Annotated in this window: 185 protein-coding genes and 4 tRNA genes; 99 read left to right on the forward strand and 90 right to left on the reverse strand. The window is 56.7% G+C overall.

All coding sequences use genetic code 11. The features are described from left to right. Positions 1-444: 444 nt before the first annotated feature. Genes purT through EDB94_RS17850 form a run of 4 tightly spaced genes read right to left on the reverse strand, consistent with a single transcriptional unit; the run spans position 445 to position 2,962 of the window. Positions 445-1,635, reverse strand: a complete 1,191-nt coding sequence (purT, locus tag EDB94_RS17835) for a formate-dependent phosphoribosylglycinamide formyltransferase (protein ID WP_108019217.1) — start codon at positions 1,633-1,635, stop codon at positions 445-447. Between the two features lie 18 nt (positions 1,636-1,653). Further along, a complete protein-coding gene (locus tag EDB94_RS17840) occupies positions 1,654-1,842 on the reverse strand; it encodes a DUF1289 domain-containing protein (protein ID WP_008171481.1) in 189 nt (62 codons plus the stop codon). Beyond that, positions 1,839-2,372 carry a gamma carbonic anhydrase family protein gene (locus EDB94_RS17845; RefSeq protein WP_108019216.1) on the reverse strand — a complete coding sequence of 178 codons (534 nt, stop codon included), beginning with the start codon at positions 2,370-2,372 and terminating at the stop codon, positions 1,839-1,841. The genes EDB94_RS17840 and EDB94_RS17845 overlap by 4 nt, the downstream gene beginning before the upstream one ends. A 2-nt stretch (positions 2,373-2,374) precedes the next feature. After that, complete coding sequence (locus EDB94_RS17850) at positions 2,375-2,962, reverse strand: CoA pyrophosphatase (RefSeq protein ID WP_108019215.1); 588 nt, start codon at positions 2,960-2,962, stop codon at positions 2,375-2,377. 97 nt (positions 2,963-3,059) lie between these two features. On the opposite strand from EDB94_RS17850, the gene EDB94_RS17855 reads away from it, so the two are divergent. After that, positions 3,060-3,611, forward strand: coding sequence for an NUDIX hydrolase (locus tag EDB94_RS17855; protein WP_108019214.1), 552 nt, complete (start codon positions 3,060-3,062; stop codon positions 3,609-3,611). Between the two features lie 9 nt (positions 3,612-3,620). Here the strand turns inward: EDB94_RS17855 and EDB94_RS17860 are convergent, their stop codons facing one another. Together EDB94_RS17860 and purL are read right to left on the reverse strand one after the other, a co-directional pair. After that, on the reverse strand, positions 3,621-3,932 hold the full coding sequence (locus EDB94_RS17860; RefSeq protein ID WP_053114894.1) for a YqfO family protein: 312 nt from the start codon (positions 3,930-3,932) through the stop codon (positions 3,621-3,623). A 416-nt stretch (positions 3,933-4,348) separates the two neighbouring features. Next, positions 4,349-8,254: a phosphoribosylformylglycinamidine synthase gene (purL, locus tag EDB94_RS17865; RefSeq protein ID WP_108019213.1), complete on the reverse strand. Its 3,906-nt coding sequence runs from the start codon at positions 8,252-8,254 to the stop codon at positions 4,349-4,351. A 274-nt stretch (positions 8,255-8,528) separates the two neighbouring features. Here purL and mltF point away from each other — a divergent pair, with 274 nt between their 5' ends. Beyond that, a complete protein-coding gene (gene mltF, locus EDB94_RS17870; protein WP_108019212.1) occupies positions 8,529-10,049 on the forward strand; it encodes a membrane-bound lytic murein transglycosylase MltF in 1,521 nt (506 codons plus the stop codon). A gap of 19 nt (positions 10,050-10,068) precedes the next feature. Here the strand turns inward: mltF and EDB94_RS17875 are convergent, their stop codons facing one another. Beyond that, positions 10,069-10,539, reverse strand: coding sequence for a regulatory protein RecX (locus EDB94_RS17875; RefSeq protein ID WP_062784966.1), 471 nt, complete (start codon positions 10,537-10,539; stop codon positions 10,069-10,071). A gap of 178 nt (positions 10,540-10,717) precedes the next feature. Here EDB94_RS17875 and EDB94_RS17880 point away from each other — a divergent pair, with 178 nt between their 5' ends. Further along, positions 10,718-13,183 (forward strand): DUF349 domain-containing protein, encoded by a 2,466-nt coding sequence (locus tag EDB94_RS17880; RefSeq protein WP_108019211.1) that lies wholly within the window; start codon positions 10,718-10,720, stop codon positions 13,181-13,183. Between the two features lie 13 nt (positions 13,184-13,196). Here EDB94_RS17880 and EDB94_RS17885 read toward each other — a convergent pair whose 3' ends face one another. After that, positions 13,197-13,460: a late competence development ComFB family protein gene (locus EDB94_RS17885; RefSeq protein WP_014576682.1), complete on the reverse strand. Its 264-nt coding sequence runs from the start codon at positions 13,458-13,460 to the stop codon at positions 13,197-13,199. A gap of 188 nt (positions 13,461-13,648) precedes the next feature. Between EDB94_RS17885 and EDB94_RS17890 the strand changes: the two genes are divergently transcribed. The 4 genes from EDB94_RS17890 to EDB94_RS17905 all read left to right on the forward strand — a co-directional run bounded on the left by EDB94_RS17890 (position 13,649) and on the right by EDB94_RS17905 (position 20,289). After that, the gene (locus tag EDB94_RS17890) at positions 13,649-14,857 is read left to right on the forward strand and encodes an acetyl-CoA C-acetyltransferase (RefSeq protein ID WP_014576681.1); all 1,209 of its coding nucleotides are present in this window, start codon (positions 13,649-13,651) and stop codon (positions 14,855-14,857) included. Between the two features lie 29 nt (positions 14,858-14,886). Next, positions 14,887-17,037 (forward strand): 3-hydroxyacyl-CoA dehydrogenase NAD-binding domain-containing protein, encoded by a 2,151-nt coding sequence (locus EDB94_RS17895; RefSeq protein WP_108019210.1) that lies wholly within the window; start codon positions 14,887-14,889, stop codon positions 17,035-17,037. A gap of 248 nt (positions 17,038-17,285) precedes the next feature. Beyond that, a complete protein-coding gene (locus EDB94_RS17900; protein ID WP_108019209.1) occupies positions 17,286-19,469 on the forward strand; it encodes a carboxy terminal-processing peptidase in 2,184 nt (727 codons plus the stop codon). Positions 19,470-19,488: 19 nt separating this feature from the next. Further along, positions 19,489-20,289, forward strand: coding sequence for a helix-turn-helix transcriptional regulator (locus tag EDB94_RS17905; protein ID WP_108019208.1), 801 nt, complete (start codon positions 19,489-19,491; stop codon positions 20,287-20,289). Here the strand turns inward: EDB94_RS17905 and mtnA are convergent. Continuing rightward, positions 20,278-21,342, reverse strand: coding sequence for an S-methyl-5-thioribose-1-phosphate isomerase (gene mtnA, locus EDB94_RS17910; RefSeq protein ID WP_108019207.1), 1,065 nt, complete (start codon positions 21,340-21,342; stop codon positions 20,278-20,280). The genes EDB94_RS17905 and mtnA overlap by 12 nt on opposite strands. A 112-nt stretch (positions 21,343-21,454) precedes the next feature. Here mtnA and EDB94_RS17915 point away from each other — a divergent pair, with 112 nt between their 5' ends. From EDB94_RS17915 to rdgC, 8 genes are read left to right on the forward strand one after another with little or no spacing between them, the layout of a single operon-like run. Then, positions 21,455-22,792, forward strand: coding sequence for a TRZ/ATZ family hydrolase (locus tag EDB94_RS17915; RefSeq protein WP_108019206.1), 1,338 nt, complete (start codon positions 21,455-21,457; stop codon positions 22,790-22,792). A gap of 35 nt (positions 22,793-22,827) precedes the next feature. Continuing rightward, on the forward strand, positions 22,828-23,544 hold the full coding sequence (ubiG, locus tag EDB94_RS17920) for a bifunctional 2-polyprenyl-6-hydroxyphenol methylase/3-demethylubiquinol 3-O-methyltransferase UbiG (RefSeq protein ID WP_008171454.1): 717 nt from the start codon (positions 22,828-22,830) through the stop codon (positions 23,542-23,544). Then, on the forward strand, positions 23,519-24,205 hold the full coding sequence (gene gph, locus EDB94_RS17925; protein WP_181259069.1) for a phosphoglycolate phosphatase: 687 nt from the start codon (positions 23,519-23,521) through the stop codon (positions 24,203-24,205). Before ubiG ends, gph begins: the two co-directional genes overlap by 26 nt. 57 nt (positions 24,206-24,262) lie before the next feature. After that, positions 24,263-25,012 (forward strand): YciK family oxidoreductase, encoded by a 750-nt coding sequence (locus tag EDB94_RS17930; protein WP_008171450.1) that lies wholly within the window; start codon positions 24,263-24,265, stop codon positions 25,010-25,012. Then, positions 25,012-25,245, forward strand: coding sequence for a glutaredoxin family protein (locus EDB94_RS17935; RefSeq protein WP_008171448.1), 234 nt, complete (start codon positions 25,012-25,014; stop codon positions 25,243-25,245). Before EDB94_RS17930 ends, EDB94_RS17935 begins: the two co-directional genes overlap by 1 nt. A gap of 12 nt (positions 25,246-25,257) precedes the next feature. Continuing rightward, the gene (gene yaaA / locus EDB94_RS17940) at positions 25,258-26,028 is read left to right on the forward strand and encodes a peroxide stress protein YaaA (protein ID WP_108019204.1); all 771 of its coding nucleotides are present in this window, start codon (positions 25,258-25,260) and stop codon (positions 26,026-26,028) included. A gap of 24 nt (positions 26,029-26,052) precedes the next feature. Continuing rightward, a complete protein-coding gene (locus EDB94_RS17945) occupies positions 26,053-26,253 on the forward strand; it encodes a DUF2788 domain-containing protein (RefSeq protein ID WP_008171445.1) in 201 nt (66 codons plus the stop codon). Positions 26,254-26,272: 19 nt separating this feature from the next. Next, a complete protein-coding gene (gene rdgC, locus EDB94_RS17950) occupies positions 26,273-27,199 on the forward strand; it encodes a recombination-associated protein RdgC (RefSeq protein ID WP_014576673.1) in 927 nt (308 codons plus the stop codon). Between the two features lie 56 nt (positions 27,200-27,255). On the opposite strand, the gene EDB94_RS17955 is transcribed toward rdgC, so the two are convergent. Then, a complete protein-coding gene (locus EDB94_RS17955) occupies positions 27,256-30,000 on the reverse strand; it encodes a GNAT family N-acetyltransferase (protein ID WP_014576672.1) in 2,745 nt (914 codons plus the stop codon). 208 nt (positions 30,001-30,208) lie between these two features. Here EDB94_RS17955 and EDB94_RS17960 point away from each other — a divergent pair, with 208 nt between their 5' ends. Next, a complete protein-coding gene (locus EDB94_RS17960; protein ID WP_008171440.1) occupies positions 30,209-31,135 on the forward strand; it encodes a histone deacetylase family protein in 927 nt (308 codons plus the stop codon). A 6-nt stretch (positions 31,136-31,141) separates the two neighbouring features. Here the strand turns inward: EDB94_RS17960 and EDB94_RS17965 are convergent, their stop codons facing one another. Continuing rightward, positions 31,142-32,059, reverse strand: a complete 918-nt coding sequence (locus EDB94_RS17965) for an OmpA family protein (RefSeq protein WP_108019203.1) — start codon at positions 32,057-32,059, stop codon at positions 31,142-31,144. Between the two features lie 183 nt (positions 32,060-32,242). Between EDB94_RS17965 and pyrC the strand changes: the two genes are divergently transcribed. Together pyrC and rnt are read left to right on the forward strand one after the other, a co-directional pair. Further along, complete coding sequence (pyrC, locus tag EDB94_RS17970; RefSeq protein WP_108019202.1) at positions 32,243-33,274, forward strand: dihydroorotase; 1,032 nt, start codon at positions 32,243-32,245, stop codon at positions 33,272-33,274. Positions 33,275-33,318: 44 nt separating this feature from the next. Next, positions 33,319-33,975: a ribonuclease T gene (gene rnt, locus EDB94_RS17975; RefSeq protein WP_075267700.1), complete on the forward strand. Its 657-nt coding sequence runs from the start codon at positions 33,319-33,321 to the stop codon at positions 33,973-33,975. Positions 33,976-34,049: 74 nt separating this feature from the next. Here the strand turns inward: rnt and EDB94_RS17980 are convergent, their stop codons facing one another. Further along, positions 34,050-36,296 (reverse strand): methyl-accepting chemotaxis protein, encoded by a 2,247-nt coding sequence (locus EDB94_RS17980; RefSeq protein WP_108019201.1) that lies wholly within the window; start codon positions 36,294-36,296, stop codon positions 34,050-34,052. 157 nt (positions 36,297-36,453) lie between these two features. Beyond that, positions 36,454-38,439, reverse strand: coding sequence for an SDR family oxidoreductase (locus EDB94_RS17985; protein WP_008171430.1), 1,986 nt, complete (start codon positions 38,437-38,439; stop codon positions 36,454-36,456). Positions 38,440-38,824: 385 nt separating this feature from the next. Between EDB94_RS17985 and EDB94_RS17990 the strand changes: the two genes are divergently transcribed. Continuing rightward, positions 38,825-39,124 (forward strand): hypothetical protein, encoded by a 300-nt coding sequence (locus EDB94_RS17990; RefSeq protein WP_008171428.1) that lies wholly within the window; start codon positions 38,825-38,827, stop codon positions 39,122-39,124. Positions 39,125-39,188: 64 nt separating this feature from the next. Further along, on the forward strand, positions 39,189-42,011 hold the full coding sequence (locus EDB94_RS17995) for an insulinase family protein (RefSeq protein WP_108019200.1): 2,823 nt from the start codon (positions 39,189-39,191) through the stop codon (positions 42,009-42,011). A gap of 5 nt (positions 42,012-42,016) precedes the next feature. Here EDB94_RS17995 and EDB94_RS18000 read toward each other — a convergent pair whose 3' ends face one another. Beyond that, complete coding sequence (locus tag EDB94_RS18000; protein ID WP_108019199.1) at positions 42,017-42,649, reverse strand: TIGR04282 family arsenosugar biosynthesis glycosyltransferase; 633 nt, start codon at positions 42,647-42,649, stop codon at positions 42,017-42,019. Beyond that, positions 42,636-43,343, reverse strand: coding sequence for a TIGR04283 family arsenosugar biosynthesis glycosyltransferase (locus EDB94_RS18005; RefSeq protein WP_108019198.1), 708 nt, complete (start codon positions 43,341-43,343; stop codon positions 42,636-42,638). Before EDB94_RS18005 ends, EDB94_RS18000 begins: the two co-directional genes overlap by 14 nt. 87 nt (positions 43,344-43,430) lie before the next feature. On the opposite strand from EDB94_RS18005, the gene EDB94_RS18010 reads away from it, so the two are divergent. From EDB94_RS18010 to EDB94_RS18025, 4 genes are all read left to right on the forward strand, one after another. Further along, positions 43,431-43,507: transfer RNA gene (locus EDB94_RS18010), tRNA-Arg, on the forward strand. 90 nt (positions 43,508-43,597) lie between these two features. Then, positions 43,598-44,272 (forward strand): hypothetical protein, encoded by a 675-nt coding sequence (locus EDB94_RS18015; RefSeq protein WP_108019197.1) that lies wholly within the window; start codon positions 43,598-43,600, stop codon positions 44,270-44,272. A gap of 97 nt (positions 44,273-44,369) precedes the next feature. Beyond that, positions 44,370-44,948 (forward strand): DUF3365 domain-containing protein, encoded by a 579-nt coding sequence (locus EDB94_RS18020; protein ID WP_108019196.1) that lies wholly within the window; start codon positions 44,370-44,372, stop codon positions 44,946-44,948. 36 nt (positions 44,949-44,984) lie between these two features. Beyond that, positions 44,985-45,632, forward strand: a complete 648-nt coding sequence (locus EDB94_RS18025; RefSeq protein WP_008171415.1) for an MBL fold metallo-hydrolase — start codon at positions 44,985-44,987, stop codon at positions 45,630-45,632. 27 nt (positions 45,633-45,659) lie between these two features. On the opposite strand, the gene EDB94_RS18030 is transcribed toward EDB94_RS18025, so the two are convergent. After that, positions 45,660-47,285, reverse strand: a complete 1,626-nt coding sequence (locus tag EDB94_RS18030) for a methyl-accepting chemotaxis protein (protein ID WP_108019195.1) — start codon at positions 47,283-47,285, stop codon at positions 45,660-45,662. 284 nt (positions 47,286-47,569) lie between these two features. On the opposite strand from EDB94_RS18030, the gene EDB94_RS18035 reads away from it, so the two are divergent. Beyond that, complete coding sequence (locus EDB94_RS18035; protein WP_108019194.1) at positions 47,570-48,235, forward strand: hypothetical protein; 666 nt, start codon at positions 47,570-47,572, stop codon at positions 48,233-48,235. Positions 48,236-48,256: 21 nt separating this feature from the next. On the opposite strand, the gene EDB94_RS18040 is transcribed toward EDB94_RS18035, so the two are convergent. Next, on the reverse strand, positions 48,257-48,880 hold the full coding sequence (locus tag EDB94_RS18040; RefSeq protein WP_108019193.1) for an L-threonylcarbamoyladenylate synthase: 624 nt from the start codon (positions 48,878-48,880) through the stop codon (positions 48,257-48,259). After that, complete coding sequence (locus EDB94_RS18045; RefSeq protein WP_008171407.1) at positions 48,877-49,233, reverse strand: BolA family transcriptional regulator; 357 nt, start codon at positions 49,231-49,233, stop codon at positions 48,877-48,879. The genes EDB94_RS18040 and EDB94_RS18045 overlap by 4 nt, the downstream gene beginning before the upstream one ends. A 277-nt stretch (positions 49,234-49,510) precedes the next feature. Between EDB94_RS18045 and EDB94_RS18050 the strand changes: the two genes are divergently transcribed. The 4 genes from EDB94_RS18050 (at position 49,511) to EDB94_RS18065 (ending at position 56,771) form a co-directional block, all read left to right on the forward strand. Further along, positions 49,511-51,694, forward strand: a complete 2,184-nt coding sequence (locus tag EDB94_RS18050; RefSeq protein ID WP_108019221.1) for a DNA topoisomerase 3 — start codon at positions 49,511-49,513, stop codon at positions 51,692-51,694. A 111-nt stretch (positions 51,695-51,805) separates the two neighbouring features. Next, positions 51,806-52,540 (forward strand): response regulator transcription factor, encoded by a 735-nt coding sequence (locus EDB94_RS18055; RefSeq protein ID WP_108019192.1) that lies wholly within the window; start codon positions 51,806-51,808, stop codon positions 52,538-52,540. After that, complete coding sequence (locus EDB94_RS18060; protein ID WP_108019191.1) at positions 52,533-54,170, forward strand: FecR domain-containing protein; 1,638 nt, start codon at positions 52,533-52,535, stop codon at positions 54,168-54,170. Before EDB94_RS18055 ends, EDB94_RS18060 begins: the two co-directional genes overlap by 8 nt. A 33-nt stretch (positions 54,171-54,203) precedes the next feature. Then, positions 54,204-56,771, forward strand: a complete 2,568-nt coding sequence (locus EDB94_RS18065) for a CHASE2 domain-containing protein (RefSeq protein ID WP_108019190.1) — start codon at positions 54,204-54,206, stop codon at positions 56,769-56,771. A 31-nt stretch (positions 56,772-56,802) separates the two neighbouring features. Here the strand turns inward: EDB94_RS18065 and EDB94_RS18070 are convergent, their stop codons facing one another. The 17 genes from EDB94_RS18070 to rpsB all read right to left on the reverse strand — a co-directional run bounded on the left by EDB94_RS18070 (position 56,803) and on the right by rpsB (position 72,417). After that, positions 56,803-57,069: a fibronectin type III domain-containing protein gene (locus tag EDB94_RS18070; protein WP_260312628.1), complete on the reverse strand. Its 267-nt coding sequence runs from the start codon at positions 57,067-57,069 to the stop codon at positions 56,803-56,805. A gap of 547 nt (positions 57,070-57,616) precedes the next feature. After that, positions 57,617-57,693 (reverse strand) — tRNA-Met (locus tag EDB94_RS18075). Positions 57,694-57,762: 69 nt separating this feature from the next. Further along, positions 57,763-58,449, reverse strand: coding sequence for a ribonuclease HII (rnhB, locus tag EDB94_RS18080; RefSeq protein ID WP_108019189.1), 687 nt, complete (start codon positions 58,447-58,449; stop codon positions 57,763-57,765). Continuing rightward, positions 58,449-59,630, reverse strand: coding sequence for a lipid-A-disaccharide synthase (gene lpxB / locus EDB94_RS18085; RefSeq protein ID WP_108019188.1), 1,182 nt, complete (start codon positions 59,628-59,630; stop codon positions 58,449-58,451). The genes rnhB and lpxB overlap by 1 nt, the downstream gene beginning before the upstream one ends. An 18-nt stretch (positions 59,631-59,648) precedes the next feature. Continuing rightward, a complete protein-coding gene (gene lpxA / locus EDB94_RS18090) occupies positions 59,649-60,440 on the reverse strand; it encodes an acyl-ACP--UDP-N-acetylglucosamine O-acyltransferase (protein ID WP_008170364.1) in 792 nt (263 codons plus the stop codon). Beyond that, positions 60,440-60,877 carry a 3-hydroxyacyl-ACP dehydratase FabZ gene (fabZ, locus tag EDB94_RS18095; protein ID WP_008170365.1) on the reverse strand — a complete coding sequence of 146 codons (438 nt, stop codon included), beginning with the start codon at positions 60,875-60,877 and terminating at the stop codon, positions 60,440-60,442. The genes lpxA and fabZ overlap by 1 nt, the downstream gene beginning before the upstream one ends. Positions 60,878-60,888: 11 nt before the next feature. Continuing rightward, complete coding sequence (gene lpxD / locus EDB94_RS18100) at positions 60,889-61,914, reverse strand: UDP-3-O-(3-hydroxymyristoyl)glucosamine N-acyltransferase (protein WP_014576637.1); 1,026 nt, start codon at positions 61,912-61,914, stop codon at positions 60,889-60,891. A gap of 47 nt (positions 61,915-61,961) precedes the next feature. After that, the gene (locus tag EDB94_RS18105; protein ID WP_041645134.1) at positions 61,962-62,459 is read right to left on the reverse strand and encodes an OmpH family outer membrane protein; all 498 of its coding nucleotides are present in this window, start codon (positions 62,457-62,459) and stop codon (positions 61,962-61,964) included. A 45-nt stretch (positions 62,460-62,504) separates the two neighbouring features. Beyond that, positions 62,505-64,823, reverse strand: a complete 2,319-nt coding sequence (gene bamA, locus EDB94_RS18110) for an outer membrane protein assembly factor BamA (protein WP_041645133.1) — start codon at positions 64,821-64,823, stop codon at positions 62,505-62,507. Between the two features lie 44 nt (positions 64,824-64,867). Next, complete coding sequence (gene rseP / locus EDB94_RS18115; protein WP_062785152.1) at positions 64,868-66,217, reverse strand: RIP metalloprotease RseP; 1,350 nt, start codon at positions 66,215-66,217, stop codon at positions 64,868-64,870. 49 nt (positions 66,218-66,266) lie between these two features. After that, positions 66,267-67,451 carry a 1-deoxy-D-xylulose-5-phosphate reductoisomerase gene (ispC, locus tag EDB94_RS18120; protein WP_108019187.1) on the reverse strand — a complete coding sequence of 395 codons (1,185 nt, stop codon included), beginning with the start codon at positions 67,449-67,451 and terminating at the stop codon, positions 66,267-66,269. A 2-nt stretch (positions 67,452-67,453) separates the two neighbouring features. Then, positions 67,454-68,293, reverse strand: coding sequence for a phosphatidate cytidylyltransferase (locus EDB94_RS18125; protein WP_053114836.1), 840 nt, complete (start codon positions 68,291-68,293; stop codon positions 67,454-67,456). Positions 68,294-68,314: 21 nt separating this feature from the next. After that, positions 68,315-69,085: a polyprenyl diphosphate synthase gene (gene uppS, locus EDB94_RS18130; RefSeq protein ID WP_053114835.1), complete on the reverse strand. Its 771-nt coding sequence runs from the start codon at positions 69,083-69,085 to the stop codon at positions 68,315-68,317. A 71-nt stretch (positions 69,086-69,156) separates the two neighbouring features. Continuing rightward, on the reverse strand, positions 69,157-69,714 hold the full coding sequence (frr, locus tag EDB94_RS18135; protein WP_008170376.1) for a ribosome recycling factor: 558 nt from the start codon (positions 69,712-69,714) through the stop codon (positions 69,157-69,159). Between the two features lie 74 nt (positions 69,715-69,788). Further along, positions 69,789-70,517 carry a UMP kinase gene (pyrH, locus tag EDB94_RS18140; protein ID WP_008170379.1) on the reverse strand — a complete coding sequence of 243 codons (729 nt, stop codon included), beginning with the start codon at positions 70,515-70,517 and terminating at the stop codon, positions 69,789-69,791. A gap of 185 nt (positions 70,518-70,702) precedes the next feature. Continuing rightward, entirely contained in the window at positions 70,703-71,572 is an 870-nt protein-coding gene (gene tsf, locus EDB94_RS18145; RefSeq protein ID WP_008170381.1) for a translation elongation factor Ts, read from the reverse strand. A gap of 92 nt (positions 71,573-71,664) precedes the next feature. Beyond that, complete coding sequence (gene rpsB, locus EDB94_RS18150; protein WP_008170383.1) at positions 71,665-72,417, reverse strand: 30S ribosomal protein S2; 753 nt, start codon at positions 72,415-72,417, stop codon at positions 71,665-71,667. Between the two features lie 252 nt (positions 72,418-72,669). On the opposite strand from rpsB, the gene map reads away from it, so the two are divergent. From map to dapE, 6 genes are all read left to right on the forward strand, one after another. After that, entirely contained in the window at positions 72,670-73,440 is a 771-nt protein-coding gene (gene map, locus EDB94_RS18155) for a type I methionyl aminopeptidase (RefSeq protein WP_008170385.1), read from the forward strand. Then, a complete protein-coding gene (locus EDB94_RS18160; RefSeq protein ID WP_108019186.1) occupies positions 73,441-76,086 on the forward strand; it encodes a [protein-PII] uridylyltransferase in 2,646 nt (881 codons plus the stop codon). Beyond that, positions 76,083-77,285 (forward strand): succinyldiaminopimelate transaminase, encoded by a 1,203-nt coding sequence (dapC, locus tag EDB94_RS18165; protein WP_108019185.1) that lies wholly within the window; start codon positions 76,083-76,085, stop codon positions 77,283-77,285. The genes EDB94_RS18160 and dapC overlap by 4 nt, the downstream gene beginning before the upstream one ends. Then, the gene (locus EDB94_RS18170) at positions 77,282-77,623 is read left to right on the forward strand and encodes an ArsC family reductase (RefSeq protein ID WP_062785164.1); all 342 of its coding nucleotides are present in this window, start codon (positions 77,282-77,284) and stop codon (positions 77,621-77,623) included. The genes dapC and EDB94_RS18170 overlap by 4 nt, the downstream gene beginning before the upstream one ends. Positions 77,624-77,710: 87 nt before the next feature. Further along, positions 77,711-78,739 (forward strand): 2,3,4,5-tetrahydropyridine-2,6-dicarboxylate N-succinyltransferase, encoded by a 1,029-nt coding sequence (dapD, locus tag EDB94_RS18175; protein WP_008170392.1) that lies wholly within the window; start codon positions 77,711-77,713, stop codon positions 78,737-78,739. After that, complete coding sequence (dapE, locus tag EDB94_RS18180; protein WP_062785166.1) at positions 78,726-79,862, forward strand: succinyl-diaminopimelate desuccinylase; 1,137 nt, start codon at positions 78,726-78,728, stop codon at positions 79,860-79,862. Before dapD ends, dapE begins: the two co-directional genes overlap by 14 nt. A gap of 30 nt (positions 79,863-79,892) precedes the next feature. Here the strand turns inward: dapE and EDB94_RS18185 are convergent, their stop codons facing one another. Continuing rightward, positions 79,893-80,153, reverse strand: coding sequence for a SlyX family protein (locus EDB94_RS18185; protein WP_108019184.1), 261 nt, complete (start codon positions 80,151-80,153; stop codon positions 79,893-79,895). A 223-nt stretch (positions 80,154-80,376) separates the two neighbouring features. Here EDB94_RS18185 and EDB94_RS20985 point away from each other — a divergent pair, with 223 nt between their 5' ends. Continuing rightward, complete coding sequence (locus EDB94_RS20985; RefSeq protein ID WP_008170398.1) at positions 80,377-80,910, forward strand: cold-shock protein; 534 nt, start codon at positions 80,377-80,379, stop codon at positions 80,908-80,910. Positions 80,911-80,953: 43 nt separating this feature from the next. Here EDB94_RS20985 and EDB94_RS18195 read toward each other — a convergent pair whose 3' ends face one another. The 3 genes from EDB94_RS18195 to EDB94_RS18205 all read right to left on the reverse strand — a co-directional run bounded on the left by EDB94_RS18195 (position 80,954) and on the right by EDB94_RS18205 (position 83,266). Beyond that, the gene (locus EDB94_RS18195) at positions 80,954-81,328 is read right to left on the reverse strand and encodes a hypothetical protein (protein ID WP_014576622.1); all 375 of its coding nucleotides are present in this window, start codon (positions 81,326-81,328) and stop codon (positions 80,954-80,956) included. Next, the gene (locus tag EDB94_RS18200) at positions 81,300-82,724 is read right to left on the reverse strand and encodes a hypothetical protein (RefSeq protein WP_108019183.1); all 1,425 of its coding nucleotides are present in this window, start codon (positions 82,722-82,724) and stop codon (positions 81,300-81,302) included. The genes EDB94_RS18195 and EDB94_RS18200 overlap by 29 nt, the downstream gene beginning before the upstream one ends. Positions 82,725-82,825: 101 nt before the next feature. Next, entirely contained in the window at positions 82,826-83,266 is a 441-nt protein-coding gene (locus EDB94_RS18205) for a VOC family protein (RefSeq protein WP_041645131.1), read from the reverse strand. Between the two features lie 64 nt (positions 83,267-83,330). Between EDB94_RS18205 and EDB94_RS18210 the strand changes: the two genes are divergently transcribed. After that, positions 83,331-84,227, forward strand: a complete 897-nt coding sequence (locus EDB94_RS18210; RefSeq protein WP_108019182.1) for a DUF1853 family protein — start codon at positions 83,331-83,333, stop codon at positions 84,225-84,227. A 7-nt stretch (positions 84,228-84,234) separates the two neighbouring features. On the opposite strand, the gene EDB94_RS18215 is transcribed toward EDB94_RS18210, so the two are convergent. Beyond that, positions 84,235-84,819, reverse strand: a complete 585-nt coding sequence (locus EDB94_RS18215) for an AAA family ATPase (protein WP_108019181.1) — start codon at positions 84,817-84,819, stop codon at positions 84,235-84,237. After that, positions 84,797-85,210 (reverse strand): TA system antitoxin ParD family protein, encoded by a 414-nt coding sequence (locus EDB94_RS18220; protein WP_108019180.1) that lies wholly within the window; start codon positions 85,208-85,210, stop codon positions 84,797-84,799. The genes EDB94_RS18215 and EDB94_RS18220 overlap by 23 nt, the downstream gene beginning before the upstream one ends. 169 nt (positions 85,211-85,379) lie before the next feature. Here EDB94_RS18220 and EDB94_RS18225 point away from each other — a divergent pair, with 169 nt between their 5' ends. Further along, positions 85,380-86,405, forward strand: a complete 1,026-nt coding sequence (locus EDB94_RS18225; RefSeq protein ID WP_108019179.1) for an NADP-dependent oxidoreductase — start codon at positions 85,380-85,382, stop codon at positions 86,403-86,405. Positions 86,406-86,439: 34 nt separating this feature from the next. On the opposite strand, the gene EDB94_RS18230 is transcribed toward EDB94_RS18225, so the two are convergent. The 5 genes from EDB94_RS18230 to EDB94_RS18250 form a co-directional block, all read right to left on the reverse strand. Further along, complete coding sequence (locus tag EDB94_RS18230; protein ID WP_404935313.1) at positions 86,440-87,405, reverse strand: NAD(P)H-quinone oxidoreductase; 966 nt, start codon at positions 87,403-87,405, stop codon at positions 86,440-86,442. An 84-nt stretch (positions 87,406-87,489) separates the two neighbouring features. Continuing rightward, complete coding sequence (locus EDB94_RS18235; protein ID WP_108019178.1) at positions 87,490-89,229, reverse strand: sugar phosphorylase; 1,740 nt, start codon at positions 89,227-89,229, stop codon at positions 87,490-87,492. Next, on the reverse strand, positions 89,226-90,449 hold the full coding sequence (locus tag EDB94_RS18240; protein ID WP_014576613.1) for a glycosyl transferase: 1,224 nt from the start codon (positions 90,447-90,449) through the stop codon (positions 89,226-89,228). The genes EDB94_RS18235 and EDB94_RS18240 overlap by 4 nt, the downstream gene beginning before the upstream one ends. A 36-nt stretch (positions 90,450-90,485) precedes the next feature. Further along, on the reverse strand, positions 90,486-91,301 hold the full coding sequence (locus EDB94_RS18245; RefSeq protein ID WP_108019177.1) for a mannosyl-3-phosphoglycerate phosphatase: 816 nt from the start codon (positions 91,299-91,301) through the stop codon (positions 90,486-90,488). Positions 91,302-91,313: 12 nt separating this feature from the next. Beyond that, a complete protein-coding gene (locus EDB94_RS18250; protein WP_260312629.1) occupies positions 91,314-92,252 on the reverse strand; it encodes a hypothetical protein in 939 nt (312 codons plus the stop codon). 75 nt (positions 92,253-92,327) lie between these two features. Between EDB94_RS18250 and EDB94_RS18255 the strand changes: the two genes are divergently transcribed. Further along, entirely contained in the window at positions 92,328-93,782 is a 1,455-nt protein-coding gene (locus EDB94_RS18255; protein WP_108019175.1) for a YdiU family protein, read from the forward strand. Between the two features lie 79 nt (positions 93,783-93,861). Here EDB94_RS18255 and EDB94_RS18260 read toward each other — a convergent pair whose 3' ends face one another. After that, the gene (locus EDB94_RS18260; RefSeq protein ID WP_108019174.1) at positions 93,862-95,376 is read right to left on the reverse strand and encodes a fumarate hydratase; all 1,515 of its coding nucleotides are present in this window, start codon (positions 95,374-95,376) and stop codon (positions 93,862-93,864) included. Positions 95,377-95,559: 183 nt separating this feature from the next. On the opposite strand from EDB94_RS18260, the gene EDB94_RS18265 reads away from it, so the two are divergent. Beyond that, the gene (locus tag EDB94_RS18265) at positions 95,560-96,333 is read left to right on the forward strand and encodes an enoyl-CoA hydratase (RefSeq protein ID WP_108019173.1); all 774 of its coding nucleotides are present in this window, start codon (positions 95,560-95,562) and stop codon (positions 96,331-96,333) included. A gap of 306 nt (positions 96,334-96,639) precedes the next feature. Next, positions 96,640-99,585, forward strand: a complete 2,946-nt coding sequence (locus EDB94_RS18270) for a hypothetical protein (protein WP_108019172.1) — start codon at positions 96,640-96,642, stop codon at positions 99,583-99,585. A gap of 544 nt (positions 99,586-100,129) precedes the next feature. Here the strand turns inward: EDB94_RS18270 and EDB94_RS18275 are convergent. Together EDB94_RS18275 and EDB94_RS18280 are read right to left on the reverse strand one after the other, a co-directional pair. Continuing rightward, positions 100,130-102,847 (reverse strand): penicillin acylase family protein, encoded by a 2,718-nt coding sequence (locus EDB94_RS18275; RefSeq protein WP_108019171.1) that lies wholly within the window; start codon positions 102,845-102,847, stop codon positions 100,130-100,132. A 117-nt stretch (positions 102,848-102,964) separates the two neighbouring features. Then, a complete protein-coding gene (locus EDB94_RS18280; protein ID WP_181259068.1) occupies positions 102,965-104,086 on the reverse strand; it encodes a CaiB/BaiF CoA-transferase family protein in 1,122 nt (373 codons plus the stop codon). 195 nt (positions 104,087-104,281) lie between these two features. Here EDB94_RS18280 and EDB94_RS18285 point away from each other — a divergent pair, with 195 nt between their 5' ends. Beyond that, positions 104,282-105,301, forward strand: coding sequence for an AraC family transcriptional regulator (locus EDB94_RS18285; RefSeq protein ID WP_041645126.1), 1,020 nt, complete (start codon positions 104,282-104,284; stop codon positions 105,299-105,301). A 1-nt stretch (position 105,302) separates the two neighbouring features. Here the strand turns inward: EDB94_RS18285 and EDB94_RS18290 are convergent, their stop codons facing one another. Both EDB94_RS18290 and rmuC read right to left on the reverse strand, forming a co-directional pair. Beyond that, positions 105,303-106,157, reverse strand: coding sequence for a hypothetical protein (locus EDB94_RS18290; RefSeq protein WP_053114818.1), 855 nt, complete (start codon positions 106,155-106,157; stop codon positions 105,303-105,305). A 5-nt stretch (positions 106,158-106,162) separates the two neighbouring features. Further along, a complete protein-coding gene (gene rmuC, locus EDB94_RS18295; RefSeq protein ID WP_108019169.1) occupies positions 106,163-107,638 on the reverse strand; it encodes a DNA recombination protein RmuC in 1,476 nt (491 codons plus the stop codon). Between the two features lie 286 nt (positions 107,639-107,924). On the opposite strand from rmuC, the gene EDB94_RS18300 reads away from it, so the two are divergent. From EDB94_RS18300 to EDB94_RS18315, 4 genes are all read left to right on the forward strand, one after another. Beyond that, positions 107,925-108,314: a hypothetical protein gene (locus EDB94_RS18300; protein WP_014576600.1), complete on the forward strand. Its 390-nt coding sequence runs from the start codon at positions 107,925-107,927 to the stop codon at positions 108,312-108,314. A 245-nt stretch (positions 108,315-108,559) separates the two neighbouring features. Further along, on the forward strand, positions 108,560-109,258 hold the full coding sequence (locus EDB94_RS18305; protein WP_014576599.1) for a RimK/LysX family protein: 699 nt from the start codon (positions 108,560-108,562) through the stop codon (positions 109,256-109,258). Further along, entirely contained in the window at positions 109,255-110,772 is a 1,518-nt protein-coding gene (locus EDB94_RS18310) for an inactive transglutaminase family protein (RefSeq protein WP_108019168.1), read from the forward strand. Before EDB94_RS18305 ends, EDB94_RS18310 begins: the two co-directional genes overlap by 4 nt. A 1-nt stretch (position 110,773) precedes the next feature. Beyond that, the gene (locus EDB94_RS18315; protein WP_041645124.1) at positions 110,774-111,721 is read left to right on the forward strand and encodes an alpha-L-glutamate ligase-like protein; all 948 of its coding nucleotides are present in this window, start codon (positions 110,774-110,776) and stop codon (positions 111,719-111,721) included. 60 nt (positions 111,722-111,781) lie between these two features. Here the strand turns inward: EDB94_RS18315 and EDB94_RS18320 are convergent, their stop codons facing one another. Next, positions 111,782-113,374 (reverse strand): BCCT family transporter, encoded by a 1,593-nt coding sequence (locus tag EDB94_RS18320; RefSeq protein ID WP_014576596.1) that lies wholly within the window; start codon positions 113,372-113,374, stop codon positions 111,782-111,784. A gap of 260 nt (positions 113,375-113,634) precedes the next feature. Here EDB94_RS18320 and EDB94_RS18325 point away from each other — a divergent pair, with 260 nt between their 5' ends. Both EDB94_RS18325 and EDB94_RS18330 read left to right on the forward strand, forming a co-directional pair. Further along, positions 113,635-115,278: an FMN-binding glutamate synthase family protein gene (locus EDB94_RS18325; protein ID WP_062785194.1), complete on the forward strand. Its 1,644-nt coding sequence runs from the start codon at positions 113,635-113,637 to the stop codon at positions 115,276-115,278. 114 nt (positions 115,279-115,392) lie between these two features. Next, a tRNA-Pro gene (locus EDB94_RS18330) sits at positions 115,393-115,469 on the forward strand. A gap of 52 nt (positions 115,470-115,521) precedes the next feature. Here the strand turns inward: EDB94_RS18330 and EDB94_RS18335 are convergent. Continuing rightward, entirely contained in the window at positions 115,522-116,142 is a 621-nt protein-coding gene (locus EDB94_RS18335; RefSeq protein ID WP_227507738.1) for a Crp/Fnr family transcriptional regulator, read from the reverse strand. A 130-nt stretch (positions 116,143-116,272) separates the two neighbouring features. Here EDB94_RS18335 and EDB94_RS18340 point away from each other — a divergent pair, with 130 nt between their 5' ends. Then, entirely contained in the window at positions 116,273-116,461 is a 189-nt protein-coding gene (locus tag EDB94_RS18340; protein WP_053114790.1) for a DUF2892 domain-containing protein, read from the forward strand. Positions 116,462-116,527: 66 nt separating this feature from the next. Here the strand turns inward: EDB94_RS18340 and EDB94_RS18345 are convergent, their stop codons facing one another. The 16 genes from EDB94_RS18345 to EDB94_RS18420 all read right to left on the reverse strand — a co-directional run bounded on the left by EDB94_RS18345 (position 116,528) and on the right by EDB94_RS18420 (position 137,033). Then, positions 116,528-116,893 carry a MerR family transcriptional regulator gene (locus EDB94_RS18345; RefSeq protein WP_008170477.1) on the reverse strand — a complete coding sequence of 122 codons (366 nt, stop codon included), beginning with the start codon at positions 116,891-116,893 and terminating at the stop codon, positions 116,528-116,530. After that, entirely contained in the window at positions 116,874-117,176 is a 303-nt protein-coding gene (gene ihfA / locus EDB94_RS18350; protein WP_007151838.1) for an integration host factor subunit alpha, read from the reverse strand. The genes EDB94_RS18345 and ihfA overlap by 20 nt, the downstream gene beginning before the upstream one ends. A 3-nt stretch (positions 117,177-117,179) precedes the next feature. Further along, positions 117,180-119,552, reverse strand: a complete 2,373-nt coding sequence (pheT, locus tag EDB94_RS18355; RefSeq protein ID WP_014576544.1) for a phenylalanine--tRNA ligase subunit beta — start codon at positions 119,550-119,552, stop codon at positions 117,180-117,182. A 60-nt stretch (positions 119,553-119,612) separates the two neighbouring features. Further along, positions 119,613-120,611 (reverse strand): phenylalanine--tRNA ligase subunit alpha, encoded by a 999-nt coding sequence (gene pheS / locus EDB94_RS18360; protein ID WP_014576543.1) that lies wholly within the window; start codon positions 120,609-120,611, stop codon positions 119,613-119,615. Between the two features lie 151 nt (positions 120,612-120,762). Further along, a complete protein-coding gene (gene rplT / locus EDB94_RS18365; RefSeq protein WP_008170485.1) occupies positions 120,763-121,116 on the reverse strand; it encodes a 50S ribosomal protein L20 in 354 nt (117 codons plus the stop codon). Between the two features lie 50 nt (positions 121,117-121,166). Further along, complete coding sequence (gene rpmI, locus EDB94_RS18370; protein ID WP_007151842.1) at positions 121,167-121,358, reverse strand: 50S ribosomal protein L35; 192 nt, start codon at positions 121,356-121,358, stop codon at positions 121,167-121,169. Between the two features lie 95 nt (positions 121,359-121,453). Then, a complete protein-coding gene (gene infC / locus EDB94_RS18375) occupies positions 121,454-121,999 on the reverse strand; it encodes a translation initiation factor IF-3 (RefSeq protein ID WP_081449820.1) in 546 nt (181 codons plus the stop codon). Further along, complete coding sequence (thrS, locus tag EDB94_RS18380; protein ID WP_014576540.1) at positions 121,996-123,921, reverse strand: threonine--tRNA ligase; 1,926 nt, start codon at positions 123,919-123,921, stop codon at positions 121,996-121,998. Before thrS ends, infC begins: the two co-directional genes overlap by 4 nt. A 154-nt stretch (positions 123,922-124,075) precedes the next feature. After that, positions 124,076-126,679 (reverse strand): TRAP transporter permease, encoded by a 2,604-nt coding sequence (locus tag EDB94_RS18385; RefSeq protein WP_108019166.1) that lies wholly within the window; start codon positions 126,677-126,679, stop codon positions 124,076-124,078. Between the two features lie 81 nt (positions 126,680-126,760). Beyond that, the gene (locus EDB94_RS18390; protein ID WP_008170494.1) at positions 126,761-127,744 is read right to left on the reverse strand and encodes a TAXI family TRAP transporter solute-binding subunit; all 984 of its coding nucleotides are present in this window, start codon (positions 127,742-127,744) and stop codon (positions 126,761-126,763) included. Positions 127,745-127,928: 184 nt separating this feature from the next. After that, positions 127,929-130,313 (reverse strand): RND family transporter, encoded by a 2,385-nt coding sequence (locus tag EDB94_RS18395; protein ID WP_014576538.1) that lies wholly within the window; start codon positions 130,311-130,313, stop codon positions 127,929-127,931. A 46-nt stretch (positions 130,314-130,359) separates the two neighbouring features. Then, complete coding sequence (locus EDB94_RS18400) at positions 130,360-131,508, reverse strand: YCF48-related protein (protein WP_260312630.1); 1,149 nt, start codon at positions 131,506-131,508, stop codon at positions 130,360-130,362. Positions 131,509-131,656: 148 nt separating this feature from the next. Then, positions 131,657-133,045 carry a DUF1329 domain-containing protein gene (locus tag EDB94_RS18405; protein ID WP_014576536.1) on the reverse strand — a complete coding sequence of 463 codons (1,389 nt, stop codon included), beginning with the start codon at positions 133,043-133,045 and terminating at the stop codon, positions 131,657-131,659. A 136-nt stretch (positions 133,046-133,181) separates the two neighbouring features. After that, positions 133,182-135,824 (reverse strand): aminopeptidase N, encoded by a 2,643-nt coding sequence (gene pepN / locus EDB94_RS18410; protein ID WP_108019164.1) that lies wholly within the window; start codon positions 135,822-135,824, stop codon positions 133,182-133,184. 82 nt (positions 135,825-135,906) lie between these two features. Further along, a complete protein-coding gene (locus EDB94_RS18415; RefSeq protein ID WP_108019163.1) occupies positions 135,907-136,746 on the reverse strand; it encodes a DUF2797 domain-containing protein in 840 nt (279 codons plus the stop codon). Then, the gene (locus tag EDB94_RS18420; protein WP_008170505.1) at positions 136,743-137,033 is read right to left on the reverse strand and encodes a YeaC family protein; all 291 of its coding nucleotides are present in this window, start codon (positions 137,031-137,033) and stop codon (positions 136,743-136,745) included. The genes EDB94_RS18415 and EDB94_RS18420 overlap by 4 nt, the downstream gene beginning before the upstream one ends. Positions 137,034-137,342: 309 nt before the next feature. On the opposite strand from EDB94_RS18420, the gene EDB94_RS18425 reads away from it, so the two are divergent. After that, positions 137,343-138,578, forward strand: a complete 1,236-nt coding sequence (locus EDB94_RS18425; protein ID WP_108019162.1) for a phage integrase central domain-containing protein — start codon at positions 137,343-137,345, stop codon at positions 138,576-138,578. A gap of 641 nt (positions 138,579-139,219) precedes the next feature. Here the strand turns inward: EDB94_RS18425 and EDB94_RS18430 are convergent. Both EDB94_RS18430 and EDB94_RS18435 read right to left on the reverse strand, forming a co-directional pair. Beyond that, positions 139,220-140,203 carry a phage portal protein gene (locus EDB94_RS18430; protein ID WP_108019161.1) on the reverse strand — a complete coding sequence of 328 codons (984 nt, stop codon included), beginning with the start codon at positions 140,201-140,203 and terminating at the stop codon, positions 139,220-139,222. Continuing rightward, positions 140,203-141,966: a terminase large subunit domain-containing protein gene (locus EDB94_RS18435; RefSeq protein ID WP_108019160.1), complete on the reverse strand. Its 1,764-nt coding sequence runs from the start codon at positions 141,964-141,966 to the stop codon at positions 140,203-140,205. The genes EDB94_RS18430 and EDB94_RS18435 overlap by 1 nt, the downstream gene beginning before the upstream one ends. 162 nt (positions 141,967-142,128) lie before the next feature. Here EDB94_RS18435 and EDB94_RS18440 point away from each other — a divergent pair, with 162 nt between their 5' ends. The 25 genes from EDB94_RS18440 to EDB94_RS18560 all read left to right on the forward strand — a co-directional run bounded on the left by EDB94_RS18440 (position 142,129) and on the right by EDB94_RS18560 (position 159,731). Next, entirely contained in the window at positions 142,129-142,956 is an 828-nt protein-coding gene (locus tag EDB94_RS18440; RefSeq protein ID WP_108019159.1) for a GPO family capsid scaffolding protein, read from the forward strand. Between the two features lie 13 nt (positions 142,957-142,969). Then, the gene (locus tag EDB94_RS18445) at positions 142,970-143,977 is read left to right on the forward strand and encodes a phage major capsid protein, P2 family (protein ID WP_108019158.1); all 1,008 of its coding nucleotides are present in this window, start codon (positions 142,970-142,972) and stop codon (positions 143,975-143,977) included. A 9-nt stretch (positions 143,978-143,986) separates the two neighbouring features. Further along, positions 143,987-144,817, forward strand: coding sequence for a phage terminase small subunit (gene gpM, locus EDB94_RS18450; protein ID WP_219908280.1), 831 nt, complete (start codon positions 143,987-143,989; stop codon positions 144,815-144,817). Positions 144,818-144,920: 103 nt separating this feature from the next. Then, positions 144,921-145,382: a head completion/stabilization protein gene (locus tag EDB94_RS18455; protein WP_108019157.1), complete on the forward strand. Its 462-nt coding sequence runs from the start codon at positions 144,921-144,923 to the stop codon at positions 145,380-145,382. After that, on the forward strand, positions 145,379-145,588 hold the full coding sequence (locus tag EDB94_RS18460) for a tail protein X (protein WP_404935314.1): 210 nt from the start codon (positions 145,379-145,381) through the stop codon (positions 145,586-145,588). The genes EDB94_RS18455 and EDB94_RS18460 overlap by 4 nt, the downstream gene beginning before the upstream one ends. A 33-nt stretch (positions 145,589-145,621) precedes the next feature. Beyond that, the gene (locus tag EDB94_RS18465; protein WP_146162224.1) at positions 145,622-146,011 is read left to right on the forward strand and encodes a hypothetical protein; all 390 of its coding nucleotides are present in this window, start codon (positions 145,622-145,624) and stop codon (positions 146,009-146,011) included. After that, positions 146,011-146,808, forward strand: a complete 798-nt coding sequence (locus tag EDB94_RS18470) for an N-acetylmuramidase family protein (protein ID WP_108019154.1) — start codon at positions 146,011-146,013, stop codon at positions 146,806-146,808. Before EDB94_RS18465 ends, EDB94_RS18470 begins: the two co-directional genes overlap by 1 nt. After that, complete coding sequence (locus EDB94_RS20640) at positions 146,805-147,014, forward strand: hypothetical protein (RefSeq protein ID WP_146162223.1); 210 nt, start codon at positions 146,805-146,807, stop codon at positions 147,012-147,014. Before EDB94_RS18470 ends, EDB94_RS20640 begins: the two co-directional genes overlap by 4 nt. A gap of 279 nt (positions 147,015-147,293) precedes the next feature. Continuing rightward, a complete protein-coding gene (locus tag EDB94_RS20645; protein WP_146162222.1) occupies positions 147,294-147,593 on the forward strand; it encodes a hypothetical protein in 300 nt (99 codons plus the stop codon). After that, positions 147,590-148,054 carry a phage tail protein gene (locus EDB94_RS18480; RefSeq protein ID WP_108019152.1) on the forward strand — a complete coding sequence of 155 codons (465 nt, stop codon included), beginning with the start codon at positions 147,590-147,592 and terminating at the stop codon, positions 148,052-148,054. Before EDB94_RS20645 ends, EDB94_RS18480 begins: the two co-directional genes overlap by 4 nt. Next, positions 148,047-148,502 carry a phage virion morphogenesis protein gene (locus EDB94_RS18485; protein ID WP_108019151.1) on the forward strand — a complete coding sequence of 152 codons (456 nt, stop codon included), beginning with the start codon at positions 148,047-148,049 and terminating at the stop codon, positions 148,500-148,502. Before EDB94_RS18480 ends, EDB94_RS18485 begins: the two co-directional genes overlap by 8 nt. 77 nt (positions 148,503-148,579) lie before the next feature. Further along, on the forward strand, positions 148,580-149,140 hold the full coding sequence (locus EDB94_RS18490) for a phage baseplate assembly protein V (RefSeq protein ID WP_108019150.1): 561 nt from the start codon (positions 148,580-148,582) through the stop codon (positions 149,138-149,140). Positions 149,141-149,142: 2 nt separating this feature from the next. Then, positions 149,143-149,340 (forward strand): hypothetical protein, encoded by a 198-nt coding sequence (locus EDB94_RS18495; protein ID WP_108019149.1) that lies wholly within the window; start codon positions 149,143-149,145, stop codon positions 149,338-149,340. Between the two features lie 5 nt (positions 149,341-149,345). Further along, positions 149,346-149,681, forward strand: coding sequence for a GPW/gp25 family protein (locus EDB94_RS18500; protein ID WP_260312631.1), 336 nt, complete (start codon positions 149,346-149,348; stop codon positions 149,679-149,681). Next, a complete protein-coding gene (locus EDB94_RS18505; protein WP_108019147.1) occupies positions 149,678-150,589 on the forward strand; it encodes a baseplate assembly protein in 912 nt (303 codons plus the stop codon). The genes EDB94_RS18500 and EDB94_RS18505 overlap by 4 nt, the downstream gene beginning before the upstream one ends. Then, positions 150,582-151,205, forward strand: a complete 624-nt coding sequence (locus EDB94_RS18510) for a phage tail protein I (protein ID WP_108019146.1) — start codon at positions 150,582-150,584, stop codon at positions 151,203-151,205. The genes EDB94_RS18505 and EDB94_RS18510 overlap by 8 nt, the downstream gene beginning before the upstream one ends. Positions 151,206-151,216: 11 nt before the next feature. Next, positions 151,217-152,752: a phage tail protein gene (locus EDB94_RS20805; RefSeq protein WP_219908278.1), complete on the forward strand. Its 1,536-nt coding sequence runs from the start codon at positions 151,217-151,219 to the stop codon at positions 152,750-152,752. Continuing rightward, positions 152,752-153,489 carry a sialate O-acetylesterase gene (locus tag EDB94_RS18520; protein WP_108019145.1) on the forward strand — a complete coding sequence of 246 codons (738 nt, stop codon included), beginning with the start codon at positions 152,752-152,754 and terminating at the stop codon, positions 153,487-153,489. The genes EDB94_RS20805 and EDB94_RS18520 overlap by 1 nt, the downstream gene beginning before the upstream one ends. Before the next feature lie 611 nt (positions 153,490-154,100). Further along, the gene (locus EDB94_RS18530; protein WP_404935315.1) at positions 154,101-155,198 is read left to right on the forward strand and encodes a phage tail sheath protein; all 1,098 of its coding nucleotides are present in this window, start codon (positions 154,101-154,103) and stop codon (positions 155,196-155,198) included. A gap of 11 nt (positions 155,199-155,209) precedes the next feature. Then, entirely contained in the window at positions 155,210-155,719 is a 510-nt protein-coding gene (locus EDB94_RS18535; RefSeq protein ID WP_108019144.1) for a phage major tail tube protein, read from the forward strand. Positions 155,720-155,732: 13 nt separating this feature from the next. After that, positions 155,733-156,017, forward strand: coding sequence for a phage tail assembly protein (locus tag EDB94_RS18540; RefSeq protein WP_108019143.1), 285 nt, complete (start codon positions 155,733-155,735; stop codon positions 156,015-156,017). Positions 156,018-156,040: 23 nt separating this feature from the next. Beyond that, positions 156,041-156,157, forward strand: a complete 117-nt coding sequence (locus tag EDB94_RS18545) for a GpE family phage tail protein (RefSeq protein WP_108019142.1) — start codon at positions 156,041-156,043, stop codon at positions 156,155-156,157. Beyond that, positions 156,157-158,262 (forward strand): hypothetical protein, encoded by a 2,106-nt coding sequence (locus EDB94_RS18550; protein WP_108019141.1) that lies wholly within the window; start codon positions 156,157-156,159, stop codon positions 158,260-158,262. The genes EDB94_RS18545 and EDB94_RS18550 overlap by 1 nt, the downstream gene beginning before the upstream one ends. A 6-nt stretch (positions 158,263-158,268) precedes the next feature. After that, on the forward strand, positions 158,269-158,745 hold the full coding sequence (locus EDB94_RS18555; RefSeq protein ID WP_108019140.1) for a phage tail protein: 477 nt from the start codon (positions 158,269-158,271) through the stop codon (positions 158,743-158,745). Further along, positions 158,745-159,731 (forward strand): contractile injection system protein, VgrG/Pvc8 family, encoded by a 987-nt coding sequence (locus EDB94_RS18560; RefSeq protein WP_108019139.1) that lies wholly within the window; start codon positions 158,745-158,747, stop codon positions 159,729-159,731. The genes EDB94_RS18555 and EDB94_RS18560 overlap by 1 nt, the downstream gene beginning before the upstream one ends. Here the strand turns inward: EDB94_RS18560 and EDB94_RS18565 are convergent. From EDB94_RS18565 to EDB94_RS18575, 3 genes are read right to left on the reverse strand one after another with little or no spacing between them, the layout of a single operon-like run. Next, positions 159,728-160,276, reverse strand: a complete 549-nt coding sequence (locus tag EDB94_RS18565; protein WP_108019138.1) for a hypothetical protein — start codon at positions 160,274-160,276, stop codon at positions 159,728-159,730. The two genes, EDB94_RS18560 and EDB94_RS18565, sit on opposite strands and share 4 nt — an antisense overlap. 31 nt (positions 160,277-160,307) lie before the next feature. Then, a complete protein-coding gene (locus tag EDB94_RS18570; protein WP_108019137.1) occupies positions 160,308-161,249 on the reverse strand; it encodes a WYL domain-containing protein in 942 nt (313 codons plus the stop codon). Between the two features lie 27 nt (positions 161,250-161,276). Then, positions 161,277-161,954, reverse strand: coding sequence for a LexA family transcriptional regulator (locus EDB94_RS18575; protein ID WP_108019136.1), 678 nt, complete (start codon positions 161,952-161,954; stop codon positions 161,277-161,279). An 88-nt stretch (positions 161,955-162,042) separates the two neighbouring features. Between EDB94_RS18575 and EDB94_RS18580 the strand changes: the two genes are divergently transcribed. From EDB94_RS18580 to EDB94_RS18665, 18 genes are all read left to right on the forward strand, one after another. Continuing rightward, a complete protein-coding gene (locus EDB94_RS18580; RefSeq protein ID WP_108019135.1) occupies positions 162,043-162,246 on the forward strand; it encodes a hypothetical protein in 204 nt (67 codons plus the stop codon). Between the two features lie 20 nt (positions 162,247-162,266). After that, on the forward strand, positions 162,267-162,488 hold the full coding sequence (locus tag EDB94_RS18585) for a hypothetical protein (protein WP_108019134.1): 222 nt from the start codon (positions 162,267-162,269) through the stop codon (positions 162,486-162,488). Positions 162,489-162,515: 27 nt separating this feature from the next. Continuing rightward, on the forward strand, positions 162,516-162,689 hold the full coding sequence (locus EDB94_RS18590) for a hypothetical protein (protein WP_219908271.1): 174 nt from the start codon (positions 162,516-162,518) through the stop codon (positions 162,687-162,689). Further along, the gene (locus EDB94_RS18595) at positions 162,686-163,216 is read left to right on the forward strand and encodes an ogr/Delta-like zinc finger family protein (RefSeq protein ID WP_181259067.1); all 531 of its coding nucleotides are present in this window, start codon (positions 162,686-162,688) and stop codon (positions 163,214-163,216) included. Before EDB94_RS18590 ends, EDB94_RS18595 begins: the two co-directional genes overlap by 4 nt. Next, positions 163,213-163,545 (forward strand): hypothetical protein, encoded by a 333-nt coding sequence (locus EDB94_RS18600; RefSeq protein ID WP_108019131.1) that lies wholly within the window; start codon positions 163,213-163,215, stop codon positions 163,543-163,545. Before EDB94_RS18595 ends, EDB94_RS18600 begins: the two co-directional genes overlap by 4 nt. A gap of 15 nt (positions 163,546-163,560) precedes the next feature. Beyond that, positions 163,561-166,269 carry a toprim domain-containing protein gene (locus EDB94_RS18605; protein WP_108019130.1) on the forward strand — a complete coding sequence of 903 codons (2,709 nt, stop codon included), beginning with the start codon at positions 163,561-163,563 and terminating at the stop codon, positions 166,267-166,269. 10 nt (positions 166,270-166,279) lie between these two features. Next, on the forward strand, positions 166,280-166,573 hold the full coding sequence (locus EDB94_RS18610; RefSeq protein ID WP_108019129.1) for a phage antirepressor KilAC domain-containing protein: 294 nt from the start codon (positions 166,280-166,282) through the stop codon (positions 166,571-166,573). A gap of 74 nt (positions 166,574-166,647) precedes the next feature. Next, on the forward strand, positions 166,648-166,875 hold the full coding sequence (locus tag EDB94_RS18615) for a hypothetical protein (protein ID WP_108019128.1): 228 nt from the start codon (positions 166,648-166,650) through the stop codon (positions 166,873-166,875). Continuing rightward, on the forward strand, positions 166,868-167,083 hold the full coding sequence (locus EDB94_RS18620) for a TraR/DksA family transcriptional regulator (protein WP_108019127.1): 216 nt from the start codon (positions 166,868-166,870) through the stop codon (positions 167,081-167,083). The genes EDB94_RS18615 and EDB94_RS18620 overlap by 8 nt, the downstream gene beginning before the upstream one ends. A gap of 29 nt (positions 167,084-167,112) precedes the next feature. Then, the gene (locus EDB94_RS18625; protein ID WP_108019126.1) at positions 167,113-167,487 is read left to right on the forward strand and encodes a hypothetical protein; all 375 of its coding nucleotides are present in this window, start codon (positions 167,113-167,115) and stop codon (positions 167,485-167,487) included. Beyond that, complete coding sequence (locus EDB94_RS18630) at positions 167,484-167,774, forward strand: hypothetical protein (protein WP_108019125.1); 291 nt, start codon at positions 167,484-167,486, stop codon at positions 167,772-167,774. Before EDB94_RS18625 ends, EDB94_RS18630 begins: the two co-directional genes overlap by 4 nt. Continuing rightward, positions 167,771-168,244, forward strand: a complete 474-nt coding sequence (locus EDB94_RS18635) for a hypothetical protein (RefSeq protein ID WP_108019124.1) — start codon at positions 167,771-167,773, stop codon at positions 168,242-168,244. The genes EDB94_RS18630 and EDB94_RS18635 overlap by 4 nt, the downstream gene beginning before the upstream one ends. Next, positions 168,241-168,513, forward strand: a complete 273-nt coding sequence (locus EDB94_RS18640) for a hypothetical protein (protein WP_108019123.1) — start codon at positions 168,241-168,243, stop codon at positions 168,511-168,513. The genes EDB94_RS18635 and EDB94_RS18640 overlap by 4 nt, the downstream gene beginning before the upstream one ends. Next, a complete protein-coding gene (locus EDB94_RS18645; RefSeq protein ID WP_108019122.1) occupies positions 168,506-169,111 on the forward strand; it encodes a hypothetical protein in 606 nt (201 codons plus the stop codon). Before EDB94_RS18640 ends, EDB94_RS18645 begins: the two co-directional genes overlap by 8 nt. Further along, positions 169,108-169,533, forward strand: coding sequence for a hypothetical protein (locus EDB94_RS18650; RefSeq protein WP_108019121.1), 426 nt, complete (start codon positions 169,108-169,110; stop codon positions 169,531-169,533). Before EDB94_RS18645 ends, EDB94_RS18650 begins: the two co-directional genes overlap by 4 nt. Before the next feature lie 153 nt (positions 169,534-169,686). Further along, positions 169,687-170,052, forward strand: a complete 366-nt coding sequence (locus tag EDB94_RS18655) for a hypothetical protein (RefSeq protein WP_108019120.1) — start codon at positions 169,687-169,689, stop codon at positions 170,050-170,052. Then, positions 170,042-170,359, forward strand: coding sequence for a hypothetical protein (locus tag EDB94_RS18660; protein ID WP_108019119.1), 318 nt, complete (start codon positions 170,042-170,044; stop codon positions 170,357-170,359). The genes EDB94_RS18655 and EDB94_RS18660 overlap by 11 nt, the downstream gene beginning before the upstream one ends. A 2-nt stretch (positions 170,360-170,361) precedes the next feature. Continuing rightward, on the forward strand, positions 170,362-170,631 hold the full coding sequence (locus EDB94_RS18665) for a hypothetical protein (RefSeq protein WP_108019118.1): 270 nt from the start codon (positions 170,362-170,364) through the stop codon (positions 170,629-170,631). Positions 170,632-170,757: 126 nt separating this feature from the next. Here the strand turns inward: EDB94_RS18665 and EDB94_RS18670 are convergent, their stop codons facing one another. From EDB94_RS18670 to EDB94_RS18690, 5 genes are all read right to left on the reverse strand, one after another. After that, positions 170,758-171,621, reverse strand: coding sequence for a rhomboid family intramembrane serine protease (locus EDB94_RS18670; protein ID WP_008170508.1), 864 nt, complete (start codon positions 171,619-171,621; stop codon positions 170,758-170,760). Between the two features lie 43 nt (positions 171,622-171,664). Continuing rightward, on the reverse strand, positions 171,665-172,678 hold the full coding sequence (locus tag EDB94_RS18675) for a metallophosphoesterase (RefSeq protein WP_108019117.1): 1,014 nt from the start codon (positions 172,676-172,678) through the stop codon (positions 171,665-171,667). A gap of 2 nt (positions 172,679-172,680) precedes the next feature. Then, entirely contained in the window at positions 172,681-173,565 is an 885-nt protein-coding gene (locus EDB94_RS18680) for an NAD(+) kinase (protein ID WP_008170512.1), read from the reverse strand. A gap of 111 nt (positions 173,566-173,676) precedes the next feature. Next, complete coding sequence (locus tag EDB94_RS18685) at positions 173,677-174,924, reverse strand: DNA repair protein (RefSeq protein WP_108019116.1); 1,248 nt, start codon at positions 174,922-174,924, stop codon at positions 173,677-173,679. A gap of 205 nt (positions 174,925-175,129) precedes the next feature. Then, positions 175,130-177,199, reverse strand: a complete 2,070-nt coding sequence (locus EDB94_RS18690; protein WP_108019115.1) for an NADPH-dependent 2,4-dienoyl-CoA reductase — start codon at positions 177,197-177,199, stop codon at positions 175,130-175,132. A 154-nt stretch (positions 177,200-177,353) separates the two neighbouring features. On the opposite strand from EDB94_RS18690, the gene EDB94_RS18695 reads away from it, so the two are divergent. Continuing rightward, positions 177,354-178,403 carry an AraC family transcriptional regulator gene (locus EDB94_RS18695; protein WP_008170518.1) on the forward strand — a complete coding sequence of 350 codons (1,050 nt, stop codon included), beginning with the start codon at positions 177,354-177,356 and terminating at the stop codon, positions 178,401-178,403. Positions 178,404-178,655: 252 nt separating this feature from the next. Here the strand turns inward: EDB94_RS18695 and EDB94_RS18700 are convergent. Both EDB94_RS18700 and EDB94_RS18705 read right to left on the reverse strand, forming a co-directional pair. Next, a tRNA-Asp gene (locus EDB94_RS18700) sits at positions 178,656-178,732 on the reverse strand. Positions 178,733-178,870: 138 nt separating this feature from the next. Beyond that, positions 178,871-179,902 (reverse strand): AraC family transcriptional regulator, encoded by a 1,032-nt coding sequence (locus EDB94_RS18705; RefSeq protein ID WP_108019114.1) that lies wholly within the window; start codon positions 179,900-179,902, stop codon positions 178,871-178,873. A gap of 285 nt (positions 179,903-180,187) precedes the next feature. Between EDB94_RS18705 and EDB94_RS18710 the strand changes: the two genes are divergently transcribed. Next, positions 180,188-181,063: a MaoC family dehydratase gene (locus tag EDB94_RS18710; RefSeq protein WP_108019113.1), complete on the forward strand. Its 876-nt coding sequence runs from the start codon at positions 180,188-180,190 to the stop codon at positions 181,061-181,063. On the opposite strand, the gene EDB94_RS18715 is transcribed toward EDB94_RS18710, so the two are convergent. From EDB94_RS18715 to EDB94_RS18725, 3 genes are read right to left on the reverse strand one after another with little or no spacing between them, the layout of a single operon-like run. Then, the gene (locus EDB94_RS18715) at positions 181,060-182,637 is read right to left on the reverse strand and encodes a response regulator (RefSeq protein WP_108019112.1); all 1,578 of its coding nucleotides are present in this window, start codon (positions 182,635-182,637) and stop codon (positions 181,060-181,062) included. The two genes, EDB94_RS18710 and EDB94_RS18715, sit on opposite strands and share 4 nt — an antisense overlap. Before the next feature lie 45 nt (positions 182,638-182,682). Continuing rightward, positions 182,683-183,309, reverse strand: coding sequence for a response regulator FixJ (gene fixJ / locus EDB94_RS18720; protein ID WP_008170525.1), 627 nt, complete (start codon positions 183,307-183,309; stop codon positions 182,683-182,685). Positions 183,310-183,348: 39 nt separating this feature from the next. Then, on the reverse strand, positions 183,349-185,757 hold the full coding sequence (locus tag EDB94_RS18725) for an ATP-binding protein (protein WP_092031537.1): 2,409 nt from the start codon (positions 185,755-185,757) through the stop codon (positions 183,349-183,351). Positions 185,758-185,974: 217 nt separating this feature from the next. On the opposite strand from EDB94_RS18725, the gene EDB94_RS18730 reads away from it, so the two are divergent. Further along, positions 185,975-186,352 carry a PilZ domain-containing protein gene (locus EDB94_RS18730; RefSeq protein WP_108019111.1) on the forward strand — a complete coding sequence of 126 codons (378 nt, stop codon included), beginning with the start codon at positions 185,975-185,977 and terminating at the stop codon, positions 186,350-186,352. Positions 186,353-186,367: 15 nt separating this feature from the next. Here the strand turns inward: EDB94_RS18730 and EDB94_RS18735 are convergent, their stop codons facing one another. Then, entirely contained in the window at positions 186,368-186,838 is a 471-nt protein-coding gene (locus EDB94_RS18735; protein WP_014576525.1) for a flavodoxin family protein, read from the reverse strand. A 51-nt stretch (positions 186,839-186,889) separates the two neighbouring features. On the opposite strand from EDB94_RS18735, the gene EDB94_RS18740 reads away from it, so the two are divergent. Continuing rightward, positions 186,890-187,339, forward strand: a complete 450-nt coding sequence (locus tag EDB94_RS18740; protein WP_108019110.1) for a hypothetical protein — start codon at positions 186,890-186,892, stop codon at positions 187,337-187,339. Here EDB94_RS18740 and recA read toward each other — a convergent pair. The 5 genes from recA to EDB94_RS18765 form a co-directional block, all read right to left on the reverse strand. Next, positions 187,336-188,382, reverse strand: a complete 1,047-nt coding sequence (gene recA / locus EDB94_RS18745; RefSeq protein WP_008170534.1) for a recombinase RecA — start codon at positions 188,380-188,382, stop codon at positions 187,336-187,338. The two genes, EDB94_RS18740 and recA, sit on opposite strands and share 4 nt — an antisense overlap. 164 nt (positions 188,383-188,546) lie before the next feature. Then, positions 188,547-189,047 carry a nicotinamide-nucleotide amidase gene (gene pncC / locus EDB94_RS18750; protein WP_008170536.1) on the reverse strand — a complete coding sequence of 167 codons (501 nt, stop codon included), beginning with the start codon at positions 189,045-189,047 and terminating at the stop codon, positions 188,547-188,549. A gap of 580 nt (positions 189,048-189,627) precedes the next feature. Continuing rightward, complete coding sequence (locus tag EDB94_RS18755; RefSeq protein WP_108019109.1) at positions 189,628-191,286, reverse strand: S8 family serine peptidase; 1,659 nt, start codon at positions 191,284-191,286, stop codon at positions 189,628-189,630. Between the two features lie 9 nt (positions 191,287-191,295). Continuing rightward, positions 191,296-192,156 (reverse strand): hypothetical protein, encoded by an 861-nt coding sequence (locus tag EDB94_RS18760; RefSeq protein WP_108019108.1) that lies wholly within the window; start codon positions 192,154-192,156, stop codon positions 191,296-191,298. A 74-nt stretch (positions 192,157-192,230) separates the two neighbouring features. Next, positions 192,231-192,776: an outer membrane protein assembly factor BamE gene (locus EDB94_RS18765; protein ID WP_146162221.1), complete on the reverse strand. Its 546-nt coding sequence runs from the start codon at positions 192,774-192,776 to the stop codon at positions 192,231-192,233. Positions 192,777-193,009: 233 nt separating this feature from the next. Here EDB94_RS18765 and EDB94_RS18770 point away from each other — a divergent pair, with 233 nt between their 5' ends. Beyond that, a complete protein-coding gene (locus EDB94_RS18770; RefSeq protein ID WP_108019106.1) occupies positions 193,010-193,366 on the forward strand; it encodes a hypothetical protein in 357 nt (118 codons plus the stop codon). A 295-nt stretch (positions 193,367-193,661) separates the two neighbouring features. Next, positions 193,662-194,447, forward strand: a complete 786-nt coding sequence (locus EDB94_RS18775) for a hypothetical protein (RefSeq protein WP_108019105.1) — start codon at positions 193,662-193,664, stop codon at positions 194,445-194,447. Positions 194,448-194,700 lie beyond the last annotated feature (253 nt).

The following is a 194,700-nucleotide window of genomic DNA, read 5'->3' on the forward strand; positions in this document are numbered from 1 at the left end:
CCTGATATTTCATATCCGAAATACCTCGGCCAGCGCCCACACGAATTACTTGGTCAACTTTTTAAAGAGCGTTTGAGCTGTTGCTCAATCAAGGCAGCGTATTCTACATCGTAGCGCCGCCTTGTCAACCGTTTATTTTTCGATGTTTTCCGTCTCCGGAAAGCGCCGAAAAATGACCCGGCTTACTGCTTGTATCGAGGCGCGCATTCTACAGCGAATCGCTTGCCTGTCAACTGCTTTCTGAAGAATTTTGAAACTCATTTTCTTCAGCGCTTTCAAACAGTTATCTTTCGATTTCTGAGCCGCCTCAGCGGTGCTCCCCTCGAAAGAGATGCGCATTCTACAGACCTGCCCGAAGGTGTCAACGGTTCGTTCCGATTTTTTTCGGAAATCGTCATCAAACCCTCATAGGCCTGGCTGATCAGAGCCAGGCCTGGATGAACCTCACAGTTCAACGGTAACCGAATTTGCCGAGTCGCGAGCTTTCTTGCGCGCTTCATCCACCGTTGCGCCCTTCGCCAGGGCAACGCCCATTCGACGGCGCCCCTTCAACTCGGGCTTGCCGAACAAACGCAATTGAGTATCCGGCTCGGAAAGCGCTGACTCAAGACCGGAATACGACACGGACGCCGAATCGCCCTCAGGAAGAATCACGGCTGATGCCGAGGGACCAGTCTGCCGTATCGCGGGAATGGGCAAACCCAGAATGGCTCGGGCATGCAGAGCAAATTCGGACAGGTCCTGTGAGACCAACGTAACCAGGCCAGTATCGTGCGGACGCGGCGAAACCTCGGAGAACCAGACATTGTCTTCCTTAACAAACAGCTCCACACCGTAGATGCCATAGCCACCGAGGTTTTCGACCACAGCGCGGGCAACTTCGGCCGAACGCTCGTAGGCCAGCGGGGCCATTGGCTGTGGTTGCCAGGATTCCCGATAGTCTCCATCTTCCTGCCTGTGCCCGATGGGCTCACAAAAAGATACGCCATCACGGTGCTTGACGGTGAGCAGGGTAATCTCATAGTCAAAGTCCACAAAGCCTTCGACAATCACCCTTCCCTTACCGGCACGCCCGCCAGACTGGGCATATTCCCAGGCCGCTTCAATATCATCCTCGGTCTTGACGGTACTCTGCCCCTTGCCCGACGAGCTCATGACCGGCTTTACCACAAGTGGCAGGCCTATTTCGTTCACGGCGGCAAGGTATTCTTCCCGGGTACCCGCAAAGCGGTAGGGTGAGGTAGGCAGCCCGAGCTCTTCAGCCGCGAGCCTCCGGATTCCTTCACGGTTCATGGTTAGGTTCACCGCTCTGGCGGTGGGGATGACGCGATAGCCTTCCTCTTCGAGCTTTACCAACTCCGGCGTGGCAATCGCTTCAATCTCCGGAACAATCAGATCCGGCTTTTCCTGTTCAATAACACTGCGCAGGCTGGCGCCGTCCAGCATGTCGATGACATGGCTCCGATGCGCCACCTGCATGGCAGGCGCATCCGCATATCTGTCGACAGCGATCACTTCGACGCCATAGCGCTGAAGTTCAATGACAACTTCCTTGCCAAGCTCACCGGATCCACAAAACAAAACCCTGAAGGCATTACCTTTGAGGGGAGTACCAATTCGAACTGAGTCAGTCATGATTTACCAACACCTATGTTAGCCGTGAATCAGGGAACCTTTTTCGCGCTCCGCCACTTTCCGGAGCACCTCGCGCCGTTCGTCGTCATCCATCCTGGTCCAGAGGGTGATCTCATCCCCACTTCGATGGCAGCCCACACAGATGTCATTTTCATCAAGCGCGCAGATGCTTACGCAGGGCGATCGAACCTTGTCAGCAACACTCATTTTTTCGGCTCGCAGGGCTTGAGCTCATCGGCGTAGCGGGCAGCATTCTGAACATAGTGCTGCGCACTCATTTCCAGCATCTTCTTCTGGCTATCGTTGAGCTCCCGCTTGATCTTGCCCGGCGAACCGACAACCATGGAGCCGTCAGGCACCTCCATTCCTTCGGGAATGAGAGCATTGGCGCCAATCAGGCAGTGCTTGCCAATCTTTGCTCCGTTCAGAACCACAGCATTTATGCCAATTAAAGAGTAATCACCAATCTCGCACCCATGGAGCATTACCTTGTGACCAACCGTTACACCCTTACCCAGAGTAAGAGGCATACCCGGGTCTGTATGCAGTACCGAACCGTCCTGAACATTTGTTTTAGGCCCAATGGTGATCCACTCGTTGTCACCACGTAGAACGGCATTGAACCAGACGCTGGCCTTATCCATCAGCCGGACACGGCCTATCACCGACGCGTTCTCGGCCACAAAGTGACCCTCACCTTCCAGTTCCGGCGTTCGGTCATTCAACTGGTAAAACATTCTCAGCCTCCTTCAGGCGGTTCAAGCAGATCGATTCCGGCATCGTACACAGCGTTCAGGAAGTCAACCAGAACCACTGCCGACAGGCCCCAGATCTCGTAGCGTTCCCAACGGTAGCAGGGTACGTAAAACGTATGGTTCAGGAAATCCAGAGCATCTGTGCGCTCCCGCCTGTCTTCCAGAAAAAACGATAGAGGCACGCGGAATACACTTTCGATTTCATGGGGGTTTGGCTCCAAAGGATGATCTCCGGGAATCACACCAACGTAAGGTGTAACTAGAATTCCGTAGCGGGACATCACCTGACTGAGCGGCGCAATTAGTTGTACTTGATCCGGCGGCAATCCGATCTCTTCATGGGTTTCACGTAACGCCGTTGCTGCCAGAGACGGATCTTCCGGATCCCTTTTGCCGCCGGGATAGGCGACCTGCCCGCGATGGGTGCTCAGATTCTCGGACCTGAGCGTAAAGATCATCTCCGGGTTTTTCAGATCGTCGGTTACCGGAACCAGTATGCCTGCCTCAGGATAATCCAGGGCCAACTGGCGCGGTGCATAGCCGGCCAGGCGCTCGGCAAGTAAATCACGCAATGTTCATCTCCACGGTACATCCGGAGGTTGGATGAGACAGAGGCAGCCGGGATCGTTAAACTGACTACCAAACCAATTCAAGTATACGGGGAAAATCATGAAGTACTGCAGCACATGCGGCCATCCGGTTGAACAACGCATCCCCGAAGGCGATAACCGTCACCGCTATGTCTGTGTCAGCTGCGATACCATACATTACCAGAACCCTCGCATTGTCGCCGGCACGGTGCCCGTATGGGAGGGCCAGATACTGCTGTGTCGCCGCGCTATCGAACCTCGCTATGGTTACTGGACGCTGCCTGCAGGTTTCATGGAGAACGCCGAAACCACCATCGAGGCCGCGGAGCGGGAAACGCTGGAAGAAGCGCTTGCAGAGGTTAACATTGAAGGCCTCTATTCCATCATCGACGTCCCGCACATCAATCAGGTTCACATGTTCTACCGGGCCACACTGAAAGACGGTCAGTTTGGTGCAGGTGAGGAGTCCCTCGAATCCAGACTGTTCGGCCTGGACGAGATTCCCTGGGAAGAAATCTCGTTCCCGACCGTCAAGCGAACCCTGGAACTTTTCCTGTCTGACTACAGTCGCGAATCCTTCGGGGTTCACGTGAGCGATATCCGCCACCCCATGGCGAAAGATCGCAAGTAGCGCGGGCGACTACAATTCTTCCATTCGATAGATTTCGTAAGCGGGCTCCTCGTATGGGTGGGCCTGCTTAAGTGCCGCGAGGGCATCCTTTATCAGCTCGTCGGCACAAACCAGCTCGACCTTGTATTCATCCACCGCTTCAATCTCCCCGGCATGGCCGAGAAACGGATCGCTTCCTTCAAGCGGACGAAACTGCCCTCTTCCAAGACATTGCCAGGCACAGGAATCGTAATCACCGATTCGACCGGCGCCGGCATCGAACAATGCCTGTTTGGTTTTTTCGACGTGAGTCTCCGGAACGAAATAACACATCTTGTACATCGAAAAACCTCCTTCAGGTCGGATATTTTTTGTACAGATTAATAGCTTAGATACTTACCCACAGAATCTGTGGATAACTCTGGGGAAAGTTTTTGGGAACACGCCCTCAAACCCCGTAATCACTGCACTTCCGTTAAATTGGCGACAAAATCACCTGATTCATTTATTCTATATTTTTCAATTGGTTATGACTTTTGGGCAAAAGTTGAACCAAATTCCTGCTCTTTGTGCACAGAACAAACAGGGAGGCACCAGCAATGTGCATAAAAATACTGAGTCAAGGGGATTTTTGCCATTTTTGCCGATTTTTTCCCTTGAAAAACGCCCAAAAAAAGGGCGCAAAACAAAAAAGCCGGCTTTGGAATAAACACTCATGTTGAGCGCACCCAAAACCGGCTTGTTACTGGAACGGAAAATCAGCCGAACCAGCGTCTCGCATTTCGGAACATGCGAATCCAGGAACCGTCTTCCTGCCACTCAGAGGGGCGCCAGGAATGCTGGACAGCCCGGAATACTCGCTCGGGATGCGGCATCATGATGGTGACCCTGCCATCGCGCGTTGTCACACCAGTAATACCGGCTTCGGATCCATTCGGGTTGTAGGGATAGCGTACGGTCGCCTGCCCCCGATTATCCACATAGCGCAGCGCCACCAACTCGTTCGCGGAGAGAGCTTCTGCCGAGGTGCCGCTGGCAAACTCAACCCTACCTTCGCCGTGAGCAACGGCAATCGGCATACGGGAACCGGCCATTCCATCCATGAACGCCGACGGTGACGGCATCACCTCAGCCATAACCAGGCGCGCCTCAAACTGCTCGGACTGGTTACGTACGAAACGTGGCCAGCCCTCACTTCCCGGAATGAGCTCGTGAAGATTGGAGAGCATCTGACAGCCATTGCACACACCCAGCGCCAGCGTGTCCTGGCGATTAAAGAACGCCGCAAACTGGTCCCTGACGCGATCGCTGAACAGAATCGACTTGGCCCAGCCCTCGCCAGCGCCCAGAACGTCACCGTAGGAGAAACCGCCACAGGCAACCAGGCTGTTAAAGCCATCCAGCGTAACCCGGCCAGAGAGCAGATCGCTCATATGCACATCGACAGAATCGAAGCCGGCACGGTCGAATGCGGCTGCCATCTCAACCTGACCATTGACACCCTGCTCCCGCAGAACCGCAACCTTTGGACGGGCTCCCTTGTTGATATACGGGGCAGCCACGTCGTCGTTGATGTCGTAAGAGAGTTCGGCGTGGAGACCGGGATCCTCTGCGTCAAGCAGATTATCGAATTCTTCGCGAGCGCAGTCGGCGTTATCCCGGAGCGACTGAACACGGTAACTGGTCTCGGACCACAGGCGCTGGAGCTCCACCCGGGATTCATCCACCACAGTGCTACCTTCGAAGGTCAGGCGAAGGTTGTCGGTATCATTCGGGCTACCGATAACACTGATGTAGTCCCCAAGACCCGCGGCAGAGAATTGCTGCAAGACAAAACCGGTGTCTTCCCTGCGTACCTGGATGACGGCACCCAGCTCTTCATTAAAAAGTTCCCGGGCAAACTGACTGCGATCCTCGGCGAGGCCATCCAGCTTGATATCAACCCCACAGTGGCCGGCGAAACACATTTCAGCCAGGGTGACGAACAGGCCGCCATCTGAACGATCGTGATAGGCCAGGAGCTTACCGTCGCTGTTCAGACCCTGAATAACCGCAAAGAAAGCCTTGATGTCCTCCGGGTCATCCAGATCCGGTGCAACTGCACCGACCTGACGGTAAACCTGAGCCAGAGCGGAGCCCCCAAGGCGGTTCTGGCCAGCAGCAAGATCCACGAGGATCAGGTCTGTCTCGCCAGCATCCTTGACCAGCTGGGGAGTCAGCGTCCTTGCAACATCAATAACCGGTGCAAAACCACTGACAATCAATGAAAGCGGTGCAGTCACGCTTTTCTGTTCGCCGCTGTCTTCTTCCCACATGGTCTTCATGGACATGGAGTCCTTGCCCACGGGGATCGTGATTCCAAGCTCCGGGCACAATTCCATGCCTACCGCGCGAACGGTCTCGTAGAGATTCTCATCTTCACCCGGGTGGCCAGCAGCGGCCATCCAGTTTGCAGAGAGCCGGATATCGGACAACTTGCCGATCGGAGCTGCCGCCATATTGGTAATCACTTCACCGACGGCCATGCGACCGGACGCGGGCGCATCGATCGTGGCGACCGGCGTGCGCTCGCCCATGGCCATTGCTTCACCGGTGCGAACATCGAAGGAGGTGGCGGTCACAGCCACATCAGCGACCGGAACCTGCCAGGGCCCAACCATCTGATCCCGGGCAACCAGGCCGGTAATGGTCCGGTCACCAATGGTGATCAAAAAGCTCTTGGAGCCAACAGACGGCAGACGCAGAACGCGGCGAATGGCATCATCCAGATCGATTTTGGTGGAGTCGAAAATGGGCTTCGTAAAGGAAGCGCGGCTGACACTCCGATGCATGCGCGGCGGTTTGCCGAACAGCACTTCCATCGGCAGATCAACCGGCTTGTCGTCGAAGTAGGAATCGCCCAGTTCCAGATGATGAGCTTCTGTCGCCTCGCCTATCACGGCATAGGGGCAGCGCTCGCGGCGGCACAGGGCGTCAAATTGCTCCAGGTTTTCCGGAGCCACTGCCATCACATACCGTTCCTGGGATTCGTTACACCAGATTTCCAGCGGAGACATTCCCGGCTCGTCACTGGGAATGTCGCGAAGCTCGAATTTACCGCCGCGACCGCCATCTTTGACAAGCTCAGGCATAGCGTTGGACAGACCACCGGCGCCCACATCATGGATGAACGCGATAGGATTCCTGTCGCCCATCTGCCAGCAGCGGTCGATAACTTCCTGGCACCGACGCTCCATCTCGGGGTTGTCCCGCTGTACTGACGCAAAGTCCAGATTTTCGTTACTGGAGCCCGAGTCCATGGACGAAGCCGCACCACCGCCCAGACCGATCAGCATGGAGGGCCCACCCAACACGATGAGTTTCGCACCCACCGGGATATTGCCCTTTTCAACATGCTCCTCACGAATGTTGCCAAGACCACCGGCAATCATGATCGGCTTGTGGTAACCGCGGACTTCTTCGCCGGCGGCTCCGGGCACTTTTTCCTCAAACGTCCGGAAGTAGCCCGCCAGGTTGGGACGTCCGAATTCGTTATTGAATGCCGCGCCACCAATAGGCCCTTCAATCATGATGTCGAGCGGTGAAGCGATGCGTTCAGGTTTGCCGTAGTTGATTTCCCATGGCTGGGGATCATCTGGCAGATTCAGGTTGGAGACTGTGAAACCAGTCAGACCCGCCTTGGGCTTGGAACCCCGGCCGGTAGCACCTTCGTCGCGAATTTCGCCGCCGGAGCCTGTGGCGGCGCCGGCGGCAGGAGCAATCGCCGTCGGGTGGTTGTGCGTTTCCACCTTCATCAGAATATGGATGTCTTCTTCGTTATATCCGTAGACACCCGTCTCAGGGTCCGGGAAGAAGCGGCCACCACGACTACCCCGAATAACCGAGGCGTTGTCCTTGTAGGCGGATAGTACGCCCTCGCTGTTCATTTCGAAGGTATTCCGGATCATGGCGAACAGGGATTTTTCCTGACCCTCGCCGTCAATATCCCAGGAAGCGTTGAATATCTTGTGGCGACAATGCTCGGAGTTCGCCTGGGCGAACATCATGAGTTCCACGTCGGTCGGATCCCGCTCAAGATCCGTGAAGGACTTAACCAGGTAGTCAATTTCATCTTCGGCAAGCGCCAGCCCCAGGCGCGAGTTGGCTTCCACCAGGGCATCGCGACCACCGGCGAGAACTGGCACCCTTCCCAGGAGCCGAGGCTCTTCATGGCTGAACAACAGCTCTGCGCCGCCCATCTCATGAAATACTTTCTGGGTCATGCGGTCATGCAGAAGCGCTGCGATTTTCTCGCGTTGTTCCAGGCCAAGCTTGCGCCCCGAACGAATGTAATAGGCCGTGCCCCGCTCAATCCGATGTATCTGCCGCAGGCCACAGTTTCGGGCGATGTCCGTTGCCTTGCTGGACCAGGGCGAGAGCGTGCCGGGGCGAGGCACAACCAGGAAAAGCACGCCGTCAGGCTCTTCCACCGGCACACTCGGGCCATAGGTGAGGAGCCGGTCCAGAATAGCTTGCTCCGCGTCCGAGAGGTCTGCCTCCAGATCCACAAAGTGCATGAACTCAGCATAAACATGCTCGATTTCAGGCACGATATCCTGAATCCGGGAATGCAATTTGCGGGAGCGGAATGGCGAGAGCGCGGGAGCGCCGCGAAGTTCAAGCATGATATCAACCTGTATCGCGCGAAACGGGGAAGTCTGGGTGCAATTTGAAAGGCCGACATGATACTCGAAAGCGGGGTCAGGATACAGCGCTTGAGGCGTTAATCCCGGGCTGTACAATTAACATTGTTTTGCACATTAATTAACCAGCTTTATTGACCAGGCCTCCGACACCAAGGATCATTGAAGTGTGGAAAGGAATTCCACGCTCAGGATAGACAAGGTTGCGTGGCTTTATGCGACGCTACAACCAGATGATCCAGCCGTGACGGAGTCCATGGACTTGCCAAAGATATTTGCTGCTTTCAAAAGCGCATCCGCCGGGATTGTTTTCTTCCTCGGCACTGCCCTGATACTGACCGGATGCTCACAGCCCAGCACTCTCCAGGAAATTCGTGATGAGGGGGTGCTGCATGTGATTACCCGGACGGCGCCGTCTATCTATGTGGAAAGTGAAGACGGCCCCACCGGCTATGATTACGAACTGGCAAAACTGTTCGCCGAGGAACTGGGCGTAAAGCTCCGGGTCCGCGTTGCCGATAACAACACAGAAATCCTGTCCGTTCTGGAAAAGAACTACGCCCACTTCGGGATGCTCGGGCTTTCCAGACAACCCCATACTGCCAATCAGTATCGCACCGTAGCGACCGGCATCACCGCCCAGTCGATCCTGGTTTATAACCGCGATGTCGAGCGGCCCGAATCATTGCAAGACCTGATCGGGAAAACGGTGCACGTGGTATCCGACAGCAACCACGAGCACCGCCTGAATGAAGCCCGCCAGGAAAACGCAGAGCTTGAATGGGAGGTGCATCCCGGACTGGACGCCGCGGGCGTTCTGTCCCGCGTTGAAAGCGGCGAATTCCCCTACGCAATGGTTTCCTCCAACGAGCTCGACCTTAACCACGTATTCTACCCGATGGTGAAGGAGGCCTTTACCCTTGGAGAACCCGGTGAACTGGCCTGGTTTTTCCCGTCAGCGCAGGATGATTCCCTGGCAAAAGCGGCCCGCCAGTTCCTGGAAAGTCTCGAGACCAACGGAACATTGGCCCAGATTTCCGAGCGCTTCTATGGCCACCTTGATCGACTGAATTACGTGGGTGCCCGAACCTTCATGCATCATGTGGAGAACCGGTTGCCCAAATACGAGTCGCTGTTTCGCGACTATGCCCGCGACTTCAACATGGACTGGCGACTGCTCGCAGCCATTGGTTACCAGGAGTCCCACTGGCGCCCCAATGCGGTATCGCCAACCGGGGTCCGTGGACTGATGATGCTGACCAGGAACACTGCCAGCCATATCGGCATCAACAACCGCCTGGACGCCGAAGAAAGTATCCAGGGCGGAGCCAAGTATTTCCGGATCGTGCACGAAAAAATCCCGGAACGGATCCCGGAGCCAGACCGAACCTGGTTCGCTCTCGCCTCCTACAACGTGGGTTTCGGGCACCTGGAGGACGCCCGTCGGCTTACAGAAGGCGCGGGACGAGACCCTGACCGGTGGATGGACGTAAAGGAATTCCTGCCGTTACTGGCCGAGAAGGAATGGTATACCAAGACCCGCTTTGGCTATGCCCGGGGCCACGAACCGGTGATCTACGTCCAGAATATCCGGCGCTATTACGATGTCCTCGCCCGGCTCAACCAGCCGGGTATCCCGGCGACCGAAGCAGAGGAACAGATCGTACAGATGGAGGAAAGCCGGGCACCGGAAGGACCATCAGACGAGCTGCAAACGGACGGAAAGCTCAGGGCCGGCCTGCCCGCAGAACTGGGCATGATACCGCCGACCCTTTGAAGAATCCGACTTCCGCCGGCTATTCGCTACGAGCCTCGAGCGCGCGCTCCACCTGACTGGCGGAAAAGCCCCTACGATTCAGGAAACGCGCCTGCCGCACTTTTTCGTCCCAGTCGTCACTCAGATCCGCCAGGCCGAAACGCTTATCGCGGATACCGATAGCTCGCTGACACCAATCCTCCTCCGTCATCTCGTCAACACACTCCGGAGTCTTGTGAACCCCGCGCTGCTGAAGTTCGCCAAGAATCCGTAGCGGTCCGTAACCAAGGTCCATTCTTTGGCGGGCGTAGACGTCAGCAAACCGATCATCGTCAAGCCAACCCTCTTTCTCGTAATCATCCAGAACAGCGTTAATAATGTCGCCCGGCAGCTTTCTTTGGCGGAGTTTCAGGCTTAACTCGAGGCGACTGTGCTCGCGCCTGGCAAGCAACCTGAGTGCCGTTGCCCGGGCCTTGTAATCCTGATCGTTGTCATTTTCCTGTTTTGCCATACAGACCCTTTCCGCACACGCATACAAAACGCTAGACTAGCCGCGAATTTTTCCTGCTGGCCAGCACCTCAGGCTGACCAGTCAAACTACCCGGTATCCCTGACCGGATGCCGACGGCCGGTGGCGTCACAACTTTGCCCGACACCGTGAACTGGTTTCAACACCCAAGGATACTCTTATGGCCGCGTTCATCCAGAAACTGTTCAAATCCCGCAAGACAACCGAGGCAACGCCAAAACAGCGGAAAGCCACCCAGCCAGAGCCTGTCGAACAGGAAGATACCCGGACTGACCGGAGGGAAGAACAGCTCAAAACACTGGAGAGCGCACCATCCCAGGATGTCCTGGCCAAGCTTGCCATTGACGGCGTTACCGCGGATATCCGGCAGTCGGCTGCAGGCAGACTGACCGACGAAGCCAGCCTGCAGGAAGTGCAGAAACAGGCCAAAGGCCGTGACAAAGGTGTCTACCAGATCGTTAAACTGGCACTGCAGCAGCGCCGCGAAGAGCAGGCCCGGCTGGACAGCATCAGCCAGACCATCGCTACCCTTACCCGCCATGCCCAGGACCAGGCGAAGAGTGACGATACCAAGCTTTATGAGGCCCGGCTCGATGCCCTACTGAAACAATGGACAGAGGTGGAAACACACGCCTCACCGGAACAGGCCCAGGCCTTTCTCGAAGCGGTTCACCTGTGCAAAGAGCGCATTGCGGCCCTGCAATCTGCGGCGGAAGATGAAAGGCGCCAGCGCGAGCAGAAGCTGCAACGTCAGGAAACCCTGGATCTGCTGACCCGCACACTGGACGAGCTCAAGTCTCAACCGCCTGAAACACTGCCCTCACTGGCGTCCCTGGATGCACTCCAGAAAACCCAGGAAAACCGCTGGCTGGAAGCAACCCGGGATACGGCAGTGGAGAAGCAGGAACAGAAAGCCTACGAAAACGCCATGCTGGCACTGCGCAATTACCTGAGTTCTGTCCGTCGGATTACCCAGGAACGGGAAACCATCGTCGAACTTGGCGCACTGCTCGAGCGCGCAGACGATACCACCGACGAGCAGCGTGCCCAGGCAAAGACACTGGTTGCCGAGATCAACTGGCCGGAAGGCTATCCCATCCCGGCACTACTGGAGCCATTGCGGAAGCTGGCCGGCAAACGCAAGAAACCGGCAGAGCCCCGAGTTGACCAGGAGCAACAGAAAGCTCTGACGACTCGCCTCGAGGCCGAAATCAGGCAACTGGAGGAGGCTCTGGAGGCCAAACAGCTGAAAGAATCCAAACAGCTCTTCAAAACGGCACAACAGCACTTCCGGGATCTGGACCAGCGCCACGCAAAACCCTATCAGGCGCGTATGCAACTGCTTACCGGGCAATTGCGTGAACTCTCGGACTGGCAGGGCTTCGCCACGGAACCCAAGCAGATTGCCCTGTGCGAGCAAATGGAATACCTGGCAGAGCAGCCAATGGATCCGGAAGCAAAGGCCGAGCGAATCAAGGAGTTGCAGAATGAGTGGCGCGATCTCGGCGGCTCTTCAGATCGCTCGCTGTGGTCCCGGTTCAAAGCTGCCTCGGACAAGGCTTACGAGCCCTGCAAGGCCTACTTCTCTGCCAAGTCCGGCCTCAAACAGGCCAATCTGGAAAAACGGTCCGCCATTTGCGAGCAGCTCGAAAGCTTCCTGGACAATGCCGACTGGTCTTCCATCGACTGGAAAGCCGCAGAACGAATCCACCAGACCGCCCGCCAGGAGTGGAAAGAGGCCTGGCCAGTGGAATTCCGCGACAATCGTGCCGTTCAAAAGCGCTTTGATGAATTGCTAAAGAGGCTGGAAGCACCTCTGGATGAAGAACGCCGCAAAAATGAGGGTTTGAAACAGGCGATCGTGGACAAGGCCCAGGCCCTGGTAGACCACGAGCCGCTCCAGGAGGCCATGAACCAGGCCAAGGGCCTCCAGGGGGAGTGGCAAGCCATCGGAATCACCCGCCACCGTGAAGACCGCAAACTCTGGCAGGCTTTCCGAAAGGCATGTGACCAGATCTTTGCCCGCCGCGATGCCGAACGCTCAGAACAGCAGCAGGCATCACGGGCCGCCGACGAATCCGCGCAAGCGGGCCTCAACAAGGTTTCAGGAATATCCGCTGAAAGTGAGGAACAGGCAGTCACTTCAGCCCTTGCGACGCTCAAGCAAATTGATGCTGCTGGACTCTCAAAAGGCGTCAGAGAACAGGTCCAGCAAGAAAAGCAGCGGCTTAGCAAGATTCTCTCCACCCTGAGACTGCAGGCAAAAATGGCCTCATGGCAGTCTCTGGTGATGGCGACCACAACCGGCGAATCCGGAAGTGAATCAGCGCCACAGCACTGGGCCGCACTGGCAGAAGCCTCAGACGCCAGCGATCCGGTCGAGCTGGTGATTCGCGCAGAAATCCTTTGCGGCGTGTCCTCCCCCGAAGCCGATCAGCAGCGTCGCATGGAAATCCAGGTTCAGCGCCTTGCCAATGGCATGGGTTCCGCCGACAACAGCACGGATCAAATGCAGGATGTAGAGAAACTGCTGGCAGCCTGGTGCCTGGGTGGCACTGGCAAAAACGCGGACACGGAGCTCGCTGAGCGACTGAACAGGGCCATCGCCAATCTGAACGAGGCCTGAAGCGCCCAGCGGTCTACTCCCGCTGATGTTCCCTGACGAATTCCCTGGCTTCCTTTACGGCGGCCAGGGATTTCTGTTTCATCCCCTTGAGTTCCTCGTCCGCCAGGTAAAACATCATATCGATTGAATGCCGGTAATACCGTGTGGGCAGTCGGTTGAGAGCCACGCACATAACATCGGTCAGATAGTCCGCTGTGTCAGACTCCTCCCGCGTTGCCTCGATGGCATCCACCACCAGCCGCTCGTAGAAATTGTCGATTGCATCTCGCAGAGACATGGCTTCCGCCTCCCGAATTCGTCTGCGGTTTCTAACACCATAGAAGCCAGCCCCCTCCTTGTCATGGTTCATGAGCAATTTCGCCAATGCGATTGGCAGCCCGCGTCATTACCCCCTGCAACCGCAACCGGCTATGGTTGTGTCATCGGTAAATCAAACCCGAAAACAATATGACCAGAGGACAAGCAATGACCACCGAGGCTTATATCTTCGATGCAGTCCGCACCCCCAGGGGGCGCGGAAAAAAAGACGGATCACTTCACAGCGTCAAACCCATCTCGCTGTTGACCACGGTGCTCCATGCGCTGCAGGAGAGGAACAGCCTGGATACCGCCCAGGTGGACGACATTGTGATGGGCTGCGTAACCGCCGTGGGTGACCAGGGTGCGGATATCGCTAAGACGGCAGCGCTGGCCGCTGACTGGGATGAAAAAGTGGCGGGCGTCACCCTGAACCGTTTCTGCGCCTCCGGATTGGAAGCCGTGAATCTGGCGGCCATGAAAGTTCGCTCTGGCTGGGAAGACATGGTGGTTGCCGGCGGTGTGGAGGCCATGTCCCGTGTGCCCATGGGCTCCGACGGCGGAGCCTGGGCCACAGATCCGGAAACCAATCTGCATACCGGTTTCATGCCCCAAGGCATCGGCGCAGACCTGATTGCCACCCTTGAGGGCTTCAGCCGTGAAGACGTTGATGGCTTTGCCGTGAAATCCCAGCAGAAAGCGGCCAATGCCTGGCAGAACGGCTACTTTGCGAAGTCCATCATTCCGATCACTGACCAGAATGGCGTGGTGATCCTTGATCGCGATGAGCATGTGCGTGGCAACACTTCGCTGGAAAGCCTTTCCGGCCTGAAACCCTCCTTCCAGATGATGGGCGAGATGGGCTTCGACGGTGTCGCCCGGGAGAAATACCATTATGTGGAGAAGATTAACCACGTTCATCATGCCGGCAACTCCTCAGGTATCGTCGACGGTGCCACCGCCATGCTCATCGGCAGTGAAGCCAAGGGCAAAGCCATGGGGCTGACGCCGCGTGCCCGCATCATCGCCACGGCCGTAACCAGCACAGACCCCACCATCATGCTCACCGGTCCTGCCCCGGCAGCGCGCAAGGCACTGGAAAAGGCGGGCATGACTGCCGATCAGATCGACCTGTTTGAAGTGAACGAGGCCTTCGCCTCTGTGGTTATGCGCTTCCAGCGGGAACTCTCGGTTCCCGACGAAAAAGTGAACGTGAACGGCGGGGCTATCGCCATGGGCCACCCGCTGGGTGCCACCGGCGCCATGATCCTTGGCACCCTGCTGGATGAGCTGGAGCGGCGCGAGCTGCGCTACGGCCTGGCCACACTGTGCGTCGGTGGCGGCATGGGCATTGCCACCATCATTGAGCGCGTCTGAACCCGTCCACTTTTCCAGGAGAACCAATTATGAGTGCTATTCGTTACGAACTGGGTTCAGACCAGATCCTGACCCTCACCATCGATATGCCCGGCCAGTCCGCCAACACCATGAACGCTGCTTTTCGGGACGCCCTCTCGGAAACCGCCGCAAAAGTGAAAGACGACCTGGATAACATTCGCGGCATCATCATTGCCTCCGCCAAAAAGACGTTTTTCGCCGGCGGCGACCTGAAAGAACTGCATAAGGTCACCCGCAAAGACGCCAGGACTTTCGAGGATATGGTCAACGGCCTGAAATCCCACATGCGGTTTCTGGAAACCACCGGAAAGCCCGTGGTGGCGGCCATCAACGGCTCCGCCCTGGGTGGCGGCCTCGAGATTGCCCTCGCCTGCCATTACCGTGTCGCCATCAATGACGACAGCATTCAACTTGGACTGCCGGAAGTGACTCTGGGCCTGCTGCCAGGTGGCGGCGGCACCCAGCGACTGCCTCGCATGATTGGCCTGGAGGCAGCCTTCCCGTTCCTGATGGAAGGCAAAAAGGTAAATCCGAAAGCTGCGCTCAAGGCCGGCATTATCAACGAACTGGCAGATTCTGCCGACGATATGATCACGAAAGCCCGAGCGTTCATTGAGGCCAACCCGAAATGTCAGCAGCCGTGGGACCAGAAAGGCTTCAGGTTCCCGGGTGGCGCGCCCCACCATCCTGCCATGGCGCAGAAGCTGGCGATCGCTCCGGCCATGCTGAAGCAGAAGACCAAAGGCTGCTATCCGGCCCCGGAGCGCATACTTTCCGCTGCCGTTGAAGGCGCTCAGGTCGATTTCGATAACGGCAGCCTGATCGAGACCCGGTATTTTGCGGAACTGGTGATCGGCCAGGTTGCCAAGAACATGACCGGCACCTTCTGGTTTCAGTTGAACGCCATCAAGGCGGGCGGCAGCCGCCCCGAGGGCGTTGAGAAAGAAACCTTCCGCAAGGTGGGTGTTCTGGGCGCAGGCATGATGGGCGCAGGTATCGCCTATTCAACGGCGACACGGGGTATCGATGTGGTGCTGAAAGACGTCTCCGTTGAAAATGCCGAAAAAGGCAAAAGCTACTCGGAGAACCTGCTCGCCAAGAAAGTCAGTCGTGGCCGAATGACGGAAGAACAGAAGGCAGACATCCTGAGCCGCATCAAGGCCACCGATTCGTCAGACGATCTGGAAGGCTGTGATCTGGTGATCGAGGCGGTCTTCGAGGACAGTGGACTGAAGGCAAAAGTGACCCAGGAAGCGGAACCCAAACTGGTGGCAAACGGGATTTTTGCGTCCAACACCTCAACCATCCCCATTACCCAGCTCGCCGGAGCCTCTGCGAACGCCGAGAACTTCATTGGCCTGCATTTCTTCTCACCGGTCGACAAGATGCAGCTGGTAGAAATCATCGTCGGCGAAAAAACCTCGGATGAAACCCTGGCGCGCTCGTTTGACTACGTTCAGCAGATCGGAAAGATTCCCGTGGTGGTCAACGACAGTCGAGGGTTCTTTACCTCGCGGGTCTTTGGGACCTTCGTCAACGAGGGCATCTGCATGCTTGGCGAAGGTATTCATCCAGCGAGCATTGAAAACGCGGGGGTGCTGGCCGGTATGCCCGTCGGGCCACTGGCGATTTCCGACGAAGTCAGCATGACCCTGATGCAACACATCCGGGACCAGAGCAGGAAGGATACCGAAGCCGCCGGCGGAACCTGGAATCCCCACCCCGCGGAGGCCGTCATTGATGCGATGGTCAACGAACATGGCCGCAAGGGCAAGGCTGCGGGCGCGGGCTTCTACGAGTACCCTGCCAACGGCAAGAAACACCTCTGGCCGGAGCTGGAAACTCTGTTCGTGAACGCGGAGAAGGCAAGAACGGTCAAACTGCAGGAGCTGAAAGACCGGATCCTCTTCATTCAGGCCATCGAAACCGTTCGTTGTCTGGAGGAAGGCGTATTGCGAACGGTAGAGGATGCGAATATCGGCAGTATCTTTGGCATCGGCTATGCGCCGTGGACCGGTGGCGCGATTCAGTTCATCAATCAGTATGGCGTGAGAGCATTCACGGAGCGGGCATCGGCGCTCGCCGAGACCTATGGTGAACGCTTTGCACCACCCAAACTGTTGCAGGAAAAGGCGGAAACGAACACACCGTTCGCCTGATTCAGCCTCTGCACGTCTGATGCCGGGAGGATTTACCGATTCTCCCGGCAGTTTCCCCGTGTGCAACACGCCTCAACCCTGATGATCCCTCGGTTACGAACGTGGCGTCTTCATGGACAGATTGTCACGATCCGATACGCCCTGCCTATGGCATCGGGTGTAGTGCTTGCCTACAATAAATTTAATAAGTCACGGGTAGACACTCCCTCGCAAACCGAGGGGCTACCAACACCGTCGGGTAAGCATTTATGACCATCGCGGAAAGAATTATGGCTCGTCGCTCTTCGGCCGGATCTGTTCGGTTCGGGGTGTGCAAGGCAATGACTGTAGCATTGCTGCTGTCTGCGCCACTGGGGCTTCATGCGAACGTTGAAACTCCAGACGTGTACGAGCCAGTTGCACCGACGATTGATCAGGCGCGAGCCAATATCCTGATCGCCCGTCAACTGCAGTTTACCCACTTCCGGGATCTCGGAATCAGCGATGAACTCTCCGGAGATGTGTTTGATGCCTACCTGGATTACCTCGACGGGCAGAGAATCTATCTTTCGCAGGACGACATTGCGAAGTTCGACAAAATCCGCACTCAACTCGGCTCTGCCCTGAAAACAGGTCAGCTTCAGCCCGGGTTCGATATTTACAATCTGGTTCAGCAACGGATTATCGAGCGCCTCCAGTTTGCTCTGGAAACAATCGACAAGGGCGTCGACACGCTGGATTTCTCGGCCAACGAAAGTATTCTGGTCGACCGCTCGAAAGCGGACTGGGAATCGAACGCCAAGGCCCTGGACGATCTCTGGGTCAAGCGCATTAAAAATGCGGTGCTGGCTCAGCGCCTGAACGGGGCAGAAGACGAAGCCATCGTTGAAACCCTGCGCCGCCGCTACGAAGGCCAGTTGAAGCGCGCGTACCAGGCCCGCAGTGAAGATGCCTTCCAGGCCTATATGAATGCGTTTACCGGCATGTGGGACCCGCACACGTCCTACTTTTCGCCGCGCACCTCAGAAAACTTCAATATCAACATGAGCCTTTCACTGGAAGGCATCGGTGCTGTGCTTCAGTCGGACAACGAATACACCAAGGTGGTGAGACTGGTACCCGGCGGGCCAGCCTCCAAGCAGGGTCAGCTTGAGCCCGCAGATCGCATTGTTTCTGTCGCACAGGAAGACGAAAAACCGGTGAATGTGATCGGTTGGCGTCTGGACGAAGTGGTGGATCTGATTCGTGGGCCGCGCAACTCGACCGTCACACTGGAAGTGATTCCGGCCAATGCCTCCGACGAGACCATTACCGAGACCATCGCCATCAAACGCGATGAAGTAAAGCTGGAAGAGCAGAGCGCCAGCAAGGACACCATACGTCTTGAACGTGGTGGCAAGGAATATACGATTGGCGTCATTACCATCCCCACGTTTTATGCGGATTTCCAGGCCATGCAGGCTGGTGACCCGAATTACAAGAGCACGACCCGCGATGTCCGCAACCTGATTGCGGAGCTCGAAGCCGACGGCGTTGACGGCCTGGTGATGGATTTGCGAAACAACGGCGGTGGTGCGCTGCACGAAGCCAATGATCTGGTCGGCCTGTTTATTGACAAGGGCCCCACCGTTCAGATTCGCAACGCCAATAACGATGTGCAGGTACTTAATGACGAAGATCCTTCCGTGGCCTACGACGGGCCTCTGGTGGTCCTCACCAACCGCATGAGTGCGTCAGCGTCCGAAATTTTCGCCGGCGCCATCCAGGACTATGGCCGCGGACTGGTTGTCGGTTCCCAGACCTTTGGCAAGGGCACCGTTCAGGCTGTGCGTCCCCTGAACCACGGGCAACTCAAGATCACCCAGTCCAAGTTCTATCGGGTATCCGGCGGCTCCACGCAACACAAAGGGGTTATCCCGGACATTGAGATTCCTTCTCGTATCGACAAGACCCGCATCGGTGAGGACGCCCTGGATCATGCCCTGCCCTGGGACCAGATCGAGGCCGTGCCGCATACACGCTACTTCGATTTCAGCGGCATTATCGATGAGCTTCGCAAGCGGCACGAAGAACGGTTCTCAACCAACCCTGAATTCAGCCTGCTGCAGCAGGAGATCGACTTCCTGACCAAACAGCGCGCCACCGACAGCGTCAGCCTCAACCTGGAAGAACGCCGCGCTGAGCACGAACAGATTGAACGCACACGGCTCACCATCGCAAATGCCCGTCGTGAACTGAAAGGCCAGACACCGTTCGAGTCGCTGGAAGACCTTGAAGACTGGCAAGACCAGCAGGCGGCGGACCTGAATTCCACCGATGAGGAGCTGGATTTCGTGATACGGGAAGGTGGACATATCATGGCCGACATGCTGGACCTTGATAACCGCATGGCATCGATCCTGGATCCCCAGCAATTTGCGGCACAGTCTCCGGCCGCCGCAGTGACACGTTGAACAGGCAGCTCCGGGTCTCATGACTGAGAAGGACGCAGGCGGACAGGATAGCCGCCAGAAAGCACGGATGTTGCAAGACATGCTGCTGGACGCGCTACATGCCATGCGCTCCCTGGAAGAAGTGGAAGGGTTGGAGAAACCGGCGGCTCAGGAACGAACGCCGGAAGGCCTGATCGACCGCCTGGCAAGCCTTACCGGTTCTGCGCTCCGCTTCGGGGTCAAGGCGACGGATACGTCTCTTCGGGTGGGCCGGGCGCTGATCAATTCCCAGGATCAGCTGCGGGCAATGCTCACAGCAGGCCAGTCTCTCAAGGACATCCGCGAAGTGGCCGGCCTCACCGTATCTGAAATGAGCGAGGCCCTTAACCTGCGGGACAAGTCCGTCCTGGAGGCTATCGAGAACGGCACCACCACCCTGTCATTCGAACTGATACTACGCCTGGCAGCCCTCATTGCCAGAAACGATCCCATCCCGTTCATCATGCGCACCACGCGCAACTACAATCCCGAAGTCTGGCAGATTCTGAATGACTGGGGCGTGGCGAGACTGCCCCTGCAATTTGAGCGGGAGCGGGAGTTTATCAACATCTTCCGCCGGCATGATGACGCTCGCACGCTCTCGGATGAAGGTTTCCAGAAAGTGCTGGAGTTCACCCGTCAAAGCTTTGAAATGTCCCTGCACTTTATTGAGGAGCAGGAGCGGCAGGTGGCGGAACTCAGGGCCACTTACGAGGAAAAGCACCCCGACGTGAAAAGGTCACCTGACAAGCCTCCCGCCAAAAAGAAACAGCCGGAGCGCACCCCACCGTCAACCAAATAACGCCCGCATACCGGTTATATTCGGGTTATGCACCACGCCCTTTTCAGTAACGATCGCGTCGATCAGGCTTGCCGGTGTCACGTCAAAGACCGGATTGAATACGTTGATGCCTTCCGGCGCCAACCCGATACCGCGTATCTCCCGGATCTCAATGCCGTCGCGCTCCTCAATGGCCACGTCTGCCCCTGACGCCGTGGCCATATCCACCGTACTTGAAGGCGCGACCACCATGAAGCCCACTTTGTGATGGCGGGCCAGAACCGCCAGGCTGTAGGTGCCGATCTTGTTGACCACATCACCATTGGCAGTTATTCGATCCGCGCCGACGATCACCCAGCGTACGTCTTTCCGGGCCATGATGGCGGCAGCGGCACCATCGGCATTCAACGTGACGGCTATGCCGTCGCGTGAAAGTTCCCAGGCCGTCAACCGGCCACCCTGAAGCCAGGGGCGAGTCTCGTCGGCATAGACGTCTGCCAGCAGCTTTTCCTCATGGAGACGACGAACAACGCCCAGTGCCGTACCGTAGCCCCCGGTGGCCAATGCGCCGGTATTGCAATGGGTCAGCACCGAAAACGGTGCCTCTGCTCCGATGAACTCAAGGGCATGGTCCGCCATGGCAAAGTTGGCGGCCAGGTCTTCCTCATGTATGGCCCGGGCCTCCGAGGCCAGGCGTTTTACCGCTTCGTCCAGCGAATGGCACGCGTGGAAAATCTTTTCCATGCGCTGCAGCGCCCAGAACAGGTTTACTGCGGTCGGACGTGAAGCTGCAAGCTCGCGAATGGCCTGTTTGATTTCGGCCTTCCAGTCCCCGCCACCGGCATGTCTGGCCGCAAGGGCCACCCCGTAGGCTGCACTGATGCCGATTGCAGGAGCGCCCCGAACCACCATATCCCGGATACTCTGCGCTACACCGGCAGCGCCTTCCAGCGTTATCCAATGTTCCTCTCCCGGCAGCAGGCGTTGATCCAGCAGCTCAAGACTGCTGCCGTGCCAGCGAATCGCAACGGTGCCAATGGCCCGTTCTTGAGAGGGTTTCGGGGTTGTTGTCATAGAAGACTGCTCCGGTTTTTCAGCGCTGAAAACTGCCAGTATAACGGTTATACTTCCGGGCTACATTTTCAAGGTGTGGAAGCTCCGCGCCATGCGCTGTAAGGCAGGATAAATGACGGCAGACACTATCACCGCAGCCGATATTCGCATCAACGCGCGCTGGCTGATCCCGATTGAGCCGGCAGGCACGGTACTTGAGCACTATGCAGTGATTATCCAGGGTGACCGCCTTGCCGCAGTCATTCCCCAGGAACAGGCGGACAGATCGTTCAGAACCCGGGAAACCGTTGATCTTCCGAACCACGTCGTCATGCCCGGCCTGATCAACATGCACGGCCACGCGGCCATGAGCCTGTTCAGGGGCATGGCAGACGACCTTCCGCTGATGACCTGGCTGAATGACCATATCTGGCCGGCCGAAGGTCGCTTTATCAGCGAGCAGTTCATTGCCGATGGCACCCAACTGGCCATGGCCGAGATGCTGCGTACGGGAACCACCACGTTTTCTGACATGTATTTCTTCCCGGAAATTGCGGCTCAGATGGCGCACGATACGGGCATTCGTGCGCAAGTCTGTTTTCCGCTGCTCGACTTCCCGACGCCGTGGGGTGCCGGCCCCGAGGAATACCTGAGCAAGGGCGCCGACTTTATCGACAGCTGGAAAAACGATGGCTACATCATGCCGGCCATTGGCCCCCATGCACCCTACACCGTGTCCGACGGCCCGATGATTGAAGCCATCCGGCTCTCGGAAAAGACCGGCGCAGCCATCCAGATCCACCTGCACGAAACGGCATTCGAAGTGGCCGAGGCTACTGAAAAGCTGGGTCAACGGCCTACAGCCCGACTGGCGGATCTAGGCCTGCTCCGCCCAGAGACCCAGTGCGTACACATGACCCAGATCGATGCCAGCGATATCAGCTTGCTTAAACAAACGGGCGCCCATGTTATCCACTGCCCGGAATCGAATCTGAAGCTGGCCAGCGGCCTTTGTCCGGTGCAGGAACTCCTCGATAGCGGGATTAACGTTGCCATAGGCACCGACGGCGCCGCCAGCAACAACGACCTCGATCTGTTCGGGGAACTCCGGACTGCCGCCATGATGGCCAAAGTAGTGGCCAATGATGCCTCGGCGCTATCGGCGCACAAGGCCCTACAGATGGCCACCATCAACGGGGCAAGGGCTCTGGGGCGGGACCATGAACTGGGTTCTCTGGCCGAGGGCAAGCTGGCGGACATCATTGCCATTGACCTGAGCGACCCGTTTTTGCAGCCGGTCTACGACCCGGCTTCGCACCTCGTATACAGCAACCATGGTCGATCAGTAAGCCACAGCTGGATTAACGGCGTACCACAAGTACAGGATGGCCGGCTTACCCGCATTGACGTTGCCGATCTCATGCTTCGAGTTGAGGACTGGGCCGGGCGAATCCGCACAAAGGCTGACTAACTGATTTCCTATTGATTCACCAGGCAGAACCAACCATGACAAACCAGAACGTAGACCGGAACGAGATCGCCAAATTCGAGGCCCTTGCCAGCCGCTGGTGGGATCCCTCGAGCGAATTCAAGCCACTGCATGATATTAATCCCCTGCGGCTGAACTACATCGATGAGCGGGTTTCCCTGGCCGGAAAGCGCGCTCTGGATGTCGGCTGCGGTGGTGGCCTGCTGTCGGAGGGCATGGCCCAGCGAGGCGCCCACGTTACCGGTATCGACATGGGCGAGGCTCCGCTGGCCGTCGCGCGGCTGCATGGCATGGAGAGCGGTGTGAATGTGGATTATCGCCAGATCACCATCGAGGAACTGGCCGAGGACAGCGAACATGCGGGCCAGTACGACGTGGTTACCTGCCTGGAAATGCTTGAGCATGTGCCGGATCCCGCATCGGTGGTGAGGTCCTGTGCCGCCATGCTGAAACCGGGCGGCCATCTGTTTGTATCAACCATCAACCGGAACCCGAAATCGTTTCTTTTTGCGATTGTGGGGGCCGAGTACGTGCTCAGGTTGCTACCCAAAGGCACACACGAATGGAAGAAATTTATCCGGCCATCGGAAATGTCCGACCATCTTCGCCACGCAGGGCTGGAAGTCCGTGAGCTTACGGGCATGACCTATAACCCCGTCACCAAGGTGTACAAGCTCGGACGGGACGTGGACGTCAACTATCTGATGCATGCCAGGGATATTCGTGAAGCCTGAAACCACGCATCGAGCCTCCACGGTCCTGTTTGATCTGGATGGAACGCTGATTGACACCGCACCGGACTTTATCCGGTGCCTTAATCAGTTACGGGAACAGCACGGGCTCCCCGCCCTTCCACACGAGCATATCCGACGCTCGGTCTCGAACGGCGCGCGCGCCATGATCCGGGTCGGCTTCGGCCTGGAACCGGAACATCCGGAATACCTGGAAAAACACACCGCGTTCCTCGACCTCTACGAGGCGGGCGTGGCAGTGGAGACCAGCCTGTTCCAGGGCATGGACGAGCTTCTCAAAGCCCTCGAGGAGCAAGGTATTCCCTGGGGCATTGTGACCAATAAGCCTGCCAGGTTCGCGGTTCCACTGATCGAAGCCCTTAACCTGGCTGACCGGTGCGCGGCACTGGTTTGCCCCGATCACGTTGCCCAGCGCAAACCTCATCCGGAGGCCCTCTATCTGGCCTGCCAGCAGATCGGCGCCGATCCCGCCACCGGCATTTATGTGGGCGACCACGCACGGGACATCGAAGCCGGGCGCAACGCAGGCATGAAAACCATCGCCGTCCGCTACGGTTACATCGAGGAGCCGGAAGCCATTGACCTGTGGCAAGCGGACCTCATCGCCGACACCGTCACGGATCTGGCAAAGCTGTTACAATAGCGCATCAAATTTAGGATCCGGTGTTCAGCCGGTAACAGCCTGACACGGAGACAGGTTATGCATGATTACCAAGCACCCGCCGATCTTCTGAAAGACCGCATCGTAATGGTGACGGGTGCCGGCAGCGGCATTGGCCGGGCTGCAGCCAAGGCCTACGCCGCCCATGGCGCCACCGTGGTACTGGTAGGTCGCACGGTCAGCAAACTCGAAACGGTTTACGATGAAATCGAGGCAGCGGGCCACCCCAAGCCTGCCATCGTGCCCATGAACTTCGAGGGCGCCGCGGTGAAAGACTACGAAGAATTGGCCATGACCCTGGAAGATAACTTCGGGCAGCTGGATGGTTTGCTGCACAACGCGGCAATTCTGGGCGACCGCAGTCCTGTGGAGCTTTATGACCCGGAAACCTGGAACAAGGTCATGCACGTGAACGCAACGGCGCCGTTCCTGCTAAGCCGGGCAATGATTCCCCTGCTTCGCAAATCCGACGACGCCTCGGTGATCTTCACCTCCTCTGGTGTCGGCCGCAAGGCAAAAGCCTACTGGGGCGCCTATGCCGTCTCCAAGTTTGCCGTAGAGGGCCTGAGCCAGTTGCTGTCCGAAGAGCTGGACGATGAGCGTCACAATGTCCGGGTAAACAGTCTGAACCCCGGCGCGACCCGTACCAACATGAGAGCCCACGCCTATCCGGCGGAGAATCCACAGCAAAATCCGGCACCAGAGGACCTGATGCCGATTTACCTGTACCTCATGGGCAAGGACAGCCAGGGCGTCAACGGCCAGAAACTGGACGCACAACCGAAATAATGGAACTGCTTTTTTACACAACCTCTCAGTGCCACCTGTGCGAACTGGCCGAAGCCCTGCTTGTAAGCACGCCCATGCCGGAGCCGATCCCGGTAGACGTGGTGGACATTGCCCAGTCCGAAGAACTGGTAGAACGCTACGGTACCCGGATACCGGTGCTCCGACGCAACGATACCGGTGTGGAACTGGACTGGCCTTTTACCAGGGATGACTTACTTACATTCCTGCAATGAGGATTGCCTGACATGTTGATGGTTATTTCCCCTGCCAAAACGCTGGATTACGAGAGTCCGCTGGCGACCAGTACCTATACTCAGCCGGAATTCCTTGAGGATGCCTGCGAGCTGGTCGACCAGCTTAAAACGCTGGAGCCGCACCAGATCAGCAATCTGATGAGCATCAGCGACAAGCTTGGGCAGCTGAACGCCGAGCGCTTCCAGAATTGGCACACGCCGTTTACCCCCGAGAATGCCCGGCAGGCTGTGCTGGCTTTCAAAGGTGACGTGTACACCGGCCTGGACGCCGAGAGCTTCAGTGAACAGGACTTCGACTTTGCCCAACAGCATCTGCGCATGCTTTCCGGTCTGTATGGCGTCCTAAAACCGCTGGACCTGATGCAGCCCTACCGCCTGGAAATGGGTACCCGGTTCGAGAATAACCGTGGCAAGGATCTGTATGCCTTCTGGGGCAGCAAGATCACAGAGGAGATCAACCGGCTGCTTGCGGATGACGACGGCGTGCTGATCAACCTCGCCTCCAACGAGTATTTCAAAAGCGTAAAGAAGAAAGACCTTGAAGGCCGGCTGATTACCCCCCAATTCAAGGACTGGAAGAATGGTCAGTACAAGATGATCAGCTTTTATGCCAAGAAAGTCCGGGGGCTGATGTGTCGGTTTGCCATTCAGAACCGCATTACCCAGGCCGACGACCTCAAGGGATTCAACCTCGAAGGCTATTACTTCAGCGAAGACCAATCCGATAAGAACAACTGGGTTTTCCTGCGGGATGAACAGTAATCCACGTTGAAATCGGAGTCAGCAATGAACGAAGCAATGTTTTCCCAGATCGCCATGCTGGTGTTTCTGACCGGCCTGATTGTCTGGATGGGTGTCATCGTCTGGGATCTGGCCAAGAAATCCCAGGCCGGCAAGTTCGGCACCATCGCACTGTTTACGGTGCTGGGCGCCGGCGTTGTGGGTTTTATCGTTAAAACCGTACTCGTAGAGATCATGCAAATATGAAAGACAAGGACCAGCCCTGATGTGGTTTCGCAACGCCCGCGTATTCCGATTTACCAAACCCTTTGATATCTCTGCCGAAGAGCTGGAAGAAAAGCTCCAGGCCGATGCCTTCAAGCCCTGCGGACCTCAGGAAACCAGCCGCCAGGGCTGGGTTCCGCCCCTGGGCAAGCATGGCGAACAACTGGTTCACAGTGCCAACGGCTATCACCTGATTGCCCTGCGCAAGGAGGAAAAGATTCTTCCCGGCCCGGTGGTGAAAGAAGCGGTTGAGGAGAAGGCCGAAGCCATCGAGTTCGAGCAGGGCCGGAAGGTCCGGCGCAAAGAAAAGGACGAAATCAAGGAACAGGTAATGCTGGAGATGCTGCCCCAGGCCTTCTCCAAGAACCGCCGCTCCTTTGCCTACCTCGCCCCCCAGGACGGTGTTCTGGTGGTGGACGCGGGTTCCGCCAAGCAGGCGGAAGATCTGGCCTCGACTCTGCGCAAGAGCCTCGGATCGCTGCCGGTTCGTCCACCCGCGGTGGAACAGGCACCTGCTTTCACCTTTACCGGTTGGCTGAACGAATCCATCGACCTGCCTGGCAAGGTGGTTCTGGGCACTGAATGCGAACTCAAGGATCCGTCTGAAGATGGCGGCGTGGTTCGCTGCAAAGGCCTGGACCTGAAAGCCGATGAAATCCGCAACCATCTGGATGCGGGCATGCAGGTGACCAAGCTGTCCCTGACCTGGGACGACAACGTCTCCTTTGTGCTGGATGAAGAACTGGGCATCCGTCGCCTCAAATTCGGCGAAACACTTCAGGATCAACTGGACGATGTCGACGTGGACGACCACGCTGCCAAGTTTGATGCGGCTTTCACGCTCATGACCCTTGAGCTGTCCCGGCTGATTCCAGGGCTCCTGGAAGCGCTCGGCGGCGAAGATCGCTCTGCGATTGTCGAAGAGTAAAGCCTTAAAACCGGGTCAGATACCCGTCTTGTCTGACCCGGCCTCCCTTGCGCTCTTCAGTGGGCAATCTTTCCCAGCCGCTCTCTCTGCCAGTCTTTTTCCGGTTCGTTCAGGACCAGCCGCAGATCCATCACTTCCTCTTCGGTGTTGAACTTGATTTCAAAGCCCAGATGTTCCGCCAGCTGCAACATGGGACGATTATCCGGCAGCACATTGCCCACCATTTCCACGGTACCCCTGGCCCGACAGTAATCGATCATCTTCTGCATCAGGGCAACGCCGAGGCCTTCGCCCTTCATTTTATCGTGCACCATGACCGCGAACTCGCATTGCAGGTTATCGGCATCGGTCCAGGTGCGCACGGTTCCGAGGGTTTCCTCGCCTTCCCCGTCTTCCCTGGGCGCGTTAGCAATAAAAACCATCTCCCGGTCGTAATCGATTTGCACCATCTGGGCTACGTCTTCGCGAGAGAAATGCTTGCGATACTGGAAGAACCGGTAACGAATGGATTCCGGCGACTGCAACTCATGGAACGCCCGGTGGGCAGGCTCATCTTCCGCCAGTACCGGTCGAATGATGACCCGGCGCCCGGATTTGGGCAAAACAATCCATTCCTCCAGTTCCCGCGGGTAAGGCTGAATAATCGGCCGCCCCGGCTTGTCGGCCAGATTGATGGCAATATTGACAGCCACGGCCCCCTGCTCGTTGAACAGCAAGGGCGAGATCTCAAGCCCCTTGATTTCCGGAATGTCGATAACGATCTGTGAGAGAGTGACCAGGGTCTCGGACACCGCGCGGATATCCTCCTCCGGCTTCAGGCTGTGTTCTTTCAGCAGCTTGTACATGTAGGTACGGCGCAGAAGCTCACGGGCCAACACCATGTTCAATGGCGGCAGTGCGATCTGACGATCCGTCATCACGTTGATCTGGGCGCCAGCTGCACCACAAACCACCAGGGGCCCAAACAATGCGTCCCGGGTAATGCCGACACTGAACTCGATCCCACCCACGTGCTGGTAGGAACGCTGAACCGCAAACCCTAGAAATCCACTTTCCGGGAAATGGCTCTTGTACTCCTCCATCAGGTAGCGGCAGGAATCCATGATGGCCGCCTCGCTGTTCAGTTTCTGGACCGTACCCTTGTAACGACGCTGGGTCGGACTCAGGTCCAGAAAAGGATGGCACGCCTGCTCATGAATGATGGTGATGTCGATGGGGCGCCGCTCAACCGCAAACACCTCCAGCACCTCTTCCATATCGTCGCAGTACATGGTTTCGATGGTGCTGATCCCGTAGTCCCGCACCAGATCCCGCGCTTCCCGGTTCGACAGGTGATACCGACCTGCTCGAAGTGCCCTGTTGACCACATGACGGGTATGGGTGCGGTCTGCAAAGTGATCGGTAAAGGATTCCGGCGTTTCCGTAAGCAGCCGCTGAACCCGCTGGTGACGAACATGTTGCATGAATGCCATCACGGCTTTTTCGGGATTGAAGAACGACGGCAGCCCGGCCCGGTAAAACTCTTCCCGAGCATCCATGACCGTACTCTGGCCGAGCCAGCAGGTGAACACATTCAGACGTGTGCCCTTGGACGCCTGCACAACCGCGTCCGCAATCTGGAGGCTGTCCTCCGTCAGACTCGGGGCATACATCACCAGAACGTTTGCCACTTCCGGATCCTTTGCCAGGATCTTGATGGCCTGGCCGTATAGTTCCGGCGAGGCATCGTAGTTAAGGTCAATGGGGTTTTTGCGGGTCCAGTAAGGTGGCAGCAGCTCGGCCAGGTTCTCAATGCTGGATTTCGACAGCTCTGCCAGTTCACCACCAAGATCCGCCAACCGGTCCACGGCCAACACACCGGGGCCGACCCCATTGGCCATAATCGCCAGGGTTTCGCGGCGCAAGGGACGCATCCGCGTTAATGTCTCGAGCGCATCAAACATCTGGCCAAGGCCATCCACCCGGAGCACACCTGCCCTCTGAAGCATGGCGTCGTAGATTGGATCGCTGCGTTTCAGGCCGTCAGGGAGGTCGTGGGGAAACCACTCCGACTCCGGCACCCGACCGGACTTCACCGCAATAACCGGCTTGGTGCGGGACGCCACCCGCACCGCCGACATGAAGCGGCGGGCATTGGGAATGTTTTCGATGTGCAGGAGAATCGCACGGGTCTGTGTATCCTGCGCCAGGTAGTCGATCAGGTCGTCGTGATCGATATCCATGCCATCGCCCAGGGTCAGGAAGTAGGAAAACCCCACACCACGGGCGAATGCCCAGTCGATGACCGAACTGGCGATGGTGCCGGACTGGCCAACGAAGGCAACCCGGCCAGGGATGGCGCCCATATGGGCGTAGGTAGCGTTCAGGCTGCGTGCCGGGACCATCAGGCCAATGGTGTTGGGGCCCAGAACCCGGATTCCGGTCTCCCGGGCCGCTTCACGAACGGAATACATCAGGGGCTGGCCGGTTTTACTGTGAGTACGTGACATGCCACCGGTCATAACGATCGCGGTGCGCACCCCGGCCTCCCCCAGCCGCTTGATGGTCTTGGCCACGGTATCCGGCGGCGTACAGATGATTGCCAGGTCCGGGGAAAATTCCATTTTCGAGACTTTCTTGACGCAGGGCACCCCGTGCACGTTGTCGTAATCGTTCTGGTTAACCACCAGTAACCGGCCGGGATAACCGCCCCCCATCAGGTTCCGCAATACCATACCGCCAAGGTTGTCTGCCCGCTCCGACGCACCGATCACCGCAATGGACGCGGGATTAAACAGGCTCTCCAGATACCGGGTGCTCAAGCTGACTCTCCTTTGTATGCGGCCGGCAGACCGTTGGGAAATAAATGTAATAAAACAGGTTACTTATGAGTGTAACTCTTATCTTAGGCCTTGATACCCCGATGTGAAATGACTATCGCCGTTATAAGACCAAAGAAACACGGCATCGTGCAGTTTTCCCTGATAAGCTTGAAGAAAATATAAGCATATCGAAGGCAGTCCGAGACGTATGACCACGGCATTCTTTTCCCACGATGACTTCATGAAACACAACATGGGGCCGGAACATCCGGAAAGCCCTGAGCGGCTGGCGGCCATCATCAGCTACCTTGCTGATACTGGCCTGGACCAGAAGCTGGACTGGGTGCGGCCGGAAGAAATCACCCGTGATCAGCTTCTGATGGTGCATCCGGAAAAATATCTCCATCAACTGGACCTGATGCAACCGACCCGCGGCCGCGTGTTTACCGACCCGGACACGGCCATGATGCCCGACACCCTTCGAGCCGCTCGTCTGGCAGCTGGTGCCAATATCCAGGCCGTGGATATGGTCATGAGCAGCCAGGTTACCAACGCGTTTGTGTGTGCCCGGCCGCCCGGGCACCATGCCGAGCGGGCGAAATCCATGGGGTTCTGTTTTTACAACAACGTTGCCCTGGCCGCGATGCGCGCCCTCACCTTTCATCATTTGGAGCGGGTCGCGATCATCGATTTCGACGTGCACCAGGGCAATGGCACCGTAGACATTGTCAGTGGCGACGAGCGTATCCTGATGTGCTCAAGCTTCCAGCATCCCTTCTACCCGCACTCCCATGTGCACCGGCAGGCCGACAACATCGTGAATATTCCGATTGAGGCAAACTGTTCGTCTGAAGAGTACCGGAAGCAGGTGGAGGCGGGATGGCTGAAGCGCCTGAATGAATTCAAACCGCAGTTGATCCTGATTTCGGCGGGTTTTGATGCCCACCGGCTGGATCCGATGGCAGAACTGAATCTGGATACGGAAGATTATCGCTGGCTAACGGAAATGATTGTGGGTGTCGCCAGTGAGCACAGCAATGACCGGATCATTTCAACCCTGGAGGGCGGGTACCATCTGCGGGCCCTGGCGGAAAGCGTCAATGCCCACCTGGAAGTACTGGATTCGGTTTACTGACGCCAATCAGCCCCTGGGTTCGCCGCCATAACCGTTAGCCTGCTGCAGTTCCGGGCGGTCACCGGCCCGTTGCAGGCGGATATTGGTGCGCCGGTTATCTGCGGGCCGGTTGGATACCGGGTACTGGTCGCCGTGAGCCCGAACGGTAATCATGTTTTCATCAATACCGCTCGCCTTGAGGTAGTCGGCCACCACATTGGCGCGATCTTCGGAAAGCGCACGGTTGTCGATCCGGCTTCCAATACTGTCACTATGACCATCCACGAAAATCCGCTCAACCGTGGAATCTGCGTTCACATAGGCCACGATGTTATCCAGTAGTTGCCTGTCGGCATCGGATAATTGCGTGCTGCCGCTGGCAAAGGGCACCCTCGAGCGCTGGATCTGATCAAAGTTTACCGGCAGTAGATTGGACGTACAGCGCTGATAACGCTGGTACTCGCCGGCGAAGTTAATGTTGGAGACCTGAACCCGCACCGGGCGGCCATCAAACCACGATTCCCTGGTTACCGTCGGGCGCATCCCGTCCAGAAGTCCATGGGCGACCACGAACGCCTGACGGGTATCCAGCGAGACCTGACGGCGATCATCCGAGACATTGACCGTTCCCAGGGGCTTCGGCGCCACACCCGGACGCCAGGCCGGTGCCTCGACCACAAGGCTGCCGCGCCCTGGTCGCATCAATGCGGAATCAGACTCCAGGAAAAAGCTGAGACTTTCACCGGCGCGATGATTGAACACCGCCCGACCGTAGCCGGGAACTTCGTGCACCAGCCGGCATTCAAATACCGACTCGGCGAGATACCACTGGCTGTTCTCGATTCCGGCGCCATAGCTGGCAGCCTGCGCGGTTGCCGGCAGAAGCACCACGGGCAACGTGGCAATCAGCAGAGTATTCAGGAGTTGTCCGGGGCGAAATCCCATAGAGCTAGCCATCAGTGTCCGGAGTTAGCAGAGTCAGACTGTTTAACGGCCTGAGCCGGAAGTTCTTTAGCCACCAACCGGAAAACAATCACCCGCGCCTTCTGGTATAATTCGCCAAATTTTTTCGGCTCCCAGAGAACCGGGCACAAGCTCGCCCCGCCAAAGGTATTTCGGACAAACGCCATGACAGACAAGCTCACGCTCACACGCCCCGACGACTGGCACCTTCACGTACGGGACGGCGACATTCTCAACGACGTGGTACCGGCTACGGCCGCCTGCTTCGGTCGCGCCATCATCATGCCCAACCTGGTACCGCCAGTTACCACCGCAGCCGATGCCACAGCCTACCGGGAACGCATTCTGGCGGCTGCCAATGGCACCGAGTTCGAGCCGTTGATGACGCTGTATCTGACCGAGAGCATGACGGCGCAGACCATCCGGGATGCCAGGGCTGCCGGCGTTGTGGCTGCCAAGCTTTACCCGGCCGGAGCAACGACCAATTCCGACTCGGGGGTGAAGGATATCCGTAATATCTATCCGGTTCTGGAGGCCATGGCCGATTGTGGCATGCTGCTGCTGGTACACGGAGAGGTAACCGATGCCGATATCGACATTTTCGACCGGGAAAAGGTATTTCTGGAGCGTGTCCTGGCACCCACTCTCGAGGCTTTCCCGAACCTCAAGGTTGTACTGGAACATATCACCACGGCCGATTCCGCAGAATTTGTCCGGCAGCACGCCGGTGACAACCTCGGTGCGACTCTGACGCCCCAGCACCTGATGTACAACCGCAACCACATGCTGGTAGGCGGCATTCGACCGCATCTCTATTGCCTGCCAATCCTGAAGCGTAACCGCCATCAACAGGCGCTCAGGGACGCGGTTGCCAGCGGCGACAAACGCTTTTTCCTGGGCACGGATTCTGCCCCTCATTCGAAGGATCGCAAAGAGGCAGCCTGCGGTTGCGCTGGCTGTTACTCGGCTTACGGCGCAATCGGCCTGTATGCGGACATTTTCGAAGAGCTTGGCATCCTGGATAAACTTGAAGCATTCGCCAGTTTCAACGGGCCGGATTTCTATGGCCTACCGCGGAATACCGATACCATCACCCTGATTCGTGACCCCTGGACCATGCCGGCAGAGCTGCCGCTGGCTGACGGAACCATCGTGCCCCTCAAGGCTGGTGAAACCGTTCACTGGAAACTGGCGTAAACCTGACTTATTCCTTCTCACACACGGCCAAGACCGGAGCTTGAGTGACTGACGAAAACAAACCACCGCATCCCATGTCCCGCCGCTTTCGCGGGTTTCTGCCTGTTGTAGTCGACGTGGAAACCGCTGGCTTCAATCCCGAGCGGGACGCCCTGCTGGAAGTGGCGGCAGTGATACTGACCATGGACGACGATGGCTGGGTGCGGCGCGCTGAAACCCACGTTCAGCAGATCGATCCTTTCGAAGGCGCGAATCTGGAGCAGTCCGCGCTTGATTTCACGGGTATTGATCCGTGGAATCCGGAGCGAGAAGCGGTACCCGAGCGGGAAGGACTCAGCGAGATCTTCAGCCCCATTCGCAAGGCGGTGAAGAACCACGATTGCAAGCGAGCCGTCCTGGTGGGCCACAATGCCACCTTTGACCATAACTTCATCTTTGCAGCCGCGCTGCGGGCCGACATCCGTCGTAACCCGTTCCATCCTTTCTCAACCTTCGATACCGCCACGCTGGCCGGCCTGGCCTATGGCCACACGGTTCTGGCCCAGGCCTGCAAACTAGCGGGCATTCCGTTCAGCAACAAGGAAGCCCATTCCGCCGCCTATGACGCGGAAAAAACCGCAGACCTGTTCTGTGGCATTGTGAATCGCTGGAAAGAACTGGGCGGCTTTCCGCCTCCGGTGATCCCCGAAGAGACCGAGTAACCGCCATAAAAAAACCCGCTGAAGCGGGTTTTTTTATGTGTGCCAGGCATAATTGTGGAAGGCACGCCTCGCACTCAGCTGACTTTAAAGCGGGACAGAGAATCCTTGAGCTGATGGGACAACTCCGCCAAGTCACCACTGGCTTCGGAGATCTGGACCATGGCCTGTTTGGTCTCCAAGGACTTTTCAGCAATTGTGGATACGTTGCGCGTTACTTCTTCGGCCGTGGCTGATTGCTCTTCGGAAGCCGTAGCAATCTGCTCCGCCATACCGGACATCCGGGCAACCTCTTCCACTGCCTCGCGAAGCTGCAACACTACGGTTCCTGCCCGCTCAGAAATACCTCTGGCCTGGGTGCTGCAGCGGGTAACCACCTTTGAAGCACGCTCCGAAGAATTAACCAGAGTTTCGATGGAACTACTGATCTCCTCGGTCGCCTTCTGGCTGTTCTGGGCCAGGCTGCGCACCTCATCCGCGACCACCGCGAAGCCCCTGCCCTGTTCACCGGCCCGGGCCGCTTCAATAGCGGCATTCAAAGCCAGCAAGTTAGTCTGGTCGGCGATGGACTTTATCGAATCCAGAACCCTGGTGATGGATTCCATATTCTTTCGCAAGTCCTCTATGCCGGCTTCTGCTTCCTCCAGTTCCCTGGCCATAGCACGGGTGTCCTCAGCGGAGGATTCCACCTCGGTGGCGCTGCGGCTGACCGCCTCATCAGTGCGCCGGGCGGCGGCTGCCGATTCCGAGGTATTCTGGGACACCTCGCTGATGGCAGAGGACATTTCTTCAATGGCCGACGCCACCTGCTCAGTCTGCTCTGCCTGCTGATTCACACTGTCCAGAGTCTGCGAGGTGGTACCGGACAACTGTTCAGATGCACTGGCCTGGCGCTGGGACGCTTCTTCAACCTTGAAGATCACTTCTTTCAGGTCTGACACCATCTTGAGCATGGAGCCGTATACGCCCGTAGCCTTGTCACTGTCGGACGAATCAATGACCAGGTTACCTGCAGCTACCTGTTCCGCCAGTGCCTGCAATTCGGACGGGTCTTTGCCGAGGGGTTTCATGATCCGCACTGCGGTCCAGACCGCGACGGCCGCCACGGCCAAGAGCACAATAGCAATGGCTATCGCCGCCAGCGTCCACATTTCACGCACCGGCGCCAAGGCCTCGTCTTCGCTAATCTCCGCCACCAGCGCCCAGTTCAGCCCGCCTACGGTAACTGGCCTGTGGGCGGAAAACACTGGCTCGCCACGGTAGGACGCAACCACGCCTTCACCGGAATTTCCGGCCAGGGCCTCATCCACCGATGTCGAACTAATGCGTCCATTCTCTGGGTCGGCAAAGGAAGCGACAACACTGCGGTTTTCCGGATCCAGGTAGGAGTCTGACCGCATCAGGTTATCCGGCCCCACCAGATAGGCATCCCCGGTTTCGCCCATGCCATCTCGTTCCATCATGATGTTGTTCAGGCTGTCGATGGGAAACTGGAAGGCCAGCACGGCCAGCCGCTCATCTTTTTCGGAATATATGGGGGTTGCCACAAATCCGGCGGGCGCACCGTAGGACGGTACATACCGAGTAAAATCAACAAAAGTCGGAGCAGTATCCTGTCCGTCAGACATCGCCTGACGATAGGCTGCCGCCAGGCCAGAATCCGCGTAGGGACCGTCTTTCAGGGAGGTAGCAAAATCCACCTCTTTGGCTACGGAATAGATAACATGGCCTGTATCGGCATCAATCAGATAAATATCGTAGTAGCCAAACGCCTCCTGAAACTCCTTGAACGAGGTGTGCCACTGTTTGTGAAGCGTGTTATAAAACTGCGCGATATGGACGTCAGCCGATACCAATTCGTCTTTCTGCCCCACAGGATTCGGGTTGTCCACGATGTAACCCATCTGCAGAGCCAGGCTGTTTTTGCTGAGGGATGCAACGAAGTCCGAGGCTGAACGTCCGCTAGCACCACCATTTTGCTTCAAGGGTGGCAAAAAATTCTGCTGATAATAAGCCTCGACGTTTTCTCGTAAGGTCGACTGCTCCTCTTGTACCAGTTTTTCATAATTCTGGAATGCCAAACCAAACCCCTGGGCCGCCGTTCGGGTCCCGCGATTATTGGCCATGGCTTTCAGCTGCCGGGCAATAGTGCTGAGATAATCTTCAACACTATGCTGCTTATTGGTAGCCGCAATAGAGAGTTGTTGCAACGCCTGTTCCGTCAGGCTCTGTCGGGCAATTTCGGCGTTAAAAAACGAGATGGCAATGACGGGAAGCAGGCCAACCAGCAGCAAAGTCAGCAAAAGACGTTTCTTGAGAGTCATCAATAGCCCTTCTTTTATATTGTTCTTATGTTAACCATCGGCTATCGGCACGTTTTCTTTAGCCCAGAACAATTGATAAAAGAGGCGAATCTCGTTTAACCCATTAATATGGGAGGGGGAGTAACTCCCCCTCCCACTGGAGTCATGGGCTACCACGTTACCAGTAGATGCCCCGCATGATGGCGGCGAAAGCCACCTGCTCGCTGGACACTTTTGGCTTCTCCCCGGAACGGCTACCGGCGGCGGCCGGTGAATCCGGGAACATCCGGTAACCGGTGTTCATGACGATCTCGGCCATCTTGGGCGCCAGGGCGTGAAGCACCTGGGCAAAGATACCCAGGCGGGTAGCGATTCGCTTCGGCCGATAGACAATGGCATCGGCAACCATGGTTGCCGCCTCGTCCGGCGTTAGCGTGGGGACAGAATCGTAGATCTTGGTTGGCGCAATCATCGGCGTTTTCACCAGCGGCATGTTAATGGTGGTGAACGTGACATTGCGATCCGACCATTCCGAAGCGGCGCAGCGGCTGAAGGCATCCAGCGCGGATTTGGAAGCCACGTAAGCCGAGAACCTGGGAGCGTTGGTCAACACACCGATGGACGAGATGTTGACCACGTGACCGCGGCGATTCTCAAGCATCTTGGGCGCAAAGCCCATGATCAGACGAACGGAACCAAAGTAGTTCAGCTGCATGGTGCGCTCGAAATCGTGGAAGCGGTCGAACGACAGATCCAGTGAACGGCGAATCGAGCGCCCGGCGTTGTTGACCAGCACGTCGACCTGGCCATGGTTATCCAACACGGTCTTCACGAACTCGTCGCAGGCATCCATATCGGAAAAATCGCAGGGATAGGCGTGCACGCTTGCGCCCCGGGACTCCAGCTCTGCGGCCACTTCCTTCAGGCGCTCGAGTTTGCGGGCACCGATCACGAGGATCGCGCCGGCGTCTGCCAGTTTCTGGGCAGTTGCAAGACCAATACCGGACGTAGCACCGGTCACCACGCAGACACGACCTTCAACCGTGCCCTTGAGCGTGCGGTCCTTGAACAGGTCCGGATCCAGATTGCGCTCCCAGTAATCCCAGATCACCGGCGCGTAGTCCGGCAGACGGGGCACTTCAATGCCTGTGCCTTTCAGAACGCGCTCGGTTTCGCGAGCGTCAAAACGGGTCGGGTAATTAATGAACGACATCACGGATGGCGGAATGCCCATGTCATCAAGGATTGCCGACGTCAGACGCTTCACCGGCGGCAAGTTCTTCAGGCTCTGACGAATGAACGGAGGAATAAAGCCGAACATTCGCGAATCGATCCGCATCCCCATTCTGGGTGCGTGACCCGCCTCGCTGAAGATGTTGAGAATTTCACCAACCTTGTACGGGTCGGTATCCACCAGGTGGAAGCATTTGCCGTCTTCACCTTCGAGGTGGGCAATGTGATCCATGGCGTTAACCACGAAATCCACCGGCACAATGTTCAGACGCCCACCCTCGACACCAATGGTCGGAACCCACTGGGGCAGCGCGTGGCGGATTTTCTGGATCATTTTGAAGAAATAGTAGGGGCCATCCACCTTGTCCATTTCACCGGTAGCGGTATGCCCAATCACCATGCCCGGGCGGTAGATGCGGAAGGGAACCTTGCATTCCTCACGAACGACCTTTTCAGATTCGTGCTTGGTCCGCAGGTACGGATGATCCAGCTTCTCGGCTTCCTCGAACATGTCTTCGCGGAAGATTCCCTTGAACAGACCGGCAGCCGCAATGGAAGAAACGTGATGGAAGTGCTTGGCGCCCATCGCTTCCGCAGCATTCACCGCAGCGCGGGTGCCCTCGATATTGGTTGCCTGCTGGGCTTCTTCATCTGCGCCCATATCGTACACGGCGGCGAGGTGAAAGAAGTGGTCGATTTTCCCTTTCAGGGCTTTCATCGTCTTGGCGTCGATGCCCAGATTCTTGCTGGTCAGGTCGCCTATGACGGCCTTCACCTGGGTTTCATCCGCGCCCCAGCGCTCACGCAATTTGTCCAGCTTGTCCTGGGATTGTTCACGTACCAGTACGTGGACAGTGCCACCACGTGCCAGAAGCTTCTCCACCAGGAAACGGCCAATAAATCCGGTGCCACCCGTCAGGAAATAATTCATCAATCTTCCACCCTGCCTGTTGCTCTGTTGTTGTCTATCCATGCCGGCACCCATACGACTAAAGTCTTAGAGTTTTCCGGAAACGCCGGCATTGTACTTAATTGCAACCTTCATGTATCGAACTTTTTTAGAGCTTTTACTCTGTAAGCCTTTGTTTTGTATAGAGCTATTACTCTAAATTTTTGACCCGACAAGCGGGACATGCCTGTCCGGTTCGTCGACACAATGTTTTTGAGACTAGCACAGGAATTGCCCCGTGCATGCTCAATTTCCGGATTACCACAATGCAATGAAAGCGCCCGCCAGCAATGACATAATCGGGAACTTATCGCGCCTTTTGGCATCTCTTGTTTTCACAGGAACACCGACCTTCGGAACCCCTACTATGCAGAAAGACAATCCCAACGCGGAACGCTACATTTCGATTGCCCGGGCCTGCCTGAAGGCCATCAACGACACAGCCGATAACGCTGGTTCACGGGAAGAGAAAATTCAGGCGGTCTACGAGGCCATCGACAAGGCCTTCCAGGCCGAGTTCGCCGATTATCGCCAGTCCGTCGCCATCATGGCCACGGTTCTGGAGCGTATTGCCTCGGGCCAGCTGGACAGTGAGAAAGCCGCAGACCTGGCACGTAAAACACTTGACCAGCAGCCTGAAAGCACCCGCAACGCGCTGATGCACTGATTCGCAAACCTCTTCTCCGGATCCCAGAGGGCCTATGAACACACGTACCGTCAGGAAGAACTCCATGCAGAACCCGATCTCACGCCTGTTTTCCCTGCTCATACTTTTGCTGTTCAGTACCCTTGCTCTTTCTGCGCAGATTCCGGAGAAGAGCCCCAATGACGACAACCAGTACCGGTTCATCGAACTGGATAACGGCCTGAAGGTCATTCTGGTGTCTGATGAGGATGCAGACAAAGCAGCGGCCTCAATGAACGTTGCTGTTGGTAGCGGAGATGATCCGGCGGAGCGCGAAGGCCTCTCCCACTTCCTCGAGCACATGCTGTTCCTCGGGACCGAGAAATACCCCGATCCGGGCGAGTACCAGCAGTTCATCAAGAGCCACGGTGGCCAGCACAACGCCTTTACCGCGTTCCAGGACACGAACTACTTCTTCGATGTTCAGGCCGAATTTCTGGAACCGGCACTGGATCGGTTCGCCCAGCAATTTTCCGCGCCCTTATTTACCGCCGAACTGGTGGATCGTGAGCGCAACGCTGTGCACTCGGAGTTCAGCGCCAAACAGAAAGACGATGGTCGACGCTTCTATTCCGTCAAGAAGGCCGTCAGCAATCCGGATCACGCCTTCAGTCACTTTGCCGTCGGAAACCTGACCACCCTTGAGAATACGGAAGCAAATCCCCTTCGGCCGGACCTGATCGAGTTCTGGAAGCAGCATTACTCCTCGAACATCATGAGCCTGGCGGTTTACGGGCCCCAAACCCTGGACGAGCTGGAATCCATGGTGCGAGGGCGGTTCGATGCCATTGAAAACCGCAACCTTGAGACCAAGCGTCACGTCGCCAGCCTGTACCGCTCAGATGAGCTGCCAGCCAAGGTCACAGCAGAAGCACTGAAGGACGTTCGAAGCCTGTCGCTCACGTTCCCTATTCCGTCCCAGGAGGCGAACTACCGCACCAAACCCGCCAGCTACGTGGCCAACCTGCTCGGCCACGAGGGCCCGGGCAGCCTGTTCGACGTTCTGAAACGGGCCGGTCTGGCGGAAAGCCTTTCCGCAGGTCTGGGCATGGATACCGGCGAGAACGCCACCCTCGAAATCAGCATTTCCCTGACACCGGAAGGACTGGCTCGCCATGAGGACATCCTGCCGCTGGTATTCGATTACATCGAGAAGATCCGCCAGAAAGGCATCAGCGAGCAGCGTTTCCTGGAAATGCAGAACCTGGCTCGCATCGATTTTCGATTCCGCGAACAGGGTAACCCCCTGCACGAGGCCATGCGCCTTTCTCGTTACCTCCAGGACTATCCCGCCGAAGACGTTTTGCGGGCGCCCTGGCTGGTTGAGCGCTTCGCGCCGGAACAGTACCGCGACATTCTGGACAGGCTGACGCCGGACAACCTCCTTGCTTTTGTTCTGGCACCGGAGCCTGAACTTGAAAATCCGAACCGAACCGACTGGTACGAAGCGGCGTGGGTCCGGGAACCACTCGACCCGGCAACACTGAGGACCCAGAGCCTGCCAAAACTCGCTGCCCAGCTGCGCCTGCCGCCGGAGAATCCATTTGTGCCGGAAGATCTGGCGATGGTGCCCGGAAAAACCATGGCGCAGCCGACACAACTGGCAACCATCGAGGGAATGGATGTCTGGTTTGCCCGGGATACCCGGTTTGATACCCCGAAAGCCAACGTGTTTGTGGGCCTTCGTACGCCTGCCACCCGAGCGTCGGCACGCAGCTACGTGCTCACTCAGTTGCTGGTGGACGCCATCAATACCAATCTGAACGCCTGGGCTTACTCCGCCAGTCTTGCGGGCCTGGATTACAGCGTCTATCCGCATCTCAGGGGTATCACGGTCCGGGTCGGCGGTTACAACGACAAACTCCATACCCTGATGAACCGGATTCTGCTCCAGGTGGCTGCACCGGAACTGACCGAACAACGTTTCGAGATCGCGCGGCAGCAGCTGATTGACGGCCTGCAGAACAAGGCCAAGGATCGCCCCGTCGAACAGACCTCTGAGTTTATCCAGACGTCCCTCATCGAAGGCGCCTGGCCCACCGACGCCAAGCTGAGAGCCGCCCGGGAAGTTAGCTTCGAGGAACTGCAGTCCTTCTCTGAAGCCCTGCTGTCACAGGTTGACCCGGTTATGATGGCGCACGGAAACCTCACCGAGGCCTCGACTCTTAACCTCGCGCGGCAAATTGACGCCATTGTTCTGGGCAACAGCGAGCTGGTCCGGGTAGCACGAAGCCAGGTGCGCCAGCTGCCAGATAATGAAACCCTCGTTTCCATCGACGTGGACCATCCGGACACGGGCTATACCCTCTACATGCAGGGAGACAACACCAGCTTTGAGGAACGGGCCCGATTCCGGCTGCTGGCCCAGATTATCAGCAGCCCGTTCTACGAAGAGATCCGAACCAACCGCCAGATGGGCTACATCGTTTACGCAACGCCTTTTGAAATGCTTGAAACACCGGCCCTGGGGTTTGTTGTGCAGTCACCTTCCGCTTCCCCGGCAGAGATTGACCAGGCGGTTCAGGAATTCTCTAACAGCTTTGAGGAAACCCTCTCCGCTTTGACAGCGGAACGCCTTGATCGGGAGAAACAGGCCGTTATCAGCAAGCTACTCGAGCGAGACCGGCAACTCGGCGAGATTTCCAGCCGCTACTGGCGTGAGATTGATCGGGGCATGGACACGTTTGATTCCCGCCAGCAGCTGGCCAACTCGATCAAGCAGGTCGGGAAACCACAATTGCTGGAAACCTTCAGAAAGGCCGTCCTGGAGCGCAAACAGGCATTAGAAGTGGTTACAGGTGGGAATGGCCTGGAGGCAAACCGGGCGCTTGGCAGGCTCACCGAGCTGCCGCCGGTGCCCGCCAGCTAGAGTCCTCAAAGAGTGCGCAGAAAGCGTGCCCAGTCTTCGGGCTCGTCGACATCCCAGCGGGGCTCCAGCAAACAATAGCTGAGCCCCGATGCTTTCAGGCGCTCACAGGTCTGGGCCAGAACCTCCGGCGTGCCCCAGGCAATGTCATCCAACATTCCTTCAGCCACTCGGGAAGCTCCAATCAGGACATAGCCGCCATCGTCTGAGGGCCCAAGCACAACGTCGTAGTCTTTCAGACGCGCGACGGCGTTACGGGCGTAATCCGGATCGACCGAGGGGCAATCACTGCCCACCACCAATGCCCTGTCATAGTCCTGAAGGGACAGGCTCAACGCGCGATACATCCGTTGGCCAAGTGTGCTGCCCTCCTGAACGCCTTGCATCAGACCGGCGGCATCAAGCTCTTCAATGATAGAGGCCGCCTCGCCGGGCCGGTCATCCACCGGTCTATCCCACCAGAATTCCACCGGATAGCCAGTCGCACACAGGTTATCCAGCACAGCCAGCGTGAGCCGAACATGGGCTTCGAGAGCCCCGACCGCACCCAACTCGGGCATCAACCGGGTTTTAACCCGCCCGGCTTCCGGCCATTTGGCAAACTGGAGAAAAACCGCCGCAGGCGGATTACTTTGAGGCATTGCGCACATCCGATCGGTAAATTTGGGCCAGGGACTCCGGCGATTCACCACGCCAATACCGCCAGCGCAGCTGCCACATCAGAAAAATCGTTCGCCAGGCACCGTATTTCTGCCAACGGCGGCTATCGGTAACGACTGGCTCTTTTATACAGAAAGGATGGGACACCAGGCAAAGACGGCGTGAGAATTCGACATCTTCCATGAGCGGCATCTGGTGAAAACCATCCAGGGCGTCGAAAACGTCCCGCCGTACGAAAATTGCCTGATCACCGGTGCAGATGCCTGACAGGCGCGAGCGCTGGTTCATGAACCAGGCAATAACCCGGAAAAGCAGCCGCTCACCACTCAGCCGCACATCGAACCGCCCCCAGGCGCGACGGGAATGGACGAAACTTGCGAGATGCTCCAGAGCTTCTTCCGGCAGGCGCGTATCTGCGTGCAGAAACAACAGTAGATCGCCCTTTGCAACTGCCGCGCCGGCGTTCATCTGAAGCGCCCGGCCCTTCTCTGACACAACCACCCTGTCGCAAAGTGGCCGGGCCAGCTCAACGGTTCGATCGGTACTGCCACCATCAACGACAACCACCTCATGCCCCCGGTTACGGATCGGTTGCAGGGCGCGCAGGGTGTCGGTTACACCTGCCGCTTCCATCCACACGGGAACAATCACGCTTAGCGAGAAAGGATCTGGCAAAACACACTCCGTGACATTCTCTGAAACCGGACCGAACCTTGAGCCTCAGGTCTTAGCCCGCTATCATACCGCCCTTCTCGCGATAATGCCCCCGTAGCTCATCTGGATAGAGCGTCCCCCTCCTAAGGGGAAGGTAGCAGGTTCGAGTCCTGCCGGGGGTACCACCTCTCTTAACCCCGATTCTCGGTCCGTGATATTCAACCTGGCTCCAGGCGAGCTAAACTGCCCCTCCTTACCGACATCAGGACTTCTCAATGGCCCGCTTTACCGAAATCGGAACCGCAATGATCCCCGGCAAGGGAACCCGATTACGTCTTTTACAGCGAAATGATGAATTTTCCATCAAAATTGCCGGCACCACCGGAGAATTGATGAACAGCCGGATCCATGGCTCGGAAGATGCTCTAGCTGCCTTGGCGTGCGAACGGATTGCCGATCAGCCTGCTCCCCGGGTTCTTATCGGTGGCCTGGGCATGGGCTTCACGCTGGCAGCAGCGCTGGCCGCTCTGGGCGACGATGCCGGCGTCACGGTAGCCGAGCTGGTTCCCGAAGTAGAAGCCTGGAATCGCGGGCCACTGGGCTCCGCGGCGGGCAACCCGCTGAACGACCCGAGAGCCCGGGTTCACATTGGTGATGTGGCAGAATTACTCAGAAACGGTGACTCAGAGTGGGACGCCATTCTCCTGGATGTCGACAACGGCCCGGAAGGCCTTACCCGTAAAGAAAACAACTGGATCTACTCGCCGGAGGGCATTGCGGCCGCCCAGAAAGCGCTGCGTCCTGACGGTATCCTCGCCTACTGGTCTGCCGGCCAGGAGCATTCCTTCACCGAGAGGCTGCGACGGGCAGGATTTTCTGTTGAGCCCGTCACAGTGAGGGCCTTGCGACCCGGCAAGGGTGCCCGCCACGTTATCTGGCTGGCGTGGTGATCATTCATCGGCTCTATCGGAATCTGTCCTGGCTCAATTTGGAATTATTCTTTTGTTATATACTTATTCCAAAGCCAAGAAGCCCGGGAGAGATTCAATGACCAAACCGATCATCACAACAGCCTTGCTATGCTCCTTGCTTTCCATGCCACTGCTCGCGCAACCCCAAGCAGATAGCCCGGAAGCAATGGTTGCCGAAGCACGTTCCCTGGTGAAAAGCTTCGGCGGCTCACTGAAGCAGGCGCTCCAGGCGGCCATCAAAGAAGGCGGCCTCACAAACGGTATTGGTGTTTGCAAGACTGTGGCACCGGAAATCGCCAGGAACAACAGCAGCGGCGGCTGGGTCATCAGTCGGACCAGTCTGAAAGTCCGGAACCCGGGAAACACCCCCACCGACTGGCAGGAGATCCAGCTGATGGCCATGGACAGACAGCCGGTAAAAAACGGAAAACCGGTGGAGGTCTGGCAGGTCTCCGAAGCGTCCGGACAGCCGGCGTTCCAATATATGAGCGCCATCCCGACACAGAAACTTTGCCTTGGCTGTCACGGTAAGTCCATCGCCCCGGAGGTGAAGGCAAAACTGGCTGAACTGTATCCTGAAGACAAGGCGACCGGCTTCTCCGAGGGCGATTTGCGGGGCGCGTTCGTTGTTACGCGGGATGTTCCAGTAAACTGATGGCACTAGCCATTTCTTCAGCGATTGAGAACAGGTATGTCACTGAACTACAGAATCATTCCGGTCACGCCTTTCCAGCAGAACTGCTCACTGATCTGGTGCGAAAAGACGCGCCGGGCAGCCGTAGTCGATCCGGGCGGGGATCTGGAGAAGATTCGCGCCGCTGTGGCTGAGGAAGGCGTGACGGTCGAGAAAATTCTGCTTACCCATGCCCACATTGACCATGCCGGCGGAACTGCGGAGCTGTCCAAAGAGCTGGGTATTCCCATTGAGGGGCCGCAGAAGGAAGACAATTTCTGGATTGTTGGCCTGCCCCAGCAGGCGCAGATGTTCGGGTTTCCGGCCCCGGAAGTTTTCACCCCGGATCGCTGGCTGGAAGATGGGCAGCAGGTCACGGTGGGTAACCAGACTCTGGAGGTCCTTCACTGCCCCGGCCACACACCGGGGCATGTGGTTTTTTATCATAAGGAATCCGGTTTGGCGCTTGTGGGTGACGTGCTGTTCCATGGCTCCATCGGACGCACGGATTTTCCAAAGGGCGACCACGCAACACTGATTCGCTCTATCAGGGAACAGCTGTTCCCGCTCGGCGACGAGGTTGCGTTCATTCCCGGACACGGTCCGATGTCCACCTTTGGCCGGGAGCGAGCCACCAACCCCTTTGTTTCCGACCATCGGGGCTGAGCCTGTCGCCAGACCCACGCCGCCGTTCTAAGGGCGGCTTTCCTGATTCAGCCGGAACTGTTCGATGGTTTTCCTGAGATTCTCGGCCATGGCCAGAAGGTCTCCGGCGATTCTCGCTGTCTCCTTGGCATCCCCGGAGGTCTGCTCTGCCGAGCGACTGATTTCAATCACGTTGTGATTAATGGATTCGGAGACATCGCTCTGCTCGTTGGCAGCGCTCTCCATTTCCTGATTGAGGTTGGTGATCTCCCGCACAGCAGAGGCAATGGTTTGCAACTCAGACTCTACGGTCAGAATCGCTGAAACCTGATGCTCTGCCATCTCAGAGGCGTGGCGCATGGTGGCCACACAATCGACAACCTCTCCCTTCAGTCCGTTGATGGTGTTCCGGATTTCCTCCGTTGAATCCTGAGTTCTCGACGCCAGCGCACGCACCTCATCGGCCACCACAGAAAAACCGCGCCCCTGCTCGCCGGCACGGGCCGCCTCGATGGCGGCATTGAGCGCCAGCAGGTTGGTCTGGTCAGCGATATTGGAGATTACCTCCAGCATATCCGACATCTGGCTGGTACGTTGATCCAGCTGCTCAATGCGTTTTGCGCCACTCTGGACCTCGGTGTTCAATGCCTCGATGCCTTTTACTGCATTCCGGGCAAGGCTCTCACCCTTGCTCGCTGATTCCGCAGTATCTGCGGATTTTCGGGTGGTATGAATGGCATTTTCCCGGACCTGAACCGCAGATGCGGCCATCTCGGTAGTGGCGCTGGCCACCTGATCTGTGTTGTCACGCTGGGCAAGCACTTCACTCTCTGTCGTGTCAGCCTTCCCCGCAATGCTTCTGGCCGCCTGTTCAACCTGTTCGGCGTTGTCCATGACGGTATTCATGCTCTCCCGTATCTTCGCCATCATCCGGTTGAACGCCCGGGAGACGGAACCGATCTCGTCGTTGCGGGTAACCTCAAGCTCAATTGTCAGGTCAGAATTTCTGGAGATCTCGTCCATGCGGTCGTGGAGTCGCCGCAAACGAGAAAACACCAGTCGACTCAAAGCGGCGGCGGTCAGGAAAAACACCGCAGCAAAGATGGCTACCTGAATACCGCCACTGGTCAGCAGTTGCTGCTGCAAACGGGCATCGCTGTCAGCCATGGAATAGTCCACCCGAATGGCCCCAAGAACGTCACCCTCACTGGCCTGATGACAGCCAAGACAGTTGACGCCCTGATAGTTTTCCATCGCGATCACGGGCTCAATAAGTGTGTAGACTCGCCCGTCCTCATTGCTGGAATAGGACTCCACCCGCTCACCGGTAAGCGCTTTCTTATCCAAAGGTTCCCGCTTCTGTTCCGACGCGTTGCCGTTGCCGAAGATCCGGTTCAAATGGTCACTGCGAATCACCCGCACGTCCAGCACGTCTTCAGACGCCATCACCTTTTTCCGGAGGACATCCCGGTTACCGATGGTGCCGGTGACCATCATGGTATTCAGCCCATCGAAATAGGATTTTGCCAGTCCATCCACGTATTTGTGGCTGAACTCTTCAAGATGATCACGCTGCGAGTCTGCACTGTGGATGACGGTAAACACGAGCACCAGGGAGAAGGCAGCCGCCAGAGCGGCAAGTAAGAGAAAGCGGATGGAATACTGTTTTTTCATGGTAACCCGACACAGAGACCGCGCGGCATGCGGCCAGGACGTTGTTTTGACGTTTCGTGATGACAACTAACTGTCGCCAAACTTTATAGATATGCGTCAATTATTTCCTGACGCAGATCAGATCCGGGAAAAGTCGTTTACACATGAAGGAAGGAGGGAGCCCTCAGCCCGGGACTTCATCGAGTTGGCCTGAAAGCTGCAGAGCATGATGACAAGCATTCGTGATTCCCAACGCTGACTGTTCGGAAACCGCACTCCGGTTGACCGAAGGAGGAAACCCATCCATGTCCCTACTGACCTCTCTGATCCGGGCGAGCACCCAGTTCCAGCAGGCCATGGAAAGGCGCCAGACGCCTTCAACAGGGCCGGAAGCCGCGCCCGGCAAAGCACAGGCAAAGGCCATGGAAACCGAGCCGACACCTGGCGATGACCGCTTTACACCCTCGGAGAACAACCAGTCTGACCTCTCACGGCTGAAAGCCCGCCGACTGGCCATGACCGACTACAAACAAACTGTGGGGCAGGATCTTGCCTTTGTACGGGAAACACTGCGGCACAAACTTGCCGAATACAACCTGCACCCGGCAACCGCAGTGAACGTGAGCAAAACGGAGAATGGCAGCGTTGCGGTGGAAGGGAAAATCGCAGACAACACACGCATCCAGATTGAAAAGGACCTGAACGTAAACAAAAACTTCAAGGAAGCGTTCAATCGCCTCAGCGTTAACGAGCCAACGCTGCATTTCATGGACAATGCGCTCAAACTGAACCAGGCGTACGGAGTGAATAACCCGCTATTGGACACACTGATCAGCGAGAACCAGCAATTTAACGGCCTGCAGGACCTCGTGCACCGTTACGACACCATGCGCCGCTCAGTGAGTGCCGAGCAAATCGAAGCTGCAGGGAATAGCCGGGCGTACGCCTTTAATCTGAACGCCCGGGCATAACGGAAAGACGGATCAGGAGAATCAGACCTCGAAAGGCGCCGGATCCCCCTTGCCAACACGGGTAACCACCGGAGCCTCGCCGGTGAAGTCCACGACCGTGGTCGCTTCCATACCGCAGAATCCTCCGTCGATAATCAGATCCAGCTCATGCTCCAGGGTTTCCCGGATTTCATAAGGGTCTGTCATCGGATCGGTTTCGCCCGGCAGAATCAGGGTGCTGCTCATGATGGGCTCACCAAGCTCGCCCAACAGCTCCTGAACAATGGCATTGTCCGGGACACGCACGCCGACGGTCCGTCGCTTGGGATGCAGCAATCGACGCGGGACCTCACTGGTAGCATCGAGAATGAATGTGTAGGGCCCCGGCGTAAAATTCTTCAGCAATCGATACTGGGTGTTGTCCACCTTGGCATACACCCCGATGTCCGAAAGGTCCCGGCACACCAGCGTGAAATTGTGCTTGTCATCCAGACGGCGAATCCGCTTGATCCGATCCGCCGCCTGCTTGTCACCCAGGTGACAGCCAATGGCATAGGCTGAATCCGTGGGATACACGATCACCCCGCCACGACGCAGAATATCCACCGCCTGATTGATCAGACGCTTCTGTGGCGTCTCCGGATGAATCTGGAAAAACTGACTCATGAACCCTCTCCCTGTGCGGTCCGCGTCGCCATCGCCGGATCTTTCTTCGACCCGCCCATACAATTCGGAGACTCCGGCGCCGACTGCCCCGTCGCCTCCCATTCTTCCGGTGAGTATAGATGCAACGCCAGCGCATGAACCGGCCCCGCCAGTTCCTCGGCAAGCACCTTGTAAATCGCCTGATGACGCCGCACCCTCATCTGCCCCTCAAATTCCGGCGACACCAGGGTCACCTTGAAATGAGTTTCAGAATTAGGCGGCACACTGTGCTTGTGGCTCTCGTTCTCCACCTGAAGCACACGCGCATCGAAGGCGTCGTTCAGCTTGGTTTCAATTGCATTCTGGATCTTCATGTTTCGAGACTCCTACTGCTCAACCCTGATGGAAGAGGGCGAATGGCGAACGGTCAGAAGCGGGTGTGGAGATGGCTTTCCCAAAAGTGTGTGTTGCCAGGGATGGCAACACCAAGCCCCCATGGATGGGTTCACGGCGTCTTTTGGGAAAGCCATCTTCACAGCCGCCTCCACCAACACCCTCAGTCTACTACACATACAGGACACACCCGAGAGCCTTGACACCATAAAGCCAAAGCGCCACATTCCCATCCCGATTCCAAAACACCCAAACCCCATGCACCTGTACATCGCCGAAAAACCAAGCCTCGGCCGCGCCATCGCCGCTGCCCTCCCCGGCCCTCACCAGAAAGGCCAGGGCTGGATACGCTGTGGCACTGGCGAAAATGCTGCTACCGTTAGCTGGTGCATCGGCCACCTGCTGGAGCCGGCAGAACCTGCACGCTATAACCCCGCTTGGAAGAAATGGCGGCAGGAAGACCTGCCGATGTTTCCCGACAAATGGGAGGTCATGCCCAAGGACAGTGTGCAGCAACAACTAAAGGTGCTGGAATCCCTGATTCGCCAGGCCAAGACCATAATTCATGCTGGCGACCCGGATCGGGAAGGCCAGCTGCTGGTGGACGAAGTTATACGCTATTTCGGTGCCAGCGCTCCGGTTCAACGGATACTGATCAACGATTTGACGCCAGCGGCCGTGGCCCGGGCGATCCAGAGCCCCAGGGACAACCGGGAATTCCGTCGGTTATCCCATTCCGCCCTGGCCAGACAACGCGCCGACTGGCTCTATGGCATCAACCTGACCCGATTTTATACCCTCAGTTATCAGCGGCAGGGTGAACAGGGGGTCTATTCCGTTGGCCGGGTACAGACTCCGGTACTTGGCCTTGTGGTTGAACGTGACAACACCATCGAACACTTCCAGCCCAAGCCCTATTACCGCATTGAAGCAAGATTCAGGGCTCAAGAGGAAGAGGCCGACCAGCAAAACTTCACCGCCCGCTGGCAGCCCAACGAGCAGTTCCAGGATTACCTGGATGAAGAGAACCGCCTGCTGAACCGGGAAGTCGCTGAACAGATTGCCGACAGCGTTCGAAACCGACCCGGCACCATCACCGAGTCCCGCTTCCGGGATCGGTCGGAAGCGCCACCGCTGCCGTTTTCCCTGTCGGCCCTGCAAATTGAAGCAGGCCGGCTATTCCGCATGGGGGCCAAAGACGTCCTGGATACCGCCCAGAATCTTTACGAGCGCCACCAGCTCATCACCTACCCGCGATCCGATTGCCGGTATTTACCGGAAGGCCACTACAGCCAGCGGGAGCAGGTGGTAAGGGCCATTGCCCGAGTAGCACCGGATCTGGAGGAAGCCTGCAACGGCGCAGACCTTGGCCGCAGGACTTCCGCCTGGAACGACAAACAGGTCGACGCCCACCACGCTATTATCCCAACCAGCCGCCCGACGCCGAACGGCAAACTCAGTGACGCGGAAGAAAAAATCTACGGACTGATCAGCCGGTATTATCTGATGCAGTTCGCGCCCGATGCCGTGCACAGGGAGGGCAAGCTAACGGTACGAGTGTCAGCGCACGAATTCCGCGCGACGGAAACCGCCATCCTGGTGCCGGGCTGGAAAACGCTGGAACTGAAACTGCGAGAAGCCCGCAAGGAACCGGAGAAGGCCCCCCTTCCCAGACTGGAAAAAGGCGAACCGGTATTCTGCGACGATAGCAGCCTCAGCGAGCGCAAAACCCAGCCGCCCCAGCATTTCACCGACGCGACCCTGCTCTCGGCAATGACCAACATTGCCCGATTTGTAACCGATACCGAACTTCGCAAAACCCTGCGCGAGACCGATGGCCTGGGCACCGAAGCAACCCGGGCTGCGATCATCGATACCTTGTTCAAGCGCGATTACCTGTACCGCGACAGTCGACATATACGCGCCACCGACAAAGCCAAGGCGTTGATCAGTGCTTTGCCCGAATCGGTAAGCAAGCCGGATCGCACGGCCGTCTGGGAAGCCAACCTGGAGAGCATTCGCCGTGGCGAGGGCGATCCCAGAAAGTTCCTGGATACCCTCAAAGAGGAGATCCGCGGCTTTCTGGACAGGCCCCAGGGCCGCCCGACCGTCGACTCGGAGAGCATCGGCACAACCTCGCCAGAGGCACAGCCCCACTGCCCCAAATGTCGCGCCCCGATGCTGGAGCGAGAGGGCAAATTCGGCCGCTTTTTTGCCTGCACCCGCTACCCGGATTGCCGGGGCACCCGACCGCTGGAAGAAGCCACGCCTCAGGATGGCACTGGCCAGAAACCCATTCCATGCCCCCACTGTTTCTCGCCCCTGGTGCGACGAAAAGGGAAAAAAGGCTGGTTCTGGGGCTGCAGTAATTTCCCCGGCTGCCGACAAACACTGGACGACGACAACGGAAAGCCTTCAGTCCGTTTACGCAAGTCTACATAACGATACTGAACGCAGATCCACATTTTGTGATAATTGATTGATATAGCAGAGTAGTCCATTGAAAGCTCTGCTCGATACCAGGCAAGAGAGCGACACTCCGGGAGAGGCTTAATGCGTATTGCTTTGCTTGAAGATGAAACCGAACAGGCACAGCACATCCAGTCAATTCTGTCTGAAAGCGGGCATCACTGCGACAGCTTCCCGACCGGCCAAAATTTCCTGGGCGCGGTTCTGCACCGCAGCTATGACCTCCTGATTCTGGATTGGCAGATTCCGGACATGACCGGCATTGATGTTCTCGAGAGCGTTCGCGCCCAGCTGAACTGGCCGATTCCAGTCGTGTTTCTCACCCAGCGGGACAGCGAGGCAGATATTGTTCGGGCTCTGGATGCCGGCGCCGACGATTACCTGGCCAAGCCGGCCCGTGCGGCGGAATTGGGCGCGCGCATCAATGCTCTGGCGAGACGCTCCAATCCTGACAGCGAAAAGGAAGTGCTTCGCTATGGTCCGTTCGAAATCAACACGCAGCAAAGGGTCATTGCACTCCATGGTGAAGAACTGACGCTGACCGACAAGGATTTCGATCTGACCCTGTTCCTGTTCCAGAACCAGGGCCGCCTGCTGACTCGGGAAATGCTGCTTGAGCGCGTCTGGGGTCTGGCGCGGGATATCAATACCCGTACCGTGGACACGCATATGAGCCGACTGCGCCGTCGTCTCGGCCTGAACCCGGAAAACGGCTTCCGTATCAAGACCATTTACCAGCGGGGCTACCGCCTGGAGGCCATGAAGGCGCAGGACCAGGCCTTTGACGTCGACGAACCCGCCAGGGCAGCCAATGACTGACAGCCCGGCTCCGCGATTACCGGCACTGCTGCTGATCCTTTCACTGCTTGCCTGGGCTGCCCCCGCGGCTGCCGAGCTGTCGGTAACGCGCGGTTCAGCCGGGCATTCTGACGTTTCGTCGGCCAACCCGGTGCCCGAGTGGATCTACACCTTGCGGCCGGGAGAAAGCTTTTCGGAAGTGGCCAACGACCTGCTCGCCCCCAATTATCCCGCGAGTCGCCTTCTGCAATACAACAAGATTGGCAACGGTGCCATTCTGGGTGCCGGCGACAGTGTGCGAATTCCCCTTGCCTGGCTAAAGCGCCAACCTCAGCCGGCGCGGGCGACATCGGTCACCGGAACCGTACAGCTGATTTCCGGAAATACCGGTCGGAAAACACCCCTGAGTGAAGACGCCCTCATCCGCGTTGGTGATGAAATTCTGTCCGCGTCCGGGACCGCCACCATTGAACTGGCGGACGGCTCGGAAGTAAGGATTTCTCCGAATTCTCGACTCATCTTCAATCGCCTGACCCAATACGGCAAAGCCGGCATGGTCGATACCAGACTCCGACTCGACAGGGGCGAGATCCACACCCGGGTGAAGCCGGTCATGGAGGGAGGCGCACGATTCGAGATTGAAACGCCTTCGGCCGTCGCCGCCGTGAGAGGTACCGCATTTTCACTCCAGACATCGGCAGAGGGCACTCGCCTGCAGGTAACCGAGGGTGACGTTGACTTCGGAGCCCCCGGCAAGACCCGCCGGATCCCTGCGGGTTTCGGAGCCAGCCTGTCCACCACTAACAATGACGGCCTGAGCATTCGTCGCCTACCGCCAGCGCCGGCGCTCAATCCACTGCCACCGAGACTGACCCAACTGCCCACCACCATGACGTGGCAGGAAAGTCGCGCCCCCATGCACCGGGTGGACATCTTCGAAAGCGACACAGGTCGCTGGGTAGAAAGCCGAAAACTGACAGGCAACAGCTTTGATATCGGGCAACTGGATAATGGCAGCTATGAGGTTCACCTGGCGGCACTCGATACTCGCGGCACGGCGGGAATGCCCCGCGTCGTCCCGCTGGAAGTCGATCTTCAGGCCAGGACTGCCAGCCTGGTTGCTCCGGAAGATGGCGGCACCGTCAACGACGATATGCCCGAGTTTCGCTGGCAGCTTAACGGCGACAATGAAGTGGCACGGGTAGAAATAGCCGAGGATCAGGATTTCCGGAACCTGATTGCCACCAGCGAGTGGGCACCCGAAACGGCTGCCCTGCCCTCACGCCCGCTTGGGCCTGGCAAGTATTACTGGCGCGTGGTGACCGAAGCAGGCGGCAATTCAGTTGCTACAACGCAGCCGCGGGAGCTGGTGGTCAATGGCAGCCTGCCTCCGGTTCGGATCATCAGCGTGAACTACATCGACAGCCAGGTAAGGGTGTTCTGGGAGAAGGTAGACACGGCGGCAGAATACCGACTGCAACTCTCGGAGGAGCCGGGCTTCAACAATATCATCAAGGAAGCAACACTGCCTGATACCACGGCAGCCTTGCGTCTTATTCCCGGAAGGCGGTATTTTGTGCGCCTGAAAGCTCTTTCTGATGGTCCACTGCAAAGCCGTTGGGGACCGGGGAGGGAATTGTACCTGGAATAATCCGTTGATCGACCGAACCACACAGCAGGGCTCATGAACCGGGATTGGCTGCCAATTAAAACGACCCCCTGGACTCTGGGCCTGATACTGCTGGCACTGCTCCTGCTTATCCAGACAACCGAACTGCCTCAACGCCTGGATTACTGGCTGTACGACCAAACCATCACCTCGAATCCACTGGAAGCCTCGGACGAGGTAGTTCTGGTGACGATCGACGAGCTGAGCCTGAATCGCCTGGGCCGCTGGCCCTGGCCCCGTAATCTGCACGCTGAGCTCATTGCCAAGCTCAACGAGGCGGGCGCAAAAACCATTGTGTTCGATATTCTGTTCGCCGAACCGTCGCCAGACGACCAGCAACTGGCAGAGCAGATGCGAAGTCACGGCAACGTTATTCTGCCAGTCTACCTGTCACCTCCCACCTCCCAGTACCTGTTAAGCGAACAATTGCCGGTTGGAGTGCTGGCTTCAGCGGCCGCCGGGCTGGGCCATGCTCACGTGGAACTGGACAGCGACGGCGTTGCCCGAGGTCTTTACCTGTTTAATGGCCTCGGTAACCAGCTCTGGCCAAGCCTTGCGCTGGCCGCAAGCGGTGTTGGACCAGAAAATCCGGAGGCCGGGGATACGCCGTCCTATGTCAATATTCGGGATCAATACCGTGCCGTGCCCCTGATCGGTGGTGCTGGCTCTCTGCAGTCGTATTCTTTCTCGCAGGTACTCACTCAGCCGGCCGCATCCGAACACTTCAGTGGCAAAACGGTCTTTGTCGGTGCCACAGCCGCCGGTTTTGGCGACATACTGCCCACGCCCTTCTCGGGGCTGAGCCGTCCGATGTCCGGCGTTGAATTCCACGCCAACGTGTTGTCGGCATACATGCAGGGATTGTTGATTAAACCGGCACCGGCGTGGGCGTCTGCCATGCTGGCTATGACAACCATCCTGATACTCGCCCTCGCCCTGCCACCCATGCGCCCTGCGCGAACCCTTCTCGCCTGCGCGACGGCCCTGGCGGGACTGCTCGGAATCTATCTGTTCGTGCTGCTGACGATGCGATGGTGGGTTCCCCTTGCAAACGCACTGCTGGTTCCACTCTTGGCCTTTCCTGTATCCAGCGGCCTTCGACTGGCCATGACCAACCGATTTTTGAACCGGCAACTGGACGAGCTGGCCAGAAGCCCCCAGGTCGCCCTGCCCGCACCTTCGGGAAGGAACCCGAAACAACTTCTGGAGCACTTCCAGGCCCTGTTTCGTCCCACAGGATGGCTTCTGATGGAGGAGAACGACATCCTCTCCGCACGTGGGCTGTCACAGAGCGATATTCCGGATGACCTGACTCCGGGGCACTGGTTTCACGACAGCAATCTCAGCTGGATTCAGCTATTGCGAGCAGGCACCCGCTATCACCTGGGTCTGCTATTACCCAATGATCTCGGGCGCGAGGCCATCCAGCGCTATCTGCGCAGGCTGCACCTTGAGCAAGCCGTACCCGCGGATTCTGCTGCCAGACCCAGTGAAAACATTTCTGCACGAATCGAGCGGGTCCGCATTGCCACGGATCGGTTGAACCACATGCAGCAGTTCATCCGAAGAAGTTTTGAGCGCATGCCCGACGGTATCATCGTGACTGACGAACTGGGGGTCATCCGTTTTGCCAACGGCCACATAGAGGAATGGTTCCGCGAGCCCATGCCGAGCCTGGCCGGCCTTCCCCTGGTAAGACTGCTGGAGGGACACGATCCGCGGGAGACACCACCCTGGCATGAAACCGTTTCCGACACCCTGACCCTATTACAGAGCCGCACCGTAGACCTGAGGATTCGCGACAAAGATTTCCTGATTCATTTTGCACCGTTTTCGCTGCCAGACAGCGACCAGCAAGGCATCATTGCCAATATTTCGGATATTTCGGAATTGAGGGAGCAGCAGCGACAGCACCGCGAGGCAATCGACTTTATTTCCCATGACGTGCGTTCGCCTCTGGTTTCACAGCTTGCCCTGATCGAACAGTTGAAACGGGATCCCAGCCACATTGAACAGGAACAGCTGGAACAACTGGGGCGACTGGCCCGAAGAAGCTATCACCTGGCCGAGGAATTCGTACAGCTGGCCCGGGCGGAACAATTAACGGAAACCCGGTTCTACGAATGCGAATTTCTGGCGATCGTAGAAAACGCTCGTGACAGCGTCAGCGAGCAGGCTGTAGAGAAGCAGATACAACTCCAGTTACAGGGTACCGAGGATTTGTGGCTGAAAGGCAATGCGGAGCTTCTGGAGCGCGCCGTTATCAACCTGCTGACCAATGCTGTTCAATACAGCCCGCGTGGATCAGACGTCAGCATTCAGGTCTTCCGCGCTGGCCATCAGGCCTGTTTGACAATTGCCGATGAAGGTACCGGTATCGATCCGGAGGAACTTCCGCACCTGTTCGACCGTTACCGGCGTCAAAAAAGCACTGAGCTGGCCGGAGTCCACGGAACGGGACTCGGACTATCCTTCGTCAAAACCGTTGTTGAAAAGCATAGAGGGGAAATTTCGGTGTCGTCGCAACCGGGCGAAGGCTCTGCGTTCACCCTCAAACTGCCGATTGCAGACCCGATGGCCTGAGACTTCATACTCCAGGCCCGGGGTTCTAGTCTCAGGAACGGATGGACTTGCTCACAACATCGGAGGGCTCACTGATCAGCCCATTGGTATCCTGAACCTGGATAGTGAAATACCAGGTCCCTGCGTCCAGACCACTCACCTCGTAGGACATTTCCGCTTCGGCCTGAGCATTGGTGACAACCACCTCTTCGCTCAGCTCGTCAGCATCCTGACCGTACCGGATCACATATTTGTCGAGCTCACCCATCGGAATGCTCTCGCCGTTAACGCGAGTCAGGGGAGCGCTCCAGCTCAACACTGCGGAGCGCTCGGGAGATGGCTCTTGTCCTCCGGTGCCCCCGGAATCAACTTGACTGCCTGAACCAGCGGAATCTCCGGAATCGCCCGGCGAACCGACGCTAGCACTACCCGATGATCCACCCCCACAGCCTGTGAGAAGTGCTCCAAAAATAAACGCGGCGATCCATGCCTGTGACACTTTGATGACGCGTTTCATATGCATTAAGCACCAATAAATCGTCGACTTTGTTAAATTGTATAAAACGTGGACGATTATCGGTGTGACGGTGGTCATTTTCCTAATTACGAAAATGTCAATTTCCCGTCAGGGATTTGTAATAAAGCGGGGAAGTAATTGATCAGGCGGGCAAATTTTTGCCTAGCGGAATCAAGCGCCATACACAACGTTACAAAAAAGTCCGGGCAGGGGCAGTGGAGAGCAAAATGGGTGTGCTGGAGTGCGAAAAAAGGTCCGCAAAGACGGGCTTTTTAATTGTGGTGGGCACGCTCAAAAAAGGTCGAATACAAACAATAAAGCCCGCAAGATGCGGGCTTTATTTTAATAGTGGTAGCGGGGGCTGGATTCGAACCAACGACCTTCGGGTTATGAGCCCGACGAGCTACCAGACTGCTCCACCCCGCATCAAAACTGGTTGTTTACCGGGCTACCCCGATCAACGTGCGCGTATATTAAGGATTGGATTCAAAACTGTCAATCGATATCTTCGAAAAGGTCTGCTCGGTACTGGAGCTCTTCGGGCTTTGAGACAACGTGATCTTCATAGAATCCCACTGTCTCAATCACTTCCTGAACAGGTCGAAAGGAGCGGCGGTGTTCTGTGGTTGCTCCGAGGCGGCGCAGGGCCTCCAGATGGATCGGGGTCGGATAACCTTTGTGCTGCGCCAGGCCGAACCCTGGGAAACGCGCTTCCAGCGCTTCCATTTCCCGGTCACGGGTTACTTTGGCAATAATAGAAGCGGCGCTGATGGCAGCCACCCGACTGTCGCCTTTGACAACCGGTTCCGACGGCCAGCGCCACTTGGGACAGCGATTACCATCCACCAGAACGTACTCAGGCACCACAGCCAGCCCCGATACTGCGCGCTCCATAGCTAGCATTGTGGCCTGGTAGATATTCAGCCGGTCGATTTCGTGGGACTCGCACCGGCCAATGCTCCAGGCTTTGGCATGCTCGAGAATCTGATCGTAGAGGGCATTGCGACGCTTCTCGGTCAGCTTCTTTGAGTCAGCCAGGCCTGCGATTGGCCGGTCCGGATCAAGGATGACCGCGGCAGTCACGACGGCCCCGATGAGCGGCCCCCGACCGACTTCGTCCACACCGGCAAGCAAAGAACCGGTGTAACGGCATTCGAAGGGTGGCAAAGGGCTCTTGGGCATCAGTGGGCACCCTGCTCTATCAGGTCTGAGATCGCCTGAGCGGCTTTTTCATCAGCTCCCTGCTTCAGTGAATGGTGCAACTCGGTAAAGGCTTCGTTAAGCCTCGCCCTCTCCTCTTTGTTCTCCAGTCGCTCAAGCACTGCTGCACCCAGACTCTCGGCCGTGGCGTCGTCCTGGAGCAGCTCTGGAACAAGCTGGCGCTTGGCGAGGAGATTGGGCAATGCTACATGAGGCACCTTCACCAACTTCGACAGAAGCGCATAGCTGAACCCGCTCAGGCGGTACCCTACAACCATCGGCTTTTTAAGAAGCATCGCTTCGAGTGTTGCCGTTCCAGAGGCCAAGAGCACAACGTCGGAGGCGGCCATCACATCTCTGGAACGCCCACGTACGATGGTAACCGGAAGCTTCACCTTCAACGCATCGACCAGATCGCGCACCTGCTTCTCCCGGTCCCGGTTCACGCAGGGGATCACCAACTGCAGATCAGGTCTTCTTTCCTGTATCCAGCGAGAGGCCTCAAGAAACAAGGTACCAAGTCTCTCCACTTCTCCTGCACGACTACCGGGAAGAACCGCCAGTACGGGTGCGTCCGCATCTATTCCCAAAGACTCCCGCATCTTGAGGGTATCCGGCGCCATGGGAATTCGATCTGCCAGTGGATGGCCCACGAAGGCCACAGGCACCTGATGCTCCTCGTAAAACCTTGCCTCGAAAGGAAACAGGGTCAACATCAGGTTGACCGATTTGGCAATTTTGAAGATCCGCTTCTGCCGCCAGGCCCAAACCGATGGGCTGACATAATGCACGGAAAGAATGCCGGCCTCGCGGCAGCGCCGTTCGATCGCAAGCGTAAAATCCGGAGAATCGATACCGATCACAACATCCGGTGGCGTGGCGAAGAAATAGTCCAGGAGCCGGGCCCGGATGCTGAACAGTTCACGAATTCGTCCAAGAACCTCCACCAGCCCCATGACCGAAAGACGTTCCATCGGCACCAGGGAATGAAATCCCTCCGCAACCATTTCCTCCCCGCCAATGCCGACGAAACGGGCCTGGGGATAGCGTTGGCGCAGCGAACGGATCAGGCCGGCACCGAGGATATCCCCCGATGCCTCACCGGCAATGATTCCGAATGTGATTTTACGCTCGCTGATGGTCGCGTTAGAAAGATCTGTCACCGACAGGCTCCTGCCGGGTTAGCGGATGATGCCGCGGTGAGCTCCACGCAGGGAGTCAATGAGGGGACGTATTTCTGCAACATCGGAATAGGACTTCTCAAGCTCTTCGACGGCCTGTTCGGTTGTCAGCCCCTGGCGATAGATCACCTTGTAGGCGCGGCGTAAAGCCAGCAAGACATCCTTGCTGAAACCACGGCGCTTGAGACCTTCCACGTTCATGCCGTGTGGCTGGGCGGACTGACCGCTCGCCATCACATAAGCCGGAATGTCCTTGAGTACGATGCTGCCACCGGCCGCCATGCTGTGGGGACCAATATGACAGAACTGGTGCACCATGGTACCACCGCCCAGAATCGCGAAATCGCCGACCGAAACATGGCCCGCCAGGGTGGCACAATTGGCCAGAATGGTGTTGTCACCGACGATACAGTCATGAGCGACATGCACGTACGCCATCAAAAGATTGCCACTGCCGATACGGGTTTCACCCCGGTCCTGGACCGTGCCCCGATGAACCGTGCAATTCTCGCGAATCACGTTGTTGTCGCCAATCACCAGTGTGGTTGGCTCGCCCGCGTATTTCTTGTCCTGGCATTCCTCGCCGATACTGGAGAACTGGAAAATACGGTTATTCCGGCCGATAACCGTCGGCCCCTTGACCACCACGTGGGACAGGATCTCGGTACCCTCGCCGATTTCCACATCGGGGCCAATGTAGCTCCAGGGCCCGACTGTAACGTTGTCCCCGAGCCTGGCTGACGGGTCTACAATCGCCTGAGGATGGACACCCGACCAGTCATTTGTCGCCATCAAACTTCTCTCTCAGCGGTCAGAATCTCTGCCACGCAGACGACTTCACCGTCGACCAGGGCGCGACACTCGAATTTGTAAATACCCCGTTTACCGGAGATAAGTTCCGACTCCATGCACAGTTGATCTCCCGGCAAAACCGGGCGCTTGAACCGTGCCTTGCTCGAGCCGGCGAGGTATTGTACCACGCCGTCAGAAGGTTTCCGGCCCACAGTCACAAAACCGAGAATGCCCGAGAGCTGGGCCATGGCTTCGATAATCAGGACACCCGGCATGATCGGGTTGTTCGGGAAGTGGCCCTGAAAGAATGACTCGTTGAACGAAATATTCTTGTAGCCCTTGATCGATTTTCCTTTTTCGACCTCCGTTACCCGATCCACCAGCAAAAACGGGTATCGGTGCGGCAGGTATTCCAGAATTTCGTCGATGTTCATCATGTTGATCGGCCTCAGCCCTCTAATTTCTTTTCCAGTTCTTTGACCCGTCGCGCCAGCGCATCCAGTTGCCGGAAGCGCACAGCATTCTTGCGCCACTGACGGTTGGTATCGGCGCTGGTGCCAGATGAATAGACTCCGGGCTCACGGATATCCCCGGTCACCAGAGTCATACCTGTCAGATGGACCTGATCCGCAATCTCGAGATGGCCGGCCACGCCCGAGGCGCCACCAAACACGCAATGCCGACCAATACGAGTACTTCCGGCAATACCAACCATGGCCGCCATGGCGCTGTGATCTCCGATGCGAACGTTATGGGCAATCTGGATCAGGTTATCGAGCTTTACACCGTTGCCAATCACCGTGTCGTCCAGTGCACCGCGATCAATGGTGGTGTTTGCACCCACTTCTACATCATTTCCGAGCACAACCCGACCGAGTTGCGCGATACGATGCCATACGCCCTTCTCATTGGCGAAGCCAAAACCGTCGGAGCCAATCACAGCGCCGCTGAGGATGTGACAACGCTCACCAACGACCACATCGTGGGCCAGCGTTACCCTCGGTCGAATCAGCGTGCGGGATCCGATGCTGGCGCGGGCGCCAATAACGGAGCCTGCTCCAACAACGACTTTCTCGCCGATCTCCGCTTCCGCTTCAACTACCACGTTGGGGCCAATGCAGGCGTCCTCCGCAATAGACGCAGAGGGATCCACCACTGCAGTTGCGTGAACACCGGGGGTAGCAACAGGGGCAGGATCAAACCAGTGGCTCAGTTGAGCATATCCGAGATAAGGGTTGTCCAGTAACAGGACGTTGGTCGGAGCATCTTTGGCCGACGCCGGCGAGACAATAACAGCCGAGGCGCGCGTATCTGCCAGGTATTTACCGTAGGACGGATTGGCAAGGAAACTGATCTGGTCGGGCCCAGCAGCCTGCAAGGTCGCAAGGCCCGATACCTTCACATCAGGATCACCCCGTAGCTCCGCACCAAGGGCATTGGCAATATCCCCAAGGCGATAGGACCTTTCTGTCATTGCGAGCTCCCAAGCAACGATCAGGGCACCGGGGTGCCCATCACAAGTTAACGGTTCAGTTTTTCAAGAAGCTGAGAGGTCAGATTCATTTCCGGCTTTACATAGACAACCGCTTCGCTCGGCAGGATCAGATCGAGGTTGTTCTCCTCAAGCAGCTCCTTGACCGCTGCGTCTACCTCGGGGCGGGCCTGCTCGAGAAACGCCTGCTTGCGCTGATTCACTGTAGAATCCAGTCGCTGCTTCAAAAAGTTGAACTCTTTTACTTTTTCCTGGAACTCGCCGGCCAGCTGGTTACGCTCGCTCTCGTTCATCATGGCACCATCTTTTTCCAGGCGCTCCTGAAGCTTGCGAGCTTCTTCCTGCGCTTCGCGAACCCGGGCTTCATCGCCTGCAAAGTCTTTCTGAAGCGACTCGCTGAAGGTCTTGGCATCGTCAGACGAAAACAGTGCCTGGCGCAGGTCGACCACACCGATGCGGGTTTCGGCCATCGCCGGGAATGAAAACGCCAGCATCACGGCAGCGAACATCAACACAAATCGGGACATTGGTTTTCTCCTGGTTTTCATCCGTAGGTTGTTATTATCCATGCTTTAGAAGGTCTGGCCCAGCGAGAACTGGAACACCTGGGTGTCGTCGCCAGCTTTGTCGTTCAGGGGATAGGCAAGACTGAATGCCAGCGGACCAACTGCGGTAATCCATTGGAAACCAACACCCGCCGCCATCCGGATCTCGTTCAGCTCCGGGTCAAAACCCCGTGCCGTGTCGAAGACCTGGCCGGCATCCAGGAAGAACGCGGTTCTCATGGAGCGGGTATCACCGGCAAATGGTGTCGGGAAAATCAGCTCCAGGCCACCCTCAGTCAGCAGGTTGCCCCCGAACGGATCAGGATCCGAGAGGTCGTTTACGTTATTCGTTGCTCTCAGGCCAAGCGAGTTCGCCTCATAACCACGAACTGAACCATAGCCGCCCGTGTAAAAATGCTCGTAAAACGGCATCTGGCTGCGATCGCCGTAACCATCCCCATAACCGATCTCCGATCGCGCCCGGAAGACCCAGCGATTGTCATCAGTCACAGGGTAGTAGAAATCGGTTTTATGAGTGGCTTTGTAGAAGGTCAGGTCACTGCCTGGAACCGCCACATCCAATGACAGCGAGTGACTGTAACCATCAGTCGGCAGAACACCCCGGTTCAGGGTACTGCGACGCCAGCTTCCGAACAGGAAGAAGTTGGTGAACGAATCGCCCTCTTCGTCAATAAACTCACTCACCTCCTGGGAGGTAAACAGGCCTTCCTTCAAATTCGACTGAGTGATACCGGCGCCAAAGTTCAGGCGGGTGATGCTGTCGGTGGGGTAGCCGAATGTCACCCGGCCACCGTACTCATCCAGAAGGAACGAGGAGATATCTTCCTCTTCGTAGTCCGTCTCCCGGGCGAATACGCTGAAGCCCCTGCTCACTCCGTCAACGGTGTAGTAAGGGTCCAGGTAGGAAATGTTCGCGCTCTTGATGGAATCACTGACGTTCACACCGAAAGATACCCGTTTACCCGTGCCGAAGAAGTTGTTCTCGGAGACATTGGCACCGAGGATCACCCCGGAATCCTGGGAGAAACCGACAGACGCTGACAGGCTGCCTGTGGGCTGTTCTTCGACAGAGTAGTTCACATCTACCAGATCATCAGTGCCTGGCACAGGCACGGTTTCAACGTTCACAGTCTGGAAGAAACCCAGACGTTCAAGCTTGGTCTTGGAGAATTCGATGCGGTCGGAAGAGGCCACGCCCCCCTCCATCTGCGTCATTTCCTGGCGAAGCACATCATCACGGGTCGACACGTTACCGTCAAAATTGATCCTGCGCACATAGGCCCGCTTGCCAGGTTCCACAAAGAAGGTCACGGCAGCCGTGTTATTCTCACCGGGCTCGGGAACAGCGTTGACGTTGGCAAAGGCATAGCCCTCACGCCCGAGCCGGAACGCCAGGGATTCGGAAATGGCCGTCATACGGGAGCGGGAGAACACGTCGCCTTCCTCAACCGGAATCAACGCACGCAATTCCTCTTCCCCCACGATGAGATCCCCGCGAAGGTTGATCTCCGAAATGGTGTATTGGGGGCCCTCATTCAGGGCAATCGCAATGAAGACCTTTTGTTTGTCAGGGGAAATGGAGACCTGACTGGATTCCACGTTGAAATCGAGATACCCACGGTCAAGATAGAATGACCGTAGCGATTCCAGATCGCCGCTTAGCCGCTCTCTGGCGTACTTGTCCGAGTTGGTCAGGGAATTCCACCAGCTCGTGGACTGCAGTTCGAACAGTTCCTGCAACTCCTCGTCGCTGAAATCCTTGTTGCCGATCAGGTTGATATGGTGGATCGCAGCGACCGACCCCTCGTTGATATCCAGGCGAATCGCAACGCGGTTTCTGGGCAGCTCCTCGGCCGTCGCCTTTACCCGGGCGTTGTAGCGCCCCTGGGCAATGTAGGAGCGCAGGATTTCAAGCTCAAGACGCTCAAGGGTTGCGCGCCGGAACACCTGCCCTTCCTGGAGCCCGGCACCTGCCAGCGCGTCCATCAACATCTCGGTTTCGATGTTCTTGTTACCCTCAATCTCGATATCACTGATGGAGGGACGTTCGCGCACCGTCAGGATGAGTACGCCGGCATCCCGGCTGGCCTCAATGTCGGTAAAAAGCCCGGTCCGGAACAGCGATTTGATCGCACCAGCCAGCTCAGTCTCGTCCACCTGTTCACCAATATTGACAGGGAACGCAGAAAACACGGTACCCGCAGATACCCTCTGCAAGCCTTCCACCTCAATATCCGCCACCGTGAACTGATCAGCAAGTGCTGGCTTCAGGCCGGACACAGCCACAGCGAGGCCAACGGCTACACCTAGAAGAGAACGTCTCATTCAAATATTTCGCCTGGTTAATGCGCGTAAGGAGCTCGCAATTCTCACAACCGCATCAGGTCGTTGTAAAGAGCAAACACCATTAATGTGAGGATCATTGCCATACCAATTCGTAATCCAAACGCCTGAGCCTGCTCGGAAAGCGGCTTTCCACGGAGGGCTTCGATGGTGTAGTAGACGATATGACCACCATCAAGAACCGGCACAGGTAAAAGATTCAGAATGCCCAGACTCACGCTGAGATAGGCAAGAAAACGCACGAAGTCTTCGAATCCGGAGCTGACACTGGCTTCAGCGACCCGGGCAATGGTGATGGGCCCACTGAGATTGGTGGGCGACAGCAGGCCAGTAAACATCTTCTGGATGGCCACCAGTGTCAGACGGGTATCTGCCCAGGTTTCGCTGAGGGCAACCGGAACCGCAGCAAACGGGCCGTAGCTGACATCCCGCAAAACCTCTTCCGGCCAGGAAATGGCTTCCACACCGGCACCGACAAAACCAATCGACTCCCCGCTTTCTTCGGCCCTCGCCTCCGGCGTTACACTGACAGCTTGTTCCGCACCATTGCGTTCGATGGTTACCTGCAGCGTTTGCTCCGGGGCATTGCGGATAAATTCAACCAGCTCGAACCAGCTGTTGATCGATTCCCCGTTGACGGCCACTATGCGGTCACCGGGCTGAAGCCCTGCCGCCTGGGCGCGGCCACCGTCGGAAATCTGCCCCAGTACCGGGGGAACCGACGGGCGCCATGGTGTGATACCGAACTCGGCCAAAGGATTGGGGGTGTCATCACTCAGGCCCCAACCGGAAAGCTCGCCGCTGATAGTCCCGCGTGCGCCGTCCTCCGAAACCTCCATGGAAATCAGGCCATGCTCCCCGGTTCGCTCCAGAATGCGCATATTCACATCGCGCCAGGAGCTTACCCGGTGGCCGTCCACCGCGTGGATCTCCATGCCTTCCTGCAAACCGACCCGCTCGGCCACGCTCTCATCGGCAATCTGCCCAACAATGGGCGCGACATGGGTAACGCCGACCACGCTCAACAGCCAGTATGCGAAAATAGCGAAAATGAAGTTGGCCACGGGACCGGCTGCGGCGATGGCAATGCGCTGCCCTGGCGGTTTGGAGGTAAAGGCCTGATCCCTCAGTTCTTCTGGCACCGGCCCTTCGCGCTCATCCAGCATTTTCACGTAGCCACCCAAAGGAATGGCGGCAACCGCAAACTCGGTTCCATGCCTGTCGTACCATGAAAACATCGGTTTCCCGAAACCCACCGAGAAACGGAGCACTTTCACGCCGCAACGCCGGGCAACCCAGAAATGACCGTATTCGTGCAAGGTCACGAGGATACCCAGGGTAAGTGCGAGTGCTAGGACGGTTTCAATAATCTGCATAGCGTTCCTGATTGAATGGCTTCAGCCGGGCAGCATTCCGCTGCGACTATCAGACAGTTAACAGACCTATCTGTTCCCGCGCACGAGCCCGTGCTTCTTTATCCTTTGCAAAGATAATGTCAAAGCTGTCTGCTGGTTCAACAACAGTCGCAACCAGCGTTCGCTCTATGATAACGGGGATATCCGAAAAACACAGGCTGCCCTCGAGAAAAGCGGCAACAGCCACCTCATTGGCGGCATTGAGAACCGCCGGCGCAGTGCCACCTGCCTCGAACGCTTCCGCCGCGAGGCGCAGACACGGAAAACGACCCAGATCCGGACGCTCGAAATGAAAGCGACCGATCGCAAACAGGTCGAGAGGAGCAACGCCGGCATCAATGCGCTCTGGCCAGGCCAGGCCGTTGGCAATCGGTGTTCTCATATCGGGACTGCCAAGCTGGGCCAGAACGGAGCCATCGGCATATTCAACCATCGAGTGGATAATACTCTCAGGGTGGACATGCACCTCAACTTTCTGGGGCGTGGTGTTGAACAGCCAGCAGGCTTCAATGAGCTCGAGGCCCTTGTTCATCAGGGTGGCCGAGTCCACGGAAATCTTCTGCCCCATGGACCAATTCGGATGGGCACAGGCCTGGGCGGGCGTTACCGATCGAAGATCCTCGGCAGAATGTTCCCTGAACGGGCCCCCGGAGGCTGTCAGAAGTATACGAGTGATGCCGGCACCGGCAGGGTCCCGGACCTTGTCGGCCGGCATGCACTGGAAAATCGCGTTGTGCTCAGAGTCGATCGGCAGCAATTCTGCCCCCGCTTCGGCCACGGCATCCATAAACAGTTTGCCGGACATCACAAGCGCTTCTTTGTTGGCAAGCAACACCCGCTTTCCCGCCCGCACCGCCGACAGTGTTGGCGAAAGACCCGCTGCCCCGACGATAGCCGCCATCACAGTATCAACACCGGGGGTGGAGGCCACCTCGCACAACCCTTCCAGCCCGCCAAGCACGCGAGTTTCAGGCAGGTCTGCCAGCAATTTTGAGAGGACATCGGCCGCTTCAGGGTCAGCCATGACCGCCACTTTCGGACGGAATTCACGGCAGAGGACCGCGAGCTCTTCCGCACGGGTACTGGCCGTGAGCGCATAGACCGAGAAGCGGTCAGGGTGGCGCCGAACAACGTCCAGGGTACTGAGACCGATGGAGCCGGTCGCCCCGAGAACACTGATAGAGCGGGTTACCATAGTCACCAGTGCCCGGTTGTCAGCCAACCAAGTTGGGTAATAATCAATGCAAATACCGGAATGGCCGCCGTCAGGCTGTCGATCCGGTCCATGATGCCACCGTGACCGGGTAACAGCTGACTACTGTCCTTGATGCCACGGTGCCTCTTGAGCATGCTTTCCAGCAGATCGCCCAACACTGAAACAAGACCCGTGGCGAGGCTGGCAACAATTAGCAGCGAGGTCTGAACCGTCCCCGCCGAAGCCAGCCAGCTGACAACCAGGGCAAAAACCCCGACGGCCATCAGGCCGCCCCAAACGCCCGCCCATGATTTGCCAGGACTGACACGGGGCGCCAATTTTGCCTTACCAAACGCCCGACCGGCGAAGTAAGCACCGATATCGGCAACCCACACCACACAGAATACGTAGAGGATGAGCAGCAGGTTGTTGGTACTGTCACCAAACTGGAAACCGCCGGTTCGCAGGTGATTAAGGCCCACCCACGCCGGCACCAGAACGAACAGCCCCATGACGGCTCTTGCGGGGAGACTGCCCCATTTTTCGGAGCCGGCGGGATAACTGCGAACCAGGAGAAAGCACACGCCCCACCAGAGCAACGATAACCAGAGGACTGCCACAAACGGAACGTTCAGCAGACCGTAAAGAAGGATAGCGGTGGCCAGTGCGTAGCCAACCCGACCGGCAGGACTCTCAATACCGGACATATTCGCCCACTCCCAGGCGCCCAGGGTAATGATGGCGCCGGTAAAGAGCGCAAAACCCAGGGGCGGGAGGAAAAAGATCCCGCCAATGGCGATAGGAGCGAGGATCAGTGCGGTGATAATTCGGGTTTTTAACACGGTTGACGTCGCTATCGTTCGTTATTGTTGTACAGCCTTGGCCGCTATCTGATCATCCGTCTGGCCAAAGCGACGCTGTCGGCCGGCATAGGCCTGCAGGGCCTTGAGCATCTCTTCCTGCTGGAAGTCAGGCCAATACACCGGTGAAAAGTAAAGCTCTGTGTAAGCCAGGTGCCAAAGCATGAAATTGCTGATTCTTTGCTCGCCTGCGGTACGAATCATCAGGTCCGGCATTGGCAGGTCACCGATGCTGAGGTGCTGCTGAATCAGGTCATCGGTGATGTCAGAGGGTGCCAACTGCCCGGAACGGACCTGCTCGGCCACCTTGCGTGTGGCCTGCGTGATATCCCAGTGACCACCATAGTTGGCGGCAATTACCAGGGTCATCCGGGAGTTATTGCGGGTCAGCTCTTCAGCCGCCGCCATGTGTTCACGCAGTGAAGCGCTGAACGCTGACCGATCACCGATAATGCGCAGGCGGATATCGTTCCGGTGAAGTTTGCGAACCTCGCGCTCAAGGGCGAACAGGAACAGCTTCATGAGCGCGGACACTTCGTCCTTGGGCCGGCGCCAGTTCTCGCTGGAAAAGGCAAACAGCGTGAGCACTTCCACGCCTTCACGGGCACAGGTTTCCACCACTGCCCTGACCGCATCGACACCGGCCTTGTGCCCAGCCACTCCCTTGAGCCGACGGGCCTTGGCCCATCGATTGTTCCCGTCCATGATGATGGCCACATGCCGGGGCCGACTGTCTGCCGACACCGGAATCTCTGCGGATACAGTTCCCGTCATGAAATCCCCTGTGCGGCCGGAGCGCCTCGGTGCTTCGGCCTTTCAATTCGCTTGCAAGTAGGTCCGGACGGTTAAACCGCCATCAGGTCCTCTTCTTTGGCCTTGAGCATCTTCTCGACTTCTGCAATGTAGCGGTCGGTCAGCTTCTGGATATCGTCCTCGCCCTTGCGCTCGTCGTCTTCGGTGATTTCCTTTTCCTTGAGCAGATCCTTGATCATGCTGTTCGCGTCGCGACGCGCATTACGGATGGAAACACGACCGTGCTCGGCGTCTGCTTTTGCCTGCTTAACCATTTCCTTACGGGTTTCTTCTGTCAGCATGGGCATCGGGATACGGATGATATCGCCGCTGGTCGCCGGGTTCAGGCCAAGGTCTGATGCCATGATAGCTTTCTCGATGGTCGGCATCAGGTTTTTCTCCCAGGGAGAGACCGTCAGCGTGCGGTTATCCTCGACGTTGACGCTAGCCACCTGCTTCAGCGGCGTCTCCTGGCCGTAGTAGTTCACCATGACACTATCCAGGATAGAGGGGTGGGCACGGCCGGTGCGGATCTTGTTGAACGCGGAGTTAAGGGACTCCAGGCTCTTTTTCATTTTCTTTTCGGCTTCTGCTTTGATGTCGTTGATCACTTCAGCATCCTCAATTCGTTCGTCATGTCATTCTGTAATCTGGCGCCACGATCCTGTGGGGCCGGGACAGCGATTCATTCGATCAGTGTACCTTCTTTCTCGCCAGTTACGATGCGAGTAAGGGCGCCGGCACGGTTCATATCGAACACCCGCAGCGGCATGCCGTGGTCACGGGCGAGACAGATGGCTGTCAAATCCATCACACCCAGTTTCTTGTCCAGAACCTCATCATAGGTGAGGTAGTCGTATTTCTCTGCACTGCTGTCGAGGTGCGGATCCGCTGAGTATACGCCATCCACTTTCGTCGCCTTCAGCACCGCGTCGGCCTCGATCTCAATGCCACGCAGACATGCAGCGGAATCGGTCGTGAAGAAAGGGTTACCGGTACCGGCGCAGAAGATCACGACATCGCCATCCTTCAGATCCCGTACCGCGCGACGGCGGTCGTAATGCTCCACGATGCCGCTCATGGGGATCGCGGACATCACACGGGTCCGGATGTTCGAACGTTCCAGGGCATCACGCATGGCCAGACCGTTCATCACGGTGGCCAGCATGCCCATATGATCACCGGTAACCCGATCCATGCCGGCCGCATTCAGGGCTGCGCCACGGAACAGGTTGCCGCCGCCAATCACCAGGCCAACCTGCACGCCGATGCCAATCAGCGCACCGATTTCCAGTGCCATGCGGTCAAGAACTTTGGGATCAATACCGAAATCGTGCTCTCCCATCAGGGCCTCGCCACTGAGTTTGAGCAGAACACGCTTGTATCTGGGCTGGGTTTTCGATGATGTCGGCATGATGATCCCCTTGTCGTCTGTTGGCTGCTATCCGGCGTGGTACCCGTTGCAGGCTTGTATCTGACATACTCCTCATAAAAAGGGGTATCTCAGATACAAGCCCGCCACGAGAGCCGGGAATTCCCGGCTAACGTGGCAGACTCAGGTGATACAGTGGCTCAAAGCCCGCTGCATCGAACGAAGGATCAGGCCTTGCCTGTGCCGGCTGCAGCAGCAACCTCGGCAGCAAAGTCCACTTCTTCCTTCTCAATGCCTTCACCCACTTCCAGACGAACGAAGCCAACCAGCTCGCCGCCGTTGGACTTGATCAGCTCGCCCACGGTCTGGTCCGGGTTCTTGACGAAAGGCTGCTCAACAAGGCTGTTCTCCTTGAGGAACTTCTTGATGCGGCCACCCATCATCTTTTCGACGATCTCGGCAGGCTTGCCTTCCATATCCGGCTGGGCCTTGATCACATCCTTCTCTCTTTCGAGTTCTTCAGCCGGCATATCTTCCGGCTTGCCGACACGCGGGTTAACGGCAGCTGCGTGCATGGCGATGTCACGGGCAACTTCAGGATCACCGGCAGTCAGGGCGACAACCGAAGCGATCTTGTTGTTGCTGTGAACGTATCCACCAACAACCGGGCCTTCAACCTTGACGACACGACGAACAGTAATGTTCTCGCCGATTTTCTGAACCAGCGCTTCACGCTTGGATTCCAGATCGCCTTCCATCAGCTTGGCTACGTCGGTTTCGCCATTTTCAAACGCAACGTTCAGCACGTCGTTGGCAAAGTTCAGGAAGTTGTCATCGCGAGCAACAAAGTCGGTCTCGGAGTTCACTTCCAGAATAAAGGCAACGGTGTTGTCGTCAGAGATCTTGATCAGTGAAGCGCCTTCAGCGGCGGTACGGCCGGCTTTCTTGGCAGCTTTCAGACCGGATGACTTGCGCAGCTCTTCGATCGCAGCGTCAACGCTGCCTTCGGCTTCAACAAGTGCCTTCTTGCATTCCATCATGCCAAGGCCGGTACGCTCACGCAGCTCTTTGACCATTGCAGCGGTAATTGCAGCCATGTTCAATCCTCTCAACTGTTCCGAATTCGGTGGGGCGGTGTGCCTCGGAAAACACCAGGCACACCTTACATCTAAACCGTGAAGGTAAAACGTTACTCAGCGGCTGGAGCAGCGCCTTCAGCGTCTTCGCTGACTTCAACAAACTCGTCAGCACCGGCACCAGCAGACTGGGCTGCTTCCATGCAGGTATCAGCAACGGCTTTCACGTAAATCTGGATCGCACGGATAGCGTCATCGTTGCCCGGGATCACGTAATCGACACCGTCGGGATCACTGTTGGTATCAACAACACCGATAACAGGAATACCAAGCTTGTTGGCTTCCTTGATGGCGATACGCTCGTGGTCAACGTCAATCACGAACATCGCGTCCGGCAGGCCGCCCATGTCCTTGATACCACCAATGGAGCGCTCAAGGCGGTCCATTTCACGGGTACGATCCAGTGCTTCTTTCTTGGTCAGCTTGTCAAAAGTACCGTCCTGACTCTGGGTTTCCAGGTCACGGTAGCGACGGATAGACTGACGGATGGTCTTGTAGTTGGTCAGCATGCCACCGAGCCAGCGGTGGTTAACGAACGGCTGACCGGCACGCTCGGCTTCTTCCTTGATGATCTTGGCCGCGGCACGCTTGGTACCAACGAACAGGATCTTGTTCTTGTTCTCTGCCAGCTGCTGAACAAACTTCAGCGCGTCGTTCATGGCAGGAACAGTCTGCTCAAGGTTGATGATATGAATCTTGTTACGGGCGCCGAAGATGAACTTCGACATTTTCGGGTTCCAGTAGCGGGTCTGGTGACCGAAGTGAGCACCTGCCTTCAGCAGGTCACGCATATTTACCTGAGCCATGATAGTTACCTTTTTAGCTTCGGGTTAGTCCTCCACGTATCCGATTACCCCAACCTGACTCCTTTAAAAGCAGGACCAGGCACCCTGGGATAACGTGCCGACACGTGTGTGAATTTGCTGGATTCGTTTCCAGCGGGCGCGTTTATACCATATTCGGCCCGACAAACGCCATTATTTTTGACGGCGAGCTTCCTTGTACCCGGGCAGCAGGCCCCTTAAAATGCCGGTTTGGCACAAACAACGGGAAACCCAATGCAGGTATCGATCAAGACACCGGAAGAAATTGAAAAGATGCGCGTCGCTGGCCGCCTGGCGGCCGAAGTGCTCGAGATGATCGGCGATCACGTCAAGCCCGGCGTTTCCACCGAAGAGCTCGACCGGATTTGCCACGACTATATTGTCAACGAGCAAAAGTGCATTCCGGCACCACTCAACTACAAGGGGTTTCCGAAGTCCATCTGCACGTCGGTCAACCACGTTATCTGCCATGGCATCCCGTCTGAGAAGAAAATCCTCAAAGATGGAGACATCCTTAATATCGATGTCACCGTAATAAAGGATGGCTACCACGGCGACACCAGCAAGATGTGGATTGTCGGCAAGCCGAAACCTGGCACCGAGCGGCTGATCCAGATAACACAGGAGTGCCTCTATAAAGGCATTGAGCTGGTCAAGCCGGGAACCCGTCTGGGCGATATCGGGCATGTGATTCAGCAGCACGCTGAGAAACACCGTTATTCCGTGGTTCGCGATTATTGTGGCCATGGCATCGGCGCAGTATTCCACGAGGAGCCTCAGGTAATGCATTACGGCAAACCCGGCACCGGTCTGGAGCTGCAGGAAGGTATGACGTTTACCATTGAGCCGATGATCAATCAGGGCAAATACCAGACCAAGCTTCTGCCGGATGGCTGGACCGTCGTGACCAAGGACCACAAACTCTCTGCACAATGGGAGCACACCATCCTTGTGACGGCGGACGGTCATGAGGTCTTGACCAAGCGAAAGGAAGAGTCCTTCTAAGTGGACCAAAGCGAGCTGGAATCCCGCATCAGTAATGACCCCTCTCCGGTTACGGCGGCCCGGGAGCTGCTAAAAGGCAGGTATGACGCCGATGCCGAGGCCTTTCGACAAGGCGCCGATGTGCGTGCCCTTGTCCGCTCCCGGGCTGACACGGTCGATACAGTTCTCAGATTGATCTGGAACCGCTATCCGTTTTCCGATTCACCGGACATTGCCCTGATCGCCGTCGGCGGCTATGGACGGGGTGAACTGCACCCGCATTCGGACATCGACCTGCTCATTCTCACCCGTGCCGGCATCGAAGACAGCTGGCACGAAGACCTGGGCGCGTTTGTTACCCTGCTGTGGGATCTCAGGCTGGATATCGGCCACAGTGTTCGAAGCATCGAGGAAAGCAAGACAGCCGCCCGCGAAGACATCACCATACTGACCAACCTGCTGGAAACGCGCACGATTGCCGGCCCGGATGAACTCCGGTCAGATCTGAGCGAGCAAGTCTATTCCGATGATGTCAGCACCGACCGCGACTACTTTATTGCGAAGCGTGAGGAGCAGCAGCAACGGCATCAGAAATACGGCGATACCGAATACAACCTCGAACCAAACGTGAAGGGTTCCCCGGGCGCCTTGCGGGACATACAGACGATCGGCTGGATTACCAAGCGACATTTCGGACTGCAGAATATCGCTGACCTGACCCGCTTCAGCATTCTTACCGAGGAAGAGCATCAGATTCTGTTCCAGGGTGAAACCTTCCTCTGGCAACTGCGATACGGCCTGCAGCTGCTCGCTGACCGGAATGAAAACCGGCTGCTGTTCGATCATCAGCGGGCCCTGGCACAGATGCTCGGCTATAGAGACGAAGGTAAGCGGCTCGGCGTCGAATTGATGATGCAGGCCTACTATCGCACCGTCCTGGCCCTCGCCGAACTGGCGGATGTGATTCTGCAGTATTACGACGAAGCGATTCTGGGTAGCCCATCGGAAGACGCCATCCAGCCCATCAACAAGCGTTTCCAGATTCGTAACTACTATATTGAAGCGGTCAACAACCAGGTCTTCGCCTACGCGCCCTATGCCATCATGGAAATCTTCGTTCTGATGGCTCAGCACCCTGAGATCAAGGGCATCCGGGCCACGACGATCCGGTCGCTTCGGGCCCACCGGCATTTGATCGATGATGCGTTCCGATCTGATCTGGCGGTGACTACCCTGTTCATGGAGTTACTCAGAACGCCCCATGCCCTGGATCAGACGCTGTCTGCCATGAAGAAGTACAACGTGCTCGGGCGCTATCTCCCGGAGTTTGGCCAGATCATTGGCCAGATGCAGCACGACCTTTTCCACATTTACACCGTGGATGCCCACACCATGCGGGTCATCCGCAACATGGTAAGGCTTGGCGGCTCGGAAGCCCGAACCGAGTATCCGCTGGCATCTCGCCTGATTCACCGGCTGCCGAAACTGGAAACTCTTTACATTGCGGGCATTTACCATGATGTGGCCAAAGGCCGGGGTGGCGATCACTCGGAACTGGGTGCCATCGATGCCGAAGCCTTCTGCCAGCGGCACCACCTGAGCGAACGGGACACCCAGCTGATTTCCTGGCTGGTGGAAAACCACCTGCTGATGTCCATGACAGCCCAGCGCAAAGACATCTCCGACCCGGACATTATCCACGGGTTTGCCAGGGCAGTGCCGAGCCAGGCGCACCTGGATTACCTGTACGTTCTAACCGTGTGCGACATCAGCGCTACCAATCCGAAGCTGTGGAACACGTGGCGGGCCTCGCTGTTGCGCCAACTCTATATCGAGGCCAAACGGGCTTTGCGTCGGGGCACTGAAACGCCCATCGACCGACAGGAATGGGTTCGCGCTACCCAGTCGGAAGCCCGGGAAATCCTGCATGCCCAGAACATGACCGATGAACAGATCGACGCCATCTGGGACACCGTGGACGAAGACTATTTCCTCCAGGACTCGACCGTGGACATCGCCTGGCAGACTGCTGCCATCATTCGACACGGCGACAATACGGACCCGCTGGTGCTGATTCGAGACACGCGGGGCGGCCCTACGGACGGCTACTCCCAGATCATTATCTACATGAAAGACCGGGTTGCCCTGTTCGCTGCGACAACGGCGGTTCTAGAACAGCTGAACCTGAACATCGTGGACGCGCGCATCAGCTCAAGCGAGGGGCCCTACTCGATCAGTTCCTATGTGGTACTTGATGAGAAGGGACAGCCTCTGGGCATCGACCCTGCGAGAAAAGAGCGGGTGCGTTTGCGCCTGATCGAAGAACTGGACGACCCGGATGACTATCCGGACATCATCCACCGGCGCACTCCACGCCAGCTCAAGCATTTCGCTTTCCCGACGGAAGTGACGTTCTCGAATGACACCATCAACCAGCGCACCGTAATGGAAGTGATCACGCCCGACCGCCCGGGGCTTCTGGCCCGCATCGGCCAGGTGCTGCTGGAGCACCGGGTACGCCTGAGCAACGCCAAGATTGCCACCCTGGGCGAGCGCGTGGAGGACGTTTTCTTCGTGACGGACGAACACGGCGAGCCCATCCGGGAGCCGGCGGTATGCCAGGCCCTGCAGCAAGATCTCTGTAAAATGCTGGACGACATTCAATGAATCCGAACCTGGACAGACTTCATCCCTACCCTTTTGAAAAGCTTGCCAAACTGAAGGCAGGCATCAGCGTGCCCGATCATCTCCGGCCGATTTCCCTGGGGATTGGAGAGCCGAAGCACCCTTCGCCCGATTTCGTCAAACAGGTCATTGCGAACAATCTGAACAAGCTTGCCAATTACCCCACCACCCGGGGTACGGATGAACTCCGCGAGGCCATCAGTGGCTGGGCAACCCGCCGATTCAATCTGAAGGCCGGCAGCCTCAGCGCGGCGAACAACATCGTGCCGGTAAACGGCACACGTGAAGCCATCTTTTCCCTGGTTCAGGCTGTCGTGGATGCCACCAAGCCTGCCACCGTAGTCAGCCCCAATCCGTTTTATCAGGTTTACGAGGGAGCCGCCTTCCTTGCAGGCGCGACGACCGTATACCTCCCCTGCGATGGCTCAAATGGCTTCATTCCCGATTTTGATTCAGTGCCCGAATCCACCTGGCAAGAATGCCAGGTACTGTTTCTGTGCTCCCCGGGCAATCCCAGTGGTGCTGTTATCTCCCGGGAGGCGCTGACCAGGGTGATAGCCCTGGCCGACGAACACGACTTTATCGTTGCTTCCGACGAATGCTACTCCGAACTCTATCCGGAGGAAGGCAACCCGCCGGAAGGTCTCCTGCAAACCTGCGCCGCCATTGGCCGGGATGACTACGCCCGCTGCGTGGTATTCCACAGCCTGTCCAAACGCAGCAACCTGCCCGGCCTGCGATCGGGTTTCGTAGCCGGGGATGCCAGCATTCTTGACGGCTACCTGAAGTACCGCACCTATCACGGCTGCGCCATGCCGATCCACAATCAGCTGGCGAGCATCGCCGCCTGGAGCGACGAAGACCACGTTCGGGAGAATCGTGCAGCGTACCGAGCCAAATTTGAGGCAGTGGTCCCGATCCTCCGGGAAGTTATGGATGTTGATTTTCCGGATGCCGGGTTTTACCTGTGGCCGATAACTCCGATGGACGATGAAACGTTTGCCCGGGAGCTCTCGGCGCAACAGAACGTGCACGTGTTGCCTGGACGATATCTTTCCCGAACCGTGGATGGCCATAACCCCGGAGAAAACCGTGTCCGGATGGCCCTGGTCGCCCCGCTGGAAGAGTGCGTAGAGGCAGCGGAACGCATTGTTGAATTTGTTAAGGCGAACAAGCCATGAAACTGTACGGCATCAAAAACTGCGACACCGTAAAGAAGGCCCGGAAGTGGCTGGACGAACAAGGTATCGACTACGAATTCCACGACTTCAAGAAGGATGGCCTGCAGAGTGATTTGCTGTTCCGCTGGGAAGACGCGGTCGGATGGGAAACCCTGCTGAACCGCCGTGGCACCACCTGGCGCAAACTTCCGGAGGACGTTCGTGATACCATTGACGCCCAAAGCGCTCACGAGATCATGCTGGAGAACCCATCCATTATTAAGCGTCCCGTTGTCGAAAACGGCGGTGATGTGCGCGTAGGTTTCAGTGCAGACGAATGGTCCGCATGGCTGGCCTGAATCTCGGGCAAACCAGATCCAAACTTTAATTTCAGGGGTCTTCAGGCATTGCCCTGGCCCCACATTCATAACAGGAGCAACCATCAGATGAGCTTTGCATTCGGTATCGGTATCGGCACCCAGAACAACCAGGGCGAGTGGCTGGAAGTGTTTTACCAGCAGCCGGTCATGACACCCGATAACACCCTGATGGACGTCATCTCCAACGCCCTTGATTACAAGGGTGGCAACCAGGCGATCAGCGCGACCGCCGAGCAGCTCAGCCAGCTCGCCAACGCCTTGCGTCAGATCGGCCAGACAGGCCAGGCATCACTGGCGGACAAAGCGGCCGCCAGCAAGCGCCCGGTGGTTGTCACAGTACTCGAAACAGATGACACCGCGTCCAGCACACCGGAGGTTTACCTCAAGCTTCACCTGATTTCTCATCGCATGGCCAAACCCCACGGATTGAAGCTGGACGGCATTTTTGGCCTGCTGCCGAATCTGGCATGGACCAGCGAAGGCGCGATCGATCTGAACGAACTGTCCGACCGCCAGCTTCAGGCTCGCCTGGAAGGCCGCACACTGGAAGTCAAATCCGTGGATAAATTCCCGCAGATGACCGATTACGTGGTACCGAAAGGTGTCCGCATTGCCGATACCGCCCGGGTTCGCCTTGGCGCCTATGTGGGTGAAGGCACCACGGTCATGCACGAAGGGTTTATCAACTTCAACGCCGGCACCGAAGGCACCAGCATGATCGAGGGCCGTATTTCCGCCGGCGTCATGGTTGGCAAGGGGTCTGATCTGGGCGGTGGCTGCTCCACCATGGGCACCCTTTCCGGTGGAGGCAACATCATCATTGCCGTTGGCGAGAACTGCCTGATCGGCGCCAACGCCGGTATCGGCATCCCGCTGGGCGACCGCTGCAAGGTTGAAGCCGGGCTGTACATCACCGCCGGCACGAAGGTTGCGCTGCTCGACGACAACAATGAGCTGGTTGAGGTGATCAAGGCCCGCGATCTGGCCAACCAGACAGACCTGCTTTTCCGCCGTAACAGCCAGACTGGCGCGGTGGAGTGCAAAACCAACAAGTCTGCCATCGAGCTGAATGAAGAGCTGCATGCAAACAACTGATTCCCCGACCCTCGAACTTGCCGTTGATCTGATCCGCCGGCCGTCTGTCACGCCAGACGATGCCGGCTGTCAGGAACTGATGATGTCGCGCCTTGCGCCTCTGGGCTTCACCGGCGAGAACCTGCGGTTTGGCGATACCGATAACCTCTGGGCCCGAAAGGGCTCCGAGGGGCCGGTGCTGGCCTTTGCCGGCCATACCGATGTGGTACCAACCGGGCCGGAAAAGAACTGGTCGCACCCACCCTTTGATCCCGTGATCAGGGATGGTTACCTTCTCGGCCGTGGCGCCGCGGACATGAAGGGCAGCCTGGCAGCCTTCGTAACCGCCTGCGAGCGCTTCGTTGCAAGCTACCCGGACCATCGGGGTTCCATAGCCCTGCTGATTACCAGTGACGAAGAGGGGCCAGCCCAACACGGCACGGTCAAAGTGGTGGAAACTCTCGAAGCCAGGAACGAAAAGATCGACTGGTGCCTGATTGGCGAGCCGTCCAGCACCCGAGAAGTGGGTGATGTGATCAAGAATGGTCGAAGGGGCTCCCTGCATGGTTACCTGACCGTGCATGGGGTTCAGGGCCACGTAGCCTATCCGCACCTGGCCGAGAACCCGGTTCACCTGGTTGCGCCTGCCCTGGATGCGCTGGCAAAGGAATTCTGGGATAACGGCAACGACTTTTTCCCGCCAACCACCTTCCAGATCACCAAGCTGGAGGCCGGTACGGGCAGCAACATTATTCCCGGTGAATGCCTGGTGCACTTCAACTTCCGCTACTGCACGGAAAACACTGCAGAAAGTCTGGAGGAACGGGTGGTAGCCATCCTGGACCGCCACAACCTGAAATACGATCTGCAGTGGCACCTCAGTGGCCGTCCGTTCCTGACGGACAAGGGCGCACTCGTGTCTGCCAGCCAGAGCGCCATTCGCACGGTGACAGGCCGGGAAACCGAACTTTCAACCTCCGGCGGCACCTCGGATGGTCGCTTCATTGCACCTACCGGCGCGCAGGTGGTCGAACTTGGCCCCATCAATGCGACCATTCACAAAGTGGATGAGTGCGTAAAGGCCGAAGATTTGAATACCCTGTCTGAAATCTACGAACAGATTCTGATCGAACTGCTGGCATAAAAGCAGGAGCCGGAATCCAACGAAAAGGGATCAGATGAAACCTTCATCTGATCCCTTTTTAATGCGCCACTTACAATAATGAGGGGGAGGTGTTTCGTCCTGCTCTGACTTGATATTGGACGGTGAAACATCTTTCAACTGTTTGTGCAGCAGCCGCTTGGCCTCCCACAACTCACGGATATCCATTTCCTGCTTGGCAACCTGTTCGCTCAGGGTATTGATAACGTCGTCCTGAAAGGCCAGCCGCGTTTCCAGCTCGTCCAGTCGGGTTTCCAGATCGTTCTGGCTCATCGGGTATTGGTACTCCCCTGGGTAGTTCTCTCTAGAATGTGATCGATGACACTGCTTATTCCGTTGCTTGGTCAGCGCTCGGGATAATCTGGTATCATGCCGCTTTTGCCCGCCAGCACTCCCGTTTTTCGGGGTACTGTCGGTTTTCACCGGCCGGATGTGCGATTTTACCCGATATCCGGTTTTTATCGTTAGCGTTACAAGAATGGAGAAATTTCAGTCAATGCGTAATCCATCCAAAGCGATCCTTTTTTCTCTCCTGATCGCCATCCCCGCACCGCTGGTGCTTGCCCTGTTGCTGTCTTTTACACCAGAGCCTCTTCGCCTGATCGCTGCAGGTCAGCTTATCGAGGCCCTCGGTAGCACTCGTGGCATCGCCGCCTACATTATTACGCTGATCGTTTTCGGCATTGCGGGCTTCCTGGCCATTGCGCTTTCAGTCAAGAAACCGGCCGAACAGCAAAGCCCATCCCGGCCGAGCAACCGTGCCCCCAGCCAGAACCACAATGACGATGATGATGATGGCTATGACGAAAGCAGCCCTGAGGGTGATGAAGAAGGCACCGTAAAGTGGTTCAACGTCAAGAAAGGCTTCGGCTTTATCGTGCGTGACAGCGGTGACGAGGTATTTGTTCACTTCCGTGCGATTCGTGGCCGTGGGCGCCGGGTCCTGCGACAGGGTCAACTGGTCCGCTTCAATGTTGTGGAGGCAGACAAAGGCCTTCAGGCCGACAACGTATCCATCCTGAGCGATTGAATCGCCCACTGAAAACAAAGAGGCAGCCCAAGGGCTGCCTCTTTCAGTTCCAGACGACCTGTTGCTCGCCCCGGTGGTCCAGACGCCACCATTTCTCATCCTCTACCGGCTCGCCCTCTTTCCAGTCTCCCGGACTGCAGCGAATCTCGGTATCCATGGCACGCCATGCGCTTCGGGCGCAGTCCAGATCACTGTTCCAGGGTACCCGCGGCCCCTCAATCACCAGAGAGGTAAAACGCTTGCCGAACGCGCCGGGATAAAGCGATATTCGAACCCTGTCACCTTCATAGCGCGCGAAGCCCTTGATCACGCTCGCTACGTCACTGTCATTCAGTTCCAGTTGGTCCACATGGTTTTCAAGCCACCCGGAAACCGCCCCCGGCTCCAGATCACGAATGTATATTTCCAGATCCTGCACCCGCTGAATCTCCATCCTGCTGATTACAATGCAGCACATAGTGAACCGGCCCGGGTCCCGCTGCAACCCGCCGCTCCAGTTCCCGACGCAAATCTTCATTACAGAGCTGACGCAACGTGCCGGCCGCTTGTCGTTCGTGCCAGGCCACTTCCGCTGCCACCCGGTGGAGCTGTATCTCTCTCAACGACGTTTCAATATCTTCAAGCGGCTCCTTGCGTGCAAGCGCCACCAGGGACTGGCGCCTCAGTGTGTCTGCCTGTCCTGCAAGGGCGACCGCATCGCCTGGACCTCTGCGGGCAAAGAGATTTAGCCTTGCAGCCGCCCGCTCAAGCCACTGAAGCATTCCCCCCGGCGTGCTGACGCAACGGCTTTGGCGAGAGGCGACAAACCGGATCACCGAGCGGGGAATCTGGATATTCCATTGCTTCTCGATGGCGGCCTGATGTGCCGTTAAAATGGCCTGACGCTGAACCACGCTCGTATCAGGCATGTCAAAGATGTCGAGGCTCCGGCCCAGGCGATGCTGAAGTGAGACAGCTGAACGGCTTTCTGTGGGCTCGTCAGGACCCAGCAAAAGTATTGGGCCCGCCCACTGGAGCACGAGCGCTGACGCCAGCCCATCAGGGAGATCCATCAGCGCAACCAGGTCTGCGGGCGAGACATTGTCCAGCACAAGAACCGGCCAGCGTGAGCCGCTCTCTCCTGGAGCACTTTCCAAAGTGCGCTCGGGCAGGACCGGAAGATCACTGGCCATAATCTCCGCTTCACGCCTGAGATCCAACTCGACGTAATCCTGCTCCAGTGCTGGGAGCAACGATTGCAGCCAGGCGGTCTTGCCCGACCCACGTTCGCCACGCACCCAGATCATGGCGGACGAAGACGCCGAGAGACTGATCGCGACATCTTCAGCCAGCTCAACCCATGCCGAATCGGCCACTACCACAGGTGCTCTCTGGAATTCATCCATCGGCGCCGGTTCCCGCTCATCGGAAGGATCCGGCCAGCGAGTAACAAGCTCAAAAACCGCCACATAGGCTTTTTGCTGCAACCGGTCCGCGTGCCGAACGAGCGCCTCCAGCAGGTGCGACCAACCAAGCCATGGCGCATCGCTGGCTTCCCGGGCCGCCGCAAACCAATACATCAGTTGGTAAGATAATTGCCCCTCCCCACCAACTTCCGTCACGATCGGTTGTTCGCACTGAATGGTGCGGGTAAGTTCATCCATATCCACGCCGCAGCCGCGCAGAAAGCGGGCAATAGCAGGTGCGGAGTCCAGAAGAGCAAGCAGGTAGTCTTCAGCGGTAATCACCGAGCCGCCCCTGCGTTCAACGCTCTCCCGGGCTCGTAATAATGCGGTCTGGCACTGGGGATCCAGGCATCCTTGCCAATCGTCCATCAAACTTCTCCATGTTCTGAACGCATCGTCCTGATGCGAACGCCATATTGCGGGCGGCCATTGTAGCACTTCCGACGCTTCGCAGCGGCCCGCCCAAACACTTACCAGGTTCCGGTGTTTTCCATGCTGGCCCAGGGCTCTTTCGGTGGCAGCGCATCGCCTTTCTGCAGTAGCTCGATAGAAATATTATCCGGGGTGCGGATAAAAGCCATATGTCCATCACGGGGCGGACGATTAATCGTTACACCATTGGCTTTGAGGTGCTCACACAGTGCATAAATGTCATCGACGCGGTAGGCGAGATGGCCAAAATTCCGACCGCCCGTATATTCCTCAGGGTCCCAGTTGTAGGTGAGCTCGATCATCGGCGCCCTGTCTTCACGGGCCCGCGCCTCGTCGTCGGGTGCAGCCAGAAACACCAGGGTGAATCGACCTTTGTCGCTGCTTTTGCGACTGATCTCGACCATTCCCAGCAGGTCGCAAAAGAAATGGAGGGTCTCGTCCAGGTTGCTTACCCGGATCATCGTGTGAAGATATTGCATGAAGCCTCCTTCAGAACTGTATGGATCATCGTGCCTTGGGGACAGTTTACGGTATTCTGGCCATATGGATGCAAAAACAGCCCACTACGCGACTTCAGAGCTGACCACCCCGGCGGTCAGGCACCTTGCGTGGCTATGCCAGGCGCCCCAGTTGCTGCAGTCCCCACTGACATTTGAGCCAAGTCGTTCCCTCAGCAAAAATGTTGATGAGCAACTCCGGGCGTGGGATCGCAATCCGGAAAAGGCACCTCCGCTGCTGAGCGAGACGCCGCCAAAGCGGCTCGGATTTTACTTTGAACAGCTTTACCGGGTATTGCTTGAAGATCTTCTGGGCTGGGACATTCTGCTGCAGAACCGGCAAATCCAGTCCAACGGTCGAACCATCGGCGAGCTGGATTTCGTGGTGCACAATCGTTTGGAAGATCGCATCGAACACCATGAAATCGCGATCAAATATTATCTGGGGGTTCCGGAGCAAGCCGGAAGAACACTCTGGTACGGCCCTAACGCAAGAGATCGGCTGGACCTGAAAGCAGACCGCATGCTGAACCTGCAAAGCCAGCGAACCAGATTGCCCGAAGCCAGGGAACTGCTCGCCGAAGCTGGAATCAACGAACCCGTGACGCCCCGCATCTTCATGCCGGGCTATCTGTTTTACCCGAGAGAGACGCGGGTAATAGCGCCCGAGTCAGTGCCTGCCAATCACCTCCGCGGACACTGGTGCTACCTCTCACAAATCGAGTCGCCGGACATCCACGGCTGGGTGGTGTTGAACAAACCCCACTGGATCGGGCCGTGGCGCCAGAGCGAGCCACCCGCAGCGGATGCCATGACAACCGCGCTGAACACCATTGAGCGGCACAACATTCCCATGCTATTCGCTAAACTCGAAAAAAACGACAGCAGCGGGATATGGCAGGAGACCGATCGGATATTTGTTGTGTCGGATAGCTGGCCGTAATCAATAATCAGGCATCGATCAAGTCTGTTGCCCAGTCGGGCAGTCTTTCCTGTAAAGAGCGCCAACGCCCCTCTTCCCAAACCGCAACACGCACATAGGGGTGATCGAGGCTGGAGTTATCCACAAGATGCAATTCGTCGACAAGACCAACGCACTGACGGAGATTCTCAAGAGTTCGCGGAATCCGGGACTGGATCTTGGCATCGGGGACGCTATGGCCGCCGGACTTGACCCGCGAAGCAACCCGCGCCTTGTTGAGCTCTGCAAACTCCAGGTGAAAATAGAACAGCCGAATCCGGAACCCTGCCGCCTTTGCAGCCCCAACAAAATCCACCTTGGAAGGATGGGAAAAGACCGTTTCAAAACAGAAAGTCTGACGCTCCTCAAGCAGTCGGAACCGCTCCCTTTCGGCAACAAGCGCCGCTTCGTAACTGTGCTTTTCAGGAGCATCCGGCCAGACACTTCTGGCGATGTTATCGGCATTCACCAGCGGGATTTTGCGACGAGCGAGGAACCGCTCATAGAACGTTGTTTTCCCCGCACCATTGCCGCCAACTAACAGCCAAAGTTCAGGCTGCGTTGTCACGGTCACTCAGTGCCTCGAAACGCCCGTTGCGAAACTGGCCGAGTTCTCGGCTACCGTCCGGATAGATCGCTTCCAGGTAGCCGGGTTTCTCGCCAGAGGCCTGGTACACCGTTCGCCCCCGGCCGATAGAGCGGCCCAGGTCACCGCTTTCCCTGGACTGATCCACCTCGGCCCAGAGCTCATCGCTGGAGATAGAGTCAGCCACCACCGGCTCGACCCGAACCTGGCGTATACCCTGCACAATGGCAATCAGATCTTCGGCACTCACATCGCCGGCAACAGCACGCCCGATTTCGGCCCAATATTCAATCTGCTTGGGTGTCGAGCGCCGATTAACCGCGCCCTCGGCGGCGGCGTGACGAACGAGTGAATCGTCGAGACGGACGGCGGTAGTCATGGTTACCTCCAGGGAAGATATATATTCACACTTAAAATTATGGCACTTGTTGCGTTTCGCTACAACTGGATCAAAACGTTGCAAACAAGCAGGCACCAGCTAAACAGTTGACCCGCCTATCATTCTGCTGCACCCTAATCTGGTTTCATTATGCAACCGGAGAGAACAAGTGAGCGAATACAAGAACCGAGCCGTCGTGCTCAAACAACGCCCACAGGGCGAAATCCAACAAGGCGATCTCGTTTTGGAAGAGCGTCCTGTCCGTTCCCCTAACGAGGGAGAAGTTGTTGCTCAAGTGCTCTGGCTTTCACTGGACCCCTACATGCGTCCACGCATGAACGATGCCAAGGGTTACATGGACCCCATTGGCATCGATGAGCCAATCGTCGGCGAGAGTGTTGCACGTGTTGTTGAGTCCCGCTCGGACGACCTGAAAGTCGGCGACCTGGTTACCTGCTACTCCGGCTGGCAGGAATACGTCACCTTCCCGGCGGACGCGCCGATGGTCTACAAAATTCAGCATCGGGACAATGTGCCCCTGCAAACCTACCTTGGCGTTGCAGGCATGCCAGGGCGCACCGGTTATTGCGGCCTTATGTACGTCGGCAAACCGAAAGCCGGCGAAACCGTGGTTGTCTCGGCAGCCTCCGGCCCTGTCGGCACTGTCGTTGGCCAAACCGCAAAAACAGAGGGTTGCCGGGTGGTTGGCGTTGCCGGTGGGCCTGAGAAGTGCGATTTCGTGGTCAATGAGCTGGGCTTCGACGCCTGCGTTGACTACAAGGCGGGGAACCTGGAAGCGGATCTCAAAGCGGCCTGCCCCGACGGCATCGACATCTACTTTGAAAACGTGGGTGGAGCCGTTACGCGCGCCGTTGCCCCATTGTTGAATGAGGGGGCCCGGGTGCCCATCTGCGGTTTTGTCTCTGCCTACAATGCAAAAGATATGGCCAGCGTGGAAACTCCCTTCCACGTGCTCGGGGCGCTTGATCCGGCGCCGGAGCATCGTTTTTTCCTCGTGACCGAATGGCAGGACCAGCATCAGGAAATCACGGACATCCTGGCCTCAAGGGTTGCTTCCGGAGAACTTAAATACCGCGAAACCGTTGCCGAAGGGCTGGACAACGCCGTTGATGCCTTTAAAGGCATGCTCAAAGGCCAGAACTTCGGCAAACAGCTGGTTCACATTGCAGACTGACTGCAATACCTGAGACGCGTGTGGTCTGTGTGATTCAGTCCGAGATTTTCAGGAGCACCTTGCCGGTGTTCCTGTTCTCAGCCACATAGGCCATCGCCTCTTCCACCTCTTCTATCGGCCAGGTGCTATCGATCAGAGGTTCAATCTGGCCGGCTGCGAGCAGTGGCCAGACGTGCCGGTAGAGCGCCTGCATCACCTCGCCCTTATCCTCGACCGTGCGTGAACGGAGGGTGGAACCGATCAGGCGCTGGCGTTTGATCAGCATGATGCCCAGATCCACCTCGGCCATACGGCCCCCCATGAGTCCGATGAGCACAATGCGGCCATCGACGTTCAGAACCCGCTGATCTTCGGCAATATAATTGCCACCGACCGGATCCAGAACCATATCCACGCCACCCCACGCTGTAACAGCATCAACGAAGGAGCCTTCGTTCCGGTTCCAGACGCCACTGGCTCCCAGATTGCGACAAACCTCCAGTTTGGCCTTATCACCGGCGGTCGCAAAGACCGGATTGCCAAAGGCCGTTGCGAGCTGAATTACCGCAGTTCCAAGGCCGCTGGCACCCGCATGCAGGAGCACACGCTCGCCCGGTTTCAAGGCTGCTTCGTGATACAGATTCAACCAGGCGGTAGCAAAAACCTCGGGAATGGCCGCAGCTGTCTCCAGCGAAACCCCTTTGGGAACGGGCAAAACCTGCACCGCGGGTACCACCACACGAGTCGCATAACCGCCGCCGGTCAGCAGGGCGCAGACTTCATCACCGGATTTGAGGTGGGTAACGCCGGATCCGACCGAAGCGATGCGACCACTGACCTCCAGCCCGAGAATATCGGATGCTCCCGGAGGCGGGGGATAGACGCCAGCGCGCTGCATGAGATCCGCACGATTGATGGCGGTCCAGACAACCTCGATTTCGACGTGGTCTGCGGGCGGTTCACCCGGTCCTTCCCAGGGCTCCCAGCTTAGATTGCCCCCGGTTACCTTGATTGCTTTGATCATGTATGACGTCTCGGCCTTGCTCATATGGGCACAGGATACCCCAAGTTTTCCGAGCATTGCACAAATGGCGCAAAGACAGGATCAGCCGGTAACTTCCAGGTTGGACAGCCACACACTCTGATAAGGTTTTAGGGTGATCGAGCCAGACAGATCATCAATAGTCATACCGGAAATCAGATCCAGCCAATGATCGGTGCCGATGAGATTGATGTCGCTCAGCGCTACCTGCTGTACCTCGTTACTGATGTTGTGAATGCAGAAGATGGACTGATCCCGGCGCATACTCTGGCGCCAGAAACCAAACAGCTGCAGGCCAAGATGCAGGGTGAACTGGGTAGCGTTCGGGTGAAACGCCGGCTGTTTACGCCGGATGGCAATCAGGCGTTTCAGCTCCTCGAACGCCTTGCTGTGATGGCTCAGGGGATCTGCGAGCTTCTGCTCCAGAGTATCCAGTTGCCACTGGCTGCGGTTAATGGATCGAAGCCGGCCGGTGTGCTCCACCCGCTCCAGATCGTTCTCAGTCGCCAGCAGACTGTGAATGTAGAAGGCCGGAATCCCCTCCAGCGCCAGCATTACGGTGTGGGCGCAGACGAAGCGCTGCAATTGCCAGTGATCCCGGCCCGACTCCGCCGTGCCTTGCAGCGCATCGTACAGGGCGATGTTGATTTCGTAGGGCTGGTCGCGGCCATCCGGCGTGCGCCGGTACGAGACCTTGCCGCCGAACGAGTCCATGGTGTTGATCAGCCGCTGCTTCTCTTCCTCCGTCAGCAGACCATCCGTTGGCCGCATACCCACACCATCGTGGGACGCAATAAAATTCAGATAGGTGGTGCCCATCTGCGCGGGCGGCATGCTCATCAGCCAGGTTTTCAGGTGCTTGCAGTCACCGGTGACCAGGGTATTGATCAGCAGGGGCGGCAGGGAAAAGTTATAGATTACATGGGCTTCGTTGGCGTTGCCGAAATAGGTGAGATTTTCGCGGTTGGGTACGTTGGTCTCGGTAATCACCACCGCATCCGGGCTGTGGTGCTCGATCAACAGGCGCAGGATCTTGATCAGCTCATGGGTTTGCTGCAGATGGATGCAGGGCGTACCCGGTTCCTTCCAGAGGAAGGCGACGGCATCGAGCCGGAAAATGATAATGCCACGCTCCAGGTAGCGCCGGATGATAGCAGCAAACTCGATGAGCACCTTCGGGTTGGCAAAATTCAGGTCAACCTGATCCTCACTGAACGTACACCAGACATATCGCTCGCCATCGTCGGTCTGGACCGGGTTAAGGAGCGGTGAGGTACGGGGCCGCACAACGGCACTCAGATCATCCCTTGGATTGCCCTCGAAGAAATAATCCTTGCCCGGGTCTACCCGTTTGCGAAAATTCTCGAACCAGCGGCTGCGGGCCGACATATGGTTGATCACCAGGTCCGCCATCAGCTTGTAATCCCGGGCGATGCCCTCGATATCCTCCCAGTTTCCGTGGGACTCGTTGACGGCCAGATAATCCATGACCGAGAAACCGTCGTCGGAGCTGTAGGGGAAAAACGGCAGAATGTGCACCGAAGAAATTGAATCTGACAGGCAATCCGCGAGGAACCGATGCAATGTCTGCAGTGGTTTTTCTTCCGCCCGCTGAACCGTGTCGGCATAGGTAATCAGCACCACATCCGATTCATCCCAGTTATTCTGGTGCGCAGGCGGCGGGGCCTGGTTGGGCTCCAGACCCATAGTGATCAGCAACTGTTCGGCCAGAAAGTCACAGTCCAGCTCTGGATAGACGACATCCAGCATGGAAACCAGCTTCGCTTTCAGAGCCTGGGTCATGGCCGGAATTCCTCATTATCCAACTCCACGGCCTCCAGCAACTGCTCCTTGATGTCGGGAATCGCGCTTGTGACCCGGTTCCAGCTGGGAATAAAAGGTGTGTCCATCGGGTTATCGAGGAAATAGGCGCCCGCCCGCATCACGTTCTGGGCGAACAGCTCCACAGCCTTCTCTTCCTTGTGTCGATCAAACGTCAGGCCGTTGATAATGGCGTCGTTCTGATAGGTCTCCACAAAATCCAGTGCAATACGGAAGTACGTGGCCTTGATAGTCCGGAATTTCTCATTGGAGAAAATCTCACCGTTTGTCGCCAACTTTCGGAACAGAGCCTTGGCGATATCCATGCTCATTTTGGACAGGCCCTTGCTGGCATCTTCCGGTGAGAGCTCCTGATGCTTGTGATCATAGACATCGGCAATATCCACCTGGCACAGGCGGTTGGTGGCGTAGTTGCGCTTCATCTCCGACAGCACACCGATCTCCAGTCCCCAGTCGCTGGGAATACGCAGGTCATTGATCACATCCGTGCGAAACGAGAACTCCCCGGCCAGTGGGTACCGGTAACTGTCCAGGTAATCCAGGAAATCGTTGGGGCCGCAGACCTTCTTCAGGGATCGGATCAACGGTGTTACCAACAGGCGACTAACCCTTCCGTTCATTTTTCCGTCCGCTACACGGGCGTAGTAGCCTTTGCAGAACATGTAGTTGAAGCCGGGGTTAGCCACAGGGTAGATCAGCCGGGCCACAAGATCCCGGGAATACGTAAGGATGTCGCAGTCGTGCAAGGCAACGGATTTGCTGACACCCGAGGCCAGCACATAGCCAAAGCAATACCAGACGTTTCGCCCTTTACCCATTTCCGTTGGTGCCAGGTTCTGCTCCCGAAGCTTCAGGTCAATGTTCCTGAGTCGAGGCCCGTCGTTCCAGAGCACCTTGAAGTTCTGTGGTAGTTCGGAGAAGTACTCCAGAGCGTGGCGGTATTGTTCCTCGTTGGCTCGGTCCAGGCCAATGACCACCTGGTCCAGATAAGGCACCTTGCCCAGCTCATGCACGATATTTTTCAGGGCCGGCCCTTCCAGCTCCGAGTACAGGGAGGGCAACACCAGGGACATGGGCCGGGTTTTGCGAAAACTCATCAGCTCCGCTTCGAGTTCCTCTACCGGACGCCGAACCAGATTATGAAGGGTTGTGATAATGCCATTCTGGTAAAAGTCGCCCATGGCGGCTCTCCTTTTTTATACCCGCACTCGAACGGGTCAGTACCCGTACTCAAACAGGAGATTGAGCACGCACTCATTCCAGCCCTCGGGGCCGGGCTTGAGGGAGCGAATGGCGTGTTTTGCCGAGGGCAACTGAACCTCTTCGCTTTTTACGCCCCGGATCACCACCGGTATATCCGCCGATTCCAGCATCTGCTGATCGTTGGGGCTATCACCCAGGGCAATGGCCAACACTGGCCCATCGCCATACTGCTCCCGGTATTGCTCTTTGTATTTGTTTAGCAAGAACCGGGCCCCATCGGCTTTATCAAATATACCCATGGCATGGAGAAAACGTCCGCCCGCTACCAGGCGGAGATCCTCGGCACTCAGAGCCGCTTCAAACTCCGCCAGCTCCTGCTCCGAGCCCTGCCAGATCAATGGTTCGGTTCCCAGCCGCTCTTTGGCCCGCCCGGCCGCTGCCGGATCCAGGCCGGTCTGCGCTGCCAGTTCATCGGTAGACATGTCGGCAAAGCCCCTGAATCGCGCGCCCTTCTTCCGTTGCGCACCCAGCACCTCAAGGACACGTTCCCGGGTTGCACCAAAATTCACCACTTCTTCTTCCGCATTGCCCAGGGCGTGGGGAGGAATAACCACGGCTGCACCGTTTTCGACAATGAACGGATCGTTATTTCCAAGTTCTTCCCTCAAAGCCCGGATCTCCGGCATGGTTTTGCTGGAGTTAAGCACCAGGGGAATATTGGCTGCCTTCAACTTGGCCAGGGCGGGGCCCGCCGCCTGCCAGCGGTAGTCGTCGTGGTCCAGCAGGGTGCCGTCCAGATCCGAGAAGAGAATCAAATGGGGTCTGGCCATGGCCGGTCTCCGTTAGGCCTCGCGAAACTGCGGAAGGCCAAGGGAATGGTCCTCGGCCACGTTGATCAGAACATCAGCCCGCCCAGGCATTTCTGCGAGGCAGGCACGAGTAACCCGTTCATAGTGCATCACGAAGCGGCCGACTTCTTCGTCGGTCATAATGCGCAACTCCTGTGCACCATCATGGGGCTCGCCACTTTTTGGTGCATTACGGATTTTATTTGCCAGCTTTTGCTCCTGAAGCCGACGCCACTCAAGAACACACTCCATGGAGGGAGCCTTCAACATGATCAGAAAATCGATTTCGTCAAAAAACTTCCGATATTCCCCTTTCAACTGATCATTAACATAGCTGCGCCAGACGCCGTCCGGGTCCTCGTTCTCCTCCAGAGGATTCATCGGCTGGGCAAGCGCACTGTCTTGCTCCGGTCGCGCATCAAGGCACCACCCCTCAAGAAGAATGACCTCCGCCCTTCCCCCGAAGACAGGCCACTGATCCCGGGGAACCCGGTCGTCCCGCGACTTGTCGAATGCAGGAATCGGGGTGGCATCTTCGGGCGCTGCACCGCGCAAGCGGTTCAAGACCTGTTGCCCGAGCGCAACGTCGTGTGTTCCCGGCACGCCACGGGTTATAAATAACGGGTGCACCCGTTCGGAGAGGTCCTGGCGTTCACACCTGGTAAGGTAAATATCATCCAGGGAAAAATTGGCCGCAGACCGGTTGCGGTGGCGCAGCAGAATTTCCCGTAAAAAGAGTGTCAACGTAGACTTGCCCGTACCCTGGGCTCCGTGAATACCAACCACAATGGGCTGCTTTTCCGTATCATGGAGCGCACAGATTCGGTCTGCGAGCGGCAGAATGGTCTTTTCTACCGTTTCGGCGTAGGCATCGGGCAGGCCTTCCTGCTGAATCAGGGCACTGATGGTTTGTTCTAGCGAGCGATCAGACACGTTGGGTTTCCAGTTCAATGGATGACTTAAGAGAGACGGCAGCAGAATTCATACCAATGGGAGTATAGGCGTTTTATGAGTGGCAACGATTTTCGAATAGAGCATCGCTACCTGGAGCTCCCGGACAGTTTTTATACCCGGGTTCAGCCCTCCCCTCTGAAAGACGCAAAGATGGTGTGCTTCAACCACAAGCTCGCGGGGCAGATGGGCTTTCGCGCCGATTCCGAATCCGACTGGACCGGCGTGGGTGCGGGATCGGAGTTACTCGAGGGCATGGAGCCTGTGGCCATGAAATACACGGGCCACCAGTTCGGCGCCTACAATCCCGATCTGGGCGACGGCCGTGGACTGCTACTGTGGGAAACCGTTGGCCCCGATGGACGACGCTGGGACTGGCACCTCAAAGGCGCCGGTATGACTCCCTACTCCCGCTTCGGAGATGGCCGCGCTGTGCTTCGCTCCACCATTCGCGAATACCTGTGCAGTGAAGCCATGCACGGACTGGGTATCCCTACCACCCGGGCACTGTTCATGGTGAGCGCCAAAGACCCGGTGCGCAGGGAATCCATCGAGACGGCGGCGGCACTGGTGCGCGTGGCTCAAAGCCATATTCGCTTCGGACACTTCGAGTTCGCCGCTCACCACGAAGGACCTGAAAGCGTAAAGACTCTGCTTGAGCATGTGATCTCGCTACACTTCCCTCATCTGATCAACCTGCCGGATGACGATCGATACGCCCGCTGGTTCGAGGAAGTGGTGGAACGCACCGCAAGAACGATTGCAGACTGGCAGGCAGTCGGCTTCTGCCATGGCGTGATGAACAGCGACAACATGTCCATTATCGGCGACACCTTTGATTATGGCCCTTTCGCATTCCTTGATGATTTCGATGCCGGCTATATAAGCAACCATACCGACCAGGGCGGGCGCTACGCCTACAACCGTCAACCACAAGTCGGGTTCGAGAATTGCCGCTACCTGGCCACAGCCCTGCTCCCGGTAATGGAGGAGGACGACGTGCGCCGGGGGCTTCGCCGCTATGAAGTGGCCTACAACGAGCGCTTCCTCCAGAACATGCGAGACAAGCTTGGCCTGATTATCGAGGATGAAGCGGACCTGAGCCTGATCATGGATACCTTCAGCATGATGCACGAGCACCATGTCGACTACACGGCCTTCTTCCGGGCGCTCTCGAATCTGCACAGCCATGGCCATGGGCCGGTGCGGGATCTGTTTGTAGATCGCAGCGTGGCAGACCAGTGGCTGGAGCGTTATGAGGAGAGACTCCTGAACGAAAGCCGCGCTCATGATGAGCGGGAATACGCCATGCGCCGCGTAAATCCAAAGTATGTGCTGAGGAACTACCTGGCCCAGCAGGTCATCCAGGAAGCTCAAAACGGGGATTACGAGCCGATGAAAGCACTATTGAAAGTTCTCGAGCGCCCCTGTGACGAGCAACCGGAAAGTGAGGCTTATGCTGCATTGCCGCCGGATTGGGGCAAGCACCTGAATATCAGCTGTTCAAGTTGAGGTAGCTGCGCCAGCCAACGAAAAAGGGCCGGACGATATACTCGTCCGGCCCTTTTGTTTTTTCGGCAACCTACCGGGATCAGACCGCCTTGGCGGCAATGATCTTCTCGTGCCACTCCGCAGGACCTGTCTGGTGCACAGAGGAGCCGCGTGAATCAACGGCAACTGTGACCGGCATGTCCTCGACCTCGAACTCGTAAATGGCTTCCATACCCAGTTCCGGGAAGGCAACCACTTCCGCATTCTTGATGGCCTTGGAGACCAGGTAAGCGGAACCGCCCACGGCCATGAGGTAGACCGCACCGAATTCCTTGATGGCGTCGATGGCCACCTGACCGCGCTCTGCTTTACCGATCATGCCGGTAAGGCCGGTCTTCTCGAGCATGGTGTGGGTGAACTTGTCCATTCGGGTCGCAGTCGTCGGGCCTGCAGGACCAACGACCTCTTCGCGCACCGGATCAACCGGACCCACGTAATAAATGAACCGACCTTTTAGGTCGACCGGCAGTTCCTCGCCTTTCTCGATCATGTCGACCATCTTCTTGTGGGCAGCATCCCGGCCAGTCAGCATCTTGCCGGAGAGCAGGACGGTTTCGCCCGGCTGCCAGTCCTTTACGTCTTCCGGGGTCACCGTATCCAGGTTCACGCGACGCACGTTGTCACCCACTTCCCAAGTGATTTCCGGCCAGTCTTCCAGGCGCGGCGGCGTCTGCAAGGACGGCCCGGTGCCATCCAGAGTGAAATGCGCGTGGCGGGTCGCAGCGCAGTTCGGGATGATGGCCACCGGCTTATTGGCAGCGTGCGTCGGGTAATCCTTGACCTTAACGTCCAGAACGGTGGTCAGGCCACCCAGTCCCTGGGCACCGATACCCAGATCATTCACCTTATCGAACAGCTCAAGACGCAGTTCCTCGGCTCTGTTCGACGCACCGCGCGCCTTCAGGTCGTGGATATCGATCGGATCCAGCAGGGATTCCTTGGCCATTTCCATCGCCTTTTCGGCGGTACCGCCAATACCAATGCCCAGCATGCCAGGCGGGCACCAGCCAGCCCCCATCTGCGGGACCATTTTAAGAACCCAATCGACAACCGAATCAGACGGATTCAGCATCGCGAACTTGGACTTGGCCTCTGAACCACCACCTTTGGCAGCCACGTGCACTTCAACCGTATCGCCCGGAACCATCTTGTAGTGGATGATGGCCGGCGTGTTATCACCAGTGTTCTGACGCTTGCCGTCCGGGTCATCCAGAATAGAAGCGCGTAGCACGTTGTCCGGATGGGTGTAGGCCCGACGCACCCCTTCGTTGATCACATCATCCAGGGGTAGCTCGCAGTCCCACTGAACATTCATACCTATGTTGACGAATACCGTCACAATACCAGTGTCCTGACACAGGGGCCGATGCCCTTCCGCACACATGCGCGAGTTGATCAGGATCTGGGCCATGGCGTCCTTCGCCGCCTGGGACTCTTCCTTCTGGTAAGCCTCATACACACCATCAATGAAATCTTTCGGATGGTAGTAGGAAATGAACTGCAGCGCGTCCGCTACGCTTTCAATCAGATCGTCCTGGCGGATTACGGTGGTCATAGGCGCCTCATCAGCTTGATATCGTTATGTCGTGTCATCAAAAATCGGGATGCGAAAGTTTACCAGAAAATCGCTTTGGCGAGTGATTCGACAGATGGCGAAGCAGTCATAAAAAGCCGTGAAAAACGGTACAGGAAAAAGGTACCATCCTAACCAAACTAGAATAACACCGCAGGAGCCAACGTGACTGACCTCGTCCTTACCGAAATCAAAGCCCGGATTCTCATCGTTCGACTGAACCGGCCAGAGCGCAAGAACGCCCTCACCCAAGCCATGTACACCGCCATGGGCGATGCTCTGGAACAAGCCAGGGATGATGCCAACATCCGGTGCGTACTCTTTACCGGCAGCAGCGAGTGTTTCACCGCCGGCAACGACCTGGGCGAATTTGCCGCCGGCTTGCCCGGTGATTTCGAACAAACTCCCGTAGGCCGCTTTCTTTTGTTACTGGCCAGCGCAACCAAACCCGTGGTGGCGTCGGTCAATGGCGCGGCAGTCGGCATTGGAACCACCATGTTGCTGCACTGCGATCTGGTATTCGCCGGCAACAACACGGCATTCCAGATGCCGTTTGCCAGCCTCGGCCTGTGCCCCGAAGGTGGCTCCAGCCTGCTACTTCCCTCTTGGATTGGCCGGGTGCGCACCGCGGAGCTACTGATGCTTGGCGGAGCCTTCTCCGCGGAAGAGGCTCTTCGGCTTGGCCTGATCAACCGCGTTTGCGAACCTGAGCAGACCGAAACCAATGCCTTCGAGGCCTGCCAGCGACTGGCCGCGAAGGCCCCGGCAGCGATTCGAGCCACCAAAGCGCTTCTTAACAAGCCAACCCTGGAAGCACTCCGGGAAACCATGCTGGAGGAGGGACAGCTTTTTGCAGAGCGTCTGAAATCCCCGGAAGCCGCCGAAGCCTTCCGGGCCTTCATGGAAAAACGCGCACCGGATTTCTCGCGCTTCGAGTAAACCTCGACTGCGCCTCAATTTCCCTGTTGCCGGACCTCGACAAACCGTTATCCGGCAACTATTTTTCTCAAAGGCCGAACTCCAACTGTGCGGGGAGGATTCAATCCAGAAGAATCACACTTTTGGCTGATCAACACTTGCCATACTGTCGCTATAGTCAGAGATACAGAAATTGGCTTACAGCGCTGGCTACAATTTCAGACAACAGTTTAAGCAGAACAGGCCACTGACAACGGGCTTACCGGATCAGACCGGCCCCGTCAGCTGCCGAACATAACGACACAACAACAGGAAAAGGTTCCACCCATGTTCAAGAAAACTCTAATAAGTCTTGCCGTGGCGTCTTCCGTTGGACTTACAGGCTGCTTTGATAGCGGCGAGACGGGGGCGAATGCTAATCCGGATTATCAAATCAGTAACCCTGAACTGGACGGCACTTGGCCACTTTTCAATCCGGTTACTGGCAATCTGCCGCTTCCGAATGATCTAATTTTCCGGTCTGACAATGAAGCAACTGTCGGCATCAGTGAAGCAGACGGGTCTTTTTCTGTTGCTGACTCAGCTCCACCAGTAACCAGTGCTCTCAATCAACTGAGCGGTGCATCTACCATTGCCCCTGCAGTGGTTCGCTTTAGCGGACAAATCGACGAGGAATCGGTCGATTCGCGTGCGTTCGTTCTAGCCAACCCGGAAGATCCAACGAGTGTCATCCCAAACCCGAATCAGAACGTTTTCCTGATTGAATTGGAATATGCAAGCGGCGATCCAGTTCTGGGTCTAAGTGCAGGTGAACCGCCAACTGTTAGTCTCGGCATCTTGCTGCAACGAGCTCAAGGCGGCGACCCAGCGGCCGCACAGGAGCTGGGCGCCAAGGTTGCTAATCCTGATTACGTGGCCGAAGTTGTGACGCTTGATGGTACTTCCGCCATTCGAATCAACCCGACTAAGCCCCTGAATCCGTTTAAACGTTATCTGGTTGTCGTGACCAAGGAAGTCTTGGACGTAAACGGCGAGCCCATTCTGCAGGATCCCTTATACCGCGATGTTGCAGATCCTGATCGGGTACTGGGCAACCCGACTGCTTTAGCACCGGTTCGAAGAATCGTTGACGGCTTCTGGGAACAGGTGGCCTCCGGTTTCTTCGAAAATATCGCTAACGTCGCCCGCCCAGCAGATGCGGCTCTGACCGAAGAAGATATTGCGCTGTCATACAGCTTCACCACGTCAAACGATGAACGAGTTCTGCCCTACATAACCGATCCAGCGCTTTACCTTACTGACACAATTCGTGGTCAGGCTCGGCTTGCGGGAATTGAGGCTGCCCTTGATGCGGAGATAACCGACTACACGGCGCTTCTAACAGCAGGTGATCAGGGTGAAGCCGCGTTTGAAGCTGACGCAGGAGCAACGATTGAGCAAGTTGCGGCCGGCGCCGTTGCAGGCATACAGGGTGGCGGAGTTACATTCCCCACCCCAACGGATCATGGATCGACAGCAACATTTGGTGACCCTCAGGATGTTACTATAGTTTCCGCTGTAGCTGGCCAGTTTGTGGACTTCGGCCAAGTTAATGCGATCCAAGGAACAATCACCTTACCTTACTACCTTGGCGTACCCACAGGCCCCTCCGACGCTGAGGGCTCTGTGATCAATAACCAAAGTTGGGCCGCAAACTCCACCATTGCAACGGTTGGCTCTGATGTACTGGGTCTTGAGAATGATTTGGCCCAATCGCAGCCAACAGTCAGTACGGTTGTTAACTATCGGTTCCCATTCCCTCAAAAAACCGCTGACGTCGAAGTTCCGATGTTGGTCCTGCTGCCTGACGGCTACGATCCGGCGACTGATCCTACCGTGATGTATATGCATGGCATTACCACGGATCGCAGTACTGCTCTGACGTTCGGCAGTGCCCTCGCAAATGCTGCCGGGGTCGCGGTGGTAGCGATTGATCATCCGCTCCATGGTGTAACGCCATTCAGTGCTGAAGAGCAGCAAGCCCTGGCTCAGCAATTGCTGGCTTCAGGCCAGGCCGGGGGGCTCCCCGAGTCTCTAGCACCGAATGAGGCAAATATCAATGCCGTGATCGCAGGGCAAATTGCCGTAGGCTTTGTGCTTGGTGCTGTTGCTGCTGACGAGCAAGCAGATCCGATTGACCCTGTTACAGCAGCCACAGTCGTGGCAGACGTTGTGTCAGGTGGAACCATCGCGGATCTTCCGGGCATTTCAACTCAGGATGCACTGTTGCTTGATCCGGCTATCCGTACACTTCGCTCATTCGAGAACACGGTTGCGAACGCAGGTAGTACGGTGCCCGGCCTTGCCAAGACCGATAACGAACGTCACTTCGACTTCACCGCCAGTGCAGCTAACACTCCTACAGCGATGACAGCGACTTCTGGGGAATCAGGTAGTTTGTTCATTAACCTGACAAACTTTACCAACACCCGAGATAAGAATCGTCAGTCAGTTGTCGACTTGCTAAACGTTCGGATGTCGCTTGGCTCGATTGACTTGGACGGTGATGAGACAACCCCTGACCTAAATAGCGGACAGGTTTACTATGTTGGTCACTCCCTTGGAACAATCGTGGGGCTTCCGTTTGTATCCGTTGCCAACGAATCATCAACTGCTGACGACAATATTGTTGCAGCCAGTATGTTGACGCCGGGTGGCGGCATTGTGAGATTGCTAGAAAACTCGCCCACGTTTGCACCGCAAATCCTTGGCGGACTGCAAGCAGCTGCGGGTCTCGAGCAGGGCGATGCGGACCTCGAAACATTCCTGAACGTCTTCCAGGCAGCGGTCGATACGGTGGATCCAGTTAACTTTACGGACAACCTCCTTGAGTCCACCTCGAAGATTTCGCTGCATCAGGTTAACGGTGACACTGTTATTCCGAACGATCCGTTGGCAAATCCGCTGGGTAACGCATTCGATGCATACCTATCCGGTACTGAGCCGTTGGCTAGCCTTTTGGATGCAGTATCTGTAAACACCACCAATACCGCGCCAATTGCCGCTCTGGGCGGTATAGAAGGGGTTGAGCTGGATCCGGCTGCAATTACTCGTTACCTCGAAGGTACCCACGGGACTCCTGTGCTGCCTGCAGGTGGAGAGCTTGATGAGCGAGTGTTTGCAGAGATGGTCGGCCAAACCGGCAGCTTGATCTCGACGGGTGGAATTGCGGTGATTCAGGATCCCGCTGGAGAGGAAGGAGCCAACATTTCAGAAATCGTCCAGCAGGATTAAGGTTAGTGGCGTCGTGAGGGATGGGTTTTCCTTCCCCACGACGCTCACCCCATTCTAAATCAACGCTTCAATAGCAAAGCATCAAATAGAAAAACCGCGACGCTGCTCGCGGTTTTTTTTGGCTTCAGTATCCCGGAGCCTCGCCACACCGTGGGAGCCAACATCACAAGAGATAGCTTATCCCTCTCGCGTAGCAATTCTGGCCAATGATGATCGGACGCATGCAAGGTCAGCTAAAAACTAAAATAAAAACGCTTCTGGGACGATGAGGTCTGATAAATTTCGCCGGGCTTGGCACTCAGTAACCAGTAGCAAGCAAGCTAGATAACTACCGCTTAACTCATTCATTCTTTGAAAGCCGCAAAGTATCAGCCCATCAGAACTTTTGATTTTAGATCGGTTCGTCAAGGCAAGTCTGGAATGTTGAATAACCCCTAACCTCATTGATATTCCAGCGCTAGTTTTACAAACAAAAAACCCCGCAACCTAAGTCACGGGGCTAATTTGGACACGCATAGAATGCGCATCCCGGTTGAGAAAGCCATTAATTGCTAAGAGTTATTTCACCCCCAGTTACCAGGTTCGCTTCAATCTCTTCATCAGTAAACAAAAGCTTCCTGGCTTGTTTCTGCGAATACTCAACACTCTGATCCGAGAAGAACTCAGACCCAGGATCCGAGGATTGAGAATAACTCACAAGTCCGTAGGCTTCCGGACCCTCGTCAGTGAACTCAAGACCGAAATGCCAGCTCGTTCCGCGAGCAATCAGCCATCCCTCATTCGCTTCCGGTGATAGGCCCGCAGCGAACCGGAACTCAGTTTCACTTGGATCAATACCACCAAGGTACTCAGCATTGTTTATGCGCGGAATACGTGTGTCTTCCGCAAAGATGCTATCTACAACGCCAATCGCATTAAAGGCACCGTCGATATTACCGTCTCCGCCGTGCCAAGGAATCCTTGCGGTCTGGGTTTCCGCCAGAGCTGGATCCGATCCAGGCGGCACTCCGCCAGAAGCCTGATAATACTGAACCTCACTCAACGGACTGTTGTAGGCGATTCCCGCGTCGTCCAGAATCACCATCGCCGCAGCAAGCGACTGCAGCATCGGATCATCAGCATTACCAACGTTATCCGTTGACGGATCTGACGGGGTATTAACCGGATCTGCAGGATCAAAATCTACAGTCAGATCTTCATCAAAACTCCGGTTGTAGATATCGATAAAGGTACGGAAAAGATGCGCGCCTGTGCTGGTCAGATCGTAGACCCCGTTCCAGTCAGCAAGAGCGGTGCATCCCTCAGAAACGCTAAGTGTCCCTGGTGACGCTACCGCTGGGTCTTCTGGCAGCAACGCCTGCGGAACGTTGACTGGATCTGCACTAATCGCGGTGCAGCGGGAACGGAGTTCAGGTAGGAACTGTTCCGCATACCAAGCCCGGTTGTTCCAGATGGTGTCGATCAAATCCTGAGCGCTGAACTTGCCATCCTGTCCAGCGGGCGGCTTGGTATTACTATCAAGCCCGGGATCAGTGGGATTCTGCAGCATTTTAATCCCCAATCGCGTTCGGGGATTAATCGGGGCATTTTCTGGACCAAACAATGGCGAGAATCCGGTCAGAAACTGGTCAGGATTCGTGGCCCAGTGGCTGCTGTTGGAGTTCTGAACCCAGTCAGTTCTCTGAAGTTGAGGTTTCTTTTCAAACGGAACCAGTCCAGCGCACTCTCCCTCGACCCAGTCATCACGAGACTTTCCACCGTCAAGTAGAGTTATTCCGGCCTCAAACAATTGGTTAAAGGCAGGGCTCGCGGTTCGTTTAAAATTTAAAACGGCCAGGGAGGCATCGGATAGGTTTGGAACGGAACTACTGTCAATGTAGTAGGCGTTGCCTTGGTCGTCCGCATAGGTAGTATTTGTCCATAGGGTCGATCCACATTGGCGGAACACCTCCTTGAATTCCTCAAGATTGGAGGCTCGACTCATTCCTAGCCACGTATCCAGTAACCCAGACGTGTTCGCATTGGCATCCCGGTATGTGTAGGCTGCAGGCCCGTCATTCACGAGGCCAGTGCCACCCCATTCCTGGAAAGCAGGGTTCGCCTCGTTCGCTGCCAACATCGGGCCGTATTCCGAAAACCAGAAAGTGCGTTCCAGAACCACAGGATTCGGGCCCATTCCGCCAACCTCGATCTGGAAGGTTTTGGAGGTGATGGGTTTTTCCACTCCATCCTTGATATAGGTAAGAGGATCGCCCGGTTTCAGCTCGAGTTCATACCAAGTAAACCGACGACTGGTTGTCACTGTGTGAGACCAGCCTAGATTCTCATTGAAGTTGATCAACGGAATCGCCGTTCCTAGCAACCCGGCGCCATGAACATTCAGGTAACCAGGCACAGTAAGTTGGGCCTGGTACAAACGGCGATGACCGGTATAGGGGAAGTGCGGGTTGGCCAACAGGGCTCCTTTGCCGCTTTCGGTCAATTCGGAACCGATACCCCACGCATTGCTCGCCAGGCCGGTGTCTACAAAGTTCCGGATTCTACGTGTGTTTTCTGCGGCCGCCGACGCTACGTTGAGTTTCCTCAGCATAGACTCTTCGTTGCCAGCAATTGGCGTGGCAGCCACGGGGTTGGGAGATTCACCGGGAGGCACGGCGAGAAACGCGAGGCCAGTTGCAAATTGCGCTCCGCTGGCAAACTGTCCCACGACCCTATAGTGAGCGAGCAGGTCCGTTGGTGCGATTTCTTTGACCCAGGGCTGATCCCGACACTCGGGCGGTAGCGAGCCTGGATCGGTCTCACTCACATACTTGTTGTAGCCCGCGGTAAAGCCCTCAACCATCGCCTTGCTTTCAGGGCTAAGCGTCGGGAATTCTGCCTTAGCGCCACTCAGAATTTCCTGAGCCTTAAAGCTGAAATCGTTAATGATGTTGATGCTGTCGTTGCCGGGACCAAAGTATTTAGCCCTTTCACTTCTCGCTTTTATAATTGCCTCAGCCAACAAACAGACGTTGTCTTGAGCCTGAGCATAACCATGCCCGAATGCGGCAGATTTCAGGTTGTCGGCGGTAATGTGGGGCACCCCACCAGTCGTTCGGCGAATGGTCGCCTCTAGCTGCCCATCTGCCGGGAAAAGAGTGGTATCCACTGCGCTTCCCGACGAACTATCCCCATCAAAACAACCCGCCAGCAAAGTACTGCCAAGCAGGGCGACAGTGAGACTGAGGGCATGTTTGCCACTCGGGGTTTTCCTGAGCTTCATAGTGTATTCCTTGTATTTGTTCACTACGGTTCCACCGTTTCCGGTGACATTTATAAAACTAGCAGAGCCCTCCTTTTCAGCCAGACAAAACTGAACACTTATTCACGTTATTTTCTTCTAAAGAAACTGATCGTTATCAGCTCCGAGCATTTTCCCGATCCGGGACGTTTCCGATGGCGTTTTCTCGAACTTGATCGGGAATCCGATCTGCGGTTGTTGAGTGCCATCCCCCCTATCAACACCAATCACCATGTCCCTGGCCTTCAGCTGTGGGTGCTCGGCGGCCTCCGAAATGGTCAGAACCGGCTCCACGCAGGCATCCTCGTCGGCAAAAATCTCCTGCCACTCCGCCAGGGGTTTCTCTGCAATCTTTTCTTTCAGAACCGCTTTAAGGTGTTGCTGATGCTCAGGATTCTGGCTCATGGCGAGGCTGGTTACCTCAGAGATCCCGAGGATGTGGAACAAGCGGGAAGCAAACTGCGGCTCGAGACTGCCAACTGAAAGCCAGCGACCGTCGCGCGTCTGGTAGTAGTCGTAAAAAGAGCCGCCATTCAGCAACGCGCGTTCCGGCTTCTGTTCCTGGCCACCGGCGAGGCAGGCCGCCCCGGCCATGGCGTTCAGCGCGAACGCGGCATCGGTCATGCTGATATCAACAAACTGCCCTTCTCCGGTTTGTTGCCGGTGAATTACCGCAGCCAGGATGCCCATCACGGCATGGTGAGAACCACCAGCTACATCTGCAATCTGTATACCCATGGGTGGCGGGCCACTGTCGGCTCGGCCGCAGTGGCTGCTGACGCCCGCGAGGGAGAGATAATTGATGTCATGGCCCGCGCGGTCCTTGTAGGGGCCGGTCTGGCCGTAACCGGTAATGGAGCAATAGATGAGACGAGGATTTACTGCCTTGAGGGCCTCGTAGCCAATGCCGAGCCGGTCCATCACTCCCGGGCGGAACTGCTCGACAACAATGTCGTGGTCTTTGACCAGCTCCAGGACTTTTTCCCGGCTCCCCGGCTCTTTGAGATTGAGACCGAGCGACTTCTTGCCTCGATTCAGAAAACCATGAGCCGTGCTCACTCCCGCATCATGGGGCGGCATCACCCGTGTCAGATCCACCCGGTCCGGCGCTTCCACACGTAATACATCTGCCCCCATGTCGGCCAGCAGCATGGTGGCGTAGGGACCGGGCAGCAAGGTACTGAAGTCCAGAACTTTCAGCGAAGTCAGAGGACCCGCCATGATGATCTCCTTTTTATTGTGAGAGTTGTCCGAATAGCATTCGTTTCCTTCATGCTGCCCGGTTTTGCCAACGGGGCCAACTGCCGGTTCCGTCATTCCGATTGGCCGTTTCTACCAGCCTGTCCGGACGGCTCCGGTTGCATTGTTCTGCCGGGGTTTTATGATGGGTTTCGTTTTTATGGAATGGCGAGCGTGATGTCCGATCTGACGGTTTCGAAGCACTTTGTTCAGGCTGCCCTGGGGGGTGCTGAAAGACTTGGTTTTGATACCCGGGAAATGCTCCGGGAGGCGGGAATCTCGCCCGATCTCCTGCGTATCGAGATGGCCCGGGTCAGCAGCGACCAGTTCAGCCATCTTATGCAGGTGCTCTGGAACCGGATGGGGGACGAGTTTATGGGGCTTGGGCCCCGGCGGGCCCGGACAGGCACCTTCGCAACCATGTGTGCGCTGGTGATTGACTGCCCCAACCTGGAATCGGTGTACCGGCAAGCCTTCCAGTTTTCCCGGCTCTTCGAGCCCATGGTATCGATGGAGCTCGAAATCGGCGAGGACAAAGCCCGACTGGTGGCCAGGATGGAAGGCGAAATAAACGATCCCAGTTTCTTCTTGAGGGAAAGCATCCTCGTAATCTGGCATCGCTTGGGCAGCTGGCTCATCGGGCAACCCATAGAACTGGAAAAGGCCGAATTCGATTACCCCCGGCCGCCCCACGGCGACGAATACCGGCACATTTTCCACTGCCCCCTGGCATTCGAATCCGACAGGATTGCCCTTACCTTCGACAAACGCTTCCTGTCGGCGCCAGTTATCCGCGACAAGCCGGAGATGCGGCAATTCCTGAAGACGTCGCCCGCAGACCTGCTGTCCCGGCCTGACGAGAGCAACACCTTTACGGGGCGGATTCGTGCGCTGATCGGGCGAGATTTCTCAAAGCCGTTACCGGATTTCGAATGGATTGCCGCAGAGCTACATACCAGCCCGCAAACGCTGCGTCGCCGGCTGAAGCAGGAAAATACCTCGTTTCAGGAAATCAAGGACCTGCTACGGCGGGATATGGCGATTTACTACTTGAGCCGGCAGGACCTGCCCATCAACGACATCGCGGCCAAGGTTGGCTTCACCGAGCCCTCAACCTTCCACAGGGCTTTCAAGAAGTGGACAGGGGTGACGCCCGGCGCATACCGGGAGGGCGAACGAGGCAACCTCCCTGATTGAATCAGGATCCGGACGGTAGCTGAAGTGTCCGGATCAACTGCCCCAGCGTCTCAGCAATCTCCTGAACTCGCTCACGGTTCGCGGCCAGTTGAAGCAGGCGGGAGCCATCCCTTGGATCGTAAACCCAGCAGGTCGAAACAGCGGCTTCACAACGCCACTCAACCTGGGGGTTAATGCCAAACACCGACATCGGCTCGGTGCTCCTCAGTATACGGCCATCTTCGGCTCGCCTGATTTCCTGCACCTGAATCTCGTCTCCCTGGGTTCCCAGGCGATATTCCACATCTGCCGGCCGGTCCAGCCGCACCACTGCCTGATCACGGCGCCAGCCTGCGAGTTCAAGAAGGCTGTTGATATGAAGGGTCAAGGCTTCACGGTCTGAATCCGCCAGATAGAGCTTCCGCAGTGACTCAACCCGGCCCTCACCCGCTGGTTCAATAACCGCAACCGGCTCACTCTCGCCAGCAGCCTGTGGTGCGACAGCGTTCTGTCGCCTGGTCTTCTCGATAGAGGTGATCAGCTGAAGGGACTCCTGATAGTGGGCTCCCTCCGCACCCGCCTGGCTTACATAGGTCTCAAGGGCCGACTGGGCCTCGTTCAAATGGGAGGACTGGAGCATCACCCGGCCCCGATAAAAATAGTAGTCTTCCGGCTTTTCCCCCTCCAGTTGCTGCAACCGGTTGAGGTATTCCGCAGCCTCACCCCAGTTTTCTGCAACAACGGCCTCTTCCGTAGCCAGCATCAACCTGCGGGTTTCATGTTCGGGCGCCAGCGCCAGCGCCGGCCCCGCCAGGAGCACGGAAGCCAGGGCGGCCCCCAGGACAAAACAGCGACCTGTTCCAAATAATACTGCCATGGCATCTACTCCTGCTCGTTATCTGCACCAATCGCCTGCTCCTCAGAATCAGGCCGGTCGTCGTCCCCGGAATGAAGGAATTCGTCGGAATCGTCCACTTCCGCCTGATCCATGATCCCCTTGGGCAATTCTTTCTTGACCCGAACACCCAGCTCAACAAAGCGATTGGCCTGCGAGATCAGGTTACCCCGCCCGCGGGTCAGGGTGTTCATGGCCGAGTCGTAGGTTCCCTGGGCGGTATGCAACTGGGTGCCGAGGCGTTCCATCGCTTCCACGAACACCCTGAGTTTGTCATAAACCGCGCCTGCCCGCTCGGCGATTCGTCGGGCATTCTGGCTCTGACGCTCATAACGCCAGATGTTTTCGATTGTTCTCAATGTTGCCAACAAGGTTGTTGGAGTTACCACAATAATCTTTCGCTCAAAGGCTTCTGCGAAAAGGTTCTCGTCCTGTTGAAACGCCGCCACAAAGGCAGGCTCGATTGGCATGAACAAAAGCACGAAATCCGGCGAATGAAGGCCATGCAGTTGGCTGTAGTCCTTTTCACTCAACGTACGGATGTGATTTCGAACGGCCTCAACATGCTGTTTCAAAGCCTCTTCCCTGACCACGGAATCCTCGTCTTCCGTGACCCACTGCTGATAAGCCACCAACGACACCTTGGAATCAATGATCAGGTTACGGTTGTCTGGCAGATGCACGATGACATCCGGCCGATACAGCTGATTATCGCTGTCCCGATAACTGCCCTGGGTGTCGTATTCAACGCCCTTACGAAGGCCGGACTTTTCCAGTACACGCTCGAGAATCAGCTCACCCCAGTTGCCCTGGATTTTCTTGTCACCCTTCAGTGCGCGGGTCAGATTGGCGGCTTCTTCAGTGATCTGTCGGTTCAGGTCCTGTAGTGATTTGATCTCACTGCGCAGGGCCTGACGGTCCCGGGTTTCATTGGTATACACGTCCTCGACGCGCTTTCGAAAGTCCTGCAGCTGATCCCTGAACGGATTAAGCAGGGTATCCAGGCTGGTTCGTGTCTGCTGGCTGAAACGCTCGCTCTTCTGCTCGAAAATCTTGTTGGCAAGGTTTTCAAACTCCTGCTTCAGGGCGTCACGGTTACGCTCAAGCAGCTCCAGCTTCTCATTGGCTGAACGGCGCTCCTTATCAATTGTCACTTCCTGCTCCCGGAGCGACATGCGGGCCTCACCCAGCGCTTCGGACAGCTCTTCCGCCTTTGCCCTCAGGGTCTGACGTTCGCTTTCCACCTGCGCAAAGCGCTCTTTCCGGCTCTCCAGCTCCGACTCAAGCCCGGCCAGTCGGTTCTCGAGGCTTGCGGCATGCTGCCTCCAATGTTCGACGTCCTGCTCAAGTCGACCATTCCTGCCCCAAAGCCCTTTCAGAACGACCAGAAGAATCAAAACAACCATCAGCGCCGCCATCAGATCAGGACGGGACAACATCTGTTCCATGATGGCTTCAGGCACCTGGCAATACTCCTGTTAAAACTCTTTTCAGATGAATGATCGGTACGATTCTGCTTGAACACAGTCTAACCCACGCAGGGAACCTTTTGCCCGGCGCGCCGTCAAGTTGACTGGTGCTGCCAGTAAGGACCACGACTGTTTGGCAATAATTCGAAGCCCGGGCATCTAGCTCTGGACGCCCAACGTAATATCGTCTAAAAGGGTAAAATGTTCACCCGCCAAGTGGTTATTACCCTTTGGTAACCGTATGACGGGCACGGACGGGATCAGAAATGGATAACAGATCATGCTGAAAGAATTGTGGCGAAAGCTGGGGGCGGAGTTTCTCCACGATGACGGCTCCAGTCAGGACAGCCAATCCGGATTGTTCGGGACAGGCGCATCCGGCAACAAGGAAGCATTCAGAATCCTGCCGCACATTACCCACACTGGCGAGTTTCACCTCGAGCGCCTCACCAGCCTGCTTAAAACCCGGTACGGAAAGAGTTTCGGGATGCCTTCCAGCAGTGCCGAAAGCGACGAGAACATCCGGGAGCTGATCAGTTTTGCCGCCCGAATTCAGGATCAGGATGTGCAGCGCGAACTGCTGCTTTTCTACCTCAATTGCTCCCCCGTGATTCAGGAATACCTGCGTGCTGAAACCGTGCTCGGTGAAGGACATTTCCTGTCACGGTAAACACTACTGCCCCTTAACCATCTGTAAATCAACCACACAGGTTGGATGTTGTATACTTCCATTCCGTTTTTATCCGGTTTCACATGCACAGACAGTCATCACCGTTCCCACTCGGGTATGACAGGCTGCCAGCTCAGGGGTTATTCATGGGTTTGAAATGTTTTCGGGCTGGACTGCCTAAACCTTCCTTCATCGCACTCGCAGGCATCCTCACACTGACGGGATGTTCGGCAGACCGTTATTTCATGGTTCCCAAAACAGACCTCAATGAGCTTCAGGGATCCGTCAAGAGCCAGCGTGCGACTCTCGTTACCATGGAAGAGAATGCAGCGACTCGACACGAGCAAGCCGTTGCCCAGACCCGCTCATCGACTCAAACCATACTGGACGCGATCGCCACCCAGGTAGAAAAGCCCGAATGTCCGCCCGTTCAGGTCCAGAAGCAGTGCCCCGCAACAGACAACTCAAAAGGCCGCGCTGATCGCCTCAAGGGGAAAGTCATTGTCGGTGAGGTAGAGAATTTCTACCTCGCGGGCCCCGGCTTGATCTACAAAGCTCGAATCGACAGCGGCGCCGAAACTTCCTCCATCGACGCACGCAACATCACCCGGTTTGAGCGGGATGGCAGCAACTGGGTGCGGTTTGATGTACCCGTTCCCGGCGCCGACAAGTTCGTGACACTGGAGAAAGAAATCTCCCGTCGTGTCCGGGTTATCCAGGCCAGCGCGGACGAGGCTGAGCGCCGTGTTGTTGTCGAACTCCAGTTCTTTATTGGCGACCATCGGCAGGTAGCCGAGTTCACACTTGCCGACAGAACAAACCTGACCTACGAAGTCCTGATCGGCCGCAATATTCTGCGTGACGTAATGCTGGTCGATGTCGGCAAGGAGTACGCCACCGAATTGCCTGAATCCATCCGCAAAAGCAACGGGAACGAATCGTGACCACCCGCTCGCGCCTGCCGTTTTATATTGCCGTTTTTCTCCTCATCGCAGCGGGCATTTCGCTTGCTGTCTGGAGACACATTGAGCTTGGCATCCCCTGGCTGACAGGCGAGCAGCGTCCTGTCTGGATGGTCGAGGCCCGAATCGATTTTGACGCCGGCGACGGATCAGTGCTTGCCAGCCTCAACATACCCGAGCAACCCCCGGGATTCCGTATCCTTACCGAGCAGGCTGCATCACCTGGCTACGGCTTCTCTATCATCTACAGCTCGGGAAGCCGCCGGGCGGAATGGAGCAAGCGGGAAGTCTCGGGACCGCAGACACTGTACTTCAAAGCCCAGTTTATTCCGGACGCTAACGCTCAACCGGAAATTCCCGTGCGGGAACCGAAAACACCGAGGACCTTTTGGGAGGAACCCGAAGCCACAGCCGTTCAGGAAATACTGGACCAGGCCAGGGCCCGTTCGAGTACTCCAGAAAGCATGACCCGAGAGCTTATCCGGCTGATGCAGCCCGACACCCGCACCCAGAACACCACCCTGCTGGTCTCGGAAGAGAACTACCTGGACCTTCTGGTCGATATGCTCAACCATAGCGGTATCGCTGCCAGGATAGCCGACGGCCTCAGGCTTGAGGATGCGCGCAGGCGGCAACAGCTGATGCCCTACCTGCAAATCTACAATGGCAAACAGTGGCTCACCTTCAACCCGAAAACCGCTGAACAGGGCGTACCTGACGATCTGTTGCTCTGGCGCCAGGGCTCTGCTTCTTTGCTGGATGTCGTGGGCGGGGAAAACTCCGCAGTGAGCTTCTCCATGCTCCGGCAAACTGTCCCGGCCCTGCAACTGGCGACCATGGAATCCGCCTCCAACGGCCTCGGTTTCCTGAGCTTCTATGAGCTGCCCATTGAAGAACAAAGCATGTTCCGGATGCTGCTGTTGCTGCCACTCGGTGCACTCATGGTGGCCTTCATGCGGATCGTCATCGGCATCCGTACCTCTGGCACTTTCATGCCCGTGCTCATCGCCGTGGCCTTCGTCCAGACAACTCTGGTGCCCGGGCTGATTGCTTTCCTGTCGGTTGTCGCCATAGGTCTGCTCATGCGCGGTTATCTGTCCAGTCTCAACCTGTTGCTGGTATCTCGAATATCCGCCCTGATCATTCTGGTTATTTTCATCACCGCGGGCTTGAGCATTATCGGTTACCAGATGGGATTCAACACTGGCATGACGGTCACTTTCTTCCCGATGGTTATTATTGCCTGGACGATTGAGCGCATGTCCATCCTCTGGGAGGAAGAAGGCGCCCACGAGGTCATGGTTCAGGGTGCCGGCAGCCTGTTCGTGGCCATCTGCGCCTATCTGCTGATGAGCGCGCCTCTGGCTGGCCATCTGACCTTCAACTTCCCGGAGCTGCACCTCGTGATCCTCGGGCTGATCCTGTTGATGGGCCAATACACCGGCTACAAGCTCAGCGAGCTGCGACGGTTCACGCCAATGAAGGCGTACGACTGATATGGACTGGATTTCACCGCGATCTCTCAAGAGGCTCGGGATGCTCAATATGAACCGGAGAAATGTCGACTACATTTCCCGGTACAATGAGCGCTCGTCGTACCCTCTGGTGGACAACAAGCTGAAGACCAAGCTGGTGGTTGCCGAATACGGGGTAAAAACGCCCAAGCTGCTTCAGATTGTCCGCCAACAGCATGAAATATCCCACTTCCGGGAGATGGCTGAAGACCTTGAGGGCTTTGCGATAAAACCGGCGAAGGGGTCTGGCGGCAAAGGCATTACGGTGATTACCGGGCGCGATGGTGATGATTACATCAAGGCTTCCGGTTCCCGTGTCGATTCTTCATTCCTTGAGCGTCACCTGACCAATATTCTGGCCGGTCTCTACTCTCTTGCAGGCACTCCGGACGTTGCGATTGTCGAGAACCTGGTGGAATCCGCTCCTTCACTGGCAAAGTATTCGCATCAGGGTGTGCCCGACATCCGTATTGTGGTGTTTCAGGGTTACCCGGTGATGGCCATGCTGAGACTGGCGACAACCGCATCGGACGGTAAAGCCAACCTGCATCAGGGAGCCGTCGGCGTCGGTCTTGATATCGGGTCTGGTCGAAGTCTGAACGCAGTTCAGTTCAACCGTCCCATTACACTTCACCCGGATACCGGTCTTGCTCTGGAAAACATCCAGATTGAAGCCTGGGACGAGATGCTGGAAATGGCCTCTCGTTGCTACGAAGCTACCGGACTCGGCTACATGGGGGTTGATCTGGTGGTCGACGCCAACGAAGGGCCGTTACTACTGGAGCTGAACGCACGCCCCGGACTCGCCATTCAGATGGCAAACGGTCGGGGGCTGCTGCCCCGCCTGCGAGCCATCGAAGCGCTGAAACGCCCGCACTTCACACCACTGGAGCGTTCCCGTTTCGCCATGGACACGTTCGCCAGTTTCTGAGTGCTTCCAGACATAAAAAAACCGGGGCCAAGGCCCCGGTTTTTTATTTTCACAGCGCTCTTAGGTGAGCTCGCCCCTGGCAATCAGGAGTTGCCGCTCGTGACTGAGGCCTTTCAGAAGCCCCCACGTCATGATCAGCAGAACCACCGTAAAGGGCAGGCCAGCACTGATTGCTGTCGCCTGAATCGCGCCAAGTGCATCTTCACCGCCCCCAAAGATCAAGGCCGCAGCAATGGCACCCTCAGCAACTACCCAGAACACACGCTGAGCGGTCGGAGCGTCGGTCTTGCCGCCGGCTGTGATGCTGTCGATAACCAGCGAGCCGGAATCCGAAGATGTTACGAAGAACACCAGCACCAGAATAATGCCCACGAATGACAGGATCCCGGTCAACGGCAGATTTGCAAACATCTGGAAGGTTGCAAGAGACACTTCAGTCAAGCCGTTCTCTGCCAGCTCACCAACACCCTGCTGGATCTGTTCGATAGCAGCGCCACCGAAAGCACTCATCCAGACAACCGTGATAACGGTCGGAACAATCAGCACTGCAGTCACAAATTCACGAACAGTACGTCCCTTGGAAACACGGGCAATAAACATACCTACGAACGGTGACCAGGAAATCCACCAGGCCCAGTAGAACACAGTCCAGCCCTGGAACCAGGCTTCGTCTTCACGACCAAACGGGTTACTGAGCTGCACAGCGTTACCAACATAGTTGGAAGAGGTAACCCACAGGGTCTCCAGAATGGTCATAGTTGGGCCGGCAAAGATAACGAACAACAGCAAGACGGCGGCAACGCCCATGTTGATGTTACTCAGGACCTTCACCCCACCGTCGAGGCCCCTGAGCACTGAGATCAGCGCCAGTGCTGTAACCCCGACAATGATCGCCATCTGGACATTGATTCCAGCGCCGATGCCAAACAGGTAATTGAGGCCGGAAGCTGCCTGCTGGGCACCAAAACCGAGGGAGGTCGCAAGACCAAAGATGGTGGCTACAACCGCCAGAACGTCGATAATGTGGCCAGGCCAGCCCCACACTTTATCTCTCAGCAGAGGGAAGAAAGCAGAGCGGATGGTCAGCGGCATGTTTTTGTTAAACGCAAAAAATGCCAGGGAGAGCGCTACGATTGCATAGATGCCCCAGGGGTGCAGACCCCAGTGGTACATAGTCGCGCCCATCGCAAGATTGCGGGCTTCATTCGTACCCGCCTCTACGTTCAGTGGTGTCTCATACCATCCTGTGTAGTAAGCCACCGGCTCGGCAACGGCCCAGAACATGAGACCAATACCCATGCCAGCCGCGAAAAGCATGCAGAACCACGAAATTGTAGAGAACTCAGGTTTGCAATCCTGGCCGCCTATACGGATCTTGCCCATTGGCAGGAAGATCAACGCCAGGCACACAACCACGAAAATATTGGCACTGATCAGGAAAAACCAGTCAAACGTCGCGATAATGTCCCACTTTGTTCCATCGAGAAGCTCCTTCGCTTCCCCTGGGAACATCAGGGTTCCTATCACGAACGCAAAAACCAGTATCGCCGTAATCGGAAATACCGGTGCGTGGAGATCCAGCCCGAACGGTGTGATATTGTCCTGGCCGGCCACGTAGTCCGTCGAATATTCGTCTTTAACTACCTCGCCCACGTTATGGCGCCTCCTGAGTTGGTAAGTCGTTTATTCAGAATCGGAGTTCAAACATTACAAGAGCGTTATCATAATGTTTTGAGTTCAAAACATCAAAACTACAATTATTACCGCCGCCTTGATATTTATCATAGACCATGATCGACAACGGACCAGCCAAAGTCCGGACCAATCGCGGCAGAACTCCGCTTCGTAGGACTAAACTCTTCTTTATCCGGTGAGCCGGTCGAGCCGGTTTCGTGAGACAACCAGAGGATTCCATGGAAAAAACCAAGACCTTTCCGCTTCGCTATTCCGCCTACGCGCTCAGTATCATCGGCTTTTTCGTCTCTTTTGGACTGGTCATGTTCGCAGACGTAAGTTTGGCGTTTCCGCTGATCTTTGGTGCCTTCGCAGCCCTTGGCACCTACGACCTGCTGCAAAGACGGCACACGGTCAGCCGGAATTACCCGATCCTGGCCAACTTCCGGTACCTGCTCGAATCCGTCGGGCCAGAAATCCGCCAGTATTTTATCCAGTCAGACACCGAGGAGCGCCCCTTCTCTCGGGAGCAGCGCACGATCGTCTATCAGCGAGCCAAGAATGTCCTCGACAAACGCCCTTTTGGCTCCCAACTCGGAATGTATGACGAGGGATTCGAGTGGATGAACCATTCACTCGCTCCCACCCGCCTCGACAGCAGTGACTTCCGGATTCTGATCGGCAGGAACTGTGATAAACCCTACAACGCCAGTGTGTTCAATATTTCCGCAATGAGCTTTGGCTCGCTTTCCGCCAACGCCATCCTGAGCCTGAATACCGGTGCCAGAATGGGCGGTTTCTATCATGACACCGGAGAAGGCTCCATCTCCCGATACCACCGACAGCCAGGTGGCGATCTGGTCTGGGAGATCGGCTCAGGGTACTTCGGCTGTCGCCACAAAGACGGTTCGTTCAACGAAGATATGTTTCGGCAGAACGCCACGATTGAACAGGTCAAAATGATAGAACTCAAACTATCTCAGGGTGCAAAACCGGGCCACGGCGGAATTTTGCCGGGTGCCAAGGTGACTCCCGAGATCGCCGAAGCCCGGGGCGTTTCGGTGGGTGAGGATTGCGTTTCTCCCGCCAGTCATTCGGCGTTCTCAACCCCCATCGAGATGCTTGAGTTCATTGACCGTCTGCGTGAACTGTCTGGCGGCAAGCCCGTCGGCTTCAAGCTTGCCATTGGCCACCCCTGGGAGTGGTTCGCCATCGTCAAAGCCATGCTGGAAACCGGTCGAAAACCTGATTTCATCGTCGTCGACGGAGGTGAAGGCGGCACAGGAGCCGCTCCACTGGAGTTTATCAACCGCCTTGGCATGCCCATGACTGAGGCACTTCTGCTGGTTCACAACACACTGGTCGGCACCCATTTGCGGGAAGACATCGCCATTGGCGCAGCGGGCAAGATCACCTCGGCCTTCAACATAGCCCGAACCCTGGCCCTTGGTGCGGACTGGTGCAACGCGGCCCGTGGCTACATGTTCTCCCTGGGCTGCATACAGGCGCTCAGCTGCCACACAGGGCGCTGTCCGAGCGGCGTGGCCACCCAGGACCCCAGGCGCGGCAACAAGCTCGACGTAGAGCTCAAGAGCCAGCGGGTGTACAACTACCATAAGAATACTCTGGACGCGCTGCAAAACCTGCTTGAGGCTTCCGGGCTCAAGCATCCATCCGAGCTTGGTCCGGAACACGTTGTCCGGCGGGTGTCTAAAACCGAAGTTCACTCTTACATGGACCTTTTCCCGTTCCTAGAACCGGGGGCCCTGCTGGAGGGAAAAACAGACCTGACTGTGTTCGATAAGTACTGGGAATCAGCCCGGGCGGATACCTTCGAACCACCGGAATTCATCCTCAAACTTCGGGAGACCAAGCTACGCTAAAAATTGCGATCAAAATCGCCGTCGGATGTTTATTTTTTCCATGGGCTCGTGTAGACTTCGCTCCCGCTAAGCCACTGAGAATACTCTCAAGTTTCGATGTGGCAAAGAGCGAATCGGGGCGTAGCGCAGCTTGGTAGCGCACTTGCATGGGGTGCAAGGGGTCGTAGGTTCAAATCCTACCGTCCCGACCAGATTCGGACAAAAAGCCCGGGCCGAAAGGTCCGGGCTTTTTGTTATAGGCACTTACTCGGCAAACGAACCCGTAAATTCAATTTTTCCGCGCGCGAGACGCAACCTGCCCTTCCGCTCAAGCTCTTTGAGCAGCCTGCTTATCACCTCTCTCGCTGTGCCGAGCTCAATGGCAAGCTCCTGGTGGGTGATGGTGATTGCGCGGTGCCCGGCTCTTGCCTCAAGCCAGTGAAGAAGTCGTTCGTCCATTCGCCTGAACGCAACCTCCTCCACCAGCAGCATCAGATCATTCAGGCGGCGACCGTAAGACTCCATTATGCCCAGCCGGAAATCGGCGGACTGGTCCATGAGCCGATCGAACAACCCCCTGGGCACCATCAACACTTTGGCATCCTCCTCAACCACGGCCTCTGCGCGAAAGCCGTCACCGGTCATCAGGCACCCGATAGAGAGCGTGCAAATGTCATCCGCGCCCATCCGGTACAGGACGATGCTATTCCCCGACAGCCCTGTCATCTGAACCTTTACACTGCCATGGAGCACCAGTGGAAGGCCCTGACACGGATCTCCCGCTCTAAAGAGCACCTTTCCATGCTCAAATTGAATCGCCTGCAGTCCGTTCAGAGCGTCCCGCCGAAGGGATTCCGGCAATGTTTCAAGAATGCTGTGTTGCAACGTCAGTTTTTCCATAGTTAACGAGACTAGCTTATCCAGTGTTTTTCCTTGTGTGACTTTATCACTGAACAGCCCGGGAGCAGGCGTTAGAGTGGCCTTACTGCCTCAAATCAACCAAGGAGAATGGATCATGAGCATTAATATGGGATCTGCAGACCGTATCATTCGGGCCATTGTTGGCATTGTACTTCTGGCGCTCGTATTTGTGGGCCCACAAACCGCCTGGGGCTGGATTGGCATCGTTCCTCTGGCCACTGCCGCAGTGGGCAACTGCCCCGCCTATTCAATTCTGGGAATCAAGACCTGCAAGAAGCAATAAACCTGCAGGCATAAAAAAACCGGGGCAACGTCGCCGCCCCGGTTTTTCTTATGACTTTCGGAAGCCCTATTTGACCGGCGCGTTCAGCACCTCAAGTACTTCCTCAAGCTCCGTAATCATCTGGCGAATCAGCTGCTTATACTGGGAAGTATCGTCCTTTACCTCGTGACTGCTCAGCTTCTGCTTGGCACCACCGATGGTATAGCCCTGATCATAAAGCAGACTGCGAATCTGGCGGATCGTGATAACGTCTGCGCGCTGATAATAGCGCCGGTTACCCCGACGCTTTACGGGCGAAAGCTGCGGAAACTCCTGCTCCCAATACCGCAGGACGTGCGCCTTTACCGCGCACAGTTCCGCCACCTCACCGATGGTGAAGTAACGCTTCCCGGGAATCGTGGGAAGTTCGTTGTTATGACTGGGTTCCAGCATACGCTTCTACTTTTTGCTTTAGTTTTTGTCCCGGGCGAAACGTAACAACTCGCCGTGCACTGATCGGAATCTCTTCGCCGGTCTTCGGGTTCCGTCCCGGCCGCTGCTTCTTGTCCCGCAGATCGAAGTTACCGAAACCCGAAAGCTTCACCTGCTCGTTGTGGCTGAGAGCGCCTCTGATCTCGTCGAAAAAAGCTTCTACCATTTCCTTGGCTTCGCGCTTGTTAAGGCCCAATTCCTCGTACAACCGCTCTGCCATTTCCGCTTTCGTCAAAGCCGCCATTTCTCAACTCCTCAGTGTTGCCCCCAGCTCTTCTTTCAATGCGTCGATCACACCGTTGAAGAGCGAATGCACTTCATCCTCGTTCAATGTACGTTCGGGGTGCTGCCAGAACAGGCTCAGAGCCAGGCTCCGGTTACCTTCGCCCAAGCTCTCACCTTCATAGACATCGAACGCACGCAACGCTGTCAGCTGCTCACCGGCATGCTTTCTCGCTACACGCTCCACATCGGCGAACGCTACCTCGCTCCCGATAATAATAGCCAAATCCCGACGAACTTCCGGGAATTTCGAAATTTCTTTGAAATTAGGCACATATCCGGTAACGATTGAATTCAAGAATAGCTCAAACATCAGGATCGTGCCATTAAGTTCAAGATTTTTCTGAACTTGTGGATGCAGAGTCCCCAGCCAGCCCACATGCTCGCCGTCACGCATGAGCTCTGCGGTCTGTCCCGGATGCAGCGCAGGATGCTGGCTGCCAACAAAACGTATCTCGATACCCAGCAAACGGAACAGACTTTCCAAATCCCCTTTTACATCAAAGAAATCCGCTGTTCTGCGACCGTTCGCCCAATTTTCAGGAAACTGATTGCCTACCACGACGCCGGCAAGCATCGGTTGCTGATCAATCCGCTCGCCTTCCTGAAGGAACCGCAGGCCGGTTTCGAACAGCCGGATACGCGGCTGCTGACGATTCTGGTTGTAGGCGACGGTCTTCAGCAGCCCACTCCAGAGGCTGGTGCGCATCACCGACAGATCCGAGGAAATCGGATTGGCCAGGGCAATGCCCTGACGGTCGGGATCAACCAACTGCTGGACTTTCGGATCAACAAAGCTGTAGGTCACCGCTTCCTGGTAGCCGTGATCCACAAAGAAGTTTCGAATCGCCGAGACTGGCCGAACCGCTTCCTCCTCCGGGCGAAGACCGAGTGACCCGTTGGGCTCGGTGACGGGCAGATTGTTGTAGCCATAGATCCGCCCCACTTCCTCAATCAGGTCTTCTTCAATGGAGATGTCCGGGCGGAAGCTGGGCACACTGACCCGCCAACCGTTTTTCAGGAGCTTCTCGACCCGCAGACCAAGTCGGGTCAGGATTTCCTCAACCGTTGTCCGGTCGATTTCCATACCCAGAACATCGTTTAGCCGGCCGGCACGCAGGTCGACAACCCGATCCCTGGGCATGTCTTCATCGCTGGCAACCTCGACAATCTCGCCAGGCTCACCGCCCACGATATCCATCAGCAAGCTTGTGGCCCGCTCCATGGCGTCGCGTGCCAACTTGTAGTCAACGCCGCGCTCGAACCGGTGCGAAGCGTCAGTGTGCAGGCCATAGTGACGAGCCTTGCCCGCAAGGGTAATCGGATCAAAGTAGGCAGACTCCAGTACCAGATCCCGGGTTTTCGGGCTGACACCGGAATGCTCGCCGCCCATGACACCGGCAATAGCGATTGGCTTTTCGTGATCCGCAATCACCAGCGTGCCCTGGGTGAGCTCAACTTCCTGGCCATCCAGCAGAACAAGCTTTTCACCGATGCGCGCCATTCGAACGACGATCCCGCCGTGGATTTCATCACGGTCAAAGGCGTGCATCGGCTGGCCAAGTTCCAGCATGACGTAGTTGGTGACGTCCACGGCGGCATCAATGGAACGGATACCGGAGCGACGTAGTTTTTCCTGCATCCACAATGGCGATTCCGCCTGCAGGTTCACGTTTCGGAGAATACGGCCGAGATATCTCGGGCATCCTGCCGGCGCTTCCACCCGGATATCAGGGACTTCAGAGTGCACAGACTCCACCGGCTCAATTGCGGGGCTGTTGAACAACATGCTGTTCAGAACACCCACTTCCCGGGCGATGCCTTTGATAGACAAACAGTCGGCGCGATTCGGAGTCAGGTCTACATCAATAGTGACGTCGTTCAGCTTCAGATAATCCGCCACGTCCTTACCCACCGGAGCGTCCGCAGGAAGCTCCATCAGGCCATCGTGGTTCTCAGAAAGCCCGAGCTCGGACTCTGAGCAAAGCATTCCTTCGGAAGGCTGACCGCGAAGCTTGGCCTTTTTGATCTTGAAATCGCCCGGCAGGACAGCGCCAACCACTGCAAAAGGTACTTTCATGCCCTCGCGGACATTCGGGGCACCGCAGACCACCTGAACCTCTGAGGAACCATCACTTACCTGGCATACCCGGAGCTTGTCTGCGTCCGGATGGGGCTGCACCGACTGGACTTCGCCAACGATCACGCCACTGAATTGACCGGCCACCGGTTCGAAACCGTCCACTTCCAGCCCCGCCATGGTGATCTGATCCATCAATTCCTGGGTATCGATTTGCGGATTAACCCACTCGCGCAGCCACTGTTCACTGAATTTCATGGTTATTGCCTTGTCCTGATGCGGTTATGCCTGTTTGGTTGGATGCCTTGATCTTGCCTGTTAACGGAACTGTCGCAGGAAGCGCAGGTCGTTCTCAAAGAACATGCGCAGATCGTTAACGCCATAACGAAGCATGGCCAGGCGCTCTACACCAAGACCGAATGCAAAGCCACGGTATTCCTCAGCATCGATTCCGCAGTATTCAAATACTTTCGGGTGCACCATTCCGCAACCCATAACCTCAAGCCACTTGATGCTGCCATCGGCTTCCCGTCCCCATTCGATGTCCACTTCCGCGGAGGGTTCGGTGAAAGGGAAATACGATGGCCGGAAACGGACCTGAAGGTCCCGCTCGAAAAACACCCGCAGGAATTCCTCAACAGTGCTTTTAAGGTCCGCAAAGCTGACGTTTTTCTCGACCAGAAGCCCTTCCACCTGATGGAACATGGGGGTGTGAGTCATATCCGAATCACAGCGGTACACGCGTCCAGGGCAGATCATTCGGAATGGCGGCTTGCCGGCTTCCATGGTACGAATCTGTACGGGTGAGGTGTGGGTTCTCAACAGCGTGCCCGGGTTGAAATAAAACGTGTCGTGCATGGCGCGGGCGGGATGGTGGCCCGGAATATTCAGGGCTTCGAAGTTGTGGTAGTCATCTTCGATCTCGGGCCCCTGTTCCACGGTGTAGCCGGCGCGCGCAAAGAAATGTTCGATTCGCTGCAGGGTGCGGGTGACCGGGTGCAAACCGCCCAGGTCCTGGCCTCGGCCCGGCAGGGTCACATCAATGGATTCGCTGGCAAGCTTCTGTTCGATGGCGGCACGTTCCAGATCGTTTCGGCGAGCATTGATGGCCTGCTCTACCTGCCCTTTGGCTTCATTGATCTTCTGGCCGGCGGCAGGGCGCTCCTCAGCAGAAAGCTTGCCCAGTGTTTTCGCCTGCTGGGTAATAACACCCTTCTTGCCAAGATATTCAACACGAATTTGATCGAGTGCCTGCAGGCTGTCAGCGCTCTCAACAGCCGACAAACCGTCCTGAACCAGTTGCTCCAGGTTTTCCATTGACCCTGCTCCAAACCAGAAATGGAAGTGCTTAAAACGTAACTTCAAAAACAAAAATAGGGGAAGAGCGTGCCCTTCCCCTATCAGGAGGCGCCATCATGAAATCATGGGGCGCCCATATCGATCAGCAATCGATGAAAGAGCTAAGCGATCACAGGGATGCTTTGGCCTTCTCAACAACAGCGGCAAACGCCTGCTGCTCGTTCATGGCCAGATCGGCCAGAACCTTACGATCGATTTCAACGTTAGCCTTTTTCAGACCAGCGATCAGACGGCTGTAAGACAGACCGTTAGCGCGGGCACCAGCATTGATACGGGCAATCCACAGAGCGCGGAAAGCGCGCTTGCGGTTACGACGGTCGCGGTAAGCGTACTGACCGGCCTTGATAACCGCTTGCTTGGCTACACGGAATACCCGGCTACGAGCGCCGTAGTAACCTTTGGCCTGATTGAGAATCTTTTTGTGACGACGGCGTGCGACCACACCACGTTTTACACGAGCCATACTTTTATCCTTCTACCTTTACTTTCTAAGGAATGATTCTCGCGGCTGGATCAGCACGCGGTCATACGCTTGATAGATGCAACATCTGACTTGGCGATGAGCTTGGTGCCGCGCAGCTGACGCTTACGCTTCGGGCTCTTCTTGGTCAGGATGTGACTGGTGAAGGACTGCTTGTGCTTGAAGCCGGTGGCGGTCTTCTTGAACCGCTTGGTGGCTCCGCTTTTGGTTTTCATCTTAGGCATTTTTTAAAACTCCGCATTCTATTTTTAAATAAACAATAATGTGTCCCTGAACGACAAATCCCCCGCATGCGCGGGGGACAAGCACCCGATCAGGTTCACTTCTTCTTGCGGGGCGCCACTACCATGGTCATCTGCCGGCCTTCCATCTTCGGCCGCATCTCTACCTGGGCAAGCTCTTCAATATCCGTTTCAATACGCTGCATGAGCTGCATACCAATTTCCTGGTGTGCCATCTCACGGCCACGGAAACGGATCGTGATTTTGCCGCGGTCCCCGTTTTCAAGGAAACGTATCAGGTTGCGTAGTTTGACCTGATAATCCCCTTCTTCAGTTCCGGGACGGAACTTAAGCTCTTTGACCTGCGTCTGCTTCTGTTTCTTCTTGGCAGCCGCCTTCGCTTTCTTCTCTTCGAAGATCTTCTTGCCGTAGTCCATTATCTTACAGACGATCGGATCGGAATCCGTAACCTGTACCAGATCAAGGGTGGCCTCTTCGGCCTGCTTCAGTGCGTCCTCAATTGGCACAATTCCGACCTGGTTGCCTTCGGCATCGATCAGGCGGACTTCAGTTGCGTCAATATTCTCATTGATAGGCGCTTTAGGAGTACGCCCACCCCGATTCGTTCGCTGTTTAATAATCAGATCTCCGTCTTGGTTCTGCCTTTGCGTTCAACATCTTTCTGCAAAAGTTGCTCAAACGCTTCAAGCGATAGTGTTCCCAAATCTTCGCCTTTGCGGGTTCTCACCGCAACGGCGTTGTTCTCGACTTCTTTGTCGCCGACAACGACAAGGTAGGGAACCTTGTTAAGAGTATGCTCGCGGATTTTAAAGCCGATCTTCTCGTTTCTCAAGTCAGCATTAACCCTATACCCCAAAGAATCCCACTTTTTCGCCAGATTCTGACAATAATCACGCTGATTATCGGTAATATTGAGAATCGCCACTTGAGTCGGCGCGAGCCAGGTCGGGAAAGCGCCTTCGTATTCCTCGATCAGAATACCAATGAAACGCTCGAAGGAACCCAATACAGCCCGGTGAAGCATAACCGGGGTCTTCCGCTCTGAGTTGTCGGCAACATACTGCGCCCCCAGACGACCTGGCATCGAAAAGTCCACCTGAATAGTGCCACACTGCCACACCCGTCCGATACAGTCTTTCAAAGAGAACTCGATTTTCGGGCCATAGAAGGCGCCTTCACCCGGAAGCAATTCCCAGTCTACTCCTTCACGGTTGAGTGCTTCTTCCAGAGCAGCTTCTGCCTTATCCCAGACTTCGTCAGAGCCAACCCGCTTTTCCGGGCGGGTTGAAAGCTTGTACAGGATTTCAGTGAACCCAAAGTCTGTATAGATCTCGTGGAGCATTTCGATAAATGACGACACTTCCTGCTGGATAGCGTCCTCTTCGCAGAAGATGTGGGCGTCATCCTGGGTAAACCCGCGAACCCGCATCAACCCGTGCAGCGCTCCGGAAGCCTCGTTGCGGTGACAGGAGCCGAATTCCGCCAGTCTCAGCGGCAGATCCTTGTAGCTTTTCAGCCCCTGGTTGAACACCTGCACGTGGCACGGACAGTTCATGGGCTTGATGGCGTAGTCGTGTTTTTCCGACTCGGTGGTGAACATGTCGTCCTTGAACTTGTCCCAGTGCCCTGATTTCTCCCACAGGTTCCGCGACACCACCTGTGGCGTCTTGATTTCCTTGTAGCCATGCTCCTGCTGCTTGCGGCGCATGTATTGTTCAATTTCCTGATACAGGGACCAGCCATCCGGGTGCCAGAACACCATACCCGGCGCTTCTTCCTGCATATGGAACAGGCCCAGTTTCTTGCCAACCTTACGATGGTCGCGTTTCTCGGCCTCTTCGAGGCGATGCAGATAGGCCTTGAGATCCTTTTTGTTGCCCCAGGCGGTGCCGTAGACACGCTGCAGCTGCTCATTGCTCGTGTCGCCACGCCAGTAGGCGCCGGCAACCTTGGTCAGCTTGAAGGCCTTGAGCTTGCCGGTGCTCGGAACGTGGGGACCACGGCACAGGTCGATGAAGTCGCCCTGACTGTAGAAAGACAGGTCTTCTTCACCGGGAATATCCTGAATGATACGGACCTTGTATTCCTCGCCCATATCTTCAAAAAGCTTGATTGCCTCATCACGGGACATGATAGACCGGGAAACCGGCAAGTCCTGCTTGGAGAGTTCTTCCATGCGCTTCTCGATCCGCGCCAGATCCTCGTTGGTAAACGGGCGGTCGTACTTGAAGTCGTAGTAGAAGCCATTATCGATCACCGGGCCAATGGTAACCTGGGCACCGGGAAACAGTTCCTGGACAGCCATAGCCATCAGGTGAGCCGTGGAATGGCGAATGACATCAACGCCCTCTTCATCACGCTCCGTAACGATCGCCAGTTCGGCATCGTTCTCGATTCGATAACTGGTGTCCACAAGCTGACCATCCACCTTCCCGGCGAGGGCGGCCTTGGCAAGACCGGCGCCAATGTCGGCGGCAACATCATGGACGGTTACGGGTTCGGCAAAACTGCGGTGGCTGCCATCGGGCAGTGTTACGACGGGCATGAAAGACTCCTGTTGGTTACTCAGCGGTGATCTATACCAGAGACCACATGGTGACGGCACGGCGCGATACAAACCGCGGGCCGTTTCGAGCGGAAGTCTAACAGAAAAAAACCCGGCAGGTTAATGCCGGGTTTTCACAGACACAGACATGACATCAGGCTGGCTGGCCAGCGGCCTCCTCCCGGGCCCGTCGACGCAACTGACCAAACGCCAGAAGCCCAAGCAGAGCCAGCGCGGGAATGAACATCAGCTCCTTGGGCGGGCGTTCGAGGTCAACCTGCACAGCGTCGATGGTCCAGCCAAACTGGATACCGGCATCCTCTGCAGGGCTACCGAACCCGACGAAGTCGACGGCCATCTTTTCGCCATCCGGGCTGAGCTCCAGCCCCGCGTCCATCAGACGCTGCTCAGGCGAATCGCCAGCCGGAATCTCGAGCCTTACGTAAGTGGTCACCTCGTCGCCGTCGATTGTCATTCCGGATGCCTTCAGCACAATGGGCTTGTCAGCGGGCACATCCTCGACGTACTCCATGATCTGCGCACCCGGCTGATCCTCTGTTGGCGGGTAGATCATGTCCCACCAAAAACCCGGCCGGAACATGGTAAAGGTAATCAACAGCAACAGCAGTGATTCCCACTTGTAGCTCTTGGTAAACCAGAAGCCCTGAGTGGCCGCAGAAAAGACCAACATGGCGGTTACCGCGCTGAAAATCGTTACCAGCAGATCGAACCAGCCCGTCAGACCAATCAACAACAACTGCGTGTTGAAGATGAACATAAACGGAAGGATCGCTGTCCGGATATCGTAGGTAAAGCCCTGAATACCCGTTCGTATGGGATCAGCTCCGGATATGGCGGCGGCGGCATAAGCCGCCAACCCCACGGGCGGCGTGTCATCCGCCAGAATGCCGAAGTAGAAAACAAACAGATGGACGGCGATCAGGGGCACGATCAGGCCGTTCTGGGCCCCCAGAGTGACAATTACCGGTGCCATCAGGGTGGATACAACAATATAGTTGGCAGTGGTTGGCAGGCCCATGCCCAATATCAGGCTGATGATTGCCGTAAAGATAAGCATCAACAGCAGGTTACCGCCCGACAAGAACTCGACAAACTCGGTCATCACCAGGCCGATACCGGTCAGGGTGACCGTGCCCACCACGATACCGGCGGTGGCAGTTGCCACGCCGATACCCACCATGTTCCTGGCACCGGTGGCGAGCGAGTGCGCCAGATCGAACACACCGTCCTTGAATTCACCGAGGAAATTACCGTGCTTGTAGAAAAAGGCCTTCAACGGTCGCTGTGTCACGACAATGAAAATCATGAACAGCGTGGCCCAGAACGCCGACAACTGCGGTGAAAAACGCTCAACAGTCAGGCACCACACGAGCACCACAACGGGGAGAAGGAAGTACAGACCGGTCTTTACCGTCGGACCAACAGGCGGCAATTCGCCCATGTCCTTTTCCGGATCGTCTTCCTCGAGCTCAGGGAATCGGGTGGCGTAGCCAACCAGACCAACATAGATCAGTACAAGCAGCGGGGCCAATACCCACATCGCCGCCTCGCCGAAAAGCGTCTTGGTCCAGCCGACCCCGTAATAAACCGCCAGGGTCAGGACACTCAGGCCAATCAGGATAACGACCCAGTTCAACAGGCGCTGGGCAAGGGTTGGCTTGTTGAGGCGCTCAATGCCCTGCATGTTGAGCTTGCAAGCTTCCAGATGGACGATATAGATCAGCGCCACGTAGGAAATCATCGCCGGCAGAATCGCGTGCTTGATCACTTCCAGATAGGAGATACCAACGTACTCGACCATCAGAAAGGCGGCAGCGCCCATGATGGGCGGCGTGAGCTGGCCATTGGTGGATGCGGCAACTTCTACAGCACCGGCCTTGGTCGCCGGAAAGCCGACTCGCTTCATCAGTGGAATAGTGAACGTGCCGGTTGTGACAACGTTCGCGATGGACGAACCGGAAATAACGCCGCTCAGACCGCTGGAGACCACGGCGGCTTTGGCAGGGCCACCTCGCATATGCCCCAACATGGCGTAGGCAACTTTTATAAAATAGTTACCGGCACCCGCCCGCTCAAGCAACGCACCAAAAAGCACAAACAGGAAAACGAAGCTGGTGGAAACCCCAAGTGCAACACCAAACACGCCTTCGGTGCCCAGCCACTGGTGAGACGCCAGTTTACTGAGGCTCACGCCTTTATGGGCAATCACATCCGGCATGTAGGGGCCGGCAATCGAGTATGTGATGAAGACCGCAGCAACGATAGTCAGCGGGAGCCCGAGCGACCTACGCGTTGCTTCCAGCAAAAGCACGAGACCGATAAGCGCAACCCACAAATCCTGAGTGATTGGCGCGCCGGGTCGCGTTGAAAGCTCTTCGTAAAAAACGTAGAGGTATGAGGCGCAGAAAGCAGCAACAAGCGCCAGAATCCAGTCGTAGATGGGGACGATATTTACATGCCGCCCCTTGATCATCGGGAAGGCAGAAAACGCCAGGAAAACAGCAAACGCAAGATGGATTGAGCGCGCTTCCGTGGAATTAAAGATTGCGAAATTGAAGATATAGGGCAGCGGTGACGCAATCCAGAGCTGAAACAGTGACCACACCAGGGGAACGATAAAGAGAATAACCGCAGCGTATCCACTGGTCGCCCTGCCCCCGGTTTCAGTCTGCAGGATCTGGTCTACATTACTGCTACCACCAGCACCAGCTCCGTTAGCCGGATCGCTCGTCGCCATAAATTAGTCCCGTACGTAAAAATCAATCTCTGAAAGGGCGTCACAGCGGGCTTGAGCCCGCTGTGACGGAGTGCAGGCAGATCAGTCGATCAGACCAGCTTCCTTGTAGTACTTGGCAGCACCCGGGTGCAGAGGCGCACTCAGGGCATCAGAGACCATCTCTTCCTTGTTCAGGTTGGCAAACGCAGGATGCAGGCGCTTGAAGCTGTCGAAGTTCTCGAAAACAGCCTTCACAACCGCGTAGACAACGTCATCGGGCACATCAGTGGATGACACGAAGGTTGCCGCAACGCCGAAGGTGGTAACGTCATCGTCACTGCCACGATACATACCACCAGGGATGACTGCCTTACGATAGTACGGGTTCTCGTCGATCAGCTTCTGTGTGGCAGCGTTATCAACGTTGACCAGGACACTGTCACAGGAAGTGGTCGCTTCCTTGATGGCACCAGAGGGGTGGCCAACCGTGTAGAAGAAGGCATCAATGTTACCGTCACACAGGGCCTGGGACTGCTCCGCGGCCTTGATTTCGGCAGCCAGGGAGAACTTGTCCAGCGTCCAGCCCATCTCATCCATCAAAACCTCGGCGGTGGCGCGCTGGCCAGAGCCCGGGTTACCAACGGATACCCGCTTGCCTTCCAGGTCTTCAAAGGTCTTGATGCCCGAGCCCTTGCTGGCAACAACGGTGAACGGTTCCGGATGCAGGGAAAACACCGCCCGAAGGTCCTTGTTCGCGCCATCGTCCTTGAACTGGCTGGTGCCGTTGTACGCGTGGTACTGCCAGTCGGACTGGGCTACGGCCAGATCGAGTTCGCCCTGGCGAATCGCATTCAGGTTGTATACGGAACCACCGGTACTCTCAACGGAACAGCGGATTCCATGCTCTTTGCGGTCCATGTTCACCAGACGACAGATCGCACCGCCGGCCGGATAGTAAACACCGGTTACACCGCCGGTGCCGATGGTCACGAAGCGCTGCTCCTGCGCGGAAACAGAGGTTGAAGCAGCACCCAGGCTGACTGCGGCAGCGACAGCAAATGCGGAGGCTTTCAGTTTCAGTGTCATGTGAGTTCTTCCTTTTTCTGCTCGTTGTAATTAGATGACCGCCTGTAGGGCGGGCAAGACATACGGTCACGGTAAAACATAGACCACTTCACGTCATAAATAAAGCACGGATTAGCTCGCTAACCGGTTGACCAGACAACAAAAAAGCCCGCAGTGCGGGCTTTTTTGCAGGTCGGTGCGAATGTTATTTCGCAGCTCGGGCCTTGGCAAGCATCTGATCCGGCCGCAGAAGGAACCGGGCCAAAGCCGGCAACAGCCAGATAGCCCCCACCATATTCCAGAGGAACATGAAGAACAGGAGGAAACCCATGTCAGCCTGGAACTTGATCGGAGAGAATATCCAGGTAACAACGCCCAGACCCAGGGTCACGCCAGTAAACATAACGGCCTTGCCCGTCGAGCGCAGGGTTTCATAGTACGCGTCCTGAAGGGTCTTGCCTTCCAGCAGGTATTTCTCCAGCTTGCTGTAGATATAGATGCCGTAGTCGACACCGATACCAACCCCCAGGGCAATCACCGGCAGGGTGGCCACTTTAATACCAATGCCAGATACCGCCATGATTGCCTCACACAGGACCGAAGTCAGCCCCAGAGGTATCACGATACACAGCACCGCACGGATCGAGCGGAAGGTCACGAAGCACAGCAAACTCACCACGCCGTAGACAAGGATCAGCATCTTGTCCTTGGCAGCAGAGATTACTTCGTTGGTCGCGGACTCCACACCCGCGTTACCGGCCGCCAGAAGGAACCGGTGTTCCTCAGTGCTGTTGTTCTGGGCGAACTCTTCCACCCGATCAACAACGGTCTCCAGCGTTTCCGCCTTGTGATCCTCGAGGAAGACAAGGACAGGCGTCAGACTGCAGTCGGTATTGATCAGCCCCGCAGGAGCCTCACGAATGGACGCATTGATGATCGTCTGGTTACGGGAGATCTCGAACCACTTCCAGTTACCCTCGTTCAATGCCTTGGTGACCATCTTGGAAACATCGGCCAGAGAAACAGATGACTGCACGCCCGGCGTGTTCTGAAGCTCCCACTGCAGGGAATCCATGGCACGCAGCACGTTGTACTGGGTGCACTGCTCTTCCGGCGTTTTAACCATCACCACCAATACGTCTGCACTGGTTGAGTAGTTGTTGATGATGTAGGCGTTGTCTTTGTTGTAACGGGAATCCGCTCGCAACTCAGGTGCGCCCTGGTCGAGGTCACCAATCTTGAGGTTTTGCTTGTAGTAGAGACCAAGCCCGAGGCCAATCACAGCGATCAGCAACGAGATCGGAGCCACACCGGGATGGGAGAAGTAGGACAGCACTCGCCACTTCCGGTCCTGCTTCTCACCATGGTTCTGGACATGGCGGATGCCACCTTTGGAAATCCCGATGTAAGACATGATCAGCACATGCAGAACGAGGTTGGTGAGGATAACAAACGCCACACCAATACCCGCAGCCACCGCCAGATCGCGGATTACATCGATCTCGATAAAGAACAGAGTCAGGAAACCGAAGGCGTCAGAGATCAGAGCCAGCATGCCAGGTATGTAGAGTGCCCGGAACGCCAGACGGGCTGCGGTCACTGCGTCAAAGCCCTTGGCCGCTTCCACAGCCATGGCATTTACAATCTGCACACCGTGACTGATGCCGATGGCGAACACCAGGAATGGCACCAGAACCGAGTAAGGGTCCAGGCCATAGCCCAGGAGCCGAAGCGTGCCCAGTTGCAGGAACACGGCGATGATCGACGTGAATACGGGAACCAGGGTTCCGGTAATGGAACGGGAGTACCAGAACAGCAACAGCGTGGTCAGGAGAATGGTGATCCCCGCAAACCATGCGATGGAGCCAATGCCCTCGATCAGATCGCCCACCTTCTTGGCGAAGCCGACGATGTGAATCTTGATGTTCGGGTTCTGCTCTTCGTATTTCTCGCGGATTTTTTCCTCAAGCTGACGGGAAAAATCACCGTAATCCAGAGCCTCACCGGTTTCGGGATTCTTTTCGTAGAGCGGCGCGTAAACGATCGTCGAATTAAAGTTATCAGAGATCAGGCGCCCCACTTCGTTCGAACGCAGAACGTTCTGACGAAGTTGTTCGAGGCTTTCCCGGGAGCCGTCATAGCCGTCCGGTATGACAGTACCGCCCTGGAAACCCTGCTCGGTAACCTCAACCCACCGGACGTTCGACGTCCAGAGAGATTTCAGGCCGGAGCGATCCACACCGTTGAGATAGAAAACCTCGTCAGTGATCTGCTTGAGGGTTTCCATGTACTCCTGGGTAAAAATATCGCCCTCTTTTGACTCAACGGCGATACGAACGAAGTTACCGAGATTCTCAAGATCGTCCCGGTGATCAAGCATATTTACGATGTACGGGTGCTCGAGCGGAATCATGCGCTCGAAACTGGCATCGGGCTGAATCTTGACGGCGTTGTACCCGAGGAACATCGTCAAAATGGCGAAGGCAATGAGAATCACTGCCCGATTGTTGAAAATCAGCCTCTCGAGAAAGGGTTCCGCCTTGGGCGTCGTCAGGTAGTGCTCGCCCTTGTCATGCTTAGGGTTGGACATTCAAAAGCCCCTCTATTGTTCGTTCGGTTGTTGCCACATCAGGGCGTTATTGAAGGTTTCTGCCACGAGCGTCTGTAATTTTTACGCCACCTTCGCCGACAATCAGCAGGTCTGTTCCTGAGATAGGCACCGCACTCATGACGCCTTCCCGATCACTACGGAAATGCTCTCGGAAGGTTTCGGCACCATTGGTACTCATCAGGACGGCACCGCCGTTACCCACCAGGGTGATGCGACCATCATCGGCAACCACACCATCGTTGAGTGTCGCCCCCGCTGAGTTGGGAACCATCCGCCAGCTCTTGCCGAGATCCGAGGAAAACAGCATGTTACCCCGCAGGCCAAACGCGAGAATCTCGTTCACCTGACCTGTACCGATCACACCGAACAGGGAGCCTTCATAGGGTGCCTCGCGGCGCTCAAAAGTCTCTCCACCGTCAACGGAAATATGTATCTGGCCGGCCTCACCGACAACAACGAGGGCGCCACCCGTGATGCGGGTGATGCCGTTCAGGTGAAAGTTCTGCCGGTTATTAATTCTTGGCGCCCAGTCTTTCCAGGTCTCACCACCGTCCATCGTGCGCAGGAACATGCCGTAGGCGCCAACCACAAAACCGCGGTTCTCGTTTTCAAACCAGACATCCAGCAGCGGGTTGACCGGACCAATATCCATATCCGCCTGAATGTTCTCAAGGGCAAAGTAAAGGTCATCCAGCGCCCACTCGAGATCTTCTTTTTCCTCTTCGGGCGCTTCTTCGATGCGATCTTCCATAGCGGCAATCTGCTCTTCCCGGCTCTCGATGGCCAGTTCCATGGCCCGGATACCATCAATCTGAAGGCTCCAGGTTGCCCCGGCATCACTGGTATGCAAAACAACGCCGCTGTGGCCCACTGCCCAGCCATGGGTGTCGGAGCCAAAATCGATCGCTGTCAGGGTCACAGAAACAGGAACTTCACCCTGAACCCAGCTTTTCCCCTCATCGTCCGAATAGATGATATGGCCGCGCTCTCCCACAGCCACAATGCGATCCCCAACCCGGGTCGCATCGGTGAGAAGATTGTCCGGGGCCAGATCCGTCGGCCGGGCCGGGGTTTCGATGATATCTGCAAGCGCAAACGCTGCAGGGGCAGACCAGACCATGGAAAGTCCAAGGCAGGCAGCGCCCAGAGTCTTGCACATCAACCTTTTAGCCATTCAGATTGCCTATTATGTTGTATTGAACTGTGTCTCTGACCGGCAAAGCCGGGAATAACTGTGAACATACCGGCAACCTTACGATTGCCGGTATGTCGGGTCGCCACTTCCTGTGGGCGGGGGGACGCATCCCTCAGCCAACAGCGCGTTAGCGAACACTCCTGCGGCGCAGGGAGGCCGGCGAGAAGTAGCGCTTGTTCGGGACCTCGTCGGTGAACACGCGGGTATTCGGCTCTTCCGTATCCAGGCCGAGCACATGATAACGACGGGCCTGAAGGTCATGATAGACGTCAAGAACCGTCCACACACCCGGAAGTTCATAATAATTTTTGGGCAGGCCCATGGTTACCCGCCAGAGTTCGCCACGACCGTCGTACTGATCCAGCAGAACGGTGTTCCAGCTATCCTCGTCAATATAGAACCGACGTTTGCCGTAGATATGGCGCTCCCCGTCTTTCAGCGTGGCTTCAACCACATGAACGCGGTGGAGCTCCCAGCGGGTGAGGTCTGGATTCAAGTGTGAGATACCCAGGATTTCCTCGTAAGGAAGACCTTTTTCACCAATCCGGTAGTTGTTGTAGGGGATGTAGATCTCCCGCTTGCCCTCGTAATTCCAGTTGTAACGGTCCAGGGCCCCGTTGAAGATATCGGTATCATCTGCAGTACGAAGGTTGTCTGCCGCTGCAATCGGCGAATCGTAACCAAGGTTTGGCGCCCGTCGCACGCGACGCTGCCCGGCGTTATAACCCCAGCCATTCCGCGGATTGATGATCTGGTTCAGGGTTTCGTGGATCAGGATGGCACCACCGGCCAGACGGGGTGGTGATTGGGTAAACGACAGGTAGTAGAAGATCACGTTATCCAGATCTTCCTCCCCGCCTTCCGGGTTGTAGTAATTGAAGAAGGCTTCCTGCTGGGAGGTAACCAGCGAATAGTCACCGTTGGTCTGGACCGCCACCTCACTGGAGCGCCGGGTTACAGACACACCGCGCCAGCGTGTCAGATGGTTCCACACCGCCTGCCAGGCTTTCTGCTCGTCATTGCCATGCAGAATCGGGAACGGGTAGCCGCCAAACGCGCCATCCAGGCCTTCGCCCTGCCCAACAATTTCTGCGTTCACAGCGTTTTCCCGAGTATTCTCAGCCACCCAATCGGGAACCGCATGGGTACGACGGGACTGGTAAACGGGCACGCGGAACGTTGTCGGGTAGGTTTCCAGCAACGCCTTCACACCATCAGTAAGGTACTCCCCGTACTGATCCATGTTGGCTGGCGTGATGGTAAACAGGACTTCGTCATCCGGAAAAGGATTGATGTGGTGCTGGCCGCTTCCCTCATAGCCGGGAGGCGGCTCTGTCAAGCCTCCGGTCCAGGCCGGAATGGTTCCGGCGCTGTTGCCGGCCTTGGGCGAGCCAAAGGGTGTCAACTCCTGACCCAGACGGGCCGCTTCACTGGCGGAAACAGCCGCCCACGCAGGCGCTGATGCCACGGAGAGAGCCAAGAGGCCGCCGAGAATCGCATTTTTGTTATACATCATTGTGAAACCTTAAGTGCGTCTGGAAGCCTCTTTGGAGGCTTTTTTATTGTCGTCTGATGGAATTACAGACCTTATTCCAGATTAACCGATCCCAGACTAAAGTCTATCGACCGAAAGTGCGATTTTGTATCTGACTTCAATCGGCAAGGCTCTTGTGCACTACCTCGTAGACGTCCCGGGACAATCCGGCTTTGTCCCGGATACGCTCCAGGGCCGATTTCATGCGGTCGCTGTACGAGGGCGCAAACTTTCTCCAACGGGTCAGTGGCGTAACCAGACGCGCGGCAATCTGCGGATTGCTGTCGTCCAGGCGGCACACCTGATCGGCAAGGAACTGGTAACCGGATCCGTCCGGATTATGGAAAGCTGCCAGGTTCTGGCCCGCAAACGCGCCAACCACAGACCGGATCTTGTTGGGGTTTTTCCAGTCGAACGCCGGATGCTCAAGAAGCTTGTGGATATCAGAGAGCTGCCCGGCCTGATCACTGGCCGCCTGGACAGAGAACCATTGCTCAACAACCTGGGGGTCGTCCTGGAACCGATTGTAAAAGTCGTCCAGCGCCTCCTGGCGATCAGACTCAAAGCCTGAATTGACCAGTGCTCGCAAGGCACCCATGCGATCGGTCATATTGTCAGCGGCGTTCAACTGACTGACAGCCAGACTCCGACCTTCCTCATCATCAATCATCAGCAGCCAGGCCAGCGCGGTGTTGCGCAGGCTACGGCGGGCAATAGCTTCCGGTGTCACCTCGTAAGGGCCACTGCCCTGATGCCGCTGGTAACAGCCCAGCAACTCGCCTTTCAGGGCACCCGCCAGATGCCGCAACACGGCCTCGCGAGCACGATGGATCGCCGGTACATCGGCCTTGTCTGTCAGTTCAATCAGGTAGGCTTCAGATGGCAACTGCAGCATTTTCGCAACCAGTGCCTGGTCAAGATCGGCGTCGGAAATCAGCTTGCGATAGGCCTCAACCAGTCTCGGGTCAATCTCGGCATCATCGGGCGCATTAACCAGCGATTGAATAACATCGACCGCCAGTCTCTGACCCGCATCCCAACGATTGAACCCGTCCGGATCATGGCTCATCAGGAACAGCAGTTGCTCGCGGGTCCAGTTGTAGCGAACCCGAACCGGCGCGGAGAAGTGCCGCAAAAGTGATGGCACGGGTCTGGACTCGACGCCATGGAATTCGAACGTGTGGATGGCTTCGGTCAGCTCAAGCACCCGCTCCGTCGGCGCACCCGAATCTCCGGATTCAAGCTGCAACGGCAGGGGCTGGCCATCCTGTCCAAGCAGACCCAGCGCAAACGGGATGTGCTGGGTTTTTTTGTTGGTCTGGCCCGGGGTATCCGGAATGCTTTGCTCAATGGTCAGGCGGTACACGCCTGTCTCCGCGTCAAAGTCGTCCGAAATGGCCAACACCGGCGTGCCGGCCTGCTCGTACCACAGACGGAACTGGCTCAGATCCCGACCGGAGGCATCCTCCATGGCTTTTACAAAATCATCGGTTGTGACGGCCTGGCCATCGTGGCGCTCGAAATACAGGTCACTGCCCTTGCGGAACATGTCCGGCCCCAGCAGGGTATGGATCATGCGTACGACCTCTGCACCTTTCTCATAAATGGTCAGGGTGTAGAAGTTGGAGATTTCCATGTAGGAAGCCGGCCGCACCGGATGCGACATCGGGCCTCCGTCTTCAGCAAACTGGGCGGTACGCAGCAGCGTGACATCCTCAATCCGCTTCACAGTCGGCGAACCCATGTCTGCCGAGAACTGGGAATCCCGGAAAACGGTAAAGCCCTCTTTCAGGCTGAGCTGGAACCAGTCGCGGCAGGTGACCCGGTTACCTGACCAGTTGTGGAAATATTCGTGGGCAACGATGGCTTCAATGCGCTGGAACGCCATGTCCGTAGCGGTTTCCTGGCTGGCCAGAACACAGGACGAGTTGAAGATGTTGAGCCCCTTGTTCTCCATGGCGCCCATGTTGAAGTCGTCTACCGCCACAATCATGAAAATATCGAGGTCGTATTCACGACCATAGACTTCCTCATCCCAGCGCATGGAACGCTTCAGCGAGTCCATGGCGTGATCGCATTTCTCGGCGTTACGGGGCTCCACATACATACGCAGATCGATGTCGCGGCCAGAGCAGGTGGAAAACGTGTCCCTTTTCTCAACCAGATCTCCGGCCACCAGGGCGAAGAGGTAACAGGGCTTGGGGAACGGATCTTCCCAGGTAACAAAATGACGGCCGTTTTCCAGCTCGCCTTTTTCAACGTCATTACCATTGGAGAGGAGAACCGGATAGGCGTCCTTGTTGGCTTCTATGCGAGTGCGGAAGCGCGCCATCACGTCCGGGCGGTCCGGGAAGAATGTGATGCAGCGGAACCCTTCAGCCTCGCACTGGGTGCAGAACATGCCCGAGGACTTGTAAAGCCCTTCCAGACGGGTATTGTTCTGCGGCTCGATCCAGGTGACGACTGTCAAAGTGAACTGTTCCGGCACCGAGCGAACCACCAACTGATCGCCCCGATCTTCATAATCACCCGCGGCCAATTCAGCGCCGTTCAGAGCGACGGATTCGAGCGTCAGGCTGTCACCATCGAGCTCCAGAGGCGCCGCCGTCTCATCCGATTCCGGGTTCCGGCGGAGTTCGAGGGTGCTGTGCACCCGCGCGCCATCCTCAAAAAGCTCGAATCGCAGGTCTACAGTGTCGACCAGATACGCAGGTACCTTGTAATCGCTCAGATAAATGGTTTGTGGCTGGCTGGTACGCATGGGTTTTCTCCAGAATTCGCGGCCGGCGGGCACTGGCATACAGTACCCACAGGCATGACAAGATTTGCCGGGAAAGGCGCTATCAGCCTTCCATGACACGGAAGCGGACTTCATAACCGGTGAACTTCCGAATATTGATCACACCGGTATCCAGAATAAGGTACTGCCCCTTGATGCCCTCAAGTACGCCTTCGACCTCCGGCGATTTGTCGAGGTTATGGGTTTTGATCTTGGCTGGCCAGACCTGGACAGGATAGCTCAGGCCAAGCCCCTGCTCGTCAACTTCCCGAATGGAGTCCTGACCGTGGGCCTGCCTGAGCGACTCAAGGTCGTCGGATATCAGCCCAAGCATCCGCTGCCGCTCATCCACCAGATCGAGTTCCGGGACATCGCCCTTGAGCATGGCCCGCCAGTTGGTCCGATCGGCGACGTGAGCCTTACAGGCAACTTCCACAAGGCCTGCGAGGTATCGCGTTGCAACGCGCACCATCGGGATAGCGTCAACAGCCCCCTGGTCAATCCACCGTGTTGGCACCTGGGTCGCCCGGGTAATACCAACCTTGAGGCCCGACGAGTTCGCAAGGTACACCACATGCTCCACCATGCAATGGGTTTCACCCCACTCGGGCTCACGGCAGGTACCAAGATGATAGTGGCACTTCTCCGGACTCATGATGCAGCTGTCACAAGCGGCAAGCTTGCGGAAACAGGGGTAACAAAAGCCCTGATTAAAGCTTTTGTTGGTTTTCCTGTCGCAATGGATACAGCGAATCACGCCATCAAAATCCAGGCGCAAAGGCCTGCCGATCAGATCATTCAGAGGAATGCGGGTATCGCCAACGGCAATGGAATAGGCCACCGGGTTTCCGGCCTCCGCCGGCATTTTCCGGAGCCGGCCGGTGACATCAATCAGTTCGCTCAAGACTTGACCTCGACAAACTGGCTGGGGTCCATATCGTCTTTATCCTGCTTGCGCTGCACCGAAGGATCGCAGGCGGTACCGGCTTTGCTGCCCCGATCCAGGTAGCCAGTACGCTCTTCTTCAGGAATGTTGTGAAGGTTCTCGTAGTAGATCACCGCTTCCAGGCTGATTTCACGCTGTTCGGGCGTCAGTTTTCGGCCATCAGGCCATTTGCCGAGTTCAATTGACTGCCGGAGGCTCCGGTAGACATTGGGATCCAGTCGCTCGATCAGTTCTTCGTAAGTCATCCCGCTCTCCTGAAAAAACGTTCATTAAAAATATGGCGGAACCGTTTGACAGCATCAAACGATAATGATTATCATTACTTCACCAAATGACGACGGTCGTATCATTTGGTCTCTCTCATCAGGAGCTAGAGAGGCTAACCGAGTGTAACCGTACTTGGCTAGAACTCTCGTTGAAAGCTCGTTAGGGCTGGTATAGTGTTCACCTGATTTAACCAGGCGTCACCGTGCCAGCCCCTTTTTTTATGTATACCCCTTTGTATACCTGGCCCCGCCTTGTAGACCTGTGCTCAAACTACCCCGGATCAATGCATGAAACGGTCACAGATCAAGCGACGGCCGCTCGCCGATACAGTTCTGGACAACCTGGAGCCTGAAAGCAAGGACTATCGCGAAAAAGACAGTCCTGGCCTGTATTTCCGGGTGAAATCCAACGGTACCAAGTCCTGGAACCTCAGATACAAACGTCCGAACGGTAAATGGGCATGGCTTGGACTGGGATCTTACCCGAATGTTTCCGGCGAGGCAGCCCGGGAAAAGGCTTACGCTCTGCAGAAGAAAGCGGCCAGCGGTGTCGACTTGAAAGAATACAGCGAGGGCAAACGCTCAAAACCGCTGTTCCGAGAGGTCGCCGAGGACTGGTACCGGCGCAAATCCGGCGATGATCTCGCACCGAAGACTCTGAGACTGATGCGGGATGCCCTGGACAATGACATCCTGCCAATTCTCGGAGACTACAAGATAGACACTGTGACGCGAGCTCAGTGCACCAAGGTCCAGTCACGCATCGAGGAACGAAAGGCCTTCGAAATAGCGAAGAAGGTCCGGAGCTGGCTGAACCAGATCTTCAAACTGGCGATCGCCCACGGCCACCGGGAATTCAACCCGGCCGGTGAACTGGGCGAGGTTGCCCGTAAGGCGCCACCGACAAAACACCACCCTTTCCTGCTGGAGCCAGAGCTCCCCGCTTTTCTGAACAGCCTCCACCGATCCAACAGCACGTTCAACACCAGAGTTGGTTTGTGGATGCTGCTGTTAACAGCGAGTAGACCAGGCATGGTTCGGCATGCCGAATGGCCTGAAATCGATCTGGACGAAGCGTTATGGACTATTCCAGGAACTAAAATGAAGAAGGACCTGGACATCGTCATAAGCTTGCCGACTCAACTCGTGCGATGGCTTGAGCTCTTATCGGACGTGACAGGCCATTGCCGCTGGCTGTTCCCTGGTAGCCGAGATCCACGCCGACCGATCAGCCACACCTCGTTCAACATGGCGCTGAACCTGATGGGATATAAGGGAAAGCTGGTCGGCCACGGAGCCCGACACACGGCCTCAACGCTGCTGCGCGATCACGGTTGGCGAAAGGACTTTGTCGAACGGCAGCTGGCGCACGTTGAGGGTGGTGTCTCTGGTGTTTACAACAAAGCCGAGTACCTTCGGCAACGGCGGCAGATGATGCAGTGGTACGCCGATTACCTCCACGCTTTAGCCGATGGCACCGCCCAGGAGAAACAGGACGACTTCTCCGTGCGTATTCTCCGCTGATACGAGCTCTCCTCACATTCACGCTTGCAGACTAGCTCCGTTTATTGCCTGAACTCTGTTTATAAAAGAACGGAGATTTTGAGTGATATACGCGCGTGTGTGCGTGCGCGTGGGGCGGGCTGGCTCAGAATGCAGGAGGGCTTCGGAAAAGTGTAACACCTGTAATAAGTGTAACATTTAGTTCTATCTATCTGATTATAGTGACAATTACTTGTTACACTTTTGAAGGTTAAAACGTAACACCGTTACACTTTGCAAACGTAACAAACTGGCAAACTTACCCCTAATAAAATCAACGATGTAGCATTTCCGTTACGTTTTGTTGCACTTTAGGTGTAACAGGATTTATCCATTTATTTCAGACACATACAAGCTTTTTTCAGGCATTGTTACGTTGTTACACTTTTCCGAAGCCCCCCCCTACTTCTCAGGAACCGGCAGACCATCAATCAATGACTTACAGCTCTTGCCGCGTTTGAAATTCCGGCCCGTTGAAAAACCTTTGTATCAAGAGCGCGCAGGCGGGGTGGGGTGACCGCGAGCGTCGGGGGTGGGCACCCCTGCCCGGGGGTGGCTGATATCGGGCACAAAAAAAGACCACCCGAAGGTGGCCAAGCGCTGACGCAGTCGTCGAAAGAGGTTCAGGTGGTAGGTTCGCCCAGGCTGTAGGGCCGGAAGCGGATCACTTCCTTGCCCACGATGTCGTTCATTTCCAGCAGCCGCTCCTGCAGTGGCTCCAGTTCATTGGCTGCGAAGACTCTGGCGGCCTTTTCAGAATCGCCGAAGCCGCTGGTGTTGGTGGGAATGATGCCCATCAGCTGGGGCGGCACGCGGTGGCCGGCCAACTGGTCGTCACGGGTGGCGTTCTTGATGTTCCAGAATTCGTCCTTGGCCGCGACCTCACTGACCGGGATAACCTGCATGCCGTCTTTCTTCCCGTTCGGGGCATACATGAACAAATTCTTGAAGTTGCCCGGGCCCTTGCTTTCCCGCAGAGCTTTGCGAAGGGCATCGATGTCTTCCTGATTCTGAGCGGGATCGGTCATGTACATGATGAAGCCGGCGTGGCTGCCGTTCTGGTAGTACTTCCGGCGAAACAGTGTGGCGCTCTCATTCAGCCAGGCAGACTGCAGGGATCCGATGTAATCCGGAACGCCATATAGCTCCTGGTCGATATCGGGCTCCATCAGGTGAACAATGCTTCCTCGAGGAAACTCCTGCTTCTGCTCCCAATCGTGCACCCACCAGTACTGATCCTCCTCCACACCTCGGCGGCAGTACTTCGCCAGAGCAGGCCGGATCCGTACCAGATTGCCGAGCCGGTTGGTCAGCTGCTCCCCATAGAGGTTGCCAAACACCAGGTAATCCAGCGCCATCCGTGAGAAGTCCTGCCGGCTGAGGTATTCCGTCGGCTGGAAGGACTTCACCAGGATGTTCCGCTTTACCTGGAGCGCACTGCCATGGTGAGCGGTTGCGCGGTAAGACTTGGCCAGCGCCGACTGATCCACCGGAGGTTCGTAGTAGTCCATGCCGGCCATCCAGCAGCCGGTATAGAGCATGTCATACCGGTCCATCACCGGTACCGGGTCACCGAAGGTGAAAGCTTCAACGTGCGGTTTGGTCATCAATAAATCTCCATCATGCTGCCACCTTGTTCGGTTGGCCCTTCGAGGGGTTCGTTTGCCAGTGCGTGCATAACCGCCCATGCCAGATCGGCGTGGCCAGTGTCTTCACGACGGCCGGATTTGTAGGTGATGTGGCGTTGGGAATCGGTCATCCCCCGGCGTATGGCCATAAAGCTCTGGGCCAAATCGCTCCAGCCCGCGTCAAACTGGAGGCGGCCTCGATCGATGATGTTCTGGGTTTTTATCACCAGGCGGGCTTTCACGTCCGGGCTGTAGTTGAACCGTGTTACCGCGGGGAAGAACTTCTCCACTAACTCGGCGACAGCTTCACCCAGGCCGGTGGTATCGATGCCGATATAGGCGACGTTGTAGCGATGGGTGAGCTTGCGGATCTCCTCGGCCTGCTGTTCATAGTCCAGGCCCCGGAAGCGCTGTTTCTCGATTACCCGGTGGGGCTTGAGGTTGGATCTTGATGGAGACACCACGGCAACACCGGCTCCGTCTCCATCCTCGCTGCCGCCTGCCGGATCGTAACCAATCCAGACCGCACCATCACCGAGCGGTCGATCGGTGTACGGCTTCAGATCTCGCCATTCCACCCAACTGTCCACCATGCAGCGCTGCAGCTTGGCCAAGGGGAACACGGCGTGGGTGTCATCCACGAACTGGCACATCAGCAGGTTCGCGTATTCATCATCGGAGTACTCGAGGCGCAGCTGGTCGATATCGAACAGGTCGCACCCGCCTGCCATGGCATCTTCGACGGTAACGATCTGGCGCCATTGGCCATCCCCACACGCCATGCCATTGGCAAGTGCCGCATGGGAAGTGTCGATGCTTACTCGCTTATCCTTGGCCCGGCGTTTGTTGAACAGGTCACCGGTCCAGAATGGGTAGGCATCATGGGTGATCGCGGAAGGTGTGGAGAAATAGGTCTGGCTCCACTTCTTGTGCATGGCCATGCCGGAGGCCACCTTCCGGAACTCCTGGAAGTTCTGGATCCAGAAGTACTCATCCATGTACAGATCGCCGTGGTAACTCTGGGCGGTCCGGACGTTGGTACCGAGAAAATAGAGCGTGGCGCCATTGGGCAGCACCAGCGGATCGCCCCGGAGCTCAACCCCGCAAGTGTCCTTGATGAACTGGACGATGTACTGCCGGAAAACATGGGCCTGGGCCTTCGAGGCACTGAGGAAGATCTTGTTTTTGCCGGTGTGGAACGCATCCACGATCGCTTCCCGGGCAAAGTACCAGGTTGCACCGATCTGGCGTGACTTCAGAATGTTCCGGATCCGTTGGGTAAGGCCCGCCACCTTCCACTTGTGCTGGTAGTCGAAAAGCGATTCATCGAAGGCTTTTTCGATCAGTTCCAGGCCCTCCTCGCCGATATCGTTCTTGGCCTTTCTGGGCGCCCGGTTCCGCTCCTGGATCTTCGGGTTCAGATCCGATTCGCGGCCGGTCTCCTCATACCTATGGACACGAGCCAACCGTTCGAACTGCCGCCCTAGTAGATCGATTTCCTTGTAGTCCTTCCCTTCCTTCGGGTCCTTGAAGATCAACTGAATCATCCGAGATTCGAGCGAACTCTCCACCCGCTCCATCGGTGGAGCGTCGTCCCATTTGAATCGCTTTCGCCAGGCGTTGATCAGCTGCGGGCTAATGTCCAGGTGCTCCGCAATGCGCGAAGGCCGCCACCCCATCCACAGCAGAGTGCGGGCGGAGACGAACTGTTCTCTGTATTCCGATTCGACGACTTTATCCATGCAGCCAGCGTAAAGGCTGCGCGCGAGGGTTCAGCGTGCGGTGTTTTGTATGGGGAATCGACACAAAGGCGGCAGGTTGGCATTGAATGCCCTTCCCACGAATCTGGGGGCACTTGCATGACAACTGAGTAAGCATCGCCCAACAGGCACTGGAGAGGCAACATGAAAAAATGGTTCCGAGTGGCCACCGAAGGCGCCACTACCGATGGCCGGGCTATCAGCCGGGCGTGGATCGAGCAGATGGCCAAGAACTTCAACCCGCAGAAGTACGGTGCCCGGGTTTGGCTGGAGCACATGCGCGGCATGTTTGCCGATGGCCCGTTCAAAGCCCTGGGTGATGTCCACGCACTTCGGGCTGAAGAGAACGCCGACGGCAAGATGGAGCTCTTTGCCCAGATCGAGCCGACCAACGACCTGGTCAGCATGAACAAGGAGCGTCAGAAGATTTACACCTCCATCGAGGTGGATCCGGAATTCTCAGATACCGGCGAAGCCTACCTGGTCGGCCTGGCTGTGACCGATTCGCCCGCTTCCCTCGGTACCGAGATGCTCCAGTTCAGTGCCACTGCAAAATCCAACCCGCTGAACGACCGAAAGCAGCGCCCGGAGAATCTGTTTACCGCTGCCCTCGAAACCGAGCTGGACTTCACCGAAGAAACCGAAAGCGAATCCGGCAACGAGTCCGACGAGCCCAGCCTTTTCAACAAGGTGAAGGCACTGTTCACCAAGCACCGGGAAGCCGGCGCCGCCAAATTTGCCGACTTTAAAAAGGACTTGGAAAGCACGCTGGGCCTGTTCGTATCTGAGGCCCAAGAGCTGCGGGGCGAACTGGAGAAAACCCAGGGCAATTACACCCAGCTGAAGAAGGACCATGAAGCACTGGAACAACAGTTCAACGAACTGAAGACCAAGCTGGAGAAGTCCCCCCACAACCACAGCCAGCGTCCGCCCGCCACCGGTGGCGAAAACGCAATCCTCACCGACTGCTGAAGGAAGTCAGACTATGCGCAATGAATCCCGAGTACAGTTCAACCAGCTCCGTCGTCGGATTGCGGAGCTTAATGGCGTCGAATCCGCCGCCGAGACCTTCGCGGTCACTCCCAGTGTCCAGCAAACGCTGGAACGCCGCATGCAGGAGTCCAGCGACTTCCTGAGCCGGATCAACATGATCGGTGTGGACGAGATCAAGGGCGAAAAGGTTGGCCTGGGCGTAGGTTCCACCATCGCCGGCCGTACCGATGTCAGCGCCAACGATCGGACCCCTTCCGACGTCAGCGACACCACCGGCAACGGCTACGAGTGTTTCCTGACCGAGTTCGACACCGCCGTGCCCTACTCCAAAATCGATGCCTGGGCCAAATTCCCGAACTTCCAGGCCATGCTGCGCGACGCCATCGTGCGCCAGCAGGCCCTGGACCGCATCATGATCGGCTGGAACGGTACCAGCGCGGCTGCTGCTACTGATCGAGTTACAAACCCGCTCCTGCAGGATGTGAACAAGGGCTGGCTGCAGCATTATCGCGAGCAGTCACCGGAGCGCGTCCTGACTGAGGTGGTTGCCGCATCCGGTGAGGTGACCATCGGCGCCACCGGCGACTACAAGAACCTCGACGCTCTGGTGTTCGACGTGCTGAACAGCATGGTCGATCCCTGGTACCGGGAAAGCCCGGACATGGTGGTTCTGGTTGGCCGCACGCTGATGTCCGACAAGTACTTCCCGCTGATCAACCAGTCCAACGCCCCGACCGAACAGCAGGCACTGGATCTGCTGGTGAGCCAGAAGCGCATCGGCGGCCTGCAGGGCATTCAGGTGCCTTATATCCCGGATGGCACTCTGATGATCACCACCCTGGAGAACCTGTCCATCTACTGGCAGCAAGGTGGCCGCCGCCGTCACATCATCGACAACCCGCGCCGTAGCCGCATCGAGAACTTCGAGTCCTCCAACGATGCCTACGTGATCGAGGATTTCGGTGCCGGCGCAGTCGTTGAAAACATCACGCAGGTGTAAGGAGGACTGATGGTCAGCCCAGCAAAGAAACGCTTTGAGAAGGTCCGCGCCGCCCGCGAGGCGGCTGCGGCCGAGGATATGGAGAAGGCCCGAAAGGAAGCCCAGGCCAAAGCCCAGGAACAGGCCCCAGCCAAGGAGCGTCCCAATCCTTATAACCGTGGAGAGGGTGGCAAACCTCGGCCAAGCCCTGCCCGTATGCACTTCGATCGTTCCCGGGCGAAAGCAGAGGCGTCAAAGGCCACGCCGGCCAGGCCACAAGGTGATTCCTATGAGCTCCACAAGGCCGCGATCGTCGAGGATATCCGGCGCCTGTCAGACATCCAGAGCATCGAGCGCAAAATCGAAGCCAAGCGGGAACTGCTGCCGAACTACGAAGGCTATGTTCAGGGTGTTCTGGAAGGTGGCAAAGGCCAGCAGGACGATGTGCTTATGACCCTGATGGTCTGGTACCTGGATGTGGGCGAGCTCTCCACGGCAATGGATATCGCCGAGTACGCTGCAAACCATGGGCTGGAAACGCCGGACCGGTACCAGCGAAGCACTGCGGCCCTCGCCTCTGAGGAAGTGGCCGACTTTGCCCTGAAACTGGACAAGGAAGCCGAGAACCAGGAAGAGGTTCTGGAACAGCTCCAGCGTTGCCTGGCCCTGTTCGCGGATGCGGACATGCACGACCAGGTAAAGGCGAAGCTCTTCAAGGCTGAAGGTTCGATTCTGGACAACACCGGTCACACCGAAGCCGCAGTCGCCGCCTATGAGCGGGCGCTTAAGCTGAACGACAAGATCGGCGTGAAAAAGGACATCGAGCGCCTGAAAAAGGAACTGAAGAATTCCGGCCAATAACCGGACCCGAGTCGGCACCCCGACGCCAGGCGGCACGGGGCCCTGAGCCAAGGCCACGCCGGAAGCTCTACGGCCCCGTCCACCGCCTTCACCCGGAGGCAGTATGAGCCTGATCGCAGCCGGTGGCACCACCGAGCCCGTCATCATCACCAACGCAGCTTTTTTCCCGGACCTGAACCTTCAGGAATTCCGCGATTCGATGCGCCTGGACGGCACCGTCACCGACGAGCGAGCCCAGCACGCCCTCGAGGCCGCGATGTTCGATGCCAATCGCTCTCTGGCCGATTACATGAAGTCTCAGAAGGATCTCGGCTTCGACAGCTTGGAAAACGTGCAAGATGCCGACTGGCAACCATCCGGCACAAACGTGCGCCTATACCTTCGGGCAGTCTGGTGTCTGGCAAAGGCCAACCTGATCGAGCGGTACCGGGATTACGACTCCACAGGGAAAGGAGAAGCCAGGGCCGAGGCCATGGATCTGACCGGTGATGATCTCAGGCGTGATGCTGCTTGGGCGTTATCCGATATCCGGGGCGCCAATCGCACCACCGTGGAGCTAATCTGATGGACGAGGTTCGAACCATCCAGGGCGATACCGTTGACCTGGTCTGTTTCCGCTATTACGGCTACACCGCTGGCGTCACTGAGTCAGTTCTTGCCGCGAACCCTGGCCTCGCCGATCTGGGGCCGGTACTGCCGATCGGCACCGTGATCAAAATGCCAGAAGTCGCAGCCAAACCCACCCAAGCGACCGTCCAGTTGTGGAATTAGGGAGACGGCATGCCGCCAGAAAAGGCTGAATCTATGCAACTGCAAGAGATGGTCGCCCTGGATTGGGCGGCAAGGCTGAGACACCTGGAGGATCTTCACCCACGAGTGAATGCGCTGGAAAGCGCTGTCGCCGGGCTGCACAAAGACCTTCAGAACCTCGCTGAAGACCAGAAAGAGAACCACAAGGAAACCCAACAGGCGCTGAAGGATTACCTGGAACACAGCCAGCAGCGAATGGAAAAGGGTGAATCTGCCATGCAGGGGGCCATAAACCGCCTGGATAAGAACGTGACCGGATTGGCCAGAAAGGTGTGGTTCTTCGCTGGCGCTGTCTGGGTAATCATCGGTATCGCTGGTATCGCATTTGCCATGCGCAAAGAGCTGTTCAGCGCTGCAGCCGCTGTCATAGGAGCCACGACATAATGATCAAGATCGGAGATGTAGGCCAGCATGTCTCAGCCCTGCAAGCCAGTCTGAATAGTTTTGGGGCCGCTATCGAGGTGGACGGCTGGTTTGGGGAATCGACAGAAAATGCCGTAATACGCTTCCAACGCCAGAACGGCCTCATGGTTGACGGCATCGCCGGCCCGGCTACTCTTGCCCGCCTGGAACCATCCAACAGCTTCAGCCCAGACAAGCTGCTGAGTGAGGATGACCTGAAATATGCGGCCCGACGGCTGGGCGTGCAGCTCGCCGCGATCAAGGCTGTAACAGAAGTAGAGAGTAAGGAATCCGGCTTCCTCCCCTCCGGCAAACCGGTGATCCTTTTTGAGCGGCACATCATGTACCGCCGCCTACACCCTTCCGAACGCGGGCACAACGCCGCCAAGGCGCCTGGCATCGTAAACGCAAAGCCAGGCGGGTATGTAGGCGGTGAAGGGGAATGGCGACGCCTGAGCCGGGCACGAAGCATCCACGAACCTACCGCCATCGAGTCAGCCAGCTGGGGCCTTTTCCAGATTATGGGTTTCCACTGGCAGGCCCTGGGCTACTCGTCCCCGTTTGATTTCTGGGCAGCCATGCACCGCAGCGAAGGTGAGCAGCTGGAGGCGTTCGTCCGGTTCATCAAAAAGGACAAGGCCCTGCACCAGGCGCTGAAGAACAGAGACTGGACAGCCTTCGCAGAGCGTTACAATGGCCCCGCCTACGCCCGAAACCAGTACGACACCAAGATGGCGGCCGCCTATGACCGGTTCCGCGCTGTGGGGCGAATCTCGTGAAACTGACACCGGAACAGCTGGACGCCTGGCGAGTAGTCCCCAGGCTCCTAGTGATCCTTTACGGCTGGCTCTGTTTCGACACTCACCAGTGGTTCATCGCCCTGGAAATGCCCACCACAGCTCAGCAATTCTACGCGAACGTGATCTGGACCGGTGCGGCCGCGTGGTTCGGTTTCTACGTCAACAGCGGAAGAAAGCAGAAATGAAGTTCTACCTGGTAATCGGGCTGGTCATTACGGCGCTTTGCGGAGCCCTTTGGGCCAGCATCGATAACAACATGGAAATCAGCGCGAAACTGGCATCAACCGCCCAGGCATTGAACCTGCAGAAACAAGAGGCAGAGCAGACACAGGCCAGACTCACGGAGATGACAGAGGCCCGAGACCGCCTGGCTGAGCGGATTGAACGAATCAAGTCGAAGGGCTCCGACCTGGAAGCTGCCCTCGAGGCTGAAAGAGCAGCCCGGGCCCAACTGGAGAAAGAGAATGAAGCCTATCGTAACTGGGCTCGCACTGAGCTCCCTGATGTTGTTGTCCGCCTGCTCCGGAAAGGTCCAATACATCCAGACAACGGAATACCTGGTGTGCAGCAACGTGAAGGCACTGGCGATTCAGGAGCGTCACCCGGGCCGGGAGTGGATGAACCAGAACGGCGACCTGCTGGATCTGATTGACCGGTACAGCATCAAACTCACTACCCAGAACGATCGCATGACTGAAATCTGGGACGAGATCGAAAGCTGCGAACAGAAAGCCCAGCAGATGAGCACGCAGGAGCCAGAATGAAAAAACTTGCCGACCTCCGAAATCACATACTGGCCAATGTATCGGACCTCAAGCGGAACCCGGATAAGCTTCTGAGTTTCATCGAGGATGGAAACATCGAATTCTGGCAGGGCCCGAACCTCAGCCACATGTATACCCTTCCGATCAGAATTATCGTCACCGATTACAGCGGCGATCTTGACCTCCTGATACTGCCCATTCTCTCCTGGCTGGCATACCGTGAGCCTGGCGCGGACCCGCAACGCTCCATCAGCTTTGAGGCCGAGCTCCTGAACAACAACAGCTACGACATCAGCATCACTGTGAACGTGACCGAGCGGGTGATCGTGTCCGCGCTGGAGACTGGTTTCCAGACCGAGCACGTATTGCCTGAGCCAGAGTTGGAAATGAACCCGGATTCCGAGTGGCAGATCATCATGGACCTCCACGGCCTGACCGAACAGGTACCGGGCGATGACTGACGACATCGACGCCCTCGCTGGCTGGGTGGAACCGCTGCTGCGGAAGATGGATCCAGCCGAACGCCGCAAGCTGATGAAAACCATTTCCCGGGATCTCCGGAAAGAGAACCAGGAGCGGATGAAAGCCCAGGAAGGGCCCGATGGACAGAAATGGGACCCGAGAAAGAAAAGGAACCTACGCGGTAAACGCGGCCAGATTCGCAAAAAGGCCATGTTTACCAAGTTGAGGACAGCCAAGTACCTCAAGATCAGAACCAGCCCGGATTCCGCCGGCCTGGCTTTTGCCGGACCAGCAGCCCGCATCGCCGTGATTCACCACTACGGACTGCGTGCAAAAGTGGACAAAAACGGCCCGATCTACGACTACCCTGCACGTCGCCTTATTGGTTTTGGCCGAGGCGACCTGGAACTCATCGCCGACCGCGTCCTGGAACACATCCAGCCCTAAACCCTGCTTTTTGTTCCGCTAACCGTTACAACGTCAACGGCTTCTTATTGTTGGGCCCAAAAATACAAACTGGCCCCATGAACACACTCGCTGAAGCCTTCCGCCTGATCAACAACATTGTCCGAATCGGCCAAGTGGCCGAAGTCGATGTTTCGCGCGCACGTGCCCGCGTCCAGGCTGGCGACAACCTGACAGGCTGGCAGCCATGGGTATCAGCAAGAACCGGAACCAGCTTGGAATGGGATCCACCCACCGTTGGGGAACAAGTAGTCCTTCTCTCGCCGTCTGGCGACCTGGCCCAGGCAATAATTGTGACCGGGCTATATAAGCAGAACGCACCCTCCGACAGCGCCGACGAGCATAAGCGGGTCTACCCGGACGGTGCCAGCATCACCTACGACCATGTGAAGAAAGAGCTGGTCGCCAGCTTTCCCGGAAAGGTGAACATCAACATAACCGGCGACGCCACAGTCAACGTAGGCGGAAACGCCACTACAGCGGTGGCAGGAACCTGCAAAGTCAACGCTCTGAAGATCCATCACAACAACGGCAATCCCGTCGTCACCACGGGCCATATCTGCCATTTCACCGGCCTTCCGCATGGTGATGGGTCCAGCACAGTAACAGCGGGGAAATAGCCATGGCCTTAAGCAAGAGTCAGCTGAAAACCCGGATCATCAATGAAATGAAAGCCCAGGGCGCTAACGAAACAGGCCCCTTCAGCTGGGTTGAAAAGATGGCCGAGGCCATTTCCAACGCCGTGGTGGATGAGATTCAAGCGAACGCGCAAGTGCCCGTAACAGGCGGCTCCAGTGCGGGTACCTACAAGGTCGAATGATGGGAATGAATGCAGAGACGGGCCGTTACCTGTCCGGAACAGCACATATCAGTCAGAGCATCGGTACCATTTTGGCAACACCGTTGGGATCTCGCGTTATGCGCCGGGATTTCGGTTCGTTGATCCCTGAACTGATTGATCAACCCCTAAATCGTGCCACCGTGCTCAGGCTTTACAGTGCGGCCGTTGTTGCCATTCAACAGTGGGAACCAAGGGTTCGCGTTGGCAACGTCAACCGCTCCATGGGCGAGGACGGCCGCTTTACCCTTGAGATTTCTCTGACCAGGACTGACACCGGTGAATCCGATCAGATCCGCGTGCCGGTAGGAGGTACGCTGTGAGCGGCCCCATTGATCTATCCAGACTCCCCAAGCCCAAGGTTATCGAGGAGCTAGATTACGAAACCATCCTGGAACAGCGGAAACAGAAACTGCTTTCCCTGGTACCTGAAGATCGTCGCCAGGAGGTGGAGGAAACGCTCGCCCTGGAATCCGAACCACTCACCATTCAGTTGCAGGAGAATGCCTACCGTGAGCTGGTATGGCGTAAGCGGGTAAACGAAGCGGCAGTGGCGAACATGCTGGCGTTTGCCGAGGATGAAGATCTGGACAACCTGGTTGCCAACTTCGACACCGAACGGTTGATGGTGGATCCCGGCGATCCGAACGCCATACCGCCGGTACAGCCTACCTACGAAAGCGATGAAAACCTTAGGATCCGCTCCCAGCAATCATGGGAAGGACTGAGCGTGGCAGGCCCAACCGGCGCCTACGAATTCCATGCTCTATCAGCTGACGGCCGCGTGGCAGATGCCAGAGCTGAAAGCCCTTTACCGGCTGAAGTCACTGTCACATTACTGTCTACAGAGGCGGACGGAACGGCCAGTCAGGAGATCATCAATAACGTAGCTGCAGCGCTGTCTGATGAGGACACCAGGCCCGTTGGCGATCGGGTAACCGTTCAGTCTGCAGCGATCGTGAACTACCAGGTGGACGCCATTCTGTATGTCTACCCAGGGCCTGAGCAGGAACCCATCCTTGAAGCTGCTCAGGAAGCACTTACCAAATACGTGAGCGAGCAGCGCCGCATTGGCCGCGACATTCGAATATCGGCACTGCATGCGGCACTGCACGTTGAGGGCGTGCAACGGGTTGAGCTGGCCCAACCAGCTAGCGACTTGGTGCTATCCGGCACTGAAGCAGCGTACTGCACAAGCACCAGCGTATTGATCGGTGGCAGCGATGAGTGAACCCACGTCCTTATTGCCTAACAACTCTACGCCGTTAGAACGTGCGGCAGCTGAGGCTTTAGCGGAAATTCAGAGGGTACCGGTGCCAATTCGCACCCTTTGGAACCCCTATAACTGCCCTGCAAAGCTACTGCCCTACCTCGCCTGGGCTTTCAGTGTCGACCGTTGGGATGCTGCCTGGAGCGAAGCTGCAAAGCGCGAGGTTATCGCCACCAGTTTTTACATTCACAAGAAGAAAGGAACAATCGGCGCCATTCGGAGGGTAGTTGAGCCGCTTGGATACCCACTAACCATAAAGGAATGGTGGCAGACCGAGCCGGCGGGCACCCGTGGAACCTTCACGATCAAGATTGCCATACCGAACTCTGGCATCACGGAAGAAATGTATCAGGAGATTGAACGTCTTATTGATGATGCCAAGCCAGTCAGTCGGCACATCGATAGGCTGGATCTAGCCGGAGAATCTACCGGTCAATTCTATTTCGGTTTGGCCACCTACGATGGTGATGTAACGGCCGTTCTGCCTTACCAGCCAATTGATACAGAAGTAACCGGCCATTACTTCCTGGGCGCCTCCACCGATAGCAATGATTCGGCAACCGTATACCCACTGTAACAGGAGCAAACATGGCGACGTTTTATACGATTCTCACTGAAGTAGGCCAAGCAAAGCTTGCCAACGCCGTGGCGCTCGGCCAGACAATAAACATTACAGAGCTTGCTGTGGGCGATGGTGGCGGCTCACTTCCGACTCCAGAAACCAGCCGAACAACCTTGGTTAACGAAGTGCGACGGGCTGCCATTAACAGCATTGAAGTTGACGCTGACAACTCATCCTGGGTGGTTGTTGAGCAGGTGCTGCCACCGGAAGTTGGTGGCTGGACAATACGGGAAATAGGCATTTTCGACATTGACGGTGATCTTATCGGATACGGAAACTATCCAGAAACCTATAAGCCGATTCTGTCCGAAGGGTCCAGCCGAACCCAGACTGTCCGCTTTATCATGGAGGTTTCCGACACAGCTTCAGTTACCCTTAAAGTCGACCCTTCAGTGGTTTTAGCAACACGTAAGTATGCGGATGATGGCCTGGCCAACCATGAGTCGAGTCGAAACCACCCTAGTGCAACGGAAGACGATCAGGGAATGCTCTTGCTCGCTACGCTGGAAAAGGCAATAGAGGGTTTAGATGACAACAGTAGTATGTCTCCAAAAAAAGTGCATGCCGCCTTAAAACAGTTTGGTCTTGGATATCAGGCAGCGTTAACCGAAGTCGATGCGAATCTTTATACAACCTCAGGCCTGTTCCTGACGCCGGCTTCAGGACACATTAATTTTCCAAGCGAAGGCGATAATACCCGGGCACCGATAATCGTAGTCGGTGGAGCCAATTTCATCGGTCAAATACTGTTCCAGCAAAAAACTGGCAGGCTCTTTTACCGCACTGGAGTTACTAACGACCTATCAACTATAGCGTGGCAAGAAATATCCACCTCAGTTGGGACATCTGCAAATCAAACGACACAGATTTTCACATCAAGCGGAACTTGGAATAAGCCAACAGGATGCAAGAAAGTTACTGTCACTGTAGTTAGTGGTGGGGGTGCCGGCGGCGGTGCGGAAGTAACAGGGAGCGGTGAACATAGCGTCGGTTCGGGCGGTGGCGGTGGTGGCTGCAGCATCAAAACGATCGACGTAAATTCTGTCTCAAGTGTTCCTGTTTCTGTTGGTGAGGGTGGCATCGCATCAGCAGGCGCGGCTGGTGGTGACGGCGGGGCTTCGTCCTTTGGCGCCTTTGTTTCCGTACCTGGTGGTACTGGTGGAGATACCATGTTCGCCGCTACCGGTTCAGGTGTCACTCTGAACGTTGGTCTTGGCGGCGAAGGAACTGGCGGGGACCTGAACTTAAAGGGTAGCGACGGAAGCGGAGGTTTTCGTGATCCAAGCACCCATAATCATGCAGGTAATGGTGGTGCCTCTGCGGGCATTTCTGGTGGTGGTGGCCGTGGCATTCTTACTGGGGTAGGTGCGGGGAGTGCGGACGGTCACGCAGGGGGCAACTACGGAGGCGGCGGTGGCGGCGCTGCCAATAGTCAAAGCCAGACTGCGAAATCCGGAGGACCTGGCGCAGGCGGTATCGTGATCGTGAAGGAGTACTACTAATGCTTAAAGTACTGGCCCTTGGACAGTCAAACATGAGTGGACGTGGAAGTGGCGGTCGCTCGCCGCTTGAATGCGATTCACGTGTTGAAGTTTGGAATAACACCAATGAGTTGGGTGCGGACGGAACAGCGTTTATCTCACCGCCTGACTTTGGCAACAGTCCCTGGGACGCCAACGGTGGCAACAATCTTGCCTTGTGGTTTTGTCATCGGGCCGCCCAGGAGCTGCAAACCGATGTGCGTCTGGTTTTGGTATCAAAGGGAGGGACTACGCTGGCCGAATGGGGCCCCGCTGGCATTATGTACACTGAAGCAAGTGGCGTGCATTCTGCCTCTGGTTTGGGACCGGCTGACGTTTTGTTGTGGCATCAAGGGGAGTCCGACCGGCCGTCTTCGAACGGAGGTACTGGTATACCACCGGCGGACTATAAGACGAACTTTTTGGCAATGCTCTCGTCACTGAAAAATGATGGACTATTAGCGGCTAATGCTCCCGCCATCGTTGGAGGCCTTTACCTGCCAACGGCCGGCAATATTGACACTGCTCTACAGGAGCTTGCCAACGAAAATGATGGTGTCTACTACGCTGGAATTACTGACTTAAAAACATCGGATGGAATACACTTTGCGGGCGCATCGTTGTACCACTTAGGGTTCTATCGATACTGGAACCAGTACCGGGATCGACTCGGCTTTCCTAGGATTTCTGGAGATATAGGTTTAGTTTCAACGTTTTGATATCAAATCCAATGACCGCCATTGTACGTTGTTACATTGGCGGTTCACTTCCTCGGGGGAGCACATTAGCAAACCCCTTTACGCATATGACGCCTTTTGTCCAACAACAAACTCACAAATCAAAACGGTAGCTCTAATATATAGCGCGTTCATCATGGCACCTATACCCCGGTAAAACCACACCAGGAGGCGTCATGCCCGACCAATACCACCACGGCGTCCGGGTGCTTGAGATTAACGAAGGCACCCGTACCATTCGCACTGTTTCCACCGCCGTTATCGGCCTGGTAGCGACAGCCCCCGAAGCCTTGCCTGGCGTGGCGGCTGAAGCCGTTGTCCCGGCCATTGCCAACAATGCTGATGTACTGATCACTGCGGTCGCCGTAGGTACCGCCGGCAACCAGATCCGCGTCCGCTACGTTGATCCAGCGGCGAATTCCGAAGCGTTGGCAGTGAGTGTCAGCGGTAACGATATCACCGTCACCCTGGCCACCGACGCCTCCGGAGAAATCACCAGCACCGCCAACCAGGTGGTTACCGCGATCAATGGCAGCGCCGAGGCCTCCGCCCTGATCTCCGCCGCCAACGATGCCGGCAACGACGGCTCCGGCCTGGTCAACGCCGTGGACTTCACCACCCTGGCCGGTGGCGAGAATGAGCCCTTCCCGCTGGACACCCCGGTGCTGGTCACCCGCATTGACGAGGCGATCGGAAACGCCGGTAGAACCGGCACCCTGCCCAAGGCCCTGGACGCGATCGGCGACCAAACCTCACCGGTCATGGTGGTGGTTCGGGTGGCAGAAGGTGCAGACGAAGCCGCCACAGAAGCCAATCTGATCGGCACCACCAACGCCCAGGGCAAGAAAACCGGCATGAAGGCACTGCTGGCCGCCGAGCAGAACCTGGGCGTAAAACCCCGCATACTGGGTGTTCCTGGTCTCGACACCGAGAACGTCACTGCTGAGCTGATCACCATTGCCCAGCAGCTGCGGGCATTCGCATACGCCTACGCACACAACTGCCAGACCATCTCCGAGGCCATCCTCTACCGTAACGGCTTTGGCGCCCGGGAACTGATGCTGATCTGGCCGGATTTCATCGCGTTCAACGTCAACACCGCAACCGAAGAACAAGCCGCCGTTGTGGCCCGGGCCATGGGCCTGCGCGCGAAGATCGACCAGCAGGTGGGCTGGCACAAGACACTGTCCAATGTGGCAGTGAACGGCGTCACCGGCATCGACAAGGACGTGCATTGGGATCTGCAGGACCCGAACACCGATGCCGGCCTGCTCAACGCCAACGAAGTCACCACCCTGATCCAGCGTGACGGCTTCCGCTTCTGGGGTTCCCGGACCTGCAGCTCGGATCCGCTGTTCGCCTTCGAGAACTACACCCGCACGGCCCAGATCCTCGCCGACACCATCGCTGAGGCACACATGTGGGCCGTGGACAAACCGATGCATCCATCACTGGCCAAGGACATCCTAGAAGGGATCAATGCCAAGTTCCGCGAGCTGAAGCTCCTGGGCTTGATCGTGGATGCACGCGCCTGGCTGGATCCGGAGATCAACACCAAAGACACCCTGAAGGCCGGCAAGCTGTACATCGATTACGACTACACCCCGGTACCACCGCTGGAGAACCTGCTGTTCCGTCAGCGGATCACCGACCGGTACCTGGCCGACTTCGCCGCCCGCGTGAACGCATAAGGAGCTGAACAATGGCACTTCCCAAGAAGCTGAAGCACTTCAACCTGTTCGGCAACGGCGATAACTGGCAGGGCCAGATCGCCTCCCTTACCCTGCCGCCCATGGTCCGCCAGATGGAAGAGTTCCGTGGCGGCGGCATGAACGCCCCGGTAGACATCGACCAGGGCATGGAAAAGATGGAGTTCCAGTGGACGCCGGCCGGCCTCATTCCCGGCCTGTTCGACAACTTCGGTACCAGCCAGCTGGACGCCGACCTACTGCGCTTCTCCGGCAGCTACCAGCGCGACGACACCGGAGAGACCCTCCCGGTGGAAATCGTGGTCCGTGGCCGTCACCGTGAAATTGCCATGGGCGATGCCGAGCCTGGCAGCGACAACACCCTGTCCGTCACCACCACGCTCAGTTACTACAAGCTCACCATCGGCGGTGAGGAAGTGGTCGAGATCGACGTGCCCGGCATGGTTGAGCGCATTCGTGGCCAGGATCGCCTGGCCGAACACCGCCGCAACATTGGCCTGTAAGGAACCCTGATTCATGAGTAAGCCTGTAACTGCAACCGTCGAGCTGGATACCCCGATCAAGCGCAACCAGGAGGAGGTGTCCAAGCTCACCCTCCGCAAGCCGGCCTCTGGCGAACTGCGGGGCCTGTCCCTGGCAGATCTGATCAACATGGACGTAGACAGCATCACCAAGGTGCTGCCGCGTATCAGCAACCCGTCGCTGACTGAACAAGAAGTTCGTGAAATGGACCCTGCCGATCTGGCCGCCTGCGGTACCGAGATCGCAGGTTTTTTGCTGCCGAAGCGGTTGAAGGGGTAATCCCGCACCGCGTAGATGAAGCCATGGCTGACATCGCCGCCATCTTCCATTGGCGGCCGTCAGACATGAACGACATGCCCCTTTCTGAACTCATGGAGTGGCGGGAACACGCCCGCAGGCGAAGCTCGACGGAGGAGTAATGGCCAAGAACCTCGACCTGCAGGTGGTACTCGCCGCCAGAGACAAGCTCACCAAACCCCTCAAGAAGATCGACGCAACCACCACCGGTACCGCCCGAGCGCTGAAACAGGCCCAGGCGGAAACGAAGCAGTTGCAGAACTCACAGCGTGACATCTCATCCTTCCGCAGGATGGACGATGCTCTGGGCAAGAATGCCAAGGCCCTGGCTGAATCACAGGAGCGCGTTCGCCGCCTGGGCCACGAGCTCCGAACAACCAGCAAGCCGACCGCCAAACTTCGGAATGAGTACAACAAGGCCCGGCAGGAGGTGGAGAAATTCACCCGCAAGGGACAGGACCAGCGGAAGGAGCTGGGCAAAGTCCGCAAGCGGCTGAGCGATGCCGGCGTGGACGTGCGCAACCTATCCGGCGAGCAACGGCGCCTGGCCGATCAGATGCAGGCTACCAACAACCGAATCCAGCGCCAGAGGAAGTACCTGGATCAGTTGGGCAAGGCCGACATATCCGGAAAGTTCAGCAACATGACCGGTGAAGTAGGCCGGTTCGGCCGCCGTACAGCTCTGGCAACTTCAGTTGCTGCTGCTAGCATCTTCGGTATTGCCAACTCCACCGCCACCCTGGGCGACCAGGTAGCCAAGACGGGCGACAAAATCGGTATCGCCCTTGGCCCCTTCCAGGAACTACGCTACGCCGCTGAGCGCTCCGGCGTGTCTACCGAGAAATTCGATTCCAGTCTGGAACGGTTCATCAAGCGAATGGGCGAAGCCACCCAAGGCACCGGCGCTGCCCGCAACGCCTACGAAGAGTTGGGGTTGTCCGCTGAAGACCTGGCCAAGCTAACCCCAGAACAAAGCCTGGAGGTGGTGGCCGATCGGCTCTCCTCCGTGGAGAACCAGTCCCAACGAGTGGCCATCGCCGCTCAGCTGTTCGGGCGCGAAGGCGTCGCCATGGTCAACATGCTGAAGGATGGCAGTTCAGGCCTTCAGGCCCTGAGACGCGATGCCAGAGCCACGGGCTATGTGCTCAGCGAACAGGCCGCCCGGGACGCGGAAGCCTTCAAGGATGCAATGCTGGACGCACAGCTGGGCATGGCTGGCATGAAGAACACCATCGGCGCCGAACTGATGCCCGCGATCACCGATATGATGGGCGATCTGTCTTCCTGGATGCGAGAGAACCGGGACCAGGTAAGCGCTTTCGCCTCCAACTTCGGTACCAAGCTCAAGAACGCCATCCCGGTGCTGCGTGACATCGCCGTAGGAGCCGCGTCCACCGCCAAAACCCTGGGCATGATCACCAGCAACCTGGCCGCCATGGTGGGCGGATTCGATAACCTAGGCATGATCCTCGCCGTGGTTCTCGCCATGAAACCGATCATTGCCATCCTGGCCTTTGGCAAGGCCATATTTGTGGCCACCAGTGCAGTCGTCGGCCTGGCCGGCGGTTTACCGGCCGTTGCGGCTGGCATCAAAGCGATAGGAGTAGCGCTTACCGCCAACCCCATCGGTCTGATCATCGCCGCTATTGCCGGCGCCGGTTACCTGATTTACAAGAACTGGGGCGCCATCATGGACTTCTTCAAGAGCCTGCCAGCCAAGTTCTCCGGCTTTGGATCCATGATCATGGACGGTCTGGTGGGTGGCTTGTTGGGCGGACTGAAAAAGGTGAAAGACACCATCGTGAACGCAGGCCAGAAAACCATCGGCTGGTTCAAGGGCGTTCTGGGGATCAAGTCACCGTCCCGGGTATTCATGAGCGCCGGCCAGGACACCCTCGAGGGATACCGGAAAGGTATCCAGAAACAGGAACCGGCGGCACTTAAGCAGGTCAGCGGGTTCGGCAAGCGTGTGCGCAGTGTAGGGGCCGGCATTGCCATTGGCGCGTCCGCCCTGCCCGCTGCGGCCGGCGTCCAGTTCGACAACCGCCCACCGATCGCCACCGGCACGCCTTCTGCAGCCACTGCTGGCGATAGCGTAACGATCAATGTCTATGCAGCACCAGGGCAAAGCGAACGAGAGATAGCGGCCCAGGTTGATCGGATCCTGCAGGAGCGCGAACGCCGTATAGCCACCCGTGCCCGCAGTGCACTTTATGACAGGGAGTAATCCGCCATGATGATGACCCTCGGAATGTTTGTCTTCGAAGTCCAGTCCCTGCCATATCAGCAGCTGCAGCGCAGCACCCAGTGGCGGCACCCCAGCCAAAGCCGCGTTGGTCAGCGCCCCGCTTACCAATACCTGGGGCCGGGTGAAGACACTATCACCCTGAGTGGCACCCTTTACCCGGAGCTCACCGGCGGCCGCGTAACCCTGGATGACGTGCGCATCATGGCCGACGAAGGCAAGGCCTGGCCCCTGATTGAAGGCTCTGGCCGGGTGTTCGGATTCTGGTGTGTCACTGGCGTTGAAGAAACCAGCACCGTGTTCTTCTCCGATGGGGTACCCCGCAAGATCGACTTCACCATCAACCTGGTGCGGGTAGACGAGGACGACTTCCAGGCCTTCCGCGACCGTGCCGCCACCAGCCGGGATGCCGCGATCGGGCTCGGGCTTTACCAGCCCAGGCGCAATAGTGGAGGCATCGCCTGATGCAGCACCGAGCCCCTGATTATCGATTGGTGGTAAACGGCCGCAACATCACTCCAACGGTGAGCGGCAGGCTGATAGACCTTACCCTGGATGAAACACCAGGGGATGAGGCTGACACACTGTCCCTCACCCTCAGCGACCACGACAACGCCCTGGAGATCCCGCCCAAGGGCGCTGAGATCCAACTGGCTATCGGGTGGAGAGGCCAGCCGCTATTCGAGAAGGGCCTGTTCATTGTGGACGAGGCTTCGTACAGCTGGGCGCCCAACGTACTGAACATCACCGCCCGCAGCGCCGACATGCGCAACGGCCTGCCCACACGCCGAACCCGCAGCTGGGACCAGGTAACCCTCAGCGATTTGGTAACCACCATCGCCCGGGAAAACGAGCTGGAGCCCGTCATCGGCGGCAGCCTGGCTTCGATCAGCATCGAACACCTGGACCAGACCGACGAATCCGATCTGAATCTGCTCACTCGCCTGGGAGAACGCCACGACGCGATCGCCACCGTGAAAGCGGGCAGGCTGCTATTCACTCCTCGAGGAGAAGCGGCCACCGCCGGCGGTACCGCCCTGCCCTCCATAACCGTAAGGCCTCGCAGCGGCGACAGCGGTACCTACCGCGAAACCGATCGCGACGGCTACACTGGTGTCATCGCCTTCTGGGACGATGTCGACGCCGGCCAGCAGGTTCAAGTGCAGGTGGGTACGGAAGAACGGGTGAAACGACTGCGAGGTACCTATGCTAATGAGAGCGAGGCCAAGGCCGCGGCACAGGCTGAGCTTCGACGACTGAACCGTGGTGAGGCAGAGCTAACCATTACTCTGGCCACAGGTAGGCCGGATGTTGGGCCGGAGTGGCAGCTGCGGGCAGAGGGATTCAAGCGGCAGATCAACGGGCGGGAATGGGTGGTAACCAGGGCCAGTCACAGCTTGAGTGATTCTGGCCTGGTCACAAGCTTGGAGGCCGAAACTCTGCAGGCCTAAATCCTTCCGGGCTCCAGCTCAAGGTTCAGCACTGACTGGGTCTCGGGATCATAATCGCACCGGTATACGTAGTTCTGGAATGCCCCGTAGCCATTCGAGAATTGCACCCGGTCACCGTAGTAGCTCAGAGTCCCGTCTTCTTCATCCAGCCAGCCACGGCGGCTCAATTTGGTGTCAGGGTAGGAGTCCGTCCACTTCACTTCATACTGCGCCTGTCTCTCGATCTCGCGTTCACATCGAACCGTAGCGGCGGACCAATGCTCCTCTCCCCAACACTGAATATCCTGTCGACACTCCTCCATTTCAGCTTTTTCTGCTGCGGCTTGCTCCGCTTCTGTCATTTCAGGAGCCTGTGCAACGCTATCCTCTGGCTGATCATCACCGGAAAAGAACGTGACCAGGGCAGCCGCGATGATGACAAGTGCCACACCGCCAACCAGGTAGTCCTTGGCCGTAACGCCGGGATTGTCGACACCACAATGCGGGCATTTCTTAGCCTTCCTGGAAACCTGCGCCTTGCACTCTTTGCAATTGGTCATGGCCATGGTTACTACTCCTTTCGATGCATACCCTGATTTAACGAAAAGTTTCAGCTGTCTCACCCGTATCGGCAAAACAAACGAAATCCATCCGGTCAGACCGGAATGTCCGGAACGCTCTCCGCGATTGGCAGATGCCCTTCAGATAAGACACGCCGTTCTTTTTTGTCATGGCGCGGAATTCAACCTCTCGATCCGAGGTGTCACCGTTCGAGTCTGTGTATGCGAACGCCAGAATATCTCCCACTTCTGGTTTTCGCTGAGCGGTAACTGACGGCCTGGAAGCAACCTTCGAGCGCTTCGGTTTATGTGTCGATTTTGCTGCTGGCTTCTTCGGTAACGATTTTTTCTTTGATTCCGGCTTGGCTGGTCGCGCGATCGGCCGATCGCAGATCTCGCTCAGGATCGCTTTTATTTCCTCAGCTTCTTCATTATCCAGTACGCCATCATCCAGGCTGGCGATTAGCACCTGGTGCAGTTCCCGGCAGGCGGGATCAAAGTTTAGGATTTCCTGCTTATCCAGCAGATTTAACAGCAGCTCAGCCTCACGCTGGTCAACAACATCATCCGCCAAAATAAGTTCAGCGGTATCACGCAGAGAGAATGTCAGTCCCTCCCGGCCCTTCGGCTCAGATTCTTGTCCGGTACCGATACTTACAGGTTGCGTCTTTTGCTCTTGTTTCCGGGCCTTCGCTGTTCTGAGCTTCAACGGCGCGCTCCAGCTCTGCTTTGTTCGGTATTCAGCGAGGAGGAAAGCGACCAGTATCAACGAGCCGATTACTACATGGACAAAAGTGGCAGGTTCTTCCTTACCAGGAACAACCGGAAGAGCTGCAATGACACCTACCAGCGGGCCGAAAATGGCGCCAAGCCCGTGTCCAACCCAACGCTTACCGCCCTTCGAGACTGTATACCGACAAATGAGCCGCCAACTCATAATCATGTATGCCAGCAACATCAGAACAACTGCCAAGTCCATGCACCACTCCCTTTATCTCAGCTTCCCTCAAAACACCCGGCCCGCGCGCCAGTAGCACAGCCCGACGATCTCAATATTCCCGAAGTTCTCCGGATGAATAGTTTCAGGTTGATACAGAGCGTTATCACTGGACACTCGCAGGCTGCCATCAGCCATGGTCTGCAAACGCTTTATTCGGAGTGCATCCCCAATCCGAATAGCAAAAACACCATCTGGCTTCTTCCTGGAACAATCGATCAGAACCGTATCGCCATCAGAGAGTGTGCCGTCCATCGAATCTCCAGAGACTCTAATAGAGGCCAAGTCTTTTGCATGGAGGCCCTCACGGGCGAGCCAGTCATTGCGAAATTTGATGTAGCTAATCACTCGCTCATGACTGAAGAAGGAGCCATTGCCAGCGCTTGCTTCCACGTCGTAAAGCGGTACTTCGGTGTAATCAACATCTTGAGCAACTGGAAAACTGTCAACCTGACCGTCTGAGTCTCGGCCAATAATCAGCCAATCGAGACTAATACCTTTATCCATAGCGAGCTGGACACACTGATCGTATGGAACCGTCCCTCGCTTGCGCCAGTTATGAACACTTGCCTGCTTAATATCGAAATATGCCGCGACATCCTTGTCCATCGTGACACCAAGAACACTTTTCATTCGGCTTAATATTCGTTCAGCCAAAAGACTTTTATCAGTCAGATAGTTTTCCATAGTTAAATTTCATCCGTCATTTGGTTGATTGTTTATCCAAATGGCGTTTATCCTTCTGTGTAATTCAGCGTTACACAGAGGATACACCATGCAAGGTGCAAAAAAACCCAGCCCCAGCCACCGCGCACCCGTCGGTGTTTTAACTGCGAAGCCGATCGCGCTTCGCCTTCTCACGGAAGAACGTTCCGCCCTGGAGCAGGCCGCCTTGGCGGAAGGCCGTTCCCTGGCATCCCAGGCCCGCATCTTCTTTCTGCAAGGCCTGAATGACTACCAGCGCAAAACGTCTGCCTGAAGCACTGAAGGAGTAGCCGCATGTATCAGGACCCTAAACGCATCCGAAAACACCGTGTGAGCCTCAATCTGGACGACTACGAGGCCGCCGTGATCAACGCACTGGTGGATTACACCGGTACCGACAGAGCCAGCCTGCTACGCCAGATGCTGATCGCTCAGGCTGAGGCGGCACTTCTGCCCACGTCTCCAAGCATGGCCGGTGGTGCGCCACTTTCCGAGGCCCACATTCGCACCATTTGAGGTCCTCAAACGATGCCGGAAATCACCTTGGAACTGACGGACCAACAGGCCGAACTGCTGGACACCATTCGCAAGCAGCAAGGCCTTGAAACCATTGATCAGGCCGCCGAGTGGCTGATCAAACAACGCATGCGAGGAGCCAGCCTGAAGTTGACCGGGCGAAACCGGGCACTTCACGCCGTAGGAGGCCCCAGAAAGTGAAGCTCAACCAGATAACCCGCAATTACCTGACCATCGGCTGCCCGGCTTGCGGCGAATCCTGTTCGATCCAGTCCAGCAGGGCGATCCAGCAGAAAGGCAAAGATGCCTTCGTTCAGTGCCGGAACATTGAATGCGGATACCGCGGCTCCGTGGAGGTCTCCTATGGGCCGGTGCTGCAGGCCAAGAACCCGGGCACCCCAGATGCTGAAAACCAGCAGCGGCTCCAGTCCGGAGTTCGGAACAACTTCCTCCGGATCCTCTGCCCCCACTGCGCAGGCGTCTGCAGGGTTCGCACCAGCGTGCAGATGATCTCGGCACAGCGGCAGCTTTACGTGTTCTGCCAGGACGCGGACCACTGCGGATACAAAGGCGTGGTTTTCCTCACCCACACCGATCGTCTGTCTCTGGACCCAGACGGCAATGTCCGCCAGATCCCTCTTGCTCCGGAAGTCCGCGAGCAATGCCAGCAGGAAATGGAGCTGGCCTACGAGAAGTACTCACCTAAAAAGAAGGACGCAACGCGATGAACGCAGTAGCCCAAAGCATGACTGACGCCGCTTTTTCCCAGCTTCTGGCCCTTCGCAAAGGCAGTACAGATGCCCGGGAATGCATCGAAATGACCGTCGATAGCCTGATGGAGGAATACCAGTGCTCCCGACGCCGGGCGTCCCTGCTGGTTATTCGTGCCTGGCACGATCTGGAAGGCACCAAGCAGCCGAAAGCCTATGTCGACGTGAGTCTCACTACCGGCAACACGGTGGTGGTTCACGACCAGTCTGGCCGCACCAGCATCTTCTCGGTTCAGGAGCTGCTGAAGCTCAGGGACCAGGCCACCGCTATCCAACTTCCCGCCTGATCCGGAGCGCTCCGAATGCAAGACCAACTACGGGCCGACATCCTGCGCCGGCTCCAGAGCGACTTTGACGGAGTAGAACGGGGCTCATTCCTCCGACGCCTGCGCTGCCCTTCCTGCGGCAAGCGAGAGGCGTTCGTGGGGACCGAGACCCCCTGGATGGTGAAGTGCGGCCGCGAAAGTAAATGCGGAGAGCAGCACCACGTCAAAGAGCTGTTCCCGGACCTGTTCGACAGCTGGACGGAGCGCTACGGCCGGAAGGATCGCAAAGCCGGCGAAAAGGAAACCGGTACCGAAGTGGCCGACGCCTACATGGTGCATGGCCGTGGCTTTGATCTGACCAAAGTCCGGGGCTGGTACACCCAGGAGCAATACTGGGACCGAGACCGGAATATCGGTTCCGCCACTGTTCGCTTCAAGATCAACGATCGGGGCGACTACTGGGAGCGGCTGATCGACAAACCGCACCGGTTCGGCAAGAAGAAGGCCCACTTCAACTACGGCAGCAAAACCAAGGGCCTGGCCTGGGTACCACCCGGGCTGGATCTGGCCCAGGGCAAAGAGCTCTGGATCGTGGAAGGCATCTTCGACGCCACCGCTTTGTACCACGCCGGCATCGCGGCCGTGGCCGCCTTCAGCTGCAACAACTACCCGGACACCTTCCTGGCCGAACTGCAGAAGGCCCGGGAGGAAGCCGGCGAGGAACTGCCCCGCCTGATCTGGGCCATGGACGGCGACGAAGCCGGCGTTCGCTACATCCGCAAGTTCGCCAACATCGCCCGGTCCCAGGGCTGGAAGGTAGGCGCAGCTGTCATCCCCCAGGAAGGCAAGCACAAACGCGACTGGAACGATGCCTGGCAGCGCGGCGAGCTGATCAACGAAGACGGCGAGCCCACCACCAAGGAGTTCCTGTACCAGGGTGACCTGGTGATCGCCCGCAGCGCCCAGGAAAAGGCCAACCGCATATACAGCCACACCGGGCGCAACGAGTTTCCCTTTGGATTCAACAACCGGCTGTTCTGGTTCAAGTTGAACATGGAGGAATTCCACAAGGCCATGCGGGACCTGGAGGACAGCGACGAGCCTCTGACCGACCGCCAGATGGTCGACCGGGCCCTCGAGCAATGCAACGCCGTGGTGGAAATCGCCAACTGCTACCCCACCGCCCTGTACTACCTGGCCAACAAGGTCACCGACGAGTCCTGGTACTACTACCGGGTGGACTTCCCCCACGACGGCCGGCCCGTGAAGAACACCTTCAGCGGTGGCCAGCTGGCCAGCGCCAGCGAATTCAAGAAGCGCCTGCTGGGCATAGCCCCCGGCGCGGTATGGACCGGCTCCAGCCAGCAGCTGGATCGCCTTCTGAAACAGCAGATCAGCGGCATCAAAACCGTTGAGACCATCGATTTCATTGGCTACAGCAAAGAGCACGAAACCTGGGTATTCCCGGAACTGGCTGTTCACGCGGGCCAGATCCACGAGCTGAACAATGAGGATTACTACGACATCGGCCGCATGAGCGTGAAGACGCTCTCCGAGTCGGTTTCGCTCTCCATCAACAAAGATCGCGGCGACTACCAGCGCGGATGGGCCCGGGATCTGGCCGAGTGCTTCGGTCCGAAAGGTGTGATCGCCCTGGCCTACTGGCTGGGCAGCCTGTTCGCCGAGCAGATCCGTAAGGAGCACAAGAGCTTCCCGTTCATTGAAATCGTTGGTGAGGCGGGCTCCGGTAAGTCCACGCTGATCGAGTTCCTTTGGAAGCTGGTAGGCCGTCAGGATTACGAAGGTTTCGACCCCAGCAAGGCCACCCTTGCCGCCCGTGCCCGGAACTTTGCCCAGGTATCCAACCTGCCGGTGGTGCTGATCGAGTCCGACCGGGACCAGGAAGCCGGCGCCAAGCAGAAGCAGTTCGACTGGGACGAACTGAAAACCGCCTACAACGGCCGCAGCGTGCGCAGCCGTGGCCAGAAGAACGGCGGCAACGATACCTACGAGCCCCCTTTCCGTGGTGCCATCGTGATCAGCCAGAACGCCCAGGTGAACGCTAGCGATGCCGTTCTGCAGCGAATCGTTCACGTGAGCGTTACCCGCGAAAACCACAACGAGACCACCAAAGCACTCGCCGAGAAGTTGGAGCGGTGGCCCATGAACCAGGTCTCTGGCTTCGCCCTGCATGCCACCACATCGGAATCACAGATCATGCGCCTGGTGTGCGAGCGGGCGCCCCAGTACGAAAAGGCCCTGGCTGAACTACCTGAGATCCGCATTCACCGGATTGCCAAGAACCACGGCCAGATGACCGCCCTGATCGATTGCCTGGGCCCAGAAGGGCTGAATCTTCTGCCCGAATCATACCTGGAACCAGCACGGGAAATGATCATCGACATGGCCAAGGAGCGCCAAACCTCCGTTAACGCCGATCACCCGATGGTGCAGGAATTCTGGGAAGCCTACGACTTCATCGAGGGCCTGAACGGCACCCCAACCCTCAACCACTACGGCGAACACGAAAAGATGATCGCCGTGAACCTGAAGCATTTCGAGCAGGTGTGCGCCGAAGCGAAGCTGCGCATCCCCCCGATATCGGAACTGAAACGCCACCTGAAGACCAGCCGCAGCCGGAAGTTCGTCGAGAGCAGCCGCACCGTGCGCTCGGTCATTCGCGAGAGCCTGAATTCATTTGCCAGCACGTCGGTTCGGTGCTGGATCTTCGAGAAAGAAGTGTAAGGAGGACGCCGTGGAATACACCTTCGACCAAGCCGCCGCCCTGCTGAACATGGGCCGCAACACCCTGATTCGCCGCCTGCGCGAGGAAGGAATGCTGGGTACAGACAACCTGCCAACGAGCCGCTGGCGTGGCCGAGGTGTGTTCCGCGTGATCACCAAGATGTACCGCCACCCGGTGGCCGGCTACATCCACTACGGCCGCACCGTCATCACTGTGAAAGGCCTGAATGCCGTAAGTCGGAAGCTCCGCCTCGCCCAACATCAGCCAGAAGGCTCCAGGAACAGGGCGAGCTGGGTGAACTGACCCTTCAGGGGTTGCATTTTGAAAACACGTGATAGGACTGGGGTTACCCATTCTTCAAAAGACAGGAGAGCAGTATGGAACACGCAATCACAACACAGACTACCCCGGAAGCCCGCCTGCATGACGTTGGCGAGCTCACAGTGATCAACGAAGACCACGGCCGCTGCCACCACCGCGTGGCCATGGTCCTGATCTTCGATTCCCCCGAGGAAGCCGCCGCATGCATGGAAGCCGGCCTGGTGCGATTGGTACCGGCCAACGATCTGAACCCTGAAGCCACGGAGCACCTGAACCATGGATAAAGCCGATATCGCTGGCGACTACATAGAACAGTCGATCGAGCTGGCCCTGGAGAACCAGCGCAACCGGACAACCGCCACCAGCGACGACCCTCACTGCGAGGAATGCGGTGTAGAGATCCCGGCCAAACGGCGCGAAGCACTGCCCGGCTGCCCCACCTGCGTGGACTGCCAGCAGCTGCTGGAAGCGAAGACCAGGAACTACCGATAAAGACAGGCCGGAAAGGCCGAGGAGAAATAATGAAAATGCTGACGCTAACCGAAGAAGAAATGATCGAAAACCTGCACTTGGCCACAGAGGAAGTGCTGCTGCAGTGCATGGTGCTGAACCGCCGCGGCATTGTTCAGGCTCACCTGAATATTCACGGCCACACGCAAAGCACCGATATCAGGATTATGCCGGCCAATACCGAATGGAGGGACGAAATTGAGCTGCCGGACAAGCTGGCCGAGATCGATATCAGGCTGACGTTTTACGACGGGCTCAATAAGAACGAGATGAACGACGAATACCTGGCCCGCATGGCCAGTCTAGAACAGTTCATTCGCTACCTGGATCACCTGATAGCACTGAACAAGCCCATCGAAGTCGAGCTGAAGGAGACTGCGGCATGAGCAAGTGCAAATGTTTTTCAGAGATGCTTGAGAAGGTTAAACCACAAATCGAGAAGGCTATTCCCGAGGGCTCAGCCGATATCGATGTCTCTTGGCAGAACCTGGCTTTTTTCCCATCTGGAGAAGATTTTGCTCCTGTTAACCCGAGAGTAGAGGTTGAGTACCGCAAGCCGAAACAGGGCGGTGGTCACGCAAAGAACTTCACCAAGGACTCGGTCTCCATCCTGTGTAACTTTTGCCCATTCTGCGGGCGGAAATTTGAGAAGAGCAACGGGGGTGAATCATGAACCGCTCCCATTTCATTCTGATCAAACACCCTTCGGAGACTACCTCCGGACGGATCCTTTCAGCCACGGATGCTTCCAGCGCCCTCCTCGACTGGGGTTTCTGGCCGTTGTTCCAGAAAACGCGCTGTCGCCTAATGGTGCAGCCGGGCAACTCGGTACTCATCTACACCGCCGGCCAGTGCTCCGACGCTCGCCAGGTAATCGCGAGCGCCCAGGTGGCAGACGTTGTGCAATGGAACCGGCGGTTGTCAGGCAGTTGCCCGATCTTCCTGGAAGGGATCCCTGTCAGTGCCCTGCAGCTTACCAACATTCAGAGGTTTACCCAGCCGGTGGTTTTCACCGATCACTTGGACAACCTCAGCTTCATTCCTGCCAACCGCCAGAAATGGGGCGTGGCCATGATGGGTGGAATGCGCTCCATCAGCGAGCCGGACTACCAAACGCTAACGGCGAAGGCAGGTGCAGCATGAGCAGCGATAACGTCAAAGACCAAGAACAGAAAGCCCTGGACGAAGCGACCATGCTGGCAACCCGTCTGCTCGGCACCTCCGTTGACGACGCCAGCACCACGCTCATCAACCAGGCAGAGAGCCGCCCGGGTTGCCTTCTGGTGGATGTCGCCATGGTACTGACCATCATGAACAAGGAGAGCATCGAGAAGAAAAGTCATCGGCAGGCCATGGCCCGGGCGGCGCGTGCGGCCATCAAAAACTTGGTGGAGGTCCCAAGCGATGGGTAAGAAACGAAACCGCAGAAAGAACCACAGCGCGATCGCCAGAGACCAGCGCCTGTTCGCCAACTCCCGGGTGTGGACCTGGGAGGGCCTGACCAGCCCGGTGGATGACAAGCAATACACCACGGCTGAGCGCTGGTCCCCTTTCGGCTGGATAACCATGGGCGAAGACCTCGCCCACCACCTGGTGAATCGCCCCCGTAACTGGTTTGTCGGAGTGCGCGCACTGTGCCGCACGCCCGACGGCAAGAGCTGGATGGAAAGCCGGCTATTCGATCTGCCCAGCTACAACATCCAGCAGGTAGAGAACCTGTACCACGAGCTCCGGGCCGACGCACTCAACGCCCAGCGCACCGACCAAGTGTATGACCTGGGCTGGATCTGCCAGACCTGGCACGGGAAGAAACCCGAGGATCCGCTGGAGCTCTGGCACTACCAATACGCGCCGGCGGAAATCATCCGGCAGGTCACCGACAACGAGAAAATCATCAACCGCATGGCCGGCCCGGGCTTCAGCCAGGAGCGATACGACCGCTGGCAGCAGGTTAACCGGGAATACCTGGAAGACAGAAAGCGGGTTTTGGAACAGGAGAACGCAGAGTGAAAGAAGCAATGATCGACATGATGTTCGAAAACAACGTCCGGGCTGAAGCCATCATCCATATCCCCACCATGCTGGCTCAGGACGCCTGGCCGGACATTGCCCGGGAAGCCCTCATGGAAGACGAGCCAGACCGGATCTGGGAAGAGATCGGCATCGAGCCGCCCTACGACCTCGACGACGAAGGCCTGATCTTCGAGCACCTCACCGACAACCGGAAGTTCGGCTACCTGGTGAAGTTCGCCACGCCGGTACCACAAGATATCACGGCTGATTCCCACCGCCTGTCCTGGGGCTACTACAGCATGAAGTGGATCTATGCCGAGAGCTACGAGCAGGCCTGCGAAAAGGCGCTGGACTGGCGCCAGGAGTTCATCGATCGGAGACGGGAGAAAGCCCTGGCAGAAGGCGGTGACAGTGATTGATATTAGCAAAGCGATTGACCCCGAGGATCTTCCACTTTGCCCTCTGTGTGACCAACCGATCATGAGAGGTGAACTGGTCGATATCGGAACGGCAGCTGGCGCCATTGCTTTGGTACATGAGGATTGCGCCAATCAGCTGAAGGACGGCGATTGATGAACAGGAAATATTTGGAGCGAGCCCGGAGTTTAGGCGCTTTGGCTCCCGAGCCAAGAGAGCCTCCAGTGTTGCTATCGAAAACCGAGACGCTCAGACGAGCACTCAATGATGGCAAACCCCGATCATCTGCTGAACTGGAAGCGCTGACCGGAATTCCTCAGAAACGCGTGATTGCGCTTTTGAGCTGGGATATCGATAACGGACGAATCGAGCGCATAAAGGATGAAGGCCATCCCATGCGGCTACGCAAAGTCAACGAACGATCGGCCCAGATAGAGCGCTCCATCCGGTTCCTCGAATCACTTGGCTACAAGATCACACAACCGAATTCCAAAAATTTGGAGGGTCATGATGTCCGATAAAGAACTTAAAGGCGGACACCTGGCGAGATCCGCAGCCATGCTCTGCCAGGATCCGGAATTCCGCCGCTACCTGGACCGAGCCCAGAGCCACAAAGGCGGCGTTCACATTCCGGATGGTACCCACTCGGAGGAAGACGCCCGGGACCTGATCCTGACGGCCTGCAAGATCAGCAGCCGGGCCGAGCTGGACCACAACGTTCAGGCCGCCACCCGGTTCCGGCAGATCAAAGCACACTATCAGCGCTGGCTCGGACGGCAGAAACGGCGCGAAGGAAACCAGCAACACGAAAGCAAGACAGGAGCCTGATCATGATGCAAACAGAGACCAGCAAGCGGGAGGCGCCACCGGTCAAGCGGTTCGATCCAAAGTACGTTCAGGTCTCACGGAAGGAGGCGGCCGCGATAATCGGCAGAAGCCCCACCGAATTCGACCGTTTGAGGAAGCGTGACGACCGCTGTCCGAAGGGGCACAAGGCTGGAAACGGCCGCATGGCGCGGGTTATGTTCCGGCTTTCGGATGTTTATCGGTACAGTGAACAGCTGATTGAAGACGCCGAGCAAGCGGATGACAGGAGCTAGCTTCGTGTATACCTATTTGTATACCTGAGCCAAAAACCCATATAAGCACCTGTTTTTATTGGCTCCGAAAACTCCCTCATCAGGAGCTAAAAGCTCTTTTAATGCCCCGCCTCTGGCGGGGCTTTTTTATGCGCCCCTTCTGCCTTTTACGGGCAAAACCACCGCAAGGGCCAGGCCGGCAACAAACCCGCCCAGGTGCGCCTCGTTGGCCATACGCCCGAGCCCGATCATTTCCGGCAGCGGGGTAAACCCGATGACCATCCACGCAACGGCAAAGGTTACCAACGCAGGTGGAAACTGAAACCTCGGTGCCGATCGCTGGCTGAGCCAGCAATAACCCAGAATCCCATAAACCACTCCCGATAGCCCACCGAACAGCGGACCCGAGACAAAATACTGCAGGCCGTTGGAAATCAGGCTAGTGATCACAAACAGCATGATTAGCCGGGCGCGACCATCAAACCACTCGATCTGGCTACCCAGAAACCAGAGCATGACCGAATTGAAAATGATGTGGGTCCAGCTGAAGTGCAGAAAATCCGGCGTCAGCAGCCGCCAGACCTGGCCGCTTGCCAGCGTCGCTGTCAGCGCTTCAATGCGGCCGGCCATGGTGCTCCAGTCGTAATCCCGGGGGTCGATCACCATCAGGCTGGCCGCCAGCTCATTCTGCCCCATGGCCGTGAGCCAGACCATGGCTACAGCAAACACGATAATCCCCAGCACTAGCGGCGCATGACGCGGAGAAGGTTGCCAGCGGCCACCAACAAACACCGGCGAGCGGTTCTGACGATCCACCGCTTCCCTGATCTCCGGTTCCGCCATAAAACGGTCAAGGGCCGAGAGCACGGGTTCCGCATGGGCGGGATCTTCCAGCCAGAGCACCTGGAACCCGCCCTCTTCCGTGATGCGGTGGGCCACACCCTGACCGTTCAGCCAACGGCTGAAGCCCGCCAGGTTTACCGTGGTATCCAATTGCTTGACTCGGTACACCGTTTACTCCGCCTCCGGAAGTGATTCAGCCACAACGCTCGGTCTAGCGTGCGAGACTGTCCTCGCTATTGGGATAATCCGCTTGCTCCGGTCTTTCCACATCAACCCAGACAAATTTGTCCCGGGAAAGTGCCCGCTCACCATCCATTCGGTAAGCGACCAACCGCCCGTATTTCACGGCACTGTAGTCGATGCACGCGACATTGGATTTCAACGGCGCCGGCTCTCCTTCCATCCAGTAATGCCCGACAAAAACCGGGGGCGCATCAAGAGGATAACTGATCAGCTGTTTACGCTCGCTTTCCGTCAAAACCCGACTTGCCACTTCCGGTGGCAACGGGTCCGGCTGGAAGACAACATCGGCATAGGTATGAGGGTCGTCGGCCCAGAACTTGGTTCGGAAAAACTCGCGCACATAGCCATCCCGGCCGGTGATGGTCATTCCCCGGGGGAGCCGCAGATCCGTCCCCCTCAAAAGGGTATCCATAACCTGCCCGGCAAAAGACTCGATGGCGGCAGAAGCGTGCAGGAAATCCTCATCAATGCACGCACCACCCTGCGACTGCTTGAATTTCTCGATCAGGTCGCCATCCCAACACGCGTGCACAACGCGGAAATCCTCGTCGTCGATGAACAGCGGTATGGTGTAGAACCACTCGAGAAACTCATTCCACTCGTAGGGGTGCGCTTCGAACTGCTCGAGAGTCTCGCGGATCAGGCGGTCGTGACGCGCGTTGTGCTCGCGCAGGAAGGTTTTGCCGCTGCCCGGGCGCGCCCGCGTACAGTAACCCAGGGCATTGTACTCATGGTTGCCCATGACAATTCGGGCCGAACCATGTTCCACCATATCGCGCACAATGTGCAGGGCTTCACGGATGCGTGGGCCACGATCAATGATATCGCCGATGAAGATCGCCTGACGACGGGGGTGCTGGTAGACCCCGTTGATCTTCCGATAGCCCATCTGGTCCAGCAATCGGGCCAGGGTATTGGCACAGCCGTGAATGTCGCCAATGATGTCGTAACCGCGGTTTGCGGTCGGTTTTGTCGCAGCCATGATCAACTCGCTGATATTTCGCTAGCCCAGCCAAGCTTGTCACGGCAGGTGGCGTAGAAATTATGGTCTGTGGGGTGAATCAACCGGATCTTGAACGGCTTTTTGGTAATGCGAATGATATCGCCTGGCGCGCAGGCAATGTTCATCTGGCCGTCAAAGCTGATTTGCGGATAGGTTTCATTGGTCTCCCCGATCACCAGTTTGATTTCACTCTTGCCATCGACAACGATCGGCCGGCTACTGAGAGTGTGGGGAAACATGGGCACCAGAACAATGGCGTCCAGCTTCGGGTGCATAATCGGACCACCGGCAGACAGCGAATAGGCGGTAGACCCTGTCGGCGTAGAGACAATCAGGCCATCCGAACGCTGGCTGTAGACGAAATGGCCGTCGATGAAGAGGTCAAAGCCAATCATCCGGGTGGATTTACCGGGATGCAGTACGACATCGTTCAGGGCCGTACCAAACCCCAGGGGCTGGCCGTTGCGCTCAACATTGCCATCCAGCAGGAACCGCGTCTCTTCCATGTACTCGCCTTCCAGAACCTTGCCCAGGCGTTCCTCAAGATCGGACGGCGAAATGTCAGTCAGGAAGCCCAACCGCCCACGGTTCACCCCAAGCAGGGGAATCTTGGACTTGGCCAACTCCCGGGCGGCGCCCAGAAGGCTGCCATCCCCGCCAACCACGATGACCAGATCACAGATTTCGCCCAGAAGCTTTTTGCTGGCCACCTGCAGGCCATGCCCTGGCAGCATGCTGGCTGTGTCTTCTTCAAGAATGACGTGGTAATTGTTGGTGATCAGGTACTGTTTGAGCTGGCGCAGTGATTCAACCACCTTCACACTGCCCATTCGGCCAATTACACCAATGTTCCTGAACTGATCCATGAAGTTTCCTGTGATGTCGGGATGCGGCGGGGACCAACGAAACCGTTACCCCGGTGACAATCTGGCGTACAGTTTAACGAAAGTCACCCCGATACTGAAAAAGTTCGAACCTCAGGCCTGGTGTTTCTCACACCGATCGTCAACGCCCGGGCGGAATTCCGAGGGCTGGCTTACCCGAAGGATCGGCTCACCACAGGGTTTGCCATCGTTGCCCTCGTGGGTGCACACAGGATTTTCATAGTGATCCAGCCATTCACGATAGGCGGGCTCATTCATGCCGCAGCGTTCCGCGGCGTAGGCGGTGGGGTTGCTGAAGTAGGTCTCAATGTCCTTGAAGGGCAGCGTTACGTGACCGACGCCTGGCTGGTAGGCCACCAGGAACACCGTCTGGCGCTGCAGGTGGTCCATGATGGAGTCTTCCGGAGGTTCGCGGTTTCTCAGCTCGTGGTTCTCTTCCTCGAGAGCGACAATCTTCTCGTCTCTCAGCTCGAGTTCACGCTGACGCCGCTCCAGCTGCTCCCTGAGGAGCAGGAGCTCGGCACCCGCGTTTGAATCCTCCCGCTGTTTCTCCTCACCTACCGCGGCCATCTGCTCCTGCATGGCGAGGTACTGCTCGTTTCTTTCGGAAAGTCGCTTCTTGAGCTGCTCATTACTGAGGCGCTGGCGTTCGTATTTCTGCTCGAGATCCGCAATATCACTGCGTAACCCCTGGACCTCCAGCCGGTGCTCTCGCTGGATATCCGAAAGCGCATCGCGGTGGACACTCTGGAGGGTCTTGATCCGCAGGCGTTGCTCACGAATCAACTGCGCCAGGCGGGAACGGTCGGCGGCGGCTGCGGCCTCTTCGCGCTCCGAAGAATCTTCTGCCTGCTCACTCAGAACCGGAATATTCTCTTCCTGTACCGGCTCAACTTTGCGGAATTTAAGGCTATTGGCCTCTACTGCCTTGCGAATGGCCTGGAAATGATTATTACCCGGGGTCATGTCCGGGTCCCAAAGATCCTCCTTGAACTTGGGATCGGGGCATTGGCTTCGGCAAACCAGCCGGATCGGACCACCGCCCATGTCCGGCCCCTTGGCGCCTTGCCTGGCGAGCTCTTCAATCGGCAGGTTCCAGTGACTGTCTGCCCTGCCCTCCTCATCAAACCAGATTCGGAAGAACACGAGTGCCTGAACCCGAAGATCGGGACTCAACTCAACCAGAACAGCCCTGACATCGGTTTCGGCAAGATCGGACAGCCCAACATAGCCATCCAGGAAAGCGCCGAATTCCGTGGCCCGCATTTCGCGAGCCACCTGGCTTCCTTCCACAAAAAATACCGCCGAATAACCATCGGTTGCCTGGTCGGCAGACACCATTGCACGTTCTCCAAAGTTCAACGACTCGACACCACACTACAGAACACTGAGAGATGTTCCATCCGATCGTGGTGCCGGCCTCTTCAACCCCAGCCTCCCGGAGCCGGGGCGAAGACGCAAGCTGACAGACTCAAAGCTATTAGTCTAGCCAGACAATCGTTTCTGCACAGGGAAAAAGTGCAACGATTTGTGATCGCGTTTGCGCTTAAAGCTCTGCTGCCAGGCGACTGCCCTGGTTGATCGCTCGCTTGGCATCGAGTTCAGCCGCCACATCCGAGCCACCAATCAGGTGAACTGGCAGGCCCGCTGCCTCAAGCTCGCTTTGCAGTTCGCGCAGCGGCTCCTGGCCCGCGCAGACGATAATGGTATCCACGGGCAGCACACGATCTTCGCCCTGCTCTGCACCTTTCGGCGTGACCGTTATATGCAGCCCCTCATCATCGATTTTACGATAGGTCACACCGGGCACCATCTGAACCTGACGGTTTTTCAGGGAAGTCCGGTGAATCCAGCCGGTGGTCTTGCCCAGGTTCTTGCCCACTTTCGAGGCCTTGCGCTGAAGCAGATAGACTTCCCGGGCCGGCTCCGGTACCTGGGGCTCAACGCCCTGGATGCCACCACGATGCTCAACACTGAGATCCACACCCCACTCACGCATGAAGTGATCGGTATCCAAAGCAGCTGACGTGCCCTTGTGGACGATAAACTCGGAGACATCGAAACCGATACCGCCGGCGCCGATCACGGCCACTTTCTGGCCAACCGGCTTGCGCTCCAGCAGCGCGTCCAGATAACCGATCACTTTGGGATGATCGATACCCTCGATTTCCGGCGTACGCGGCTTTACGCCAGTGGCCAGAATCACTTCGTCAAAGCCACCGGCTTTCAGGTCGTCAGCGCTAACCCGGGTGTTCAGGCGTACATCGACCTGATGCTTGTCGAGCATCACCCGGAAGTAACGCAACGTCTCGTAAAACTCTTCCTTGCCCGGAATCAGCTTGGCAACGTTGAACTGGCCACCAATCTCACTGCCGGCGTCAAACAGTGTCACCTTATGGCCACGCTCTGCCGCCACGGAAGCAAAAGCCAGTCCTGCCGGGCCGGCACCAACCACCGCGATGGATTTGGGCTTCGCGGTCTTCACGTAGGTCAGCTCGGTTTCATGACAGGCGCGGGGATTGACCAGGCAGGACGTCAGCTTGCCACTGAAGGTGTGATCAAGGCAGGCCTGATTACAGCCGATGCAAGTGTTGATCTCCTCCGCGCGATCTTCCGCCGCCTTCAGAACCAGATCGGCGTCTGCGAGGAACGGCCGGGCCATGGACACCATATCGGCATCGCCCTCGGCCAGAATCTTCTCGGCCACGTCCGGCATGTTAATCCGGTTGGTGGTGATCAGAGGAATGCTCACTTCACCTTTCAAGCGCGCGGTCACCTTGGTAAATGCGCCCCGGGGAACTGAGGTGGCAATGGTAGGTACGCGGGCCTCATGCCAGCCAATACCCGTATTGATGATGGTTGCACCCGCCTTCTCGATTTCCTTGGCCAGATGCACCACCTCTTCCCAGGTACTGCCGTCTTCAATCAGATCCAGCATGGACAGGCGGTAGATCAGGATAAAGTTCTCGCCCACTCGTTCACGAACCCGGCGAACGATTTCGATGGGCAGACGAATGCGGTTTTCGTAACTGCCACCCCAACGGTCAGTCCGATGGTTAGTGTGAGACACAATGAACTGGTTAATGAAGTAACCCTCTGACCCCATCACTTCAACGCCGTCATAACCGGCGCTTTGTGCCAGTGCGGCGCACTCCGCATAGTCCTGGATCTGCTTCTCGATGCCGTCTTCATCCAGCTCCCGGGGCTTGAACGGATTGATTGGCGCCTGAATGGCCGAGGGTGCCACCAGCTCCGGAGAATAGGCGTAGCGGCCAGCGTGGAGGATCTGCATGCAGATCTTGCCATCAGCTCCATGCACCGCATCGGTAATGACCCTGTGCTTCTCGACTTCCTCTTCGGTGGTCATCTTGGCGGCGTGCTGGAAAACGCCCCCCTCCACATTCGGAGCAATACCGCCAGTCACGATCAGGCCGGCACCGCCTCTGGCACGCTCTGCATAGAATGCCGCAAGGCGTTCGAAGCCATTTTTGGCCTCTTCCAGGCCGGTGTGCATGGAGCCCATCAGGGTGCGGTTACGCAGTTTGGTAAAACCAAGGTCCAGTGGCTCAAGCAGGTTCGGGTACTTGGCAACGCCTGGCGTCGTGCTCGCGGTCATGTTTGCTCTCCTCATCGTGATCTCGGGCGGAACGCCTGTAAATGACAGGGCTCCGTTCATTGTTGAGCCTTAAACTACCCGCGCATCTTGCCATCGACAATATCCAGGGATAACATTTTATTATCTTTGCATAACATGTCAGACAAAGGCTTCAATGAACGCCCACCTCTCCAGCCCGTCAAAAAACCGAAACTCACTCGGGGACATCAGTGTTCTCTATGTGTCGGCTCTTTTGCGGGCCGCCGAAGCCGAAGGCGCCAGCAGCGCAGAACTGGCATCCCGTTTCCAGCTTGACCATCAGACCCTGACATCACCGGAAGCGCGCATCAGCATCCCGCGGTTTATGCGTCTGGGGCATGCCGCGATCAACGAGACCGGCAACCCGGCTCTCGGGCTGAGGATGGGTGCGCTATCACGCCCTGTCGACGCGGGTATTGCAGGGCTGGCCGGAGAAACCGCCGGCACCGCTGGCGCAGCACTCGCCACGCTGATTCGATACGCTCTGCTAACCAGCCGCAATAGCCGTGGCGTTCCAACGGTCCAACCGGAAACCCGGCAAGCAAAGTTCTACTCGATTCGTCCCTATAACGGCTTCAACTACTTCGTGGTGGATTCTGTTCTTGCCGCGTGGACCCAGTTTCTCAGGACCGTTACGGGCCGTTATGACGTTCTGGAGAAGGTCACTATCGAATACCGATCAATCGGCCAGGATGATTTGTTCGAGAGCTGGTTCCGCTGCCCCGTGCAGTTTGGAGCTTCGAGCAACAGCCTTACCGTTCGTCAGGACATTTGGGAAAGCGCCAGCCAGCAGGCTCAGCCCGCCATGCATGAAAAGCTTTCGGATCTCTGCGAACGGGAACTGCAGCAGATACGACGGGGGTGGACCACAGGCGACCGCGTAAAAAACCTTCTCACACCCCTGTTTCGGGGCGAGACACCCAGCCTGGAAACCATTGCAGTTAAACTGGGGATTGCGCCATGGACGCTCCAGAGACAACTGGCCGCCGAGGGAACCGGATTCAGGGAACTGGTGGATGAAACGCGAAAACAGTTAGCGCGGGATTATATTCGGGAGACAGAGACATCACTGGCGGAGATTGCCTGGCTTCTGGGTTTTGCCAATCCTGCGGCCTTCCACAAAGCCTACCGACGCTGGTTCAATCTAAGCCCCGGGGAGCACCGAAAGCAGATCAGGCATGGATGACATCGGTGATGGTTTCATCCCTTGCCTATAACTCCATGGCGTCGTCCCAGCCATCATCGTCTTCATATTCTTCGAACTGGTTTTCAATCAACTCTTCTTCGTAATCCCGCATCACAGCCTTCCTGATTCCTGAATTTTCAGAAATAGCCTAGAAGTTCTCAATGACAGAACGATGACAATGAAGCTTGGCGTTGAATGTAATGCAACTGGAGAAGTGTCGGATAACGTGAAAGGTAAAACGAGGGGAAAAAATGGCGGAGCGGACGGGACTCGAACCCGCGACCCCCGGCGTGACAGGCCGGTATTCTAACCAACTGAACTACCGCTCCGTGCGGGTCATCACAGCTCGCCTCGAAAAGGCTTGGCAATCAAGGGTGTGATTGCTCTGTGACAACGAGGGCGCATTATAAAGAGGCGCCCTGTTATGTCAACGCTTTTCCTAAAATATTTTCAGAAAAAGCGTTCTGTTACATGGCATCGACCATGGCGTCCTTGCCCTGGGCGGTTTTGCGGTATTCGATAGGTGTCATTCCGGACCAGCGTTTGAATGCGCGATAAAAAGTGCTGGGCTCAGAAAAGCCGGTCAGGTAGACAATCTCATCAATGGATTCATCGGTGGTTGCCAGCAACTGACGGGCCAGGCGATAGCGAAAATCCGCGAGTACCTGATTGAAACTGGTCTCGGCCTCTGTCAACCGGGTACGCAGGGTCCTCGGCTTGATGCCGAGCCGCTCGGCCACGGCATCGAGGGTGACCTCTCCACTATCGAGGAGCTCTGCGACAATCCGCTCCGCCTGACCAACGATGTCTTTCTTCTCCAACCGGGCAACCTGTTCGCTGGCAAACCGCTCGTGCAGATCCAGCAGCTCCGGCTCGGCATGCGGCGAGGCATGGGAAAGCAGCTTGGCCGGGAAATACAGCCGGTTTTCCGGCGCACCGAAGGTGACGTCGCACCCCAGCACCTCGCGAACATGATCCTGGCCCTCGGCACGCTCATGCTCGAACTCGATGCGTGACGGGTAAAAGTTGCCATCGGTGATGGAGCGGAAAAAGGTAATCAATCCCAGCACGAAACATTCATTGAAATGCCGTAAACGACGTACATCATCAGACGCTGCATCCAGAACCATGCAGGCATCGTCGCCCTCAATGAAGAAATCGGTGTTAGCAGCATCACTCAGCAGACGCTGATAGTTCTGGGCCCGACGCAGGCCCTCGCCGAAGGTTGGGCTGCTCAGAAAGAGGTATTCCAGCACCTGCCCCTTATACGCTGGCAGCAACTGTCCCAGATGCAGGCCAACATCCGGATCGCCGGAAACATCCTCAACAGCCTGCCAGAAGTACATCTGCGCACTGTGGGGAGTTCGAAGCTGTTCGGTATAAACGTAATTTTCATCCACACCCAGACGGCTGAAAATCGCATTGGTATCGATTCCCTTCTTTTTCATCGCCTCATAAATCAGGCGCAACATCACTCCCGCGTCACGAAGTTCCTGCATAAGATCCCGTTTTCTTATTTGTTGACTTCTACTTTGGCCGGCCGGACAGTCGCCGGGGCTCGCCAGGTCAATGCCTGATCTGGCAGGGTTTGCCACACTCCAGAGGTTTGTCAGATCCAGAGGGCCCAGAAAAGGCACCCTGTTAGACAATCGTCTTATATTAGAGCATATCAGGCCACGAACGCCGAGTTGTACCAAAATGTAAAAAAAAGCATATCCTCTGCTACTACGCTTTTACTCAGGCAGCGCCGGCATTTCCGGTCGAGGCTATAAAGGAGAATATCCATGCCAGAGACCCTCGTTTACCACACGACACCACCAGCTTTATTGCCCATGTATGGCAGAACACTGCTGCCGAAACAAAAGCAAACCGGCGGTGACGTCAGCATCCCGGAGTTGTCTGCCAGCCTGCTTGGCGTCAGTACTGCCGGCAAGAACCTCAAGCGCTACCAGCAGGTCTGTGGCTTCGCGGCAGGTAGTCATCTGCCCGTTACCTGGCCCCATGTGCTGGCTTTTCCACTGCACCTGAAACTGCTCACCGAGAAGGCCTTTCCCCTGCCGCTGCTGGGCCTGGTGCACCTGCGAAACACCATTACCCAGCACCGGCCGATCGGCACCGGGGAGAACCTGGATTTATCTGTACGACTGGGGAATACCGTAAAAAGTGACCGGGGCGTGGAGTTTGATCTCATCACCGAGGCTCGCTCGGCTGGCAAACTGGTCTGGGAAGAAGCGAGCACGACGTTGTTCCGACAACCGGATGGCGAGAGCAAGTCGTCCGGCAAAAAAACACCGCCAGAGCTGGAACGTTATCCAAACACCGAAAATTTCAAGGCGCCCGAATCGATTGGCCGGCAATACGCCCGGGTATCCGGCGACAGCAACCCGATCCACATGCATGCCCTGAGCGCCAAAGCGTTCGGCTTTCCACGGGCAATCGCCCACGGTATGTGGACCAAAGCCCACGCACTGGCGCTACTGGAACAACAGGAAGGCTGGCAAGCCAGTGCCCTCAGCATCAGCTGCCAGTTCAAGAAACCGCTGTTTCTGCCTGGTACAGCCCAGCTGAACTGGAAAACCGGAGAAACGGGGTGGGACTACCAGGTGCTGAATGCCAAAGGCGATGCGCCCCATCTGACCGGGCGCGTCGACTGGTTTTAGGCAGGCTTGCCATCCGGTGCGCAGGGGGAACCCTGGGCGCCGGCAACGGGCAACGTGAAATAGAAACAGGCACCACCGCCTTCCGGCCGCTCGAAACCGATGTCGCCACCCTGCGCCTGTATGAGGGAACGGCAGGTTGAAAGACCGATCCCCATCCCTTCATCCTTGGTCGTGAAGAACGGCAGGAACAGTTTCTCTTCGGCATCTTCCGAGAGGCCGATGCCATGATCCCGCACCTGGATTCGAACACAGGTGCCACCCTGCACACTGGCACTCACCTCTACCGGCGCGCTGGAATCAATACTGCTGGTCGCTTCCAGAGCGTTGCGAATCAGGTTCAGGGCGACCTGCTGTACCTGAACCGGATCGGCCAGAACCTCAGGCATGTCCTCAGGCACGGACAGCTCAATGGCGCCCTTGTTATTACGCATATCCACCTCGGCAAACTGCCGGGTATCTTCCAGCAACGCGGGCACTGACAGTACTTCCTTGCCCGTCGCCGGTTTTTTCATGAATCGACGAATGCGTCGGATGATTTCACTGGCGCGGTGGGACTGTGCCTCGATCTTGTCGAGGGTCTCCTGGAGCAGCCCCATATCAGGGCTTTCCTTTGCCATCATCCGCTTGGCGACCCGGGCATAATTGGTGATGGCGGTCAGCGGCTGGTTCACCTCATGGGCAACGCCGGCGGCCATTTCACCCATGGTGGTCAGGCGCGAGGTATGGGCAAGCTGATCGCGCTGTTCCTGAACCAGTTGCCGGGCATCCTCCAGCGCCTTTTCATTGTCCAGTTCGGCGGTGATATCCCGGAATACAACAACGGCACCGTGGAGCTCGTCAGAGTCCAGTTTCGGGGTTGAGCGGTACTCCGCCGGAAAGCCGGTTCCGTCGGCCCTTAGCATTCGGATATCCCGCTGGTTCTCGGCCACACCCTGCTGACAGGTCGCCTTCACCGGCAGTCCGTCCAGATTGTCACCGGCAGTCGCGAAGTGGGTTTCGAAGAAATCACGACCAATCAGCTCTTCCACCGGGCAGCCAACAATTGATGCCGCCGCCGGATTGGCAAATTCAATAATGCCGTTCTCATCGAGGCCGTAGATGCCTTCGCTGATGGAGTTCAGAATCCGGGCCTGGTCACTTTGCAGCTCCCGGTTGCGGGCCTGCAACTCTCTTTCAAGACGAATAACGCTGGCGTGAGTTTTCACGCGAGCGATCACTTCCTGGGACTGGAACGGCTTGGAGATGTAGTCGGCACCGCCGAGTGAAAAGCCCTTCACCTTTGCTTGCAGGTCGTCCAGCGCAGACAGAAAGACGACGGCACAGTCGGCCGTCTGCGGGGCGGCCTTGAGGCGCTCGCAGACTTCATAGCCGTCCATCTCCGGCATCATGATATCGAGGAGAATCACTTCGGGCTGATGGCGGTGGGCAAGGTCGAGGGCCTTTTCGCCCTCGTTGGCAATGAGTAGCCGGTAACCTTTATCCTTCAGGGTCTCATAGAGGACTTTGAGGTTCTGCGGATTGTCATCCACAAGCAGAACCGTCACCTCCGAGTTCTCGCTGACAGCTTCAGTCATAAATGTCGGGCCGGTTAGAAAAGTAACCGTATGATGCCGCCGGGATCACCCTGCGTCGATAAGGTCCTTTACGGACAGGACCATACGAACGAGATGTGCCAGGGAATGGGTTCCCATCTTGTGCATAACGCGGGAACGGTGGATCTCGACCGTGCGCTGGCTGATTTCCAACTCAATGGCAATCACCTTGTTGGCCTGACCGGCAATCATACGGTCCATGATCTCGTGTTCCCGGGGGGTCAGGCTCTTGATGCGGCGAATGATCTCCTGCTTCTCGTCCAGAGACTTGCGCTGCTCAAGGTCCTGTTTGAGGGCTGCCTCAATTTTCTCCAGCAGTGCCTCCTCACGGTAGGGCTTCTGGATGAAGTCCACAGCGCCCTCTTTCATGGCGTCGACGGCCATGGGGACGTCACCGTGACCCGTCACAAAGATAATCGGCAATATGGAGTGTTTTTCATTGAGCTTTTTCTGGAGCTCCATACCGTCCATGCCCGGCATGCGAATATCCAGCACAATGCAGCCTGCCATCTTGTCGGAATAGTCCTTCAGGAAAGCGGTTGCACTCTCATAGGTCTTTACCGGCTTGCCGTCGGATTTCAGCAGCAGCTCCAGGGAATCGCGGACTGCTTCATCGTCCTCAACAACGTACACGGTTTGCTGGATATCAGTCATGGGTGTGTTCTCTCCTGTCCGTTTTCTTATGATCGCCGGTCAGTGAATTGACGGGTCTTTATGGTCGTCACGGGCATGTTCCTGGCGCTCGTGTTCCCGCATTTTTTCTAGCCGTTGCTGGATAATGCCAAAAACGCTCTGCTTCGGGTACCTGCCTTTGTCATCGGCCTTGCCCGCAGGCTTTCCAAGCAGCAGCGTGATGGCCTCTTCAACACGGGCGACCGCGTAAACCGCAAACTGCCCCCCGCGCACTGCCTGCACCACTTCGCTGTCAAGCATCAGGTTCTGCACATTGGTGGATGGCACAATGACACCCTGGCTGCCTGAAAGCCCACCCTTGAGCTGGCAGGTGGTAAAAAAGCCTTCCACTTTTTCGTTGACACCGCCAATGGGCTGAACCTCACCAAACTGGTTGACCGACCCCGTAATCGCAAGATCCTGCCGAACCGGTATACCGGAAAGGGACGAAATCAGCGCGCACAGCTCTGCCAGAGAAGCACTGTCTCCGTCCACTTCACCGTAGTTCTGCTCGAAGGTCAGACTGGCCGACAGGTGCATCGGATCGTTGACCGCAAAATGGGAGGCTAGCCAGGAGCTCAGGATCATCACGCCCTTGGAGTGCAGATTGCCACCAAGCTTTACATCTCGCTCAATATCCATGACCGCGCCATCTCCATAATAGCAGGTAGCGGTGACACGGTTGGAAAGACCGAACTCAAATCCACCCGTGGACAGCACCGAGAGTGCATTAACCTGGCCAACACACGTGCCACTTGTAGTTACGAGCGTTGTGCCATCACGGATGGAATCATAGAACTGATCCCGTATCCGGCTGCTGCGGTATTTCGCGCTTTCCAGCGCTCGCTCAACGTGCAGGTCCTGGATCAGCTTGGCACCGGCCTGACGGGCCCAGAAATCGGATTCCCGCAGCAGGTTGGCAATATCGGCTGCATGCAGGGACAGTCGATCCTGATGCTCGGCCATACGGGCACTGTGTTCAATCACCCGGGCAACCGCCTTGTTCGAACAGTGCAGTAGCTTCTTCTCGCTCACCAGGCTGGCGATGAACTTGGCATATAACAGCTGACTGTCATCGGAACGGTACATTTCGTTCTCGAAATCCGCGGTGACTCGAAACAGCTCGGCGAATTCGGAATCGTATTCCTGCAGCAACATCCAGGTTTCACGGTCGCCGAACAGAACAATCTTGACGTCCAGGGGCACCGATTCCGGTTCAATTGAGATGGTTCCGGACAGCGTCAGTTCCCGTTCCAGTGAATTTATCTGTATGGACTTCGAACGCAGCGCACGCTTGAGGCCATCCCATACGAACGGTTGCTCCAGAACCTTGATGGCGTCCATCAACAGATAGCCGCCGTTGGCCCTGTGCAGGCTGCCCGGGCGAATCAGGGAGAAATCCGTGAACACGGTGCCCTTGTAGGTGACGTTCTCAACGTAACCGAACAGGTTGTGGTAGGTGGGGTTGTCCTCCACAACCATCGGCACTTCGTTGGTTTTCTGATGCACCAGAACATTGACGAGGTAACGGCGGGGCATCTTCTTGTCGAGGGACGCATACGCAATCGCTGCCTGCTCCTCGTTGTCATCGAGGAAAATCTCCAGATTTTCAACCAGGTCCGCCCGAACCGCTTCAAAGAAGGCGACCACGTCCGGCAGATCCTTGTATTTCTCGATCAGCTCATCAATCTGATGGCCTGAGATACTCTCGAGGGTCTCCTGGTTCAGGGCTTGCTGTTTATCAGCGTATTCCTGCTCCCAGTCCGCCAGTTTGCGAAGCGCCTGCCGGAGCTTTTTCTCAAGCTTGTTGATGGCATCTTCGAACTTGTCGCGCTGCTCATCGGTCAGAGCCTGGAAAGATTCCGCAGTGTGGGGTTCGTCGCCATTCATGGCCACCAACCGATAACCGCCCGGGGTTGTCACAGTGAGGCTGACTTTTTTGCGCTTGGCCTGGGCCGCCACCTTCTCCAGCTCGTCTTCCTGCTTTTTGCCGTATTCGTTTTTCAACTGTTCCGAGCGCTCAAGAAAGCTGTCGCTGTCAAAGGTCTGGGGAATAACCTTGACCAGGCGACTCATCAGCTTTTCCATATCCTGTTTGAGCTGGGTACCCTTCCCGGCCGGGAGCTGCAACAGCTTCGGAATGCGCGGCTCCTCGAAGTTGGCCACGTAGCACCAGTCATGGCTCTGCTGATCCGTATCCACATGATGCTCGAGGTAACGCAGCATCATGGTGCGCTTACCCAGGCCATTACGGCCAACGGCATAGACGTTGTAACCGCCATGGGGCATTGCCAGAGCAAAACGCACAGCCTCCTGGGCACGGTTCTGGCCAACGATTTCAGCCAGGGGCTCCAGTTGCTTGGTGGTTTTGAACGGCAGATCTTTCAGAACACAGGCTTTGTAAAGCTGGTGCAGAGGCAGTGACTTCAAGGTTTGGTCCTGTAACGGTTAACACATTGGCCGGTCATTGTAGATTCTGCGGTCGGCTCTGTCGCGTTCAGCACGAAGATTTCTGGAGTCGCGCACAGTGCGCGGGATTTTGTTAGGCAGTTCACAATTCCGCCGCCGCTCATTTTTCAGCCAGCCTTTCCGGAACTACACTTCATGTCCCAACCATAAAAACAATGCACGCAACGGACGCCAGCGTATGACCAATGATTCCGCAGAGCGCAGAATCAAGGATCGTTACCCCGCCTCCTGCCTGAAGGTCCAGCTCCGGGAGCGTAGCTTCCTTGGTCGTGGCAAACAGCCCACGCCGGTTACCTGCCTGGACCTCAACCGGTACGGAATGGCAGTGCTATGCCCCCGACCAGTAGAGCCGGGCGCCCGTCTGTTCATGGATTTTGACGGCAAGTACATCAGCGAATCGCGGGTTTGTGCACGGGTGGTGGAATGCCAGCCCTTCCAGACCGGCTATCGCGTCAGTGTCCAGTTCAGCTATTGCCTGGACAAGAAGGGCTATTCACGAACTGTCGACAATGCCCTGTCGCGGATTGAAGGCTTCTACAACCGGTTTGCCAGCTGAGCCAGGCCTTCGGAATCAAACCAGCCCGGCGTCAAGGCTGGCCGCAACATACATCCCCAGCTCCCGACACTGATCTTCAAACTCTTCCCGGTATTCACCCCGGCAGATCAAAGGCTCCTGGACCAGCTTCCAGCGCAGCCCGGTGGTAATGCTTTCTATTGCCCGCTTGGTGCCCGTGCCGTCATGGCCGGCGCGAATGTAATAGGCAAAAGGCAGCCCCTGGGTTTTCTCGAGGCAGGGATAATAGCTGCGATCGAAGAAGTCTTTTAAAGCACCACTCATATACCCGAGATTCTCAGTGGTGCCCAGAATAATGGCGTCGCAGGCCAGAACGTCATCGGGACCGGCGTCCAGGGGCGCCAGCACCTTTACCTCTACGCTTTCGATGTCTTCATGGTGCGCCCCCTGCTCGGCCGCCTCCCGAAGCTTGAGAGTATTTGGGGAAGGTGCATGAGCGACTATCAATAATCTCTTTCTTGCTTCCATACAGACCCTGATTTGTAGCTGAAGAGCAAAGAATTTGGGCACCTGGAGAGTATGGATTCATTCTTAGGCCAGCTCAAACCGGAGGAAGACGCAGCAAGCACAGATGCTCATTATTTGAGCAGCACAGAGGCAAAAATAGTCGATCTGTTACTAGGACTTTTAAACGATCTGAACCGATACCTTGCAAAGACTTCTGCTTACCATGGATTACAAGGTGAACCGCGAAAGGAGGAGAAGTCGATGCGTTATCTCAACGGAAAAAAACTAAAGGCACTCTATCGTCGACTAAGATACAGGAGCTGGATCAAAAGCCAGTTGCAGCAGGCAGGCGGGGCAGATTACCTGGAGCGGCTAGAGGTCGATATTGGCGCTGAACCGGGTCACTTTCGGCGGGAGTTGGAAGAAAAGTTAATACCTGAAAAGAAAAGCGAAGGTAGCAAGGGCGCGACAGGCCTTAATTTTCGCCTACCGCCCCTATCGTCTTCGCCTGGTAACGTTTAGAGCAGCTCGCCGTTGGCTTCTGCGGGCTCTTCTTTTGCGTCTTTCTTGGGTTCAGGCTTGGGCATCAACTTGTCCCGAACCTTGGCTTCGATCTCGTTGGCAATGTCCATGTTTTCTTCCAGGAACTTGCAGGCGTTGGCCTTGCCCTGACCGATCTTGTCGCCATTGTAGGCGTACCAGGCTCCGGACTTGTCGACAAAGCCTTCCTTGACGCCCATATCCAGCACTTCCGCCATGTGGTAAATGCCCTTACCGTACATAATCTGGAACTCGGCCTGCTTGAACGGCGGCGATACTTTGTTCTTGACTACTTTCACGCGGGTCTCGTTACCGACCACTTCGTCACCATCTTTCACGGCACCAATGCGGCGGATATCAAGGCGAACGGAGGAGTAGAATTTCAGCGCGTTACCACCGGTGGTGGTTTCGGGCGAGCCAAACATAACCCCGATTTTCATACGGATCTGGTTGATGAAAATCATCAGGCAGTTAGCGTGTTTGACATTACCGGTCAGCTTGCGAAGCGCCTGGGACATCAGTCGCGCCTGCAGACCCACGTGGCTGTCGCCCATTTCACCCTCGATTTCCGCTTTCGGGGTCAGGGCCGCCACGGAGTCCACGATGATTACGTCTACCGCATTGGAACGAACCAGCATGTCGGCAATTTCCAGGGCCTGCTCACCGGTATCCGGCTGGGACACCAGAAGGTCGTCCACATTGACGCCCAGCTTTTCGGCGTAAACCGGATCGAGCGCGTGCTCGGCATCCACGAATGCGCAGGTTTTGCCGGCTTTTTGTGCTTCGGCAATTACCTGGAGGGTGAGCGTCGTCTTACCGGAACTTTCCGGACCGTAGATTTCGCAAATTCGACCATATGGAAGACCGCCAATACCCAGGGCAACGTCCAGGCCAAGGGAACCGGTGGAGACCGCAGGAATGGCTTCGCGGGGCTGATCGCCCATTTTCATCACGGCGCCCTTGCCGAACTGGCGCTCAATCTGCCCAAGTGCTGCGCTCAATGCTTTCTTGCGGTTGTCTTCCATCAGTGCAAACCCTCTGTCGCCTGGGCCGCCACCCTCAGGAAAAGGCTGGCAGCGAAATAGTGAATCGGGAATCTGTACAGCTCGAACAGCCCATTCCCTGTATATTTGAACAGTATTAAAACATAACCCGCAGAGGAGACCAACCCCTCCGGATGTGAAAGCCGTCAGACTTCGTCCACAAAATTGTTAACCCCTTGAAGGGCAAAGAGAACGGCCTGCCTGCGGACCTGATCACGATCACCCTCAAAGTGTTTTACCACGGCCACGGTGGAGGCCGGGCTGCTACCCCAGGCAAACCAGACGGTGCCCACAGGCTTGTCATCGCTGCCACCGCCGGGCCCGGCAACACCACTGATAGCCACGGCAACGTCAGCATCTGTCGCCACCAGGGCACCGGCAACCATTTCCCGCACCACCGGTTCGCTGACCGCACCGTGTTCATCCAGCGATTTCCGGGTTACGCCCAGAAGCCCCTGCTTGGCCTCATTGCTGTACGTGACCAGGCCACCCAGCACGTAGGCCGAAGAACCGGCACGATCGGTCAGTACCTTCGCAACCCAGCCGCCGGTGCAACTCTCCGCCGTCGCAACTGTACGGCCGGTTGTCAGCAGTCGTTCACCAAGGCGGTTGCCTGCCTCTTCCAATTCCTGATCGCTGGCCAGCATAATGACCTCCTTCGTTTCATCACGGCGGTTATTTTCTTACAATTCACGCCTTCATCCAAAGCAAGGCTACCGGACCCGTTCATGTCAGCAGCTCAGACCGATCTTTCCAAGCACACCCCAATGATGCGGTTATTATTTGCAAAGCAGCCCTAAAAGCCTTGTGGGACAGGCCTTTGAGCAACTCAGACAAAAATAGGCCAAACCTCAAAACACGGTAAAACACGGACAAACACGCACCCTTTTGCCCCAAAATTGCCCCAACTCTTCAATGATTCTTCCGACTGCTTTGGACAACAAATACCGTCGGTGAGAACTTCCGATTCCTTGATTACGAGTGTGGAACTCTGATGCTGGGATCTCAACAGGAAGAGAAAACCTGACTTCTTGATTGAAGGATGTGTCAGAAAGATAGGAGAGCTTGGATTGCGCAGGAATTGTAGAAAGCCAGAGACTCCAGTTGATCGTTAGCCGCATTGACTTCGTCAGCTGGGAACTCCCACTCGAAGTCTTGCGGTGCCCTTCAACCGCCACATAGTTAATGACGGTTGAAGGGATACAGCTTTGTTTAAAAAATATTGGGTTAAGAGCAATATACCCCAGTCATCGCTTTTGAAGCGTTGAGGTTCAAAGGAATCTCTGAATGGCAGGTTGAGTTGTCTGAATTGCAAACTGACAAGCCATAATCGTTCTGGCTTGGGTCGATTCCTTTCAGAAGCACTCTTGATCCCTGACTTTTTGAAACCTCAATCCCATTCGCAAGCGTGAAATCCTGAGCCTTAGGCACTTCAAAGACTTTAAAGAACTCTCCCTCACGAAGGCTCAAACCATCCAACTTTTGGGTGTCAACCTCATATAAATTACATACATCAAGACCTGCTGCAGCCTGCGTGTAGGCGTCGGTGTTTGTACGATTCTCATTGAGAAGGGCGTGACTCAGAGGCCGGGCAACATAGGTCTCTCCCGATACGGCCTTGGCCAGTTCGAGACTATCAATAATACCCTTATCGAGAATCTCAGCGGCAGCACCGGTAAGCTCATCGTTTTTGGTCCCGGTAAGAAGGCGAATAATTCGACGCTCATCCGCCTCAGGTTCTTCGGCCTTGATCAGTGCGGCATGTCCAGACACGATCGGGGCTGAGAAGGATGTACCAGAAACAAGGACATAGTCCTCAACATCGTTGGTTGAAAACACCCTGCTGCCCGTGGCGTAGATGTCGACAACCTCACCGAAGTTTGAAAACCCAGACTTCTGGCCATCAAACCTATTTGATCCAACTGACACCACGCCTTCACAGTTTGAAGGATAGGTATTGGAAGCATCAATGTTATCGTTGCCAGCAGCACCAACAATCAGTATGCGCTTGGATCGAGCAATGTTGATCGCATCCTGCATGTAGTCCGGGCACTGAGTTTGAGCACCAAGGGACAAGTTGATTACATCGACTGGCTCACTAAGAGTTGCCACGCCGTCAACAGGCTCGCCTGCCAGCCACAGGATGGAATCAGAGATATCGCTAGTAAATCCTGCGCCAGCGCAAGAGAGGGCGCGGGCTGCGACAATATCAGCATCAACAATGCCGGCCATGCCTTTGCCATTGTTCGTGGTTGCAGCAGTTATGTGTGCGCCATGGTTACCGTGACGATGCTCACAGGTCGGGTCCAGAACGTTTTCCCGAAACTCAGGGCCGCGCTCAAAAAGGACCAGGTTAGCACCTTCAGAGAAGGTTATGTCGCCAGTTTCCACGAAGCCGCCATCGACAAAGCCAATGCGCATACGCTGACTTCGGTCATAGACGGTCTGGGCCTGACTGATGTTCAGACGACCAGTAAAGCCTTGCTCTCTGTCCTGCCAAATCTCTTGGTCAAACAGCTTCGGGTCATTGTAGACCTGGCTATCCGTAGAGCTTCCACGGACAGTAGAAGGAGCCGGGATCTCTTTGACCGGCTTGATGTTATGAACCTTCTGAGCGATCTCAATATCACCTACGGTGGCATCGTTTTCCAAACGCTCAATGGCCTCATCCACTTCATCACTGGAAACAATAAGGCGCTTCCAACGATATTTCGGAGATTCATCCTGAGAGGTCCCTTCCTCGGCTCCGATAACCTTGTAGACGATGATGACCTTCTCGCTGATGGATTCCTCCGACAGGGATTTGATCGGTGCAGGCTCATTAGCAATGGCCAGACAGGGCGCGCTGAGAATCAGCGCAGCTGCCAGTGTTGTTTTCAGTGTCATAGCCACTCCTTAAAGACCTGTCAGGGGCGCGAGAATTTCGAATCCGGAAACGTAAGACACTTGGCCTGTTTCTGAATCGGTGGTCAGCATTGATTCATCGAAGTACCGGCTGAAACGAGCCTGCGACTCAACATACTCAAGTCCGGAATTCGGCAGAGTCGACATCACAGCACTCGATGTGGCGTCCAAATTACGAATCATTCCGTAGCCGTAGTCGTCGTGACTAGCCAGTTCAGAAACCGCAGTGTTGAGATAGCTTTGTAGAGCGCTCTCACCAATGGTTCCCGCCTGGTAGTCGTCATAAGCCTGAGAGAGCTGCTGAAAACTCGATTCGGCCGATTCGTATGTCGATTGGGCAGTTGCATCGAAGTCATCAATCAGTTCATCCCGCCGAGCCGGAGTCAGATCTTCACGCAGATAACCAAGGTCAACGAGATACTCATAAATCTTTTTGTCTTCCGACAGTGCCAGAATTTCCTCAGCATTTTGCTGAATAGCGAAAGCCTGCGATTCGAGCGCTTGAGCAGAGGTGTTGATGCCCATGATTTCGTAGCGCTGGATCAGCGTGTCTTTACCCTTGGACATGTACAGGTCATACACCCCAAGCACGGGCTTATCCAGATTGCTCGCTGTGATAGTGACCTCGGTCCCATCGAACGAGAGATTTAAGCTGTCAGACGGCTCAACCGGTTCGATCTTATTGATGGCGTTAGTAGCGGAAAAGCTGTCAGCGCTGTTCTCAGCAATGGATAGTTCCTTAGTATCGCTAAGACGAACTGTCTGCGGCTTATCCTCACCGCCTCCACCACCACAACCTGTGCTTAAAAGCGCTACTGCAATACATGGTACAAACGCTTTATTGAACGTCATTCAATATCCTTATTTTTTGATATTACTCTGCCCTGATACACCTGCTATCAGGAACCTGGGGGGAAATTGAGGGCTCAGTTGACGCCGTTAGCAGCATCAACAAGAGGATTACCAGTGGGGCTATTTCGAGAATTGGTTTTGTATGCCTTGATTAATTCGCCGTCGGCATCGAAGCGAACAATAGTTGTTTCGTTCGTATTTCCACCGAAATGACGGATTTCGGTATACGGGTAGGACCAGATTTCCTGGCCATTACTCTCATTGATTTCGGGAGGGAACCCCAGAATTTGTTCAACCTCAGCCGTTGTCATACCCGACCGCAAGCTTTCGAGATCTTGATCGGATACTTGCACCCCATTTGTGTACGGTTGGAACAGTCCACCTACTGCATTGCCAACGCCTTCCGCAACGGCGCCAATTCCATCTTTCACGCCTTCTGCGGCAGTCGAAAACCCGTTCTGGCTCCCGCCAGAAGTTGCGCAACCAGAGAGAGCAACGGAAGCCAAAACTACCGCGCACACAAACTTTCCATGATTCTTGTTCACTGAGAGATCCTTTTGTTCGTTTCCAGAAAATAATCCAGCCAACTGGCGGCCGCGATTCGAATAGGAAACTACCACTTCTCCCCCTAACTAGCTGCACAACGCTTGCCCAATTAGATCAAAAAAACGCCATTTAACAACCTTTTACAAGCCAATTAATTATTACGGGGCTAACTACCTTTGGATTCAAAAGCAGACGCTTGCGCGGCTACATAGACAAAAATTCGAAAGATCGTTCTTGAGCGAACTGGCAACCATGCCTACACTCTTTTGGTCATTTGGTGGACTGCAAAAGAAAGAGGGATCTTCGCATGAAAGGACTGATCTGCACCGCAGGGTTACTCCTGCTTCTACTAAGCTCAACCGCAAGCGCAATCTGTACCAGCTCTGGCTCCTTCAAAACCTGCACCGACAACCAAGGTAATAGCTACACCGTCCAAAAGTTCGGCAACCAAACCTACATGACGGGGAACAACGGCCGCACGGGATCAAGCTGGTCGTCGAACTCGACAACGATCGGTAATACCACCTTTCAACAAGGCCGCTCTGCCGATGGCGGTTCCTGGAACCAGACAATTCAAAACATTGGAAATACCCAGTACCGGACTGGCACAGACAGCGACGGCAATAGCTTCAGCACCACCTGCAACCAGTTTGGGTGTAACTAAGCGCGTCGTGCCGTTATTTGCAGTGTTTAGGCATAAGAACTTATCTGGGATAGCGACTAGCCTCTGACAACTCAAACAAGGGTTTGGGAGACAAGCAGGGCTCTATCGACCTAAAAGCCAACCAAAAGTTTTGATGATGCCCACGTGGAATGAAGTTGGTGAGCGCAACGGGAAGGTAGCGTGGGCTCCCTTTTGACTGGCCCTGAGGGTGAGAGCTTGTAGCCATTCCACTGTTCTATTGCCCCTTTCAGAGTGAAGGATCGTTGCGTAACAAACATCACATCAAGGAGAGAAAATGAGAAGGGTGATGAGAAATTGCGGCCTTGCAGCAAGCCTGTTTTTTTTGTCCACAGGTGTAGGCCACAGCGCACCTAATCCTCCGCTATGCATAGATTCCATATGTATTGAAGATGAGGTTTCCAAGATAAAAGACTTGGATTGGATGCCTTTAAAGCCAACTGAGGCAAGCCAGACCCAGTGGGACGAGGCCCTGGCATTCTGGCAGACTATCTTTCCGAACGCACAAAGCTCGAATCTTGAAAAGCTCCGACAAAATCTAGTCAAACATCGGTTTGATCGTAACTTCATTGAATTTCTGGAAAAGCGCCCGACAATTTGTCGCTTTGAGACTTTCAAAGGTTGGATTGAGGATGAAGACCAGCTGTATTCCGTAAGTGTCGCCCCAGACACTGACTACCAATGGAGAGTAGTACGAATTTCCAAATTTTATCGGAATATACCGAACTCGGATCAAGTTTCAGCCTACGTAAAGGCAGTGAAAACCAAGTACACGCAATGGGAAAAGGATGATCACTGGGGTGATGGAGAGGCCCCTGTCAACTGGGAGAAAAACCCGATTTCCCATGAATACGACTTTCATTTTTCCTTGAGACATCTGGTTATCTATGGATCGACACCGGAACACGCTGAAAGTGGTTGGGCTCGGTCATTTGATCACTTCATCAAGCATAGAGAACAGCTTTCCGGTAAAGGCGCGACTCCCATGGAAGTTTTCGATTCTGACAAATACGATAATCTGTACAAATACTCTGAGCCCTGCACACCCGAGGTAAATTTATAGATTTGGATACATCATAGTGACCATCGGGCATATCTCAGCGCGGGTAAGTCCAGTACAGTAATCAACAGGGTCGCATTAATGCTCAAAAATAAGGATACCTACCTTCAAGAGTGCCGCGAATTTTGTGAGACTCGTAAATTTGTCGCTGAGCGCTGGGAGTGTAGTGGCATAGTAAATCTGGCCACCTGATTTTGAGTGTATGATCACTCACATAATGAATCAGGTGAAGACGATGGCGAAAACTAGAAACTTC

This window comes from Marinobacter sp. 3-2 (genome assembly GCF_003751355.1).
In the GTDB taxonomy this organism is placed as follows: domain Bacteria; phylum Pseudomonadota; class Gammaproteobacteria; order Pseudomonadales; family Oleiphilaceae; genus Marinobacter; species Marinobacter adhaerens.

What these genes read in the sequence shown, in the direction of transcription:
- purT (WP_108019217.1), bottom strand. Translation starts at nt 1,635, where the DNA reads ATGACTGACTCAGTTCGAATTGGTACTCCCCTCAAAGGTAATGCCTTC.
- EDB94_RS17840 (WP_008171481.1), bottom strand. Translation starts at nt 1,842, where the DNA reads ATGAGTGTTGCTGACAAGGTTCGATCGCCCTGCGTAAGCATCTGCGCG.
- EDB94_RS17845 (WP_108019216.1), bottom strand. Translation starts at nt 2,372, where the DNA reads ATGTTTTACCAGTTGAATGACCGAACGCCGGAACTGGAAGGTGAGGGT.
- EDB94_RS17855 (WP_108019214.1), top strand. Translation starts at nt 3,060, where the DNA reads ATGAAGTACTGCAGCACATGCGGCCATCCGGTTGAACAACGCATCCCC.
- EDB94_RS17860 (WP_053114894.1), bottom strand. Translation starts at nt 3,932, where the DNA reads ATGTACAAGATGTGTTATTTCGTTCCGGAGACTCACGTCGAAAAAACC.
- purL (WP_108019213.1), bottom strand. Translation starts at nt 8,254, where the DNA reads ATGCTTGAACTTCGCGGCGCTCCCGCGCTCTCGCCATTCCGCTCCCGC.
- mltF (WP_108019212.1), top strand. Translation starts at nt 8,529, where the DNA reads ATGGACTTGCCAAAGATATTTGCTGCTTTCAAAAGCGCATCCGCCGGG.
- EDB94_RS17875 (WP_062784966.1), bottom strand. Translation starts at nt 10,539, where the DNA reads ATGGCAAAACAGGAAAATGACAACGATCAGGATTACAAGGCCCGGGCA.
- EDB94_RS17880 (WP_108019211.1), top strand. Translation starts at nt 10,718, where the DNA reads ATGGCCGCGTTCATCCAGAAACTGTTCAAATCCCGCAAGACAACCGAG.
- EDB94_RS17885 (WP_014576682.1), bottom strand. Translation starts at nt 13,460, where the DNA reads ATGTCTCTGCGAGATGCAATCGACAATTTCTACGAGCGGCTGGTGGTG.
- EDB94_RS17890 (WP_014576681.1), top strand. Translation starts at nt 13,649, where the DNA reads ATGACCACCGAGGCTTATATCTTCGATGCAGTCCGCACCCCCAGGGGG.
- EDB94_RS17895 (WP_108019210.1), top strand. Translation starts at nt 14,887, where the DNA reads ATGAGTGCTATTCGTTACGAACTGGGTTCAGACCAGATCCTGACCCTC.
- EDB94_RS17900 (WP_108019209.1), top strand. Translation starts at nt 17,286, where the DNA reads ATGACCATCGCGGAAAGAATTATGGCTCGTCGCTCTTCGGCCGGATCT.
- EDB94_RS17905 (WP_108019208.1), top strand. Translation starts at nt 19,489, where the DNA reads ATGACTGAGAAGGACGCAGGCGGACAGGATAGCCGCCAGAAAGCACGG.
- mtnA (WP_108019207.1), bottom strand. Translation starts at nt 21,342, where the DNA reads ATGACAACAACCCCGAAACCCTCTCAAGAACGGGCCATTGGCACCGTT.
- EDB94_RS17915 (WP_108019206.1), top strand. Translation starts at nt 21,455, where the DNA reads ATGACGGCAGACACTATCACCGCAGCCGATATTCGCATCAACGCGCGC.
- ubiG (WP_008171454.1), top strand. Translation starts at nt 22,828, where the DNA reads ATGACAAACCAGAACGTAGACCGGAACGAGATCGCCAAATTCGAGGCC.
- gph (WP_181259069.1), top strand. Translation starts at nt 23,519, where the DNA reads ATGCCAGGGATATTCGTGAAGCCTGAAACCACGCATCGAGCCTCCACG.
- EDB94_RS17930 (WP_008171450.1), top strand. Translation starts at nt 24,263, where the DNA reads ATGCATGATTACCAAGCACCCGCCGATCTTCTGAAAGACCGCATCGTA.
- EDB94_RS17935 (WP_008171448.1), top strand. Translation starts at nt 25,012, where the DNA reads ATGGAACTGCTTTTTTACACAACCTCTCAGTGCCACCTGTGCGAACTG.
- yaaA (WP_108019204.1), top strand. Translation starts at nt 25,258, where the DNA reads ATGTTGATGGTTATTTCCCCTGCCAAAACGCTGGATTACGAGAGTCCG.
- EDB94_RS17945 (WP_008171445.1), top strand. Translation starts at nt 26,053, where the DNA reads ATGAACGAAGCAATGTTTTCCCAGATCGCCATGCTGGTGTTTCTGACC.
- rdgC (WP_014576673.1), top strand. Translation starts at nt 26,273, where the DNA reads ATGTGGTTTCGCAACGCCCGCGTATTCCGATTTACCAAACCCTTTGAT.
- EDB94_RS17960 (WP_008171440.1), top strand. Translation starts at nt 30,209, where the DNA reads ATGACCACGGCATTCTTTTCCCACGATGACTTCATGAAACACAACATG.
- EDB94_RS17965 (WP_108019203.1), bottom strand. Translation starts at nt 32,059, where the DNA reads ATGGGATTTCGCCCCGGACAACTCCTGAATACTCTGCTGATTGCCACG.
- pyrC (WP_108019202.1), top strand. Translation starts at nt 32,243, where the DNA reads ATGACAGACAAGCTCACGCTCACACGCCCCGACGACTGGCACCTTCAC.
- EDB94_RS17980 (WP_108019201.1), bottom strand. Translation starts at nt 36,296, where the DNA reads ATGACTCTCAAGAAACGTCTTTTGCTGACTTTGCTGCTGGTTGGCCTG.
- EDB94_RS17985 (WP_008171430.1), bottom strand. Translation starts at nt 38,439, where the DNA reads ATGAATTATTTCCTGACGGGTGGCACCGGATTTATTGGCCGTTTCCTG.
- EDB94_RS17990 (WP_008171428.1), top strand. Translation starts at nt 38,825, where the DNA reads ATGCAGAAAGACAATCCCAACGCGGAACGCTACATTTCGATTGCCCGG.
- EDB94_RS17995 (WP_108019200.1), top strand. Translation starts at nt 39,189, where the DNA reads ATGCAGAACCCGATCTCACGCCTGTTTTCCCTGCTCATACTTTTGCTG.
- EDB94_RS18000 (WP_108019199.1), bottom strand. Translation starts at nt 42,649, where the DNA reads ATGCCTCAAAGTAATCCGCCTGCGGCGGTTTTTCTCCAGTTTGCCAAA.
- EDB94_RS18015 (WP_108019197.1), top strand. Translation starts at nt 43,598, where the DNA reads ATGGCCCGCTTTACCGAAATCGGAACCGCAATGATCCCCGGCAAGGGA.
- EDB94_RS18020 (WP_108019196.1), top strand. Translation starts at nt 44,370, where the DNA reads ATGACCAAACCGATCATCACAACAGCCTTGCTATGCTCCTTGCTTTCC.
- EDB94_RS18025 (WP_008171415.1), top strand. Translation starts at nt 44,985, where the DNA reads ATGTCACTGAACTACAGAATCATTCCGGTCACGCCTTTCCAGCAGAAC.
- EDB94_RS18030 (WP_108019195.1), bottom strand. Translation starts at nt 47,285, where the DNA reads ATGAAAAAACAGTATTCCATCCGCTTTCTCTTACTTGCCGCTCTGGCG.
- EDB94_RS18035 (WP_108019194.1), top strand. Translation starts at nt 47,570, where the DNA reads ATGTCCCTACTGACCTCTCTGATCCGGGCGAGCACCCAGTTCCAGCAG.
- EDB94_RS18040 (WP_108019193.1), bottom strand. Translation starts at nt 48,880, where the DNA reads ATGAGTCAGTTTTTCCAGATTCATCCGGAGACGCCACAGAAGCGTCTG.
- EDB94_RS18045 (WP_008171407.1), bottom strand. Translation starts at nt 49,233, where the DNA reads ATGAAGATCCAGAATGCAATTGAAACCAAGCTGAACGACGCCTTCGAT.
- EDB94_RS18050 (WP_108019221.1), top strand. Translation starts at nt 49,511, where the DNA reads ATGCACCTGTACATCGCCGAAAAACCAAGCCTCGGCCGCGCCATCGCC.
- EDB94_RS18055 (WP_108019192.1), top strand. Translation starts at nt 51,806, where the DNA reads ATGCGTATTGCTTTGCTTGAAGATGAAACCGAACAGGCACAGCACATC.
- EDB94_RS18060 (WP_108019191.1), top strand. Translation starts at nt 52,533, where the DNA reads ATGACTGACAGCCCGGCTCCGCGATTACCGGCACTGCTGCTGATCCTT.
- EDB94_RS18065 (WP_108019190.1), top strand. Translation starts at nt 54,204, where the DNA reads ATGAACCGGGATTGGCTGCCAATTAAAACGACCCCCTGGACTCTGGGC.
- rnhB (WP_108019189.1), bottom strand. Translation starts at nt 58,449, where the DNA reads ATGCCCAAGAGCCCTTTGCCACCCTTCGAATGCCGTTACACCGGTTCT.
- lpxA (WP_008170364.1), bottom strand. Translation starts at nt 60,440, where the DNA reads ATGGCGACAAATGACTGGTCGGGTGTCCATCCTCAGGCGATTGTAGAC.
- fabZ (WP_008170365.1), bottom strand. Translation starts at nt 60,877, where the DNA reads ATGATGAACATCGACGAAATTCTGGAATACCTGCCGCACCGATACCCG.
- lpxD (WP_014576637.1), bottom strand. Translation starts at nt 61,914, where the DNA reads ATGACAGAAAGGTCCTATCGCCTTGGGGATATTGCCAATGCCCTTGGT.
- EDB94_RS18105 (WP_041645134.1), bottom strand. Translation starts at nt 62,459, where the DNA reads ATGTCCCGATTTGTGTTGATGTTCGCTGCCGTGATGCTGGCGTTTTCA.
- bamA (WP_041645133.1), bottom strand. Translation starts at nt 64,823, where the DNA reads ATGAGACGTTCTCTTCTAGGTGTAGCCGTTGGCCTCGCTGTGGCTGTG.
- rseP (WP_062785152.1), bottom strand. Translation starts at nt 66,217, where the DNA reads ATGCAGATTATTGAAACCGTCCTAGCACTCGCACTTACCCTGGGTATC.
- ispC (WP_108019187.1), bottom strand. Translation starts at nt 67,451, where the DNA reads ATGGTAACCCGCTCTATCAGTGTTCTCGGGGCGACCGGCTCCATCGGT.
- uppS (WP_053114835.1), bottom strand. Translation starts at nt 69,085, where the DNA reads ATGACGGGAACTGTATCCGCAGAGATTCCGGTGTCGGCAGACAGTCGG.
- pyrH (WP_008170379.1), bottom strand. Translation starts at nt 70,517, where the DNA reads ATGCCGACATCATCGAAAACCCAGCCCAGATACAAGCGTGTTCTGCTC.
- tsf (WP_008170381.1), bottom strand. Translation starts at nt 71,572, where the DNA reads ATGGCTGCAATTACCGCTGCAATGGTCAAAGAGCTGCGTGAGCGTACC.
- rpsB (WP_008170383.1), bottom strand. Translation starts at nt 72,417, where the DNA reads ATGGCTCAGGTAAATATGCGTGACCTGCTGAAGGCAGGTGCTCACTTC.
- map (WP_008170385.1), top strand. Translation starts at nt 72,670, where the DNA reads ATGCAGGTATCGATCAAGACACCGGAAGAAATTGAAAAGATGCGCGTC.
- dapC (WP_108019185.1), top strand. Translation starts at nt 76,083, where the DNA reads ATGAATCCGAACCTGGACAGACTTCATCCCTACCCTTTTGAAAAGCTT.
- EDB94_RS18170 (WP_062785164.1), top strand. Translation starts at nt 77,282, where the DNA reads ATGAAACTGTACGGCATCAAAAACTGCGACACCGTAAAGAAGGCCCGG.
- dapD (WP_008170392.1), top strand. Translation starts at nt 77,711, where the DNA reads ATGAGCTTTGCATTCGGTATCGGTATCGGCACCCAGAACAACCAGGGC.
- dapE (WP_062785166.1), top strand. Translation starts at nt 78,726, where the DNA reads ATGCAAACAACTGATTCCCCGACCCTCGAACTTGCCGTTGATCTGATC.
- EDB94_RS18185 (WP_108019184.1), bottom strand. Translation starts at nt 80,153, where the DNA reads ATGAGCCAGAACGATCTGGAAACCCGACTGGACGAGCTGGAAACGCGG.
- EDB94_RS20985 (WP_008170398.1), top strand. Translation starts at nt 80,377, where the DNA reads ATGCGTAATCCATCCAAAGCGATCCTTTTTTCTCTCCTGATCGCCATC.
- EDB94_RS18200 (WP_108019183.1), bottom strand. Translation starts at nt 82,724, where the DNA reads ATGGACGATTGGCAAGGATGCCTGGATCCCCAGTGCCAGACCGCATTA.
- EDB94_RS18205 (WP_041645131.1), bottom strand. Translation starts at nt 83,266, where the DNA reads ATGCAATATCTTCACACGATGATCCGGGTAAGCAACCTGGACGAGACC.
- EDB94_RS18210 (WP_108019182.1), top strand. Translation starts at nt 83,331, where the DNA reads ATGGATGCAAAAACAGCCCACTACGCGACTTCAGAGCTGACCACCCCG.
- EDB94_RS18220 (WP_108019180.1), bottom strand. Translation starts at nt 85,210, where the DNA reads ATGACTACCGCCGTCCGTCTCGACGATTCACTCGTTCGTCACGCCGCC.
- EDB94_RS18235 (WP_108019178.1), bottom strand. Translation starts at nt 89,229, where the DNA reads ATGACCCAGGCTCTGAAAGCGAAGCTGGTTTCCATGCTGGATGTCGTC.
- EDB94_RS18240 (WP_014576613.1), bottom strand. Translation starts at nt 90,449, where the DNA reads ATGGGCGACTTTTACCAGAATGGCATTATCACAACCCTTCATAATCTG.
- EDB94_RS18245 (WP_108019177.1), bottom strand. Translation starts at nt 91,301, where the DNA reads ATGGCCAGACCCCATTTGATTCTCTTCTCGGATCTGGACGGCACCCTG.
- EDB94_RS18255 (WP_108019175.1), top strand. Translation starts at nt 92,328, where the DNA reads ATGAGTGGCAACGATTTTCGAATAGAGCATCGCTACCTGGAGCTCCCG.
- EDB94_RS18260 (WP_108019174.1), bottom strand. Translation starts at nt 95,376, where the DNA reads ATGACCACCGTAATCCGCCAGGACGATCTGATTGAAAGCGTAGCGGAC.
- EDB94_RS18270 (WP_108019172.1), top strand. Translation starts at nt 96,640, where the DNA reads ATGTTCAAGAAAACTCTAATAAGTCTTGCCGTGGCGTCTTCCGTTGGA.
- EDB94_RS18275 (WP_108019171.1), bottom strand. Translation starts at nt 102,847, where the DNA reads ATGAAGCTCAGGAAAACCCCGAGTGGCAAACATGCCCTCAGTCTCACT.
- EDB94_RS18280 (WP_181259068.1), bottom strand. Translation starts at nt 104,086, where the DNA reads ATGGCGGGTCCTCTGACTTCGCTGAAAGTTCTGGACTTCAGTACCTTG.
- EDB94_RS18285 (WP_041645126.1), top strand. Translation starts at nt 104,282, where the DNA reads ATGTCCGATCTGACGGTTTCGAAGCACTTTGTTCAGGCTGCCCTGGGG.
- EDB94_RS18290 (WP_053114818.1), bottom strand. Translation starts at nt 106,157, where the DNA reads ATGGCAGTATTATTTGGAACAGGTCGCTGTTTTGTCCTGGGGGCCGCC.
- EDB94_RS18300 (WP_014576600.1), top strand. Translation starts at nt 107,925, where the DNA reads ATGCTGAAAGAATTGTGGCGAAAGCTGGGGGCGGAGTTTCTCCACGAT.
- EDB94_RS18305 (WP_014576599.1), top strand. Translation starts at nt 108,560, where the DNA reads ATGGTTCCCAAAACAGACCTCAATGAGCTTCAGGGATCCGTCAAGAGC.
- EDB94_RS18315 (WP_041645124.1), top strand. Translation starts at nt 110,774, where the DNA reads ATGGACTGGATTTCACCGCGATCTCTCAAGAGGCTCGGGATGCTCAAT.
- EDB94_RS18325 (WP_062785194.1), top strand. Translation starts at nt 113,635, where the DNA reads ATGGAAAAAACCAAGACCTTTCCGCTTCGCTATTCCGCCTACGCGCTC.
- EDB94_RS18340 (WP_053114790.1), top strand. Translation starts at nt 116,273, where the DNA reads ATGAGCATTAATATGGGATCTGCAGACCGTATCATTCGGGCCATTGTT.
- EDB94_RS18345 (WP_008170477.1), bottom strand. Translation starts at nt 116,893, where the DNA reads ATGCTGGAACCCAGTCATAACAACGAACTTCCCACGATTCCCGGGAAG.
- ihfA (WP_007151838.1), bottom strand. Translation starts at nt 117,176, where the DNA reads ATGGCGGCTTTGACGAAAGCGGAAATGGCAGAGCGGTTGTACGAGGAA.
- pheT (WP_014576544.1), bottom strand. Translation starts at nt 119,552, where the DNA reads ATGAAATTCAGTGAACAGTGGCTGCGCGAGTGGGTTAATCCGCAAATC.
- pheS (WP_014576543.1), bottom strand. Translation starts at nt 120,611, where the DNA reads ATGGAAAACCTGGAGCAACTGGTTCAGGACGGTTTGTCGGCTGTTGAG.
- rplT (WP_008170485.1), bottom strand. Translation starts at nt 121,116, where the DNA reads ATGGCTCGTGTAAAACGTGGTGTGGTCGCACGCCGTCGTCACAAAAAG.
- rpmI (WP_007151842.1), bottom strand. Translation starts at nt 121,358, where the DNA reads ATGCCTAAGATGAAAACCAAAAGCGGAGCCACCAAGCGGTTCAAGAAG.
- thrS (WP_014576540.1), bottom strand. Translation starts at nt 123,921, where the DNA reads ATGCCCGTCGTAACACTGCCCGATGGCAGCCACCGCAGTTTTGCCGAA.
- EDB94_RS18385 (WP_108019166.1), bottom strand. Translation starts at nt 126,679, where the DNA reads ATGGCGACGAGCGATCCGGCTAACGGAGCTGGTGCTGGTGGTAGCAGT.
- EDB94_RS18390 (WP_008170494.1), bottom strand. Translation starts at nt 127,744, where the DNA reads ATGACACTGAAACTGAAAGCCTCCGCATTTGCTGTCGCTGCCGCAGTC.
- EDB94_RS18395 (WP_014576538.1), bottom strand. Translation starts at nt 130,313, where the DNA reads ATGTCCAACCCTAAGCATGACAAGGGCGAGCACTACCTGACGACGCCC.
- EDB94_RS18400 (WP_260312630.1), bottom strand. Translation starts at nt 131,508, where the DNA reads ATGGCTAAAAGGTTGATGTGCAAGACTCTGGGCGCTGCCTGCCTTGGA.
- EDB94_RS18405 (WP_014576536.1), bottom strand. Translation starts at nt 133,045, where the DNA reads ATGATGTATAACAAAAATGCGATTCTCGGCGGCCTCTTGGCTCTCTCC.
- pepN (WP_108019164.1), bottom strand. Translation starts at nt 135,824, where the DNA reads ATGCGTACCAGCCAGCCACAAACCATTTATCTGAGCGATTACAAGGTA.
- EDB94_RS18420 (WP_008170505.1), bottom strand. Translation starts at nt 137,033, where the DNA reads ATGACTTACGAAGAACTGATCGAGCGACTGGATCCCAATGTCTACCGG.
- EDB94_RS18425 (WP_108019162.1), top strand. Translation starts at nt 137,343, where the DNA reads ATGAAACGGTCACAGATCAAGCGACGGCCGCTCGCCGATACAGTTCTG.
- EDB94_RS18430 (WP_108019161.1), bottom strand. Translation starts at nt 140,203, where the DNA reads ATGACCAAACCGCACGTTGAAGCTTTCACCTTCGGTGACCCGGTACCG.
- EDB94_RS18435 (WP_108019160.1), bottom strand. Translation starts at nt 141,966, where the DNA reads ATGGATAAAGTCGTCGAATCGGAATACAGAGAACAGTTCGTCTCCGCC.
- EDB94_RS18440 (WP_108019159.1), top strand. Translation starts at nt 142,129, where the DNA reads ATGAAAAAATGGTTCCGAGTGGCCACCGAAGGCGCCACTACCGATGGC.
- EDB94_RS18445 (WP_108019158.1), top strand. Translation starts at nt 142,970, where the DNA reads ATGCGCAATGAATCCCGAGTACAGTTCAACCAGCTCCGTCGTCGGATT.
- gpM (WP_219908280.1), top strand. Translation starts at nt 143,987, where the DNA reads ATGGTCAGCCCAGCAAAGAAACGCTTTGAGAAGGTCCGCGCCGCCCGC.
- EDB94_RS18455 (WP_108019157.1), top strand. Translation starts at nt 144,921, where the DNA reads ATGAGCCTGATCGCAGCCGGTGGCACCACCGAGCCCGTCATCATCACC.
- EDB94_RS18465 (WP_146162224.1), top strand. Translation starts at nt 145,622, where the DNA reads ATGCAACTGCAAGAGATGGTCGCCCTGGATTGGGCGGCAAGGCTGAGA.
- EDB94_RS18470 (WP_108019154.1), top strand. Translation starts at nt 146,011, where the DNA reads ATGATCAAGATCGGAGATGTAGGCCAGCATGTCTCAGCCCTGCAAGCC.
- EDB94_RS20645 (WP_146162222.1), top strand. Translation starts at nt 147,294, where the DNA reads ATGAAGCCTATCGTAACTGGGCTCGCACTGAGCTCCCTGATGTTGTTG.
- EDB94_RS18480 (WP_108019152.1), top strand. Translation starts at nt 147,590, where the DNA reads ATGAAAAAACTTGCCGACCTCCGAAATCACATACTGGCCAATGTATCG.
- EDB94_RS18485 (WP_108019151.1), top strand. Translation starts at nt 148,047, where the DNA reads ATGACTGACGACATCGACGCCCTCGCTGGCTGGGTGGAACCGCTGCTG.
- EDB94_RS18490 (WP_108019150.1), top strand. Translation starts at nt 148,580, where the DNA reads ATGAACACACTCGCTGAAGCCTTCCGCCTGATCAACAACATTGTCCGA.
- EDB94_RS18495 (WP_108019149.1), top strand. Translation starts at nt 149,143, where the DNA reads ATGGCCTTAAGCAAGAGTCAGCTGAAAACCCGGATCATCAATGAAATG.
- EDB94_RS18500 (WP_260312631.1), top strand. Translation starts at nt 149,346, where the DNA reads ATGAATGCAGAGACGGGCCGTTACCTGTCCGGAACAGCACATATCAGT.
- EDB94_RS18510 (WP_108019146.1), top strand. Translation starts at nt 150,582, where the DNA reads ATGAGTGAACCCACGTCCTTATTGCCTAACAACTCTACGCCGTTAGAA.
- EDB94_RS20805 (WP_219908278.1), top strand. Translation starts at nt 151,217, where the DNA reads ATGGCGACGTTTTATACGATTCTCACTGAAGTAGGCCAAGCAAAGCTT.
- EDB94_RS18520 (WP_108019145.1), top strand. Translation starts at nt 152,752, where the DNA reads ATGCTTAAAGTACTGGCCCTTGGACAGTCAAACATGAGTGGACGTGGA.
- EDB94_RS18535 (WP_108019144.1), top strand. Translation starts at nt 155,210, where the DNA reads ATGGCACTTCCCAAGAAGCTGAAGCACTTCAACCTGTTCGGCAACGGC.
- EDB94_RS18540 (WP_108019143.1), top strand. Translation starts at nt 155,733, where the DNA reads ATGAGTAAGCCTGTAACTGCAACCGTCGAGCTGGATACCCCGATCAAG.
- EDB94_RS18545 (WP_108019142.1), top strand. Translation starts at nt 156,041, where the DNA reads ATGGCTGACATCGCCGCCATCTTCCATTGGCGGCCGTCAGACATGAAC.
- EDB94_RS18550 (WP_108019141.1), top strand. Translation starts at nt 156,157, where the DNA reads ATGGCCAAGAACCTCGACCTGCAGGTGGTACTCGCCGCCAGAGACAAG.
- EDB94_RS18555 (WP_108019140.1), top strand. Translation starts at nt 158,269, where the DNA reads ATGATGATGACCCTCGGAATGTTTGTCTTCGAAGTCCAGTCCCTGCCA.
- EDB94_RS18560 (WP_108019139.1), top strand. Translation starts at nt 158,745, where the DNA reads ATGCAGCACCGAGCCCCTGATTATCGATTGGTGGTAAACGGCCGCAAC.
- EDB94_RS18565 (WP_108019138.1), bottom strand. Translation starts at nt 160,276, where the DNA reads ATGGCCATGACCAATTGCAAAGAGTGCAAGGCGCAGGTTTCCAGGAAG.
- EDB94_RS18570 (WP_108019137.1), bottom strand. Translation starts at nt 161,249, where the DNA reads ATGGACTTGGCAGTTGTTCTGATGTTGCTGGCATACATGATTATGAGT.
- EDB94_RS18575 (WP_108019136.1), bottom strand. Translation starts at nt 161,954, where the DNA reads ATGGAAAACTATCTGACTGATAAAAGTCTTTTGGCTGAACGAATATTA.
- EDB94_RS18580 (WP_108019135.1), top strand. Translation starts at nt 162,043, where the DNA reads ATGCAAGGTGCAAAAAAACCCAGCCCCAGCCACCGCGCACCCGTCGGT.
- EDB94_RS18585 (WP_108019134.1), top strand. Translation starts at nt 162,267, where the DNA reads ATGTATCAGGACCCTAAACGCATCCGAAAACACCGTGTGAGCCTCAAT.
- EDB94_RS18600 (WP_108019131.1), top strand. Translation starts at nt 163,213, where the DNA reads ATGAACGCAGTAGCCCAAAGCATGACTGACGCCGCTTTTTCCCAGCTT.
- EDB94_RS18605 (WP_108019130.1), top strand. Translation starts at nt 163,561, where the DNA reads ATGCAAGACCAACTACGGGCCGACATCCTGCGCCGGCTCCAGAGCGAC.
- EDB94_RS18615 (WP_108019128.1), top strand. Translation starts at nt 166,648, where the DNA reads ATGGAACACGCAATCACAACACAGACTACCCCGGAAGCCCGCCTGCAT.
- EDB94_RS18620 (WP_108019127.1), top strand. Translation starts at nt 166,868, where the DNA reads ATGGATAAAGCCGATATCGCTGGCGACTACATAGAACAGTCGATCGAG.
- EDB94_RS18625 (WP_108019126.1), top strand. Translation starts at nt 167,113, where the DNA reads ATGAAAATGCTGACGCTAACCGAAGAAGAAATGATCGAAAACCTGCAC.
- EDB94_RS18630 (WP_108019125.1), top strand. Translation starts at nt 167,484, where the DNA reads ATGAGCAAGTGCAAATGTTTTTCAGAGATGCTTGAGAAGGTTAAACCA.
- EDB94_RS18635 (WP_108019124.1), top strand. Translation starts at nt 167,771, where the DNA reads ATGAACCGCTCCCATTTCATTCTGATCAAACACCCTTCGGAGACTACC.
- EDB94_RS18640 (WP_108019123.1), top strand. Translation starts at nt 168,241, where the DNA reads ATGAGCAGCGATAACGTCAAAGACCAAGAACAGAAAGCCCTGGACGAA.
- EDB94_RS18645 (WP_108019122.1), top strand. Translation starts at nt 168,506, where the DNA reads ATGGGTAAGAAACGAAACCGCAGAAAGAACCACAGCGCGATCGCCAGA.
- EDB94_RS18655 (WP_108019120.1), top strand. Translation starts at nt 169,687, where the DNA reads ATGAACAGGAAATATTTGGAGCGAGCCCGGAGTTTAGGCGCTTTGGCT.
- EDB94_RS18660 (WP_108019119.1), top strand. Translation starts at nt 170,042, where the DNA reads ATGTCCGATAAAGAACTTAAAGGCGGACACCTGGCGAGATCCGCAGCC.
- EDB94_RS18665 (WP_108019118.1), top strand. Translation starts at nt 170,362, where the DNA reads ATGATGCAAACAGAGACCAGCAAGCGGGAGGCGCCACCGGTCAAGCGG.
- EDB94_RS18675 (WP_108019117.1), bottom strand. Translation starts at nt 172,678, where the DNA reads ATGGCTGCGACAAAACCGACCGCAAACCGCGGTTACGACATCATTGGC.
- EDB94_RS18680 (WP_008170512.1), bottom strand. Translation starts at nt 173,565, where the DNA reads ATGGATCAGTTCAGGAACATTGGTGTAATTGGCCGAATGGGCAGTGTG.
- EDB94_RS18685 (WP_108019116.1), bottom strand. Translation starts at nt 174,924, where the DNA reads ATGGTGTCTGCCGACCAGGCAACCGATGGTTATTCGGCGGTATTTTTT.
- EDB94_RS18690 (WP_108019115.1), bottom strand. Translation starts at nt 177,199, where the DNA reads ATGACCGCGAGCACGACGCCAGGCGTTGCCAAGTACCCGAACCTGCTT.
- EDB94_RS18695 (WP_008170518.1), top strand. Translation starts at nt 177,354, where the DNA reads ATGAACGCCCACCTCTCCAGCCCGTCAAAAAACCGAAACTCACTCGGG.
- EDB94_RS18705 (WP_108019114.1), bottom strand. Translation starts at nt 179,902, where the DNA reads ATGCAGGAACTTCGTGACGCGGGAGTGATGTTGCGCCTGATTTATGAG.
- EDB94_RS18710 (WP_108019113.1), top strand. Translation starts at nt 180,188, where the DNA reads ATGCCAGAGACCCTCGTTTACCACACGACACCACCAGCTTTATTGCCC.
- EDB94_RS18715 (WP_108019112.1), bottom strand. Translation starts at nt 182,637, where the DNA reads ATGACTGAAGCTGTCAGCGAGAACTCGGAGGTGACGGTTCTGCTTGTG.
- fixJ (WP_008170525.1), bottom strand. Translation starts at nt 183,309, where the DNA reads ATGACTGATATCCAGCAAACCGTGTACGTTGTTGAGGACGATGAAGCA.
- EDB94_RS18730 (WP_108019111.1), top strand. Translation starts at nt 185,975, where the DNA reads ATGACCAATGATTCCGCAGAGCGCAGAATCAAGGATCGTTACCCCGCC.
- EDB94_RS18735 (WP_014576525.1), bottom strand. Translation starts at nt 186,838, where the DNA reads ATGGAAGCAAGAAAGAGATTATTGATAGTCGCTCATGCACCTTCCCCA.
- EDB94_RS18740 (WP_108019110.1), top strand. Translation starts at nt 186,890, where the DNA reads ATGGATTCATTCTTAGGCCAGCTCAAACCGGAGGAAGACGCAGCAAGC.
- recA (WP_008170534.1), bottom strand. Translation starts at nt 188,382, where the DNA reads ATGGAAGACAACCGCAAGAAAGCATTGAGCGCAGCACTTGGGCAGATT.
- pncC (WP_008170536.1), bottom strand. Translation starts at nt 189,047, where the DNA reads ATGCTGGCCAGCGATCAGGAATTGGAAGAGGCAGGCAACCGCCTTGGT.
- EDB94_RS18755 (WP_108019109.1), bottom strand. Translation starts at nt 191,286, where the DNA reads ATGACACTGAAAACAACACTGGCAGCTGCGCTGATTCTCAGCGCGCCC.
- EDB94_RS18760 (WP_108019108.1), bottom strand. Translation starts at nt 192,156, where the DNA reads ATGACGTTCAATAAAGCGTTTGTACCATGTATTGCAGTAGCGCTTTTA.
- EDB94_RS18770 (WP_108019106.1), top strand. Translation starts at nt 193,010, where the DNA reads ATGAAAGGACTGATCTGCACCGCAGGGTTACTCCTGCTTCTACTAAGC.
- EDB94_RS18775 (WP_108019105.1), top strand. Translation starts at nt 193,662, where the DNA reads ATGAGAAGGGTGATGAGAAATTGCGGCCTTGCAGCAAGCCTGTTTTTT.